At 72.6% G+C, this 226,831-nt stretch carries 204 protein-coding genes, 1 tRNA gene and 11 pseudogenes (2 of these 216 only partly in view); 108 read left to right on the top strand and 108 right to left on the bottom strand.

Annotation, left to right across the window (positions count from 1 at the left end; translation table 11 throughout):
* The 7 genes and pseudogenes from GHR20_RS01515 to GHR20_RS01490 all read right to left on the bottom strand — a co-directional run.
* On the bottom strand, positions 1 to 385 hold the start of the coding sequence (locus tag GHR20_RS01515; protein ID WP_153811913.1) for an acyltransferase. 803 nt of this gene lie to the left of the window's left edge; only the first 385 of its 1,188 coding nucleotides appear in the window; its start codon is at positions 383 to 385; its stop codon lies off the left edge, out of view.
* A gap of 229 nt (positions 386 to 614) precedes the next feature.
* Entirely contained in the window at positions 615 to 1,061 is a 447-nt protein-coding gene (locus GHR20_RS37215) for a carboxypeptidase-like regulatory domain-containing protein (protein ID WP_237520438.1), read from the bottom strand.
* Positions 995 to 2,801 (bottom strand): annotated as a pseudogene (locus tag GHR20_RS01510) (MFS transporter). Before GHR20_RS01510 ends, GHR20_RS37215 begins: the two are co-directional and overlap by 67 nt.
* Positions 2,802 to 2,923: 122 nt before the next feature.
* A complete protein-coding gene (locus GHR20_RS01505; RefSeq protein WP_243877859.1) occupies positions 2,924 to 3,373 on the bottom strand; it encodes a MarR family transcriptional regulator in 450 nt (149 codons plus the stop codon).
* A gap of 196 nt (positions 3,374 to 3,569) precedes the next feature.
* Positions 3,570 to 3,989, bottom strand: coding sequence for a hypothetical protein (locus GHR20_RS01500; RefSeq protein WP_153811912.1), 420 nt, complete (start codon positions 3,987 to 3,989; stop codon positions 3,570 to 3,572).
* 145 nt (positions 3,990 to 4,134) lie between these two features.
* Positions 4,135 to 4,356, bottom strand: coding sequence for a ferredoxin (locus GHR20_RS01495; RefSeq protein WP_153811911.1), 222 nt, complete (start codon positions 4,354 to 4,356; stop codon positions 4,135 to 4,137).
* A gap of 7 nt (positions 4,357 to 4,363) precedes the next feature.
* The gene (locus GHR20_RS01490; protein WP_111581624.1) at positions 4,364 to 5,554 is read right to left on the bottom strand and encodes a cytochrome P450; all 1,191 of its coding nucleotides are present in this window, start codon (positions 5,552 to 5,554) and stop codon (positions 4,364 to 4,366) included.
* Positions 5,555 to 5,713: 159 nt separating this feature from the next.
* On the opposite strand from GHR20_RS01490, the gene GHR20_RS01485 reads away from it, so the two are divergent.
* Positions 5,714 to 6,427: a TetR family transcriptional regulator gene (locus GHR20_RS01485; protein WP_343335982.1), complete on the top strand. Its 714-nt coding sequence runs from the start codon at positions 5,714 to 5,716 to the stop codon at positions 6,425 to 6,427.
* Positions 6,428 to 6,558: 131 nt separating this feature from the next.
* Here the strand turns inward: GHR20_RS01485 and GHR20_RS01480 are convergent, their stop codons facing one another.
* Positions 6,559 to 7,227, bottom strand: coding sequence for a TetR family transcriptional regulator (locus GHR20_RS01480; protein WP_153811910.1), 669 nt, complete (start codon positions 7,225 to 7,227; stop codon positions 6,559 to 6,561).
* Positions 7,228 to 7,296: 69 nt separating this feature from the next.
* Between GHR20_RS01480 and GHR20_RS01475 the strand changes: the two genes are divergently transcribed.
* On the top strand, positions 7,297 to 8,178 hold the full coding sequence (locus GHR20_RS01475; RefSeq protein WP_153811909.1) for an SDR family NAD(P)-dependent oxidoreductase: 882 nt from the start codon (positions 7,297 to 7,299) through the stop codon (positions 8,176 to 8,178).
* 27 nt (positions 8,179 to 8,205) lie between these two features.
* On the opposite strand, the gene GHR20_RS01470 is transcribed toward GHR20_RS01475, so the two are convergent.
* The gene (locus GHR20_RS01470) at positions 8,206 to 9,474 is read right to left on the bottom strand and encodes a DUF2993 domain-containing protein (protein WP_153811908.1); all 1,269 of its coding nucleotides are present in this window, start codon (positions 9,472 to 9,474) and stop codon (positions 8,206 to 8,208) included.
* A 169-nt stretch (positions 9,475 to 9,643) separates the two neighbouring features.
* Here GHR20_RS01470 and GHR20_RS01465 point away from each other — a divergent pair, with 169 nt between their 5' ends.
* Positions 9,644 to 10,429: an SDR family oxidoreductase gene (locus tag GHR20_RS01465; RefSeq protein ID WP_153811907.1), complete on the top strand. Its 786-nt coding sequence runs from the start codon at positions 9,644 to 9,646 to the stop codon at positions 10,427 to 10,429.
* 86 nt (positions 10,430 to 10,515) lie between these two features.
* On the opposite strand, the gene GHR20_RS01460 is transcribed toward GHR20_RS01465, so the two are convergent.
* Positions 10,516 to 12,033: an MFS transporter gene (locus GHR20_RS01460; RefSeq protein ID WP_111581619.1), complete on the bottom strand. Its 1,518-nt coding sequence runs from the start codon at positions 12,031 to 12,033 to the stop codon at positions 10,516 to 10,518.
* 172 nt (positions 12,034 to 12,205) lie between these two features.
* Between GHR20_RS01460 and GHR20_RS01455 the strand changes: the two genes are divergently transcribed.
* From GHR20_RS01455 to GHR20_RS01435, 5 genes are all read left to right on the top strand, one after another.
* On the top strand, positions 12,206 to 12,478 hold the full coding sequence (locus GHR20_RS01455; protein WP_153811906.1) for a hypothetical protein: 273 nt from the start codon (positions 12,206 to 12,208) through the stop codon (positions 12,476 to 12,478).
* A gap of 129 nt (positions 12,479 to 12,607) precedes the next feature.
* The gene (locus GHR20_RS01450) at positions 12,608 to 14,113 is read left to right on the top strand and encodes an MFS transporter (protein WP_153811905.1); all 1,506 of its coding nucleotides are present in this window, start codon (positions 12,608 to 12,610) and stop codon (positions 14,111 to 14,113) included.
* A 271-nt stretch (positions 14,114 to 14,384) separates the two neighbouring features.
* Complete coding sequence (locus tag GHR20_RS01445) at positions 14,385 to 15,434, top strand: LacI family DNA-binding transcriptional regulator (protein ID WP_243877856.1); 1,050 nt, start codon at positions 14,385 to 14,387, stop codon at positions 15,432 to 15,434.
* Between the two features lie 647 nt (positions 15,435 to 16,081).
* Positions 16,082 to 18,058 (top strand): cellulase family glycosylhydrolase, encoded by a 1,977-nt coding sequence (locus tag GHR20_RS01440; RefSeq protein ID WP_153811904.1) that lies wholly within the window; start codon positions 16,082 to 16,084, stop codon positions 18,056 to 18,058.
* 165 nt (positions 18,059 to 18,223) lie between these two features.
* Positions 18,224 to 20,281, top strand: a complete 2,058-nt coding sequence (locus GHR20_RS01435; RefSeq protein ID WP_153815774.1) for a glycoside hydrolase family 6 protein — start codon at positions 18,224 to 18,226, stop codon at positions 20,279 to 20,281.
* Between the two features lie 99 nt (positions 20,282 to 20,380).
* On the opposite strand, the gene GHR20_RS01430 is transcribed toward GHR20_RS01435, so the two are convergent.
* The 4 genes from GHR20_RS01430 to GHR20_RS01415 all read right to left on the bottom strand — a co-directional run bounded on the left by GHR20_RS01430 (position 20,381) and on the right by GHR20_RS01415 (position 24,674).
* Positions 20,381 to 20,959, bottom strand: a complete 579-nt coding sequence (locus GHR20_RS01430; RefSeq protein WP_153811903.1) for a rhodanese-like domain-containing protein — start codon at positions 20,957 to 20,959, stop codon at positions 20,381 to 20,383.
* Between the two features lie 122 nt (positions 20,960 to 21,081).
* A complete protein-coding gene (locus tag GHR20_RS01425; protein WP_153811902.1) occupies positions 21,082 to 21,831 on the bottom strand; it encodes a sulfite exporter TauE/SafE family protein in 750 nt (249 codons plus the stop codon).
* 165 nt (positions 21,832 to 21,996) lie between these two features.
* Positions 21,997 to 23,355 (bottom strand): MBL fold metallo-hydrolase, encoded by a 1,359-nt coding sequence (locus tag GHR20_RS01420; RefSeq protein WP_153811901.1) that lies wholly within the window; start codon positions 23,353 to 23,355, stop codon positions 21,997 to 21,999.
* Between the two features lie 89 nt (positions 23,356 to 23,444).
* Positions 23,445 to 24,674 (bottom strand): FAD/NAD(P)-binding oxidoreductase, encoded by a 1,230-nt coding sequence (locus tag GHR20_RS01415; RefSeq protein ID WP_153811900.1) that lies wholly within the window; start codon positions 24,672 to 24,674, stop codon positions 23,445 to 23,447.
* A gap of 288 nt (positions 24,675 to 24,962) precedes the next feature.
* Here GHR20_RS01415 and GHR20_RS01410 point away from each other — a divergent pair, with 288 nt between their 5' ends.
* From GHR20_RS01410 to GHR20_RS01400, 3 genes are all read left to right on the top strand, one after another.
* Entirely contained in the window at positions 24,963 to 25,502 is a 540-nt protein-coding gene (locus tag GHR20_RS01410) for a hypothetical protein (RefSeq protein WP_153811899.1), read from the top strand.
* A gap of 88 nt (positions 25,503 to 25,590) precedes the next feature.
* Positions 25,591 to 26,658, top strand: coding sequence for a sodium-dependent transporter (locus GHR20_RS01405; RefSeq protein WP_153811898.1), 1,068 nt, complete (start codon positions 25,591 to 25,593; stop codon positions 26,656 to 26,658).
* A gap of 158 nt (positions 26,659 to 26,816) precedes the next feature.
* Positions 26,817 to 27,314, top strand: a complete 498-nt coding sequence (locus GHR20_RS01400; protein ID WP_153811897.1) for a hypothetical protein — start codon at positions 26,817 to 26,819, stop codon at positions 27,312 to 27,314.
* A gap of 69 nt (positions 27,315 to 27,383) precedes the next feature.
* Here the strand turns inward: GHR20_RS01400 and GHR20_RS01395 are convergent, their stop codons facing one another.
* From GHR20_RS01395 to GHR20_RS01380, 4 genes are read right to left on the bottom strand one after another with little or no spacing between them, the layout of a single operon-like run.
* A complete protein-coding gene (locus GHR20_RS01395; RefSeq protein ID WP_153811896.1) occupies positions 27,384 to 27,923 on the bottom strand; it encodes a gluconokinase in 540 nt (179 codons plus the stop codon).
* Between the two features lie 27 nt (positions 27,924 to 27,950).
* Positions 27,951 to 29,399: a glucose-6-phosphate dehydrogenase gene (locus GHR20_RS01390; protein WP_153811895.1), complete on the bottom strand. Its 1,449-nt coding sequence runs from the start codon at positions 29,397 to 29,399 to the stop codon at positions 27,951 to 27,953.
* The gene (locus GHR20_RS01385) at positions 29,396 to 31,225 is read right to left on the bottom strand and encodes a glycoside hydrolase family 15 protein (RefSeq protein WP_153811894.1); all 1,830 of its coding nucleotides are present in this window, start codon (positions 31,223 to 31,225) and stop codon (positions 29,396 to 29,398) included. Before GHR20_RS01385 ends, GHR20_RS01390 begins: the two co-directional genes overlap by 4 nt.
* Complete coding sequence (locus GHR20_RS01380; RefSeq protein WP_243877855.1) at positions 31,150 to 32,127, bottom strand: zinc-binding dehydrogenase; 978 nt, start codon at positions 32,125 to 32,127, stop codon at positions 31,150 to 31,152. Before GHR20_RS01380 ends, GHR20_RS01385 begins: the two co-directional genes overlap by 76 nt.
* Positions 32,128 to 32,380: 253 nt before the next feature.
* Here GHR20_RS01380 and GHR20_RS01375 point away from each other — a divergent pair, with 253 nt between their 5' ends.
* Together GHR20_RS01375 and GHR20_RS01370 are read left to right on the top strand one after the other, a co-directional pair.
* On the top strand, positions 32,381 to 33,430 hold the full coding sequence (locus GHR20_RS01375) for a lactonase family protein (RefSeq protein ID WP_153811893.1): 1,050 nt from the start codon (positions 32,381 to 32,383) through the stop codon (positions 33,428 to 33,430).
* Positions 33,431 to 33,509: 79 nt separating this feature from the next.
* Positions 33,510 to 33,968, top strand: coding sequence for a universal stress protein (locus GHR20_RS01370; RefSeq protein WP_153811892.1), 459 nt, complete (start codon positions 33,510 to 33,512; stop codon positions 33,966 to 33,968).
* A gap of 71 nt (positions 33,969 to 34,039) precedes the next feature.
* On the opposite strand, the gene GHR20_RS01365 is transcribed toward GHR20_RS01370, so the two are convergent.
* From GHR20_RS01365 to GHR20_RS01355, 3 genes are all read right to left on the bottom strand, one after another.
* Positions 34,040 to 34,477 (bottom strand): glutaredoxin domain-containing protein, encoded by a 438-nt coding sequence (locus tag GHR20_RS01365; protein ID WP_153811891.1) that lies wholly within the window; start codon positions 34,475 to 34,477, stop codon positions 34,040 to 34,042.
* A 92-nt stretch (positions 34,478 to 34,569) separates the two neighbouring features.
* A complete protein-coding gene (locus tag GHR20_RS01360) occupies positions 34,570 to 35,616 on the bottom strand; it encodes a DUF5954 family protein (protein WP_243877853.1) in 1,047 nt (348 codons plus the stop codon).
* A gap of 260 nt (positions 35,617 to 35,876) precedes the next feature.
* The gene (locus GHR20_RS01355; RefSeq protein ID WP_208446828.1) at positions 35,877 to 37,118 is read right to left on the bottom strand and encodes a PucR family transcriptional regulator; all 1,242 of its coding nucleotides are present in this window, start codon (positions 37,116 to 37,118) and stop codon (positions 35,877 to 35,879) included.
* A gap of 103 nt (positions 37,119 to 37,221) precedes the next feature.
* On the opposite strand from GHR20_RS01355, the gene GHR20_RS01350 reads away from it, so the two are divergent.
* From GHR20_RS01350 to GHR20_RS01335, 4 genes are read left to right on the top strand one after another with little or no spacing between them, the layout of a single operon-like run.
* Complete coding sequence (locus tag GHR20_RS01350; RefSeq protein WP_153811890.1) at positions 37,222 to 38,730, top strand: NAD(P)/FAD-dependent oxidoreductase; 1,509 nt, start codon at positions 37,222 to 37,224, stop codon at positions 38,728 to 38,730.
* Positions 38,727 to 39,686 carry an alpha/beta fold hydrolase gene (locus GHR20_RS01345; RefSeq protein ID WP_153811889.1) on the top strand — a complete coding sequence of 320 codons (960 nt, stop codon included), beginning with the start codon at positions 38,727 to 38,729 and terminating at the stop codon, positions 39,684 to 39,686. Before GHR20_RS01350 ends, GHR20_RS01345 begins: the two co-directional genes overlap by 4 nt.
* Positions 39,683 to 40,534 (top strand): SDR family oxidoreductase, encoded by an 852-nt coding sequence (locus tag GHR20_RS01340; RefSeq protein WP_153811888.1) that lies wholly within the window; start codon positions 39,683 to 39,685, stop codon positions 40,532 to 40,534. Before GHR20_RS01345 ends, GHR20_RS01340 begins: the two co-directional genes overlap by 4 nt.
* A 42-nt stretch (positions 40,535 to 40,576) precedes the next feature.
* A complete protein-coding gene (locus GHR20_RS01335) occupies positions 40,577 to 40,969 on the top strand; it encodes a hypothetical protein (protein WP_153811887.1) in 393 nt (130 codons plus the stop codon).
* Positions 40,970 to 41,007: 38 nt separating this feature from the next.
* Here GHR20_RS01335 and GHR20_RS01330 read toward each other — a convergent pair.
* From GHR20_RS01330 to GHR20_RS01320, 3 genes and pseudogenes are all read right to left on the bottom strand, one after another.
* Positions 41,008 to 41,212: pseudogene (locus GHR20_RS01330) on the bottom strand (S58 family peptidase); the annotation flags it as partial.
* A 124-nt stretch (positions 41,213 to 41,336) separates the two neighbouring features.
* Positions 41,337 to 42,728, bottom strand: a complete 1,392-nt coding sequence (locus GHR20_RS01325; protein WP_153811886.1) for an acyl-CoA reductase — start codon at positions 42,726 to 42,728, stop codon at positions 41,337 to 41,339.
* Complete coding sequence (locus GHR20_RS01320) at positions 42,725 to 43,933, bottom strand: acyl-protein synthase (protein WP_153811885.1); 1,209 nt, start codon at positions 43,931 to 43,933, stop codon at positions 42,725 to 42,727. Before GHR20_RS01320 ends, GHR20_RS01325 begins: the two co-directional genes overlap by 4 nt.
* 117 nt (positions 43,934 to 44,050) lie before the next feature.
* On the opposite strand from GHR20_RS01320, the gene GHR20_RS01315 reads away from it, so the two are divergent.
* On the top strand, positions 44,051 to 44,710 hold the full coding sequence (locus tag GHR20_RS01315; protein WP_153811884.1) for an MSMEG_1061 family FMN-dependent PPOX-type flavoprotein: 660 nt from the start codon (positions 44,051 to 44,053) through the stop codon (positions 44,708 to 44,710).
* A gap of 46 nt (positions 44,711 to 44,756) precedes the next feature.
* Here GHR20_RS01315 and GHR20_RS01310 read toward each other — a convergent pair whose 3' ends face one another.
* Positions 44,757 to 46,796 (bottom strand): right-handed parallel beta-helix repeat-containing protein, encoded by a 2,040-nt coding sequence (locus GHR20_RS01310; protein ID WP_153811883.1) that lies wholly within the window; start codon positions 46,794 to 46,796, stop codon positions 44,757 to 44,759.
* 79 nt (positions 46,797 to 46,875) lie between these two features.
* Positions 46,876 to 46,974, bottom strand: a tRNA-OTHER gene (locus tag GHR20_RS01305).
* A gap of 256 nt (positions 46,975 to 47,230) precedes the next feature.
* On the opposite strand from GHR20_RS01305, the gene GHR20_RS01300 reads away from it, so the two are divergent.
* The 5 genes and pseudogenes from GHR20_RS01300 (at position 47,231) to GHR20_RS01285 (ending at position 50,232) form a co-directional block, all read left to right on the top strand.
* A complete protein-coding gene (locus tag GHR20_RS01300) occupies positions 47,231 to 47,749 on the top strand; it encodes a hypothetical protein (RefSeq protein WP_111581590.1) in 519 nt (172 codons plus the stop codon).
* A 260-nt stretch (positions 47,750 to 48,009) separates the two neighbouring features.
* Positions 48,010 to 48,222: a hypothetical protein gene (locus GHR20_RS01295; protein ID WP_153811882.1), complete on the top strand. Its 213-nt coding sequence runs from the start codon at positions 48,010 to 48,012 to the stop codon at positions 48,220 to 48,222.
* Between the two features lie 56 nt (positions 48,223 to 48,278).
* A pseudogene (locus GHR20_RS01290) lies at positions 48,279 to 49,145 on the top strand (nucleotide sugar dehydrogenase); the annotation flags it as partial.
* A 113-nt stretch (positions 49,146 to 49,258) separates the two neighbouring features.
* Positions 49,259 to 49,537 carry a UDP-glucose/GDP-mannose dehydrogenase family protein gene (locus tag GHR20_RS37210; protein WP_343336039.1) on the top strand — a complete coding sequence of 93 codons (279 nt, stop codon included), beginning with the start codon at positions 49,259 to 49,261 and terminating at the stop codon, positions 49,535 to 49,537.
* A 161-nt stretch (positions 49,538 to 49,698) separates the two neighbouring features.
* The gene (locus tag GHR20_RS01285) at positions 49,699 to 50,232 is read left to right on the top strand and encodes an EF-hand domain-containing protein (protein WP_111581587.1); all 534 of its coding nucleotides are present in this window, start codon (positions 49,699 to 49,701) and stop codon (positions 50,230 to 50,232) included.
* A gap of 160 nt (positions 50,233 to 50,392) precedes the next feature.
* On the opposite strand, the gene GHR20_RS01280 is transcribed toward GHR20_RS01285, so the two are convergent.
* The 6 genes from GHR20_RS01280 to GHR20_RS01255 are packed head-to-tail and all read right to left on the bottom strand — an operon-like array spanning position 50,393 to position 56,298.
* Entirely contained in the window at positions 50,393 to 50,866 is a 474-nt protein-coding gene (locus GHR20_RS01280) for a hypothetical protein (RefSeq protein ID WP_111581586.1), read from the bottom strand.
* The gene (locus GHR20_RS01275; RefSeq protein ID WP_153811881.1) at positions 50,863 to 51,801 is read right to left on the bottom strand and encodes a Gfo/Idh/MocA family oxidoreductase; all 939 of its coding nucleotides are present in this window, start codon (positions 51,799 to 51,801) and stop codon (positions 50,863 to 50,865) included. The genes GHR20_RS01280 and GHR20_RS01275 overlap by 4 nt, the downstream gene beginning before the upstream one ends.
* The gene (locus tag GHR20_RS01270) at positions 51,798 to 52,916 is read right to left on the bottom strand and encodes an Ldh family oxidoreductase (protein WP_153811880.1); all 1,119 of its coding nucleotides are present in this window, start codon (positions 52,914 to 52,916) and stop codon (positions 51,798 to 51,800) included. The genes GHR20_RS01275 and GHR20_RS01270 overlap by 4 nt, the downstream gene beginning before the upstream one ends.
* Before the next feature lie 43 nt (positions 52,917 to 52,959).
* A complete protein-coding gene (locus GHR20_RS01265) occupies positions 52,960 to 54,282 on the bottom strand; it encodes a M20/M25/M40 family metallo-hydrolase (RefSeq protein ID WP_153811879.1) in 1,323 nt (440 codons plus the stop codon).
* The gene (locus GHR20_RS01260) at positions 54,279 to 55,157 is read right to left on the bottom strand and encodes a sugar phosphate isomerase/epimerase family protein (protein WP_153811878.1); all 879 of its coding nucleotides are present in this window, start codon (positions 55,155 to 55,157) and stop codon (positions 54,279 to 54,281) included. The genes GHR20_RS01265 and GHR20_RS01260 overlap by 4 nt, the downstream gene beginning before the upstream one ends.
* Position 55,158: 1 nt before the next feature.
* Positions 55,159 to 56,298, bottom strand: coding sequence for a Gfo/Idh/MocA family oxidoreductase (locus GHR20_RS01255; protein WP_194858768.1), 1,140 nt, complete (start codon positions 56,296 to 56,298; stop codon positions 55,159 to 55,161).
* A 380-nt stretch (positions 56,299 to 56,678) separates the two neighbouring features.
* On the opposite strand from GHR20_RS01255, the gene GHR20_RS01250 reads away from it, so the two are divergent.
* From GHR20_RS01250 to GHR20_RS01215, 8 genes are all read left to right on the top strand, one after another.
* The gene (locus tag GHR20_RS01250) at positions 56,679 to 57,773 is read left to right on the top strand and encodes a DegT/DnrJ/EryC1/StrS family aminotransferase (protein WP_243877850.1); all 1,095 of its coding nucleotides are present in this window, start codon (positions 56,679 to 56,681) and stop codon (positions 57,771 to 57,773) included.
* Entirely contained in the window at positions 57,770 to 58,912 is a 1,143-nt protein-coding gene (locus GHR20_RS01245) for a DegT/DnrJ/EryC1/StrS family aminotransferase (RefSeq protein WP_153811876.1), read from the top strand. Before GHR20_RS01250 ends, GHR20_RS01245 begins: the two co-directional genes overlap by 4 nt.
* Positions 58,913 to 59,333: 421 nt before the next feature.
* The gene (locus GHR20_RS01240) at positions 59,334 to 60,308 is read left to right on the top strand and encodes a UbiA family prenyltransferase (RefSeq protein ID WP_153811875.1); all 975 of its coding nucleotides are present in this window, start codon (positions 59,334 to 59,336) and stop codon (positions 60,306 to 60,308) included.
* On the top strand, positions 60,305 to 61,675 hold the full coding sequence (locus GHR20_RS01235) for an FAD-dependent oxidoreductase (protein WP_153811874.1): 1,371 nt from the start codon (positions 60,305 to 60,307) through the stop codon (positions 61,673 to 61,675). The genes GHR20_RS01240 and GHR20_RS01235 overlap by 4 nt, the downstream gene beginning before the upstream one ends.
* On the top strand, positions 61,662 to 63,233 hold the full coding sequence (locus tag GHR20_RS01230) for a class I adenylate-forming enzyme family protein (protein WP_243877848.1): 1,572 nt from the start codon (positions 61,662 to 61,664) through the stop codon (positions 63,231 to 63,233). Before GHR20_RS01235 ends, GHR20_RS01230 begins: the two co-directional genes overlap by 14 nt.
* A 128-nt stretch (positions 63,234 to 63,361) precedes the next feature.
* Positions 63,362 to 64,171 (top strand): methyltransferase, encoded by an 810-nt coding sequence (locus tag GHR20_RS01225; protein WP_153811873.1) that lies wholly within the window; start codon positions 63,362 to 63,364, stop codon positions 64,169 to 64,171.
* Positions 64,168 to 65,898: a CoA transferase gene (locus GHR20_RS01220; protein ID WP_243877846.1), complete on the top strand. Its 1,731-nt coding sequence runs from the start codon at positions 64,168 to 64,170 to the stop codon at positions 65,896 to 65,898. Before GHR20_RS01225 ends, GHR20_RS01220 begins: the two co-directional genes overlap by 4 nt.
* Positions 65,895 to 67,577, top strand: coding sequence for a class I adenylate-forming enzyme family protein (locus GHR20_RS01215; RefSeq protein ID WP_153811872.1), 1,683 nt, complete (start codon positions 65,895 to 65,897; stop codon positions 67,575 to 67,577). The genes GHR20_RS01220 and GHR20_RS01215 overlap by 4 nt, the downstream gene beginning before the upstream one ends.
* Before the next feature lie 198 nt (positions 67,578 to 67,775).
* Here GHR20_RS01215 and GHR20_RS01210 read toward each other — a convergent pair whose 3' ends face one another.
* On the bottom strand, positions 67,776 to 68,708 hold the full coding sequence (locus GHR20_RS01210) for a L,D-transpeptidase (RefSeq protein ID WP_111581958.1): 933 nt from the start codon (positions 68,706 to 68,708) through the stop codon (positions 67,776 to 67,778).
* A gap of 282 nt (positions 68,709 to 68,990) precedes the next feature.
* Positions 68,991 to 69,464: a hypothetical protein gene (locus GHR20_RS01205; protein WP_153811871.1), complete on the bottom strand. Its 474-nt coding sequence runs from the start codon at positions 69,462 to 69,464 to the stop codon at positions 68,991 to 68,993.
* 188 nt (positions 69,465 to 69,652) lie between these two features.
* On the opposite strand from GHR20_RS01205, the gene GHR20_RS01200 reads away from it, so the two are divergent.
* The 8 genes and pseudogenes from GHR20_RS01200 (at position 69,653) to GHR20_RS01165 (ending at position 78,857) form a co-directional block, all read left to right on the top strand.
* The gene (locus GHR20_RS01200; RefSeq protein ID WP_243877844.1) at positions 69,653 to 71,032 is read left to right on the top strand and encodes a Fic family protein; all 1,380 of its coding nucleotides are present in this window, start codon (positions 69,653 to 69,655) and stop codon (positions 71,030 to 71,032) included.
* 92 nt (positions 71,033 to 71,124) lie between these two features.
* On the top strand, positions 71,125 to 71,646 hold the full coding sequence (locus tag GHR20_RS01195; RefSeq protein WP_153811870.1) for a DinB family protein: 522 nt from the start codon (positions 71,125 to 71,127) through the stop codon (positions 71,644 to 71,646).
* Between the two features lie 378 nt (positions 71,647 to 72,024).
* Positions 72,025 to 73,431, top strand: a complete 1,407-nt coding sequence (locus tag GHR20_RS01190) for a family 2B encapsulin nanocompartment shell protein (RefSeq protein WP_153811869.1) — start codon at positions 72,025 to 72,027, stop codon at positions 73,429 to 73,431.
* A gap of 197 nt (positions 73,432 to 73,628) precedes the next feature.
* Positions 73,629 to 74,785, top strand: a pseudogene (locus GHR20_RS01185) (family 2 encapsulin nanocompartment cargo protein terpene cyclase); the annotation flags it as partial.
* A 15-nt stretch (positions 74,786 to 74,800) separates the two neighbouring features.
* Positions 74,801 to 75,676, top strand: a complete 876-nt coding sequence (locus tag GHR20_RS01180) for a geranyl diphosphate 2-C-methyltransferase (RefSeq protein WP_153811868.1) — start codon at positions 74,801 to 74,803, stop codon at positions 75,674 to 75,676.
* Positions 75,677 to 75,856: 180 nt separating this feature from the next.
* Positions 75,857 to 76,645 carry an aminotransferase class IV gene (locus GHR20_RS01175; RefSeq protein WP_208446826.1) on the top strand — a complete coding sequence of 263 codons (789 nt, stop codon included), beginning with the start codon at positions 75,857 to 75,859 and terminating at the stop codon, positions 76,643 to 76,645.
* Positions 76,646 to 76,713: 68 nt separating this feature from the next.
* Entirely contained in the window at positions 76,714 to 77,424 is a 711-nt protein-coding gene (locus GHR20_RS01170; protein WP_153811867.1) for a response regulator transcription factor, read from the top strand.
* Positions 77,421 to 78,857: a HAMP domain-containing sensor histidine kinase gene (locus tag GHR20_RS01165; RefSeq protein ID WP_153811866.1), complete on the top strand. Its 1,437-nt coding sequence runs from the start codon at positions 77,421 to 77,423 to the stop codon at positions 78,855 to 78,857. Before GHR20_RS01170 ends, GHR20_RS01165 begins: the two co-directional genes overlap by 4 nt.
* A gap of 69 nt (positions 78,858 to 78,926) precedes the next feature.
* On the opposite strand, the gene GHR20_RS01160 is transcribed toward GHR20_RS01165, so the two are convergent.
* On the bottom strand, positions 78,927 to 79,664 hold the full coding sequence (locus tag GHR20_RS01160) for a dienelactone hydrolase family protein (RefSeq protein ID WP_153811865.1): 738 nt from the start codon (positions 79,662 to 79,664) through the stop codon (positions 78,927 to 78,929).
* 136 nt (positions 79,665 to 79,800) lie between these two features.
* On the opposite strand from GHR20_RS01160, the gene GHR20_RS01155 reads away from it, so the two are divergent.
* The gene (locus GHR20_RS01155) at positions 79,801 to 81,789 is read left to right on the top strand and encodes a glycoside hydrolase (protein WP_153811864.1); all 1,989 of its coding nucleotides are present in this window, start codon (positions 79,801 to 79,803) and stop codon (positions 81,787 to 81,789) included.
* A gap of 78 nt (positions 81,790 to 81,867) precedes the next feature.
* On the opposite strand, the gene GHR20_RS01150 is transcribed toward GHR20_RS01155, so the two are convergent.
* The 3 genes from GHR20_RS01150 to GHR20_RS01140 all read right to left on the bottom strand — a co-directional run bounded on the left by GHR20_RS01150 (position 81,868) and on the right by GHR20_RS01140 (position 84,897).
* Complete coding sequence (locus GHR20_RS01150; RefSeq protein WP_153811863.1) at positions 81,868 to 82,728, bottom strand: endo alpha-1,4 polygalactosaminidase; 861 nt, start codon at positions 82,726 to 82,728, stop codon at positions 81,868 to 81,870.
* A 61-nt stretch (positions 82,729 to 82,789) separates the two neighbouring features.
* Positions 82,790 to 84,226 carry a HAMP domain-containing sensor histidine kinase gene (locus GHR20_RS01145; protein WP_343335981.1) on the bottom strand — a complete coding sequence of 479 codons (1,437 nt, stop codon included), beginning with the start codon at positions 84,224 to 84,226 and terminating at the stop codon, positions 82,790 to 82,792.
* Positions 84,223 to 84,897: a response regulator transcription factor gene (locus GHR20_RS01140; protein ID WP_153811862.1), complete on the bottom strand. Its 675-nt coding sequence runs from the start codon at positions 84,895 to 84,897 to the stop codon at positions 84,223 to 84,225. The genes GHR20_RS01145 and GHR20_RS01140 overlap by 4 nt, the downstream gene beginning before the upstream one ends.
* A 284-nt stretch (positions 84,898 to 85,181) precedes the next feature.
* On the opposite strand from GHR20_RS01140, the gene GHR20_RS01135 reads away from it, so the two are divergent.
* The 5 genes from GHR20_RS01135 (at position 85,182) to GHR20_RS01115 (ending at position 89,031) form a co-directional block, all read left to right on the top strand.
* Positions 85,182 to 85,943 carry an alpha/beta fold hydrolase gene (locus GHR20_RS01135; RefSeq protein ID WP_153811861.1) on the top strand — a complete coding sequence of 254 codons (762 nt, stop codon included), beginning with the start codon at positions 85,182 to 85,184 and terminating at the stop codon, positions 85,941 to 85,943.
* Between the two features lie 106 nt (positions 85,944 to 86,049).
* Entirely contained in the window at positions 86,050 to 86,655 is a 606-nt protein-coding gene (locus GHR20_RS01130; RefSeq protein ID WP_153811860.1) for a DinB family protein, read from the top strand.
* A 110-nt stretch (positions 86,656 to 86,765) separates the two neighbouring features.
* Positions 86,766 to 86,963, top strand: a complete 198-nt coding sequence (locus GHR20_RS01125) for an antitoxin (RefSeq protein WP_111581563.1) — start codon at positions 86,766 to 86,768, stop codon at positions 86,961 to 86,963.
* A gap of 149 nt (positions 86,964 to 87,112) precedes the next feature.
* Entirely contained in the window at positions 87,113 to 87,973 is an 861-nt protein-coding gene (locus GHR20_RS01120; RefSeq protein WP_153811859.1) for a patatin-like phospholipase family protein, read from the top strand.
* On the top strand, positions 87,970 to 89,031 hold the full coding sequence (locus GHR20_RS01115; RefSeq protein WP_153811858.1) for a 1-acyl-sn-glycerol-3-phosphate acyltransferase: 1,062 nt from the start codon (positions 87,970 to 87,972) through the stop codon (positions 89,029 to 89,031). The genes GHR20_RS01120 and GHR20_RS01115 overlap by 4 nt, the downstream gene beginning before the upstream one ends.
* A 39-nt stretch (positions 89,032 to 89,070) precedes the next feature.
* Here the strand turns inward: GHR20_RS01115 and GHR20_RS01110 are convergent, their stop codons facing one another.
* Entirely contained in the window at positions 89,071 to 90,225 is a 1,155-nt protein-coding gene (locus GHR20_RS01110; protein WP_275549805.1) for a DUF418 domain-containing protein, read from the bottom strand.
* A gap of 430 nt (positions 90,226 to 90,655) precedes the next feature.
* Here GHR20_RS01110 and GHR20_RS01105 point away from each other — a divergent pair, with 430 nt between their 5' ends.
* The gene (locus GHR20_RS01105; RefSeq protein ID WP_153811857.1) at positions 90,656 to 91,324 is read left to right on the top strand and encodes a response regulator transcription factor; all 669 of its coding nucleotides are present in this window, start codon (positions 90,656 to 90,658) and stop codon (positions 91,322 to 91,324) included.
* Positions 91,321 to 92,433, top strand: a complete 1,113-nt coding sequence (locus GHR20_RS01100; RefSeq protein WP_153811856.1) for a histidine kinase — start codon at positions 91,321 to 91,323, stop codon at positions 92,431 to 92,433. Before GHR20_RS01105 ends, GHR20_RS01100 begins: the two co-directional genes overlap by 4 nt.
* 73 nt (positions 92,434 to 92,506) lie before the next feature.
* Here GHR20_RS01100 and GHR20_RS01095 read toward each other — a convergent pair.
* Positions 92,507 to 92,605, bottom strand: a pseudogene (locus GHR20_RS01095).
* 588 nt (positions 92,606 to 93,193) lie between these two features.
* Between GHR20_RS01095 and GHR20_RS01090 the strand changes: the two are divergent.
* Positions 93,194 to 93,709 (top strand): GNAT family N-acetyltransferase, encoded by a 516-nt coding sequence (locus GHR20_RS01090; RefSeq protein WP_343336038.1) that lies wholly within the window; start codon positions 93,194 to 93,196, stop codon positions 93,707 to 93,709.
* 70 nt (positions 93,710 to 93,779) lie between these two features.
* On the opposite strand, the gene GHR20_RS01085 is transcribed toward GHR20_RS01090, so the two are convergent.
* Positions 93,780 to 94,694 (bottom strand): oxidoreductase, encoded by a 915-nt coding sequence (locus GHR20_RS01085; RefSeq protein ID WP_208446824.1) that lies wholly within the window; start codon positions 94,692 to 94,694, stop codon positions 93,780 to 93,782.
* A gap of 77 nt (positions 94,695 to 94,771) precedes the next feature.
* On the opposite strand from GHR20_RS01085, the gene GHR20_RS01080 reads away from it, so the two are divergent.
* Positions 94,772 to 95,773, top strand: coding sequence for a DUF5937 family protein (locus tag GHR20_RS01080; protein ID WP_194858767.1), 1,002 nt, complete (start codon positions 94,772 to 94,774; stop codon positions 95,771 to 95,773).
* Positions 95,774 to 95,971: 198 nt separating this feature from the next.
* Here the strand turns inward: GHR20_RS01080 and GHR20_RS01075 are convergent, their stop codons facing one another.
* From GHR20_RS01075 to GHR20_RS01055, 5 genes are all read right to left on the bottom strand, one after another.
* Positions 95,972 to 97,144 carry a 4-hydroxybenzoate 3-monooxygenase gene (locus tag GHR20_RS01075; RefSeq protein WP_153811854.1) on the bottom strand — a complete coding sequence of 391 codons (1,173 nt, stop codon included), beginning with the start codon at positions 97,142 to 97,144 and terminating at the stop codon, positions 95,972 to 95,974.
* A 193-nt stretch (positions 97,145 to 97,337) separates the two neighbouring features.
* Positions 97,338 to 98,144 (bottom strand): AraC family transcriptional regulator, encoded by an 807-nt coding sequence (locus GHR20_RS01070; protein ID WP_153811853.1) that lies wholly within the window; start codon positions 98,142 to 98,144, stop codon positions 97,338 to 97,340.
* A gap of 78 nt (positions 98,145 to 98,222) precedes the next feature.
* A complete protein-coding gene (gene car, locus GHR20_RS01065; RefSeq protein WP_243877843.1) occupies positions 98,223 to 101,750 on the bottom strand; it encodes a carboxylic acid reductase in 3,528 nt (1,175 codons plus the stop codon).
* Positions 101,751 to 101,869: 119 nt separating this feature from the next.
* Positions 101,870 to 102,580 (bottom strand): FCD domain-containing protein, encoded by a 711-nt coding sequence (locus GHR20_RS01060; protein ID WP_153811852.1) that lies wholly within the window; start codon positions 102,578 to 102,580, stop codon positions 101,870 to 101,872.
* 210 nt (positions 102,581 to 102,790) lie between these two features.
* The gene (locus GHR20_RS01055) at positions 102,791 to 103,195 is read right to left on the bottom strand and encodes an FKBP-type peptidyl-prolyl cis-trans isomerase (protein ID WP_153811851.1); all 405 of its coding nucleotides are present in this window, start codon (positions 103,193 to 103,195) and stop codon (positions 102,791 to 102,793) included.
* Positions 103,196 to 103,462: 267 nt separating this feature from the next.
* Here GHR20_RS01055 and GHR20_RS01050 point away from each other — a divergent pair, with 267 nt between their 5' ends.
* A complete protein-coding gene (locus GHR20_RS01050; protein WP_153811850.1) occupies positions 103,463 to 104,494 on the top strand; it encodes a hypothetical protein in 1,032 nt (343 codons plus the stop codon).
* Positions 104,495 to 104,720: 226 nt separating this feature from the next.
* Here GHR20_RS01050 and GHR20_RS36645 read toward each other — a convergent pair whose 3' ends face one another.
* Together GHR20_RS36645 and GHR20_RS01045 are read right to left on the bottom strand one after the other, a co-directional pair.
* A complete protein-coding gene (locus tag GHR20_RS36645; protein ID WP_194858766.1) occupies positions 104,721 to 104,996 on the bottom strand; it encodes a hypothetical protein in 276 nt (91 codons plus the stop codon).
* A gap of 91 nt (positions 104,997 to 105,087) precedes the next feature.
* Complete coding sequence (locus tag GHR20_RS01045; RefSeq protein ID WP_153811849.1) at positions 105,088 to 105,657, bottom strand: TetR/AcrR family transcriptional regulator; 570 nt, start codon at positions 105,655 to 105,657, stop codon at positions 105,088 to 105,090.
* Positions 105,658 to 105,740: 83 nt separating this feature from the next.
* Between GHR20_RS01045 and GHR20_RS01040 the strand changes: the two genes are divergently transcribed.
* Complete coding sequence (locus tag GHR20_RS01040) at positions 105,741 to 106,661, top strand: NADP-dependent oxidoreductase (RefSeq protein WP_194858765.1); 921 nt, start codon at positions 105,741 to 105,743, stop codon at positions 106,659 to 106,661.
* Positions 106,662 to 106,989: 328 nt separating this feature from the next.
* Here GHR20_RS01040 and GHR20_RS01035 read toward each other — a convergent pair whose 3' ends face one another.
* Positions 106,990 to 107,601 (bottom strand): short chain dehydrogenase, encoded by a 612-nt coding sequence (locus GHR20_RS01035; protein WP_153811848.1) that lies wholly within the window; start codon positions 107,599 to 107,601, stop codon positions 106,990 to 106,992.
* Between the two features lie 70 nt (positions 107,602 to 107,671).
* Here GHR20_RS01035 and GHR20_RS01030 point away from each other — a divergent pair, with 70 nt between their 5' ends.
* A complete protein-coding gene (locus GHR20_RS01030) occupies positions 107,672 to 108,541 on the top strand; it encodes a LysR family transcriptional regulator (protein ID WP_153811847.1) in 870 nt (289 codons plus the stop codon).
* 390 nt (positions 108,542 to 108,931) lie between these two features.
* Here GHR20_RS01030 and GHR20_RS01025 read toward each other — a convergent pair whose 3' ends face one another.
* From GHR20_RS01025 to GHR20_RS01015, 3 genes are all read right to left on the bottom strand, one after another.
* Entirely contained in the window at positions 108,932 to 109,672 is a 741-nt protein-coding gene (locus GHR20_RS01025; protein ID WP_111581545.1) for a response regulator transcription factor, read from the bottom strand.
* Complete coding sequence (locus tag GHR20_RS01020; protein WP_153811846.1) at positions 109,669 to 110,886, bottom strand: sensor histidine kinase; 1,218 nt, start codon at positions 110,884 to 110,886, stop codon at positions 109,669 to 109,671. Before GHR20_RS01020 ends, GHR20_RS01025 begins: the two co-directional genes overlap by 4 nt.
* A gap of 143 nt (positions 110,887 to 111,029) precedes the next feature.
* On the bottom strand, positions 111,030 to 111,794 hold the full coding sequence (locus GHR20_RS01015; protein ID WP_153811845.1) for a hypothetical protein: 765 nt from the start codon (positions 111,792 to 111,794) through the stop codon (positions 111,030 to 111,032).
* A gap of 288 nt (positions 111,795 to 112,082) precedes the next feature.
* On the opposite strand from GHR20_RS01015, the gene GHR20_RS01010 reads away from it, so the two are divergent.
* Complete coding sequence (locus tag GHR20_RS01010) at positions 112,083 to 112,607, top strand: hypothetical protein (RefSeq protein ID WP_153811844.1); 525 nt, start codon at positions 112,083 to 112,085, stop codon at positions 112,605 to 112,607.
* A gap of 34 nt (positions 112,608 to 112,641) precedes the next feature.
* Here the strand turns inward: GHR20_RS01010 and GHR20_RS01005 are convergent, their stop codons facing one another.
* Complete coding sequence (locus GHR20_RS01005; protein ID WP_153811843.1) at positions 112,642 to 113,841, bottom strand: MFS transporter; 1,200 nt, start codon at positions 113,839 to 113,841, stop codon at positions 112,642 to 112,644.
* Between the two features lie 638 nt (positions 113,842 to 114,479).
* On the opposite strand from GHR20_RS01005, the gene GHR20_RS01000 reads away from it, so the two are divergent.
* Complete coding sequence (locus GHR20_RS01000; protein ID WP_153811842.1) at positions 114,480 to 114,956, top strand: hypothetical protein; 477 nt, start codon at positions 114,480 to 114,482, stop codon at positions 114,954 to 114,956.
* Positions 114,957 to 115,128: 172 nt separating this feature from the next.
* On the opposite strand, the gene GHR20_RS00995 is transcribed toward GHR20_RS01000, so the two are convergent.
* Complete coding sequence (locus tag GHR20_RS00995; RefSeq protein WP_153811841.1) at positions 115,129 to 115,554, bottom strand: MarR family transcriptional regulator; 426 nt, start codon at positions 115,552 to 115,554, stop codon at positions 115,129 to 115,131.
* Positions 115,555 to 115,641: 87 nt separating this feature from the next.
* Between GHR20_RS00995 and GHR20_RS00990 the strand changes: the two genes are divergently transcribed.
* The gene (locus tag GHR20_RS00990; RefSeq protein WP_194858764.1) at positions 115,642 to 116,283 is read left to right on the top strand and encodes an MBL fold metallo-hydrolase; all 642 of its coding nucleotides are present in this window, start codon (positions 115,642 to 115,644) and stop codon (positions 116,281 to 116,283) included.
* Between the two features lie 9 nt (positions 116,284 to 116,292).
* Here the strand turns inward: GHR20_RS00990 and GHR20_RS37205 are convergent, their stop codons facing one another.
* The 5 genes from GHR20_RS37205 to GHR20_RS00975 form a co-directional block, all read right to left on the bottom strand.
* Positions 116,293 to 116,661, bottom strand: coding sequence for a hypothetical protein (locus GHR20_RS37205; RefSeq protein ID WP_243877841.1), 369 nt, complete (start codon positions 116,659 to 116,661; stop codon positions 116,293 to 116,295).
* Positions 116,662 to 116,838: 177 nt separating this feature from the next.
* Entirely contained in the window at positions 116,839 to 117,519 is a 681-nt protein-coding gene (locus GHR20_RS37200) for an epoxide hydrolase (RefSeq protein ID WP_243877839.1), read from the bottom strand.
* Positions 117,520 to 117,633: 114 nt separating this feature from the next.
* On the bottom strand, positions 117,634 to 118,152 hold the full coding sequence (locus GHR20_RS00980) for a TetR family transcriptional regulator (RefSeq protein WP_243877838.1): 519 nt from the start codon (positions 118,150 to 118,152) through the stop codon (positions 117,634 to 117,636).
* A gap of 74 nt (positions 118,153 to 118,226) precedes the next feature.
* Positions 118,227 to 118,418, bottom strand: a complete 192-nt coding sequence (locus GHR20_RS36640) for a hypothetical protein (protein ID WP_194859170.1) — start codon at positions 118,416 to 118,418, stop codon at positions 118,227 to 118,229.
* Positions 118,419 to 118,526: 108 nt separating this feature from the next.
* Positions 118,527 to 119,594, bottom strand: coding sequence for a helix-turn-helix domain-containing protein (locus tag GHR20_RS00975; RefSeq protein WP_153815760.1), 1,068 nt, complete (start codon positions 119,592 to 119,594; stop codon positions 118,527 to 118,529).
* A 146-nt stretch (positions 119,595 to 119,740) separates the two neighbouring features.
* Here GHR20_RS00975 and GHR20_RS00970 point away from each other — a divergent pair, with 146 nt between their 5' ends.
* On the top strand, positions 119,741 to 120,664 hold the full coding sequence (locus GHR20_RS00970) for an NADP-dependent oxidoreductase (protein ID WP_153811839.1): 924 nt from the start codon (positions 119,741 to 119,743) through the stop codon (positions 120,662 to 120,664).
* Between the two features lie 384 nt (positions 120,665 to 121,048).
* Here the strand turns inward: GHR20_RS00970 and GHR20_RS00965 are convergent, their stop codons facing one another.
* Positions 121,049 to 121,585 carry a PadR family transcriptional regulator gene (locus GHR20_RS00965; RefSeq protein ID WP_111581532.1) on the bottom strand — a complete coding sequence of 179 codons (537 nt, stop codon included), beginning with the start codon at positions 121,583 to 121,585 and terminating at the stop codon, positions 121,049 to 121,051.
* 181 nt (positions 121,586 to 121,766) lie between these two features.
* Here GHR20_RS00965 and GHR20_RS00960 point away from each other — a divergent pair, with 181 nt between their 5' ends.
* The gene (locus GHR20_RS00960) at positions 121,767 to 123,218 is read left to right on the top strand and encodes an MDR family MFS transporter (protein WP_153811838.1); all 1,452 of its coding nucleotides are present in this window, start codon (positions 121,767 to 121,769) and stop codon (positions 123,216 to 123,218) included.
* Between the two features lie 631 nt (positions 123,219 to 123,849).
* Positions 123,850 to 124,911, top strand: a complete 1,062-nt coding sequence (locus GHR20_RS00955) for a glycoside hydrolase family 11 protein (RefSeq protein ID WP_153811837.1) — start codon at positions 123,850 to 123,852, stop codon at positions 124,909 to 124,911.
* A gap of 333 nt (positions 124,912 to 125,244) precedes the next feature.
* Here the strand turns inward: GHR20_RS00955 and GHR20_RS00950 are convergent, their stop codons facing one another.
* The 3 genes from GHR20_RS00950 to GHR20_RS00945 form a co-directional block, all read right to left on the bottom strand.
* The gene (locus GHR20_RS00950; RefSeq protein WP_153811836.1) at positions 125,245 to 125,520 is read right to left on the bottom strand and encodes a DUF4190 domain-containing protein; all 276 of its coding nucleotides are present in this window, start codon (positions 125,518 to 125,520) and stop codon (positions 125,245 to 125,247) included.
* A gap of 2 nt (positions 125,521 to 125,522) precedes the next feature.
* On the bottom strand, positions 125,523 to 125,687 hold the full coding sequence (locus GHR20_RS36635; RefSeq protein WP_037652110.1) for a hypothetical protein: 165 nt from the start codon (positions 125,685 to 125,687) through the stop codon (positions 125,523 to 125,525).
* A gap of 180 nt (positions 125,688 to 125,867) precedes the next feature.
* The gene (locus GHR20_RS00945; RefSeq protein WP_153811835.1) at positions 125,868 to 126,308 is read right to left on the bottom strand and encodes a VOC family protein; all 441 of its coding nucleotides are present in this window, start codon (positions 126,306 to 126,308) and stop codon (positions 125,868 to 125,870) included.
* 328 nt (positions 126,309 to 126,636) lie between these two features.
* On the opposite strand from GHR20_RS00945, the gene GHR20_RS00940 reads away from it, so the two are divergent.
* Positions 126,637 to 128,271 (top strand): immunity 49 family protein, encoded by a 1,635-nt coding sequence (locus GHR20_RS00940; protein WP_243877836.1) that lies wholly within the window; start codon positions 126,637 to 126,639, stop codon positions 128,269 to 128,271.
* Between the two features lie 328 nt (positions 128,272 to 128,599).
* Here the strand turns inward: GHR20_RS00940 and GHR20_RS00935 are convergent, their stop codons facing one another.
* Positions 128,600 to 129,103, bottom strand: a complete 504-nt coding sequence (locus GHR20_RS00935) for a cupin domain-containing protein (RefSeq protein WP_153811834.1) — start codon at positions 129,101 to 129,103, stop codon at positions 128,600 to 128,602.
* A gap of 80 nt (positions 129,104 to 129,183) precedes the next feature.
* Between GHR20_RS00935 and GHR20_RS00930 the strand changes: the two genes are divergently transcribed.
* Together GHR20_RS00930 and GHR20_RS00925 are read left to right on the top strand one after the other, a co-directional pair.
* A complete protein-coding gene (locus GHR20_RS00930) occupies positions 129,184 to 130,035 on the top strand; it encodes a LysR substrate-binding domain-containing protein (protein ID WP_243877835.1) in 852 nt (283 codons plus the stop codon).
* A gap of 137 nt (positions 130,036 to 130,172) precedes the next feature.
* On the top strand, positions 130,173 to 130,436 hold the full coding sequence (locus tag GHR20_RS00925; protein ID WP_111581524.1) for a hypothetical protein: 264 nt from the start codon (positions 130,173 to 130,175) through the stop codon (positions 130,434 to 130,436).
* Between the two features lie 3 nt (positions 130,437 to 130,439).
* On the opposite strand, the gene GHR20_RS00920 is transcribed toward GHR20_RS00925, so the two are convergent.
* Positions 130,440 to 131,117, bottom strand: coding sequence for a TetR/AcrR family transcriptional regulator (locus GHR20_RS00920; protein WP_194858763.1), 678 nt, complete (start codon positions 131,115 to 131,117; stop codon positions 130,440 to 130,442).
* A gap of 79 nt (positions 131,118 to 131,196) precedes the next feature.
* Between GHR20_RS00920 and GHR20_RS00915 the strand changes: the two genes are divergently transcribed.
* Positions 131,197 to 132,879 carry a CocE/NonD family hydrolase gene (locus GHR20_RS00915; RefSeq protein WP_153811832.1) on the top strand — a complete coding sequence of 561 codons (1,683 nt, stop codon included), beginning with the start codon at positions 131,197 to 131,199 and terminating at the stop codon, positions 132,877 to 132,879.
* A 342-nt stretch (positions 132,880 to 133,221) separates the two neighbouring features.
* Here GHR20_RS00915 and GHR20_RS00910 read toward each other — a convergent pair whose 3' ends face one another.
* A complete protein-coding gene (locus GHR20_RS00910) occupies positions 133,222 to 133,827 on the bottom strand; it encodes a dihydrofolate reductase family protein (protein WP_153811831.1) in 606 nt (201 codons plus the stop codon).
* A 310-nt stretch (positions 133,828 to 134,137) separates the two neighbouring features.
* Here GHR20_RS00910 and GHR20_RS37195 point away from each other — a divergent pair, with 310 nt between their 5' ends.
* On the top strand, positions 134,138 to 134,374 hold the full coding sequence (locus tag GHR20_RS37195) for a UBP-type zinc finger domain-containing protein (RefSeq protein ID WP_243878273.1): 237 nt from the start codon (positions 134,138 to 134,140) through the stop codon (positions 134,372 to 134,374).
* A gap of 263 nt (positions 134,375 to 134,637) precedes the next feature.
* Here the strand turns inward: GHR20_RS37195 and GHR20_RS00900 are convergent, their stop codons facing one another.
* Positions 134,638 to 135,057, bottom strand: coding sequence for a DUF1398 family protein (locus GHR20_RS00900; protein WP_153811830.1), 420 nt, complete (start codon positions 135,055 to 135,057; stop codon positions 134,638 to 134,640).
* Between the two features lie 117 nt (positions 135,058 to 135,174).
* Here GHR20_RS00900 and GHR20_RS00895 point away from each other — a divergent pair, with 117 nt between their 5' ends.
* From GHR20_RS00895 to GHR20_RS00885, 3 genes are read left to right on the top strand one after another with little or no spacing between them, the layout of a single operon-like run.
* A complete protein-coding gene (locus GHR20_RS00895; RefSeq protein WP_153811829.1) occupies positions 135,175 to 135,672 on the top strand; it encodes a helix-turn-helix domain-containing protein in 498 nt (165 codons plus the stop codon).
* Entirely contained in the window at positions 135,669 to 136,457 is a 789-nt protein-coding gene (locus GHR20_RS00890; RefSeq protein ID WP_194858762.1) for a DNA alkylation repair protein, read from the top strand. The genes GHR20_RS00895 and GHR20_RS00890 overlap by 4 nt, the downstream gene beginning before the upstream one ends.
* A 32-nt stretch (positions 136,458 to 136,489) precedes the next feature.
* Positions 136,490 to 136,654 (top strand): hypothetical protein, encoded by a 165-nt coding sequence (locus GHR20_RS00885; protein WP_153811827.1) that lies wholly within the window; start codon positions 136,490 to 136,492, stop codon positions 136,652 to 136,654.
* A gap of 52 nt (positions 136,655 to 136,706) precedes the next feature.
* Here GHR20_RS00885 and GHR20_RS00880 read toward each other — a convergent pair whose 3' ends face one another.
* Complete coding sequence (locus GHR20_RS00880) at positions 136,707 to 137,018, bottom strand: hypothetical protein (RefSeq protein ID WP_243877834.1); 312 nt, start codon at positions 137,016 to 137,018, stop codon at positions 136,707 to 136,709.
* A 141-nt stretch (positions 137,019 to 137,159) separates the two neighbouring features.
* Positions 137,160 to 138,065, bottom strand: coding sequence for a LysR family transcriptional regulator (locus GHR20_RS00875; protein ID WP_153811826.1), 906 nt, complete (start codon positions 138,063 to 138,065; stop codon positions 137,160 to 137,162).
* A gap of 139 nt (positions 138,066 to 138,204) precedes the next feature.
* Here GHR20_RS00875 and GHR20_RS00870 point away from each other — a divergent pair, with 139 nt between their 5' ends.
* Positions 138,205 to 139,023, top strand: a complete 819-nt coding sequence (locus tag GHR20_RS00870) for a 3'(2'),5'-bisphosphate nucleotidase CysQ (protein ID WP_153811825.1) — start codon at positions 138,205 to 138,207, stop codon at positions 139,021 to 139,023.
* Positions 139,024 to 139,067: 44 nt separating this feature from the next.
* Positions 139,068 to 139,664: an NAD(P)-binding domain-containing protein gene (locus GHR20_RS00865; protein ID WP_153811824.1), complete on the top strand. Its 597-nt coding sequence runs from the start codon at positions 139,068 to 139,070 to the stop codon at positions 139,662 to 139,664.
* Between the two features lie 858 nt (positions 139,665 to 140,522).
* Here GHR20_RS00865 and GHR20_RS00860 read toward each other — a convergent pair.
* The gene (locus GHR20_RS00860) at positions 140,523 to 140,726 is read right to left on the bottom strand and encodes a hypothetical protein (RefSeq protein ID WP_153811823.1); all 204 of its coding nucleotides are present in this window, start codon (positions 140,724 to 140,726) and stop codon (positions 140,523 to 140,525) included.
* A 347-nt stretch (positions 140,727 to 141,073) separates the two neighbouring features.
* Here GHR20_RS00860 and GHR20_RS00855 point away from each other — a divergent pair, with 347 nt between their 5' ends.
* The 6 genes from GHR20_RS00855 (at position 141,074) to GHR20_RS00830 (ending at position 146,387) form a co-directional block, all read left to right on the top strand.
* Complete coding sequence (locus GHR20_RS00855) at positions 141,074 to 142,810, top strand: VCBS repeat-containing protein (protein WP_153811822.1); 1,737 nt, start codon at positions 141,074 to 141,076, stop codon at positions 142,808 to 142,810.
* Positions 142,811 to 142,954: 144 nt separating this feature from the next.
* Positions 142,955 to 143,176, top strand: a complete 222-nt coding sequence (locus GHR20_RS00850) for a hypothetical protein (RefSeq protein ID WP_153811821.1) — start codon at positions 142,955 to 142,957, stop codon at positions 143,174 to 143,176.
* Between the two features lie 344 nt (positions 143,177 to 143,520).
* Positions 143,521 to 144,225: a response regulator transcription factor gene (locus GHR20_RS00845; RefSeq protein WP_111581510.1), complete on the top strand. Its 705-nt coding sequence runs from the start codon at positions 143,521 to 143,523 to the stop codon at positions 144,223 to 144,225.
* Positions 144,226 to 144,562: 337 nt separating this feature from the next.
* The gene (locus GHR20_RS00840) at positions 144,563 to 145,684 is read left to right on the top strand and encodes a HAMP domain-containing sensor histidine kinase (RefSeq protein WP_243877832.1); all 1,122 of its coding nucleotides are present in this window, start codon (positions 144,563 to 144,565) and stop codon (positions 145,682 to 145,684) included.
* A gap of 56 nt (positions 145,685 to 145,740) precedes the next feature.
* Positions 145,741 to 146,151, top strand: coding sequence for a hypothetical protein (locus tag GHR20_RS00835; protein WP_111581508.1), 411 nt, complete (start codon positions 145,741 to 145,743; stop codon positions 146,149 to 146,151).
* A complete protein-coding gene (locus GHR20_RS00830; RefSeq protein WP_153811820.1) occupies positions 146,151 to 146,387 on the top strand; it encodes a hypothetical protein in 237 nt (78 codons plus the stop codon). Before GHR20_RS00835 ends, GHR20_RS00830 begins: the two co-directional genes overlap by 1 nt.
* 254 nt (positions 146,388 to 146,641) lie before the next feature.
* Here GHR20_RS00830 and GHR20_RS00825 read toward each other — a convergent pair whose 3' ends face one another.
* Positions 146,642 to 147,922, bottom strand: a complete 1,281-nt coding sequence (locus GHR20_RS00825) for a hypothetical protein (protein WP_153811819.1) — start codon at positions 147,920 to 147,922, stop codon at positions 146,642 to 146,644.
* A gap of 186 nt (positions 147,923 to 148,108) precedes the next feature.
* On the opposite strand from GHR20_RS00825, the gene GHR20_RS00820 reads away from it, so the two are divergent.
* On the top strand, positions 148,109 to 148,873 hold the full coding sequence (locus GHR20_RS00820) for a hypothetical protein (protein WP_243877831.1): 765 nt from the start codon (positions 148,109 to 148,111) through the stop codon (positions 148,871 to 148,873).
* Positions 148,874 to 149,263: 390 nt separating this feature from the next.
* Here the strand turns inward: GHR20_RS00820 and GHR20_RS00815 are convergent, their stop codons facing one another.
* Both GHR20_RS00815 and GHR20_RS00810 read right to left on the bottom strand, forming a co-directional pair.
* On the bottom strand, positions 149,264 to 149,719 hold the full coding sequence (locus tag GHR20_RS00815; protein WP_243877829.1) for a hypothetical protein: 456 nt from the start codon (positions 149,717 to 149,719) through the stop codon (positions 149,264 to 149,266).
* A 124-nt stretch (positions 149,720 to 149,843) separates the two neighbouring features.
* Positions 149,844 to 150,239 carry a helix-turn-helix domain-containing protein gene (locus GHR20_RS00810; protein ID WP_111581500.1) on the bottom strand — a complete coding sequence of 132 codons (396 nt, stop codon included), beginning with the start codon at positions 150,237 to 150,239 and terminating at the stop codon, positions 149,844 to 149,846.
* A 153-nt stretch (positions 150,240 to 150,392) separates the two neighbouring features.
* Here GHR20_RS00810 and GHR20_RS00805 point away from each other — a divergent pair, with 153 nt between their 5' ends.
* Positions 150,393 to 151,256: an SDR family oxidoreductase gene (locus GHR20_RS00805; protein WP_153811818.1), complete on the top strand. Its 864-nt coding sequence runs from the start codon at positions 150,393 to 150,395 to the stop codon at positions 151,254 to 151,256.
* A gap of 28 nt (positions 151,257 to 151,284) precedes the next feature.
* Here the strand turns inward: GHR20_RS00805 and GHR20_RS37185 are convergent.
* Positions 151,285 to 151,699, bottom strand: a pseudogene (locus GHR20_RS37185) (IS630 family transposase).
* Positions 151,696 to 152,235, bottom strand: a complete 540-nt coding sequence (locus GHR20_RS00795; RefSeq protein WP_153811817.1) for a winged helix-turn-helix domain-containing protein — start codon at positions 152,233 to 152,235, stop codon at positions 151,696 to 151,698. The pseudogene GHR20_RS37185 and the gene GHR20_RS00795 overlap by 4 nt, the downstream one beginning before the upstream one ends.
* A 316-nt stretch (positions 152,236 to 152,551) precedes the next feature.
* Between GHR20_RS00795 and gvpJ the strand changes: the two genes are divergently transcribed.
* On the top strand, positions 152,552 to 152,941 hold the full coding sequence (gene gvpJ / locus GHR20_RS00790) for a gas vesicle protein GvpJ (protein ID WP_243877827.1): 390 nt from the start codon (positions 152,552 to 152,554) through the stop codon (positions 152,939 to 152,941).
* An 810-nt stretch (positions 152,942 to 153,751) separates the two neighbouring features.
* On the opposite strand, the gene GHR20_RS00780 is transcribed toward gvpJ, so the two are convergent.
* A complete protein-coding gene (locus tag GHR20_RS00780; protein WP_153811814.1) occupies positions 153,752 to 154,627 on the bottom strand; it encodes a LysR family transcriptional regulator in 876 nt (291 codons plus the stop codon).
* 122 nt (positions 154,628 to 154,749) lie between these two features.
* Between GHR20_RS00780 and GHR20_RS00775 the strand changes: the two genes are divergently transcribed.
* Together GHR20_RS00775 and GHR20_RS00770 are read left to right on the top strand one after the other, a co-directional pair.
* A complete protein-coding gene (locus tag GHR20_RS00775; RefSeq protein ID WP_153815756.1) occupies positions 154,750 to 155,748 on the top strand; it encodes an NADP-dependent oxidoreductase in 999 nt (332 codons plus the stop codon).
* A 153-nt stretch (positions 155,749 to 155,901) separates the two neighbouring features.
* Positions 155,902 to 156,243, top strand: coding sequence for a hypothetical protein (locus tag GHR20_RS00770; RefSeq protein WP_153811813.1), 342 nt, complete (start codon positions 155,902 to 155,904; stop codon positions 156,241 to 156,243).
* Between the two features lie 579 nt (positions 156,244 to 156,822).
* On the opposite strand, the gene GHR20_RS00765 is transcribed toward GHR20_RS00770, so the two are convergent.
* Together GHR20_RS00765 and lysA are read right to left on the bottom strand one after the other, a co-directional pair.
* Positions 156,823 to 158,481 (bottom strand): hypothetical protein, encoded by a 1,659-nt coding sequence (locus tag GHR20_RS00765; protein ID WP_153811812.1) that lies wholly within the window; start codon positions 158,479 to 158,481, stop codon positions 156,823 to 156,825.
* Positions 158,482 to 159,272: 791 nt separating this feature from the next.
* Positions 159,273 to 160,559 carry a diaminopimelate decarboxylase gene (gene lysA, locus GHR20_RS00760; protein WP_243877825.1) on the bottom strand — a complete coding sequence of 429 codons (1,287 nt, stop codon included), beginning with the start codon at positions 160,557 to 160,559 and terminating at the stop codon, positions 159,273 to 159,275.
* A 138-nt stretch (positions 160,560 to 160,697) separates the two neighbouring features.
* Here lysA and GHR20_RS00755 point away from each other — a divergent pair, with 138 nt between their 5' ends.
* Positions 160,698 to 162,314, top strand: a complete 1,617-nt coding sequence (locus GHR20_RS00755; RefSeq protein ID WP_153811811.1) for a PucR family transcriptional regulator — start codon at positions 160,698 to 160,700, stop codon at positions 162,312 to 162,314.
* Here GHR20_RS00755 and GHR20_RS00750 read toward each other — a convergent pair.
* From GHR20_RS00750 to GHR20_RS00735, 4 genes and pseudogenes are all read right to left on the bottom strand, one after another.
* Entirely contained in the window at positions 162,263 to 163,864 is a 1,602-nt protein-coding gene (locus GHR20_RS00750; RefSeq protein WP_194858761.1) for a serine hydrolase domain-containing protein, read from the bottom strand. The genes GHR20_RS00755 and GHR20_RS00750 overlap by 52 nt on opposite strands.
* Before the next feature lie 5 nt (positions 163,865 to 163,869).
* Positions 163,870 to 165,372, bottom strand: a complete 1,503-nt coding sequence (locus GHR20_RS00745) for an APC family permease (protein ID WP_194858760.1) — start codon at positions 165,370 to 165,372, stop codon at positions 163,870 to 163,872.
* 614 nt (positions 165,373 to 165,986) lie between these two features.
* Positions 165,987 to 166,220 (bottom strand): annotated as a pseudogene (locus GHR20_RS00740) (serine hydrolase); the annotation flags it as partial.
* A 240-nt stretch (positions 166,221 to 166,460) separates the two neighbouring features.
* A complete protein-coding gene (locus tag GHR20_RS00735; protein WP_153811807.1) occupies positions 166,461 to 167,369 on the bottom strand; it encodes a LysR family transcriptional regulator in 909 nt (302 codons plus the stop codon).
* A gap of 104 nt (positions 167,370 to 167,473) precedes the next feature.
* On the opposite strand from GHR20_RS00735, the pseudogene GHR20_RS00730 reads away from it, so the two are divergent.
* A pseudogene (locus GHR20_RS00730) lies at positions 167,474 to 168,198 on the top strand (SDR family NAD(P)-dependent oxidoreductase).
* Positions 168,199 to 168,419: 221 nt separating this feature from the next.
* Here the strand turns inward: GHR20_RS00730 and GHR20_RS00725 are convergent.
* Positions 168,420 to 169,541, bottom strand: a complete 1,122-nt coding sequence (locus GHR20_RS00725) for an epoxide hydrolase family protein (RefSeq protein ID WP_153811806.1) — start codon at positions 169,539 to 169,541, stop codon at positions 168,420 to 168,422.
* 52 nt (positions 169,542 to 169,593) lie between these two features.
* On the bottom strand, positions 169,594 to 171,075 hold the full coding sequence (locus GHR20_RS00720) for an MFS transporter (protein WP_153811805.1): 1,482 nt from the start codon (positions 171,073 to 171,075) through the stop codon (positions 169,594 to 169,596).
* Positions 171,076 to 171,126: 51 nt separating this feature from the next.
* Between GHR20_RS00720 and GHR20_RS00715 the strand changes: the two genes are divergently transcribed.
* From GHR20_RS00715 to GHR20_RS00705, 3 genes are all read left to right on the top strand, one after another.
* The gene (locus GHR20_RS00715) at positions 171,127 to 171,711 is read left to right on the top strand and encodes a CGNR zinc finger domain-containing protein (protein ID WP_153811804.1); all 585 of its coding nucleotides are present in this window, start codon (positions 171,127 to 171,129) and stop codon (positions 171,709 to 171,711) included.
* 465 nt (positions 171,712 to 172,176) lie between these two features.
* The gene (locus GHR20_RS00710) at positions 172,177 to 172,500 is read left to right on the top strand and encodes a hypothetical protein (protein ID WP_153811803.1); all 324 of its coding nucleotides are present in this window, start codon (positions 172,177 to 172,179) and stop codon (positions 172,498 to 172,500) included.
* Between the two features lie 290 nt (positions 172,501 to 172,790).
* A complete protein-coding gene (locus GHR20_RS00705) occupies positions 172,791 to 173,267 on the top strand; it encodes a DUF6000 family protein (protein ID WP_153811802.1) in 477 nt (158 codons plus the stop codon).
* A gap of 7 nt (positions 173,268 to 173,274) precedes the next feature.
* Here GHR20_RS00705 and GHR20_RS00700 read toward each other — a convergent pair whose 3' ends face one another.
* Positions 173,275 to 173,814, bottom strand: coding sequence for an EF-hand domain-containing protein (locus GHR20_RS00700; RefSeq protein WP_153811801.1), 540 nt, complete (start codon positions 173,812 to 173,814; stop codon positions 173,275 to 173,277).
* A 597-nt stretch (positions 173,815 to 174,411) separates the two neighbouring features.
* Between GHR20_RS00700 and GHR20_RS00695 the strand changes: the two genes are divergently transcribed.
* The 7 genes and pseudogenes from GHR20_RS00695 to GHR20_RS00665 all read left to right on the top strand — a co-directional run bounded on the left by GHR20_RS00695 (position 174,412) and on the right by GHR20_RS00665 (position 183,014).
* A complete protein-coding gene (locus tag GHR20_RS00695; protein ID WP_153811800.1) occupies positions 174,412 to 175,674 on the top strand; it encodes a phenylacetate--CoA ligase family protein in 1,263 nt (420 codons plus the stop codon).
* On the top strand, positions 175,671 to 177,089 hold the full coding sequence (locus tag GHR20_RS00690; protein WP_153811799.1) for an MFS transporter: 1,419 nt from the start codon (positions 175,671 to 175,673) through the stop codon (positions 177,087 to 177,089). The genes GHR20_RS00695 and GHR20_RS00690 overlap by 4 nt, the downstream gene beginning before the upstream one ends.
* The gene (locus GHR20_RS00685) at positions 177,086 to 178,225 is read left to right on the top strand and encodes a GNAT family N-acetyltransferase (RefSeq protein WP_111581480.1); all 1,140 of its coding nucleotides are present in this window, start codon (positions 177,086 to 177,088) and stop codon (positions 178,223 to 178,225) included. The genes GHR20_RS00690 and GHR20_RS00685 overlap by 4 nt, the downstream gene beginning before the upstream one ends.
* On the top strand, positions 178,222 to 179,388 hold the full coding sequence (locus GHR20_RS00680) for an acyl-protein synthase (protein ID WP_153811798.1): 1,167 nt from the start codon (positions 178,222 to 178,224) through the stop codon (positions 179,386 to 179,388). The genes GHR20_RS00685 and GHR20_RS00680 overlap by 4 nt, the downstream gene beginning before the upstream one ends.
* Positions 179,385 to 181,901, top strand: a complete 2,517-nt coding sequence (locus GHR20_RS00675; RefSeq protein ID WP_243877823.1) for an aldehyde dehydrogenase family protein — start codon at positions 179,385 to 179,387, stop codon at positions 181,899 to 181,901. The genes GHR20_RS00680 and GHR20_RS00675 overlap by 4 nt, the downstream gene beginning before the upstream one ends.
* A gap of 100 nt (positions 181,902 to 182,001) precedes the next feature.
* Positions 182,002 to 182,096 (top strand): annotated as a pseudogene (locus GHR20_RS00670).
* 258 nt (positions 182,097 to 182,354) lie between these two features.
* Complete coding sequence (locus GHR20_RS00665) at positions 182,355 to 183,014, top strand: lysophospholipid acyltransferase family protein (RefSeq protein ID WP_153815753.1); 660 nt, start codon at positions 182,355 to 182,357, stop codon at positions 183,012 to 183,014.
* Positions 183,015 to 183,148: 134 nt separating this feature from the next.
* Here GHR20_RS00665 and GHR20_RS00660 read toward each other — a convergent pair whose 3' ends face one another.
* The 3 genes from GHR20_RS00660 to GHR20_RS00650 form a co-directional block, all read right to left on the bottom strand.
* Positions 183,149 to 183,610: a DUF5990 family protein gene (locus GHR20_RS00660; protein ID WP_153811797.1), complete on the bottom strand. Its 462-nt coding sequence runs from the start codon at positions 183,608 to 183,610 to the stop codon at positions 183,149 to 183,151.
* 138 nt (positions 183,611 to 183,748) lie between these two features.
* Positions 183,749 to 184,549, bottom strand: coding sequence for a hypothetical protein (locus GHR20_RS00655; RefSeq protein ID WP_153811796.1), 801 nt, complete (start codon positions 184,547 to 184,549; stop codon positions 183,749 to 183,751).
* A gap of 238 nt (positions 184,550 to 184,787) precedes the next feature.
* Entirely contained in the window at positions 184,788 to 185,684 is an 897-nt protein-coding gene (locus tag GHR20_RS00650; protein WP_153811795.1) for a GNAT family N-acetyltransferase, read from the bottom strand.
* A gap of 149 nt (positions 185,685 to 185,833) precedes the next feature.
* On the opposite strand from GHR20_RS00650, the gene GHR20_RS00645 reads away from it, so the two are divergent.
* A complete protein-coding gene (locus tag GHR20_RS00645; protein ID WP_153811794.1) occupies positions 185,834 to 186,277 on the top strand; it encodes a helix-turn-helix domain-containing protein in 444 nt (147 codons plus the stop codon).
* Positions 186,278 to 186,677: 400 nt separating this feature from the next.
* Here the strand turns inward: GHR20_RS00645 and GHR20_RS00640 are convergent, their stop codons facing one another.
* Positions 186,678 to 187,124 carry a hypothetical protein gene (locus GHR20_RS00640; protein WP_243877820.1) on the bottom strand — a complete coding sequence of 149 codons (447 nt, stop codon included), beginning with the start codon at positions 187,122 to 187,124 and terminating at the stop codon, positions 186,678 to 186,680.
* Between the two features lie 696 nt (positions 187,125 to 187,820).
* On the opposite strand from GHR20_RS00640, the gene GHR20_RS00635 reads away from it, so the two are divergent.
* Together GHR20_RS00635 and GHR20_RS36630 are read left to right on the top strand one after the other, a co-directional pair.
* Positions 187,821 to 188,114 (top strand): hypothetical protein, encoded by a 294-nt coding sequence (locus GHR20_RS00635; protein WP_111581944.1) that lies wholly within the window; start codon positions 187,821 to 187,823, stop codon positions 188,112 to 188,114.
* Between the two features lie 135 nt (positions 188,115 to 188,249).
* Entirely contained in the window at positions 188,250 to 188,417 is a 168-nt protein-coding gene (locus GHR20_RS36630; RefSeq protein WP_181515997.1) for a hypothetical protein, read from the top strand.
* 167 nt (positions 188,418 to 188,584) lie between these two features.
* On the opposite strand, the gene GHR20_RS00630 is transcribed toward GHR20_RS36630, so the two are convergent.
* Positions 188,585 to 189,196 carry a class I SAM-dependent methyltransferase gene (locus GHR20_RS00630; RefSeq protein ID WP_153811792.1) on the bottom strand — a complete coding sequence of 204 codons (612 nt, stop codon included), beginning with the start codon at positions 189,194 to 189,196 and terminating at the stop codon, positions 188,585 to 188,587.
* 163 nt (positions 189,197 to 189,359) lie between these two features.
* Positions 189,360 to 190,142 (bottom strand): SDR family oxidoreductase, encoded by a 783-nt coding sequence (locus GHR20_RS00625; protein ID WP_111581943.1) that lies wholly within the window; start codon positions 190,140 to 190,142, stop codon positions 189,360 to 189,362.
* 130 nt (positions 190,143 to 190,272) lie between these two features.
* Here GHR20_RS00625 and GHR20_RS00620 point away from each other — a divergent pair, with 130 nt between their 5' ends.
* Positions 190,273 to 190,866: a TetR/AcrR family transcriptional regulator gene (locus tag GHR20_RS00620; protein ID WP_111581469.1), complete on the top strand. Its 594-nt coding sequence runs from the start codon at positions 190,273 to 190,275 to the stop codon at positions 190,864 to 190,866.
* Positions 190,867 to 191,394: 528 nt separating this feature from the next.
* Here the strand turns inward: GHR20_RS00620 and GHR20_RS00615 are convergent.
* The 4 genes from GHR20_RS00615 to GHR20_RS00600 form a co-directional block, all read right to left on the bottom strand.
* Entirely contained in the window at positions 191,395 to 193,038 is a 1,644-nt protein-coding gene (locus GHR20_RS00615) for a M4 family metallopeptidase (protein ID WP_153811791.1), read from the bottom strand.
* A 406-nt stretch (positions 193,039 to 193,444) separates the two neighbouring features.
* Positions 193,445 to 194,818: an MFS transporter gene (locus GHR20_RS00610; RefSeq protein ID WP_153811790.1), complete on the bottom strand. Its 1,374-nt coding sequence runs from the start codon at positions 194,816 to 194,818 to the stop codon at positions 193,445 to 193,447.
* On the bottom strand, positions 194,815 to 196,827 hold the full coding sequence (locus GHR20_RS00605) for a PEP/pyruvate-binding domain-containing protein (RefSeq protein ID WP_153811789.1): 2,013 nt from the start codon (positions 196,825 to 196,827) through the stop codon (positions 194,815 to 194,817). The genes GHR20_RS00610 and GHR20_RS00605 overlap by 4 nt, the downstream gene beginning before the upstream one ends.
* Positions 196,824 to 198,197: an ATP-grasp domain-containing protein gene (locus GHR20_RS00600; protein ID WP_153811788.1), complete on the bottom strand. Its 1,374-nt coding sequence runs from the start codon at positions 198,195 to 198,197 to the stop codon at positions 196,824 to 196,826. The genes GHR20_RS00605 and GHR20_RS00600 overlap by 4 nt, the downstream gene beginning before the upstream one ends.
* A gap of 298 nt (positions 198,198 to 198,495) precedes the next feature.
* On the opposite strand from GHR20_RS00600, the gene GHR20_RS00595 reads away from it, so the two are divergent.
* Positions 198,496 to 199,536, top strand: coding sequence for a PAS domain-containing protein (locus tag GHR20_RS00595; protein WP_194858759.1), 1,041 nt, complete (start codon positions 198,496 to 198,498; stop codon positions 199,534 to 199,536).
* A gap of 155 nt (positions 199,537 to 199,691) precedes the next feature.
* Here the strand turns inward: GHR20_RS00595 and GHR20_RS00590 are convergent, their stop codons facing one another.
* Complete coding sequence (locus GHR20_RS00590; RefSeq protein ID WP_243877819.1) at positions 199,692 to 200,948, bottom strand: FAD-dependent monooxygenase; 1,257 nt, start codon at positions 200,946 to 200,948, stop codon at positions 199,692 to 199,694.
* A 72-nt stretch (positions 200,949 to 201,020) separates the two neighbouring features.
* On the opposite strand from GHR20_RS00590, the gene GHR20_RS00585 reads away from it, so the two are divergent.
* Positions 201,021 to 201,581, top strand: a complete 561-nt coding sequence (locus GHR20_RS00585) for a TetR/AcrR family transcriptional regulator C-terminal domain-containing protein (RefSeq protein WP_194859091.1) — start codon at positions 201,021 to 201,023, stop codon at positions 201,579 to 201,581.
* A gap of 108 nt (positions 201,582 to 201,689) precedes the next feature.
* Here the strand turns inward: GHR20_RS00585 and GHR20_RS37180 are convergent, their stop codons facing one another.
* A complete protein-coding gene (locus GHR20_RS37180; protein ID WP_243877817.1) occupies positions 201,690 to 202,484 on the bottom strand; it encodes a hypothetical protein in 795 nt (264 codons plus the stop codon).
* A 624-nt stretch (positions 202,485 to 203,108) separates the two neighbouring features.
* Here GHR20_RS37180 and GHR20_RS37175 point away from each other — a divergent pair.
* Positions 203,109 to 203,357, top strand: coding sequence for a hypothetical protein (locus GHR20_RS37175; protein WP_243877815.1), 249 nt, complete (start codon positions 203,109 to 203,111; stop codon positions 203,355 to 203,357).
* 107 nt (positions 203,358 to 203,464) lie between these two features.
* Here the strand turns inward: GHR20_RS37175 and GHR20_RS00570 are convergent, their stop codons facing one another.
* Positions 203,465 to 204,121: a hypothetical protein gene (locus GHR20_RS00570; RefSeq protein WP_153811785.1), complete on the bottom strand. Its 657-nt coding sequence runs from the start codon at positions 204,119 to 204,121 to the stop codon at positions 203,465 to 203,467.
* A gap of 179 nt (positions 204,122 to 204,300) precedes the next feature.
* On the opposite strand from GHR20_RS00570, the gene GHR20_RS00565 reads away from it, so the two are divergent.
* Together GHR20_RS00565 and GHR20_RS00560 are read left to right on the top strand one after the other, a co-directional pair.
* Entirely contained in the window at positions 204,301 to 204,795 is a 495-nt protein-coding gene (locus GHR20_RS00565) for a hypothetical protein (RefSeq protein ID WP_153811784.1), read from the top strand.
* A 127-nt stretch (positions 204,796 to 204,922) separates the two neighbouring features.
* Positions 204,923 to 205,369 (top strand): DUF5707 domain-containing protein, encoded by a 447-nt coding sequence (locus GHR20_RS00560; protein ID WP_153811783.1) that lies wholly within the window; start codon positions 204,923 to 204,925, stop codon positions 205,367 to 205,369.
* 528 nt (positions 205,370 to 205,897) lie between these two features.
* On the opposite strand, the gene GHR20_RS00555 is transcribed toward GHR20_RS00560, so the two are convergent.
* The 4 genes from GHR20_RS00555 to GHR20_RS00540 are packed head-to-tail and all read right to left on the bottom strand — an operon-like array spanning position 205,898 to position 211,330.
* Complete coding sequence (locus GHR20_RS00555) at positions 205,898 to 206,905, bottom strand: DUF5914 domain-containing protein (RefSeq protein ID WP_153811782.1); 1,008 nt, start codon at positions 206,903 to 206,905, stop codon at positions 205,898 to 205,900.
* The gene (locus tag GHR20_RS00550) at positions 206,902 to 207,924 is read right to left on the bottom strand and encodes a phytoene/squalene synthase family protein (protein ID WP_153811781.1); all 1,023 of its coding nucleotides are present in this window, start codon (positions 207,922 to 207,924) and stop codon (positions 206,902 to 206,904) included. The genes GHR20_RS00555 and GHR20_RS00550 overlap by 4 nt, the downstream gene beginning before the upstream one ends.
* Positions 207,921 to 209,576: a phytoene desaturase gene (locus GHR20_RS00545; RefSeq protein ID WP_153811780.1), complete on the bottom strand. Its 1,656-nt coding sequence runs from the start codon at positions 209,574 to 209,576 to the stop codon at positions 207,921 to 207,923. Before GHR20_RS00545 ends, GHR20_RS00550 begins: the two co-directional genes overlap by 4 nt.
* A complete protein-coding gene (locus GHR20_RS00540) occupies positions 209,573 to 211,330 on the bottom strand; it encodes a polyprenyl synthetase family protein (RefSeq protein WP_153811779.1) in 1,758 nt (585 codons plus the stop codon). Before GHR20_RS00540 ends, GHR20_RS00545 begins: the two co-directional genes overlap by 4 nt.
* Before the next feature lie 332 nt (positions 211,331 to 211,662).
* Here GHR20_RS00540 and GHR20_RS00535 point away from each other — a divergent pair, with 332 nt between their 5' ends.
* The 5 genes from GHR20_RS00535 (at position 211,663) to lanL (ending at position 218,602) form a co-directional block, all read left to right on the top strand.
* Positions 211,663 to 212,934 (top strand): lycopene cyclase family protein, encoded by a 1,272-nt coding sequence (locus GHR20_RS00535; protein ID WP_153811778.1) that lies wholly within the window; start codon positions 211,663 to 211,665, stop codon positions 212,932 to 212,934.
* Positions 212,931 to 213,659 (top strand): class I SAM-dependent methyltransferase, encoded by a 729-nt coding sequence (locus GHR20_RS00530; protein WP_153811777.1) that lies wholly within the window; start codon positions 212,931 to 212,933, stop codon positions 213,657 to 213,659. The genes GHR20_RS00535 and GHR20_RS00530 overlap by 4 nt, the downstream gene beginning before the upstream one ends.
* The gene (locus GHR20_RS00525) at positions 213,656 to 215,233 is read left to right on the top strand and encodes an NAD(P)/FAD-dependent oxidoreductase (protein ID WP_194858758.1); all 1,578 of its coding nucleotides are present in this window, start codon (positions 213,656 to 213,658) and stop codon (positions 215,231 to 215,233) included. Before GHR20_RS00530 ends, GHR20_RS00525 begins: the two co-directional genes overlap by 4 nt.
* Before the next feature lie 622 nt (positions 215,234 to 215,855).
* On the top strand, positions 215,856 to 216,038 hold the full coding sequence (locus GHR20_RS00520) for an SflA family class IV lanthipeptide (RefSeq protein ID WP_111581453.1): 183 nt from the start codon (positions 215,856 to 215,858) through the stop codon (positions 216,036 to 216,038).
* A 2-nt stretch (positions 216,039 to 216,040) separates the two neighbouring features.
* Positions 216,041 to 218,602 (top strand): class IV lanthionine synthetase LanL, encoded by a 2,562-nt coding sequence (gene lanL, locus GHR20_RS00515; RefSeq protein ID WP_153811776.1) that lies wholly within the window; start codon positions 216,041 to 216,043, stop codon positions 218,600 to 218,602.
* Between the two features lie 554 nt (positions 218,603 to 219,156).
* On the opposite strand, the gene GHR20_RS00510 is transcribed toward lanL, so the two are convergent.
* The 3 genes and pseudogenes from GHR20_RS00510 to GHR20_RS00500 form a co-directional block, all read right to left on the bottom strand.
* The gene (locus tag GHR20_RS00510) at positions 219,157 to 220,020 is read right to left on the bottom strand and encodes a class I SAM-dependent methyltransferase (protein ID WP_153811775.1); all 864 of its coding nucleotides are present in this window, start codon (positions 220,018 to 220,020) and stop codon (positions 219,157 to 219,159) included.
* A gap of 315 nt (positions 220,021 to 220,335) precedes the next feature.
* Positions 220,336 to 220,803 (bottom strand): annotated as a pseudogene (locus tag GHR20_RS00505) (EamA family transporter); the annotation flags it as partial.
* Positions 220,804 to 220,820: 17 nt separating this feature from the next.
* Positions 220,821 to 221,411 (bottom strand): TetR/AcrR family transcriptional regulator, encoded by a 591-nt coding sequence (locus tag GHR20_RS00500; RefSeq protein ID WP_153811774.1) that lies wholly within the window; start codon positions 221,409 to 221,411, stop codon positions 220,821 to 220,823.
* Positions 221,412 to 221,542: 131 nt separating this feature from the next.
* Between GHR20_RS00500 and GHR20_RS00495 the strand changes: the two genes are divergently transcribed.
* A complete protein-coding gene (locus tag GHR20_RS00495) occupies positions 221,543 to 222,388 on the top strand; it encodes an SDR family NAD(P)-dependent oxidoreductase (protein ID WP_153811773.1) in 846 nt (281 codons plus the stop codon).
* 91 nt (positions 222,389 to 222,479) lie between these two features.
* Here GHR20_RS00495 and GHR20_RS38065 read toward each other — a convergent pair whose 3' ends face one another.
* Positions 222,480 to 222,608 (bottom strand): hypothetical protein, encoded by a 129-nt coding sequence (locus GHR20_RS38065; protein ID WP_275549581.1) that lies wholly within the window; start codon positions 222,606 to 222,608, stop codon positions 222,480 to 222,482.
* 214 nt (positions 222,609 to 222,822) lie between these two features.
* Positions 222,823 to 223,655: pseudogene (locus GHR20_RS00485) on the bottom strand (IS5 family transposase).
* A gap of 581 nt (positions 223,656 to 224,236) precedes the next feature.
* On the opposite strand from GHR20_RS00485, the gene GHR20_RS00480 reads away from it, so the two are divergent.
* Complete coding sequence (locus tag GHR20_RS00480) at positions 224,237 to 224,662, top strand: SRPBCC family protein (RefSeq protein ID WP_111581447.1); 426 nt, start codon at positions 224,237 to 224,239, stop codon at positions 224,660 to 224,662.
* 293 nt (positions 224,663 to 224,955) lie between these two features.
* Here the strand turns inward: GHR20_RS00480 and GHR20_RS00475 are convergent, their stop codons facing one another.
* Positions 224,956 to 225,522, bottom strand: coding sequence for a dihydrofolate reductase family protein (locus tag GHR20_RS00475; protein ID WP_153811772.1), 567 nt, complete (start codon positions 225,520 to 225,522; stop codon positions 224,956 to 224,958).
* 626 nt (positions 225,523 to 226,148) lie between these two features.
* On the opposite strand from GHR20_RS00475, the gene GHR20_RS00470 reads away from it, so the two are divergent.
* A protein-coding gene (locus tag GHR20_RS00470) for a collagenase (RefSeq protein ID WP_153811771.1) crosses the window boundary here: on the top strand, positions 226,149 to 226,831 show its 5' end (the start). It continues 1,621 nt past the right edge of the window; 683 of the gene's 2,304 nt are visible here — the first part of the coding sequence; it begins with the start codon at positions 226,149 to 226,151; the stop codon falls past the right edge of the window.

Here is a 226,831-nt window from a genome sequence, read left to right as displayed (position 1 = left end):
GATGCGCCAGTGTGAGGGCCATCAGCAGGGCCACGGCGAGGGTGACGAGGTGCACCGGGTAGATCCGGGCGATGCGCCGCCGCCAGAAGGCGAGGGGTCTGTCACCGGTCCGGGCCGACCAGGTCAGGACGAATCCCGACAGGACGAAGAAGAACGACACCCCGGTGGAACCGGCGCCGAACCCCCAGTTGACCAGGTGGCCGCCGGTGCCACCGAAGTAGCCGAAGTTGTTGACATGCGTTCCGAACACCAGCAGCGCCGCCATCCACCGCAGCCCCGTCAGGGACGGAAGGGCGGGATTGGCGGCGGGCGGGACATGGGCGTTCGTCGTGCCGGTCGGGGCGAGCGGCGTCGTCCGGGGCTCCCGGGTCGTCGCCGTGGTCATCGAATCACCTGCCGCAGAGGGTGGTTGGCGTGGGTAATGAAGGAGACTGCTGCCCGCTTCTGCCCGTTCCATCAGCTCACATGTCGAACATCACACAGATGCCGAACGAGACAACCCCTCCCGCGCCACGGACCGCACACTCCGCTACACCCGTACGAGCGACACGATCTCCACCGCTTGGCGGCGGGGGCGCGGTTCTCCGAACCGCGCCCCCTTCGGTCACCGGACGTCAGTCGGTGTCGTGTTGACCTACGTTCAGGTCCACCTCGCGGGAGGTGCCCTCGTCCAGGGTCACGTCCGCGAGGACGGGGCCGTAGCCGGAGGTGACGACGGTGTAGGCGCCCGGGGCCAGGTTCCCCAGGGTGTAGGCGCCGTCGGGGTCCGTGGTGGCCGTGGCGACGACCTCGCCCGAGGCGCTGAGCAGGGTGACGCTCGCGTCCGGGACCGGTCGGCCGGTGTCCTCGTGGCGCACCGTGCCGCGGACGGTGCCCAGGCCCGCGAGGGTGACGTCCGGTACGACGGGGCCGGTACCGGCGTCGAGTTGCACGGCCCGAGGATGGTGCCCGGTGGCCGAGACGACCAGGGTGTACGACGAGGGCTCCCTCGGCGTCAGTTCGTACGTGCCGTCCTCGGCGGTGCTGGCCAGCGCCCGCTGCCGTCCGGCGCGGTCGACCAGGGTGAGGGCCGCGCGTGCGAGGGGCCGGCCGGCGCTGTCGTACACCCGGCCGCGCAGCACCCCCGCGGGCGCCGTGGCCTTGGCCGGAGTCGGGTCCGGCGCCGTCGTCACGGGTGCCGGGGTCGGTGCGCCCGCCGGCACCGGCTCCGGCCGGCGGCCGCGGATCAGTGACGCGCCCGCCGCCGCCAGCGACATCGCGATGGCGAGGGAGAACACCACGACCAGGCCGTCGTGGAAGGGCTGGGAGATCAGGTGGGGGAAGAACTCGCGGCCGGTGAGATGCGCCGCGGCGGACGGGGACAGCCGGCTCAGGATGTCCGGGCCGAGCAGGTGCTGGATCGGGTTGTAGCCGAGGAACGCGGCGAACAGGACGCCGACCGGCGGGAGTTGGGACACGGTGTGCGCGGCGCCCGCGGGCACGCCCTGGGCCGTCAGCCCGGTGGTGAGGGTGTCCGGGAGGGTTCCGGCGAGGCCCGCGACCATGAGTGAGAAGAACACGCCCATGGACAGCACCATGCCCGCGTTCTGGAAGGTGGCGCGCATACCGGATGCCGCGCCGCGGGCGTCGGCCGGCACGCTGGACATGATGATCGCCGTGTTGGGGGCGGCGAACAGACCGCCGCCGAGCCCGTTGAGGAAGATCAGCGCGGCGAACACCCAGTACGAGAAGTCGCTGGGCAGGACCAGCAGCCCGGCGAACGACACCGCCATCACCAGGAAGCCGCACGCCGCGAACAGCCGCGCCCCGAACTTGTCCGACAGCGCGCCCGACAACGGCCCGGCGAGCAGGAAGCCGATGGTCAGCGGAAGCATGTAGATGCCCGCCCACAGGGGTGTGTCGGCGTAGTCGTAGCCGTGCAGCGGCAGCCAGATGCCCTGGAGCCAGATGATCAGCATGAACTGGAGCCCGCCCCGGGCGATCGCGCCGAGCAGGGTCGCGGCGTTGCCGCCGGCGAAGGCCGCGTCGCGGAACAGCCGCAGCGGGAACATGGGTTCGGAGACCTTGGCCTCCACGACGCAGAAGACGGCGAGCATCACGGCGCCGCCGATCAGACCCGCGAGCACCCAGGGGTTGGTCCAGCCCATGGTGTGACCGCCGTACGGCTGGATGCCGTAGGTGATCCCGGCGAGCAGCGCGGTCAGGCCGATGGCGAAGGTGATGTTGCCCCACCAGTCCATCCGCCCCGGCCTGCGGATGCCGGTCTCGTGCAGCGACTTGTACGCCCACACCGTGCCGATCAGGCCGATGGGCACGTTGACCCAGAAGATGGAGCGCCAGTTCCAGGTGACCAGCACACCGCCGAGCACCAGGCCGAGGAACGAACCGGCGATACCGGCCACCATGTTGACGCCGAGCGCCATACCGCGCTGGCGTGCCGGGAAGGCGTCGGTCAGGATCGCCGCCGAGTTGGCCATCAGCATCGAACCGCCGACGGCCTGCACGATGCGCCAGCCGATCAGCCACAGCGCGCCGCTGCCGCCGTGGAAGGGGTCGAGCGAGAGGATCACCGAGGTGATCGTGAAGATCAGGAAGCCCGCGTTGTAGATGCGGACCCGGCCCATCATGTCGCCGAGCCTGCCGAGCGCCACGACCAGCACCGCGGTGACGAGCATGTAGCCCATCAGCATCCACAGCAGATAGCTGACGTTGGCGGGCTCCAGCGGGTCCAGGCGGATGCCGGTGAAGATGCCGGGCAGCGAGATCAGCACGATCGAGCTGTTGATCGTGGCGATCAGCATGCCCACCGTGGTGTTGGTCAGCGCCACCCACTTGTAGCCGGGATGGTCCGCGCCGATCCATCCGCGCCCGCGGTGCCGCCCGGTCGCGGAGGCGCCGGGTATGCGGTCGGTCTCCTTGGTCGTCATCGGTCGCTCCCGGTGTCAGGCCGTTCGGGCAGGAGGGCGGGCTGGGCGGGCTGGACAGGCTTCGCGGGCTGAGCGCTCTTGGCGGGGTCGGCGAGCATGCGCTGCACGAGCGGGGCGACGACGCGCATGGCGTCGGCGAGCGCGTGCCGGTCGTCGTCCGCGAGGGTGGCCATCAGGTCGGCCAGGCGTGCGTCGCGCGACCGGCGGCGGGCGGCGAGCACCTCCCGCCCGGCGTCCGTGACGGCGATCAGCGTCACCCGGCCGTCCACCGCGTCGTCGACGCGCATGACCAGGTCCTGGCGTTCCAGCCGCTGCACCAACTGGGTCATGGACGGCTGGGCCACGCCCTCCGCCGCCGCGAGGAGCGTGAGCCGGAGCGGGCCCTCGCGTTCCAGCCGCGCCAGGGTGGCGGCCGCGGTGAAACTGAGGTCCCGGTGATCCGTCACGACCCTGATCACGGCAGCTGCCGTCTCCGCCAGTGACTGTGCGGTCTGTTGTACGTCCGCATCTCTGTGAGAGTGATCCACACTCCTTAAGTATCACCCTCCTATATAGGAACCCTATGAAAATCTTCGTAAGAACTTCCGGACATGCCGGTGCCGGGACGGCGGGGCCGTCCCGGCACGGGTGAAAAGCGGTCGCTCAGCTGACGGTCACGCCGAAGACCGGGGACGCCGTGCTGCCGCTGACCATGCGCAGCTCGTTCTTGCCCTTCAGGCCCAGCTCGGCGCGCAGCGCGTAGGAGCCGCCGCTGTTGACGGGCGTGGACGCCGGCAGGGCGACCCACTTGCCGTGCTGCTTCTGCTGGAGGGTCACCTTGCTGCCGGCCTTGATGCCGGTGGTCTTGCCGGTGATCCGGAACTGCGTCCAGGCGCGCACCGAGGACACCGACGGCGTGGCCGTGATGGCGGGCTTGGCGGTCGCGGCCGTACGGGCACTGGCGGGGGCCGCGGTGTGCGCGGCCGGGGTGGCGGCCATCGCCGTGCCCGCGAGGGCGAGGGAGGTCGCGCCCAGGACGCCGACGACGGCGATGCGCAGGGAACGCCGCTTCGTGACCATCATGAATCTGTCCTTTTCTGTGATGAGTTCGACTGTTCACGCCAAAGGAGAGGAACATGCCGATTGGCGCGGTCACTTGGAACGACGTCACCACGAGCGCGGGCGTTCACTCACGCTTTGTCCCCGTCTTGTAACAGCCGGTCCGGCGTCACTGCCGGGGCCCGATCTCCTTCCCCTCGGCGTCCCGGACGGTGATGGCCTGCATCGGGCAGATGTCCGCCGCGTCCAGGGCGCGTTCATCGCCCTGCGGGATCTGCTCGCGCACCGGACGGGAGTGGTCACCGTCGAGGACGAACAGGTCCGGCGCGGTCCCGGCGCACATGCCGGAACCCATGCACTGGCCGGGGTCCACACTCAGTCGCCAGCTCATCGCCGCCTCACCAGCCCACCGGCATCACGCGGGGCCCGCGCACCAGCATCTCGGTCTTCCAGGTGATGTCGCCCGCGAGGTGCAGCCGCGGGAAGCGGGTCACCAACGCCCCGATGGCCTCCTGGAGTTCGAGCCGGGCGAGGGGCGCGCCGAGGCAGTGGTGCACGCCGTGGCCGAAACCGAGGTGCGCGTTGCCGCCGCGGGTGAGGTCGAGCGCCCCGGCCTCGGTGAAGCGCAGCGCGTCCCGGTTGGCCGCCCCGATGGCGACCAGCACCGGCTCCCCGGCCCGCACCAGGGTGCCGCCGACCTCGACGTCCTCCTTGGCGTACCGGGCCTGGCCGGCCCCGCTGCCCAGCGGCACGAACCGCAGCAGCTCCTCGATGGCCTGCGTGATCAGCGCGGGCTCCGCGCGCAGCCGCTCCACCGCCTGCGGGTGATCGAGCAGGGTGAGCACGAAGTTGGGGATCTGGGTGGCGGTGGTCTCGTGACCGGCCACGAGGATGCCGACGCACAGATCGACCAGCTCCAGTTCCGACAGCCGGTCGCCGTGGTCGCGCGCCTCGATCAGCGCCGTCATCAGGTCGTCCCGGGGCTCGGCGCGATGTGCGGCGATCAACTCGGCCATGTAGGCGCGCAGTTCCTCGCGGTTGCGGTCGAACTCCTCCGCGGTCAGCGAGCTGGTGGACAGCGCCGCGTCGCTCCACACCCGGAACTGGGGACGGTCCCGCTCCGGCACCCCGAGCAGCCGGCAGATCACCGCCACCGGGATCGGCAGCGCGTAGCGGTCGACCAGATCGACGGGCGGCCCCGCCGCCTCCATCGCGTCCAGCAGCGACGTCGTCAACTCGCGCACCTGCGGGCGGAGTTTCTCCACCTGGCGCACGGTGAACGCCTTCGCGACCAGCGAGCGCAACCGGGTGTGGTCGGGCGGGTCCATGCTGAGGATCCCGCTGTCCCGGCGGCCCTCGGAGGCCCGGGGCTCGTCGTGTTCGAGGCTCAGCGCCCGGCTGAACCGCTGGTCGCCGAGGACCAGCCGGGCGTCCGCGTACCGGGTGGCGAGCCAGGCCGGCTCGCCGTACTGCATCCGCACGCGCAGCAGCCCGGGGGTGTCACGGGCGCGCTCGTACGCCTCGGCCAGGTCCAGGTCCTGGCCGGAGTTGAAGGGGTAGGCGAGGGGTGCGTGGTCGGTTGCCGTCACAGCTGTCTCCCTTGTGTAAGCACACGCTTACAACGCTAGGAGCTGCGCACCGGGCGCGCAACGACGCTAATCGGCCGTACTCGGCGGGCCCCCGGCAGCGGTTACTCTGCGGGTCCTCGGCAGACGCGCGTCGGGCGCGGGGCGGCGAAGGAGCAGCGGGTGGACGGCGGCGAGTACACGCAGGACCAGCACCGGAGCGCCGGGGGCGGGCCGGACGGGGAGCCGCCGCAGCGTCCGCGCGATGCCCGGGAGACCCGTGCGCGCATCCTGCGGGCGGCCGGCGCGGTCTTCGCCGAGCGGGGGTACGAGGCGGCCACGGTCCGGGACATCGCCGCCCGCGCCGGGGTGAACCAGGCGCTCATATTCCGCTACTTCGGCTCGAAGAAAGCCCTGCTCACCGAGGTGATGGCGCAGAACGGCAAGGAGCAGGTGAGCACCACGCCGCCCGAGCTGCTGTTCGAGACCGCGCTGCGCGGCGTCCTCGCGGAGGGCGGCGGCGCCGACGCGGACCGGCTGGCCGTCTATCTTCGCTCCATCGGCAGCGCCGACGCCGCTCCGGAGACGGTCCGCGCGCTCGGCGAGGAGTACGCCGGCGCGCTCGCCGCCCTCTCCGAGGCCGAGGACGGCACCCTGCGCGCCCAGCTGGCCATGGCCTGGCTGCTCGGTATCGGCCTGATGCGGGTCGTCGTACGCCAGGAGCCCCTGGCGACCGCCGAACCGGACGCGATCTGCGCGCATGTCCTCACGGCACTGGACCGGCTGCTTCCGCTGCTGCCGGGCGGGGACACGGGGCTGGAACCGGGGGCCGGGGCGGGGCCTGGACCGGGGGAGAGGGCCGAGACGGGAGAGGGGCGGCCGGGCGTACGGCCGTAGGCGCGGCCGGGCATACGGCCGTACGCGGTGCGGTACGGCAGCGGGCGGGGCCGGAGCCGCACGCGACACGCGCCCCCGTGCCGGTCCCGGGCCGGACCGAATCCCCCCGGCCCGCCCCGCCCTCGAATCGGTCAGGTCGCCGCCGTCGACCCCACCCCCACCCCCGTGAGATACGCGCTGAGCACCCGGTTCAGCCGGGGTTCCACCTCCACCACCGCGTGGCCGAGCCGGGGGTCGCTCGTGTAGAGCTCGCGCAGGCGGGGGCCGGGCGTGGCCATCTGCCACAGGGCCCCCGCGAGGCTGGTCGCCGTGGCGATGGTGTCGACTGCCTGCGACTCGTCGAGGCCGAGCAGCCGGCCCAGCTCGCCGCCGATCAGCTCGACCTCCTTGAGCGTGACGAGCTTGAAGGAGCGCACCGACTCGATCGACACGTTCCGCTCCAGGTTGAGTGGCGCCTGTGCGAGCAGATCGCAGAACATGGGCCGCGCCGCCAGCGTGCCCGCGAGGACGGCCGCGACCTCGGCGGGTGTCGCCCCGGCCCGGCGCCCCAGGTCGGCCCGGAGCGCGGCGGACCACTCCCGCCAGCCCTCGGCCGTCAGCGCGAGGAAGATCTGCTCCCGCGTCTCGAAGTAGCGCAGCAGCGCGGACTTGTGCATGCCCACAGCCGCGGCGATGTCCGTCAGGGTGACGTCCCGCACCCCCCGCACCCGGCCGAGCGTCCGGGCGGCGTCCAGGATCGCCGCTTCCCGCGCCTGTTTGGCCTCGGCACTGCGCGCACGCTGAAAGGCAGGCTCACTCATGCAGGACATCATAGGAAGAGATAAGGCAACGGCGTTGCGTTAATAAGAGAACGGTGTTTCACTAACGGTATGAGTCCACAGGAACCCCAGGTCTGGTTCATCACCGGTTCGTCGCGCGGCTTCGGCCGCGCCCTGGTCGACGCCGTACTGGCGGCCGGCGACCTGGTCGTCGCCACCGCCCGCCGCCCCGAGGCCCTCGCGGCGGACCTCGCCGAGTACGGCGACCGCGTGCTGACCCTCGCCCTGGACGTCACCAGCCCGGACGCGGCCCGCGCGGCCGTCGAGGCGGCCGTGTCCCGCTTCGGGCGCGTCGACGTGCTCGTGAACAACGCGGGATACGCGAACGTGTCGCCCATCGAGACGACGGGGGACGACGACTTCCGCGCCCAGTTCGAGACCAACTTCTGGGGCGTCTACCACGTCACCAAGGCCGCGCTCCCGGTCCTGCGCGAGCAGGGAGCGGGCACCGTCGTGCAGTTCTCCTCGATCGGCGGCCGGGTCGGCGGCTCGCCGGGCATCGCGTCGTACCAGGCGGCCAAGTTCGCCGTGGACGGCTTCAGCCGGGTGCTGGCCGCGGAGACCGCGCCGTTCGGGGTGCGGGTCATGGTGGTCGAGCCGAGCGGCTTCGCCACCGACTGGGCCGGTTCCTCGATGACCGTCCACGAGGTCCCCGAGGCGTACGACGCGACCGTGGGCGCGATGAACCGGCTGATGCGGCAGAACACGGCCGGCGCGGCCGGGGATCCGCGCCGCGCCGCCGAGATCATCGTCCGTACGGTGCGCGGCGGCGAGGTCCCGGGCCATCTCCTGCTCGGGGTGAACGCCGCGACCATGGCCCTCGACCACTCCCGCCGGCAGCTCGCCGAGGCGTCCGCCTGGGAGCGGGTGAGCCGCTCGGCCGACTTCGGGGAGCCCCACCCCGTGCCGCTCCCCTCGGAAGCGGCCGGGTGAGCGAGGGCAACCCCCTATGGCGGCGCGTCACTTGCCGAGGAGCAGTCCCGCCCCGCTGACGTAGACATGGATTCCGTCCTTGCCCACCGCGACCCGCTGGACCCGCAGGTCCCCGGAGGGCGGGTTCGGGATCCTGAAGGCGAAGTCGAAGCGGTCGGCGACATCCGGGCGGGTCAGCTTGGTGAGGGAGGTCAGCAGGGAGAGGTCGACGCCGAGCCGCTTGAGCACCTCGGGGTGGGCGAGCGCCAGGTCCACGAGGTTCACCCGGGTCAGCTGGTGCAGGAAGCGCGGCGCGCCGGTGAGCCGGTGCAGCTTGTCCTCGTCGTGCAGCGCGGCGTTCACCGCGCTGTCCGGCACGCCCATGCGGTGCACGATCTCCGGGACGCCCAGCAGCGCCTTGATCTTGTCCGCCTCCCGGGTGACCCGGCGCGCGGCGGCCCGGGTGAGGTGCAGCCCCTCGGTGGGTCCGGTGCCGGGCCGGTAGGTCGCGAGGTCGCCGATGTCCAGCCGCATCCCGTCCACCGAGGTGCTGATGCCGCGGTCCCCGTTCCGCTGGATGTGGGCGTCGGCGCGTACCCGCACATCGTGCCCGGCCAGCCGCAGCGAGCCGAGCGCCCTGATCCGGCCCGGGCCCCGGGCGCTGAACGACACCTGGGAGGCGCCCAGTTCGCGGTTCATGTCGGCGAAGGACAGCAGCACCTGGCCGTGCACCTGCCGAACGAGGGCTCCCCGTACGGCCGTCGGCCCGTCGCCGTCGATGCGTATGTCGTGCGCGGTGGCGGTGACCTGCGTCAGGGTGACCCGGTCGGCCGGTACGTCGGGGACGGTGACCTGCACCGAGTCCAGCCGCTGGTCGACCAGTTGGGTCAGGAAGGGGAAGCCGCCGATCCGCACCTCGGGCGCGGCGGTCAGATGCAGCCGGTCCTTGAGCCGGTCGGCGGCCTGTCGCTCGGCGTAGAGCAGTGCCCAGCGGTCGGCCAGGGTGACGAGGCAGGCGAAGGTGAGCACCCAGACGGTCAGCCTGAGCAGGGTGGTCAGCCCGGTGGCGCGGTTGCGGCGACGGCCCCGGCGCCTGTGGTTGGGTGGTGCCCAGGCGTCGTCGGGGTCCTCGTCCCGCTGGTGGGGGGCGTCCTCCACGCGGAGGAAGTCGTCCAGCGGGCCGTCCTCGGGGCCGCCCGGGGGATCGTCCGCGAGCGCGGCCAGTTCGTCGTACGGACTTCGGGTCGGCGGAACCCGGTCGGGGCCGGGTCCGTCGGAGTGAGCGGTGTGATGCGTCGGTGTGTGGGGGGTACGCATCGGCAGATTTGATCACATAACCCTACCGGACTCGCAACTCTGACGAGGACCGGGGCGGGGAATGACCCGATTCGCACACGTTATCGAGCCATAGGCAACTCGCCGGTGCGCAGCCGCCGTTGGACACTGGCGGCGACGGCTTTCGTGAGGCACGGAAAGGACGACCTCCATGACGGCAAGGGACACCGGGCGTTTCGTGGGCAGGGCCGCGGTGGTGACCGGCGGCAGCCGGGGCATCGGGGCGGCGGTCGCCAGGCGCCTGGCGGCCGAGGGGGCGGCCGTCGCCATCGGCTACCGGAGCAACCGGGCGGCGGCCGACGCGCTGGTCGCCGCGATCGAGGCGGACGGCGGCCGGGCCCTGGCGTACGGCGCGGACGTGGCCGATCCCGGCCAGAGCGAAGCGCTGATCGACCGCGCGGTCGCGGAGTTCGGCCGGCTGGACGTGCTGGCCTCCTGCGCCGGCGTCGAGCACTTCGGCGCCCTGGCGGATCTCACCCCGGCCGATTTCGACCGTGTCTTCGCCGTGAACACCCGCGGCCAGCTGTTCGCGGCCCAGCACGCCGCCGCCCGGATGGTGGAGGGCGGCAGGATCGTGCTGACCTCCTCGGTCAGCGCGTCCCGCGCGGTCTTCGAGCACACCCTGTACGCCGCCTCCAAGGCCGCCGTGGAGTCCATGGTCCTCAACCTCTCCGCCGAACTGGGACAGCGCGGCATCACCATCAACGCCATCGCGCCCGGCGGCACCGACACCGACATGGCCACCGAGAACTCCGCCGGATACCAGCACCCCCGGCTGCGCGGCGAGATGCCGCTCGGGCATTGGCTGTCGGTGCACGGCGCCCTCGGCCGCCTCGCCACGCCCGAGGAGATCGCCGCGGGCTACGCCTACCTCGCCAGCGACGACGCCGCGTACATGACCGGCCGTACGCTCGCCCTGGACGGCGGCTTCTTCTGAGCCGGGGCGGACGGCCGCCCGGGAGGCGGACGTGGTGACGACGGCTCGGCGGGCGGCGGGGTGACGGCGGTCCGGGCGGCCGGTGCTCACGACCGCCCGGAGCGCACCGGATCGTCGGCCGCCTCCTGCGACCCCTTCCCGTCCCCGGAGCGCGTCCGCCGGTCCCGCCGCCAGTCGAAGGTGGCGAGCGCCAGGGACGCCACCATGCCGATGAGCGCGGCACCCAGCGCCATGACGACCGCGGCGCGGTAGTCCTGGTGCCGGCCGAGCATCAGGTAGTAGAGGCCGGGCAGCGCGGCCGTGCCCACCGCCGCGCCGAGCCGCTGCCCGGTCTGGAGCGCGCCGCCCGCCGCGCCCGCCATGCGGACCGGCACGTCCCGCAGCGTCATCGTGAAGTTGGGCGAGACCACGAAGCCACCGCCGATGCCGCCGAGGAACAGCACCGGGGCGGCGACCCAGGGGGCGATGCCGAGATCCACGAAGTGCAGCAGCAGCGCGGTGCCGCCGAGGCCGAGGATCACCCCCGCCAGACCGCACACGGTGAGCAGCCGGCCGAGCCGCTCCACCATCCGCCCCGCGATCACGGCCGCGAACGCCGAGCCCACGGCGAAGGGGGTCACGGCGAGCCCGGAGCGCAGCGGGGAGAAGCCCAGGCCGTGCTGGTAGAAGAGCGCGAAGACCAGCCACACCCCGCTGAAGCCGATGAAGTACAGGGTGCCGACGCCCGCGCCGACCGCGTAGCCGCGCACGGTGCTGAACAGCCGTGGGTCGAGCAGCGGCTGATCGCCCCTGGCCACCAGGTGCCGCTGCCACTGGGCGAACGCGAGGAGCACGACGACACCCACCGGGAACAGCCACCACAGCCGGGCGATCCCGCCGGAGTCCGCCTGGACCAGCGGGTACATCAGCGCGAGTACGCCGAGGCCGAGCAGCGCGACCCCGGTGGCGTCCACATGGCCCCGCCCGGTCCCCTGGACGCGGGGCAGCAGCCGGCGGCCGAGCAGCACGGCGAGGATGCCGATGGGCACATTGACGTAGAAGATCCAGCGCCAGCCGTCCGCGCCGGAGGCCAGCGCCAGGATGGCACCGCCGGTGATGGGCCCGACGGCGGAGGAGATGCCGACGGTCGCGCCGAAGAAGCCGAAGGCCCGGCCGCGCTCCGCGCCCCGGAACAGCTGCTGGATCAGCGCGGAGTTCTGGGGCGCCATGAAGCCGGCCGCGAGACCCTGCGCGAGCCGGGCCACCACCAGCAGGGTGATGTTCGGGGCCGCCCCGCAGGCCGCGCTGAACAGCACGAAGGCGCTGAGCGCGAGCAGGAATATACGGCGCCGGTCCAGGGCGTCACCGAGCCGCCCTGCGGTGACCAGCGCGAGGGCGAAGGTGAGCGCGTATCCGGACACCACCCACTGCACCTGGGCGGGGGAGGCCCCCAGATCGCGCTGGACGGTGGGCAGGGCGACCGCCACGATCGTCACGTCCAGCAGGCTCATGAAACCGGCCACGAGCGTCACCCACAGGGCCCGCCACCGGCGCGGATCCGGCTGATAGCCGGTGTCCTGAGCCCCCTGGCCGCGGCCGCCTGCCGCTGACGTCGACGTAGACACCTGGGCTCCTCTCCGCTGGGGCCCCGCCTGAAGGATTCAGGTTCCCCCGCCGGGGCACGCGCACACACCTCTCACTGCAACCGCAAAGGACGGGAAGAAAGTCCGCACGGGCGGACGAGCGCCGCGGCGCCGGCAAGATCCCGTTGTCAGTGCCGGCTGCGAGGCTTGGACCATGAACGGCGACGACGAGCAGCTGCTGCGCGGCCGGGTCTACGGCCACGACCACGACGACCCCGGACCACGCCCCGACCGCAGGTACGCCCAACTGGTAGGCGGCCCCCTGGACGGCCTGCTGCTGGACATCACCGACCGGGCCGGCGACGCGCCCGCCACGGGCGTCCCGCTGCGCACCGAGCTGGGCCGGTTCGGCATCGGCGGCCGGGCGATATACACCCCGCGCCCCGGTGACCGCACCCGTCTCGACTGGAGCGGCGACCTCCCCTGAGGACCACCGGACCGGAGCGCCATCCACCCAGCGTATCCGAATGGCTGCGGTACGAAGCGGTTAGTTTGATCGCGCGAGATCTGCGCAGGCGTTGGCGTGTGCAATGTGACCGGCGAAAGGAACACCGTGATGACGGCGACTGACCATGAGAATCCGGTGGATCCGGTGGATCCCGCCGCGGTCAGGCGCCACCGGATGCTCTTTCGCGCCATCGAGAAGCGACGCAACCCGAAGCTGCGCCGCAGCGACATCACGGTGACCGAGGAACCGGCCGTCAAGCGCGCCACGAAGGCGGCCGCCCTCGGTAACGCGATGGAGTGGTACGACTTTGGTATCTACAGCTATCTGGCCGCGACCCTGGGCAAGGTCTTCTTCCCCTCGGGCAATCACACCGCCCAGCTGCTGAGCACCTTCGCGACCTTCGCGGTCGCCTTCCTGGTGCGGCCCGTCGGTGGCATGGTCCTCGGGCCGCTCGGCGACAAGATCGGCCGCAAGACGATCCTCGCCCTCACCATGATCATGATGGCGATCGGCACCTTCGCGATCGGCCTGATCCCCTCGCACGCCACGATCGGCTTCTGGGCCCCGGCCCTGCTGATCTTCTTCCGGCTGGTGCAGGGCTTCTCCACCGGTGGTGAGTACGGCGGCGCCTCCACCTTCATCGCGGAGTACGCGCCGGACAAGCGACGCGGTTACTTCGGCAGCTTCCTGGAGTTCGGCACGCTCGCCGGGTACGTCGGGGCGTCCGGCCTCGTCGTCGCCCTGACCAGCCTGCTCAGCGACGACCAGATGCTGCACTGGGGCTGGCGCGTCCCCTTCCTGGTCGCGGCCCCGCTCGGCTTCATCGGTCTGTATCTGCGGCTCAAGCTGGACGAGACGCCCGCCTTCCAGAAGCTGGAGGGCGGCCAGGCCAAGGCGACCGAGGCCGCCGACGCGGTGGAGACCTCCGCCGCCGCCGACCTCGGCAAGATCTTCACCCGCTACTGGCGGCCGCTGCTGCTGTGCGTCGCCCTCGTCGCGGCGTACAACATCACCGACTACATGCTGTTGTCGTACATGCCGACCTATCTGTCCGACGAACTCGGCTACGACACCAATCACGGGCTGCTGATCCTGCTGATCGTGATGGTCCTCCAGATGTGCGTCATCAACCAGGTCGGCCGTCTCTCGGACCGTTTCGGCCGCAAGCCGCTGCTGATGACGGGCATGCTCGGCTTCCTGGTGCTCTCCGTGCCCTCGTTCCTGCTCATCCGGCAGGGCGACATCGTCCTGATCACCCTGGGCCTGCTGCTGATGGGCCTGTCCCTGGTGGCCATGCTCGGCACCATGTCCGCCGCCCTCCCGGCGATCTTCCCGACGCATGTCCGCTACGGCTCCCTCTCGGTCGCCTACAACTTCTCCGCCTCCCTCTTCGGCGGCACCACCCCGCTGGTGATCACGGCCCTGATCGGCGTCTTCCACACCAACCTGGTACCGGCGTTCTACGCCGTGGGCGCGGCGGCCGTGGGTATCATCGCGGTCCTGTGCATGAAGGAGACGGCGAACAAGCCGCTGGACGGCTCCCCGCCCTCGGTGGAGTCGGAGGCCGAGGCCGCCGAACTGGTCAGGGCCCAGTCGCCCGACCCGAAGTTCTGACCGGCGCGCCACTCCCGCAAGACCGGACCACCGGGTGCCTCACGCGCCCGGTGGTCCGGCACGTGCGGGGCAAGCAGCGTGACATCCGCTGTCCCTCCGGAACCCCGCGTTCCCCCGTCCCGCCGCGGGCTCCGGCTTGATCAAACCGGCTTTTATCTGGGAGCGCTCCCGTGGGAGCGCTCCCAGATTGGCATAATGAAGGTCCACCGTTCCCGCGGGTGTGTCAAGGGGACGAACACTTCGAGTCGGTGCGACTGACGGGTTGTCATCCATGGTGACGGGCAAGAGCGCGATGACTACGGGCGAGGGGCGGGGCGGCCGGCCGACGCTGGAGATGGTCGCCGCGCGGGCCGGGGTCGGGCGGGGCACGGTCTCGCGGGTGGTCAACGGCTCCCCGCATGTCAGCGCCCAGGCGCGGGCGGCGGTGGAGGCGGCGATCGCCGAGCTGGGGTACGTGCCCAACCGTGCCGCCCGCGCGCTGGCCGCCGACCGCACGGATGCCGTCGCCCTGGTCATCCCCGAATCGGAGACCAGGCTCGGTGCCGAGCCGTACTTCCTGGACATCGTGCGCGGTGTGAGCACCGAACTCGCCGACACGGACATGCAGTTGCTGCTCACCCTGATCCGTACCCCGCGCGAACGCCAGCGCCTGGGCCAGCACCTGGCGGCCCGCCGCGTCGACGGCGTGCTGCTGGTGTCCGTGCACGAGAACGACCCGCTGCCCAGCCTGCTGGAGCGGCTGCGGGTGCCGACCGTGCTGAACGGCCGGCGCTCGGAGCGGGAGTGGATGTCGTACGTCGACGCGGACAACGTGGGCGGCGCGCGGTCGGCCGCCGAGCATCTGCTCGCGCGGGGCCGGCGGACCGTCGCCACCATCACCGGCCCGCTGGACATGTATGTCGCCCGCTGCCGGCTCGACGGCTACACCCAGGCGATGAACTCCGCGGGCCTCGGCGGCGATACCGCGCTGGTGGCCCACGGCGACTTCACCGAGGAGGGCGGCCGCGCGGCCATGCTCACCCTGCTGGAGCGGTACCCCGGCCTCGACGCCGTCTTCGCCGCCTCCGACGTCATGGCCAGCGGCGCCCTGCACGTCCTGCGCCAGTCGGGGCGGCGGGTGCCCGAGGACGTGGCCCTGATCGGCTTCGACGACTCCGCGGTGGCCCGGCACGCCGATCCGCCGCTCACCAGCGTGCGCCAGCCGACCGAGGAGATGGGCCGCACCATGGCGCGGGTGCTGCTGGAGGAGATCGAGTCCCGCAACGGCATCCGTCGCCATGTGGTGCTCTCCACGGACCTGGTGGTGCGCGAGTCCGCCTGAGCGCGGCGCCGGGGGCCGATGCTTGGTGGCCGGCGTCCGCCCCCGCCCGTCCCGGGCTGCTCCGGGGTTCATTCCGGCATCCCCATGCGCGGCTGAGCGTCGGTACCCGCGTGCCGCGCCGGGCCACCGTCGTCCGTGCGATCGCCGAATGGCCGCTTCTCCCCCTTGCTTCCGGACCCGCACGGCGACCGGACTTCGGCGGCCCGTTTTCCGCTACCCGACGGTAGGCGTCGCGCCCGGCGCGCATCGCCGCCGGAAGCGGCGAGTTCACCGTGGTCCCGGGCGGCGCCGCCCCGCCGCCGTCGGGCGTGCCTGCCCTCGCACCGAGGGGGCGCGTGAACGCGCCATTGCGCCCAGGTTTCGCCTGGCCCCTTCACAGCGCTGTTTCGAGTTGTTACTTTCCTCACTTGCTGGGAGCGCTCCCACGCTCAACACCTTTGAATCAAGCCGGAGTTGTTCATCACCGCCGCCAAGTGGCGGAAGTCTTCGCTCCGTTCGCACTCGGGCGGGCGCTCCCCGGCACGGCACCACCGCGTACGCACCGCACACGAACCGCATGTGAACCGCGCCGCCGCCCGCCACGGGCCACGACGCGGCAGCGATGTCAGTCAGCACGGGGGCACGCCACACAAGAGGAGTTGGCTGCTATGAGACCTGCGGACCTGGGCCCACCTCGGCGGTATACGGCCATGGGCGTCGTGGCCGCGATCCTGCTCGCCCTGCTGGCCGCCGTGACGGGTACGGCGCCCGCGCGGGCGGCGGGCACGGCGGGAGCGGGCTACTGGCACACCAGCGGCCGTCAGATCCTGGACGCGAACGGCAACTCGGTGCGCATCGCCGGGATCAACTGGTTCGGGTTCGAGACCGACAACCACGTGGTCCACGGCCTGTGGTCCCGGGATTACAAGAACATGCTCGACCAGATCGCCGCGACCGGATACAACACGCTCCGCATCCCGTATTCCGACGACATCTTCAAGTCCGGCACGACGCCGTCCAGCATCGACTTCTCCAGCGGCAAGAACGCCGACCTCCAGGGGCTCAACTCCCTTCAGGTCCTGGACAAGATCGTGGACTACTCGGGGCAGATCGGCCTGAAGGTCATCCTCGACCGGCACCGGCCGGACTCCAGCGGCCAGAGCGCCCTGTGGTACACGAGCAGCGTCCCGGAGTCGACCTGGATCGCCGACCTCAAGTCGATCGCGAGCCGCTATGCGAACAACCCCACGGTCGTCGGCATCGACCTGCACAACGAGCCGCATGATCCGGCCTGTTGGGGCTGTGGTGACACGACCGTCGACTGGCGGCTCGCGGCCCAGCGCGGCGGCGACGCGGTGTTGTCGGCCAACCCCAACATGCTGATCTTCGTGGAGGGCGTCCAGACCTACAACGGCGACTCCACCTGGTGGGGCGGCAACCTGGAGGGCGCCGGCACCTACCCGGTCCAGCTCGATGTGGCCGACCGCGTGGTCTACTCGGCCCACGACTACGCCACCAGCGTCTCCAACCAGCCCTGGTTCAGCGACCCGTCCTTCCCGGGCAACATGCCGGGGATCTGGGACAAGCACTGGGGATACCTCTTCAAGAACAACATCGCCCCCGTCTGGGTCGGCGAGTTCGGTACGACGCTCCAGTCGACCACCGACCAGACCTGGCTGAAGGCCCTCGTCGACTACCTCCGCCCGACCTCGCAGTACGGCGGGGACAGCTTCCAGTGGACCTTCTGGTGCTGGAACCCCGACTCCGGTGACACCGGCGGCATCCTCAAGGACGACTGGCAGACGGTCGACACCGCCAAGGACGGCTACCTGGCATCCGTCAAGGCCCCAGGCTTTGGCTCCGGCGGCGGTGGCGGCGGCGGTACGGATACGACCGCGCCGTCCGCGCCGACGGGTCTGGTGGTGTCGGGGACGACGGCTTCGAGTGTGTCGTTGAAGTGGTCGGCGTCGACGGACAACGTGGGGGTGACCGGGTACGACGTGTACCGGGGGTCCACGAAGGTCGGCAGCAGCACGTCCACGTCGTACACGGACAGCGGACTGTCCGCCTCGACCGCGTATTCGTACACCGTGAAGGCGAAGGACGCGGCGGGCAACGTCTCGGCGGCCTCCGGCGCGGTGACGGCGACGACCTCGGCCTCCGGGGGCGGCGGTGGCAATCCCGGCACGGGTGCGGTGAAGGCGCAGTACAAGAACAACGACTCCGCGCCGACCGACAATCAGATCAAGCCGGGGCTGCGGGTCGTCAACACGGGGAATTCCGCGGTGGATCTGTCGAAGGTGACGATTCGCTACTACTTCACCGGTGACGGTGGCGCGTCCGGCTTCTCGACCTCGTGCGACTACGCGGCCGTCGGCTGCTCAAACGTCACGCAAAAGGTCGTCGCGCTGTCCTCGCCGAAGTCCGGCGCGGACCACTACGTGGAGATCGGGTTCACCTCCGGCGCCGGCACTCTCGCGGCGGGTGCGAACACCGGGGACATCCAGAGCCGGATCAACAAGAGCGACTGGTCCAACTTCAGCGAGAGCGACGACTACAGCTACGCGACCAACACCGCCTACGCGGATGCGTCGAAGGTGACCGTCTATGTCGGCGGCACCCTCGCGAACGGCATCGAACCCTGAGTTCTCCCTCCCCTCGCGGCGCGTGGTGTGCCGTACGGCCGCACCGCGCGCCACAACACCCCATGGAAGGAACCCCTGGTGAAGAAGTCTCCGCCTCCCCCGAGATCCAGGCTCACCCGCGGATGCGCGGTGCTGTCGGCGCTCGCCCTCGGCTCCGCGCTGGCCATGACGCTCAACGCGCCGACCGCCTCGGCCGCCACCGCCCGGGTGGACAACCCCTATGCGGGCGCCACGGGTTATGTGAACCCGGAGTGGTCCGCCAACGCTGCCGCCGAGCCCGGCGGCAGCGCGGTCGCCAACACGCCGACCGCGGTATGGCTGGACAGCATCTCGACCATCCAGGGCGCAAGCGGCCGGATGGGCCTGCGCGCCCACCTCGACAAGGCCGTGTCCCAGGGCGCCAACCTGATCACGCTGGTCATCTACGACCTGCCGGGCCGGGATTGCGCCGCGCTCGCCTCCAACGGCGAGCTGGGCCCCACCGACATCGGCCGGTACGAGACCGACTACATCGACCCGATCGCCAAGATCCTCGCGGACCCGGCCTACGCCAATCTGCGGATCGTCAACATCGTCGAGCCCGACTCGCTGCCGAACCTGGTCACCAACGCGGGCGGCACCGACGGCTCGACGTCGCAGTGCCAGACGATGAAGGCGAACGGCAACTACGAGACCGGCGTCGGCTACGCGCTGAACCACCTGGGAGCGATTCCGAACGTCTACAACTACATCGACGCCGGCCACCACGGCTGGCTGGGCTGGGACTCCAACCTCGGCCCGTCCGCCGACGAGTTCTACAAGGCGGCCAACACCGCCGGTGCCACGGTCAACGACGTGCAGGGCTTCATCGTCAACACGGCCAACTACTCGGCGACCGTGGAGCCCAACTTCAAGGTGACCGACTCCGTCAACGGCACGACGGTGCGCCAGTCGAAGTGGGTGGACTGGAACCAGTACGTCGACGAGCAGTCCTACGCCCAGGCGCTGCGCACCACGCTGGTGTCGAAGGGCTTCAGCTCCGGCATCGGCATGCTGATCGACACCTCCCGCAACGGCTGGGGCGGTTCCGCCCGGCCGACCGGCCCCGGCCCGACGACCTCCGTGGACGACTACGTCAACGGCGCCCGGATCGACCGCCGCATCCACGCGGGCAACTGGTGCAACCAGAGCGGTGCCGGCCTCGGCGAGCGGCCGACCGCGGCCCCGGCCAGCGGGATCGACGCCTACGTATGGGTCAAGCCCCCGGGTGAGTCGGACGGCGCGAGCCAGCCCATCGACAACGGCGAGGGCAAGGGCTTCGACCAGATGTGCGACCCGACCTACACGGGCAACGCGCGCAACGGCAACAACCCGACCGGTGCCCTGCCGAACGCCCCGCTGGCCGGCCACTGGTTCTCCGCCCAGTTCCAGCAGCTGCTCAAGAACGCCTACCCGCCCGTCTCCGGCGGTGGCGGTGGCGGTACGGATACGACCGCGCCGTCCGCGCCGACGGGTCTGGTGGTGTCGGGGACGACCAGTTCGAGTGTGTCGTTGAAGTGGTCGGCGTCGACGGACAACGTGGGGGTGACCGGGTACGACGTGTACCGGGGGTCCACGAAGGTCGGCAGCTCCACGTCGACGTCGTACACGGACAGCGGTCTGAGCGCGTCGACGGCGTATTCGTACACGGTGAAGGCGAAGGACGCGGCGGGCAATGTGTCGGCGGCCTCCGGCGCGGTGACGGCGACCACGGCGGCGAGTGGCGGTGGCGGCGGTAACCCGGGCACGGGCGCGGTCAAGGTGCAGTACAAGAACAACGACAGCTCCCCGACCGACAACCAGATCAAGCCGGGGCTGCGAGTCGTCAACACGGGCAATTCCCCGGTGGATCTGTCGAAGGTGACGATCCGCTACTACTTCACCGGTGACGGTGGCGCGTCCGGCTTCTCGACCTCGTGCGACTACGCGGCCGTCGGCTGCTCAAACGTCACGCAGAAGGTCGTCGCGCTGTCCTCGCCGAAGTCCGGTGCGGACCACTATGTCGAGATCAGCTTCACGTCCGGCGCGGGCTCCCTCGCGGCGGGTGCGAACACGGGTGACATCCAGAGCCGGATCAACAAGAGCGACTGGTCCAACTTCAGCGAGAGCGACGACTACAGCTACGCGACCAACACCGCCTACGCCGATACGACGAAGGTGACCGCCTACGTCGGCGGCACCCTCGCGAACGGCATCGAACCGTAAACAGGGCAGCCACCGAAGGTTTCGCCCAGTACGCCGGCGCCCGCAGCAGGGCGGTGTACTGGGCGAACGCCATGCCGGGAAACTTGCCGGAGAGAGCGGTCAGAGGCCGCGCAGGCGCGCGAGGGTGGCGTCCAGGTCGGCCCCGGCGGGCCGGTTGTGGGGCAGCTTGGCGAGGACGGCGGCCATGCCGCAGGTATTGCTCACGGCGGAGAAGACCAGACCGCCCGCCACACCGGCGGACAGCAGCCGGAAGGCCGGGTGGACGAACTCGCCCAGGGCCAGGCCGAGCAGGACCAGGGAACCGGCGGTGAGCCGGACCTGGCGGTCCATGCTCCACACCGCCCTGACGTCGCAGGCCGCCGGGCGCTCCAGATCCCGCCCCCGGGCCGCCCAGGCGCCGGTGCCGCCTTCGAGGGTCGCCGCGTGCACGCCCTGCTCGGCGAGCTTGCGGCAGGCGTTCTCGGAACGGGCACCGGAGGCGCACACCACGAGGACCTCGCCGCGGCCGGCGGCGCCGCGGATCTCGGGCAGCGCGCGGTCGAGCTGGTCCAGCGGGATGTTCAGGGCGCCGGGTATGTGACCGCCGGCGTACTCGCCCGGGGTGCGGACGTCGATCACGGTGAGCTCGTGCAGACGCTCCTCGGCCTGATCGGGAGTGAGGGTGGTGAGGGTCGTCATGGCAGGTGTCGTCCTTGCGTTGTCGAGGGCGCCCCGGAGCGGGGAGCGACCCGTGGGGAGGTGGGGGAGGGTGCGGGGACGCCCGGCGCTCCCCACTGTGCCAGGGCTCTGTGACGGGGGTGTCACACGAGTACGTCGGCGAACATGAAGACGGCGACGGCGAGCAGCACCCAGGCGAAGACGCGTTGCAGCGTCCCGCCCCGGACCTTCCTGGCCAGGCGCTTTCCGTCCCAGGCGCCGAGCATGGCGGCCGCGGTGAACGGCGCGACGACCGCCCAGTCCAGGTGCGTCCCGGTGCCGGCGCGGGCGCCGAGCGCGGCCAGTGAGTTGATCGTGATGACCAGCAGGCTGGTGCCGACCGCCCGGCGCATGGGCAGCCGGAGCACACCCACCAGCGCCGGTACGGCGAGGAAGCCGCCGCCCACGCCCAGGAACCCGGTGACCGCGCCCAGACCCGCCCCCACCGCGCCGGCCTTGCCCGGATGGATCCGGGCGCCGGAGTCGGGGGCGGTGCGGGCGGGCCGCAGCATGCGCAGCGCGGCGAGTGCCGCGATGCCCGAGAACGCGACGGTCAGCAGGGACTGCGGCAGATGCCCGGCGGCGGCGCCGGCGGCCATCGCGGGCACGATGCCCGCCGCGGCGAACAGCAGCCCGGTGCGCCAGGCCACATTGCCGTCCCGGGCGTGCCCGGTGAGCGCGGTGACCGAGGTGAGGGTGACGATGACCAGGCTGGCCGTCGTCGCCTCGGCCGTGGTGAATCCGAGGAGGTAGATGAGGGCGGGTACGGCGAGGACGCTGCCGCCCCCGCCGAGACCGCCCAGGGCCAGGCCGATGACGGCGCCGGCGACGAGCGCGAGGAGCAGGGCGGTCATGCTATGGAACCGCTGTGGCCGTGCGCGTCGACGACGGGGAGCAGGACGGCCTCGGCGACGCTGGCGCGGGCCTCGTCGCGGGGGAGGAGGGACATCACTCGACCTCTCGGGAAAACGGCTGGATCGGGGCGGGTACGACTGGATCGGGACTGGCGGGGGAGTGCGTCACCCGGTGACGACGGTCAGCCCGGCCGCGGTCGCGGAGTCGAAGCCGTCGTCCACCGCCACCACGTCCCGGCCGGACGCGTGCAGCAGGGAGGCGGCGATGCCGGCCCGCATGCCGCCGGCGCAGTGCACCCAGACGGTGCCCGCCGGTACCTCGCCGAGCCGCTGGTGCAGCTGGTGGACCGGGATGTGGACGGAGTCCTCGATGTGCCCGGCGGCGCGCTCGGAGTCGCGGCGCACGTCCAGGACGACGACGCCGTCCGTGCCGCGCTCGGCCAGCCCGGCGAACGTGGCGCGGGGGAAGGAGACGAGGTCCTCGCCCTCGGGCACCCACTCCTGGGGCGCGCCGGTGGCCGCGGCGGCGGGCCTTTCGATGCCGACCCGGACCAACTCACGCTGAGCCGAAGCCAGTTGCTCGGGGGACTCGGCGAGCAGCGTGACCGGCTTGCCCCACGGGATCAGCCACGCCAGATAGGTGGCGATCTTGCCCTCGGCCTCGAAGTTGAAGGACCCGGCGACATGGCCCTCGGCGAACGCGACCCGGTTGCGCAGGTCCACGACCCACTCCCCGGCCGCGAGGCGGGCCGCGATCTGACGGGCGTCGGCGACGGCCGGCGCGGTGAGGTCCACCGGCGCCGGGCCCGCCGCGTTGGCCGGTCCCATGTGGGTGTAGTAGGCGGGGATGTCGTCGAGGCCGGCGAGCAGCCGGGCGACGAAGGAGTCGACGTCCGTGGTCAGCGCGGCATTGGCCGACTTCTCCTTGCCGATGGTGGTGGTGTCGCCCTCGGCCTGCGCGGAGGAGCAGAAGCTGCCGAAGCCGTGCGTGGGCAGCACGGAGGTCTCGTCCGGCAGTTCGGCGGCCAGCCGGTGGGCGGAGGCGTGCTGGGCACGGGCGAGGCGCTCGGTCAGGCGGGGCTCGACCAGATCGGGGCGGCCCACCGTGCCGATCAGCAGCGAACCGCCGGTGAACGCGGCGACCGGGCGCCCCTGTTCCACGAGGACGTAGGAGGTGTGGTGCGGGGTGTGCCCGGGGGTGGCGACCGCCCGCAGTTCGAGCGTGTCGTCCACGGGGACGGTGTCGCCGTCGGCCACCGGCACCCGCGCGAACGACACCCGCGCGCCGGCCGGCACCAGGTAGGCGGCGCCCGTCACCCGGGCCAGCTCCAGGCCGCCGGTGACGTAGTCGTTGTGGATGTGGGTCTCCACCACGTGCGTGATCCGTACGCCCCGTCGCCCCGCAGCCGCCAGCACCTGGTCGACGTCGCGCGGCGGGTCCACCGCCACGGCGGTCCGCCGGCCACCGGCCAGGTAGCTGCGGTTTCCGAGGCCCTGAAGCTCGATGGTGTCGATGAAGAACACGGGGACGTTCCCTTCGCTGATTACCCCCCGGGGTATATGTGGACCCTAGCACGAGTACCCCGGGGGGTATTCCGTACGCGTGCCGGGATTCAGAGGCGGCCGGTGAGCATGCCGCGCCAGTAGATCTGCGGCAGCAGGTAGCGCTTGAAGACCCACATGTCGCGCCGTTCCTTGAAGGTGTCGATCAGCGGGAAGGAGGGCCGGGGCGTCAGGTCGTAGTCGAACTCGGCCAGCAGCATCCGGTCGCGGGCGGTCACCAGGGGGCAGGAGGTGTAGCCGTCGTACCGGTGCGCCGGTGTCCGGCCGTTCATCACGTCCAGCAGGTTGGCGGCGACCACCGGGGCCTGCTTGCGCACCGCGGCGCCGGTCTTGGACGTCGGCAGATTCGCCACGTCGCCGAGCGCGAACACCTCCGGATACCGCGGGTGTCGCAGGGTGTACTGGTCGGCGGCGACGAAGCCCAGCGGGGCGGCGGGATCGGCGAGCGGGCTCCGCTTGACCCAGTCGGGCGCGCTCTGCGGGGGCACGGCGTGCAGAAGGTCGTATCCGATGGTCTCCGCGCGGCCGCTCGCGTGGTCGGTGACGGTGATCTCGCGGCGGTCGCCGTCCACGGCGGTCATCTCCGAGCGCAGCCGCACCTCGATGCCGTACCGGTCGGCCACCCGCTCCAGGACGCGGCCCCACTCGGGCACCTTGAACAGGGTGGCGTCGGGGATCACCAGGACGATCCGGATGCGGTCCAGGACGCCCCGCCTGCGCCAGTGGTCGGCCGCCAGGTAGGCGATCTTCTGCGGCGCCCCGCCGCACTTGAGCGGTGTGGCCGGGTGGGTGAAGACGGCCGTGCCCGAGCGCATGTTCCTGATCAGCTCCCAGGTGCGCGGGGCGTACTCGGGCGCGTAGTTGCTGGCCACCCGGTCGTGTCCGACGGCCTCGGCGAGGCCCGGCACGGCGTCCCAGTCCAGTTGCAGTCCGGGGGTCATCACCAGGTGCTCGTAGGAGAGTTCGGCGCCGCCGGAGAGGGCGATCGTCCGCGCGTCCGGGTCCACGGCGAGGGCATGCCGGCGGATCCAGCGCACCCCGTCCGGGATCACGGACGCCTCGGGGCGGCGGGTGCTGCGCAGGGCCGCCTGGCCGCCGCCGACCAGGGTCCACAGGGGCTGGTACCAGTGGCTGTCGGACGGTTCGACGAGCGTGATGTCGGTGACGCCCGCGCGGCACAGCCGGGCGGCGACGCTGATGCCCGCGCTGCCGCCGCCGACGATGGCGACCCGGTGCCGGCCGGTGATCGTCTCGGTGTCGGGTATGGGGCTTGCGACCATGGCTGGAGTCCTTCCTGTGCCGGCCCTGACGTCGTCGGGCCGAGGGTCGTACCGGTGCGCGGGCCCTGCCGCACACCCGTTTGGTTGTCTCCTCAAATACCCCGGGGGGTTTCCGTGATCGAAGCTATGACGGTCCCGTCGAGACGGTCAAATACCCCGCTGGGTATTTGCCTCAGAGGTAATTCCGGGTCTGTGCGGGGCCTGCCGTAGACCCGTGCGAGGGGACGCGGCAGCGCGCCGCGTGGCATGAACGCCCTGCTCCCGCGCGGGCGTCGTAGCGTCCGAGGCGTGCGTGTGCGGGGCGCGGAACCGAGACCGCCGACGAGCGCCCGCCCTGTCTGGGCGGCCCTCCTCGTCGCCGCGCTCGTCTGTGCCGTCCTCACCGCCGCGCTCGGCGGCTGCCCGCGCATGCGGGCCCTGGCCGGATCCGCCGTCGACGCGACGCACCGGCCGTCCGCCGCGACCGCGCCCCGGGCGGTGGCCGGGCCACGGGCCGCGGACGCGTCCGGGACCGTCGCCGCGGCGGCGACCCGGGCCGGTATCGCGGGGACACCGAGGGCGGTGACCCGGGCCGGTATCGCGGGGACGCCGAAGGCGGCGACCCGGGCTGGTGGCGCGGGGACACCGAAGGTGGCGGGCCCCCGGTGTCACGGCCGCGCCGCGACCACCGCGATGACCCTCGCATCCGAGCCCGTCCCGCGCGTCCCCGCGCGCGTCGCGGACGGCACACGCCCAGGGGTGCGGGCGAGCGCCCCGCCGGCGGCCCCGGAGCCGCGAGCGCCCCGGCCGGTGCCCGGCGGGCGTCCGGAACCGCTGCTCAGGGTCTAGGGAGTTCCCGGCCGCGAGCGCCCGTACGGGGCGTCCGCCCGGCCGTCGCGCGTCCCCCACCCTCCCGCGGCACACCAAGGAACTCCCCATGCCCGCTCGCTCTGCCCGCTGCGCCCGGCTGTCCGGCTGGATCCACCGGCGTCTGGGCCCGGCCGTCCTCCTCTGCTACCTGCTCGCCCTGCTCGTCCCCGGCCCCGGGACCCGGCTGCGCCGAACCGCGCTCGGCCTCTTCGGACTGCGCCTCGACGCGCCGTCCGTCGCGCTGTTCGTCATCCTCTTCGCCGCCGCCTTCCAGGTGCCGCCGGGCCGCGCCCTGGCCGCCGTCCGGCAGCCGAGGACCGTGCTCGCCGGTCTCGCCGGGCATCTGCTGACCGCCTTCGTCCTGGCGCCGGCCACCGCCCTGGTGCTGTACGGCGCCGGGCTGCGCGGGCCGGCCGGCGGACTGTCCACGGCCGTGGCGCTGATCGCGGCGGCGCCCGTGGCCGCCGCCGCGACGGTCTGGATCGGCCGGGACGGAGAGGTCACCGCCCTGCTGGCCGTCGTGCTGCTCTCCGCGCTGCTCAGCCCGCTGACCATGCCCACGACACTCGGCCTGCTGGGGCACGTCCTGCCGTCGGCGGCCCCCACCCGGGCGTCGGCCGAGGGCGCGGCCGGGCAGGCGCGGGCGCTGCTCACCGGGGCCGTCGCGCTGCCCTGCGCGCTCGGCCTGCTCGCCCGGAGAACCGTCCCCGCCGCCGTCACCGGCCGCCTGCTCGCCGCGGCACCCCTGGTGGCGATCACCGCGCTGCTCGCACTGACGTACGTCAACGCCACCGCCGCGGTCCCCGTGCTGCACCGGGAGCCCTGGACGGCCGTCGCGCTGTGCGCCGCCGTGGGGTGGGGCGTGTGCCGGCTGGCCTTCCTCGCGGGTTCGCTCACCGCCCGCGCGCTGCGCCTGCCGCCCGGCGCGGGGGCCACGGTCACCCTGGCGTGCGGGATGAGCAATGTCAGCGTCAGCACGGTCGTCGTCGTACAGGCACTGCCGGGGCAGCCGCACGCGCTGCTGGTCGCCCTGGTGTACGGGCTGGCGCAGAAGGTGTCGGCACGGCGCGCCGTCGTGAAAGGGGCCCGCGCGGCGTCGTACCCGACGGTCGGCGAGCGGAGCGCCGTCCGGTGATCCAGCGGTCGGCGAACGGACTCGAGACCGTCGTGCGGCCGTCACGCCCGCGATGCCCGCGATCCCTGGCGGACGCGCCGGGACCTCTGGCATCATCCCCACGCACCACCTGCACCGTCGCCCCACACGTTGCCCGGCCTTTCGCAGGAGGCTCGCCCATGAAGGTCCGCTCGGCCCTGACCGCCCTCGCGCTGGTCGTCGCTCCCGGTGTCGCCGTCCTCGGCACCGCGACGGACGCCTTCGCGGTCACCAAGATCAGCAACGCCACCGCGACCCAGATGTTCCGCGACGCGGGCATCACCTGGTCCTCCTCCGGTGGCTGCTCCGACCGCAACAACTCGACCTGTACGTCGTTCGACCAGCTCAATCTGACCACCGCCCAGGGTGCCGTGACCCTCAAGCACGCCAGCGGCTGCGCCCTGAACATCACCGGCGGCACCGAGACCGGGCACGCTTCCGGCACGTACTCCCACTGGAACGGCTACAAGCTCGACTACGGCAAGAACACCTGCGTCACCAACTACATCAAGAACAATTTCACCTACTCCGGCCTGCGCGGCGACGGTTACCCGATGTGGACCGCGGCCTCCGGCAACGTCTACGCCGACGAGAGCAGCCACTGGGACGCCCTGTACTACAACTGCGGCGGCTGCTGACCTCGGGCCGGCCGGTATCCGGGCGACCGCCGTCGCCCGGGTCCGCCCGCCCCTCCAACCGGGTTCGGGCTAAGCCCCGTTGGCCTCCCTCTCGGCCATGAGGTCGAGGACCGCCTCGACGACGGCCCCGGGAGCCGGGCCCGCGTCCACGGCGCCGCCCCGTTCATCCGCCTCCAGCGGTTCCAGCGTCGCCTCCTGCGACTCCAGCAGCGCCCGCGGCATGAAATGGCCGGGGCGCTCGCTCATCCGCCGCCCCACCTCCTCGTGCCGGGCCGTCAGATGCACGAAGAAGGCGTCCGGGCAGGCCGCCCGCAGCACGTCCCGGTAGCGGCGGCGCAGCGCCGAGCAGGGCACCACACCGCCGGTCCCCGCCCGGTCGCGCGCACGCAGCCAGCGGCCGATCGCCGCCAGCCAGTTCTCCCGGTCGGCGTCCGTGAGCGGCACGCCCGCCGACATCTTGGCGACGCTCTCGGGAGAGTGGAAGTCGTCCGCCTCGGCGAACGGAACGTCCAGCCGCCGCGCGAGCAGCCGGGCCACGGTCGTCTTGCCCACCCCGGACACCCCGATCACGACGACGCACGGCGGACGCCCGCCCGGTTCACGGCGCATCGGACCGCCCCTTCTCCTCGCATCCCCTCACGTCCGGCCGCCATCGGCCGCCGTACCCAGCACCGTCTCCTCGTGCAGCAGCGCCTCCCTGGTCACCGGGCCGGGCCCGTACGCGCCCCGGGGCACCGGTCCGTCCGAGCCCGCCGGGTACTCCTCCAGCGGGACGAGGTCCCGCTCCCACGCCGTGAGCACCGGGGTCAGCACCCGCCACGCCTCCTCCGCCTCGTCGCCGCGGATCGACAGGGCGGGATCGCCTCGCAGCACGTCCAGCAACAGCCGTCCGTAGGCGGGCAGTTCGGCGGGTTCCAGCTCGGCCGACAGCTCCAGCCCGGTGAGATGCCCGGCCCGCGCGCCGGTGCCCATCAGATCCAGGGTCAGGCCCTCCGGTTCGAGGCCGAAGCGCAGCACATTGGGCTCCACCTCCCCGGTGTGCCCGAACGGCAGATGCGGCACGGGCCGGAACCGCACCGCGACCTCCTTGCGGTCCGCCCGCAGCCCCTTGCCGCTGCGCAGCCGGAACGTCGTGCCCGCCCAGCGCCAGCTGTCCAGTTCCAGCTCCACCTCGGCGAAGGTCTCGCTGCCGCGCCCGGGGTCCACACCTTCCTCGTCCGTGTACGACGGCACCTCCCGCTCCTCGATCCGACCCGCGGTGTAGCGGGCGCGCCGGGTGCGGTGCACCACGTCGTACTCGGTCAGCAGCCGCACCGAGCGCAGCACATCGACCTTGCGGTCCCGCAGATCCCGCTCGCCCAGGGTGACCGGGGGCTCCATCGCGACCAGGCAGAGCACCTGGAGGAGATGGTTCTGCACCATGTCCTTCAGGGCGCCGACGCGGTCGTAGTAACCGGCCCGGCCTTCCAGCGCGAGGCTCTCGTCCCAGACGATCTCCACCTCGGCGATGTGGGTGCTGTTCCACAGGGGTTCCAGCACCCGGTTGGCGAGCCTGCTGCCCAGTACGTTCTGCACCGTGGTCATGGCCAGGAAGTGGTCCACCCGGAACACCGCCCGCTCCGGCACCAGTTCGGCCAGGCGTGCGTTCAACTCGCGCGCGCTGTCGAGATCTTCGCCGAACGGCTTCTCCAGTACGATCCTGCTGCCGGCCGGCAGGCCCGCCGAGCGCAGCGCGGAGACCACCCGGGGGAAGAGCGAGGGCGGCAGCGCCAGATACAGCGCCACCGGCTCGTCACCGTCCACGAGCGCCCGGACGTCCTCCTGGTCGGTGACATCGGCCCGCTGGTAGTGCGCCGACTCCACGACCGCCCGCCGGGCGTCGGCCGGGAGGCCGTCGCCCTGCCGGTCGAGCCAGTCGGCGATCCACTCCCGGAACTCCTCCGTGGTCAGTTCCTCACGGCTCGCCCCGGTCAGCCGGAACCCGTCGCCGAGGTGCCCCGCGGCCCGCAGGGCGGCGAGGGCCGGCATGAGGAAGCGCCCGCTGAGATCCCCCGTCGCGCCCAGGACGACCAGACGCCCGATCATCGCCCGCCCGCCGCCCTCGCCCGCTGGAGGTTCACACCGCTCGCGATGACGCCGATATGGCTGAACGCCTGGGGGAAGTTGCCCATGAACTCTCCTGTGGTGGGGTGGATCTGCTCCGACAGCAGCCCGACCGTGCTGGCCCGCGCGCACAGCGACGCGTACAGCTCCCCGGCCTCCTCCAGGCGGCCCTGCCCGACCAGGTTGTCGACCAGCCAGAAGCTGCACAGCACGAACGCGCCCTCGTCACCGGCCAGTCCGTCCGGGGCCTCGTCGTGCAGATAGCGGTACAGCAGCCCGCCCCCGGCCGACAGCCGCTGCGCGACGGCCTGGGCGGTGGCCACCATCCGCGGATGATCGGCAGGTACGACCTCACGCAACGGCAGCGCCAGCAGGCTCGCGTCGAGGACGCCGCCGCCGGACAGATGGGCGCTGAGGGTGCGCGACTTCTCGTCCCAGGACTCCTCCAGGATGACGCGGCGCACCTTCTCGGCCGCCGCCCGCCACCGCTCGATCCGCCCGGGCAGGCCGTGCCGCTCCCCGATGCGCACCGCCCGGTCCAGGGCCACCTGGCACATCCCGGCCGAGTAGGTGAACGCCCGTCCTTCGCTGCGCACTTCCCAGATCCCCTGGTCGGGATGGTGCCAGGCGCGCTCCGCCGCGTCGGCGAGCCCGGCCAGACCGGCCCACAGCGCCGGCTGGATCTCCCCGCCCGACAGCAGCCACTGGTCGGCGCAGTCGAGGATCTCGCCGTACACGTCGTGCTGGCGCTGGTCGGTCGCGCCGTTGCCCCAGCGCACCGGGGCGGAACCGCGGTAGCCCGCCAGTTCGCCGTCCGTCACCTCGTCCGGCACCGCGGTGCCCTGGAGGGTGTACATGATGCGCGGCTGCCGGCTGTGCTCGAAGGCGTCGAGGACCCAGCCGAGGAACGAGTCCGCCTCCCCGTCGAAGCCGATACGGCGCAGCGCGAACACGGCGTACGCCGCGTCCCGGATCCAGGTGTAGCGGTAGTCCCAGTTGCGGATGCCGCCGATCGGCGCGGGCAGCGAGGAGGTGGGCGCGGCCACCAGGGAGCCGCTGGCCCAGTCGTCGCACATCTTCAGCGTGAGCGCGGCCCGCCGGACCAGGGCCGCCTGTGGTCCGGCGTAGTCGCAGTGCCGCATCCAGCGGTGCCAGGCGTCGGCGGTGCTCTTGAGCATGGCGTCGGTGTCGAAACGGTGGTGCCGGTGGAAGCGCCCCCAGGACAGCACCAGGTCGAGGCGCTCGCCCTGCCGGAGTTCATGGGTGCCGCGCAGACCGGTCAGGGGCCGGTTGGCGCGCAGATGCAGGCGCAGGTGCGGCTGCCGGTGCGGGCGTACCTCGAGACCGCTGAACAGCGCCTGCGCCTGCCCGCCGCCGCGCGGCTCCAGTTCGGCCCGCAGCCGTACCTGCCCGTCCAGGACGACCGCCGAGCGCACGAGTTCCGCCCGCCCGGCCGGCATGTCCTCGGTGAGATCGGCGCCGGCCCTCAGAGCGAGCGCGTCGGTGAGCCGTACCAGGCCGGTGCGCGAGCGCAGCTCGGTGACCAGCACCCCGGTGTCGGGCCGATAGTGCTGCCGGGCCTCCACCAGATCCTCGGGCGCCACCGTGAAGTGGCCGCCGCGCGCGTGGTCGAGCAGACCGCAGAAGACCGCGTCCGAGTCGAAGCCGGGCAGGCACATCCAGGGGATGGAGCCGTCCAGGCCGACCAGCGCCGCCGTGGTGCCGTCGCCGATCAGGCCGAGATCCTCCAGCGGGAGGTGGCCGTCCCGTCCGCGGACGGGACGGAAGGGCGGATCGGGATCGTACATACGGGCTCGCTCCTTGGACCTGCTGTCAGCCGGACCGTGCTGCCGGGCCGCCTCACTCGTCGAAGGTGACCAGCACCTTCACGGTGTCCTCCGGCTTCTTGTCCGAGACCTCGAAGGCCCGCTCCATCTCGCTGAAGGGGAAGCGGTGGGTGGTGAGCCGGGTCGGGTCGAGGCGCTTGTTCTCCAGCACCCGCAGCAGCCGCTCCATGCGGAGCCGGCCGCCGGGGCACAGGCCGGTCGCGATCGTCTTGTCGGCCATGCCCCACGCCCCATTCGACGCGCGGGATGTGCACGAACTCGCGCTGGCCGACGTAGCCGATGACGGAGATCGTGCCGCCCGGCCTGGTCACCTTGACCGCGGTCTGGAAGGTGACGTCCGCGCCGAGCGCCTCGATGGCGGTGTCCATGCCCTGCCCGTCGGTGAGTTCATGGACGCGCTCGACCACGTCCTCCTCGGCGAAGTCCACGATCACGTCCGCGCCGTAGAACCGGGCGAGTTCCTGCCGGCCGGGCACCGACTCCACGCCGATGACCAGGCCCGCGCCCCGCAGCCGCGCCCCGGCCGTGGCGAACTTGAAGCCGCCCAGCGGCCCGCCCGACTGCGAGGGGTAGCCGTTCTGCGCGGCGAGGTCGCCCCAGTCGGGGGTGATGGCCCCGGCCGGCACCCGGTCGCCGGGCCGGACGTCCCTGACCTCGCCGCCCACGGCGTGCACGACGCCGACGCCCTCGTGGCCGAGGGTGAGATTCGTGCGGGGGCCGATGCCGCCCCGCACGGTGTGCGAGTCGGAGGTGCAGATCAGCGCCTTGGTCGTCCGCACCACGGCGTCGGTGGGGCCCGGCTCGGGGACGGGCTTGTCCATGAAGCCGACGCTCCCGATCTCCTTCACCACGAATGCCTTCACCGGCTTGTGCCCTCCTGTCGGACGACCGACCGCGCGCCACCGTACGGATCGCTCGCCGTCACCGGCGGCGGGCCCCGGGCACCGTGATCACCGTCTCACGGGGCCCTGGGGAGCGCGCGGCGGCCGGTGGGGGCGTTGATGCGTTCCGGTGAAAGCGGAGCCACGTCGGGTGGCTAATCCGCCGCGCTCCGGCGGGGCGCGCGCATCGTGGTGACTCCGTCGTGCTGCGCGCGGGGCGGAGGGCGGAGGGTTCATGTCCGGCAGTGCCGCAGGGCGCGCCTTCATCGGGTCGTTCACGTCGGCGGGTGGGCCGGGGATCGTCGTGGCCGACATCGATCCGGACACCGGGGCGCTGACCTGGGCGGGCGCCGTGCGGTCCGTCGCCGACCCGTCGTACCTCGCCGTCGGACACGGGGAGGCGGGCCCCGTCCTGTACGCGGTCTCGGAGACGGTCGCGGGCGCGGTGGCCGCCTACGACGTCACCGGGGCGGTGCCCCGTCCGCTCGGCGCGCCCGTGCCGGTCGGCGGCGACGAACCGACCCATCTCGCCCTGGCCCAGGGGCATCTGCTGACCGCCAACTACGGCTCGGGCAGCGTGAGCGTCCTGCCGCTGACGGCCGAGGGCCGGCCGCTGCCGCCCAGCGCGGTACTGCGCCACGAGGGCTCGGGGCCCCACCCGGAACGCCAGCGGTCCCCGCATGCCCATCAGATCGTTCCCGATCCCACCGGCCGCTGGGTGCTGGCCGTGGACCTCGGCACCGACTCCGTGCGGATCTGCGCACTGGATGAGCGCACGGGCGCACTGCGCCCGCACGGCGCGACCGCGCTGCCCCCGGGCACCGGACCCCGCCACCTCGCCTTCCACCCCCGCGGGGACCACGCCTACGTCCTCGGTGAACTCCGGCCGACGGTGACCGTGTGCCGCTGGGACGCCGCCACCGGGGTGCTGCGAACGGTCGGCGAGACCCCGCTCCTGCCCGCCGGCGCGGACGTCCCGGTGCAGCCCTCGGCCCCGGTGGTGGCGCCGGACGGCCGGTTCCTGTGGGCGGCGGTGCGCGGCACGGACACCGTGGCCGTCCTCGCCCTCGACGCCACCGGGGATCTGGCGGAACCGGTGACGGCCGTGCCGTGCGGCGGCCGCTGGCCGCGCGACCTGGTGCTCGATCCGGCGGGCCGGCATCTGTACGCGGCCAACGAGCGCTCGGGCGAGGTGACCCGGCTCGACCTCGACCCCGCGACGGGTGTGCCCCGGCCCGCCGGATCGCTGCCCGTGCCCGCCGCCAGCAGCATCGCCTTCGGATGAGGGCGCTTCGTACGAGGACGAGTGCGAAGACGATGACGAGGCCGAGCACGAAGACGATGACGATGACGAGGAGAAGAGGATGGCCGAGCGGCAGGGCGAGAGGGAACGCATCGTGGTCGGGGTGGACGGCTCGGAGGGGTCCGGGCATGCCCTCGGCTGGGCGGTGCGCCAGGCGGAACTGACCGGCGGCCGGGTGGAGGCGGTGATCGCCTGGGACATCCCGCAGTTCCACGGCGCCCTCGGCTGGATGCCGCCCTCCAGCTCCGACGAGGCCGCCCTGGAGGAACGGGCGCGGAGCGAGGTGACGTCGGCGGTGGAGGAGGCCGTCGCGGCACACCCCGGAGTCCAGGTCGACACCGTGGCGCGCTACGGCACCCCGGCCGGCGTCCTCCTGGAGGCCGCCCGCGACGCCGCGCTGCTCGTCGTCGGCAGCCGGGGCCTCGGCGGTTTCAAGGGCCTGCTGCTCGGCTCGGTCGCCCAGCACTGCGTCCAGCACGCCCCCTGCCCGGTCCTCGTCCTCAGGGGAGGGGAGGAGTGAGGCGCGGCGAGCCGGTGGGGGTGAGGGGAGGGGCCGGTCCGACGCGTGCGGGGGCTCGCGCACGGTTCGGGTCAGGCGGAGCGGGAGAGCTGGTCGCGCACCCACGCCGGGTCGGGATTGACGTACGGCCGGCCCGACACGACCACGGTCGGCACGGTCTCGTCCCCGTCGTTGACCGCTCGCACCGCCGCGGCGCCGTCGGGGTCGCGCCAGATGTCGACCCAGTGGAGCCGGCGGCCGCCGCGGCCCAGACGCACGCGCAGCCGGAGGCAGTAGGCGCAGCCGGGGCGCCAGTAGACGACGGGCCGGCCGTCGGCCGCGCTGCGCCGCCCGGCTTCCGCCGCGCTGATCGAACTCGGGAAGATCAAGGGGGAGTTCACGACCGCGAGCAGGAGAAACACCACCAGGACGGCGATGCCCGCGCCGCCAACGCCCCTCAGGAACACTCCTGTCGCCGCGACGGCGCCGCCGAGGACGAGCAGTACCGGGAGGGCCCAAGGGTGTCTCATGATGACGCAGGTTATCCGAGGGGGAGGGGCGCGGGAACGGAAATCGCCCACGCCCGCCGCCCCGTTCCCGTCCTCGCGCGGCCCCGAGGGCGTCAGCCGTTGCCCTCCTCGCCGTAATGCACGACGCCGTCCTCGTCCATCCGGGGGTGGATGCTCTCGGGTCCGTGGTCGCTGGTGTCGGACGGGCGCGGGCCCTCGGGGCCGTCGGGTCCCCAGCGCAGCATGCGGCGGGTGCGGATGATCCGGTACGTGGTGTCGAGGACCTCCAACTGGTTGACGCGGCCGGAGCGCAGCCGCTCGGACGCCTCGGCATACGCGAACATCACCGGATCGGCGCCGGGGTCCTCGGCCGTCACGGTGCGGGCGTCGACGAGCCGGTCGGCCTCCACGGGGATCAGGCCCCGGGTGCGCGGTTCGAGCCAGGTCAGGAAGAAGTCCAGCGACTTGCGGGCGCCGAGCGCGGAGGTGTGCGGGCGGCTCGCCGGTTCCCAGCCCTTGCCGTTGCGTTCCGCGACCGTGAACGTGGTCGGCAGCAGTACGACATCCGGATGGGTCGCCCGGGCCCGGCGGGACTCCTGGACCACGAGGTCGGGGAAGCGGGAGCCGGCGTACGCGAAGTCGCGCAGCGCGAGGCGCTCGGTGGCCTGCGCCGGGGTGAGCGGCGCGTCCGGGTCCAGGACCAGACCGGCGTCCACCTCCGGTTCCCGGCTGCCGCGGCTCCAGTCGGGGGAGAGGGGCTCCGGGTCGGTCGGACGCGGCAGTTCGATGCCGCCCGCGCCGGAGCCGGCCCACTCCTCGGCGCGCACGATCCGGTAGCGCGTGCCCAGCACCGTGAGTTCGTCGACGGGCTCGGTCTCCAGCCGGGCGACGGCCGCGAGCAGGGCGCGGCGCTCCGCCCTGTCGTCGGTCTCGTCCTTCGCGCGGAACCACAGCAGGGAGTTGAGGCTGTCGCGCGACATCTGCGGGAACGGAGCGGTGATCGAGGTCACCGCCCGCCAGCGCTGCCCGTCCTCGGCGCTCTGCGCGACCACCCCGAACAGCGGTCCGCGCACGGCCACTTCGCCGGCACTCACGACGGCGTCCAGGGCGTCGGCCTCCATGGCGGCCTCGACCGGCTCCACCGGAATACGCACGACCACCGGCCGAACCCCGTCCGGACTCACATTCCCAAGGTCCATGGCCCCATCCTGCCGAGCGGAGGGCGCGGCCAGCGCGGTTTTTGGTGAAATACCGCTCCCCATGCGGAAAACCAGCCATCCGTGGCGGAACGGCGGCCGCGGGCTGACGGCGCCCCGGCCTCGAACTGACGGCGCCCCTGCCGTGGCGGCGGTGCCTGCCGGGAACATCCCTCCTCGTGACCATCGGGGACCTCCCGCCTCGTGGTCAGGAGACACGCGCGCTATCCGGCGGAGCCGCGCCAGTGCCGGATCTCCAGCGCCGCGGCGACGTCGAGCGGATGCTCGGCGAGCGGGCGGGGCAGCAGCCGGTCGGCGCGGTGGAGGCGGCGCAGCAGGGTGTTGCGGTGGGTGAACAGCCGGCCGGCGGCCCGCGAGGCGTTGCACTGTTCGGCAAGGAAGGCGCGGACCGCGTCGGTGAGGTCGTCCGGGGCGTGCTCCAGATCGCCGAGGGTGCGCTGGACGAAGCGGTCGGCGCGTTCGAGGTCCTGGGAGAGCAGGGCGACGAGTTCGACCTCGTCGTGCGAGGCGAGGCGCTGGGCGGAGGCGAGCCGGGCGAGCATCCGCTGGGTGGTGAGGGCGTCGAGGTGGCTGCGGCGGAAACCGTCGACACCGAGGGCCGGTGAGCCGAGCGCGACCCGCACGGCCGGGAGCCGTTCGAGCCCGGCCCGTACCCGTTCGGTGTCGGGCCGCCCGGTGAGCCACACCCAGCGGGTGGCGGCGCTCGCCATGACACTGAGCAGGTGCGAGGGGCCCGCGGCGGTGGCCAGGAGGTCGGCCGCGCGGTCGAGTCGGCGCAGCTCCGCCTCGGGGGCGTCGGTCCAGACGACGGCCGCGGTGTGCGTGGCGTCCAGCGGATAGCCGAGACGGGCCTCGGCGCGCCGGCGGGTCATGGGCGCGCCGTCCAGGAGCAGTGCGACGGTCTCGCGGCGCTCGGCGTGGGTGCCGCTGGTGAGTTCGGTCAGCTCGGCGTTCATCTGCGCGGACATGGCCGCGACCGTCCGGTCGACGAAGTCGGAGATGGAGCGCAGGGACACATCGAGCAGCTCGGCGAGTTCCTCGTGGTCGCCGGTGAGCGAGCAGGCGATGCGCGTCCACACGCGCACGGCCACGCTCTCGCCCGCGCGGTAGGAGTCGAGCGCGGGCTCGGCCAGTCCCCGGCGCACGATGTCGCGGGCGATGGCGCGGGTCACGTCGCTCTCGTGGGCGGGCACGGGCGCGCCCGGCGCGTTGATGTTGGCGGCGGCCCAGTGCAGCAGATTGGCCCGGTTGGCCCGCCGGATACCCGCCGAGAGCACCGGATCGTCGGCGATCGGCCTGCGCGGCTCGCCGGCCAGGGTGGCCGCGTCGAGCTCGGCCAGCCACTCGGGCCGGGGGTGAGGGTGATCTCGGCGCCCTGCCGGATGAGCTTCCGGATCCGGGGCGACGGCGGACTCCACGACATGGCAGGCAACGTAGCAGTGCACAGTGCACAAGTGGAGGGCGAATGATGGTGCGAACTGCCTCTAGGCGTGGGCCGTGTTCGTTCCGACCATGGAGCGGTCCACCGCCGCTGTGAGGGAGCCGCCCATGTCCTGCGAAGCCGACGCACCCGCCGCCGAACATCTGGACGTCCTGATCGTCGGCGCCGGGATATCCGGCATCGGCGCCGGCCACTATCTGACGACCGGGCTGCCGGACAAGAGCTTCGCGATCCTGGAGGCGCGCGCCGACCTCGGCGGCACCTGGGACCTGTTCCGCTACCCCGGCATCCGGTCGGACTCCGATCTGCACACCTTCGGCTACGAGTTCAAGCCGTGGCGGGACGCGGAGTCGATAGCCGACGCGCCGCAGATCCTCGCCTATCTGCGGGAGACCGTGCGCGAGAACCGCCTGGAGTCCCGCATCCGCTACCACCACAAGGTGCTCGGCGCCTCCTGGTCGAGCGAACGGGCGCGCTGGACGGTCGAGATCGAGCGCACCGACACCGGCGAGCGGACGACGCTGACCTGCGGCTGGTTCTTCTGTGCGATGGGCTACTACCGTTACGACGCCGGGTTCACCCCGCGCTTCGAGGGGCGAGAACGTTTCCGCGGGACGATCGCGCACCCCCAGCAGTGGCCCGAGGACCTCGACCACGCGGGCAAGCGCGTCGTGGTGATCGGCAGCGGCGCCACGGCGGTCACCCTCGTCCCGTCGATGGCCCGCACCGCCGCCCGGGTGACGATGGTCCAGCGCACCCCGTCGTACATCATGCCCGTCCCCCGCAAGGACCCGATCGCCAACGCGCTGCGCGGGCTGCTCGGGGACCGGCGGGGATACGCGCTCGCCCGGCGCAAGAACATCGCCCGGCAGCGCGCCGTCTGGTCCTTCTGCCAACGGCACCCGAAGGCGGCGCGCCGGATCATCCGCTGGGTCAACACCCGGCAACTGCCCGCGGGCTACCCTGTCGACGAGCACTTCAACCCGCCGTACGACCCCTGGGACCAGCGGCTGTGCGCGGTCCCGGACGGCGACCTCTTCAAGGCCATCAGGAACGGCAGCGCCTCGATCGTGACCGACCGGATCAGCACCTTCACCGAGCGGGGCGTCCTGCTGCGGTCGGGCCGCGAGATCGAGGCCGACATCATCGTCACGGCCACCGGGCTGAACGCGCAGGCGCTGGGCGGCATCCCGATCACCGTCGACGGAACCGCGGTCCACCTGCCCGACACCGTCGCCTACAAGGGCATGATGCTCTCCGGCGTCCCCAACCTCGCCTACGCCATCGGCTACACCAACTCCTCCTGGACCCTGAAGGTCGGCCTGCTCTGCGAGCACTTCTGCCGCCTGCTGGCCCATATGAGCACGCACGGCTACGACATCTGCCGCCCCGAACCGGCCGATCCCGCCATGCCGACCCGGCCCTTCCTCGACTTCGGGGCCGGCTACATCCAGCGCGCCGTCGACCAGCTGCCCCGGCAGGGCGACCGCATGCCCTGGCTGACCTCCACCGGCTACGCCGACGACGTCGCACTGCTGCGCTCCGACAGCGTCACCGATCCCGAACTGCGCTTCACCCGGGTCACCGCCGACGAGCCCCGGGCGGTGGCCCGGTGAGCGGGACGGAGGGACCGGGCGGCGACGGCCCGACGAGCGAGACCGAGGACCGCTTCCTCACCACCCCGGCGGGCCTGCGCCTGTGCTACCGCGTCGACGGGCCCGCCGACGGTGTGCCCCTGCTGCTGATCGCCGGGCTCGGCCTGGACCTCACCTCCTGGCCGCGGCCGATGGTGGACGCCTTCACCGGCAGCGGTTTCCGGGTCGTCCGGCCGGACAACCGCGACATCGGCCGCTCCGCCCGCGTGGCGACCCCGCCGCCGGGGCTGCTGCGCCAGGCGCTGGCCCGGCCGCGCCCGGACGCGTACGACCTCGCCGACATGGCCGAGGACACCCGCCACCTCCTCGACCACCTCGGCATCGAACGGGTCCACCTGGTCGGCATGTCGATGGGCGGCATGATCGCGCAGACCCTCGCGGCCCGGCACCCGCACCGCGTCGCCACCCTGACCTCCGTCTTCTCCACCACCGGCAGCAGGAAGGTGGGCCGGCCGGCGCTGTCCACCCTGGTCCGCATGGCCAAGCGCCCCGCCAGGACCCCCGAGGAATCGGTGACCCGGCACCTGGCCCTGCTCGCCCACATCGGCTCCCGCGTCTTCCCGCCCGACGAGGCGCGGGAGCGGGCCTGGGCCGGCGCGGTGTGGGAACGCGGCCGGGACGCCGAGGGCGTCGCCCGCCAGATCGGCGCCATCCAGGCGTCCGGCGACCGCACCGCCGAACTGCGCCGGATCACCGCCCCCACCGTGGTCGTCCACGGCACCCGGGACCCCATGGTGCATCCGAGCGGCGGCCGCGCCACCGCCGCCGCCGTGCCCGGCGCCCGGCACGTGGAGATCACCGGCATGGGCCACCATCTCGCCCCCGGCGTCCTCGACCGCCTCGTCGGCCTGACCACTGACCTCGCCCGCACCCATGGCGCCGCCGTCACCCGTACCCGGACAGAGGAAGCCGCATGAGCACCGTCACCGGCAAGGTCGCCGTCGTCACCGGCGCCGGCTCCGGCATCGGCCGGGGCCTCGCGGCCGAACTCGCCCGCCGCGGCGCCCGGCTCGCCCTCAGCGACGTCCACGAGGCCGGCCTCGCCGAGACCGCCGCCCAGGTCGAGTCCCTCGGCGCCGAGGCGCACACCGCGCGGCTCGACGTCAGCGACCGCGCGGCCGTCGAGAGCTACGCCACGACCGTCGCCGAGCACTTCGGGACCGTGCACCAGGTGTACAACAACGCCGGTATCGGCGGGGGCGGCGGCACCGTCCTCGAAACCGACTGGAGCGTCTACGACCGTACGATCGCGGTCAACCTCTTCGGGGTCGTCCACGGCACCAAGGCGTTCCTGCCCCATCTGATCGCCTCGGGCGACGGGCACGTGGTCAACATCTCCAGCCTCAACGGGATCATGGCCCAGCCCACGCTCGGCGCCTACTGCGCCGCCAAGTTCGGGGTGCGCGGGTTCACCGAGACGCTGCGCACGGAGATGCTCGCGGGGCGCCATCCGGTGCGGGTCAGCGTCGTCCACCCCGGCGGCGTCCGGACCAACATCGCCACCGCGGCCCTCGACGCGGCCCGCGGCCAGGGCATCGAGATCCCCGCCCGGCAGCTGGCCCGCGCCCGCACCTACAACGAGAAGCTCCTGAAGATGCCCGCCGGGCGGGCCGCCACGATCATCGTCGACGGAGTGGAGGCCGGTCGGCCGCGCATCATGGTGGGCCGTGACGCCCAGGCCGCCGACCTGCTCGTCCGGCTCTTCCCACGCCTGTCGCCGAAGCTGACCGTGCTGTTGGAGCGCAGACTCTTCGGCAAGGCGTGAGGGGGGCGGAGCCGTGCGCGCCGGTGCCGGGAGAATGACCGGATGGTGAGCACGGAGGAGTGGGCGCGGGAGCGCCGCCGACTGTGTTTCGGGCAGCGCCTGTCCGGGCGGGTGGTCCTCGTGCCGCGGCCGGGCGTGATCGGGGTCTTCGTGGACGTCGGACTCGTCGTCGGCGGGTTCGTCGACGGGATTCTGCTGCCACAGGACGCCGAGCGGTGGCCCACGGCGGGCACCGAGTCGGAGTTCGAGGTCTGGTGGGCCGACGACCGGCCCCAGCTCCGGCTGAAGCCCGTGGAACGGCGTTATCTGCGAGAGGACTTCGCCGAATGGGCCGCCCGGTGGCGCCCCGGCTGGCCGCAGGAACACGGCCGACCGGTCCTGGCCGCCGACGGCGCACCCACGACACCCGAGGACGCGGAACCTCAGGACGGATGACGCGCCGCGAGGACGTCCGGGAGCCGGTCCGGCGGCGGGGCGGGCAGCGGCGCGTGGGGGCCGATCGGGTCCGGTACGACGGCGGTCACCCTGTGTACCTCGGCAAGGCGGCGGATGGTGGTGTGCCCGACCCGGACGCCGGGCACATCGGTGATCGCGTCGAGCGGCCCGGGGTGAACTCCCGATGACGATGCCCAGATCACGCGCCCGGGGACGGGCCGGCCACGCCGCCTGCTCCTCGATGGACGGAGCGGCAGGGGCGGCGGCACCTCCGTGACCGCCGCCCCCGCGGCGTGATCGTGCTACGGCCGGACGCGTGCGGTCGACGATCGTCTCCGGCTGGTCGTCCGATCGTTGATCCCCCAGGTCAGCGCTCGGCGCCCCCGGTGATCTCCAAGGCTCCCGCGATCGCGATGCTGACCCTGCGGCTGTACCGCTGGAGCGCCAGCTGGCCGTCATGCGGTTCGCCCGGGTAGCTGTCCAGCATGGCGCCCGGTGCGGTGACGCGCAGGGCGCCGGCGCGGAAGAACTCGCCGGCGAGGGGGACTGCCTGGTCGGCCGAGGCGTGCAGGCCCACGGTCTGGAGGTAGCGGCGCATCGGGTGCAGGACGCGCACGATGTCCTCGCGCGGGAGGGGCTTGACCCAGACGGTCCCGAACAGGGGAGAGGCGGTGAGGCCGGGGCGCTTGTCCGCGAGGACGTGCCAGCGCCCGCCGGGCCCGCTGAACGTCCGGGTGAGGCCCAGGTGTTCCTCCAGACGCGCGACCGTGACGACGTTCGTGACCTCCGCCTGCTCGGCCGTGTCCCTCGGGAACTCGGGGAACCCGTCCGCCTCGGCGGCCAGCGCGTCCGCGAGGGCACGGGCCTCGGTGAACAGCACCTCCGTGTCGTCCGTGTCGACGTAGACGACCTGGGGGCTCGTGCAGGTGCGCTGGCCGTTGCGGAGGATGTCCCGGGCCAGCGCCCGCAGCGCCGCCCCGTCCCGGCGCTCGCCCGTGCGGTCGAGGTAGGCGAGGGAGATCTTCGGCCCCCAGTCGACCAGCCGGCAGCCGGACGGCAGGAACCGCGCCACCCCCTCGACCGCCTCCTCGGTCCCCCAGACCGCCACCGCGTCGGCGGGGCGGCACAGCTGGCGCAGCCAGTCCGTGTCCCTGGAGGAGAACCGCAGCACCACCAGCCGCTCGCGCACCTGGCCCGACGGATCGGCGTCGGCGAGCGCCGCCAGCGCGTGCTGGGTGAACAGGCTCTCCCCGCCACTGGTCTTGACAACGTTGACATTGCCCGCGAGAAGACCCTCGACGGCGCTGAGCACGCCCGCGACGGCCACATTGCGCGGCGCGATGTGCACCAACGTGCCCACCGGCTGCCACAGTTCGGCCGCACCGTCCGCGAACTCCGCCGCGACGGGCCGGTACGGAGCCGTGCCGCCGAGCTCCGCCGTCAGCTGGGCGGTCAGCGGCTCACGGCCGAGGGCCGAGGCGAGCCCCGCGAGGGCGGCTTCCGCGTCGCCGGCGTCGAGCGCCGTCGTCCCGGGATCGGTCAGATCGGCGAACAGCCGCTGGTACGGCGCGCCGTCCCGGTCGGTGAGCACCTCGGCGAACCGCGCGCACGCGCCCAGGACATGCTCGGTGTCCAGCGGCCCGGACAGGGCGGGAAGGAGGGAGCCGAGCCGGCCGAGCCGGCGCCCGGCCTCCTCCGCGTCGACCCATTCCCCCTGCCAGTAGTAGGGGGTGGTCACGGTCTGCGCGACGGTCGTCATCGAACCTCCATGAGCTCCGCCGCGGCGACGGCGCACGTACGGTTGCGGCGCACACCCGCGCGCCCGAGGACCTCGAACCACGGCGTGGCGATCCCGCAGTCGCCCGGCGGACGCAGGGTGCCGAGATCGGCCATCAGCACGCTGTGCGCGGGCAGCGCCGTGATGAACGGCGACACGAACTGGAGATAGCCCACATCGCCGTACCCCACCGGCTCCAGGGTGCGTACGTCCCGCACGACGCAGCGCGCCCACACCGGCACATGGAAGTGATGCGCCGCGCACTCGATGTACGGGACGCAGTGCTCGACCGAGCCGTAGCAGTCCCGGATCCGCTCATCCGGGATACCGAGCTGCCGTTCGATGCCCGCCCGGAACTCCGTGCGCCCGATGGCCCGGTCGGCATGGCTCTTCCAGCCGCCACCGGTCAGCACCAGGGAACCCTCGGGAAGCCGCAGGGGCGGAACCCCCATCGTCCCCATCCGCTCCAGCACGGTGTGCAGCAGCGCGGGGAACCCGACGATCCGCACCGGCTCCGCGCGCTTCGCGAACTCCAGCAGGGTGTCGACGCAGCCCATGGGGTCGAACTCGTGCCCGTCACCGGTGTTGCGCAGCGCGTGCCGGACGGAGGCGACGGGCGCGAAGTCGCACAGCTCGTTCAGGCCGTGCGCGGCGCCCATGGTGAGCCGGGGGTCCGGCTCGTACCCGAGGACGAGATAGTTGGCGGGCCGCTCCACGTCGATCAGCCCGAGCGCCTTCATCGTCCAGGCGTCCATCCGCTGCGCGGTCCCGATGGACCACGCGTCGAACCCGATCTCCGTCTTCTCACCCCCCGTCCCCGACGACGTCAGCCGCAGCGCCACGGCATCGTCCGCGATCGAGCTCAAAGCGTGTCTCTTGAACAAGTTCACATGTATGTAGGGCAGTTCGGCGACCTGCCCCACGCTGTCCATATCCGGCGCCCCCGCCTCCTTCCACAGTGCCCCGTACAGGGGGTTGCGCAGGGTGTGCCAGGCGTTGATCTCGCGCATGGCCGCGACGAACAGCTCGTCGGCGGCCGCATCGGCGCGAAAGGGGTCGGAGAGGTCGCACAACTCCTGTACCCGTGGCAGCTCTCCGGGTTCCGGGACCTCCAGGGGCCGGAAGTACTGTGCGAGAGAGTCGAGTTGACGTACGAGCTCGGCGTCAGAGGTCGACGCGGTGGTCATAGCACTCCTTGTTGATCACTACGTGTGCAGACCAAGTTGAACCCGACGGCCCTTGAACCACCGATATCTCCGATGGGTTTGAGCCAGCCGCGACGACCGGCTACTAGGGTCGGGATCATGACGACCGTTCTTGCCAGCACCGCATTCGACTCGCTCCGACTCGACGCCGTGACCGACCAGGAGGCGCTGCGCCGGGTCTACGCGCTCCCCGGCGCCGCCGCCGTGCGCAAGCAGATGACCGAACTCACGGACCAGACAAGCCGTTTGATCGGCTGCTCGTCGCTGGTGCTGGTCGCCAGCGCGGACGCCGAGGGCAACTGCGACGTCTCCCCGCGCGGCGGTCCCGCCGGGTTCGTCTCCGTCCTGGACGCGCGGACGGTGGCGATACCGGACGCGACCGGCAACAAGCGCCTGGACACCCTGCGCAACGTCATCGCCACCGGCCGGGCCGGGCTGCTGTTCGTCGTCCCGGGCCGCACCACGACGCTCCGCGTCAACGGCCGGGCCTGCGTCTCCACCCGCCCCGACCTGCTGTCCCAGCTGACCGCGGTGGGCAAGCCGCCGGCCAGCGCGCTGGTGGTGGGGATCGAGGAGGTCTACCCGCACTGCCCCAAGTCGTTGCTGCGCAGCGGCGCCTGGAAGCCGGAGCAGTGGCTGGCGGCGGACGCCCAGCCGACCTCGGCCGAGGTGACTCTGGCCCAGATGCGGATGCCGGAACTGACGATCGCCGACATCGAGCGGGCCGAGGCGGATGCGCTGAAGTACCGGTACGAGTAAAGGCCGTCGCGCCCGACCGGGATGCCGTTTCGGGGTGCCGGGGTGGTCAGCGGGTCGAGAGCTCGTTGACGGAGAGATTGCCCCAGGTATGGTTCGCGGCCTTCACCACCAGGCGGACGCCGGTGGTGGCGACCGCGGCCGGCAGGCGCAGGGCGGCGAGTTCGACCTGCCCGCTGTTGGCCGCCCAGCCGATCGTGGCGTCGGCCGACCGGGTCGTCCACGCGGTGCCGTCCCAGGTCTGGACGTCGAGCCTGGTGACGCCCTGCCCCTGGCCGTAGTGCGTGGCCAGGACGACCTCCGACACCTCGCGCGGGCTCGGGAAGGTCAGGGTGAGGGTTCCCGGATAGGTGACGCCGGTGTCGGGGCTGGCCCAAGTGGCTTGATCCGAACCGTCGGTGAGGGCGACGGGGGACGTCGACTGACCGTCGCCGAAGCTCGTGGCGGCCGTCGGGGCGGCCTCGTCGAGACCCGTGCCCGCGGTGCGCTGGAGGCCGCCGAGGTCGGGCATCCCGGCGGGCAGCGCCGTACCCACCGCGTCACGGCCGCCGTCGTGGGCGATGTCCAGACCCCGTGCGAGAACGGGCGAGCCGGCCGTCGGCAGGTATCCGCCGAGGTCGTCCAGCGAAGCGGCCGCGCCCGGTGCGGTCAGCCGGGCGTCGCCGGTGAGCGCCGCCTTGTCCGCCGGGGGGACCGGGCCGTCCTGGTAGAGGTTGCGGTCGTAGGCGACGACACCCGCGTCGTCGTACGGCAGCCGGGCGCCGTCGTAGATGACGTTGTTGCGGAACCTGACGTCCCGGACCGTGCCGCTCCACACCTTGACGAGGCTGAACGACGCCCGGTCCGGGTGGTCCGCGATGAACGGCGTCAACGGCACCCAGACGGTGTTGTTGTAGACGTCGATGTTCCTGGCATTGGTCGACAGCGCGAACACCTGATTGGCGTCGCCCTGGCTGACGTTGTAGCGCACCGTCGCCTCGGCCGGGGCGCTCCCGGTCGACACCGCGATGAAGAAGCCGCCCTCGTTGTCGTGGCTGAAGTTGTACTGCACCAGGCTGCGGTGCACGGAGGCGTCGGCGTCGAAGGCGGTGCCGTCGCTGGAGAGCCCCCAGTACTTCGTGCCCGACACCTCGTTGAACCGCACCACCGTGTCGTCCGCCCCGGCCCACCAGATGCCGACATTGCCGTGGTTCTGCGCGGCCCGCGCCACCCGGTTGTGCTCGATCAGGGCGCCGCGCGCCTGCATGACCGTGATGCCGCCCGCCGAGACGTCGTGCACGGAGTTGCCCCGTACGACCACCCCGGTGCTCGGCGTCCACGGCCGGAAGTCACCGGCGGGGACTCCCATGAGGTCGGGCCAGAGGGAGTCCCAGCCCTCCCGCCGCATCCACTGCGACCAGGTGACGATGCCGTAGGCCCGGGTGTCGTAGACCTCGTTGTCCGCGATCGTCAGGTTCTCGTAGTACGTGGGTGTCCGCTTCCCCCGGGCGCTGACGATGATCCCGCCGGCGGAGGGGTTGGACGCCTGGCCGCCCGACGCCGCGCCCTGGACCGCGTGCACCCGGTTGTCGCGTACGACGACCCCCGTGACGGCGCCCCGGTCGGTGGCGACCACCCCGATGCCGGTCCGGGGGGTCGTACCGGCGCCGGAGTTGGTGACCTCGAAGCCGTCCACGACGATGTCGTGCTCGTCGCTGATTTTGATCGCGGCGTCCACCGCCCCGCCGCCGTCGATCAGGGGTTTCGCGCCGCTGCCGTAGGAGGTCAGGACGACGGGGTCGGCCGCGGTGCCCGAGCCCTTCGGACTGAGCTGCCCGGCCCAGCGGCCGCCCGCCTTGAACCGCACGGTGTCCCCGGGGAGCAAGCTCTGCGCGTCGACCCTGGACAGGCTGCGCCACGCCGTCGCCGGGGTGAGGCCGTCCGCGGTGTCGCTGCCGTCCGGATCGACGTAGTACGAGGTTCCCGTGCCGGATGCGGCCGGGTGGGCGGGGGAGTGCGCGGGAGCGGCCGGGGCCGGGGGAGCGGAGCCGAGGGTACCCGCGCACAGCAGGAAGGCCATGAGGGCCGTCCCGGGGAGGCGTCGTGACATGGGGACTCCTTGCGGCGGCGGCGAGGACCGGCGCGACGCGCTCCAGGGGGAGGACCGGGAGCGCGGGGCCGCCGGTTCGTGGCGGAGAGGGCAGGATTTGAACCTGCGTGGACCCCTGGGGGTCCGACCTTGAGGCGTGCTCAACTGGTCCCCGATAAGCCACTCCGGGCACCTCTCCTCGTTCCCGGCTCCGGGGCGGTGCCCCCTCGCCGTTCACAGGGAAGAGACTGCCAGGCGGCACTGACGGACCGCTGACGAGAGGCTGACGGTCTCTCTTCTCCGTCCCGGGTGCGGCCCGTTGATATGTGTAATGGCCACGAGTGTCACAGAAATGTCTCAGGGTCGGGTGCCGGGCAACCGGGGAGACGGCGCCTCTGTCTCGATAGGCGCAAGGCCCGCTCACCGGGAGCGGGGCCCGTCCTCAGGGGGAACTGATGCGCGTCCAGAAGATCTCGATGTTCGCCGTCGCCGGTGTCGCGCTCGGCCTGTCGCTCACGGCCTGCGGCGGCAGCGGCTCCGACGGCGCCTCGCCCTCCTCGGCCGCGTCGTCCACCGCCACCAGCTCCACGCGGCCCGGCTCCGCCGCCTCCGCGTCCGGCCAGGGCTCGGCATCCGGCCAGGGCGCGACCCGCACCACGCCGGCCGGCACCCCGAAGAAGTCCGCCCCGGAGAAGGGCACCAAGCCCGCCGGTACCCCCAAGAAGTCCGGGGTGAGCTGCACCAACCAGATCGACTACGCGGGCGACCCGCGGTCGAACGCGGAGATCAACAGCATCGGCGAGCAGACCGGCCACTGCCCCGCCCCGGAGAAGGGCACCAAGCCCGCCGGCACCCCGAAGAAGCCCGGTGTCAGCTGCACCAACCAGATCGACTACGCGGGCGACCCCCGCTCCAACGCCGAGATCAACTCCATCGGCGAGGACACCGGCTACTGCCCGCCGGTCCAGCACTGAGGCCCCCGGTCCCGACCCGAGCGGGACCGCCACGCACATGACCGCCGCCCGGCAGGGACGGCGGTCATCGTCGTTTTCGGGGGACCGACTCCCCGGCGGAATAAGGGAAGTTGGCGCACGCCAGAGGGTGTCTGGCCGGATCCCGCGTCAACTCCGCTTGACCGTATCGCCGGTTCAGGTGCTTGGGGGAGCTCCCGCGCTTATCCGGTGTTCCGGCAGAAAATAATCCACTCAACGACGCAGACGAACTGGAGCAATACATGCCCCGTACCCGTATCGCCCCGCTCGCCGCGGCCGGTGCAGCACCGCCCGCGGCAAGCGCCTCCACCGGCACCGCCCCCGCGGCGGACGAGGGCGACGTCGTGGTGCGCAGGACGGAACCGACGCTCCGGCCCGCACACCACGTCTCCTACGGGCGCCGGGAACTCCACCGCGGACACCCGGCACCCGCCGGCGGCGGCCTCCGCGTCTGAGCCGCGGCCGTCCCTCTGCGCCACACCCGCTTCCACACCTTGGAGAACCTGCACACATGGCCGCCGAACTCGTCGTCATGGGGCTGGGGCACGTCGGGCTGCCGCTCTCCCGAGCCGCGGTCTCGGCCGGCCTGGCGACCGCGGGATACGACGTGTCCCGCCCCGTGGTGGACGGCCTCGCCGAGGGCCGCTCGCACGTCGGCGGAGTCGACGACGCCGATGTCGCGGCCATGCTCCGCGCGGGCTTCCACGCCACGGACGACCCCGCGGTCCTGGAAGGCGCGCAGACCGTGGTGATCTGCGTCCCCACCGGACTCACGGACAAGGGCCTGCCCGACCTCTCCGCCGTCGAGGACGCGACCGCGGCCGTCGCCGCCCGGCTGCACCCCGGCACCCTCGTCGTCCTGGAGTCCACCAGCTACCCGGGCACCACCGAGGACGTCGTACGACCGCTGCTGGAGCGCGGCAGCGGACTGCGGGCCGGCGAGGACTTCCACCTCGCGTACTCCCCGCAGCGCATCGATCCCGGCAACCCGACCTGGGACGTCCGCAACACCCCGAAGATCGTGAGCGGCCGCACCGCGCTGTGCGCCAAACACGCCGTGGCGTTCTACTCCCGGTTCGTGGACCAGCTCGTCGTCGCCCGGGGCACCCGCGAGGCGGAGATGGCCAAGCTCCTGGAGAACACCTACCGCTACGTCAACATCGCCCTGGTCGACGAGGTGGCCCTGTTCTGCCATGAGACGGGCATCGACATCTGGGACGTCCTGCACTGCGCGGCGTCCAAGCCGTTCGGCTTCGCGCCGTTCAGCCCCGGACCCGGTGTCGGCGGCCACTGCATCCCCGTCGACCCCCGCTATCTCGCCGCCCGCGCGGAGTCCCAGGGCTTCGCCTTCCGCACTCTCGCCGCCGCCCAGGACGTACTGAGCCGCATGCCGGACCACGTCGTGGACCGCGCGCTGACCATTCTCACCGAGACCGCGGGACGCCCCGAGGGGCGAGAGCCCTGCTGCTCGGCGTCACCTACAAGCCCGATGTGGCGGACATCCGCGAGACACCGGCACGCCAGGTGGCCACGGGACTGCTCGCCGCCGGCGTCGAGGTGTCGTACCACGACCCCTACGTCCCCGAGTTCACCGTCGGCGGCACACCGCTGCCCCGCGCCGAGAACCTGCGGGACGCCCTGGACCGGGTGGACGTGGCCATCCTGCTCCAGGACCACGCCTGTTACGCGAGAGAGACGCTGGGCCAGGCCCGCTGCGCCCTGCTGGACACCCGCGGCAAGGCCGTGGGCCGCAGAGTCACCCTTCTCTGACCTGACCTCTCATCCTCGCCGGCTCCGTCCGGCTCCCCTCCGGCCGGTCCCCGACCGGCCCCCAGAACCCGCGCACCGGCACCGCCGTGCGTGGACGCGGCCCTGCCCGGGCTGCCGCAGTTCAGTACCGCCGTAACACCATCAAAAGCAAGGAGAAACCCATGAGCACCGCTGCCGCCAACGCGCGTCTGGTGAAGCGTTTCGACAAGTGGGACACCGACGGCAACGGGGTCCTCGACGCCGCCGACTTCCAGAGCGAGGCCGGACGCATCGCCCAGAACCTGGGCAAGGACGCGGACTCGCCGGAGGTCCAGGAACTGCACAGCGCGTTCACGGGTCTGTACGAGTACCTCGCCGAGAAGGCCGGTGTCGAGGCCGGCGGCGTCATCAGCCGCCAGCAGTTCCTCGACGCCACCGGGGACATGCTGTTCAAGGAGGGCGAGGCCAGCTTCAACCGCGCCCTGTCGCCGATCGTGAAGGCGCTCATCCGCCTGTGCGACGAGGACCACGACGGCCAGATCGACGCCCGTGAGTTCCAGGCGTGGCTGTCCGGCGTCGGCGTGCCGGTGTCCGATGCCGGACTGGCGTTCCAGAAGGTCGACACCAACGGCGACGGGCGGCTGTCCGAGGACGAACTCCTGGAGGTCGTACGCGACTTCCACTTCGGCCGGCTCGAGGTCGAGCTGCTCGGCTGACCCGCCGGACCTCCTCCGGTGACACGGGGTGGCGCCGCCGGGCTCAGCGGCCGGCGCCACCCCGTGCGCGACGACACCGGTGACAGGCCAGACCCCTACGGGTCCGGTCGCACGTGGGCCCCCGCACCCGGCCACGGGTACAGGGGCCCACGCGTGCGCCTCAGGCTCCGTGTGGCGCGCCGTCCGCCGTCCCGGCCCGCTCCCGCACGCGGGCACCGGCCCTTACGGGCCCGCCCTGGGTGAAGGTCACGGCCTGCTCCGGCAGCAGCTCCAGGTCACGCCCGCTGACCGAACGCCCGGCATGGATCAGGATGTTGTAGTGGTTCGGCAGATGGCAGGCGTCGAAGCCGAGCACCGTGCCGACCACCGTGTCCCCGACACACACCAGGTCGCCCCGGTCGATCACCCCGCCGCAGCCCAGCTCCACGAAGCCCAGGAACCCCACCCGGTCGATCCGGGCGCCGGGGTACGGCTCCCACTGGTCGGTGGTGACCAACTCGTGCACCTCACCGCGTCGTACACAGCGCGCCGCGTGCTCCTCCACCCGCATACCCCGGTCCGTACGCCGGTGCACCAGCACCTTCACCAGGGTGCCGCGCACCACGCGCTTCGGACCGTCCTCCGCCGGGTTCACCGGACCACCCCCTGCCCGGCGGGCAGGGCGCAGCCGTACGCCGCCTCCACCAACTCCAGGGCGTGCAGCCCCCCGTGCGCACCCGGACCGGCCGCGGTGCGCCCGTCCACGAGCTCCGCGAACTCGCCGAGGACCGCCTCGTACTCGTGCCAGAGCGACCCCTTGAAGGCCGGGTGCCCGGCCAGCATGTCGGCGCTCAGCACCTCCCCGTCGGCCAAGTCCACCTCGATGTCCTTGAGTTCACCCGGGTACGACCAGTCCAGCTCGACCGATGCCATCGCCCCGGTACGGCCGCGTACGCGGATCACCGCCCGGCGGTCGATGCCCTGCCCGTCGCGCTCGATCGCGCACCCGGTGACGGTGAGGTCGCCGAGCAGCAGCCGTACCACGTCCAGGGCGTTGGGACCGTTGTCGGCCAGACAGCCGCCGCCGCAGCGAGCGGGGTCCAAGTACCATTCCTCGCCGCCGAGATGCTCCTCGATGCGCTCCAGGTACCGCACCCGGACCGAGTGGATCTCCCGGCCCGCGACCCGGCGCGCCAGATCGCGCACGGCCGTGTTGTAGCGGCGGTGGAAGGCAGTCATCAGCGGGACCCCGCCGCGGCGCGCCAGCTCCACCAGCACGCGTCCCTCGGCCGCGGTCAGGGCCAGCGGCTTCTCCACGCACACCGGGACACCGGCGCTCAACGCGTCCCGGCACACGGGCAGATGGACATCGTTCGGGACGGCCACGACCAGGGCGTCCGGCCGGGCCTCGGCCAGCAGCACCCGGTGGTCGGCGAACCGCGCCGCCGGACCGGCGTACGCCTCGAGGGTCTGCGCGCGGGCGTCGCACACGGCGGTCAGCTCCCAGGCGGGGAGCCGTTCGGCGGCGGCCAGATAGTAGGGCGAGATGGCGCCGAGGCCGACGACCCCGAGGCGCAGCGGCCGGTTCACCGAGGGCCCCCGAACAGCCCGAGCGCGGTCAGCTCCTCGTACAGGTGCGGCGGCAGCGGGATGCCGTCGCGGCGGCGCCCGGCCGCGAGTTCCGCCTCCCACCAGCCCGGATAACGCACCGGCTCGCCGTCGCGCACCGGCGGGCAGTCGGTGAGCGCACCGAACAGGGACCGGGTCGCGCCCGCCACATCCGCGTCGGGGCGCAGCACCTGCGGGGCGATGGCCAGCAGGAAGAAGCCGATGTCGTCGTCGCTGCCGTGCGGCCGGCCGTCCCCCGCCAGTGCCGCGGGCGCGGGCCCCACGGCCGCACCGGAGACCACGGCGGCCAGCAACTCCACGGCGAGGCCGAGCCCGAAGCCCTTGTGCACACCGGTCCGCGCGCTCCCGCCCAGCCAGCGCAGGAACGCCTCGCCGCGGTCGAAGGCGGCCGGGTCGGTCACCGGCTCGCCCGCCGCGTCCTCCAGCCAGCCCGCGGGCACCGGCTCGCCGCGCCGGGCGGCGACCCGCACCTTTCCGGTGGGGGCGACCGTGGTGCTCATGTCCAGCAGGAACGGATGCCCGTCGAGGGCGGGCGCGGCGACGCTGAGCGGGTTGGTGCCGAGCATCGCGAGCGCGCCGCCCGGGGGCCGTGCGATGCGCTGGCCGCCGCAGTTGCTCGCGACCACGCCGATCATCCCGGCGTGCGCGGCGCGCGCGGCGTGGAAACCGGCGCACCCGAAATGGGTAGCGCCACGGACCGACACCAGGCCGATCCCGTGCCGGGCGGCCCGTGCCACGGCGTCGTCCATGGCCTCCGCGGCCGCCCACAGGCCGAGCGCCCGCCGCGCGTCCACGACCGCGCAGGCGCCCAGGTCCGTGACGGTCTCCGGTTCGGCACGGGGATCGCAGCGGCCGGTGGTGAGCAACGGCAGGTAGAGGCGGCCGAGGTTGAACACACCGTGGGAGTCGAGCCCGGTCAGATCGCCGTGGCAGAGCGCGTCCGCGGCGAGCCGGGCCCGCGCGGCCGGGATGCCGTGGCCGGCGAACAGGCCGGTGAGCGCGGTGCGCAGCTCGGCGTGGTCGACCAGGACAGGGGTGCGCTCGGCCACCGCTCGGTGGGCGGGGGGTGCCGTCATCCGGATTCCTTAGGGGATGGGGTCGGTTCTTCTACGGGTCGGGTCATGGGGCGGGTCTGGGCACACCGGCGGTCAGGTGCGCGGCTCGCTCCACCGAGGGCCGCGCCCCGTCCGCGAAGGACGTGACGAGCCGGTGGACCACCCGGGCGAACTCCTCCAGGTCGGCGAGATCCACGAACTCGCCCGGCGCGTGGGCGCGGTTGGCGGCGAGGTCACCGGGGCCCAGCACCACGGTGAACGCGTCCGCCAGGCCCGCCGCCCAGACGGCGTCGCAGGTGAAACCGGGGTCGTCGGCCGGCGGCCGGGCACCCGCCCGGGCCAGGAGCGCCTCCGCCCAGGGGTCGTGGTTGTCCAGCGCGGGCAGCCCCCGCTTGTCCCAGCCGAGCCGGGTGACACGGGCCGCGTCCCGCGCCGTACGGGCGAACTCCCGCCCCGCGCCGAACAGTTCGGCGAATCGGTCGAGGCCCTCGGCCAGATGCCGGGTGACCGCCGACTTCAGGCGGTCGCCGTCGGCGGTGGCGCGGTACGACAGGTTCAGCAGCAGCGTGCCGGTGCCGTGGACGCGGTTGTGGGTGTGGCCGGTGTGCAGCCCGGCCACGCACACCCGGGCACCGGGCACGGCCCCGTCCAGGCGGGCGGCGAGATGCTGGGCGAGGAAGCCGAGCAGCACGGTCGCGTTGTGCCCGGCGTCCGGGTGGTCGTCCACCGCGTCCTCGCCCGCCACGGTGATCCGCGCGGTCATGGCGGCGGTCGCCCGGGGCAGCGCGCGCAGCCCGGTCGGCTCGCAGAACACATTCAGCCGCCCGTGGAACCCGGCCTCCATCAGCGGCCGGGTGCCGTAGGTGCCCAGCGCGCCGCCCTCCTCCCCGGCGACGGCCTGGACCAGCACGGTGACGTCCCGCCCGACCGCCGGATGCCCGGCGGCTGCCGCCAGCCCCGCGAGCAGGGCGACCGCGGGGCCCTTGGCGTCGACCGCGCCCCGCCCGGTGAACCGGGTGCCGTCGAAGCCCGGCGGGGTGTGCCCGGCGACGGTGTCCAGGTGCACGTTGAACATCACCGTGTCCGCACGGGCGCGTTCGGGCCCCAGCCGCAGCAGCAGACTGGGCTGGTCCTGGAGGAAGCGCGGATCCCGGGCGGCGGCGCGCACCGTGGCCGGTACGCCGGGCCGGTCCAGGCAGTTGGCGGCGGGCGCGGCGAGCCGTACCGTACGGAACCCGGCCGCCGCCGCGGACTGCGCGTATCGCTCCAGGACGCGCGGCAGCAGGGACGGCGGGTCGTCCGGGCCGGTCTCCAGCGGGTTGACGCTCGGCAGGCGCAGCAGATCGAGCAGCAGGTCGCGGTACCGGCCGGTGAACAGGTCGCTCACGCGGGGCCGTCCGCGAGGTCCTCGAGCAGCGCGACCAGCGCCCGCCCGGCCCGCACGAAGAGATCGGCGGCGTCCGCACCGGCCCGTGCCAGCCCCTCGTGCGGACGCACGGCGAGGTGCGGTTCGAGGGAGAGGCCCCCGCGGTAGCCGTGCGCGGTCAGGATTCGCAGACACTCGGCGACCCCGGCGGCGCCCTCGCCGGGGAGCGTGTAGGCGGTGGAGCCGTCCGGCAGGCGTACGGCGTCCTTGATGTGCACGTGCTCGACGTACGGCGCGAGGTCGCGCAGCATGGCCGGGGCGTCGTACCCGTAGGGGACGCCGTTGCCGGTGTCGAACAGCAGGCGCAGCGCGGGGCTGCCGACCGCGCGCAGCAGGCGCAGCGCCCGGTCGGCCCGGTCCCCGGCCCAGCCCGCGCAGTTCTCGTGCACCAGCACCAGGCCCGCGCGCGCTGCACGGTCCGCGAGGACGGCCGTGCGGGCCAGCGCGCGATCGGCCCATTCCCGCTCCGGCAGGCCGTCGTTCGGGTACGACATGATCCGCACCAGCCGGCAGCCGAGGGCGGCGCACCGCTCGGCCAGCACATCGAGTTCGGCGAGGTCCGGGCCGATGCCGCCGGTGACCGGACGCGACCAGTTCCCGATCCGGGACGCCACGCCGAGCACGGTGACCCCGTCGTCCGCGAGGCGCCGGGAGAGCGTCTCGAAGGCGGCGGGGGAGAGGTCGGCGAGCGCGGTGCCGTCGACGTTGCGCAGCTCGACGGAGGTCCAGCCCAGGCGCCGTAGCGCGGCCAGTTGACCGTCCAGGTCGGGCGCGGCCTCGTCCCCGATTCCGGCCAGCGGCCCGAAGCCGGGGGTGGCGAGGTGCCCCGGACGCATGTCAGCGGCTCCCGGCACGGGCCTGCGGAACCCCGGCCGGCGACGGGGAGGGCGGTGCCACGGCATGCGGTGGGGAGGCCGGCGCCACGGCACCGGGCGGCGCCACGTCACCGAGCCGCACCATGTCACCGGGCCGCGCCCCGACGGCACAGCCGGCACGCGCCGCACACAGCAGCCGCGCCGTCGCACACGCGAGCGCGAAGCTCATCGCACCGGCCGTTCCCGAGGCGAAGCCCCGGTAGGCGCCCTCCAGGAAGTCGGTCAGGGCGTCGTCACGGAAGACGTGGTGCTCAACCTCCGCGTCCGCGCGCTGGACGATGAGCTGGGCATGGTCGTCGTCCTCGCTCAGCGGGAAGTGCGCGGTGGCCGTCCCGCCCTCGAACGCGCAGACCACACTGCGCTGTCGGACCGCCGCGCCGAGATCGGAGCGCAGCAGGGTCGTCACCCCCGACGGGTGCGCCAGTTCGAGGTGCGCGCCGCCGAGACGGGGCAGCACCCGGTCCTCGCAGCGCAGGTCCCAGCAGTGCGCCGCCCGGAGTTCGGCCGGACCTGCCAGGTCCAGGACGAGCGCCAGCGCATGGGGGACCTCCACGTCCAGCGCGCTCGGGTGCCCGTCGGTGGTCAGCGACCGCAGGAAGCGGGGCTTGTGCTGGTCCACGGTGATACGGCGGAGCGGACCGAGCGGCTCGTCGCGGACCAGCCGGCGCAGCCGGGCCGTGAGCCGGGAGCCGGTCCAGTGCGAGACGACCACCACGTCGAGGTCCGCCCGCTCGCGCAGCCGCACCAGGGCGTCGAGTTCGTCCTCGGACGCGGCGAGGGGCTTCTCCACGATCAGCCGGCGGACCCCGTGCCCGGCGAGCCGCGCGATCACGTCGTACCGCATCCCGGGCGGTGTGCACACATGGGCCACCGTGGTGGCGGGGTCCACCCGGGCCAGGGCCTCGTCCAGTGTGCCGACGGCCGTGAGTTCACCGGGCGCGCCCGCATCCCCCCGTGCCTCGGCGCGCGGGTCGCAGCCGACCACGGGCAGGGCGACGAGCGGATCGCCGGTGGCCGCGGTGCGCCGGGCCAGCCGGGCGAGGGTCTTCAGATGCAGTCCGGATCCGGAGCGGCCGAGCCCGACCACGAGGGGCTTCAGCACCAGACCTCCTGGGAGAAGGGAAGAGAAAAGCGAACGTCTTTCGCGGGACACGCGGTTCGTCGGGCATGGCGTCGGCATGGCGCACAACTCCGGTGCGCCGCCCGACTATTGTCGTCCGAAGAGGAAAGGGTCAAGCGATCCGGAACCTCGTTACCCACAAAGTGTGAAGATGATCCTTTCCTTTCTCCGTCTGCGGGAAGATCCGACTAGCGTGGCCGTTCCACAGAAACGACGGGACGGGTGAGAGTTTGCCTTCCAGTGGACAGCTCCGGGCACCGGCCGGGGGCGCGGTACCGACCCTTCCGGGAACGGCCGAATCGATTCCCTTCTTCTCCCAGGCCGCCACTTTCGAACAATTGTGGCCGTCCATCGAAAAAGCGTTGGGCGACGTTTTCGACAGCGGCAAATTCAGCCATGGGAAACAGGTCGGGCAACTCGAGACGGAACTCGCCCGCTACACCGGGGCGCGCCATGTGATCGGCGTCAACAGCGGTACCGACGCCCTGGTGCTGCTGCTGCGCGCCTGCGGACTGCGGCCCGGTGACGGGGTCCTGGTGCCGGCGTACTCGTTCTTCGCCACCGCCTCGGCCGTCGTCCTCGCGGGCGGGCGCCCGCAGTTCGTGGACATCGACCCGCACACGTACGCGATGGACCCCGAGGCGCTCGACGCCGCCGTCACTCCCCGCAGCCGGTTCGTGATGCCGGTGCATCTGTTCCACACCATGGCCGACATGGCAGCCGTCGACGCCGTCGCCCGGCGGCACGGCCTCACCGTCGTGGAGGACAGCGCCGAGGCGATCGGCATGCGCCGGGGCAGGATTCACGCGGGGCTGCACGGCCGGGGCGGCGTCCTGTCGTTCTTCCCCTCGAAGACGCTCGGCGCGATCGGCGACGCCGGAGCCGTCCTCACCGACGACCCGGAGATCGCGGAGACCGTCGCGGCCCTGCGCCACCACGGCAGGGGCGGCCGTACGCTGAACGACTTCCCGGCCATCTCCACCGAGAGCGCGCTGCCGGGCGCGAACAGCAAGATGGACGACATCCAGGCGGCCGTCCTGCTCGCCAAACTGCCCCTCCTGGAGGCGCACATCGCGCGCCGCGCCGCACTGGCCGCCGCCTACACCGCCCGGCTGCGGGACGTGCCCGGCATCCTCCGCCTGCCCCGGACCGTCGCCGAGACGCCGGACGACCGCGACGTGCACTACGTCTACCTGATCGAGACCGAGCACCGCGACGCCCTGGTCGAACACCTCGGCGCACAGGGCATCGGCACCGAGGTCTACTACCCGCTGCCGCTGCCCCACCAGCCCGTCTTCGGCCATCTCGGCCACCGGCCCGGCGACTTCCCGCACGCGGAGGCCGCCGCCCGACGCGCCCTGGCCCTGCCCTTCCACCCCGATCTGCGCCCCGGCGACCTGGACCGCGTCTGCGACACCATCGGCTCCTTCCTCGCCACGACGAGGACCACCGCATGAGCACAACGCCCGCCACCGCCGTCCCCTTCTTCCCGCCCGCCCTCTTCGAGGCCGACCGCGCCCGGCTGATCGGCCTGGTCCGCGAGGTGGGCCTCGACCCGGAGCAACGTTTCATCCTGGGCGCGCGCACCGCCGCCTTCGAGGAACTGCTGCGCGCCGACCTCGGCGCCGCCGACGTGGTCGCCTGCTCCAGCGGCACCTCCGCGCTCTCCCTGGTGCTGCGGGCCATGGACATCGGCCCCGGCGACGAGGTGATCGTCCCCGCCTTCGGCTGCGCGCCCCTGGCCTCCTCGGTCGTCGCCGTCGGGGCCGTCCCGGTCTTCGCGGACATCCGCCCGGACACCATGACCATGGACCCGGACGCCGCCGAACGCCTCGTCACCGAGCGGACCAGGGCGGTGATGCCCGCCCATATGTTCTCCGTGATGGCCGACATGCCCCGTTTCACCGAGCTGGCCCGGCGGCACGGACTGCGCCTGGTGGAGGACTCGGCGGTCGCCCAGGGCGGCGTGTTGCGCGGAGTTCCGGCCGGGCTGTGGGGCGAGGCGGGGGTCTACTCCTTCGTGCAGGTCAAGACGTGCGGCATGCCCGGCGAGGGCGGAGCGGTGATCACCCGGGACCCGGCGCTCGGCGAGCGGGTGCGGATGCTGCGCAACCACGGCCAGCGGCCCGGGCGGCGCTTCGTGCACCACGCCGTCGGCGTCAACAGCCGCTTCGACGAGATCCAGGCGGCCTTCCAGACGTACCGCTACGCCGGTTTCCCCGCGCGCCTCGCGCGGCGGGCCGAGATCGCCGCGTACTACACCGAGCGCTTCACCCCGCTCGCCGACCGCGGTGTGACCCCGCCGCCGCCCGACCGCGACGGCCGCTGCTTCTACGTCTACACGGTCCTCGCCGACGCCCGGGAAGCCCTCGCCGCCCGGCTGGCCGAGCACGGGGTGGCCAGCCACGTCTACTACCCGAGCCCCCTGCCCGCGCACCCCGCGTTCGCCCCCTACGCGCCACCGGACGCCCGCTGGCCCGCGGCGGAGCGGGCGGCCCGCCGTCATCTGTCGCTGCCGGTGCACCACTTGCTGACCGACGCCCAGGTCCGGCAGGTGGCCGACCTCGTGTGCGCCTTCGCCACGGAGCACGGCTGACGGACCGCGGCCCGCCGGTAGGGAGGACGACGGCTGCCCGTCACCCGCCGTCCCGACGCGCGGCGGACCGCACGGCACCGGGCATCGGTGAGACCGGGCGGACCCCGTCACCGCGACCGCGCACCGGTGAACGCCTGGCGGCGAAGCGCCTCAGGACACCCCCGCCCCAGGACACCGACGAACCGAGGCGACCGACGGCCCGAGGGGACCGGCGGCCCGAGGCGACCGACAGCCCGGAGCAGCACGCCACCCGCTCGGTGCGCCGCGCCGCCGCCCGCTACGACGCACCACCCACCCGGCACCGACCACCCACCCGGCAGACCGTCCGCCCGCGCGCCCGCACCTTCCCGAACCCTGACCACTCTTCCCCGACCCCCGACCCCCGACCACCCCTCCCAGAGACCCGACCCGAAAAGGCCCCATGACCGACAGCATCGTGGCCGGCCGTCCCACGGCCACCACCCACGCTCCCAGCAGGCCGCGCGCCTACGCGCGGCTCGGCAAGCTGGACGTGTACGACTACTACCTCGGCGTCTTCCTCGCCCTGGCCGCCGCCCTGTTCCCGCTCGACGCCTTCACCGCCCGCAAGGCCCTGGTCCTGGCGCTGTTCCTGGTCGGGGAGATCGCCGTCCTGATGGCGATGGTCGCCCTGGACGACGTCACCGGGTTCCGCGACGGCAGCGACCTCGCCAACTACGGCCCCGACAACCCCCTGCGCAGCAAGGCGCGCAAGCCCCTGGTCGCCGGGGTGCTGACGGTGCCCCAGGCGCTGCGCTTCGCCTGGACCTGCGCGGTGGCGGGCGTGCTCCTATGGACGGCCGCCGGCGCGCTCGCCCCGCACCGCCCGCTGTGGGCACTGGTCGCCGCGGGCGCGCTGTTCGTGGTGTCACTCCAGTACTCGTACGGTCTGAAGATCAGCTATCACGGTTTCCAGGAGGCGTTCCTGGTCGCCCTCGGCGCCGTGCTCGTGATCGTCCCCTACGGCCTGCTGACGGGGGAGTTCGCCGGCTTCCTGATGGTGCAGGCGGTGCTGTTCGGGTTCGGCCCGCTGATGTTCGGGGTCTACTCCAACACCAACGACGTCGAGGGCGACCGGGCCGTGGGCCGTCCCACCGTGGCCGCGCTGGTCTCGGAGCGGGGCAACGCCGTCTTCATCGGGGCGCTGTCGGCCGCCGAGTTCCTCATCGGCGCGTTCGCCTCACTGACCGGCACGGCCCCCTGGTGGTTCGTGCTGCTGATGCTCCCCGCGACCGCGCTGCGCACCCGGCAGTACCTGACCGGGTTCGTCCGCGGCGACATCATGACCGCCCGCCGCACCGGTTTCACGGTGCACCGGCTCAGCGTGGTGCTGATGACCGCGGCCAACGTCCTCGTCGGCTGGGGGGCCACCCGATGACACCCGAACTGGACGTCGCCGTCGTCGGCGCGGGCATCGCCGGACTGACCGCCGCCCACGAACTGCGCCGCGCCGGACTCTCCGTCCGCGTCTACGAGCAACTCCCGGACGTGGGCGGCCGGATGCGCAGCCTGCGCCACGAGGGCTGGACCGTGGACACCGGCGCCGAACAGGTCGCCTCCCACGGCTACCGCGCCACCTGGGAACTGCTGAGCCGCCTCGGCGTCACCCCGGCCGAGGTGCCCCGGGTCGGCGGCGGGGTGGCCGTCTGGCGCGGCGGGCGCGCCCGCCCGGGCGTGGGGGAGCGCACGGCCGTGCTCACCGGCGCCGGACTCTCCGCCCGCGCCCGCCGCGATCTGGCCGCCTTCTCCGCCTGGTCCGGCCGCCGCGCCGCCGGGTTCGACGGCGACCGCCCCGAACGCACCCCGCTCGGCGCCACCACCGTCCGCGAGGCCACCGCGCGCTACCACCGCGACCTGCACGACTACCTCTTCCAGCCGGTCGCGGGCTGCTTCTTCGGCTGGGACACCGCACGCTCGGCCGCCGCCCCGCTGGTCAGCCTGCTGCGGGAGGCCGGTTCCCCGAGCAGCTGGCGCACCTACCGCCAGGGCATGGACTTCCTCGCCCGCCGGCTCGCCGCCGACATCGAGGTGGTCACCGGGTGCACCGTGCGCGAGGTGGTCGACGCGGGCGGCCACGCCGTCCTGCGCTGCGCCGACGGCGAGGTCAGGGCACGGGCCGCGGTGCTCGCCGTACCCGCGCCCGTCGCGGCGGCCCTGCGCCCCGAACTAACTGCCGGGGAAAGGCCGTTCCTCACCGCCTGCACCTTCACCCCGATGCTGAAGGTCAGCTGCCTGCTGGACCGCCCGCTCGCCCCGGCCGCCCGCCGCCCGGTGCACATCATGCTCACCCCGGCCGCCGAGGAGCGGATGCTCTCCGGCGTCGTCGTGGACCACGCCAAGGACCCGGGGCGCGCCCCCGACGGCCGCGGCCTCGTCACCCTCGTGGCCGCCCCGCGCCAGGTTCCCGACCTGCTGGACGCCGACCCGGACGAGGCCGCCGACCTGCTCGTCCACGCGGCCGAACGCTACGTCCCCGGCATCGGCGCCGCCCGCCGCCACCACTTCACGCACGCCTTCCGCGACGGCCTGCCCGAAGCCACCCCCGCGGCCCTCGCCGAACGCGCCGCCTTCCTCCGACGGCCGGTGCGCGCGGTGGAGTACGCCGGTGACTGGGTGATGCTGCGGCCCGCGTCCGAAGGCGCCGTCCGCGCGGGCGCGCTCGCCGCCTCCCGCGTCCTGAGCAGGCTCGGCCGGTCCCGCGAGGCCGGCCCCGACCGACTGGAGAAGTCCGTTGCGACCGCATGACATGGGCACCCTGTTCGACGAGGCCGCGGCGAGCGGCGCCCGCACCGTGTTCCACCTCGACCGGCCCCTCGACATCGCCCCGGACGCCGGAACCCGCTGGAGCGTCCCGGAACTCGCGGACCTCGTCCGGGTGACCGCCACCCGGCTGGCCGCCGCCGGGGTGCGGCCCGGGGACCGGGTCGCGATCGTCAAGGACAACCACTGGGACTACGACCTGCTCGCCTGCGCCGCCGTCCGCGCCGGCGCCGTCCCCGCGCTGCTGTCCGCCCGGCTGGAGCCGGAGACCCTGCGCACGCTGCTGGAGCGGCTGCGCCCGGCCGCGCTCGTCACCACCACCGCGCTGCTCGCCCACTGCCGGGCCGCGAGCCCACCGGTCCGCGTCACCCTCGACGCCGAGGCGCCCGGCGCCCTCCACCTCGCCACCCTGGACGCGGGCCGGCCCCGCCCGCCGGTACGACGGTCCGACGACGACCCCCTCGTCATCCACCACACCTCGGGCACGACCGGGGTGCCCAAGCTGGTCGTCCACTCCACCCGCACCCTCGTGCACAAACTCGCCCGCTTCGAGGCGGTGCGCTACCCGGGAATCGGCATCCGCCGGGACGACGTCCTGCTCAACGCCAGCGCGTACGCCCACGGCCGGGCCTTCTGCTGGACGGCGGTGGTCCTGTCCACCCCGCCCGCCGAGGTCGTCCTGCTCACCGGCGACGACCCGGACACCGCCGACCCCCTGCTGCGGACCCACCCGCCCACCGTCGTCGAGGCGCTGCCCGCCACCTACGTACGGATGCGGCCGCTCACCACCCGACTGGACAACCCCTTCCGGCGGGTCCGCCTCTACGTCAGCACCTACGACGCGGTCCACCCGCCCGTCCTGCGCGCCTATCTGACGGCGACCCGCCACGCCCGCCCGATGTGGCTGCAGGGCTGGGGGCAGACCGAGACCGGACCGCTGACCTTCCGCTTCCACACCCGGCGCGCCGCGCTGGCCCGGGACACGCGGTCCACGGCGCGGCGGCTGGGCCGCCCGGTACCGGGCCGGACCCGGCTGCGCGCGGTGGACCCGGACACCCTGCGCCCCGTGCCGCGCGGCCGCCCCGGGCTGCTCCTGGTGCGCACCGCCGCCCTCGCCCTCGGCTACCTCGCCGAGGACGAACGCTGGGACGCCAAACGGGTCGGCGGCTGGTGGTCCACAGGCGACATCGGGGTGCTCCACCGCGACGGCGGCGTCAGCGTCCTGGACCGCGAGGTCGACAGCCTGCCCCACCTGAGCTGCCTGCGGACCGAGGACCTGCTGGAGGAACGGCTGCCCGAGGCCCTGGAGTGCGTGCTCCTCGGCGCCACCGACGGCGATCCGCTGCCCGTGGTCGTCACCGCCGACGGCCAACTCGACCCGGGCGCCTGGAAAGAGGCCACGAACGGCCTACCGGCGCTGCGTGAACCGGCCGTCCTCAGCTGGGACGATGTGCCCCGCACCGGCACCGGCAAGGTGCGCCGCGCCGCCCTGGCGCGCCGCCTCACCGGCACCGGGCCCGCGGGCACCGGCCGCTGGACCTGACGGACCCGCCCACGACCGGCCCGCGCGGACTCCGTACCCGTGGGCCGCGCCGTGACCGGCCGAGCCCTCGGCGGAACTCCGCGAAATTCGGCGTATCCCGGTGAAACTCGATGGAAGGAGCCACCCCCATGGCACCGCCGGCCCCCGCCCGCGCGGTCTTCGGCAACGGCACCGCGCACAGCCGCGACCAGCACCGCTGTCTGGAGGCCGCCTACGATCCGGTGACCCTGCCCCGCCTGGCCGCCGCCGGTGTCGGCCCGGGCTGGCACTGTCTGGAGATCGGCGCGGGCGGCGGCAGCATCGCCCGCTGGCTGGCCGGGCGCGTCGCGCCGGGCGGCTCGGTGCTCGCCACCGACCGCGACCCCCGCGACCTCGTCCCGGGCCCGCACCTGGCGGTCGCCGCGCTCGACGTGGCCCGCGACCCGCTGCCCGAGTCGGCCTACGACCTGATCGTGGCGCGCCTGGTGCTCCAGCACGTGCCCGCCCGCGACGCCGTCCTGCCCCGGCTGGTACGAGCCCTGCGGCCCGGCGGACTGCTCCAGATCGACGAGATCGACGCCTCCTACGAGCCCCCGCTGCTGACCCCGGACCCGGCGGCCGAGGCGCTGTACGTCCGCTTCCTGCGGGCCAAGTCGGCCGCGATGCGCGCCGCGGGCGGCGACCCGCACTGGGGACAGCGGGTGCCCGCCGCCCTGCGCGCGGCGGGGCTGACCGGCATCGACGCGCACCTGCACATCGGCGTCCGGCACGCCCAGGACCCCGGCCTGGGGCTCCAGTCGAACCACACCCGCAACCTCCGCGACCGGCTGATCGGGCAGGGCATGACCGAGGAAGAGCTGGAGCAGGTACGGCGGTTGATGCGGGACCCGTCGTTTAGCGCCGCCTCCAGCGTCTTCTACTCGGTGCAGGGCCGGCGGCCCGGCGGGGCGGGCAGGTGAGCCCGCGTACCGCCGTACGGCCGGTGGTCGCCGCCGCCGTCGCCGACCGGCTGCTGCGGCACACCGCCCCGGGCGCCCCGGCGGCGCGCCCCACCCTCGACTGGGCGGGCCCGGTCGGCATGGATCTGCCGGACGAGCGTGCCGTACAGGCCGCGTGCGGGCTCATGCACCTGCACGGCCGGGCCACCGGCGGCCCGGCCCCGCTCGCCGTCGACTACGCCTCGGTGGTGGCCGGGGTCCTGGCCGCCCAGGGGGTCACCGCCGCCGGGATCGGGCGGGCGCGCGGGCTGGACCTGTGCGAGGTGCGGACCTCGGTCGCGCAGGGGGCGCTGCTGGCGGCCGGCCAGTACCTCGCCGCCGCGACGGCCCGCGCACCCGATGACCGGCCCCCGGGAGCGGAGTCGTACCCGGCCGGTCTCGCGACCCTGGAGACGTCCGACGGCGCCCGCGTGGAGCTGGAGACCCTCGACCCGCTGGCCTGGCGGGAGTTCTGGGCCCGGCTCGGGGTACCGCCCGCCGTCGCGGGCCGCGGCTGGGGGCCCTTCCAGCAGCGGTTCGCCACCGCCGTATGCCCGTTGCCCGACGCCCTGCGCGCGGCCGCCCGCGGCCGTACCCTGCCGGACCTGCGGGCCGCCGCATACGACACCGGCGTCAGCCTCCTCACCCTCGGCGCCGACCCCGACCCGCCCGTCCGCCCGGACCCCTGGCGGCTCACCCCCGGGCATCCGGGTCCCCGGCTGCGGGCGCCCGGACCGGCGCACCCGGCCGTCGGCGTGCCCGCGCCGCGCTCCGGGGGCGCCGCGCTCCTGCCGCTCGCGGGCCTGCGGGTGGTGGAGTCCACGCGCCGGGTGCAGGGCCCCCTCGCCGGACACGTCCTCGGGATGCTGGGCGCCGAGGTGATCAGGATCGAGCCCCCGGGCGGCGACCCGATGCGCTGGCTGCCCCCGCTCGCCGGAGACACCTCGGCCCGGTTCACGGCCCTCAACGCGGGCAAACGGGTCGTCGAGGCCGACCTCACGACCGCGCGCGGCCGGGAGACGGTACGAGCGCTGGCGGCCGAGGCCGACGCCTTCGTGCACAACTGGGCCCCGGGCAAGGCCGGCCGGTTCGGCCTGGCCGCCCCGGACCTGCTCGCCGCCCGGCCCGCCCTGGTGTACGCCTGGGCGTCCGGCTTCGGCGACACCCTCGGCGACCGGCCGCCCCTCGGCACCGACTACCTCGCCCAGGTGCACAGCGGACTCGCCGCCGCCGCACGCCCCGCCGACGAACCCCCGGCCCCCTCCCTGCTGACCCTCACCGACGTCCTCGGCGGACTGGTGTGCGCCCAGGGCGTGCTGGCCGCGCTGGCGCACCGGGAACGGACCGGGCGGGGCGGCCGGGTCGAGTCCAGCCTGGTCTCCGCCGCCGCGCTGGTCCCGCGCCCCGCGCACCGGGTCCGCTGGACCGCGCTGGACCGCCCGCTGCGCACCGCGGACGGTCATCTGTACCTCGGCCCCGAGGCCCGTGCCCGCCCCGAGGCGGCGCGCCGGCTGCTGGACCGCACCGGCCGGTCGTCCCTCACCACCGAGGAGTGGACACGGCGTCTGGCCGAAGCGGGCCTGACCGCCACCCCCGTACACACCGACCTGGCCGCCCTGGCGGACGACCCCGCCTTCAAGGCGGCCGTCGCACCACCGGACACGCTCATCGGCCACGCCCGGCCGCACGCGCCCTGGGAGTTCGCATGACTGTCGCCGCCCCCGCCACCCTCCCCGCGGCCCGCGGCGGACACCCGGCGTGGACCTCTCGCGCCGGCGTGCTCTTCCCCGACCTGGTGCCCCGGGCCCGGCGCCTGGCCTGGGTGCGCGAGGGACTGTGCCCGGACACCGACCTGTACACCCTGTTCACCGCCCGGGTGGGCGAACACCCGGACCGGGCCGCCCTGGTGGACGACGCCGGGACGCTGAGCTACGCGGCCCTCGGCGCCGAAGTCCGCCGCCTCGCCGCCCTGTTCGACCGGTCGGGCCTCGCCGCCGGGGACGTGGTGGCACTGCGGCTGCCCGACGGACGCGACGCCGTGGCCGCCGAACTCGCCGTGTACGCGCTCGGCGCGGTCGCCCTGCCCCTGCCCCCGAGCGGCGACGACCGCGACACCCGGGCCCTGCTCGCCCGCTCCCGGGCCCGCGCCGCCGTCCTCGCCCCGGACCGGCCCATCCCGGCCCTCGCGGACCTTCCCCACCTGGCCACCCTGTACGTCCCCGGCCCGGACCGCGCGGGCGCGCTCGGCCTGCATCCGCCCCGGCCCCGGGCGCCCGAGTCCTGGCAGCCCGGCCCCGTCGACCCCTACGGGCCCGCCCGGATTCTGGTGTCCTCCGGCTCCGAGACCGAGCCCAAGATGGTCGCCTACAGCCATCACGCCTTCGCCGGCGGCCGCGCCCGCTACGTCCGCGCCCTGCACCCGGACCCCGAGGTGCCGCCCCGCCACCTCGTCCTCGTCCCGCTGGCCTCCTCCTTCGGCTCCCTCGGCACCCCGGTCACCCTCGCCGTGCTCGGCGGCACCCTGATCGTGGCGGCCCGCTTCGACCCGGCGGACGCGCTGCGCCTGGTCGCCGAACACCGCCCCACCCACCTGTTCGCGGTGCCCACCATGCTGCGCCGCATCGCCGACCTCCCGGCCCGGCCGGGCGAGGACACCTCGTCGCTGCGCGCCGTCGTCTCCAGCGGCGCCGCCCTGCCCCCGGCGATCGCGGCCGCCTGCCGTCGGCGCCTCGGCCGCCCGGTGGTGACCGTCTACGGCTCCTCGGACGGCGTCAACTGCCATACGGCGGGGGAGAGCCGGCCCGCGGACGACAGCGCCGGCACCCCCGACCCCGGGGTCGCCCGCATCCGGATCACCGGCCCCGACGGCACCCCGCGGCCCGCCGGACAGCCGGGCCAGATCGAGGCGCTGGGCCCGATGACACCCCTGTGCTACGTCAACGCGCCCGAACTGGACGCCCGTTACCGCACCCCCGACGGCTGGGTGCGCACCGGTGACCTGGGTCGCCTGGACGAGCACGGCAGGCTGCACGTCCTCGGCCGGCTCAAGCGCGTCGTCGTACGCGGCGGCCTCAACATCAGCCTCGCCGAGGTGGAACACGAGCTGGGTCACCACCCGTCCGTCACCGAGGCGGTGTGCGTCCCGGTGCCCGACCCGGACCTCGGGGAACGCCTGTGCGCCTGCGTCCGCCCGGCCCCCGGCACGCCCCCGCTCACTCGCGCCGACCTCACCACCCACCTGCTCGCCCGCGGGCTGGGCCGCCGCAAACACCCCGAACTCCTGCTGCTGGTCGACGAGATGCCCCTCGGTCCCACGGGCAAGATCTGCCACCGGACGCTGACGGCGTGGGCGACCCGGCAGCGGGACGGCGGCCGACCGGGGGAGTGAGGGACCGGTCCCCCGGGACCCCGGGGCTGGGGTCGGGACGATGCCCGGCGTGGACGACCGCGGCCGCGCCGCGCGACGAGGCGTGGACGAGGACCTTTCGTCCTCGTCCACGCGCTCGTCGTCACGACGCGGCCGATGGACGGCCACCCCGACGCGACGCCGCGGCGGGGGCCGTCCGAGCCATCGGGCGGCGGTCGGTCAGAGCGCCGTGGTCGTGCCCTCCCCGGAGGCGCTGCCCGCGAGCCACTGGGTCCAGTCCAGGTTGAAGTCCGCGTAGCCGTTGTCCGGATCCGCCTTGGCCCGGGAGGAGCCCGTGATGGTGATGGGGTCGCCTTGCTTGACCTGGCCGTAGAACCACTTGGCGTCCGACAGGGACAGGTGGACGCAGCCGTGCGAGCCGCGGGCGCTGCCGCCGCCCGGCGTGGGGTCGCCGGTCGAGTAGTGGACGTACGTACCGCTCTGGGTCAGGTGCACGTCCCAGGGCAGCGTCAGGTCGTAGTAGTTGGGGCTGCCCTTGTCGCAGCTGATGCCGACGCTGCAGGAGGTCATGTGGACCTTCTCCTGCTTGTCGATGACGGCCATCGTGCCGTTCCACGTCGGGTACTCGGGGCTGCCGGCGTTGATGGACAGGGTGCGCACCGGCTTGCCGCCACGGGTCACCTTCATGGTGTGGCCGGTGACCGAGACGTCCGCGCGGACGTCGTCGCCGATCGTGAAGGTGTGCGTGTAGTCGCGCACGCCGTAGCGTCCGGCGCCGTTGCTGACGCCCTGCATGTCGGCGTCGATCTTCACCTTCGTGCCGGAGGGCCAGTAGTCCTTCGGCCGCCAGTCGGCGCGCTTGTCGCCGAACCAGTGCCAGGCACCGGCCACCGGCGTGGAGGTGCTGACCTTCATGTGCTTCTCCACCGCGGCCCGCGCCTTGGCCGCCACGGGGTTGGTGAACACGACCGAGATGGGCATGGCCACGCCCACCGTGGTGCCGTTCTGCGGGGTGATCGTGTCCAGCAGCATCGGCGGACCCGCGGGCTTCGTCGGTGAGGGCGAGGCGCTCGCGGTCGACTTGCCCGGCGCCTTCGCGTCACCGCCGACCGTGTCGGAGCCACTTCCGCCGCCGCAGGCACTCGCACCCATCAGCACGGCACCCGTGACCAGTGCGATCCCTATGCTGCCCTTGCGCCGTCCCACTGCCTACCCCGCTCTCTCGTACCTTCGGCCCTGACGGGCCCGACTCCCTGCCAGACAAGGAGAAGGCGGACCTCAGTTGCGTGTCCCGCGCAAAGAGTGTCCCAAACTCTCCTGTGAGTGGTCGGACCGGGGAACGGCGCTCGGCGCCCCTCGCCCTGTCCACCGGACCCTGCCCAGCGCCGCCCCCCGCGAACCTGCCCCGCGCACCGGGACGTTGGCCCCCGTCGCTCAGCAGCCGTCGTGTTCCGGCTCGATCGCCATCCTGCTGCCGCTCTCGCGCAGCCGGGCATCCGTATAGGCGTTCCTGGCGACCCGGTACCAGAGATGGTCCCGGGAGCGCTTGCCGCCCACGTCGTCCAGCATGACGCACCAGCGCTCCCGGCGGATCACGCGGCGGTAGGTCTCCGTGCCCTGCCGCACCTTCGTGCACACGGTCGTCGTCCTGGTCGTGTACCAGGTGCGTTTCTTGCTGCCGCGTCGGGACGTGTCGCGCACCCGCCCGGATTCCGCGTGGCAGTGCCTGACCATGTGCGGCCGCGTCGCGAGCCGGCTCGTCGCCGGCACCCGCCGGGTGGTGTCCAGCAGTCCCGACACCTTCCGCGGCGGGTCCGAACAGCCCCCGAGCGCGGCCGCGACGACCAGGACCACCGCGACGAGCACCGACCGGCGTCCACGCGCCGGCCGGCGTATGTGGTGCTGCACGTTCCTCCTCCATTCGCCACCCCGGGAGCGAACGACCATCTCGCGCCCCCGGCAGGTGTGAGCCCCCGGGAGTATGTCGGACCACCACCGGAACCCGGAACCCGCCGCACACGGGCGAGGACGCCGGCCCGGCACGGCGAGCCGTAATCCATTTGAACCACGGGCGGTCGAACGGACAGGCTGACGCGGTGGATATCACCTTGTCCCCGCGCCTGTTGGACTGGTCCGATGTGGACCCCGCCCGGTACCCCTTCGACATGGCCTCGGCGTCGCGGGTGGTGCGGTCGCTCGGTCCCGCCCTCAGGGTGCCCGTCCGCCCCGATGTCCCCGCCGGCGATCCGGCGATGCACGCCTGGAGCTGGGAGGAGGGCAGGCCCTGGGCCGACGCCATGGCACACGCGCTCGCCGAGCACTACGGCCCCTGGACCGCGGGCTGGCGCTGGGCGCACGACGAAGGCGACTACGACGGGGGACCGGTCGGGAGCTGGTGCTGCCCACGGGACTCGATCACGACCCCGCAGGAGACGCTCGACCGTGTCGTGGCGGCGCTGTGCGAATGGCGTGAGTGGCTGGAGGGCCTCGCCCGTTGGTTCGAGCCGTACCCGCTGGACCTGGCCGGGGTCGAGGACCAGCGGATCCTGTGGCAGCGCGTCGCCCGGAACCTGATCCGGCACGTGACCGACCGCACCGGCTGCGGCAGCGGCTGGTACGGACACTGCGAGCAGGTCCTGGGCTGGTTCCTCAGCCGCTGGGGCGTGGCACCCGAGGTCGCGGACGAACTGGTCGAGGAGGCGATCGGGGGGCGGTTCGAGAGCTGGACCGGCCCCGATCCGGTCCTGGTGGAGGACGTCGCGGACCGGCTCGCCGGCTCGCTGCGGCCCGAGGACCGCGCCCGACCGGCCGCCGGCCCCGTACCGGACCACCTCGAACGGTGGCTCGCCGTACGCCGGACGGTCCCCTGGCAGGACGCTCCGGACGACGGCGAGCAGGGACCCCTGACCCCGCCGCGCGACGGCGTGGCGGAGGACATCCGGGCCTTCGACGGCGCCGTGGACCCGGCCCGCGCGCAGGGCCTGCTCACCGCCCTGGAACTGATCCGGGCCGACGCCGCGCGCGGCGCCACGCTCGACTTCGAACTGCTCCGGAGCTGGCAGCGGCACGTCCTCGGCACAGCGCAGCCACCGCCGTTCCGCACCCTGCCGGCCTTCGCCAAACGGGGCCGGGAACGCTACGGCATCGGCCCGGACACCCGGGCCCGCCTCGATGCCTGCCTGGCGGAGAGCGCCCGGGACGCGGGGCGGCCGCTTCCCCTCGTCGCCCGGGCCGCACGCGCCCATCTCGACGTCTGCTTCTTCCACCCCTTCGACGACGGCAACGCCCGGGCCGCCCTCCTCGCCCTCCTCTTCGTCCTCGCCCGCGAGGGCCTCTCACCCGACGGGGTCGGCCTGATCCGTCGCTGCTCCTTCCGGGCCGACGACCCCGCGGACGCGCTGTCCCTCGCCCGCTCCATCGGCTTCCACCTCGCGGACACCCGACGCAAGGTGTCCGCCGCCGACCCGGCCTCCTGACCCCGGGTGCCACCGGCCCGGGGCCGAGCGAGCGGGCCCAATGCCGGAGGAACTCCGCACAGGGGAGCGGCAATTCAGGAACCCTGGGTGTCATGAGCGAGAACCTGAACGAATCAGTCCCGGGCGGTGAGGCCGGCGCGCTGCTCCGGGTTCTGGACGGGCAGCGGCGCCACGTCCTCGGCATGCCCGACGGGCTCGACCCGGAGGATCTGCGCCGCCCCGTGCTGCCGTCCGGCCGGCACTGCCTCGGCATGGTCCAGCACCTCACGCTGGACGTGGAGCGGTTCTGGTTCCGCGCGGTCGTCGCCGGGGACGAGGCGGTCGTCCGGGGCCTGACGGGCGGTGACACGGCTTGGCGGGTGGCTCCGGACGTACCGGCCGCCGATGTGCTCGACCGGTACCGGCGGGAGGCGGAGCGCGCCGACGCCGTCATCACCGCCACCCCCGTCGACGCGCCGCCGGCCTGGTGGCCCCGCGACCTCTTCGGTGAACCGCACCTGCATTCCATGCGCGACGTCCTGCTGCATGTCATCACGGAGACCGCGTGTCACGCCGGCCACCTCGACGCGGCCCGTGAACTCCTCGCCGGCCGCCGCTGGATGGTCCTCACATGAGCCTTCCGGCCCGGCCCCCGGACATGAGCCTTCCGGCCCGGCCCCGGCAGGAAATCGAACATGCGTGGCCGGTCCCGCCAGCGGCTTGGCTCGATCATGTACGGGCGCGACGCGGTGATCGTCTTGTGCGGACCGCCGCGTCCCGCCCCGGCCCTCGCGGAGATGGCGCAATGCCGCCTGTCGGCCCGATAAACCGTGTTCAATTTTTTATCACCGCTTCGGAGTAAGCCCACCGGTATTCCGGAGGCGGGGGCCTGACCGGCCATTACGGTCCTCTGCGTGGGCGGGTCCCCGAGATCCCTCCCGCGCCATTCCTCCCTTTCGCGGTCGGCGCCCCGTGCGTCGACCGCCCTGTCACGCAAGGAGAGGCCCACCTCGATGACCGTCGACAGCAGCCCGGAGCCCCGGACCGTACCGCAGCAGTCCCTGAGCACCGCCGCCGCCCGCAATCTCGCCACCACCACCAAGTCCGCCCCGCAGATGCAGGAGATCACCTCCCGGTGGTTGCTGCGGATGCTCCCCTGGGTCGAGACCAAGGGCGGCGCCTACCGGGTCAACCGACGGCTGCGGCACACCCTCGGCGACGGCCGCATCGAGTTCGTCCAGGAGGGCGCGGCGGTCCGCGTGATCCCCCGCGAACTCGGTGAACTGGCCCTGCTGCGGGGCTTCGCGGACCTCGACGCCCTCACCGCCCTCGCCGACCGCTGCACCCAGCGCGACTTCGCCGCCGGCGAGGTCCTCGTCGAACGCGGGACGCCCGCCGACCGCCTCCATATGATCGCGCACGGCCGCGTCAGCAAGACCGGCCACGGCCAGTACGGCACCGAGGTCGCCCTCGCGGTCCTCGCGGACGGCGAGCACTTCGGCGAGGAAGCCCTCCTGGACGGCGACTCCCGGCACGCCTACACGGCCACCGCCGAGACGTCCGGCACCCTCCTCACCCTCTCCCGCGCCGACTTCGCCGCCGTACACGACTCCGCGCCGAGCCTGCGGACCCACGTCGAGCGGTTCAGCTCCACCACCCGCAAGCGGCAGAACAAGTACGGCGAGGCCGAGATCGCGATGTCCGCCGGGCACGTCGGCGAGGCCGAACTGCCGCACACCTTCGTCGACTACGAGCTGAACCCGCGCGAGTACGAGCTCTCCGTCGCGCAGACCATCCTGCGCGTCCACACCCGGGTCGCCGACCTCTACAACGGGCCGATGAACCAGACCGAGGAGCAACTCAGGCTCACGGTCGAGGCATTGCGCGAGCGCCAGGAGCACGAGCTCATCAACAACCGCGAGTTCGGGCTGCTGCACAACGCCGACTTCAAGCAGCGCGTCCAGCCCCACTCCGGGCCGCCGACCCCGGACGACATGGACGAACTGCTCACCCGGCGCCGGGGCACCAAGTTCTTCCTCGCCCACCCGAGGACGATCGCCGCGATCGGACGCGGGTTCACCGCCTGCGGCCTCTACCCGGACCACGTCGACGTCGGCGGACAGACCGTCCCGGCCTGGCGCGGGGTCCCGATCCTGCCCTGCAACAAGATCCCGATCAGCGAGGAGCAGACCAGCTCCGTCATCGCGCTGCGCACGGGCGAGGAGAACCAGGGCGTCATCGGCCTGTGGCAGACCGGTCTGATGGAGGAGCACGAGCCGGGCCTCTCGGTGCGCTTCATGGGCATCAACGAGCAGGCGGTCACCTCCTATCTGGTCAGCACGTACTACTCCGCCGCGGTCCTCGTGCCCGACGCGCTCGGCGTACTGGAGAACGTGCACATCGCCCGCAGGCGCGACTAGGAAAACCGTTTCGCGGACGAGGGCGCCGACCCCGCCCCACCCAGCACGAGTCCGTCCTCCGCCGCCGCAGCAAGGAGTCGCAGATGCCCGCTCCCGGGCCCCTCGGACCAACCGTCCCCGCGCAGCAGCCGGCCACGCCCTCGATCCGGGCGGCCACCGTTGCCTCCACGGAACCGGCCGCGCCGCCCGCGCCCGCCGCCGGGTCCGGCCTCCGGCGGATCCTCGGCGGCCCGACCGGCCTGGGCACGTCCTCCCTCTCCCTGGCCCGCGCCCTCCGGCCGCCGGACGCGGCGCCGACACCGGCCCTGGCACCGGAAGCGGCCCCGTCGCCGGAACCGTCGCCGCCGCTCCCTGCCCCGCCGTCTCCGCCGCCGAAGGCGACGTCGTCCCCGGCCTCTACCACCACCCCGTCCCGGAGCCCGACCCCGGCCGCGTCGAGGAGGTGAGCCGCCGGATCAAGCGCTGGGCCGAGGACGAGGTCCAGCTCTACCCCGAGGAGTGGGAGGGCCAGTTCGACGGCTTCTCCGTCGGCCGCTACATGGTCGGCTGCCACCCCGACGCCCCCGGCGTCGACCATCTGATGCTCGCCACCCGGCTGATGGTCGCGGAGAACGCCCTCGACGACTGCTACTGCGAGGACCACGGCGGCTCGCCCATCGGCCTCGGCGGGCGCCTCCTCCTCGCGCACACCGCGCTCGACCACCTCCACACCACACCCGAGTACGCCCCGGCGTGGGAGGAGTCGCTCGGCTCCGACGCCCCGCGGCGCGCCTACCGCAGCGCGATGGACTACTTCGTCCGCGCCGCCACGCCCTCACAGGCCGACCGCTACCGGCACGACATGGCCCGGCTGCACATGGGCTACCTGGCCGAGGCCGCATGGGCGCAGACGGAGTACGTGCCACAGGTGTGGGAGTACCTGGCGATGCGGCAGTTCAACAACTTCCGCCCCTGCCCGACCATCACCGACACCGTCGGCGGCTACGAACTGCCGGCCGACCTGCACGCCCTGCCCACGATGCAGCGGGCCATCGCCCTCGCCGGCAACGCGGCCACCATCGTCAACGACCTCTACTCCTACACCAAGGAACTCGGCGGCCCCGGCCTGCATCTGAACCTGCCCGTGGTGATCGCGAAGCGCGAGGGGCTCTCCGAACGCGACGCGTACCTGAAGGCCGTCGAGGTCCACAACCAGCTGATGCACGGCTTCGAGACCGCGGCCGCCGAGGTCGCCGCGGAGTGCCCCCTGCCCGGCGTGCTGCGCTTCCTCAAGGGCGTGGCCACCTGGGTCGACGGCAACCACGACTGGCACCGCACCAACACCTACCGCTACAGCCTGCCCGACTTCTGGTAAAGAACGGATACACCTGTGACCACGGAAACGACCCCCGGCCTCGCCACGACGATCCCGGCCCCGGCGACCCCCTACCAGGAGGACATCGCCCGGTACTGGAACAACGAGGCGCGGCCGGTGAACCTGCGCCTCGGTGACGTGGACGGCCTCTACCACCACCACTACGGCATCGGCGCCGTCGACCACGCCGCGCTCGGCGACCCGGAGCACCGCGAGTACGAGAAGAAGCTCATCGCCGAGCTGCACCGGCTGGAGTCCGCCCAGGCGGAGCTGCTCCTGGACCACCTCGGCGCCATCACGAGCGAGGACACCCTCGTCGACGCCGGCTGCGGGCGCGGCGGCTCCATGGTGATGGCCCATCAGCGCTTCGGCTGCGAGGTCCAGGGCGTCACCCTCTCCAAGACGCAGGCCGAGTTCGGCAACGGGCGCGCGCGAGACCTCCGTATCCAGGACCACGTCCGCTCCCACGTGTGCAACATGCTCGACACCCCCTTCGAGAAGGGCAGCGTCGCCGCCTCGTGGAACAACGAGTCCACGATGTACGTCGACCTGCACGACCTGTTCGCCGAGCACTCCCGCTTCCTCAAGGTGGGCGGCCGCTACGTGACGATCACCGGCTGCTGGAACCCGCGCTACGGACAGCCCTCCAAGTGGGTCTCCCAGATCAACGCCCACTTCGAGTGCAACATCCACTCGCGCCGTGAGTACCTGCGCGCCATGGCCGACAACCGGCTCGTGCCCCAGACGATCATCGACCTGACCCCCGACACCCTGCCCTACTGGGAGCTGCGGGCCACGTCCTCACTGGTCACCGGCATCGAAGAGGCGTTCATCGAGTCCTACCGCGACGGCTCCTTCCAGTACGTCCTGATCGCCGCCGACCGCGTCTGACACCGGCCGGCCCCGCAGCCGACGCAGCGGTCAGGGACTCGCCCACCACACCCGGTGGCTCCGCCCTGACCGCACCGCTCACCGCCGGCCACGGGACGGCACCGGCGCGTGGATGCGGCGCCCTCCCGGGGACTACCGTCGGGCACCGGTACCAGCGGGGGAGGGGTCGTCATCGACCGGGTGGAAGTCAACGGCGTCGAAGCGGACAGCGACGATCTGAAACTGCTCGCGCGGGCCAACTACGCGCATTTCACCGCCATGCAGGCACGCGACCGAGCGGTCCGCGGCCTGGACCTGCATCTGGAACGGCTCGACGACAGCACCCGGGAACTGTTCGGGACCGGCCTGGACCCCGACCGCGTACGCGCCTGCCTGCGGCGCGCCCTCCGGGCCGCACCGGACGCGGTGACCGCCCGGGTGACCGTCTTCAGCCGCCACCAGGACGCCGTCCTGCGCGGCGAGCCCACGGAACCCGACCTCGCCGTGACGACGACCGCGCCCCTCGCGGCACGGACCGCACCGGTACGGCTGCGGACGACGCCGTACGAGCGGGATCTCCCCCACGTCAAGCACGCCGGGACCTTCGGACTCAGCCTCCGCCGCCGCCGGGCGGTCCTCGCCGGCTACGACGACGTCCTGTTCACCGACCGCGACGGCCGCGTCGGCGAGGCATCGATCTCGAACATCGCCTTCTTCGCCGACGGCCACGTCCTGTGGACCGAGGCCGCCGTCCTGCCCGGCATCACGACGCGGCTCCTCCAACGCGGCCTGGCCGCCGAGGGAATCCCGTCCGAACACCGCGACCTCCGCCTCCCGGACCTCACCCCGTCCCTCGCGGCCTTCCTGACGAACTCGATCTCCCCGGCCGTCCCGGTCACGAGCATCGACGACACCGCGCTGACCGTCGACCCCGACCTCACGGCCCTGCTCGTGAAGTGCTACGCGTCCAACCCCTGGCAGCCCGTCTAGCACCGGGCCGAGGCCCTCCCGGCGGTCTTCCGCGACACCCTCCGGCCCGCGTTTGGCAAGCTGACCGTATGAACAGTGCAGGTGAGCGGGTGCGGGCGGCGAGGATTCTGGTCGTCGACGACGAGCCCGAAGTGCGGTACGCCGTCGAGGACGGCCTCGCGGTGGAGGGCTACGACGTACGCGGGGCGCAGGACGGGCCCGGCGCGCTGTCCGCCGTGGCCGCGTGGGAACCCGACGCCATGGTGCTCGACGTGATGCTGCCGGGCCTGGACGGGCTCGCGGTCTGCCGGCGGCTGCGCGACCTGGGCGACCGCACCCCGGTCCTGGTCCTCACCGCCCTCGGCTCGGTGCGCGAACGGGTCGACGGCCTCGACGCGGGCGCCGACGACTACCTGGTCAAACCCTTCGCCCTGGACGAGCTGGTGGCACGCGTACGGGCCCTGCTGCGCCGCTCCGCGCCCACCGGGCCCGCGGCCGGCACGGAGCTGTCGTTCGCCGATCTCGTCGTCGACCCGGTCACCCGCACCGGGCGGCGCGGCCCCCGCGCCGTCGAGTTCAGCCGCACCGAGTTCTCCCTGCTGGAGCTGCTGATCCAGCACCCCGGACAGGCGCTGCCGAGGAGCGTGATCCTGGACCGTGTGTGGGGCCACGACTTCGGACCGGAGTCCAACTCGCTCGCCGTGTACGTCGGTTACCTGCGGCGCAAGCTGGAGGCCGGGGGCGAACCCCGCCTGGTGCACACCGTGCACGGCATCGGCTACCGGCTGGACCTGCCATGAGGGGCCTGCCGCGGCGCCGGTCCGCACGGCGGGGCGGCGGATGGCCGCGCCACCGGCTGCGCACCCGGCTGACCCTCGCGGCCTCGGCCGCCGTCGCCGTCGTCGTGGTGGGGGTCTGCGCCGCCGCGTTCCTGGTGATCCGCCACCAGCTGCTGCACCAGCTGGACCTGCATCTGACCCAGTCCGCGCGGCTGGCCGCCCAGCAGTACCGGCGGGAACCGCCGGGCGTCGTCCAGGGGGAGTGCCGGTACCTCGCCGCCCCGGCCTGCACCCAGCTGGTGCCCGCCCGCGCCGGGGACGATCCGGCGGCCCCCTACCTGCTGCCCGTCACCGGCGCCACCCGCCAGGTGGCGGCCGGGACCCGCGGCCCCTCCTACAGCGAAATCCGCCTCGCCGGCCACCGCGCCCGGATGCTGACCACCCCCCTGCGGACGGGCCGCGCCCTCCAGGTCGCGGTGCGCGCCGACACCGTCGACCAAGGGGTACGGCAGGCCGCCGGACTGCTCGGTGCCGTCGGCGCGGCCGGTGTGGTCCTCGCCGGGGTACTCGGCTTCTGGGTCTCCCGGACCGGCCTCGCCCCCGTCGCCCGGCTGACCGCGACCGCAGAGCGCATCGCCGCCACCCGCGACGCCCGCCACCGCATCGAGCTGCCCCCCGAACGGGCGGACGGCGACGACGAGATCACCCGGCTCGCCGCCGCCTTCAACACCATGCTCGGGGAGCTGGAGAAGTCCGTCACCGCCCAGCGCAGGCTGGTCGCCGACGCCTCCCACGAACTGCGCACCCCGCTCACCGCGCTGCGCGCCAACGCCGACCTGCTCGCGCGCGCCGACCGGCTGACCGAGGCGCAGCGGGAGCGGGCGGCCGGCGCCCTCGGCCGCCAGCTGCGCGAGGTCACCGTCCTCGTCAACGACCTGATCGAACTGGCCCGCGAGGAGGAGCCGGACCCGCTGGTGGAGGACGTCCTTCTGGCGTCGGTCGTCGCCCACGCGGTCGACGCGGCCCGCGACCACTGGCCGGACGTCCCCTTCCACCTGCGGACCGCCCCCGACACGCAGACCGGGACGGTGGCGGGCGTACCGGCGCGGCTGTCCCGGCTGCTGTCGAGCCTGCTCGACAACGCGGCCAAGTTCAGTCCGCCCGGCCGTCCCGTCGAGGTCACCCTGGCCCGTGCGGCGGGCGGCATGGTCCTGGAGATCCGCGACCACGGGCCGGGCATCGCCGCCGAGGACCTGCCCTACGTGTTCGACCGCTTCTACCGCGCCCGCACGGCGCGCGCCCTGCCGGGCTCCGGGCTGGGACTGGCCATGGCCCGCCAGATCGCCCGCGCCCACCACGCCGACCTCAGCGCGGGACACGCGCCCGGCGGCGGCGCGCTCTTCCGGCTGCGGGTACCGGACTCCGCCGGGTCCGAAGACCTCTCAGGGGGGTGACCGAGATACTCCGGCCGGTCTCCGGGCACGCGTCGAGCGCCGGTGTCCCGGCCGGCATGCCCACCTGGGTCATGCCCCCGGATCCTCCGCCAGGGGCAGGCACTCGGCGAGCAGGCCGACGACGTCGTGCCAGGCGCGCCGCGCGTGCCGTGGGTGGTGGCCGACGCCGGGGACCGCCGGGTGGTCGACCGGCGGGTGGTGGAAGGCGTGCAGGGCGCCGCCGTAGACCGTGAGGCGCCAGTCGACGCCCGCGGCCCGCATCTCGTCGGTGAACGCGTTCCGTATCGCGGGCGCCATGATGGGGTCTTCCGACCCGACACCGGCCCACACCGGGCAGCGGATGCGGGCCGCCTCGCCCGGCCGGCCCGTGGCCAGTCCGTTGACCGTCCCGATCGCGCGCAGGCCCACGCCGTCACGGCCGAGTTCCAGCCCGATGATGCCCCCGGTGCCGTAGCCGACGGCGGCGATCCGGTCGGGGTCGGTCCGCGGTTCGGCGCGCAGCACGTCGAGCGCCGCATGGCCGATGCCCCGCATCCGGCCGGGATCGGCGAGCAGCGGCGTGCAACGGGCCAGCATCTCCTCGGGGTCACTTAGATAGCGCCCGCCGTGGAGGTCGAAGGCCAGCGCGACGTATCCCAGTCCGGCGAGAGCGTCGGCCCGGCGGCGCTCGACGTCGCTGAGCCCCATGCCCTCCGGTCCGAGCAGCACCGCGGGCCCGCGGCCGACACCGGCCGGGAGCGCGAGGTGCCCGACCATCGTCAAACCGTCGGCCCGGTACGTGACCGTACGTGTCGTCATCGTCGTCATGAGACTCGACCGTAGTGAGCGTCGAGCCCGGTCCGGCCCGTGTTCCGCCACCGGCGGAACAGTCGTCCCTCGGGCGCGTGTCTCGGTCGCACCCCTCTCACAACTCTCTTATCCCGGACCACCACAGTGACGAACCATGAAGGCGAGGAAGATCAGGAAGACCAGGAAGAAGGTCGTCGCGCTGAGCGGCGCCCTCGCGGTGCTCGGCGTTCTCGGCACGGCCACCGCGTTCGGGGACGGCACCGGTGACCGGCAGCGCGTCGAGGTGCACGGAAGCCGGGTGACCGTGCCCGTCGCGGGCGGACACGCCGTGGTGGACACCGCGTCGCTCGCCGTGCGCGCCCAGGCCGACGACGGCCGCGGCTGGCAGCTCTCGGCGCCCGCCGCGGACGGCCTCGGCCCCGCGGGCAAGGTGTCGGTGCACGGGAGCGAGGCCACGTGGCGCTACCCGTCGACGGGCTTCACCGTGACCGCGGCCGCCCGCGACGGACGCCTCGCGGTGGCGGTGCGCTCCGACCGCGATGCCACGCTGAACTGGCCGGTGACCGGCGCCGACCCGGCCACCCGGGAGATGCAGATACCGCGCGGCGAGGGCCTGGCGGTGCCGGTCGCCGACCGGTGGTGGAACTCGTCCAAGGCCGGGCTCGCCGGCAGCGAGGCGGGCCTCTCCGACGGCCTGACCATGCCCTTCTGGGGCACCAGCCTCGCGGGAGGGCACGGTTCGAGCTACATCGCCGAGTCCGACATCGGCAGCACGCTGGCGTTCGTCTCCACCGGCGGCCGGCTGCGCACCGAGGCACGGCACGCGTTCTCGGCGCGGGAGGGCACCGGGAACTACAAGATCACCTTCGCGCTCACCGACGGCTCCCCGGTGGCCGCCGCCCGCGACTACCGCGCCTGGCTGCTCGGCCACGGCGGCATCACCACCCTGCGCGCGAAGATCGCCGCGAACCCCGCGGTGGGCAAGCTCGTGGGCGCCTTCCACGCCTACACCTGGGGCCAGGCACGCACCGCCGAGGGGGTGCGCCGGCTGCGGGACCTCGGCATCGACCGGATGTGGCTCGGCTACGACGCCGACGGCTCCCCGATGGACGCCAAGGCCGTCGCCCTCGCCGAACGCTCCGGCTACCTCGTGGGACCGTACGACTCCTGGGCCAACGCACAGGACCCGGACTCGGCCGACACCCCGGTGTCGAAGTGGCCCGCCCCGGTGTGGCCGGACGCGTGTGTACGGGACGCGGACGGCAAGCCGGTCACCGGTTTCGGCGGGCGCGGCTGCTACGTCAGCTCCGAGGCGCTCCGGCGCGCCGAACCGTCCGAGCACTATCTCGCCGACCGGACCCGGGAGATGACCGCCAACGGCGCCGACAGCTACTTCCTCGACGTCGACGCGGCCGGCGAGCTGTTCACCGACCGGTCCCCGGCGCACCCGATGACCCAGGCGCGGGACCGGCAGAACCGGCTGGAGCGCATGGCACGGCTGTCCGGTGACCGGAAGCTGGTCCTCGGTTCGGAGAGCGCCGGCTCCTGGGCGAACGGGGTTCTGTCCTTCAGCCACGGCTCCGGCACGCCCGTCACCGACGGCCTGTGGGCGCTGGAGCGGGACCGGGCCACCTGGGGCGGTTACGCGCCCGCCGGCGCGCCCGGGATCTACTTCAAGCCCGTCCACCTGCCCGCCGGCATCGCCAAGGCGATGTACGACCCGAGGTACCGGGTGCCGCTGTACCAGACGGTGCTGCACGACTCGGTGATCAGCACCGAGCGCTGGGAGCTGTCCTGGTCGAAGCTGCCGGACCAGAGCCGCACCCGCGCGCTGCTGGCGATGCTCTACAACGTGCCGCTGAACCTGGTGCTCGACCAGTCCGAACTGGACCAGCACGGCAAGCAGATCGCCGCGCTGCAGAAGTACTTCGAGCCGCTGCACAAGGCCGCGGCCACCCTGCCGATGACCGGCTTCAGCCGGCTGACACCGGACAGCCTGGTGCAGCGGACGACCTTCGGCGACGGTGCCCTGACCGTGACGGCCAACTTCTCCACCGCCACGCACGACGGCCTGCCCGGCGGCTGTGTCGACGCGGTGATCAAGGGCGGCAAGGCCCGGCGCATGTGCCCGCCGGGCCTGTGACCGCCCCGGGCCGCCGGGCCGCACCGGCCCGGCGGCCCCGGCGGGCGGCCGAACACCGGCCTTCCGGAACGGAGTTGATCAGCAGGTGCGGAAGGTGTAGTCGTCCGAGCCGCGGACCGACACGTCCACGTCCCGCTGGACGATGCCGAGCTTCGGGCCGAATCCCGAGCAGGCGCGGCTGAAGCCGCTGTCCGTGTACTCGATCACGAAGACCCGGTCGGCGTACGCCTTGGCGAACGCACCGCACTCGTTGTACTGCCCGCACTCCTCGGCGACGGCGAAGTCGAAGCCGATCTTGGCGCGGTCCGCGAGCATGTCGGCCGTGTTCTTCTGCCCGACGGCCAGACCGGCGGCGTGCGCGCGGTCGGCCAGCAGCTTCGCGAAGGCCGCGTTGTCCGCCTTCGTCAGCCGGCCGCCGGACCGCTCGTAGGAGTCCAGGTTGTCCGGCTCGACGGCCTGGAAGCCGCTCTTGGCGCAGCCGTCGATCCACGCGCCGACGACCGTGGCGAGCCGGGAGCGCTTGTCGGCCGTGGACGTGTCCAGGAGCGCCTCGTCCCAGTCGCCGTCGATCACCGGCCGCTTGCTCTTGTCCCGCAGAACCAGGTCGGGCTGGTTCTTCGTCCACCAGCTCAGCGCGTCGGGCTGGGCCTGGAACGCGTTCACGTAACACACGTTGTAGAGGCCCTTGGCGGGCTTGGCGGTCCGGTCGCGGGACACGGCGGTGACGCCCTTGGCCGGGGTGTAGGCGCCGCCGATCTGGTAGTCGAACGTGGCGCCGGCCGTGGGGAGCACCACCTTCGGCGCCGCCTTCGCGGCCGGGGTGTCCGCGAAGACGTTCGACAGCGTCAGCCCCGTCCCGAGCGCGGCGGCGACCCCGACCGCACCGGCGACGACGGTGCTCCTGCGGCGGAAGAAAGGTACAGCGGAGTGCTTCGACACACGGACTCCTGTGCAAAGGTCGTACTGGCCCGCACATCCTGAGCCGCCGACCATGAGGTTTTCATGAAGGGCCGGGGGGCGAGGACCGGCCCGGTGCCCGGCGGTGTCCGGCCGACCGCTGGAGCGGTCCCAGTGTCAGCACGAAGGCCGACCCGCCGCCCGGCCTGCGCCGGACCGTCACCTCCCCGCCGTGCGTGGCGGCGACCTCCCGCACCAGGGACAGCCCGATGCCGGTTCCGCCGCCCTCGGAGCGGAACCGCTCCAGCAGGCCGGGCAGACCGTCCGGGTCCACCCCGGCGCCCCGGTCCGCCACCGTCACCGCCGTACCGCGCACCATGACGTCCACCTCGGCGCGGTCCTGCGGGTCCCCGGGCGTCCGCCCGTGCCGCAGCGCGTTGGCCAGCAGATTGCGTACCGCGATCCGCACCAGTGCCGGATCGGCCGTCGCCACCGACGCCTCCAGATAGGTCGTCACCGTGTGCCGGGAGACCGGCAGTTCCTCGCAGACCTGCTCGACCAGCTGGTCCAGGCGCAGCGGCACCGGCCGGAAGGCGTCCGCCGCCTGGAGCCGGCCGCGGGTGAGGATGTTGTCGACCACGTCCGTCATCCGGTCCGCGGCCCGCCGCAGCCGCGGCAGATGCGAGTGCAGGCCGCCCGGATCGGTGTCCGCGATGTCCACCGAACCGCGCATCACCGCGACCGGGGTGCGCAGCTCGTGCGCCGCGTCCGCGAGCAGCCGCTCCTGCGCGTCCAGCGCCTCCCAGGCGGGCCGCATACTCCGCCCGGACAGCACGTATCCGGTCACCGCCGACAGCAGGACCAGCAGACCCGAGCCGGACAGCACCGCCACCCCGAGCCGCTGGTGCTCGGCCCGCCCCTTCCCCGGGGCACCGGCCACCACCACCGCGCCGGCCGTCTTCTGCGACTGGTCCTGGTAGTACGGCAGCGCCAGCAGGTACACCGGATCGCCGCCGCCGGTACGGGCCCGCGTGCTCACGGTGTCGTCGTCCGTCATCGCCCGGCGCGCTATCCGGTCGAGCGCGCCCGCCTCGACGTCCACGCCGGGGCCGCGTGAGGTGAACAGCCGCCGCAGCCGTCCGCCGTGCGCCTGGAGCACGATCACCCGCGCGCCCGCGCTGGTCGCCTCGTCGTCGTACAGGCCGTCCAGCTGGATGCCCGCGTCGGTGTAGTAGATCAGCGACACGGCCACCGCCGCCCGCCGGTGCATGTCCTCGTACTCGGCGGACTGCCAGGACCGTGCGTCCGTACGGATCACCAGCCACGACAGCGCGCCCACCCCGGCCAGCGTGATCAGCGTGTACGCCAGCGTCAGCCGCCACTGGAGCCGGCCGAGCCGGCGGCGGGCCGGGGACGGACGCGCGGTGCGCCGTGGCCCGGCGGCCCGGCCCCGGCGGGGGAGGAGCCGTATGAGGAGCCCGCGCCGGGGTGCCCGGCGCGGACGCCCCGCCGGGCGCCGCTCCTCGGGGCCGCCCGTCACACCGCGTCCGCGTCGGCGGAGAACCGGAACCCGTGCCCGCGCACGGTCTGGACCGGCGAGGGCGGCCCGAGCTTGCGCCGCAGCCCCGCCACGACCGCGTCCACCACGTTCGACACGGGGTCGGCCATCTCGTCCCAGCAGTGCTCGATCAGCGCCGAGCGGGTGACGACCTCCTCGGGGTGCAGGAGGAGCTGGCGCAGCACCGCGTACTCCTTGGGCGTGAGGGAGAGCAGGATTCCGGCCCGGCGCACCTCGCGGCGGGCCTCGTCGACCTCGACGTCGGCGTGGCGCAGGTGCACGGGCGTCCGGTCCGGCGCCCGGCGGACCAGACTGCCCACCCGTGCCACCAGCTCGACCATCGCGAACGGCTTCGCCAGATAGTCGTCCGCCCCGGCGCGGAAGCCGTCCACCCGGTCCGGGACCTCGTGCATCGCCGTCAGGCACAGCACCGGCGTCGTCCAGCCCCGGCGCCTGCGCTCCCGCAGCGCGGTCAGGGTGTCCCCGGACGGCACCATGCGGTCCAGGACCACGCAGCCGTACGGCGCGAGGTCGAGCAGGACGTCCGCGTCCGGCCAGTCGGAGACCGCGTCCACGGCGTACCCGGCGCCCCGCAGACCGGCCTCGATGACATGCCGGAGATCTTCTTCGTCCTCGACCAGGAGCACGCACATGGTGGTGACTCGTCCTTGGGGCTCGGGCGGCGCGGGGCAGGGGGCGCACCGGTTCGCCGGAGGAGTGTGGGGCCCGGCGAGGACGACATAGTAGACACCTGGCGAGAATCCGGCGGTCCCCGGGTGGCCGGGCCGGCGCCGCGGCCGGGACCGGACGGTGGTGCCGGTCCACGCTCCCGGAGAACAGCCGGCCATCCCGCCGGTCCGAAGGACGCCACCCGCCCCTGCGGCAGCGCGCATTGGTAGCGTGACCTGGTTCGCGAGGCGAGGGATCGGAGGACGCGGTGGCCGCGGAGGTTGTCGTCGGGGCGGGGCTCGGGTACGGACCCAGTGGCAAGCTCCTGGACGTGTACCGGCCCGCCGGCGCGTCGGAGCCGGTGCCCGTGGTGCTGCTCTGGCACGGCCAGGGTCCGGACGAAAGGGACGTCCTCGCCGCCGTCGCGCGCGCCGCCGCGGAGCGGGGCGTCGTCGCGCTGGTGCCGGACTGGCGTCCCGACGCCCCGGACGGCGGCCGGACGCACCTGCGGGAGTCGGCGGACTTCGTACGACGGAACGCGGCCGGTCTCGGCGGGGACCCGGAGCGGATCGTGCTCGCCGGCTGGTCCCGGGGCGGCAAAGCGGCGGTCGGCGTCGCGCTGAACCCCGGGGCGTTCGACGGCTGGCGGCCGCGAGCCGTCGTGGGGATCGCGGGCGCGTACCTCACGGCCGCCCCGAGCACCGGAACCGTCCCGATCGAGGACGCCCGCCAAAACGGCGGCTCGTTCGCGCCCCCGCCCGTGTGGCTCGTGCACGGCACCATGGACCCGGTGGTGGACGTAGAGCGTTCCCGCGAGCTGCACCGGGCACTGGACGAACGCGGCTGGCCGGTCTCCCTCGACGAGCTCGCGACCGATCACGCCGGCGTCATCATGACCGAGTACGTCCCCGAGCGTCAGCGCTGCCTGCCGAGCACCGCCGGCCACGCCGTCGAGGCGGGATCGCGGACCGCCGACGTACTGGCCCGCGCCGCCGGAATCCCGGTCCCGGGCTCGCACCCCCGACCGTGACCGGCAGAGCCCCCTCTCCGCTCCATGGCGGCCTGTTCGGCTCACGTCCGGCAGGCCGATGGCGAAATGGCGCCGCCGCCGGCGGGCCGGACGGCAGAGTGACCCCATGACGACACCCGATGCCAAGGCCGACCTGCGTCGATACCTCCAGTCCGGCCGTGACGCCCTGCTGTGGAAGCTCGACGGGCTCTCGGAGTACGACGCCCGCCGCCCGCTCACACCGACCGGAACCAACCTCCTCGGCCTGGTCAAGCACGTCGCCAGCATGGAACTCGGCTATCTGGGCGATGTTTTCGCACGACCCTCCGGCGAGCCGCTGCCCTGGCTGGCCGAGGGCGCCGAGCCGAACGCGGACATGTGGGCCACCGCCGACGAGTCGCGCGCGTTCGTCGTGGAGCTCTACCACCGCGCGTGGGCGCACGCCGACGCGACGATCGAGGCGCTGGCGCTCGACGCGACCGGCAAGGTGCCCTGGTGGCCGGACGGCAGGAACGAGGTGACGCTGCATCGCGCCGTCGTCCACGTGATCGCCGAGACCGAACGGCACGCCGGACACGCTGACATCGTGCGGGAACTCGTCGACGGCGGCGTCGGACTGCGCCAGGGCGGCGACAACATGGCGTCGGACGACCCGGCGTGGTGGGCGGACTACCGGGCCCGCCTGGAGCGCGCGGCACGGGACGCCGACCGGGGCACGTCACCGCGGACCTGAGCACGGACGAGGGACGGAACGCACTGGTGTTCGTCCCCGGATCCGACGCATTCCGCCCGGAGCGCGGGGTACTCGCGGTCAGGTACGACAGGCACTGCGGGAGGTAACTCATGGGCAAGCTCGGGGACATCGCGAAGAAGGCCAAGGAGATGGCCGAGAGCCACCCGGACCAGGCCGACAAGGGCGTCGAGCGCGCCGAGCGGCTGGTCGACGAGCGTACGGGCGACAAGTACGACGCCCAGACCGACAAGGCGGCGGACGCGGTGCGGCGTTCCTACGGCGGCCACGACGGCACGGCCGGGCACTGACTCCGTACCACCACCGAGATCCGGGCCCCGGGGCACCTCGCCCCGGGGCCCGGCCGCGTCCGCTCTCCCGTTATGGGCGGCCGTCCGGCCGTGGCGGGACCCGAGACGGCGCCAGGCGTGGTGGCGCCGTCTCGGGGCACTCTTCGGCCATGGAGGAAAGCCGCACCACCCGCCCACCGGTCCGCGCCTTCGTGCTGGGCGGTGGTGGCGCGCTCGGCGCGTACGAGGTCGGCATGCTCAAGGCCCTCTTCGCCTCGGGTGTGCGCCCCGACCTCGTCGTCGGCACCTCCGTGGGCGCGATCAACGGGGCCGCCGTCGCGGCCGATCCGTCGAGTTCGTCCGTCGCCCGGCTCGCCGACCTCTGGACCGGTCTGGGGCGGGCCGGTGTCTTCTCCGGATCGCTGCTGGGCCGTCTCGGCACCGCCGCGCGCAGCGGCACCCACCTCTACCACGCCACTCCGCTGCGGGAGTTGCTCGCCTCCCACGTCCCGGTCGCGCACATCGAGGAGCTGCCGCTGTCGTTCCAGTGCGTCGCGGCGAGCATCGAGCGGGCCGCCGAGCAGTGGTTCACCGCCGGGCCGCTGGTGGATGCCGTGCTCGCCTCGTGCGCGGTGCCCGGACTGCTGCCGCCGGTCCGGATGGACGGGGAGCACTACGTCGACGGCGGCCTGGTCAACAGCATCCCCGTCGGCCGCGCGGTGGCCCTCGGGGCGACCGAGGTGTACGTCCTCCAGGTGGGCCGGGTCGAGCGGTCCCTCTCGCCGCCGCGGGCCCCCTGGCAGGTGGCCCTGGTGGCGTTCGAGATCGCCCGCAGGCACCGGTTCGCCCGCGACATGGCGGACCTGCCGGACGGGGTCACGGTCCATGTGCTGCCCTCGGGGGCGAGCCACGACGAGGGCACGGCCCTGCGACAGCTGCGGCACCGCACCTTCGGGCGGACGGCCGAACGCATCGAACGCGCCTACGCGGCCTCCTCCCGCTACCTCGACACCGCGTTCGGCTCACGGTGACCGGCACGGGAACCCGCCGCGGGCGCCCGGCCCGCTTGGCCGGGGCGGTGGTCACCGGTCTGCGCCGCGCGACCACCATCGCGCTCCTGCTCGCGCTCGTGCCACTGGCGGCCGGGCTCCTCGTCGTCGCGGGCGTGCTCTGCGCCCCGTTCGCGCTCGTCACCCGTGAGCCGTGGCGTCCCGTGCGCCTGCTCGGCTTCGCCCTGCTGTATCTGCTGGTGGAGCTGGGCGGGCTGCTGGCCGCCGCCGTGCTGTGGGGCCGGCGGCTGCCCGACCGGCGGCACCGCGAGGAGCGCCGCGCCGCGGACGCGTTCGCCGTACTGGAACGGCTGCTGGGGCTGCTGCGACGGGCCGCCGAACCGGTCTTCCGGCTCAGGGTGGAGGTGACGCCCGCACCGGGGATCGCGTCCGGGGAGGTGGCGGCGCCGGTTCTGGTCTTCGTACGGCACGCCGGCGTCGGCGACTCGTTCCTGCTGATGCAGACGCTGCTCGGCCGGGCCGGACTGCGCCCGCACATCGTCCTGAAGCGGGCCCTGCGCGCCGACCCCGCCCTCGACGTGCTGATCGGGCAGGTCCCGCACTGCTTCCTGCCGTCCCTCGACGGCCGCGACGAGGAGGCGATCGGGGACCTGGCGGCCGGACTGGGCCCGGGTGACGCCCTCGTCATCTTCCCGGAGGGCGGCAACTTCACGCCGCGCCGGCGGCGCCGCGCGATCGCCTCGCTGCGCCGCCACGGGCTGCCGCGCCGGGCGCGCCGCGCGGAACGGATGCGCCACGTCCTGCCGCCGAGGGACGCCGGCGCCTTCGCCGCGATCTCCGCCGCGCCCACCGCCGATGTCGTCTTCGTCGCCCATACCGGTCTGGACGTCGTCCACTCGGCGCGCACCGCGTGGACCCGGCTGCCGCTGCGTGACGTCGTACGCGCGCACTGGTGGCGCGTACCCGCCGGGCAGATCCCGCAGGGCGACGACGCGCGCAGCGAGTGGCTGCTCGCCCAGTGGGCCCGCGTCGACCGCTGGGTGGCGGGGCACGCCGCGGCGGACGCGACGCACGCGTGAGGCCGGGCCGGTCACCTGACCGGCCCGGCCGGTGGCCCGTCACCCGACCGACCTGGCCGGGCGGGTGAGGAGGTGCAGGAGCTGCTCCATGGGCCCGCGTCTGAACAGCCGGGTCCACACCGTCGCCAGGAGCATGGTGGCAGCGATGAACGCGGCCAGCACCGTCAGGGCGGACATGCCGTCGCCGTCGACGCCGGGGACGTACCAGACGTCGTCGAAGAACCACAGCGCCAGGATGTGCAGGACGTACGAGGTCAGCGCCATCATGCCCACCGCGGCGACGGGACCGGCCGCACGGGTGAGCCGGGGCGCCCGAGCCGCGACGGTCAGGCAGCCGGCGACCACGGCAACGGCGACTCCGGTGCCCCCGACGATCGAGAACGTCGTCTCGCTGTGCGGGACGGCCACCAGCAGCCAGCCCGGCGGGGGGCGGCCCGCGGGCTCGCCCGCGGTGTCGGACCACCACCAGGGGGACGACGCCGGGCGGTGCGTGGCGGCCGCGACGGCGGAGCGGGCGTGCGGGACCAGGCGCAGGGCCAGCCAGGAGCCGCCGTAGCCCAGCAGCGCGAGCGCCCCGCCGGTCAGCGCGAGCCGCGAGGCGGTGTGCGGGCGGCCCAGGTCCAGCCGGGCCACCGCCATTCCGGCGAGCAGGAACGGTATCCAGGTCAGCACCGGGTAGTCCCCGGTGAACAGCAGGTCCAGGGTGCCGTCCGTGCCGGTGAGGAGGGCCAGGGGGTCGTGGGCCGTGACGGCGTCCGCCCAGCCGCCGTCCGCGATGGCCGTCCGGATCCCGTACAGGGCCTGGGGGAGGACCAGGGCGGCCGCGCCGGCGGCGAGGGCGAGCGTCCCGGCCCGCAGCCGGTACAGCGGGAGAACGGCGAGGAAGAGCACCCCGTAGTAGCTGAGGATCACGTTGACCTCGGTGCCGAGGGCGCTCAGCGCGTAGCCGAGGACCAGCAGCACCACGGCCCGGATCACGACCGTGACCACGGCCTGCCGGCCCGCCCGGCCGGTACGGGGCCGCGGGCGGCCGGTGATGATGACCAGGGAGAACCCGGCCAGCAGGGCGAAGAGGGCGGAGGAGCGGCCGCTCGCCGTCTCCAGCAGGAATCCCACCGGGCCGCCCACCGCCGGGTCGGGGCCGACGTGGACCGAGAACATGCCGAAGACCGCGAGTCCGCGGGCCAGGTCGATTCCGACGAGCCGCCCCGCCGGGACCCTCCCGGACCGGGCGGGGCCGGGTCGGGGAGACGGGCGCGATCCGGTGCTGGTGGCACACGTCCCGGCGGGGCCGGGAGTGCCGCGGGGGCCGGTGTCGGTCGGCGAGCCGATGCCGATGCCGATGCCGGTGTCGCTCGGCGAGCCGGTGCTTTGCGGGCCATGTACCGATGGGTTCACCGCGCCGCCGCCCGAACCACTCCGGCAGCCGTCCCGAGGCGCCCCGCCACGCGTCCGCAAACACCTCCCCCCGCCGACCGGCCGCATGCCCGCCGGGCGGCCGGGGGAGTCCCCGCCGACCGGCTGAGTCCGTGCCGCCGATCGGCGGGTACCGCGCGCCGGCCGCCCCCGGCGGGCTCCGGCGGGGGTAGGCATCGCAGGCAGGCTTGCGAGGAGCGGAGCGCACGTGGTCCGGGTAATGGTGATCGACGACGAAGCCCTGATCCGTACGGGTTTCACACACATTCTCAACGCGGCGGACGACATCGAGGTCGTCGGCGCGGTGCCCGGCGGTCTGGGCGTGCGCGCGGTGCGGGAACTGCTACCCGACGTCGTCCTGCTCGACATCCGGATGCCGGACGTCGACGGGCTGTCCGTGCTGGCCGACCTGCGCCGGATGCCTCAGCCCCCGGTGGTCGCGATGCTCACCACGTTCGACGCCGACGACTACGTGGCCACGGCACTGCGCTCGGGCGCGGCCGGGTTCCTGCTCAAGGACACCGATCCGGAGGAGCTGCCCCACCTGGTGCGCACGCTGGCGCAGGGCGGGACGGTGCTGTCGTCGAAGGTCACCCGCAGGGTGGTGGACGGCTATCTCGACCACGGCGCGCGCGAGCCCGCCGCGGTCCGCCTCACCGACCGGCTCACCGAGCGCGAGCGCGCGGTCCTCACCCTCATGGCGGAGGGGCTGGCCAACACCGACATCGGCGAGCGGCTGCATCTGAGCACCGGCACCGTCAAGGGCCACGTCACCAATCTGCTCGGCAAGCTGCGGGTCGGCAGCCGGGTCCAGGCCGTACTGATCGCCGAGCGCGCCGGACTGCTCTCCCGGGAAGGGGGCGAGGGCGTCCGTTGACCCTCCGACGGCCTTCGGACCGGCAGCTCGACGTACTCCTCGTCGGGCTCGCGCTGCTCGACGCGGCGGCCCACGTCGGCATCGCGGAGCAGCCGGCCGCCGCCTGCGCACTGCTCGGCGCGCTCGCCCTCGGCGCGCGCCGCCGGCTGCCCCTGGCGACCTTCGTCCTCACGCTCCCCACCGCCCTGGTCACCGACGCGGTCCTCGCGCCCATGGCCGCGCTGTACACGCTCTCCTCGCTCAACCGCCACCGCGTCCTGCTGGCCGCCTGCGCCCTCACCTACGCCGTCATCGACTACCTGCCCTGGCCGTGGTCGTCCCTCGACGCCACCGAACTGTCCCAGACGAACAACCTCTTCCACCTCAGCTACACCCTGGCCACCGCCGCCGCCCCCGTCTTTCTGGGCCAGCTCGTCCAGGCCCGGCGCGAACTCTCCCTGCGCCTCGCGGACATCGGCGAGGCGCGCGCGCAGGAACGGCTGCTCACCGCCAAGAGCGTCCTCGCCGAGGAACGCGCCCAGCTCGCCCGGGAGATGCACGACGTGGTCTCCCACCAGGTCAGCCTGATCGCCGTACAGGCCGGAGCGCTCCAGGTGGGGAGCGGGGACACCGAGACGCGGCGGGCGGCGGCCACGATCCGCCGCCTGAGTGTGCAGACCCTGGACGAACTACGGCACATGGTGGGCGTCCTGCGCGATTCCGGCAGCGGCCCGGGTGAACTGACACCGCAGCCCTCCCTCGCCGACCTGGAGCGGCTGGTCGACGCCAGCGGCATCGAGGCGAAACTGGAGACCGACCTGCCCGAGGACCTGCCGCCCGCGGTGCAGCGCGCGGTCTACCGCACCGTGCAGGAGGCGCTGACCAACGCGCGCAAGCACGCCCCGGGAGCCACGGCGATCGTCCGCGTCGAGCACCGCGGCGACCGCGTCCGCACCACCGTCACCAACACCGCCCCGCTGCGGCGGGCGCTGGCGCTGCCGAGCGCCCGGCACGGTCTGGTCGGTCTGACGCAGCGGGCCGAACTCCTCGGCGGCAGCGTCATCTCCGGCCCCACCGCGCAGGGCGGTTACGAACTCCGCCTGGAACTGCCGGTCGGCCGCAACCGCTGACCTCCCGCCTGGCGGACATCGCGCCCGCGTCGTCCTCCAGACGACCACCGTTTCGTTTCCGTCGGCGGCCGGATGGCGGAGAGGGCAGGATTTGAACCTGCGTGGACCCCTGGGAGGTCCGACCTCGAGACGTGCTCGCTGGTCCCCGATCAGCCACTCCGGGCACCTCTCCTCGCTCCCGGCCCCCGGTCTTTCCCGAGCGCCGTTCACATGGACAACAGTGACAGGGGTCCCTGATATGCGGCTGATCCGCCCCTGACGGGGTTGCGCCGGTCGACGACCGTCACGGGGGAGGGGACGCGGACCGGCCGGGGTCTTCCCCGCCGGGCGTCGTGGTGGCGGCGGCGGACAGCGCGCCGCAGCGCGTCGGCCAGCTCGTGCGTCCTGCGGCGCCCATCCGCCGGGTACCAGGTCCAGATCGACGGACGCGTCGCTGCGATCACGCCGCAGCACCGGACCATCGGGACCCTCGGCGAGACGGCCGCCAGCACGGGCAGCTGAGGTGACAACTCCCTTACGACGGCCCGTGGAAGCCCGACGTCCAGGCTGCCGTGAACCGTCCAGCCGACGACGACGGGGCCACCGGCCATGGCCATCGCCGCCTCAGCGGGCGCCAGTGCCGGCTGAAGGTGCAACTCCGCCCGGAACTCGTTCCCGGGGGAAGCCGGCGACGCCCGACGGTCCCGCTCCGGGGCGGACGCACCGGACGTAGGGGGACCTGCGGACAAGAAGAGGTCGTTACGATCGGCGGATGATACGGGTGCGCCCCTTGCGTGAAGAAGACATCCACGGCGTCTCGACGGTCCGGGTGAAGGGCTGGCAAGCCGCCTACCCCGGGATGGTGCCGCAGAGCTACCTGGACGCGTTGACGGTGGCGGAGGACGCCCGCCGACGGCGCGACATGTTCGAACGCGCTTCGGACACGGTGCTGAACCTCGTCGCCGAGGAGGACAGCATCGTCGTCGGCTGGGCGGCACTGGGCCCCTCCCGCGAAGACGACCGCCACCCGCAGGACGGCGAACTCCTCGCCCTCTACGCCTCCCCCGACCGCATCGGCACCGGCATCGGCAGGGCCCTGATGCGGCGGACACTGACCGCCGCCCAGGAACGCTCCTTCCGCCGCCTCGTCCTCTGGGTGCTCGCTGCCAACACCAGGGCCCGGCGCTTCTACGAACACGCCGGCTTCCTGCCGGACGGCGCCACCTCGGACTGGCCGGTCGACGGCGTCATGGTGCCGGAGGTGCGCTACAGCAGGGACGTGCCCCCGCTCCGCTGAGGCCCCCGGTCGTCCCGGCCGGACCCTCTGACAATGACGGCCGGCCGACCATGCCACCTCGTCAACCACCCTACTCACTGAGGGAGTTCAGGTCGGCCAGCTCGCTCTCCGACAGGCGGATCGACCCGGCGGCCACGTTCTGCGCGAGGTGGTCGACATCGCCGGTGCCGGGGATCGCGAGGACGTGCGGGCCCTGGTGCAGGGTCCACGCCAGCCGGATCTGGGCCGCGCTCGCCCCATGGGCGCGGGCGACGGCGTGCAGCGTGCCGTGCTGGTCGGTGGTGGTCACTCCGGCGGTACGTCCGCTGCCGGCGATGGAGTAGAACGGCACGAAGGCGATGCCCTGTTCGCCGCAGACCCGCAGGAGCCGCTTCTGATCGGGCGTGGCCCCGATGCCGTGCATGTTCTGCACGCAGACCACGGGGGCGATGGCCTGGGCCTCGGCGAGCTGATGCTCGTGGATGTTGGACAGGCCCAGGTGCCGGATGAGCCCCGCGTCCCTCAGCTCCGCCAGCGCGCCGAATCGCTCGGCGATCGAATCGGTGCCCACGATCCGCAGGTTCACCACGTCCATGTGGTCGCGCCCCAGCTGGCGCAGGTTCTCCTCGACCTGCCCGCGCAGTTGCCGAGGCGTGGCGTGGGGCAGCCACTGCCCCGAGGTGTCCCGGCCAGGACCGACCTTGGTGACGACGACGAGGTCGTCGGAGTAGGGGTGCAGCGCCTGGTTGACGAGTTCGTTGGCCGACCGCAGCGGCGAGAAGTAGAACGCGGCGGTGTCGATGTGGTTCACACCGAGTTCGACCGCGCGCCGCAGGACCCGGATCGCCTGATCGCGCTCGCGCGGAACCGCGTCGGGCACCAGCGCCTCGCCGTACTGCGGCAGCCGCATCGTGCCGAAGCCGAGACGGTTGACCGAGAGATCGCCGAGCGTCCAGGTGCCCGATGCCGCCGCGCTGTTCGTGCCGGAAGTGATGTGCGAAGTCATGCCGGGATGATCTCCACCCGATAGCGTGACCGCCATTGATTCGAACATGTGTGAATCCTCTGGGGGGGGGTGGCCGCATGGCCGAACTGGCCTTCTCGGCCGGTGATCTGGCGCAGGTACGGTTCGTCGTCTCACCGATGTGGCAGGTGGTGACCAGCTTCCGGCTGCTGTCCGGCCACGCCGGCCGCGCCGCCGCCTCCCCGGCGCACCGCCCGTGGATCGAGCAGGTCCGGCCGCGGGTGGCCGCCGCCGGACTGGACCGGGGATGGCTCGCCGGGCTGATCCCGCCGGCCGGCTTCTTCCCCTACTTCCTCAACCCCGCCCCCACCGGTGCGGCCCCGGCCCTCGCCACGGAACTGGCCGCCGTCCAGGACGCCTCCGCCGACCGGATCCGCCGCGACCTCGACCACCTCGAACACCACCAGGGACGCCTCGACCCCCGCCTGCGGTCCCTGCACCAGGACCCGGAGACCCGCCTGGCCCGCGTCGCCGAGGAGATCCATACCTACTGGGAGCTGGCCATCGCCCCCTACTGGGCCCGCATCCGGGCGGCGCTGGACACCGACGTCTTCCACCGCGCCCACCAGGTCGCCGAGCACGGCGCGGGCCATGTCCTCAACGACCTGCACAGCGCGGTGCGATGGGACGGCGGCAAGCTGCACCTCACCCGCCGCAGCAGACCCCTGTCCCGCACCGCGGCGGGCCCCGGACTCCTGCTGGTCCCCTCCGCCTTCACCGGCCCGCGCGTGCCCACCCGGGTCGCTCCCCCCGAACCCCCGCAGCTCGTCTACCCGGCCCGCGGCACCGGCTCGATCTGGACACCGCGCCCCACCACCGGCACCGACGCCCTCGCCGCCGTACTCGGCCGCTCACGGACCCGCCTGTTGACCGAGTTGGACACCCCGGACTCCACCACCCGGCTGGCCCACCGCACCGGCCTGTCCCCGGCCGCGGTGTCCCGGTACCTCACCGCGCTCCGTGACGCGGGCCTGGTGAGCGCCCACCGGGCCGGCCGCTCCGTCCTCTACGCCCGCACCGCCGCCGCCGAAACCCTCCTCGAAGCCGCCTCCACCGCCTGAACCACCAGCGCCGTGCACCGGCCTCGGCCTCGCCGCCGTCTTCGCGCTGCTGGCAGTGGCGAACCATCTGACCCCGGCCCTGCGCGGATTCGACGACGGCTCCCGGGCCGCGGACGCCAGGAAAGACCCCGTCGACCCGGGCCTCGTCGCCCCGGACCCCGTACCGGACCCGGGGAGCCGGGGCCGGACCCCGTCGGTTTACGAGACCGGGTGAGGCGCTGTGGGCGGCTCCAGTACGGATTCCAGGTTCTTCCGGGCGACCTGCCTGCGGAACTCCCCCTCATAGCGGGCATCACCGGAGTCATGCATGGCCTGGGTCATCCACACCGCGGACGCCTGGCGTTCCCAGGTATGGCTCAGACAGGTGTCGGAGTAGCCGTCGAGCAGGCTCCAGTCGTCCTTCTCGACCTGCCGGACCACCGCGCGGGCCAGCACGTCGGCGTCGTGCAGGGCGAGACTCATGCCCTGCGCGCTCATCGGGGAGATGAGGTGGGCGGCGTCCCCGAGCAGGTAGAGCCGGCCGTAGCTCATGGGGCTGAAGACGACTCCCCGCAGCGGCACGATCTGCTTGCTCCTGATCGGGCCCCTGGCCGGCACGGGCCTGCCGAAGCGTGCCTCCAGTTCGCTCCAGACGCGGTCGTCGGGCCACTGCTCGACGGTGTCGGTGAGCGGGCACTGGAGGTAGACCCGGCTCGCGGCCGGACCGCGGGTGATCTGGGCGGCGAATCCGCGGGAGTGTACGGCCAGTACGGCCAGGGGGTCCGCGGGCACCTCCGTCAGCACGGACAGCCAGGCATAGCCGAACTCGTGGGTGGCGCAGGTGAGGACGTCCTCGGGAACGGCCGTCCTGCTGACGCCGTGGTAGCCGTCGGCACCGGCGACGAAATCGCACGTGACCGTCCGTGCCGCGCCGTCCGCGTCCCGGTAGCGGACGACGGGCCGCTCGGTGCCGACGTCGTGCAGCGACACATCCCGCGCCTCGAAGCGCAGATCACCGCCCTCGCGCAGGAAGACCCTGATCAGGTTGCGGACGAGGATCTGCTGCGGGCAGAACGCCCCGTCGGCCTCGTCCTCATCGGCGTCGCCGGTCCGCCACCGCCGCTCCTCTCCGTCTATGAGCAGCGGCATATCCGCGTCCGAGTCGCCGTGGCTGTAGCCCTCCACGGCCTCGCCCACCCCCCACTCGTTCAGCACGCGCACTCCACCGGCGTCGAGGGCCCCGGCCCGCTGCCGCTGCTCGACGTAGGCTCGGGCGTGCTTTTCGAGGACGACGCACCCGATCCCCTTCCGCAGAAGGAAGTTGCCCAGGGCGAGTCCGGCGACTCCGCCCCCTACGATCACGACGTTCGTGTCCTTGCCGGTCTCGGCCATGGATTCGCGCTCCTTGGAAAACGTGATGCCGCGCGCGTCATGGTGTGAACGGCCCTGCCGGCCGGGTCGCGCGCCGTACGGACACCACTGTGGAACCGGCCGCACCCGTCACCAACCGGTTGATGGACACGCGATACCGAAAACCCGCCAACATGGTGGGTGCGGTGTTCCAGGCGTCGCGGAGGTGCGTCCGCTACGGCGCCGCGGTCGCGGAACCGTTGCGCAGGTCCGCCTGATAGCTGCCGGGGGTCTGGCCGACCACCTCGTTGAAGGCGTCGATGAAGCTGGACGGATTCGACCAGCCGCAGGCCATCGCGGTGTCGGTGACCGACATGCCGTCCGCCAGGTAGGCCAGGGCGTGATGGATGCGCAAGATGGTGCGCCACCGGTGGAATCCCATGCCGAGCTCGGTGTGGAACAGACGGCTCAGGGTGCGCTCGCTGGCTCCCGCGACGCGCCCCAGCTGGGCCAGGGTGGCTGGCCGGGCGGGATCGGCGTGCAGCAGGTCGGTCACGGCGCGCAGCCGGTCGTCGCTCGCCTCGGGCAGGTGCAGGGAGAGCTCGGGGGTGTCGGACAGCTCGTCGATCACCACGGCGAGCAGCCGGCGGTGGGCGCCCGGCCGCGTCTCCGGCCGGCCGCCGGTCAGAGCCAGCACCACCTCGCGCAGCAGCGGGCCGACCGTGAACACACTGGGGTGCCCGAGGAGTTCGCCGCAGAGCTCGACCGGGATCGTCAGCAGTCGCGCATCGGTACGGCCGTAGAAGCGATGGGAATGGGCGAAGCCGGGCGGCGTCCATGTGACGCGGTTCGCCGGGGCCACCCACGTACCGCGCTCCGTCGTGGTGGCCACGGTGCCCGCGGCGGCGTAGACGAGCTGACCCGCTTCGTGCACGTGGGTGCCCATCGAGTAGCCGTGCGGCAGCCACGCGGCTCCGCCGTGCGTGTCGTACGGCTCGGGGGACTCGGGGGACCCCGGAGCATCCTGGCGGCTTTTCGGCATTGCGCGCCAGCCTACCGACGCGTGCTCGCCCGTTCGGGTCGGACGTCCCGTCAGGGCGAGGCACGCCGGGCCGCTCCGTCAGATCAGGCGCCGCGCCCGGAGGTCGGTCACATATTTGGTGATCAGCTCCTGCGACAGGCGGGGAATGTCGCTCTCCCCGCCGGGGGCCGCTGCCCGTACCGCCGCCCGGAACCGGTCGGCCGGCAGGGCGGATCCGCGCAGTGGCTGCTGCGGTGTGGCGAAGGCGTGCAGCAGGGGGAGCAGCGAGTGCTGCCGCGGGCGGTCGGGCAGCCCCCGCAGGGCGGTCTCGAACCGGCCGTGCCACTCGGCGTAGTCCGCCACGCGGTTCAGCGGGTGGCCGGCCGCTGCCAGCCAGTCGACGAAGGTGTCGAGCGAGATGCCGTCCTCGTGCGGATTGACCACGTTGTACGTCTGGTGGCCCGCCCGTACGTCGTCACCCAGCGCGGTGACGGCCCGGGCCGTGAAGTCCACGGGGAGCGCGTCGTAGTGGGCGCCGTCGCCGGTGCCGTCGGCGTAGAAGCTGCCGGGCGCGGTCCCCGTGGCCACCAGGCTCAGCAGGAGGCGGGTGAAGACGTCCGAGACGTTGAGCTGGCCGGCATAGCGGGGGTGCGCGAGGATCAGGTTGGAGCGGAAGACGGCGACCGGCAGACCGAACGCGTCGTGTGCCTCGCGCAGCAGCACCTCGCCCGCCCATTTGGCGGCCGCGTAGCCGTCGGCGTAGTCGCCCTGGAGATCGCGTGTCGGGCAGGCGGTGCGGATGTCCGCGGACTCGTCGGCCGCCGCCTCGTCGCCGAGGACGACGGCGACCGTCGACAGGAAGGTGAACTGCTTGATCCGGGAGGTGACCGCGAGCCTGATCAGTTCGGCCGTGCCCAGGACGTTGGGTCCGAACAGCTGGTCGTAGGGCAGGAGATGGTTGACCTGGGCCGCCGGATGGACGATCAGATCCACCGTGTCGGCCAGTCGCCGCCAGGTCTTCTGGTCGAGCCCGAGGTCCGGTTCCCCGATGTCGCCGGGGAGCACCTGGAGGTGTTGGCCGGCGAACTGGCGGTATCGGCGCAGGAGTTCCGGGTCGCCGCTGTCGAACGCCGCGTCGAGCCGTGCCCGGGCGGCCTCGGCGGAGGAGCCGCGGACCACGCACACCAGTGTGCCGCCGCGTTCGGCCAGGCGCTCCAGCCATTCGAGGCACAGGAAGCGGCCGAGGTAGCCGTTGGCGCCGGTCAGCAGGACGGTGCGGGCCTCGGGTAGTGGACCGGACGGCTTCTCGGCCCGGGTGATGGTACGGGGGTCGAAGAACGTGTCCAGCCGCAGATCACCCGCGTCGAGTCGCGTCGCGGCGGGGCCGTGGACGCGGTCGGCGGTGGGGCGACGGTGTTCCGACGCGAGTGCCCGCTCGATGTGATCCGCCACCCGCCGCAGCGTGTTGACCGGGTTGATGACCACGTCGACGGGGACGTCGACATGGAAGACCTCCTTCAGCGTCCGGGAGAACGTCAGCGCCGTGAGGCTGTCACCGCCCAGTTCGAGGAAGCGGACGCCTCCCTCCACGGCGGCGTCCTCCTGACCCAGGAGCGCACGCGCCGTCCGCAGCACGGTGTCCAGCACCGGCTGGCCGGTGCCGGCCCGGCGCAGTGCCGCCAGCTCGGTGGACTCGCGGTCGGACAACTCGGCGTACAGCGCTTCGAGACGTTCGCCGTAGCGCTTCGCCAGGGCCGGCCTCAACGGCTTGCGCACGCCGGAGAGCAGCCCGTTCTCCTGGCTGAACGGCTCGGTCTCCACGAGGAGTTCCCGTGGCACCTCGTAGGAGTTCAGACCCGCCTCGGCCGCGATGCTCCGCAGGGATTCCCGCACGATCGTCCTGAGTCGCCGGGTGTCCCCGGCGGCGCTGTCCAGGGCGTCCCGCGTGGGGACGACGACCGCGAGCAGATAGGCGCGAGAACTGTTGCCGTACAGGAAGATCTGCCGGACGGCGGGACTGCCGCCGAAGAGCGCCTCCAGACGGGAGACCGCCACGAACTCGCCCTGCGACAGCTTGAGCACGTTGGCGCGCCGGTCCACGTACCTCAGCTCGTCGGGGCCGACGCGGGCCATGATGTCGCCCGTCCGGTAGAAGCCGTTCTCGTCGAAGACGTCGGAGGTGGCATCCGGGCGCCGGAAGTAGCCCGGCACCAGCCGCTCGGACCTGACCAGCAGTTCACCCCTGGGGTACGGCGAGTCGGTGCCGAAGTATCCCAGTTCGGGGACGTCGGCCAGCTTGTGGTCGGTCACCGGCGGGCGCAGTACGCGGCTGTCGAGGAGGACGATCCCGGCCTCCGTCGAGCCGTAGCCGTCGAGCAGCCTGATGTGGAGGCAGCTCTCGACGAACGCCGTCATCTCCGCGCTGAGCGGAGCCGAGGCGCTGACGGCCCATAAGAGGCGGCCGCCCATGGTCTTCTCCCGGAGTTCCTCCTTCACCCGCTCCCCGGACTCGGCGGCATCCCCGCCCGTCCCATCGTGGCGCGCCAACTCGTCCCGGTAGTACCGCAGGAGCATGTCGGCGATGCGGGGCACCATGACGAACTCGGTGGGGCGCACCAGGGAGAGGTCCTCGAAGAGCGTCGACAGGTCGCCGGACGCCGCGAAGCAGGCCAGACCGCCCTTGGCGAGCGTGCCGAACAGCACCCCCCGGCCGATCATGTGACTGAGCGGCAGGTAGTTCAGCACGATGGCGGGCCGCGCCGCCTGGCCGGGCACGAAGTCGGCCCAGAACTGCCTGACCACCCGCTCGGTGTACATGGCGCCCTTGGGGGTGCCCGTGCTGCCCGAGGTGTAGATCAGTGTGCTGAGCGCGTCGGCCGCCGACGCCGGGGGAACCCGCGGGACCGGGGGCAGAGTCCTTCCCCGGTCGATGACCGACACCAGCGTGTCCAGGGTCGCGCCCCGGCCCTGCGACGCGAGCCGGTCGCGTGCGGCGACCAACGCCTCCTGATGCGCGGTGACTTCGGCACGGTGGCCGAGGACGACGATCCTGTCCAGCGAGGGCGCGTTGGCCGCGATCTCCAGCGCGACCTCCAGATGGCCGGCGTCCACCGCGAGCAGCCGCAGTCCGGTCTGCTCGACGATGGGGGCCAGTTGGTCCGCGGTGGCGCCGGCCGGCAGGGGGACGGACACCGCGCCGGAGCGGACACAGGCCAGCTCCACCACGGTGTACTCGGCACTCGGGCGTCCGAGTACGGCCACGAAGTCCCCGGCCTGCAAGGCTTGTTCGGGGTGGTGCAGCCACTCGGCCGCCACGGCACCGACCCGCTCCCAGAGGGCGCCGTAGGTGAGGGTGTCGAACCGCTTCAGGAGGCGCAGCGCGGTGCGGCCCGTCTCCGGGTCGGTGAACGGCTCCGTGGCCCGCTCGCCCAGAGCGGGGCGGTCGGCGTACGCCTCCATCACCGTGGCCACCAGGGCGGCGAGGGGCAGTCCGGGCCGCCGGATCGCCTCGCTGACCGTGTCCAGGGGCGCGGTGTCGCGGAACTGCGTATCGGTCGCGTACAGGTGGGCGCTTCGCCGGCCGGCGCGTGCTTCGAGTTCGTCGGCGGGGAGTCGGGAGGGGGACAAGGGCGGTCTCCTTCGGGTGGCCGGGAGCTGTTCACGTGGGTGGCCTCGCGGTTCGGACAGCGCGGCCGAGTCGGCGGGCGGGCGCTGCCCGGTCGGCGGCGGCCCGGGTCACCGGTGACTTACTGCTGCTCCGCCGCTCGTGGTTCGCCGGTCTCGTGGTCGCGGGTGAGCCGGACGATCGTGGCCGCCGCGTCACGCGCCGCGCCCGCGTCCTGGGCCTCGATCGCGTCGACGAGCCGCCGGTGCAGCCGGGCGTGGTCCTCCGCGTCGGCGGCGTCCCAGGTCAGACCGCCCAGGGACGAGGTGAGCGCCGTACCGAGGTAGTCGTACACCTCGATCAGCAGGTCGTTCCCGCTCGCGCGGACCACGGCCCGGTGGAACAGCGCGTCGACGCTCGTGGCCGCGGCCGGGTCCGCACCGGCGGCGGCCGCGTCGGCGTCGGCCAACAGCTCCCGCAGCTGCCGCAGTTGTGCCTCGTCGCGGCGCAGGGCCGCGGCTCCCGAGGCGTACTCCTCCAGTACGGTGCGCAGCTCCAGCACGTTGTCCCGCTGCGCGGAACTCGCCCGCCGCACCAGGACGGACTGGAGCTCGCTCGACGAGCGGACATAAGTGCCGTCCCCGGCCCGGGGCTCCAGCAGCCCCAGGTGCACCAGCGCGCCGATCGCCTCCCGCAGGGTGCTGCGTCCGACCCCGAGCTCCTCGATGAGTGCCTGCTCCGAGGGGATACGTGTGCCCACGGGCCAGCCCCCCGCCTCGATGTGTGCGCGGAGGCTGTCCACGAGCTGAGCGGACAGACTGGCCGTCCGCCGCGGTGCGTTGATGGGTGTCATGGGGAACACCATACAGAAACATCAGACGTTTGAACATCTGCTGATCGAGAGGGGATTACACCGCTTCCCAGGGCAACCTCCCCTCCGTGGCACCTCTTTGTGTGGCGGTTCCGCTGTTCGGCGCGATGCCGCGGCTCGACGCCACGGCTCCGTGAACGGCGAGGCCGTAACGCGCGTCACGGCCACCACGAAGGGTGTTCCAGGCGACTCTCAGGCGTTGGTCCACCCGGTGGTGCTGGAATACGCGGCCAGCAGGTCCACCACGAAGACGAGGGTCGAGCCCGCCGGGATCGACGGGGAAGGCGACTGATTGCCGTACCCGAGACGCGGGGGAACGATGATCTCGCGCCGGCCGCCAACCTTCATCCCCCGTACCCCTCGGTCCCAGCCCTTGATGACCTTGCCGCCGCCCAGGGCGAACTTGTACGGCTCGCCCCGGTCCCAGGAGGCGTCGAACTCCTTCCCGGACGCGAAGGTCACGCCGACATAGTGGACCCTGACCACCATGCCCGGCTTCACCTCGGGCCCCTCCCCGACGACCAGGTCCCGGGTGGTCAGTTCGGCGGGAGCGTCACCCTCCGGAACGTCGACCTTCGGCTTCGTCGGTTCACTCATCGCACCCTCGTCTCTTTCCGCCGGAAGCCGTCGCACGGACCAACCGGACACATGGGCGTTCCATGCGGCAACAGGTCACGCTATCGGGCCCGGAACCGGTCATCGCGGGCGAGACCGACGTGCCGCGGCGCGCCGAACGTCCTCATAGGTTCCATCTATGGGCACATCAACCCGATTGCACTACCCGGGCGGTTCGCCGGATCGGAGGCTGGTCCCAGCAGCAGCGCACGACGCCACACAAGGGATCAGGCAGTGAGAAACAAGTACATGGCAGCGATCGCCGCTGCCGCCGCACGGGCTCCGGCACTCCTCGGAGCCACGCCCGCGGCCGCGGACGAAGCCCTCGACACGGCCCTGTCGATGCCCGACCGGAGCCCGGAGGAGGACGCGGCGAAGACGCGTGCCGCTACGGCTCCGGACCTCCGCCTGGAGGGGGCCCCGAAGGCCGTCGAGGCAGGCGGTGACTGGGCAGGCTTCTCCGTCGTCCTTGAGAACGCTCACGACGGAGGGGAGGTCTGGACACTCGACATGTCCCTCGATACGGACGGCCCACGCCTGTACGGGGATGACCTCCGAGTCCAGGTCCACATCGACGGCGCGTGGCGTGACGCGCGGGTTCTCAGCGATCCCGAACTGGGCAATTACGACCTTGCGCTGCGGGAGGCGTTCTCGTTGCCGGCGGGTCGAACCACCGTCCCTGTCCGCATCCGCGCCGGATCTGACGCCCCGCTCGTCGAGTTCTTCATCGGTCCGCGGATCTTCGACGGCCATGTTCAATCGGACCCGGGTTACTGGGTGGAATCGAAGATCATCGCTCCTGCCGAGGAAGGTGAGAAGCCCGGAGGCGGCGACGAGCCCGGAGAGGGGCAGGAGCCCGGAGGCGGTGGTGAACCTGGAGAGGGGCAGGGGCCCGGAGGCGGCGGCAAACCCGGGGCTGGGCAGGAGCCCGGAGACGGTGACGAGCCCGGAGCCGGGCAGCAGCCCGGAGGCGGCGACGAACCCGGGAACGATCACAATTCCGGTACCGACCACCCCCGTGAGGACGACATGAGCGGCGGTGGCGCTAACGCCACCGGTCCCGCAGCGTCGAGCTCTTCCAACGGCGGAAGCGGTGCCGCCGCGTCGCTCGCCGAACACTCTGACGCGGCCGGCGACGACTCCGGCAGGACCGCCGCGAACGCGTCCCTGGCGGAGACCGGAAGCGACGTCTCCGGCCCGCTGCTCGGCATCGGCGGCGCCTCGATCGCTCTCGGCACGGCGCTGGTCGCCGCCCGCAGGCTGCGCCGTAACTCCTCCTGAGCGGCACCTCTTCAGCGCGAGGGTGACGACGGCGAGCCGGTACGGGTCCCGTGACCTTCATGGCCGGGTGCCCGGGCGGGCGCACGCCACGATCCGACGGCGATCCGTACCGCGCCGCCGCCTCGTTCACCTCGACCGCTCGGTGAGGGTGGCTTCGACGTACGGGAACCGGACCAGGACGAGGGCGGCATTGACGCCGGACAGCGGATCGGGGCGACGTACGACGTCAGAAGGGAACGGCCAGCCCGGCCTCACGCAGCTGAAGCAGTGCGCTGCCCATGCACTCGGCGGCCGAGGCTCCGTCGGCCCGCATGCCACCGTCCAGCGGCCCACCGGAAGCGGCGAACGTCCACGCCGGCCGACCCTCACGCATGCGCTCCGCGTCGACCCTGATCATGGCACCGACCCCCTGCTCGCCGAGCCACTCCAGGATGGGCAGCGTCACGTCCTCGACGCCGCTGTCCAGGCCCACCTTGAGGTGCCGCCCCATCCCCTTTGCCATGGTCACAACCCTACCCAGCGTCCGAGCGCGGCGACCTCCATGGGGGCGGGGCGAGAGCGCACCGCGGAACGATCACGACGCGACACGCGCCTCAGCGCATGGCCTCGGTCGCGCGTATGTCGGCGAGCGCCCGCCGTGCCAGCGGGCCGAAGTCCTCGCTGTTGCCGGTGTCGATCCACTGGTCGTGGGCGATCTCCCAGACGAGCGTGCCGAGTTTCGCTGCCACGCGCGCGGTCAGGCCCGGGACTCCACGGTGTTCGAGGGCCTCGATCATCGAGGCGGTGAGGTCGATCCGCTTCAGGGCCTCACGTTCACGCAGTTCCGTGTTGGCGTCCAGCACGGCCTGGCGCCGGCCGCTGAACTCGCGGCGGTCGGCGGTGAAGAACGTCCGGCCGAGCGCGTCGAGGGCGTCCGCCACCGCGTCGAGCGGTCCGGCCGCCTGCGGTGCCGAGGCGATCCCTTCGACGAGCAGACCGGTCACCGTGTCCCTGTCGAAGAGCACCTCGCGTTTGTCCGGGAAGTACCGGAAGAACGTGCTCTTCGTGAGCCCCGCGTGCTGCGCGATCTCGCTCACGGTCGTGTTCTCGTAGCCGTTCGCCTCGAAGAGGTCGAGGGCGGCGGCGGCGAGTCGTCCTGGTGCGTCGGGTTGCCAGCGAGCCATGGGAGCAGTGTACGGGACTTGGTCCCATCACTGGTGTACGGTCGATAAGACCAAGTCCCATCACTGGCCAGGAGAGGTCATCGATGAGTAGAGCTGTGCGTTACCGGCGATTCGGCGGTCCCGAAGTACTCGAAGTGGAGGAGATACCCGAGCCGCACGCCGCACCGGACGAGGTGCGCGTCCGGGTCACGGCCGCCGGGCTGAACCCGATGGACTGGCAGATCACCACCCAGCCCGACATGGCGGCCCGGTTCGGCATCACCCTTCCGGCCGGGTTCGGCAGCGACTTCGCCGGGGTGGTGGACGAGGTGGGCGCCGAAGCCACGGGATTCGCGGCCGGCGACCGGGTGTACGGGGCCGCGATCGGCCGGTCCGTCGCCGATTTCGTGCTGGTCAAGACACCCACCGCACACCTGTGGCCCACCCCGGCGGGCGTCGGCGATGAGGTGGCGGCCACGCTTCCGGTGTCCGGGCTGACGGCCTCCGCCGCGCTCGCCGCGATCGGGCTCCGCGCCGGGGATACCGTCCTGATCGGCGGGGCGGCGGGTGGTGTGGGCATCTTCGCCGTGCAGTTGGCGAAGCTCGCGGGTGCCCGGGTGCTCGGCACCGCCTCCGAGGGGACGTTCGGATTCCTGCGCGGGCTCGGCGCCGAGCCCGTGGCGTACGGCCCCGGTCTGGCGGACCGGGTGCGGGCCCTGGCGCCCGAGGGGATCACCGCCGCGACGGACCTGTTCGGCAGGGAGACCGCCGAGACCGCCCTCGAACTCGGCGTGGCAGCCGAGCGGATCACCGTCGTGGCCGACGGCCCCGCCCCGCCGCCCGGTGTCCGTACGGCGGGTGCCCTCGACGCGGGTCCGGGCGCCCTGGAACGGATCACCGAGGCGATCCGTTCCGGCGGGATCACGGTACCGATCGCGGCGACCTTCCCGGTCGAGCGGATTCGCGAAGCCGTGACGACGCAGGCCGAGAGGCATGTGCACGGAAAGATCGTGATCGCGCTGTGAACCGGCGCGAGGTGGACTCGGCGACCAGGATGAAGGCGGACGACGTGTCGTGATCATCCTGTGGGTTTGCCCGCGCTCCGAGGACTGAGCCGGCAGACCGCTGTCCGTGACACGAGTACAGCTGACCGACGAGCAAGGGGAGTTCACCGGGCCGTACCCGCCGATCGGCGAGTACGGCCCCTCTCCCGAGCGTCCGCGGCAGCAATTCGGGTTCACGCCCGCGGCTCCACCGGCGTCATCGGCGCGGACGCCGTAGGCCGCGAAACTCATGGAACATGCCGGCACCGGCGACGAGCGTGCCTGCGTCGGCGTTCGGTACCTGCCGGACTCAGAGGCGGTAGATCTGCCCGGTCTGCGCGCCTTCCACGGAGCGCACGTACGCCTGGGCCACGCGCTCCAGCGGCACCGAACCCATGCCGGGAAAGAAATCGCCGTAGGTGCCGAGGGACTCGGTGAAGACGTTCGGGGACACCGCGTTCACCCGCTGCGGGGCGAGCTCGATCGCGGCGGCGCGGACAAAGGCTTCGACGGCGCCGTTGGCCAGGGAGGCGGCGGCCCCCGTGACGATCGGCTCGTGCGCGAGGACACCGGTGATCAGAGTGAAGGAGCCGCGCCCGGTGACATGGGCGATGCCCTGGCGGACCAGTTCGATCTGGGAGAGGACCTTGCCGGTGAAGGCGGCCTGCCAGTCGTCCGGGCCCAGCTCGGCCAGAGGCTTGTACGGCACCGAGCCGGCCGCGCTGACCACGGCGTCCAGCCGCCCGGCCGCCTCGTAGAGGGCGGTGATCTGTGCCGGATCGGTGATGTCGTAGCGCAGTTCGCCCGAGGTGCGGCCGGCGGTCAAGACCCGGTGCCCGCAGGCGGTGAGGGCCTGGTGCACCGCGCGGCCGAGGGTTCCGCCGGCGCCGATCAGGAGAATGCTCTGCTGGGGGTTGGTCATGACGACCACGCTAGGCGTGCCCACGGGGGCAGGTGAAATGCCTTCTGGTCACTGCTTATGCTTGTGGGTCATGAATGTGGAGCTGCGTCATCTGCGGGCCTTGGCGGCCATCGGCGACGAGGGCACGCTGACGGGCGCCGCCCGTACGCTGCACATCACCCAGCCCGCCCTCTCGCGGACCCTCGCCCAGCTGGAGCAGCGTATCGGCGTGCGGCTGGTCGAGCGTTCGACGCGCAGCCTGCACCTGACCGAGGCCGGCCAACGGCTCTGGGAGAACGCGCACCGTGTCCTCGCCCAGCTCGATGACGCCTTGGCCGATGCCGCCGGGCAGGGGACGGCGCGTCCTTTGCGGCTCGTCTTCGCCTGGGCCGCGCTGGGCAGCCACACCGTGCCGCTGCTGCGGACCTGGCGCGAGCGGTATCCCGAGATCCAGGTGCACATCCGCCGGGCCGACGATCCGGCGGCGCTGCTCCGCCGCGGTGCAGCGGATCTGGCCTTCCTGCGGCTGAGCCCGGCATCGGACGATTCGCGCCTGGTCCATCGTGCGCTGACCAGTGAGCGGCGGATGGCCGCCGTACCGGTCGGGCATCCGCTGACGGACCGTTCGGAGGTGGGTCTCGCCGACCTGGGCGACGAGACGGTGGCCCTGTGCGCGAGCGCCGCGACGACCAGCGCCGAGCTGTGGCCGGCCGGCCGGCGGCCCCGTACGGTGACCGTCCCCGGGGTGGACGAGTGGCTGACGACGATCGCCACCGGCGCGGCGGTCGGGGTGACCACCGAGGGAACCGTGCATCAGCACCCGCATCCCGGCGTGTGCTATCTGCCGGTGCGTGACGCCGAGCCGGTCACGGTCCATCTGGCGTGGCCCGCGCGGCCCGCCCACCCTGCGACGGACACGTTCCGGCGCCACGTCGAGGACCACCTCGCCGAGCGGCGGTGACCGACGCTCAACTGACCGGCGGATGCGGCGTTCTCGCCGGTTCCGCGCCGCCGAAGGCCGCCCTCTTCACCGGCTCGCCCGCACGCGTGGGAGGCGATGCCTTTATCCGGTGCGGGTGAGCCGGTGGGATTCCGGTCGAGAGGCCCGCCGCCCGGGTTGGGGCGTCCTGCCACGCCGGGCCCACGCGGAGGAGTTCGGCCGCCGGGTGCCGGGGCGGCGCGGACCGCGTGACGGGAGCGGGATCGCCCGTCGCCGCTTTCCGGCGTGCTCCGCCCCGCCACGACGGGCCATCACGCTGGGCGGCCCCCGGCCGGACCGCGAAACGTTCCCGGCCGGCCGCGTGCGGGTCCCCGGCCGACCGCTTGCGAGTCCTCGAACCGGGGACCGGCGTCATGCGCGACCGGGGTCGTCGAGTCCGTGGCGCCGGGCGTAGTTCGCCGCGGCGACCCGGTCCCGGCAGCCGGTCTTGCCGAAGATCCGGTTGATGTGCGTCTTGACCGTGTTGCCGCTGAGGAACAGCGCGGCGGAGATCTCCGCGTTGCTCAGGCCGCGCGCCACCAAGGCCAGCACCTCGGCCTCCCGCGCGGTCAGGTGGTCGGGAAGTCCGGCCGCCCGGGGCACGGCGGGGGCCGGCTCCACGGGTCGCGCCGCCGCGGCCAGTAGGGCCGCCTGGACCTGGGGGTCGAGGACGGCGTAGCCGGTGACCGCGCTGTGCAGCGTGCGGGCGATGTGCAGCCGGTCCGCGTCCTTGGTCAGATAGGCGCGGGCACCGGCGCGGAGCGTGTCGAGCACCGAGGCGTCGTCGGCATAGGTGGTGAGCACGACGACGGCGACATCGGGGTGTTCGGCCGTGAGCCGGCGGGTGGCCGCGATGCCGTCCAGGACCGGCATGTGCAGATCGAGGAGGATCGCGTCCGGGCGGTGCTCGGCCACGGCGTCCAGGGCCTGTTCACCGTCGGCGGCCGTGGCCACGACGCTGAGGTCGGGGAGCAGGTCGAGCATGATGGCCAGGCCCTCGCGGACGCTGGCCTGGTCGTCCGCGACCACGATCCTGAGCGGCGGGGCGGCCGTCCCGGTCGCACCGGACCCGCTCTCGGCGGTGCCCGGCCCGAAGGCGCCCGGAGCCGTCATCGGGGCACCCGCGCGGTGAGTGTCCAGCGGCCGTCGCGGGCATCGGTCAGCAGCTGTCCGCCCACCAGGAGCAGGCGTTCCCGGATACCGGTGAGGCCGTAGCCGCCGTCGACGGTGGTGAAAGAGGGCTTTGCGGGCTCCTCGCCGGCGCTGAGAAAGGGGTTGCTCACGGTCATGGTCACCTGATCGTCCTGGTAGCCGAGGACGATGTCCACCGGCTGGTGCGGCGCGTGTTTGGCCGCGTTGGTCAGCGCTTCCTGCGCGGTGCGCACCAGTTGCACGTTCTGTTCCGGTGACAGTCCCGGCTCCGGACCGCTGATGGTGATCCGCACGGGTGCCCGGTGCTGCCTGCGGTGCTGCTCGGCGATGGCTTCCAGGGCCTGGGGCAGAGGGACGCTGTCCGCCCGCAGGGCGTGGACCGCGCGCCGGGTCTCGACCAGACCGTCCGCGGCCATGCGCTGGGCCCGGGCCAGCATCTCGTCGACGCGGCTCTCCTGACCGCCCTCGGCGATCAGCGCCCTGGCCGCCTGTATCTGGATGCCGAGGGCGCCCAGCGACTGGGCCAGCACGTCGTGGATCTCCCGGGCGATGCGGGTGCGTTCGTCCAGCACCGCGGTCAGCCGCTGCTGGGCCCGCAGCCGCTCCACCTGCTCCAGCATCCGGGCGGCCTGCTCGGCGCGAATCCGGTAGGCGCGGCGATTGTGCCCCGCCAGCAGGGCCACGACCAGCAGCAGGGGGAAGCCGAGGAAGACGCCGCGGCCCGCTCCGCCGGCCAGCGCGCCGATCTGCACCGCCAGCACCCCGATGGCCACGACGATCCAGCCCGTGCGCAGACCTGTTTCGCTGCCGGCCGCGATCACGGCCATGATGGCGAGCCCGACCAGGGCCGAGGCATGGGGCGCGGCGCAGGCCAGTCCCGAGACCGCGGTGATGACGCCGAGCAGGATCGGCAGCAGGACGTCCCAGCGGGGTGGGCCGGGCGCACGCGAGTCCCGGTGGGCGGAAAGACCGGCGGAACCCCGTGCGGGGGAGCGGCCGAAGGCGCCGGGCTTCAGGTCTCCGTAGGCCCAGGTGGCCAGTGCGGCGCCGGACAGCGCGAACGCGGTGGCCACCGGCGTCGACGGGCCCGAGCCGGCGGGGAGGAGGACGAGACTGTCCAGCCCGATGAGGAGGAACGCGATGCCCCGGATCAGCCAGGTGACAGTGCGCAGCACAGCACCACGATACGGCTCCGGGAGGCGACCCAGCAGAGGAGCGGACCGGTGTGCGGTACGGGCGGTGCCGAGGTGCGCCGGGGCCGTGTGCTCCCGTGCGCCGGGCCCGGAGCCGGGGGTGAGGGACGGCAGGAGGAGGGGGCTCACCGGCGGCGGTCTCGCCGCGCGCGCCGGGCGTCCCGCTCCGCCCGCCGCGCGAGGTTCCCCGCGCGGGGCCGGGCGCCGGACCGGGCCGTCGTATCGGCGCCCGGGGCCGCCGGGCCGGAGACGGTCCCGGTACGCTCCGAGGCGGCGCGCACGATGCGGCCCGCGCGCCGGTTCGTGCGCGAGATGTTCCTGGACGGCTCCCCGGCGGCACCGGCGGGCACGGGAGGCCGGTTCCCGTACCGGCGCACGAGCCCGCGCGCACCGCCGGGGACCGGGGTCTCGCCGCGGTCCGGCGCCAGGGAGACACCGGCGGCCAGCGCGCGGGGCACGAGGACGAGGGCCTGCCCGACCCGGTTGACGCCCAGCAGGAGCAGAACGGACGAGCTGGACGCGGCCACCCCGGCATCCAGGGCGTGGGCGAGGCCGGTCATGACCAGCCGTGAGGCGATCAGCGCGGCCCACCACCACAGTCCCGCGACGGGCATCCGGGCCCACAGCGCTCCGCCCCGGTGCTCCAGCCGGACAGCGCGTCCCTGCCCCGCCCCGATCACCGCCGCCAGCAGGCCGCCGACCACCAGACAGCCGGTGTCGGCGCCGGTCGGCTGCCGCCCCGCGCTCGCCAGGCTCAGCGATCCGGCCACCGTGAGCGCCGCGGGAAGGACGATCAGCTTCCTCGCGTGCACGGCATCGCCCCGCCACTGCCGCAGCAGCACCAGTACGACGATTCCCACGGCGAGCAGGATCTCCACCGGGCTGGACATGAAGGGCCTCCGCGGATTCGGCGCGAAGCGGCACGAAGGTGGGCCGCGCGGTCGGGACCACGCTAGGAACCAGGCCCCCGCGCGGCGTCACCCCATGCGGTGACCGGCAGGGTGATGTCCGCGCCGCCCGTTGGTACCGCGGGGTCATCCGCCGCCCGCCGGGAGTCGTACCGGTCTCGCCTCCCGCGATGACGCGGTACACCCGGCTTCTTGCCGAAGCTGGGGTACGCCCCGGTTCCGCTTGCGGAGATCTTCGCGGGAAAGCCCCCTGAGAAAGGATGTTCTGCCATGTCCGGCATCGGCCAGGCCATGATCATCAATGGCGTCGTGCTGTTCGCCGTCCTGGAGGCGGACCTCGGTCCGCACCGCACCATCGGACGGTTCCGTGTGTTGCGGCCCGTCCTGACCGCGGCGGTGATCGTGCCGTTCTTCGTGAAGGGCCTCACCACCACGGGATACGGTCTCGTCCTGGAGCTCGCCGGTCTGCTGGCGGGCCTGCTGTGCGGGCTGCTGGCGGCGCGCGGCATGCGGGTCTACACCAGCCCGCGCACCGGCCGGCCGGTCAGCCGGGCCGGGTGGGGTTATGCCGCCGTGTGGTGCGTGGTCATCGGTGCGCGCGCGGCCTTCTCCTACGGCTCGGAGCACTGGTTCCCCGTGCAGCTCGCCACCTGGATGGGCACGCACCGGATCTCGGCGGACGCACTGACCGACGCGCTGCTGCTGATGGCCGTCACGATGATGCTCACCCGCACTGCGGCGCTCGTCCTGCGGGCCCGCGGGGTGCGTACTCGTACGGCCGCGGCGCCGGCCTGACCCGGCCTTCCGGGGCCGGCCGGCGGCCGCGGGCTCACACCCGGTGGCGCGCGACCAGCCTCGCGTGCAGTCGGCGGCCCCCGAGGAAGGCCACCGCGGCGGTCACGGCACCCGCGGCGCCCGGCACCTCGTAGCCGACGGCGGCGCCGGTCGCGTCCACCACGAAGCCCGAGACCGACGCGCCCAGGGCGCAGCCCAGGGCGACGCCGGCGGTCGCCCAGGTGAGGCTCTCGGCCAGCCGGCCGCGCGGCACCACCCGTACGACCGCGGCCTTGGTGGTGACCGAGACGGGAGCCACCGCCGCTCCCGCGATCAGCAGGGCAGCGGTCAGCGCCGCCAGGCTGTGCGTCAGCTGCATCGGGATCATTCCGGAGATCATCACGGCTGCCGCGAAGGGCAGGCGGCCTGTGGGTTCCCCGGCCGTTCTCAGCAACCCGAAGGCCGAGCTGGACACGCACGCGCCCAGGGCGAACGCCGCGAGCATCTGGCCGGCCGCCGACTGGTCCCCGAGCGACCGGGCGGACGCGACGGTCGCCACCTCGATTCCGCCGAAGACGATCCCCGTTCCCAGACAGGTCGCCACCAGCACCCGCAGCCCGAAGGAGTTCAGAGCCGGTTCGCGGTGGCTACGACGTGGATGCGGCGGGGGCTCGACCGCGTGCCGCACCGTGAGCATGAGAACGCCCACGATCAGAAAACCGAGTGCCCACAGCGGCCCGGCGGTGGGAAACCACAGGGCGCTCAGCTCGATGGAGAACAACGGCGCGACGATGAAAGCCGCCTCGTCGAGCACCGACTCGAGCGCGTAGGCGGTGTGGAGCAGCTGCGGCGAGTTCCCGCATACCGCCGTCCACCGCGCACGCGTCATCGCCCCTACGCTCGGCATCGTCCCCACCGGCACGGCACAGACGAAAAGTGACCAGTCCGGCGCACCGAGATGGAAGCAGAGCAGCAGGGCGCCCGCGGCCGCCACCGTGACCGCCGCGGCCGGGCGCAGTACCCGCCGCTGCCCGTACCGGTCCACGAAACGCGAGATCTGGGGGCCGATCGCCGCGGTGGAGAGCTGGAGGGCCGCCGTCAGGGTGCCGGCCAGCCCGTACCGTCCGGTGGTCTCGGAGACCATGGTCAGGACGCCGAGTGCGAACATCGGCCGCGAGAGCCGGCCGAGGACTCCCGCACCCGTGAACCACCTGGCACCCGGCAGGGCGAAGAGGTCGCGATAAGCGGCGAGCACGAGCGCTCCCAGGGACGCGGCGCACGGTGCCGGTCGTCGTGCGGCACACACGGGTCAGGTGGTGCACCGAGGTCGTTGCGGCCGAAACCGTGCCGATTTCGGTGTGAGCACCGGGCACGGTGCGGTCGGACCGTCTCCTCGTGAATCGCGGGCAGTGCCCGGACCGCCGGACGCCACGACACGCCGGCCGGCCCCTCGGGCAACGGACCGGCGAACCGTGGCTGCCACCGGCACCGCGGACCGAGTGCTCCTGCCTGCCATTGTTCAGCAGGCGGGCGTGCCGGGCACACCGCGGACGCCTTCGGTGCGGCCCGTTCCCTTCCCGATCGGTCATGTCCGCGGCGCCCCGCCGGCCGCCCGCGAGGCACGCGCGCGGCGGGCGGGGAGGTCTTCTTCCGACTCGTCCGGGCGGACCGGCAGGTGCGGATCGATGTCGGGCGCCTGGTGGCGGATGCCGGGCCGCGACAAACATCCGGGGGGACGGCCGGAGTCGTAGGCGTGGCGGCCGGTACGCCAAGTGCGACGAGGCAGAGGGCGGTACAGGTGACTTCACGGGCACGCCGCGCCGCGGCGGCGGCGATGTCGACGGACGATGGCGGAGGGCGGGGACCCGGCGGGAGAGCTGCGAAGGGCTGACGGTGCAACAGGACGTACTCGGTATCTATCTGAACGACCATCTGGCCGGAGCCACGGTCGGTGCCGGCCTCTCACGGCACCTGGCCGACCGCCATGGGCGCAGTGCCCGCGCCTCCGTCCTGAAGCGCGTCGCCGACGAGATCGCCCAGGACCGGCAGAGCCTACTGATGATCATGGGCCGACTGGGCGTCCCCGTTCACCGCTACAAAGTCCTCGCGGGCTGGGTCCTGGAGAGGGTCCGGCGGCTGAAACCCAACGGCGTCCTGCGCCGGCACTCCGGCCTCGACACCGTCATGGAACTCGAGACTCTGCGCCTTGGGGTCGAAGGGAAGTCCCTCCTCTGGCTCACCCTGCTCGCGCTGGCTCCCCAGCGGACCGCTCTGGACCCGGCACAACTGCGGGACTTGCTCGACCGCGCGCGCACCCAACTCGACACGGTGGAAGACCTGCGCCGCAAGGCGGCGACCGCCGTCTTCTAAGGGCTGTAGCGAAAGTGGATCACCGTGCCGGGTTCCGGGAGTGTTTTCCGGCAGGTGGCGCCAAACCGTCTTGATATCAGCGGCTTAGGGCAGGGGCTGATCTTTCACACGCGAGGGGACTTCGGGCAAGTCCCCGAGACGTGCCGGCGGCCGCTGGACGGGCGGTCGGCGGTCAGCGGTCGGTGAGACGGGCCGTCAGGCGGGACAGCAGGGTGACGGACTCGCCGAGCCGGCGTTTTTCGTCGGGGTCGAAGGTCTCGCGGATGGCGGCGCCGAGGGCGCCCGCGCGGAGAGTGCGTTCCCGCTGAAGGCGAGAGCGGCCCGCGTCGGTGAGGTGCAGCAGGAACTTCCGGGCGTCGTCGGGGTGCTGCTCGCCGTGGACCAGGCCGGCGGCGGAGAGGTCCTTGACCGACTTGGCGGCCGACTGGTGTGTGACGCCCCGCAGGCGGGCGAGGTCCGCCGTGGTCAAGGGGCCGCCGCGGTCGAGGAATCCGAGAACGGCCGCCTCTCCGGGCGGCATGGTGTCCACGGTCCGCACGGCCCGGACCAGCTCCCCGAGCGACCGCCGTAGCTCCTCGGCCAGCGCGTCTTCGTCCATGAGGCCATCCTAGCCGCCCATCTCACACTTAGTTGTACAGTTAAGTTGTACAACCGAGTTCAATAAATACAGAGGGATGTGCTGGTCATGCAGCTCACCAAGTTCGGTCACGCGTGTGTACGGCTCGAGAAGGACGGACGCCGCCTGGTCGTCGACCCGGGCGGTCTGACCGACCCGAGGGCGCTGGACGGCGCCGACGCCGTGCTCGTGACGCACGAGCACTTCGACCACTTCTCGGAGGAGGCGCTGCGCCGGGCCGCCGCGGCGCAGCCCGGTCTGCGCATCTGGACCAACTCCTCCGTCGCCAAGCGGCTTGACGGCCTGGGCGCGCGGGTCACCGCCATCGGCGACGGGGACGCCTTCAGCGTGGCGGGCTTCGACATCACGGTGCACGGGGCCTGGCACGCGGTCATCCACCCGGATGTCCCGCGCGTCCCCAACGTGGGCTTCCTGGTGGACGGGACCCTCTTCCACCCCGGCGACGCCCTGACCGTCCCCGGGACTCCGGTCGGCACGCTGCTGCTGCCGGTGCACGCCCCCTGGTCCACCGTCGGCGACCTGATCGACTACCTGCGCGAGGTCGCTCCCCGCGACGCCTACGCCGTGCACGACGGCGCCCTCAACGACATCGGCACCGCCATGGTCGACGGCTTCCTCGGCGAACGGGGACCCGGGGTCCCGGCCCGCTACCACCGGCTGGCCCCAAAGACGAGCGTCCGCATCGGCTGAGGGCCGCCGTCACCGGCGAAGGCGGCTCCCTCCTCGCCGGCCCCCGGACCTGTCCCCGCCGCCCCTCACCGGCTCACGCGCCCGGCGCCGAGACGCGGGGCGGGGGCGGAGTTCGCGGAAGAACGCGGTGATGTCGTCGGCGAGCAGGCCGGGTTCCTCATGGGCGGCGAAGTGCCCGCCGCGGGGCATCTGCGTGCAGCGCGTGAGGCGGTAGGTGCGCTCGGCCCAGCTGCGTGGCGGCCGGGCGAGGTCCGCGGGGAACAGGGCGAGGGCGGTGGGGACCTCCACCCGCCGTACCCGTCGCGTCAGTTGGTGCGCGTACTCGTAGTACGGGCGGAACGACGTGGAGATCGCGCCGGTGAACCAGTACAGGGACACCTGGGTGAGCAGGAAGTCGTCGCCGAAGCGCGTGGACAGGTCGCCTCCGCAGTCGCTCCACGCCCGGTACTTCTCCAGGATCCAGGACAGCAGCCCGGCGGGTGAGTCGCTCAGGGCGGGAGCGAGGGTGAGGGGCCGGGTGTTCTGCTGGTGCGTGGAGCCCCCTTCCTCCGCCAGTCAGGCGGTGGCGGAGGCGAGATGCGACTCCTCCTCGGGCGTCAGCGAGGCGGGGTCGGGCTCGGCGGGGGCCGCGGCGGCGAGCAGATGGATGCCCACGACGGACTCGGGGTGCGCCTCGGCGAGCCGTGAGGTGACGCCGGCGCCCAGATCTCCGCCGTAGGCCGCGTAGCGCCGGAAGCCGAGGTGGTCGTGCATCAGCCGGTGCCAGAGGTCGTGGGTCTGCTCCGTGCCGCCGAGGGTGGGCCGCTGGGGGCTGAAGGGAAAGCCGGGCAGCGAGGGCACGATGACGGTGAAGGCGTCCCGGGTGTCCCGGCCGTGGCGGGAGGGAGCGGCCAGCCGCTCGGCGAGGGCCGTGAGTTCCAGGACGGTACTCGGCCGGCCATGGGTGAGGACGATCGGCAGGGCGTCCGGACGCTCGGCGTCGTAACGGAGGTAGTGCACCGGTGTGCCGTCGATGTCGGCGAAGTGGGACGGCAGCGCGTTGACGGCGGCTTCGTGGGTCCGCCACGCGTAGTCGGTGGCCCAGTACGTGACGAGGCGGCGGAGTTCGGCGGCGTCGGTCCCCGCCTGCCAGCCGTCGACCGGCCACGGCTCGGCCCACCGGGTGGCGCGCAGCCGGGCGCGGAGATCCTCCAGATCGGCGTCACCGACCTCGATGAGGGGAGCGGTTCTCGGCACGGTGTGCTCCTTGGTACGGGTATGCGGAGGGCGGGAGCGGGGGAGGCGGGTAGGGCGTCCAGGTCCCGTTCGCCGCTGGATCTTCGGTGGGCGGCGGTACTCGGGTACGGGGGCTCACGTGCCCGATCCGGTGGCCGGGCCGAGCGTCCGCACGATGGCCGTACGGGTCTCCGCGCGCGGTTCCGGCTCCGGGGAGAGCAGCGCGTGCATGATCATTCCTTCCAGGAGGGCATCGAGGCGGGCCGCGGTCTCCCGGCCGGTGAAGCGGGCCAGCACCGCCCGGCTCGACCCGGTCCACTCCTCGGTCAGCGCGCGCAGCGCGGGATCGCGCAACGCGGCCAGGTGCAGCTCGAACCCGAGGACGGCGCTGCGGTGCCGGTCCGGCCCGCCCCGGACCAGCTCCACCAGGACGTCGACCAGCTCCGCGCGCGAGGTCACCTCGGCGAAGAGCGCCTCGTACTCGGTGCTCCGCCGCTCGACGTACCGGGCGAACGCCCGCGCGCACAGTTCGGTCAGGCTCGCGAAGTGATAGGTGACGGAGCCCAGCGGCACGTCCGCCCGGGCGGCGACCTTGCGGTGCGTGATCCCGGCGACCCCCTCCTCGACGAGGACCTCGAGCGCCGCGTCGAGCACGCGCTCCCCGCGCCGCGGATCGTGGCGGCGCGCTCGGCCGCCGGGACCGATCCGATGCGCTCGGCTGCCGGTGGCTACCCGCCGCCTCCTCCGCCCCCGCCGCCGGTGTCGGGGGCGGTGGCGGGGCAGTGGTGGCCGCAGCCGGTCATCTCGCTGACGGCCCAGGTGGCGGCCGCGACTCCTCCGTAGACGATGCACAGCAGACCGATGAACACGCCGACGACGAGTGCGTACTCACGTGCGGTGCGTGATCGTGCCTTCGCCACGGGCTTCTCCTCCGATGTCGAGCCGTGGGGAGAGTGTCCCGCTGCGCGGCGGCCGGTGTCACCACCGGGCCCAAGAGCCTTTCGCGCGGTGGGCGTTGCTCAACCCGCTCAGGACACGGGCAAGCCCTGTGTGTCGGGCCGGCGCCGGTCGGCCGACGGCGGCTCGCTCGCGCCGAAGGCACGGCGGTAGGAGGCGGGCGACACCCCGAAGGCCGTTCTCATGTGCGCGCGCAGCGAGTTGGCCGTGCCGAAGCCGGCCCGGTGCGCGACCAGGTCGATCGACAGGTCGGTCGTCTCCAGCAACTGCTTGGCGAGCTCCAGGCGTTGTGCGGTGAGCCACTGCACCGGAGTCATGCCGACCTCGTCGCGGAACCTGCGGCTGAAGGAGCGCAGGCTCATCCGGGCATGCTCGGCGAGCCGGGCGAGGGTGAGCGGCTCGCCAAGGTGCTCCAGGGCCCAGGCGCGCGTCGCGCTGGTGCCCGCGACGGTGGGTTCGGGCACCGGACGGTCGATGTACTGGGCCTGCCCGCCGTCCCGCCACGGCGGTACGACACACATGCGGGCGGCCCGGTTCGCGGCGGCGGCCCCGTGGTCGCGGCGGATCATGTGCAGGCACAGGTCGACGCCGGCGGCCACGCCCGCGGAGGTCAGCACGTCGCCGTCGTCGACGAACAGGACGTCCTCGTCGAGCTTGACCTTGGGATAGACCCGGCGGAACTCCGGGGCGAGGTTCCAGTGGGTGGTGGCCGGGCGGCCGTCGAGCAGTCCGGCCGCGGCGAGGACATAGGACCCGGTGCAGATGGACACCAGCCGCGTGCCGGGCCGGATACCGGCGATGGCCGCGGCGATCCCGGGCGGCAGCGGTCCGCCACGGCCCAGTTCGGGCATGGCGTGCGTGGGCGGGACGATCACGGTGTCCGCCGCGGCCAGGGCCTCGGGGCCGGCCGCGGGCTGGACGGTGAAGCCCGCGTCGCTGAGCACGGGGGCGCCGTCGGCGGTGCAGACGGTGACGTCGTACAGCGGGCGGCCCCCGGCGTCGTACACGCTGCCGAAGACACGCGAGGGGATGCCGAGCTCGAACGGCGGCACCCCGGGCAGAGCGAGTACGGCGATCCGGTGCCGCCGTGGCGCGCCGCCCGTGCCGCCGGTCTCGTTCTCCCTCGCCGTCCACCGCATGTCGTCCATGGCCAGATCCTGGCACATAGTGGCCGTACGGCCAACACCGTGGCGGGCGGCGGTGGCCGATGCTGGGCTGCGTCGCGCTGGGGAACTCCGGGCGCGGACCGATACGAAGCCGAGAACAGTGAAGGATGAGGAAGACGATGCGTGCGGTGGTCGTGGAGCAGTGGGGCGGGGCCGAGAACCTGGTCGAGCGCGAGATGCCGCGCCCGGAACCGGGGCTGGGCGAGGTCCTGGTCCGGGTGCACGCGGCCGGGGTGAACCCGGTGGACTGGAAGACGCGTGCCAGTGGGGCTCTCATCGAGTGGGGCGCGGTCCCCGCGGTCGGATGGGACGTGTCGGGCACGATCGAGGCCGTCGGTCCCGGGGTGGGCATGTTCCGCCCCGGTGACGAGGTCTTCGGAATGCCGTCGTTCCCCCGCCAGGCGGGCGCCTACGCCGAGTACGTGGTGGCACCGGCCCGGCATCTCGCCCCCAAGCCGGCGGCCCTGACCCACGTGGAGGCGGCGGCCCTGCCGCTCGCGGCGCTCACCGCCTGGCAGGCCCTCGTCGACACCGCCGGTCTGCGTCCCGGCGAGCGGGTGCTGGTGCACGCGGCCGCCGGCGGGGTCGGCCACCTCGCCGTACAGATCGCCAAGGCCCGCGGCGCGTACGTCATCGGGACGGCCGGCGCGGCCAAGCACGACCTGGTGCGCCGACTGGGCGCCGACGAGGTGATCGACTACCGCGCGGTGCGGTTCGAGGACGCGGTGCGCGACGTCGACGTGGTGTTGGACGGACTGGGCGGAGAGACGGCCGAGCGGTCCCTGAAGGTCCTGCGGCCCGGCGGCCGGCTGATCACCCTGCCCGGCCCGGACGACGTTCCCACGGCCCAGGACGGGGTGCGGGCGGTGTGGATGCTGGTCGAACCCGACCACCTGGGGCTGCGCGAGATCAGCGCCCTGGTGGAGCGGGGCGCGCTGCGGCCGGTGATCGACACCGTGGTGCCGCTGGCCGAGGCCGCGAAGGCGCACGAGATCGGTGAGCGGGGCCGCACCGCAGGCAAGATCGTGCTGTCGGTCGTCTGAGCCGCACCTGCGGCCAGCCTCTGTTCCGGCTCCCGGTCAGCCCGCTGACGCCCGGCGCCGCCACCTTCATCCAGGTGGCGGCGCCGGGCGTTCAGGCGGTTACAGGGCGCCGATGGCACCGGCCTGGTCGGCCGGGTGGGTGCTTCGTGGCGCGTCCGCCGTCACCCCTGAGCAGGACGGGGGCCGGCGGGCGTCCTCAAAAGCTTGCCGCCCCGGCCCGCGTATATGCCGCCCGGCCCGCGATCTGCCGGTGCCCCGCCGGGTGACGCCGCGACCGGTTGTCGGGCCGGGCTCCACTGCGTCTCCTTTACGGATTCGCCGCTTCACGGACTCGCCGCGCGCGGTGGCTCTCGGACCCCGGCGCGACGCACACGGGACCGCCCCTCAGGCGCCGGCACGCCTTTCGAGATCCTCCGCGGTGTCGGCCGCCCACTGCCGAAGCATCTGGTGGGTGCGCAGGCCCAGGTCGATGGCGTAGAGGCCGAAGCGCGGCGACTGCGCTGTCGTACGGGCCTCCACCTCCGCCTTGAGCGCCTCCATCTCGGCCAGCCGGGCGGCGAACCTGTCCTCTTCGGCGCGCATCACGGCTGCTCCCTGCGCCGGCGGCAGGAGGGTGACGAGAAAGCCGCGCAACGCGGTCTCGTCCCGCACGTTGCGATGCGGATCGCCGTCGCAGGCCCAGTGGGTGATCTCCTCCCGGCCCGCGTCGGTGACGGTGTAGATCTTGCGCCCCCGACCGTCACCGACCTCCTCGACGGTGACGGCTCCCGACTTCACCATCTTCGCGAGCTCTGGATAGATCTGGCTGTGCTTGGCCTGCCAGATGTGGTTGACGGAGCTGTCGAACTGCTTGGCCAGTTCGTAGCCGGAGGCGGGGCCGGTGAAGGCGAGGGTGCCGAGGAGGGCGATCCGGAGGGACATGCCGTCAGCATACCTCGAACTTGACCTGTCAGTCTCTACCTGTCAGTGTCTACGTATGCCGGACGGTCGTCCGGCCTGCCCGAGGCCACCCGGATGCGGGACGCGCGGCATTTCCCCCATCTCCTGACGCCTCGGGCACCCCGGATCTTGCATGTCAAAAACTACCTGTAGGGCCTTACCTATGAAGCAGCACAAGAAAACCGCGCCCCACCACGGACTCCTGCTGGTCGCCATCCTCGGCGGCATGTTCCTGTCCATGCTGGATCAGACGATCGTCGGCACGGCCCTGCCGAGGATCATCCAGGACCTGGGAGGTGACGACCTCTACACATGGACGGTGACGGCCTACCTCCTCGCGTCCACCGTCACCGTCCCGCTCTACGGCCGGCTGTCGGACATCTACGGCCGTAAGCGGCTGCTGATCATCGGCATGGTGGTGTTCCTCACCGGCAGCGCCCTGTGCGCCCTGTCGCAGAACATGGGCGAGCTCATCGCCTTCCGCGGTCTCCAGGGTCTGGGAGCCGGCGCCCTGATGCCGCTGTCCCTGGCCATGGTCGCGGACACCGTCCCGCCGGAGCGTCGCAGCCAGGCCCAGGGTGCCGTCGGCGGTGTCATGGCCCTGAGTTACGTGATCGGCCCCTATCTGGGCGGCGTGTTCACCGACCACGCCAGCTGGCACTGGGTCTTCCTGGTCAACCTGCCTATCGGCGCCGTCGTACTCGGCATCATCTGGCGGCTCCTGCCCGGCGGCGGGGGCATACCGGACGCCGGCCGCCCCGACTACGCGGGCATCGGCGTCCTGTCCGTCGGGATCAGCTCGCTGCTGATCGGCCTGACCATGAAGGGGGTGGACGGCCACACCTGGACCGACGGCGTCGTGCTCGGCCCCATCCTGCTCGCGGCCCTGCTCCTGGTTCCCTTCATCCTGATCGAGAACCGGGCCGACCAGCCGATCATGCCGCTGGGCCTCTTCCGCAACCGCGCGTACACCCTGGTCAGCGCCGCTTCCTTCTTCTCGGCGTTCTGCCTCTTCGCGGCCGTGATCTTCCTGCCCCGCTTCTTCCAGGAGGCGCTGGGCCACAGCGCCAGCTCCAGCGGTCTGCACCTGTATCCGCTGATGATCGCCATGGTGACCGGCAGCCTCCTCACCGCCACCATGATCAGGAAGTCCGGCGGCTACAAGATCTGGCTGCTCGGCGGGACCGTCCTGGCCGGAGCGGGAGCCGCGCTGTTCACCCGGCTCGCCCTCGACACGCCGCTGCTGACGATGTCGTTGTGGATGCTGCTCATCGGCCTCGGTATCGGTCCGATGCTCTCCGGCCTGACGATCGTCATCCAGGCCAACGTAGGCCCCGCCGACCTCGGCACCGCCAGCTCCAACATCACCTTCTTCCGGCAGATCGGCGGCTCCATCGCCCTGGCCATCGGGGGCAGCCTCTACGCGGACGCCGTCACCGGCCACATCCACGACGGGATGCGCCAGGCGCAGGCCGCCGGCACGGCCAGCGCACTGCCCTGGCTCTCCGTCATCGGCGCCGCGGCCGCCTTCCTCGCCGTACTGTTCCTGCCCGCCCCGCGCCGGAACCTCGACAGCGAGGCGACCAGGGAAGCCTCCCTCGCCGCGCTGGGGTGAGCACACCGTCCCGCCCGCGCACACCACGCCAGCCGTGACGACCCCCGGCCCCCGTACCGCCTCCTTCCTTCCGGATGCGGTGCGGGGGCCGCCACGGCTTGTGGCGCCTCGCCGGGCCCTCGCAACTCGCCCGACCGCCCGCCCGGCTCACCGGGAACCGTCCTGTCCGGGGCTCTCGAAGCCACTGCCACCGCGCCACTGCCTAGCTGGAACCCGGCAGGTCTTCATCGCCGTGAGTGTGCTCGTCTCGCTCGAAACTTTCGATCGCATGGCGACCTGTCGGTATGTCAGATGTGCTGATCGTCGCCTGAGTTGCAAGATTGTGCTGGGCAGAGCGCGGTAACTGTTCTCTGAACAGGGAAAATGCTCCTCCCGGCGGAAGCTCCCCGGTCGGAAATATTTCGAAACTTCTACCGAAACTGTTGACACCCGTCGGTCGCCGTCCAGACTGTTCGCCATCGCCGGTGCCCATCACCGGCGGTCCGGCCCGCACGCCGACCCGGCCTCCGGAGGCGGCATTCGACGGCCGGATGTGTCATGCCCCTGTCATTCATGGTCGTCCTCGACCGGTGGTGATCAGGGGCCCGGCACACAGCAGGCCCTCCACACCCGCACAAGGAGGAAACACCCCATGAGTACGCTGACCCGCGTGCCGCGCCGCAGACGCGGCCTCGTGGCCGCCGTGCAAGGGCTCGTCGCCGCCGTGGTGGCGGTCGTGGTCGCCTTCGCGCTGACCGGCCCGGTCCAGGCCGCCACGACCATCACCTCGAACAGCACCGGCACCAACAACGGTTACTTCTACTCGTTCTGGGAGCAGTCCAGCGGCGCCACCATGACCCTGGGGTCGGGCAGCAACTACAGCCTGACCTGGAACACCGCCTCGCAGAACGTCGTGGCCGGCACCGGCTGGAACCCGGGCACGACCAACGCCGTCTCGTACTCGGGCACGTGGAACTGCAACGGCAACTGCTACCTGTCGCTGTACGGCTGGACCACCAACCCGCTGATCGAGTGGTACATCGTCGACAACTACGGCAACTACAACCCGAGTTCGGGCGCGACCAAGCTGGGCTCGGTCAGCAGTGACGGCAGCACGTACGACCTGTACAAGACGACCCGCGTCAACGCGCCGTCCATCGAGGGCACCGCGACGTTCGACCAGTACTGGGCGGTCCGCCAGTCGAAGCGCACCGGCGGCACCATCACCGTGTCGAACATCTTCAACGCCTGGAAGAGCCTCGGCCTCAACCTCGGCACCCCGAACTACGAGATCCTGGCCACCGAGGGCTACCAGAGCAGCGGCAGCTCCGACATCACCGTCACCAGCGGTGGCGGGGGCACCACCCCGCCGCCCACCAGCCCGCCTCCCACCACCCCGCCGCCGAGCGGCGGCGGTTGCTCCGCGGCCTTCACCGACTCCTCCGACTGGGGCTCCGGCTTCACCGGCTCGGTGGCGGTCAAGAACAACGGCTCTTCCAGCATCAACGGCTGGACCGTCAAGCTGACCTTCCCCGGCAACCAGACGGTCACCAGCCTCTGGAACGGCAGTTACACCCAGTCCGGCAACACGGTCACCGTGAAGAACGCGAGCAACAACGGCTCGATCGGCGCCGGAGCCGGCACCTCCTTCGGGTTCAACGCCAACTACTCGGGCGGCAACGGCGCTCCGACGGTGTCCTGCACCGCCGGCTGAACCCGACGTACGGAATGACCCGCCGCTGAACCGACTTCGACCGGCGTATCGGCGAGACCCTGCCCGGTTGGCCGGCGTCGTGCCGGACGAGGGCGGCGGCGAGGTGGAGTGCGGCCTGGCGGGCGAGGGCGAGTTCGTCGCATCGGGTGGCCAGGCCGCGCCACTGCTCGCGCGGGTCGACACCGTGTTCGGCGGTGGTGCCGCTCGCGGGCGGCAGACCTGGCCGGACGGCTGCGGAGGCACCGCGCGGATGTCACACCTGCCTCGGCCGGTTCACGGTGTCGTGCCCGGCCCGGAGTTCGCGCCGCGCACGGCGCCGGTGCCCCGGAGTGCTCAGCCGCCCCAGACCGACCAGGAGGCGGCTCCGTGGAGGGACGCCAGCAGGGCGAACACGACCAGGTCGGCGATGCCGAGCCCCAGTCCGAGCAGTGCCCGGGAGCGGCGGGGGGTGTTCCGGCGCAGGGCGATGACGGCGAGCACGATGGCGATGGGGCCGAGGACCAGATTGAGGACGAGCAGTCCGAGAAGCCCCAGGACGAAGGAGGCCACCGCCATGCCCTCGGTGTCCCGGCGGCCCGTGCGCGCGGAAGGCGGTGCGGTCAGCCGCATGATCAGGCCCTCCTCGTCCGGCCGCGCCGGCGCCGCTCGCGTCCGGCGAACACGACGAGCCAGCCGACGATCACGGCCCCGACCACCAACGTGACGGGCCACGGAAGGTAGGCGGCCGAACCCAGGATGATGCCCAGCAGGAGCAGGGCGACGACCAGGAAGAGCACGTCTACCTCCTCGGCCCGACGGTGCCGGCGATGGACGACGGTTCGCCGTTCTGTGCGTACGGCGACCTCTGCGACCGTTTCCTCAACGCGTTCATGAAATCGCCGTTACCCCCGAGTACGCGTCTCACGCGCCCGGGGGCGTCACGGACCGGCCCGCGCGGTGGCACGCGGACCGGCGCTTCAGCCCAGTTGCTCGGCCAGCCCGACGATGATGCCCGCCGGGCCACGCAGGTAGCAGAGCAGATAGCTGTCCTCGAACCGGGCGATCTCACCCACCAGTTCGGCGCCGTGAGGACGCAGCCGGGCGACGGTGTCCTCGATGTCGTCCACCGCGAACATGACGCGGTGTGTGCCCAGAATGTTGTGCGGCCGGTTGCGCGGCTCCACGCTGGTCGCCTCGGGGTTGCGGTACTTCGCCAGTTCGAGCCGGCTGTTGCCGTCCGGGGTCCGGACCATCGCGATGTCACAGCGGACGCCGTCCAGCCCGGTGCACCGGTCGGCGAAGAGACCCTCGACCTCTGCCCTGCCCTCCAGTTCCATACCGAGTTCCACGAAGAACGCGATGGCGGCATCCATGTCCTCGACGACGATGCCGACGTTGTCCATCCGCAGGATCGCCATGATGGTTTCTCCTTCTTTCTCGCTCCTGATGCCCTGGGGACGCAGCCGGCGGCGCGTTCTCGCGGGGCACGGCGGCCATGCTTCCGCACCGGGGTCGACCTGTCTCTGTGAGCGGCCTGCCGCCGCGGCCTCCGCCGACCGCCGCAGGCGTCTGCCTGTCAGACCCAGCGCCTAGGGTGAAGTGAGATCGATCAAGGAGCGGGGCAGTGCGAATAGAGCGTCACCAGGTGGACGAGGCGGCCGTGTCGGCGGCACGCGAGGACTTCACGAACCGCATCGGGGGTCAGGTGCGGTCCATGTCGCGGGGCGGCCGGATGACCACCTACGAATGGCAGTCGATCGCGGACGAGTTCCTCGACTACCTGGGCGCCCTCTCCGCCGCGACCCCCGACCTCGGCATCCCGGAGGCCAAGGCCGCTCTCAAGGACGCCTCCGAAGCCGCGGCCGGCGCCGTCGCCTACGCCGCCTACCACCCGCACTGCGGCTTCCAGGTCTTCCTGGACTACGTGAACTTCGGCATGAGCTACGACCCCGGGGACGACCACCCCAGGAGAGTGTCACCCCCGCGGCGTGGATCGACGCGCTCTGCCTCGCCGTTCTCCGGGACAAGGCCGAGTGGCACGGCGAGGCGTTCCACTTCGCCCGGGTCAAGTTCGCCGCGCGGGCGGAGGCGACGCCCCTCGGCGAGCTCGCCACCGGGCTGACGGCCGTGGTCCTGGACGACACCGGCGACGACGAGGAGTACCCGCCGAGCGCGCAGGCCAAGCTCGCCGCCGTCGACGCGGCCCTCGACCGCGTCCGTGCCCGTGCCGAGGAGATCCGCGAGCCCCTCCTGGAGGGGCCGGACAGTGCGGCGCTGCGCACGCTGCGCGCTCTGGCCGCAGGGGACCGGGACGCCTTCGACGCCGAGCTGGCCGGCCTCCTGGCCAAACACGCCGCCCGGCACGGTCGTACGGCCTCCCCGAAGACCCTGCTCCCGCTCGTCCCCCTCGCGCTCGCCGCGCTCGCGTACCGGACGCTGGGCTGGGCGACCGCCGTCCACAGCGACTACCTCCCGTACGCGCTGATCACCGGCTTCGAGACACGAGGCCCGCGGGTCGGGGCGTTCGGCCGCGACCGGCGACCGGACGCGGTCGCCGCGCTCGCCGCGGGCCCGCTGGTGGTGGAGAGGCCGGACCGCGAGCGGACCGTGCACCCGCAGGCCGAGGCCATGGACGAGAAGGGGGCCGAGGAGGCGTTCAACGCCACCGACGGAGAACTCCTCGCCGTACGGCGGCTCGACAGCATCATGGGCGGCCAGGAGCGCCTGTTCAAGTGGCATGCGGGAGATCACGACGATCTCACGGAGGCCCAGCTCGCCCCGCTGCGGCTGGCCGCCCGGACGGCCGCGGCCCTGTTCCGCGTCGCCCTTGCCGAGCCGGGAACCGAGGTCGAGGTGACCGTCGACGGCCGCACGCTGCGGTGCCCGGCCGAGCGGTCCGAGGAGGCCGTCGCCCACAACTGGCACAAGGCCGTCGCCTTCGCCCTGATCACCGGGGTACGCGAGGACCTCGCCCCGCTGGTCCTCACCGGCCCCGCCTTCGCCCGCCCGGACGGTTCCGCGTTCAGCGCCTACCGCGAGGCCCTGCACGCCTACCTGACGGGCATCGACACCGAGCAGGCCGTACAACGCGCGCTCCAGCAGGACGAGAAGGCCGCGGACTGGGGCTTCGCCATGCCACCGGCCGTGCTGCTGTCGCAGCTCGTGGAGGGCGACGAGGAGAGCTTCAACCTCGCCCTGGCCGACGCTCTCGAAGCCCACCGCGCCTACTACGCGGTCGCCGACCGCGCCGACGATCCGGACGCCTCGATCAACCTCGACATCCTCGCCCTGGCCTGCCACGCCCGCCGCCGCGGCTGGACCATCCGCGTCGAGTCCCGCTACCTTCCGCCGAGCCTTCTCCGCGCCGCCCAACCCTTCTAGGGCAGGAACCGCCACGGTGAAACGCCTGCGTCCCTCAGCCGGAGAACGGGGACGGGCCGACGCCTGCGCGTGGCCGTGCGAGTGCGGCGGGGGAGCCGGGCGTCGGCTGGTTCACCGTGGGGCTGATCCCGCGAGAGCGAAGTCCCTGTTCGCCGATCAGCAGGTGGACGGCGATCGCGCCGGTCTGGAGGAGTACGAAGCCGATGGCCGCGGCGAACGCCGTTCAGGGTCCACCCGTTCATGGTGACCCGGAGGCCGGCATCCGGCCGTGCCCTTCCGGTCGAAGGCGTGTGGCCATGCCATGCCAAGCCATGCCGTGTCGTCGGCTTCAGGCGGGATCGGCGGGCTCGGTGGCGGGCTCCGTCGCGTAGCGGCTCATCGCGTCGATGTTGGCCTGGGGCGTCAGCGGTCGGCCGGCGGCGAGTACGTCCTGGAGGTCCCGGAAGTACTGCACGTACAGGTCGGGGGTGAACGTGCTGAGCAGGACGGCGGGTTGGTCGGTCGGGTTGGCGAAGGTGTGCGGAGTGCCGGGCGGCACCATCACGAGCGTGCCCGTGCCGGCGTCGTAGTCCTCCTCCCCGACGGTGAACCGCACGGTGCCCGACAGGACGTAGAAGCCCTCGTCGTGTCGGGCGTGGCGGTGCTGCGGCGGCCCCTGGGTGTGCGGGGCGAGGACGGACTCGGTGATCGCGAGGCGGTGCCCGGTGTGGCTGCCGTCCTCCAGGACCCGCATGCGTGTGGGCCCCAGGACGATCACCTCGCCGTCGCCGGGACCCGTCACCGATACGGCGGGGCGGTGCTGCGGCTCGCTGCTCTTCGCTTCTTCGATCATGCCCCGAGTTCACCGCCGGCACCCCCGACCTGTCCAAGACCTGTCCCGCGTCGCCGATACCTCACGGGTATCGTCGCAGTGTGGAGCTACGGACCTTGCGCTACTTCGTGGCGGTCGCCGAGGAACTCCACTTCGGCCGGGCCGCCACCCGGCTGCACATGAGCCAGCCGCCGCTGAGCCGGGCGATCAAGCAGCTGGAGGCCGATGTCGGGGCCCTGCTCTTCGCCCGCTCGCCCGCCGGCGTCACCCTCACTCCGGTGGGCACGGTGCTGCTCGACGAGGCGCGCGCCCTGCTCGACCACGCCGACCGCGTCCGGGTGCGCGTGAGCGCGGCGGCCGGCGTCGCGACCCTCACCGTCGGCATCCTGGGCGACGGCACCGACCCGGGAGTGGCCAGGCTGGCCGCCGCCTACGGCCGACACCACCCCGGCGTCGACATCCGCGTCCGTGACACCGATCTGACCGACCCGACCTGCGGGCTGAGCGCGGGACTGGTCGACATCGCGCTGACCCGGGCACCGTTCGACGTGACCGGCCTGACGGTGCGTGCGCTGCGGACCGACCCGGTCGGTGTGGTCCTGCGGGCCGATGATCCGCTGGCCCGCCGCGACGGGCTGCCGCTGGCCGAGCTGAGCGACCGCCGCTGGTTCCAGTTCCCGCAGGGCACCGACCCCGTCTGGCAGTCGTACTGGAACGGGGGCAGGCCACGCGAGGGCCCAGTGGTGCGCACCGTCCAGGAATGCCTGCAAGCGGTGCTGTGGAACGGCACGGTCGGCCTGGCCCCGCTCGGACACGACCTGCCCGCGGAACTGGCCGTGGTGCCGCTGACCGACATGCCGCCGAGCCGGGTGGTGGCGGTGTGGAACGAGGGCGACACCAACCCGTTGATCCGGTCCTTCGTCGAGATCGCGACGACGGCGTACCGCCACTGACACCGGCAACCACCCGGGACGAACCCGAGCACGACGCGCGGGACTTCGCCATGTCACGGCTCTGCCACAGCGGTCGTACCAAACCCGCACGGCACGTCACACTGATTCCCTCATCACCACAGTCCAGGGGGGACGACATGGGGTTCATCAACAACGCCAAGGCGCGCGGTGCCACCGACGAAGCCCGCAAGGCCGTGGCCGAAGGACGCACCGTCCTCGTCTACAAGTTCATCGAGGCGAACAAGACGAGCACGACGACCGCTCCGATGGCCGGGATCGGCGAACAGATCGAGGCGGTGGAGGCGGAGGGCTGGCGACTCGACCAGATGGCCGCCGCCGAGAGCAAGACCCTCAGCGGCGAACGCATCGGGCTGGTCTGCCTCTTCCGTCGCCGTATCTGACCCTCACGCCCTGCTTACGGCGGTGCCGGCGGCGCCGGTGCCGGGGGCGAGGATGGCCGCCGTCAGGGTGCGTTTCATCCAGTCGCGAAAGTCGTCGCGTTCGTAGCCGAGACGGCGGACCAGAAGGTCGTAGGTGTCAGGGCTCGCGATCGTCCACGCCGTGTCGATCGCGGCCTCGCGGGTGAGACCGTCGGCCAGCGCGGCCGCGGGGATGTCGTCGAGTACCCGGGCGAAGAGCCCGCGGCGGAGGAGCTGGAGTTCGTCCCAGTCGGCGGCGATCTCAGGGTCGACGGCCGAGGCGTCGCGGTACAGGCGCCATCCGGTCGCGGCGCGCCCGGCGACCTCCGCGACGAGATCGGCCAGCTCCGCGAGCCGCTCCGGCGGTGGCATGCCCGCGAATCGCGAGGCCGCGTCCTTTGGGGACGAAGCCGTTCCGGAGAGGGCCTTCTCCATGTATCCGCGAAGAAGCTCGCGTTTGCTTCCCCACGCCAGGTACAGGGTCGGCACGGAGACGCCCGCCGCGGCGGCGAGCCGGGTGACCGTCGTCCCCGCGTATCCGTGTGCCGCGAATTCTTCGGCGGCGGCCTCCAGCAGCCGATGGCGGGTGTCACGCCGCAGAGCGTCCCCCACCCTCTTCTGGCGACTGCGGTGCTTCGGATCGCCGGCTTCGTCAACGGTCATGACGGCAGCATACCCCCGTGCTTTTAAGTGCCGATCAAGTGAACTAGAACACCACTTAAAAGCATGGTAGGACGGTGTCATGAAGAAGAGCACGGTCGATCGGCCCTGGAAGCGCCCCGGCGCCGCCGTCTACGCACGCCACCGGATCGCGAAGGCGCTGCGCCCTCCGGTCTCCGTCTACCCGATGCCGTCGGACATCAGGAAGGACGAGGACGTGCAGGTGCGCATGCGTGACGGCGTCACGCTGCGCCTGAATCTGTTCCGCCCCGCCGGTGACGGCCCGTTCCCGGTTCTCCTGTCGGCGCACCCCTACGGCAAGGACTCCGTGCCGAAGCGCAGGCGCGGGAAATGGTCGCTGAACCCGCAGTTCCGGATCATGAACCAGTCGGAGCCGCTACGGATCTCCGACCAGACCAGCTGGGAAGCTCCGGACCCGGTGTGGTGGGCCCAGCGGGGCTACGCGGTCGTCAACCTGGACACCCGTGGCGGCGGTCGCTCCGAAGGGCGCGGCGATCTGCTCTCCGACCAGGAGGCCGACGACATCGCCCAGGTGATCGCATGGGCCGCGGCGCAACCGTGGTCCACGGGCCGGGTCGGCATGCTCGGCGTGTCGTATCTCGCCCTGTCGCAGTACAAGGTCGCCGCGCTCAATCCGCCCGCCCTGAAGGCGATCGCCCCGTGGGAGGGGTTCACCGACGCCTACCGCGACTTCTTCACCCCCGGCGGTGTCGTCGAGAACGGCTTCGCCCGGGTCTGGCTGCTCCTCACCGGCCGAGTGGCCCGCCTGCGGACCGACCTCGCGGCCGAGCGGCGCAAGCACCCCCTCCGAGACGCGTGGTGGGAATCCCTGACCCCTCGCCTGTCGAGGATCACTGTCCCGATTCTGGTCTGCGCCAGCTTCTCCGACAGCAACCTCCACAGCGTGGGGTCGATGCGTGCCTTCCAGCGCGTCGGGTCCGCCGAACGGCACGCGTACACGCATCGCGGACCCAAGTGGGCCTCGTTCTACGGCGCGGAAGCCCTCCGGACCCAGCTCGCGTTCTTCGACCGGTACCTGCGCGAACGGGACGTTCCCCCGCCGCCCCGCCTGCGGCTGGAGATCAGGGACCGGCTCGATCACGTCGTACAGGTACGGGACGAGCGGGAATGGCCGCTCGCCCGCACCGACTGGCGCCGGCTCCGGCTCGGCGAGGGGGGCGCCCTGAGCGATGCCGAGGGCGGCGCGGGGAGCGTCACGTTCGACCTGCGCCGCGAGGCGGCCGTCTTCGACCACCGCTTCGACGAGGACACGGAGCTGAGCGGCCCGATGACGCTGCGACTACGCGTGGCCACCACCGGCGCCGAGGACCCGAGGCTCTTCGCCGGAATCGAGAAGTGGTCGCACGGCGCGCCGGTCCCGTTCGAGGGCTCCTACGGCTACGGGCGCGACCTGGTCGCACAAGGCCGCCTCCGCCTCGCGCTCCGCGAACTCGACCCGGTGCTCAGCACCCCCCACCAGCCCGAGCACACCTTCCGGACGCTCCAGCCGGTCCGGGACGGTGAAGAGGTCGACGTGCTCATCCCGCTGAGCTCCTCGGCGACCCTCTTCCGCGCGGGCGACCAACTGCGGCTCACGGTGGCCGGCCGCTATCAGCGACCCCGTAACCCCTTCTTCGGCCATTTCCCCACCCACTACCGACCGACCACCTCGGGAAAGGCCACCATCCTCTGGTCGCCCGGAAACGCTTCCACGCTCGAGATCCCCGTCATCCCGACGACGTGACCGGCCCGCACCCGCGCAGCCCGCCGGCGCCTCCGGCCAGGAACACCTCGGCCTTCCGAAGCCTTCCCCCACCTCGACAGCGTCGAGGTGGGCCTGGGCTGGTTCGGCCGATCCACCCCGGCCTCGTCCGGGCCGCCCACCCGCCTTGCCGAGCCCCTGCTGCACACCGCGGCGGTCCGCACCGCGGCGGTCCGCGGCGCGGTCACCAGGCTCTCTCCCACCGCCTCCCGGAGCCACGCGCGAACCCGACGCCGGCCGCCCCCTGCCCACATCGGCGCTCACCGGCCCCGACCCCTACGAAATGACCGGCTCCCTGCCCGAGCCCGTTTCCGAAAACACGCCTCAGTAGCTGTCGTACCGGGGCTCACCGTTCGGCCGGTAGACGCCGACGACGGTGCCCCCCTTCGTCGTCGAGACGCTGACCGGCTCCAGCGCGGCGGGGATCGCGCCGTCGGCGAACAGCCGCTTGCCGGTGCCGATGATCACCGGATGGATGGTCAGCCGGTACTCGTCGACGAGGCCGTGCCGCATGAGGGTCTGGGCGAGGTCGCCACTGCCCACGACGTTGATGTCGCCGCCGTCGGACGCTTTCAACTCGCTTACGGCATCGGCGACATCGCCCTCCAGCAGCGTGGAGTTCCGCCATTCGACAGCTGTCAGGGTGCGGGACGCCACGTACTTGTGCATGCGGTTCATCCGACTGGTGAACGGGTTGTCAGGGTCGGCGGTCGGCCAGTACGACGCGAAGATCTCGTACGTCTTGCGGCCGAGCAGCATCGCGTCGGAGGACTCGTACCAACCGGCGATGGCCGCCCCGACCTCGTCGTCGGACGAGGGCTTCTGCCAGCCGCCGTGCTCGAAACCGCTCTGCGTGTCCTCGTCGGGACCGCCCGGCGCCTGCATGACGCCGTCGAGCGTGAGGAACGTACAGATGATGATCTTGCGCATGGTGCGCTCCCTTCGTCGACGGGTAGACCGCACAACCGCCGCTGACTCATCGGATTCCCGCCAGGCGGATATCCCGCCGACGGCCGTCCGCTCCCCGCGCCGGAGTGAGCACGTCGTACGCGACGACGGAGCTTCTCATCGCATCCGCACGCACGCCCACACCCGAAAGAATGGGCGCCGGACGGTGTGGACCGACGACGGCAGGGAGCGAGGCGCTGCGGTGACGGTGTGGAGAGTACGACCGGACGGTGGCCGCCCGCAGGGCCGTACGTGTCCGCACGCGGCGGCCGCGGGTCCGCAACCGGCGCCCCTGAGCGGCGCGTGCCTCGACTGCGTCGCCCGCGGACGTCACGAGCGCCGCTTGCGACTGTGTCTGACCTGCGGCCACGTGGGATGCAGCGACAGCTCTCCCGGCGCGCACGCCACCGCTCACTACGAGTCGACCGGGCACCCTCTCGTGCGCTCGACGGAACCCGGCCACGAGTGGGCCTGGTGCTACGTCGACGAGTTGTTCCTGGAACCGGGCGGCGGCCGCGGGCCGGCGTGACGCCCCGCCCGAAGTGGTACGCGTACGGCCGCGACCGGTGCCGGCCCCGGACCGGGCCCCGCACCGCCGTGCGGGGCCCGGGAGCGCACCGCCTCCCAGGTCCCTCGACCGACGGGCGCTCGACCGGGCGGCAGACCCGGTCCCTCGGTAGTCCTTTCCGCTCGCGCCCCCGGAACGGATGCGCGGGAGTGCCGCCCGGATCCGGAGGGGGCCGGAGCACCGGCCGGCGGCGGGGTTCGTCACAAGACACCGGCTCCGGTCTCTCAGGGGAGCGTGACGCACGGGTAGTCCTCGGTGTAGGAGTCGCCGTCGCTGCCGTAGTAGGTGCAGGTGCGGGCGGCGGTGTCGACGTCGTACCAGGCGATCCCGGCGTCCCAGCAGGCGCGGACGAATGCGGGGAACGTCGTCTCGCCGGCTTGGTCCGCGCGCAGTGCCGCGACCAGGGCCGCCTCGTCGAACCGCGGCGCGAGCGCGAAGCCGGTGACCAGCGGTTCGCCCTGGACGACGACGTCGCCGTGCTCGGTCAGGTACAGGAAGGCGTTGGCCGGGACGGCCATACGGCAGTGGGTCACGCCCGCCTGGCGCAGGCTCTCGGCGAGGTAGGGAAAGCCGCCGGCCTTCGGGCGGGCGGCCGCGCCGCGTTCCATGGCGGCCTGAAGTCGGCTGATGGCATCGGTGGTCATGGTGTCTCCCTGGTGGTTCTCGTCCGGGCGCGCATGGATCTTGGACGAGGCGCGCCACTATGGCAGTATGTTGTCATAGTGACAACATGTTGTCGATTGTGGAGGTGGGATTCCGGTATGGCGGATGAACTGGCCCTTCTCGTGGCCGATGTCTACGAGGCGGCGGGTGCGCTGCGCCGCGCAGGCGAGGCGCTGGCGGCGGCGGAAGGGCAGACGCAGGCGCGCTGGCAGCTGATGAGCGCGGTCAGCGAGCAGCCCTTGCCCGTGGCCCGCGCGGCGCGCCGCCTCGGGATCGCCCGCCAGGGCGTGCAGCGCATCGCCAACGACCTGGTCCGCGACGGTCTCGCCGAGTACCTCGACAACCCCGACCACCGCACCTCACCGCTGCTCGCCCTGACCGCTGTCGGGCACGGGACGCTCGACGCCATCACCGCCCGGGCCACCACCGCGCATCGGGTCATGGCAGAGGGCATCGCGGGAAGCGATCTGGCGACCGTCCGGGAACTGCTGCGGCGGCTGACCCGGCAGACGGACGACTGGGCCGACACCGCCGGCCAGGCGCGCGGTGCGCGCCCGAAGGCCCGCACCGCGACCACGCGCGAGGAGGGCGCGTGAACACCGCTGACGGCGCATCAGCACGTCCGGCGGAAGACCTCCGTGCCGCCCTGCGCGCGCTGGCCGACCCCGCTCGGGCCGACCAGCAGCGCGCATACCTGCACAGCGACCTGGATCATCTGGGGGTCCGCGTGCCCGACCTGCGCCACTGCGTCACCCGAACCCGCCGGGCTCTGGGCGCCCAGTCCGGCTCTGCGGTGCTGGCCCTCGCGGGCGCGTTGTGGTCGGCCCAGGAGGGCTCCGGGAAGCCCGTGTACGACGACCGCCGGGCAGCGGTGGAGATCCTGGTGCAGTACGCGGGGGCACTGGACGCCGCGAACCTCGAGGACGTCGAGACGCTGTTGCGGCAGTGCCGCACCTGGGCGCTGGTGGATCCGCTGGCGGTGCACTGCGCCGGCGCCGTCGCCCTGCGAGACGCAGCCGCGGGCAAGGTGCTGGACCGGTGGATCGCGGACCCCGACTTCTGGCTCCGCCGTGCCGCGCTCCTCGCGTTGCTGCCCGCCATCCGCGTCGGCCGGCCCGACAGCGATCGGCTCACCCGCTACGCGGACGCCCTCGTCCACGAGCGGGAGTTCTTCCTGCGCAAGGCGCTGGGCTGGGTACTGCGCGAAACCTCCACCCGCGACCCGCGATTCGTCAGGGACTGGCTGACCCGCCACGGCGCCCGCGTCGCCCCCCTCACCCGCAGAGAGGCGCTACGCCGCCTGACGAGCGAGGAGGATCAGGACCGTGGGGAGCGGCGACGCGCAAGGCGGGCGGATGCGCCTCTACCGCCACGTCAATGACCCCGGGCCGGGCGTCGGCGACCGCGGGGGGCATGCACCTGATCCAGCTCTGGCCGGCCCCCCGGACGGCCCCCGTGCACCCGGACATCAGCGAAGCGGACCGGCAGGCGCGGGCCGACGAGGCCGCGGACATGACCGATCCCGCAGCGAACTGCACCGCCGCATACGCCTGCACCGACGGCGGTGAGGCCAACTGACCGTGTTGACGGGCGTGTTCGCAGGCACCAGGGCCGCCCGGCGCGAACCCGGTCACCAGCGGGCTCGCAGCACACCGTCGCCATCCGGCAGGACGGCGCGGTGCAGCGGGCGGCGTTCGCCGAGGTCCAGGGGAAGGGCGCGGGCCGCCCGCGCGCCGGCCACCACGGCGGCGAGCCGCTGGTACTCGGTGTCGTCGACGACCGCGTGGCTGATCGTGCCGTCCCGCTGTTCCCGGACGAACTGCACCGGCCCCTCCTCGGGCAGCGCCGCGAGAACCGCGCCGACATCGGGGACCAGATCGGGCCAGACGGTCAGCAGGGCGCGCGGCCCGAGGCCGGCGCGTACCGCGTCGAGGTTCTCCACACTGCTCCCTGCACGGTCGGAAGAGTTGCCGGCGTAGTCCGGGACGACGCGGGCGCGGCGGGCGGCAAACTGAGCCCAGCCGCCGTGACCGCCCGGGGCGAGACGCGGGGCCTGCGCTCCCGGAGCCGGTGGCGGCTCCGGCTACGGCGCTTCGCGCATGGTCAGCGCGGTCCGTGCCAGCCCGCGCAGCCAGGTGTGGGCGTGGTCGGTGTCGTAGCGCTGATGCCACGACAGGTAGACCGGTGCGGGCGGCAGATCGAGCGGCAGAGGGAGCAGGACGAGGCCGAGGTCGGCGACCGCGGACCGCGTGGTGGCTTCGGGGACACTGACCAGGAGATCGCAGCCGCGCGCGAGCTCCAGGGCGGCGGCTTCCGTGGGCGCGGTGGCCACCACGCGACGGGTGAGGCCGAGCGGCGCGAGGGCGTCGTCGATGGCGTTGTGGAGGTTGCCGCGCCGCGAGACGGTGACGTGCTCGGCGGCGGCGTACTGCTCCGCGGTGACGGTCCTGCCACGGGCGAGGGGGTGCCCCTGCCTGACGACGATGACGAGGCGGCTCTCGCCCACCTTCTCGGCGCGGATGTCCGGTGCGCTCGGGCGGTTGGCGTTCGCCTCCAGGTCCACCTCGCCGCGCCGCAACCCGGGTGTGTCGAGGCTCGATTCCGCGACGAAGCGCAGGCGCACGCCGGGCGCCTCCGCGCGCGCCGCCGCGAGCAGCGCGGGGCCGCTCAGGGCGACCAGGGAATCGTGCCAGCGAAGCGTGAACGTGCGTTCCAGCGTGGCCAGATCGAGTTCTCGGCTCGGTGCCAGCACTCCCTGGACCTGGTGCAACAGCTCGTGCACCTGTTCCCGTACGGCGATCGCGTACGGCGTGGGGGTCATCGTCCGCCCGGTGCGTACCAGGATCTGGTCCCCGGTCGTGCGCCGGATCCGGCCCAGACTCCGGCTCATCGCGGGGGCGGTGACATGCAGGCGCGCAGCGGCCCCGGCCACACTGCCCTCCTCCAGCAGCGCGTCGAGCGCGGCCAGGAGATTCAAATCCAATTGCATGCGAGTAATCCTAGCCGTGCCTGACATGCATTTGAAGTTAATCAAAGGGCTCTATACCTTCGAGAGCAGAGCGCGGGAGCAGGGCACGCAGCCCAGCCCGGCCAGCCTCAACACCTCTTCTTCCAAAGGGAGTTCCGCCGTGTCCGAGACCCTTGAAGCCGTCGGCATCGCCGCCTCCGACGCCGACCTGCTCGACCAGACCGCGATCGCCGTGCGCGCGGCCGGCTCCGCGCTGCGCGAGCGCTTCGGGGAGGTGGTCCGCTACCAGACCCGCGAAGAGCTGATGCGCGCGCTCGCCGCCAACGACGAGGCGGCCCTCGACATCCTGCGCCCCCGCCTCACACGGCTGCGCCCGCAGGCCGGCTGGGTGGAGGACGAGCTGGACGGCGGGGCGCTGCCGCCCGGCGAATGGTGGGTCGTCGACCCGGCCGAAGGCAACGTCAACCACCTGCACGCCCTGCCGGAGTGGGCGGTGACCGCCACCCTCGTACGCGAGAACCAGCCGGTGCTCACCGTGGTCCACCTGCCGATGACCGGCGAGACCTACACCGCCCGCACCGGCGCGGGCGCCCACCTCGACGGCCGGCCGCTGCACGTCTCCCGGACCACGGACCTCGGCCTGGGCATCGTGGCCACCAGCCAGGCCCGGCCCGACGAGGAGGACGAGGTCGTACGCCGCGTCGGCTCCTCGATCACCGCCATGCTCTTCGACGCCCTCGTGGTCCGCACCGCCGTCCCCGCCACCCTGCACCTGCTGAACGTGGCCGCCGGCCGGATCGACGCCTTCTGGCAGTTCGCCGGCGCCCGCGCGGACCTCCTGCCCGGAACCCTGCTCGTCACCGAGGCCGGCGGCCGGATCTCCGACGCCGAGGGCCGCCCCTGGACCCCGTGGAGCGAGAGCTTCCTGGCCGCCGCACCCGGCATCCACACCCAGGCCGCCGCCACCCTCACACGCTGACCGCGCACCACCACCCGCACCTGCACACACGGAGGAACCAGCCCATGACCACGATCACCGTCCTCGGAAACGGCCGCGTCGGCGGCAACCTGGCCGCGGCCCTCACCCGGGCAGGGCATGAGGTGAGGGTGGCGGACCGCACGCCGGGCGCCGCCGCGGACGCGGCCCGCACCGCCCGGATCGTCATCAACGCCACCCCGGGCGCCGGCTCGCTGGACCGGCTCGCCGCCCTGCGCGAGGAACTGCGCGGCAAGATCCTCGTCGATGTCTCCAACGCCACCGTCGACGGCCCCGACGGGCTGCCCGCCGACCTGGTCTACCCCGGCTCGAGCCTCGCCGAGCGACTCCAGGAAGCGCTGCCCGAGACGCGCGTCGTCAAGACGCTCAACACCATGCTCTTCCCGGTGATGACCGCGCCGGGCGCGCTCACCCAGGCACCCGACGCCTTCCTCTCCGGCGAGGACCCGCAGGCCAAGCAGACCGTCCGCGAACTGCTCGTCAGCCTCGGCTGGCGCGAGGAGTGGATCACCGACCTCGGCGGGATCCACACCGCCCGCGCCACGGAGGCCGCGATCCTGTTCGTACCGCATGTGATCCGCTCCACCGGATTCGCGCCCTTCGCCATCTCGATCGCCCGCTGACCACCACCCTCGCCCACCGCCGACTGCGCGGCCGGGGCCCAGCCGGACGCAAGGCGCGCCTGGAGGTGAGGCGGTAAGACCAGCCGACTCAGGGGATCGCGGCACCGGGGCTGGGGAGTCGGACGGGTGCGCTTGCCCTTCACGCTCTCGGGGAGGGACCGTCTTGACCGGTCACGATTTGTCATGTTCGTATCCAATGTCGCGCCGTGTGGGCTTCGCCGTCGTGGCGACCGCGGCTGTCGTGGGGGCCATGACTCCTGCGGCATCGGCCGAGCCGGTACCGGCCGCCGCCGAGGTGGTGCTGGCGCCGTACGGCAAGTCGTTCCTGCCCGAGTACCTCTACTCCGCGGGACGGACCGGATTCCTGCACCGCGCGTACGGCCGCGGGTGGCAGTGGACCGACTACGCCACCGGCGAGTCGATGACACCGGATATCCCGGCGGACGGCAGCGTGGGACGGATCTTCGACACCCACGCCGACACGATCGCCTATCAGACCGGCACGAACGGCGTCGTGCTGATCGACCCGGCCGACGGCACCAGGCGTACCCTCCGGCTGCCGGAGGGCTTCACCCTCCGTTCGGTGCAGGGCGACACCGTCCTCGGCGTCGCGAACGGCGAATGCCACCTCTTCCGTCTCACGTCGGACGGCTCGCTGGACGACCGCCCGGTGACGGGCGTGCCCAGTGGCGCGACCTGCGGAGTGTCCTCTTTCCTGGACGCCGGTGACGGACACGGTGTCGCCGTGCGCTACCGGTCGGCCGGCGGTGACGGTGTGGGCCTGGTGGACCTGTCGACAGCCCGGATGAGCGTGCTGCCCGTGCCCCAGAGCTACCTGACGAGCCTGCAGATCACGCCTCAGGCCGTCGCCTGGTACGACCTCTCGGCGGGCGCCGAGAAGATCGTGTCGCGCGACGACCCGCAGGCCACGCCGTGGAGCGTGCCGAACCCGTCCGCGCCGATCAGCAGCGTGTTCCGCCTCGTCGGCTCCCGCGTCCTGCGGATGACCACGGATCCCGATCTGACCGTCACCGTCGTGTCGTCCGACGGGGTCGTGACCAAGCCCTTGGACCATGGTGGGAACATTCCCGTCAACTTCGTCCCCGGCCCGGACGGCGATCTCCTCGTGAGCGGTGAACTGGACGGCGAACACGGGGTGCACCGCTTCTCCGAATCCTCCGACGGCGACCTGCGGCGCAGCGCCGTGCTGGACATCCCCTGGGTACCCTCGCGCACCGGCTCGCTCGCCCTCTTCCAGGGACGCCTCGACACCGAGGACACCTACGTCGACAACCTGACGGCCTATCACGAGCGGAAGCTGCCGGCACCCGGCACCTCGGCGGTCGTGAAGAAGGAGGAGCGGGTGTCCTCTGTATCCGACCGGCGACGGTCGCGTCCTCTACCCGGCCGTGGTCGAGGAGAAGGCCGTCCTGCGTCTCGTCAGCGGGACGCATCCGGCCCCGGGTACAACGATCGCGACGGGTCTGACGGACCTGGCCGTCGAGAGTGTCTCCGGACGGTACGTCGCCTATCGCACCGCCACCGCGACCGTGGTGCGCGACCTCGACTCGGGCGCCGTGGCGCGCACCGTCTCGGCCGCGCCCGGGGCACTGTGGGGCGCCACCCTGTGGCAGTCGGCGGGGGCCGGCAAGATCACGGCCACCGACGTGCGTACCGGCACGGTGAGCCGGACCCTGTCCGCGGGCACCTCGTGCACTCCGTCGTCCGTGCAGGCCACCAGCCGGTACGTGTACGTGGAGTGCGGCGCCGGCAAGGACACCGCCGTCTTGGCGAGCCTCGCCGACGGAAAGGTACGCGCCCTGCCCACCGGTTCGGCACCCGGACCGCTCGGCGACGGCTTCGTCGTACGCGTCGGCGCCGACCGGCAGGTCACTCTCACCGACGTCACGTCCACGACGCCGGTGACCCGCGTACTGGGCACCGCGCGCGGTGCGGCTGCCGGCGTGGACTGGACGGTCGACGCGTACGGCGGCCAAGTCGCGTACGTCGACGCGGACGAGAACGTGCACGTCGTCTCCGCGGGCATCGCCGCCGGGGCGCTCGGCGTGACGGACTCGTCGGTGCCGGCGAGCGCGGACGTCGCGTTGGACGGACCCGCGTGGAAGCCCCGCTGGTGGATCTCCAGGCCCGTCAGTTACTGGCAGCTCACGATCAAGAACCGGACGACCGGGAAGACGGTGCGTACGCTCGAGGGTGGCGAGACGCGCGGGCAGATCACGCCGAGCTGGGACGGCTGGACCGGCGCGGCGGGCGTCGGCGCCCCGGACGCCACCTATGCCTGGACCCTCACCGCCTGGCCCACGGACGGGCAGGGGCCGGAGGTGACGAAGTCCGGTTCGGTGAAGATCACCGGCGGCCAGACGGCGTACCACGACTTCGTGGCCCGCGACCGCGGCGGCGATCTGCTCACCCTGAACTCCGCCGGCGCCTTCACGTTCCAGCAGAGCACGGGCACGGGCACCTTCTCCGGCAAGACCTCCGCCGGTGGCTGGCCAGCCTCCGCCGTCGCGGTGCCGTTCGGGGCCGGCGACGACGAGTGCAACCACGTGCTGGTCCGGCTCGGCAGCGGGGAACTGCGCGGCTACCGCCCGGGGTGCGGCGCCCTCAAGCCGAGCACGCCGTACACCTCGCTCGGCACCGGCTGGAACGCCTATGACAACCTCACCGCCCCGGGTGACCTGACCGGCGACAGCCGCCCCGACCTGCTCGCTCGCAAGAAGTCCACCGGTGACATCTACCTGTTCGCCGCGCGGAGCGACGGCTCGCTCGCGGCGGCCAAGAAGATCCGTACGGCCTGGACCGGCTATACGACGATCGTGGGCGCGGGAGACCTCGACGGCGACGGCTACGGCGATGTGCTGGCGCGGGACAAGGCCGGCACCCTGTACCGCTACAACGGCACGGGGACGGGCCTGTTGAAGGACCGCGTGAAGGTCTTCTCGAACTGGGGCGACTCGTACAACGCCATCGTCGGCGCCGGAGACATCGACGGCGACGGGAGGAGCGACCTCGTCGAGCGGGACACGACGGGCAATCTGTACCGCAACAGCGGCGACGGCAAGGGGTCGTTCGGGGGGCGCGTGAAGATCGCCACCGGATGGCAGGGCTACAAGGGCATCTTCTAGCCGGCACCACCGGACGACTTCCGCCGGACGCGGACGAGGGACTCGCCGCGGGGTCGATGACACCGCCGCACGCGAGAGCGGGTCCACCGCGGCCGGCGACAACCTTTCCTAGGGTCTTGTCGGTCGAAATACGAGGGGCATCCGGTGTTCACAGTTGTCACGGCCGCGGTGTTCATCCTGCTGGCGCCGCACCTGGATTGGTACTTCAACCTCCCGTTCGTCCTCGTCGTGGCCGTCTGCCTTCTCGCGGACACGGCATCGAACAAGAGGCACGTCCGGTACCTGGCTCTCGGCTACCTCCTCTTCGTCGACGTCGCCGTCCCCCACGAGACGAGCCGGAAGCACGGCTGGAACTGGCTCACATAGGTGGACCTGCGCTCGCCACGGCGACCGACCGAGCCCGCGCCATCATGGGCCGCTCCACGGACCGGCACGATGCCGAGGGGCCGCGAGCCGGAGGCTGTCGCCGGGTCCTGGTCCGCCAGGTCCTCGCGCCCGCCCGCACCAGCAGGTGCCGGCACCCCCACCTCGCGCAACCGGATGACGCGTACTCCGCCCGCGACGTCCTTGCCGGACAGATCCGCCTGCGAGGAAGCCCAGCGCCGCGCCTCGGCCGCCTTCCTGGAAGACCGGGGCGGCGGCCGGCTGCCTCGGGTGGGAACCGGCTCATGCCCGGGTCGTATTCTGGCCGGGCGACGAGGAGGGGACGCATGGCTGAGGGGGCAGGTTCCGGCACGGTGCTGGTCGTGGACGACGACGCCGCGATCCGCCGTTCGCTGGAGCGCGGGCTGCGGCTGGGCGGCTTCACCGTCCGCACCGCCGCCGACGGCGCCCAGGCGCTGGACGCGATCGCTGAGACGCCTCCCGACGTCCTCGTCCTGGACGTCTCCATGCCCGGCATCAGCGGCATCGACGTGTGCGTCCGGCTCCGGGACGCGGGCAGCGACCTGCCGGTGCTCATGCTCTCCGCCCTGGACGAGACCGCCGACCGCATCGCCGGGCTCCAGGCCGGGGGCGACGACTACCTCGTCAAACCCTTCGCCCTCCAGGAACTGGTGCTGAGACTGCACGCCCTGCTGCGCCGCAGGCCCCCGGACGTCCGGGACGTACTGCGGGTCGCCGGCCTGGTGATCGACCCGGCGGCCCGCACCGCCACCCGCGAGGGACACCCGCTGGAGCTGACCCGGCGCGAGTTCGAGCTGCTGGAGATGCTCGCCCGCAACGCGGGCCTGGTGCTCACCCGGACCCAGCTGCTGGAACGGGTGTGGGGCTACGACTTCGACGTGCGCACCGACACGGTCGACACCTTCGTCAGCTATCTGCGGCGCAAACTGGAGACCGGCGGTCGCGCCCGGCTCGTCCACACGGTCCGCGGGGTCGGCTTCGTGCTCCGCGAGGAACAAGACGCCCGGTGAGGCTCTCCACCCGGATCGGCCTCGCCGTCGGCTGCACCGTCCCGCTGCTGCTCCTGGCCGCCGGCTGGCTGCTGCTGCACATGGTCGCCCGCGACCTGCACCGCGCCGAGGACCAGCACCTGAAGCAGCGCGCCACGGCACTCGCCCCCCAGGCCCGGGCCCTGCTGCGCGCCACGGCGAACGACCGCTCCAAGGCGGCCGACACCCGCGAACGGCAGCTGTTCAGCGCCGCCCTCGACGTCGGCGTACGCGTCACCGCGGCGGGCGCCGACTTCCGTGGCGGGCCCCAGCCCGGCCCGCGACCCCGCTGCCGGCCCACGCCACCGCACCGGTCACCGTGCACGACGACGCCCGGGGCTGGCGCGTGCTGTCCCGGCCGGTCCGGGTGGCCGACGGCAACGGCACCCTGTGGGTCTTCGCGCCCGACACCGCCGACCGCACCCAACTACGGCTGGTCAGGCGCCGCGTGCTGCTCAGCGCGCTGCTCGCCGCGCCGCTGTCCGGGCTGCTCGCCTGGGGCCTGGCCGCCGGTGCCGGGGCACCACTGCGCCGGCTGACCCGCCGTACCGCGGGCCTCGACCCCCGCACCAGCACCGCCCGGCTCGACCACCGGCCCACCGGGGTGACCGAGGTGGACGAACTGGCGGCCACCGTGCGGACCGTACTCGCCCGCTACGACGAGCAGGCCGCCCGTACCGCCGAGGCCCTCGACACGGCCCGCTCCTTCTCCTCGGCCGCCGCGCACGAACTGCGCACCCCGCTGATGAGCATGGGCACCAACCTCGACATCCTCGCCGGGCACCCGACTCTGCCCGCCGCCGACCGGGACGAGATCGTCGCCGACCTGCGCGGCGAACACGCCCGCCTGCTCAACCTGCTGGTGATGCTGCGCGCGCTGGGGCGCGGCGACCTGGTGGAGGCGGAGTCCCTGGGCGCCGTCGACGTGTCCGAGCTGGCCGAGGCGGCCGTCGCCGGGGCCCGCCGCGCGGCACCGGACGCCGACGTGCGCCTGGACGCGGCGCCCGGCGTCACCGTGCACGGCTGGGAGCCGGGCCTGCGGATGCTGCTCGACAACCTGGTCGGCAACGCCCTGGCCCACGGCCGCGACGAACGGGGCCGGGCCGTGGTGCGGGTGGGCGTGTACGACGGCCCGCACCAGGTGACGATCACGGTGGACGACCAGGGGCCGGGCGTGCCCCCGGAGGCCCGCGAGTCCGTCTTCGAACGCTTCCGGCGCGGCCCCGGCAGCGACGGCTCCGGACTCGGCCTCACCCTCGTCGCCCAGCAGGCCGCGTTGCACCGGGGGAGCGTGACCGTCGCGGACGCGCCCGGCGGCACGGGTGCCCGCTTCGAGGTACGGCTGCCCTCGGGCGACGGCGGACTGCCCGGCCGACGGGACTGGCTGATCGGCACCGCCGGGACGAACCGGTCACAAGGTTTCCCCAAGAAGCCTTCCTAGCCTCCCTCATGACGGGCGGCCGGCCGTGGCCGTCCGGGAAGTGAACGGAGAGGCAGATGAACGGACGACGACGCACGCGCACCCTGCTCGCCGGCCTGGCCGCGACGGCCGTACTGGCGGGCTCGGCGACAGCGGCGGCCGCCGCCGACGGCACCACCCCCTCCTCGGCGGGGCCGTCCGGCGACGGGGCGAAGGCGCTGTGCAAGCGGCTGCCCAAGGTCGACCGGCGCGTCGAGCGGGCCCTGAAGCGGCTTGACGCGGGGGCGGGCACGCGCGGTTCGGTGGCCCGGCTGCAGAAGCGCGTGGACAACGCGAAGAAGGCCGGCCACACCGAGATCGCCACCTACCTCCAGAACCGGCTGACCTTCCGCGAGACGCTGCGCACCACCTTGCAGCAGCGGCAGAAGGACGTCGCGGGCGTCAAGACGTGGTGCCAGAAGAACGACAACGGGAAGGCGGCGAGCTGATGCGGGGCCGGTGGCCGGTCCGGGCCGCGGGGGTGGCCGCCGTCCTGGTGGCCCTCACCACGGGCTGCTCGCACCAGGACGGCGCCGCGTCGCCCAAGGCACCGGGCGCCTCCCCGTCGGCACCGGCCGCCACCGGCGCCCCCTCGGGCTACGGCGAGATGGAACACAAGCTGGACGCGGCCGAGTCCGCGGCGGCCGCCGCCGACCGGGACGCCACCAGCAACGCGGACCGGTGAGCCGGCCAGGCGGGGAGCGTACGCCGCTCCCCGCCCGGTGCCGGCCGCCGACGCCTTCGAGCATCCCGGCCACGGCCTGCTCGGCGCGAGGGGCACCCGCTCGCGTCGCGGCGCTGAGGCTGGTAGCACCTTGCCCGGGGTGACCGGGTTCGAGGAGACGGCCCGTCGAGGCCGGTGATCGCTCTCTGTGCCCGCCGTCGCCGAGGGTCGCGGCGCGTCGACGGCGACTGCGATTCCGGCGCCGATCAGCTCTGTCAGCGCATGTCCGTGAGGAGGGTGTCGAGTTCGGCTTCCTGTCGTGCCTGCGGCATCGGCGGGTTCGGGTGGTCGATGCCGAAGGTCTTCAGGACCTGGTCCATCTGGGCGTCGAGGAACGTCCAGCCGGTGTTGTCCAGCGGCTGAAGCGTGGCCTGGTCGGCGTCCCAGAGGTCGCGCAGCGACTGCGCGGCCGCGTGGGCCCCGCCCGCGTTCCCCGACCGCGCGTCCTTGAGCGAGGTCGACGCGAGGGCCCGCAACGCGGCGACCTTCGCGGGCGGGAACTTCTTCACGGCCTGGCCGGGGGCGAGATGAACGGTGGAGGTGGCGTCGCTCTCCGGCGCCGGGCCGACGTGCGGCCGGCTGTGCGCCCAGACCAGCAGGACCACGGTCGCGACGGCGAGAAGACCGAAGCCCGCCAGCGCGACGCGCTCCCTCCGCGGGTCGGCGGCGGTCTGCGGGACGTGCGCGGCGTCCTGGGTCTCGGTCACGTCGGAGCGTGTCACCGTCAGGTGGACGACGGTCGCCAGGATCAGGCCGAGGAAGATCAGGCTGGTGGTGAAGGTGCCCAGCGCAAGGCCGGTCGGGTCGCCCGGGCTCTGAGCGACCTTCGGGGAGGCGAGCCAGTCGCCGATGTTGGCGCCCAGCGGTCGGGTCAGGATGTAGGCGAGCCAGAAGGACAGCACCGGGTTCGCGCCGAACCTCCACAGCAGCGTGATCGCCGCGATGAGGCCGAGCGGGAGCAGGACCGAGACTCCCGGGCTCCAGCCGGTCAGTTCGAGGGTCCAGTCGCCGGTCGCGGTGCCCAGCGCGAAGGTGACGAGAACGGTGAGCCAGTAGAACGACTCGCGCGCGGGCGTCGTGACCGAGTGGATCGAGAGGGTGCGCTCGCGCAGCCACCACGTGCCGAAGACGAGGGCGAGCAGGACCGAGAAGGCGGCGGAGCTGATCCACAGCGGCACGTTGAGCTGGTCGGTCAGGATGTCGGTGTACAGCGTGCCCGTGACACTCACGACGACCACGGTCAGCCAGTACGGGAACGGGACGTACCGCTTCAGCCGCAGCTGGACGCCCAGAACCACGACGAACACCGCGGTGAAGATCCAGGCCGTGTTCACCAGGCCGACGCCCAGCTTCATGTTGATCCAGTCGGCGAAACTCTCACCGACCGTCGTACAAAGGATCTTGATCACCCAGAACCAGATGGTGACCTCGGGAACCTTGTTCAGCAGTTGCCGACCAGGCGTCCGGAGATGCTCGGGCGTCGTCGTGGTCGTCATGTAACCCCTCACGTACAACGGGCAGTGGCACGGAGGGGACGTCCCTCCCGTCGGCGCACGGTAGACTGTCTACAGCCATGTAGACAAGTGGGACCCTAAACCGTGTAGTGTGCCCAGGTGATCTCGACAGCACGTCATGCCCGTTCGGGCAGTACTTCCGCAGATGTATTCCAGGGTGCGATCCGGGTGCCCGCAGCCGTTGCCGCCTTCTGGGCCGCGAAAGGCTTGTCGACCGCGCTGGGGGAGAGCGCCTCGGACTACCTCGTCCAGGCGATGGTGCCGCAGCTCGCCGTCGTGCTCGGTTTCGCCGCCTTTCTCGTCGCGCTCGTCCTCCAGTTCCGCCGGGCCCGCTACCAGGCGTGGACGTACTGGTTCGCCGTCGCCATGGTCGGCGTCTTCGGCACGATGGCAGCCGACGTGGTGCACGTGGCCCTCGGCGTGCCCTACACCCTTTCCAGCGCGCTCTACGCGATGACGCTTCTGGCCGTGTTCGCGGTGTGGCGGCGGACCGAGGGCACACTGTCGATCCACAGCATCGACTCACCCCGGCGCGAGGCGTTCTACTGGGCGACCGTAGTCGCCACCTTCGCCACGGGCAGCGCACTGGGCGACTTCACGGCCTTCACCCTGCACTTGGGCTACTTCACCTCCGCGTTCGTTTTCGCCGTGCTGATCCTCATCCCGGTGGTGGGGTACCGCCGGCTGCGCTGGAATCCCGTGTTCTGCTTCTGGGCCGCCTACGTGCTCACCCGTCCGCTCGGCGCTTCGATCGCCGACGGCCTGGGCAAGCCCCGCTCCGTGGGGGGCCTCGGCCTCGGCGACGGGCCGGTGACTCTGGTCCTGCTCGCTTTGATCGTTCTGGTGGTCGCCTACCTGGCGGTGACCAAGGCCGACGTCCAGCGTGTGCATGAGCCCGCCGACATCCCGGAGACGGCCGCCGCGCGCGAGTAGAGGGCAGATCACGAGGACAGCGATGTCCCGCCACGGGTGGCAGCGCCGCCCCCCAGCACGTCCTCCTCGACACCGACGGCGGCAGCGGCCTGGTCACCGCGAGACTCTCACCGTCGCCTTGGCGCCCCCGCTCGGCGGCGGCTACGCAAAAGCAGTCACCATGGCTGCGGCCGCGCAGCTCGTGATTGATCGTGCTCGCGCTGCGAACCGTTGATGAGACTCCGTGGCTTCGGCCGACGAACTCCCCGATCGGGCGGCGAGTGACCCTCGGGACAATGAGAGCGTCTCCGGCGGCGACCGCGAGGATCGCCCCGAGGATGTCGCCTAACTAGTGCCGTCTATGAACAGTTGTGCTGGAGTGTGACGGCGGGGGTGCGGCGCAGCCCTTGATCAGCGGTCGTAGGACTCGCCCTGCGGCGTGTAGATGAGGATGAAGTCCTTGCCCGCCTCGGTCGCGATCTCGCGCAGGCGGGCCAGGACGTCGGTCTCGGTGGGACGGTCGATGCCAAGAGCGGCGGCGGCCCGGCCCTGCCGAACTGGCAGGTCGGGCATGCCTTTCAGGCACTCGGCAGCCAGCTCAGCGTTCTCCTCCGCGGTGAACGCTCGGCAGTCGCGCCACCAGGGTGCGACCAGGAGGAGCCGCAGGAGTTCCGGCAGACCGATCGCGACCAGAGCTGCGCCCCCTTCGGAATCCGCGTACAGGACCGGGCGTTCCTCTCCGCCATCCCCACAGAAGAAGTACCTGCCTCCGGCTCCATCACCCGCGAAGCCCTCCAGCGCCGCGCCCGACGCGAGGTGGACCTCCTCGCCGTGGTCCCCCGGTCGAGTTCGAAGTCGCCAGGCCAAGCCAGGTAGCAAGCAGGGCGGCCCGCGTGCCCTGTGTCGGGCGGCGTGGCCGCGGCCGGGGAGCGGGGCGCGGGCCGGTCTCGGCAAGGCAGCCGTCCATGGCCAGACCGTCGGCCACCGCCGATTACCGGGTGCGGTCGTCGTACTCTTCGCGGGCGGTGATGACTTCTTCGATGTGCAGCACGGACCACTCCGTGAGTGCCTTCAGCGGTTCCCGCAGTGTCTGGCCGAGCGCGGTCAGCTCATACTCCACGTGCGGCGGCACCTCTGGGTAGACGGTCCGGCTGACCAGCCCGTCGCGTTCGAGGGTGCGCAGCGTCTGGGTGAGCATCTTCTCGCTCACGCCCGCCAGAGCCTGCCGGAGCTGGCTGAACCGGGAGGTCCCGTTCCGGCCGAGTTCGCCCAGCACGAGGACCGCCCACTTGCTGCCGATCTGGTCGAGCAGGTCCCGCGACGGGCAGCCGCGCTCGTACGGATCGAATGACGGTAGGGGCCCGGTCGCGTTCTCGACAGCAGCCATGCGGCTCACCTCGATGCTTTCAGTCTGGTAAGTACCACACTAACAAGTGGCTACTTCCTAAAGGAGAGTGTCCAGGTCATTCTATGTTCCATCCCGCCGCGGACGGACCGCAGCAAGCGTGCGAGGCACGCTCGGAAGGAAGGAACGACCGACATGCCGATCGTCGTCACTGGAGCCACCGGCCAGCTGGGCAGGCTCACCATCGAGGCGCTGCTGCGGCGCGGGATCCCGGCCGCGGACATCATCGCGACCGGCCGGGACATCGCCCGGATCAAAGACCTGGCCGACCGGGGCATCACGGTACGCCGCGCCGACTTCTCGGACACTGACAGCCTGGCCGGGGCATTCGCAGGGGCGGGCAGGCTGCTGCTGATCTCGGCTTCGGTCCCCGTGGGCGAGCGGGTCGCGAACCACCGCCGCGTGATCGACGCCGCGGCGTCCGCAGGCGTGTCGCTAGTGGCGTACACGAGCACGACGCACGCGGACACGGCCACCACCGTCATCGGTGCCACACACGGCGAGACCGAGGAGTATCTGCGGGAGCGCGGAATCCCCAGCGTGCTGCTGCGCAACGGCTGGTACCTGGAGAACTACACCAGCCAACTGCCGCAGATCCTGCGGAACGGCGCGGTCGTCGGCGCCGCAGGCGAGGGGCGGATCAGCGCCGCGTCCCGCGCCGACTACGCCGAGGCCGCAGCGGTCGTCCTCACCGCTGAAGGCCACATCAGCGCCGTGTACGAGCTCGGCGGCGACGAATCCTTCACTCTGACTGAGCTCGCCGCCGCGATCTCCGCTGCGGCCGGAAAGCAGGTTACCTACGCTGACCTCCCGGAGACCGACTTCGCTCAGGTACTGGTCGCCGCGGGGCTACCCGCCGAGCTGGCGGAGGTTCTCGCTGACGCTGACCGAGGCATGAACCGCGGTGAGATGTACACCGACTCCGGCGACTTGCGCCGCCTGATCGGCCGCCCGCCCATGACTCTGGCCGAGGCACTTGCGGTCGCCCTGCATTACTGAGGTTGAACTCGTGATGTGGCCGGGTTGCTCAGGTGGTTCTGATCGTCAGGACGGTCTCGGCGAGGCAGCCGTCTATGAGTTCGCTGCGGTACTGGATGTGCCGTAGGCCGCGCTGGATGCGCTGGACGAGGTGTTCGGGGTTGCTGAAGGCGACGTCGGAGAGTCGGCCGCGTCGCAGGAGGGAGCAGATCCCCGACGAGCACGAGCGGGCCGCCGAGCTGCTGGTGTGCTGCGATCAACAGGTCGCGGTAGTCGCGCCGGGAGAAGCTCTTGCGTCCGCGACGGACGTCGTCATGGCGGGGCTGGTAGATGAGCCTGGGGCGGTGACCCGGGTTGTAGCAGGTCAGCGCGGTGATGGAAATCCGCCTGCGGGAGCGGCCGCGGACCCGCACCACCGGGGTTCGGCCGCGCCGTGACCAGGTCTTCGCGTGCGGCGGCGTCATGGAGAATCCGGCTTCGTCCTCGAAGACGAGCCAGGCTCCACGGGCCGCCGCGAGTCTTCCGCGCAGGGCCACACCTCCTTGACCCACCCGGCCACCGCCTCGTCGTCCCGCTCGATGGCCCGTCGGGCCGGGACCTGCCAGGACCAGCCGCTACGCGCCGGCAGTTTCCGCACGCCCTGGATCGTGTCGACCATGCGGAAGCACCGACCGATCACCGTCTTGATCCGCGCCAGTGTCCAGCGCTGGTCCTCCCAGTCGTGCGCGGTCGGTCCCTTGGCCAGCTCTGCCTCCGGCTGCGCGAACTGCTCCTGGCTCAGCCTCGGCAGCGATGCCGGCCCCTGCGACCGCAGGGCCCGCGGTCCGCACTCCTCCCCCTTCCGTCGCCACCGTTGTACCGAGCGGACGTGGACGCGCAGGGCCTTGGCGATGACTGGGGTCGCCTCGCCCTGGGCGAACCGCTCGGCCGCCTTGCGCCGTAACTCCTCGCGGAACTGTTGCCGTTCGGCAGTCAGCCCGCCTCCTTGTGGATACCGCATGCCCAGGTGGTACCGCACGGACGAGGAGCTATCAGCCCCTACGACACCACGAGTTCAACCGCGGTAACCGGACAGGGACATCCGATCAACGGCATAGTCCATCAAAGAGACACGCCTAGACGAAGCCCCCGGCAGAGCCGAGAACCTGAGCAGGGCGGTCGGCCGGTCTTGCGCAGCGTCACCTGGCCAGCACAAAGTCACTGCCGCTCCGGTGTTTAGCCACAGAGTGTGGGGGTCATGCGGAGCAGACGATTTGCGTCGTGGCCTGGAGTGATGCCGGGCGAAGTCACATCGAGCGGACAGCGAGGGAGTGGTCGTGGTGACCGGGGCGGCACAGGGCGGTGGCGGTGGTTCCAGCGGCCTCTATGACGTCCTGGAACTGATCCTCGACCGTGGTCTGGTGATCGACGCGCATATACGGGTGTCCCTCATCGGCATCGAGCTCCTCACGATCGAGGTCCGGGTCGTGATCGCGAGCATCGACACCTACCTGCGTTTCGCGGAGGCGTGCAACCGGCTCGACCTGGAGGCAGGACCGCGCAAACCGGATGGGATCGCGGAGCTTCCCGGTCGACTGAAGGAGGCCGGCCGCCGAGGGGCGGCCAAGGGGATATTGCCCGGCACTGCGGAAGCATTCTCCGACACTGGTCAGCAGGCGCGTCCAGAGGGCCGGGCGCGGCCGCGCCACCGGAGAACCGACGGCTGACAACCATCTGGGCGGCAGCGGACTCGGCGCCGACTCCTTCGCGCACCGTCACCGCTCACGCCGTACGCCTTCATGTGAGCAGGGTGGCATCGAGTGCCAGTCCCACTCACAGCCACGGCGTCGGCGTCGTCACCCCCGGTGGCGGCCACCCCGTCCCGCTCAGAACAGCGGCCTCTATTCCGCCCTCGTCCGCGTCGGTGCAGTCGCTGGAGCTGGTGGCGAGTCGTCATGTGCCTGGCCTTGATTCGTCTGCGTACACCATCACGTGTGGGACAGCCTCGTCGCGGCAGTCGGGATTCCTTGCTTCGGAGTTGAGGAATAGACGCCAGTACTTGGAGGCGTCCTTCTTTTTCTCTCCGGCTGCGCGGGCGTCGCCGGTGCTTTTCTTTGCCTGTCCCTCGGACGTGCCCTTGGCCTGGTCGCTTTTCGCCTTGGCTTTCTCGCCGTCACCCGTTCTTTTCGGCGCCGGTTTCGCCCCCAAGATTCTCGCCCACGAACATGTCCGGGCGCAGGTCAGGAATCACATGCGGCGAATGCGTCTCAAACGGGGTCCATCGTGCACGTTGACGCCTGCACGAACGATCCGGCAGGGCCGCCGGACCCCGTCCGCGATCAGCGCGCAGCAGGCCCGCATGGTGCTCACCGACACGGTGATCCAGGCTGGGCCGTGCCCGATCTGCCGGCCGGAGAACAAGCTGGGGATCGACCTCGCGCAATGGTGTGCACCGTGGCCGACCTGCCGCCGCGGGCTTGAGTGCCTGCGCCCATCGTCATCGCCCGACCTGGTCCTGGTCCTGGCCCTGGTCCTGGTCAGGATTCCGGAGCTGTCAGAACGGCCTGGGCCGCCAGCCGAAGATTGTCGATCATCGGATTAGGGTCGCCCTTGCGGCTGACCAGGACGACCCGGCTGGGGGGAGCACCCTCGACCGGAACGGTGAGGAGGTCGGGACGCAGCGAGCTGCGCCGGTCGCCGACCGGTAGTACGGCGATCGCCCTGCCGCTCGCAACGAGTTCGAGCTTGTCCTCGTAGCTCTCGACCGGCGGGACGCCGGTCCCGAGGATGCGGTAGGAAGTCCAGTCCGCGGTCTCGAACGCGCACGGCACCGCCTCTTCGCCGGCCAGTTCTTCCGCGGTCACCGACGCGCGGTCGGCCAAGGGATGGCCGCGCGGGACCACGAGCATCCGGGGCTCCTCGTACAGCGGAGTGGTGAACACCTCGTCGTCGGCGAGCGGCAGCGGGGCCCGCGCGATCAGCACGTCGACGCGCTTGTCGGACAGTGCCCCGACGTCCTTGCAGCTCAGATGCCGGGTGGCGATCTCGGCGTCGGGGTGACGGCGGCGCAGTTCGCGCACGGCGGCAGTGATCACCAGGTCTTCGACGTAGCCGATGGCGATCCGTTCGGTCTGGGCCTGTTCACGCACGGCCAGCTCGGCCTGGCGGGCGGCCTGCAGCAGGTCCCGGGCCCGGGGGAGGAACGTCCGGCCGGCCGGAGTGAGCCGGGTGCCCTGGGGAGTGCGGTCCAGCAGTCGTGCGCCGAGATATTTCTCGAGCCGTTGGATCTGACGGCTCAGCGCCGGCTGGGCCACGTGCAGGTCGGCGGCTGCCCGGCCGAAGTGCTGGTGCGCCGCCACCACGGTGAAGTAGCGCACGAGCCGCAGTTCCAGGTCCTGTCCGAGATCGTTCACTCGTGCATGGTAGGCGTCATGCCGTTTCGGAATGGTCCGGTTGCCGAACCGGTCTTGGACGGACATGCCGCCCCTGACTTTGACTGAAGGAGCAACGTTTCCCCGAGAAAGCGACAGGCGTGATGAAGGCGATCCAGTTCCACGAAGCGGGCGGCCCGGAAGTTCTGCGGTACGACGAGGTGCCGGTTCCTGAGATCGGCTCGGGTGAGGTGCTCGTCCGGGTGCACGCGGCGGGCATCAACCCTCCGGACTGGTACCTGCGCGAGGGGATGAAAGTCATGCCGGCCGAGCTGAGGCCGGCGCTGGAGTTTCCCCTTATCCCCGGAACGGACATGTCGGGCGTGGTCGAGGCGGTCGCTCCGGACGTACAGGGTTTTGCCGTCGGTGACGAGGTCTTCGGCATGCTGCGGTTCCCCGGATTCGACGGCCGGACGTACGCCGAGTACGTGGCCGCGCCGGCCTCTGACCTGGCGCACAAGCCGACCGGTATCGACCACGTGCAGGCGGCTGGTGCGCCGATGGCCGTGCTGACTGCGTGGCAGTACCTCATCGATCTCGGCCACGACCTACCGTCTCCTTTCACCGGCCAGGTGCACCAGCCGGTGCCGATCACGCCGGGGATGACCGTGCTGGTCAATGGCGCCGCCGGTGGAGTGGGCCACTTCGCGGTGCAACTGGCGAAATGGAAGGGCGCACACGTCATCGCGGTGGCCTCGAGCCGGCACGAGCAGTTCCTGCGCAGGCTCGGCGCCGATGAGTTCATCGACTACACCACGACGCGGGCCGCGGACGTGGTCAGCGGCGTCGACCTGGTGGTCGACGCCGTCGGCGGCCCTGCCAGCTCAGGCTTCCTGACCGTGCTCAAGCGCGGCGGCACCATGCTTCCGGTGTTCTTCGCCCAGTACGACCCGGAAGAGACGGCACGTCTGGGCATCACCGTCTCGAACATTCAGGTACGTTCCAACGGCCTCCAACTCGCCGAGATCGGAAGCCTGTTCAACGAGGGCAAACTCCAGGTCGGGGTCGACAGCACCTACCCACTGCCCGAGGCCGGCCGCGCACACACACGAGCCGCGCAGGGACACATCCAAGGCAAGATCGTGCTGACGGTGGCCTCGTGATCGCCGAACCCCAGCGGGGGGTGGCACACGACGCCCATGCCTTGGACGGGCTGAATGTGCCAGAGCTGTAGCGGTGATCGACTTGCTCCGTCGGCGCTGCTCGCTGCTGAACACGGTGTGGGGGTGCGGGCCGAGGTGAAAGGGGGGATACCCATGGAGGAACAGACACCAGCCGAGCAGGCTTTGAGCCGTTCGTACGTCACCGCTGACGGACTCCGGTTCGAGGTCATCAGAATGACGGTCGAGTACCATCCGGACCGCAGCGCGACGTTGAGGTACTGGCTGACGGTGCGCTGCCAAGACAACCCGGACGAGCGTTGGGTCGTCACCCTCCTCTGGGAGGACAGGTCCTGGGCGGATGTGCTCGCCTCACCCGCGCCCCCTCCCGACCGGCTGCTGCAACTCGTGCACCTCGTCCACGCCCATCTGGAAGAGTGGTGGGACACGAAGGGACACAACCGGCAGTCGGCAAAGATGGGACGGCGACTCACCTGACCCGTCCCGCCCACGCGGCACCGCTCCGCTTCCTCCGCCGAAGCGCGTGTCCGGCGCTCTGCGGCTTCGAGGTCCCACGGTCATGGCCCGCCCGCGGGGGCGACGGCCGGGCTGCGGGGCCCGGAATCGGTAGCCGGTCGACCGGCGCCCAAGGCCCTCCGGGGCGCCTCGGCATGGCGCGGTCGGCCGCTCCCCGCGTCCGCGGGGATGGTGCTGGCGGCGTGGGCAGTCCGCTGCGCCCCGCACCGGAGGCGCCCACGCTGTCCGCCTTTCGCCCGCGCCGGCTCGACCGGTACCTCGTCGGCGCCGGGGCGGCACGGTGACCCGCCCGCCCGGGATGCCGCAGGATGAGACGGGCGTTCTTCGCTCACCTCCAGGAGTCCGCCGTATCCGCGTTGCGCACGGGAGACGACGGACTACGGCCTCACCGCCAGACTGTCTGCCCCTGCTCCTACGACCGAACCCCCGAGGCGACGTCGTGGATTCGCCACGAGCGGATCGGTGATCCCCGAGCCGGCCCGCTGACGTACGGCGACGAGCCGCGCGGACTGACCGGGTAGGCCGCGGTGGTGATGCGGATCAGCGGACGTCGACGTAGTCGGTGACCCTGGTGCTCGCGAGGTAGTGGTCTCCGGTCTGGCGGCTGAGGGCGATGGCCCAGGTGCCGTCCTGCTTGGCGGTCACCATGCCTACGAGGTGGCCGTTGCCGGCGCTGCCCAGCTCGCAGACGTAGCGGTAAGTGGTGGAGCCGCGCGGCTTGAAGTAGAGGGTGGGCGAGCCGCCGGGGAGCGGCTTCCAGGCGGTGCCCTTCTTGTACTGGAGGGTGCCCGCGAAGCTGATCGGCTGTCCCTTGCGGACCGGGTCGGGGGAGGCGTGGAAGCCGGTGATGCGGGTGGCGTAGCGGTAGAGGTGCACCGGCTTGGTGGTGCTGGTTCCCAGGTCGGGGTCGCCGTCGAAGCGGGCGCGCCAGTAGGCGTCGGTGTCCGGCTTGGTGAGGGTGCGGGCGAACGTCTCCTGGATCAGTGGTTTGTTGTGACGGATCGGAACCGTCACGGTTGCGGCGTCCTTCCAGCCGGTCTTGCCGTCCTTGGAGTACTGAAGGGTGACGGTGGGCTTGGCGGGCCAATGGGCGCGGCTGTCTTCGAAATACACGTCGCCGCGGGCCGTCAGAGACCCGTCGTCGTCGAGGAACGCGCTCAGGGAGGTGTGAGTGGTGTAGGCGACGTGGAGGCTGAAGGGCTCGGCGGCGGTCTGCTGGAAGAGCATCCCGCCGGTCCCCGCGATGAGTTCGGCGTCCGGGGCGGCGTTGTCCGAGGAGACGCGCAGGGTGTAGTCACCCCGCGCGTCGGTGGTCGTCTGCCCGGCCACGACCGTGTTGTCCTGGACGGTGATCGAGGTGTGGGGCAGCGGCTGCCAGCCCGAGGCGGTCTGGATCTCCGCGTGGCCGGTGACGGTCCCCGTCGTGCCCTGTCGCAGGTTCAGGGTGTGCGTGCTGGCCGAGAAGCGGACCGGTGCCTGTGCGGTGTGCATGCTCTTGGGGTACGCCGGCGGGGAGATCGCCCCCGGGTAGCCGCTGGAGGCTTCGGGCGTGGTGTACAGCTGGAAGGACGGCTCGGAGGGGACGAAGGCGGCGGTGAAACGGCCGTCGGCGCCGGTGGTCGCGCGCGTGTGGACGCGCCCGGCGTCGACGGCGACGGCGACGCCGACGGCGGGAGCCGGGGTGCCGGGGTCGCGGGGGTCACGGGCGACGACGGTGCCGCCGACGGAGACGTCCTGGTGGAGGAAGTCCGGCACGTCCGGGGTGGTGGTGAGGTTGGTGACCGTGAGGACGGTCTGGTAGTGCAGGGTGTGCGGCGAGAGGGCTCCGGTGACGGTGGCGCCGGAGGCGTCCTGCAGATCGACGGTCACCCGGTAGTCGCCGAGTTCGGCGAGGTGCACCGGCGCCCGCCAGACGCCGGAGCGGGCGTCCTGCCCCGAGTACTGGGTGAAGTCCGCCGTCGATCCGGCCTCCGGGGCCCCGTCCGGTGCGCTCAGGGGATAGAAGTGGGCCGTGACGCGGGTGAGCGGGCTGTCGGAGTGCGCCGTGACGAAGAGCAGGCCCGGCTCGGACCAGTCGGTGGCGTCGGACAGGGCCGGCCCGCCCGTGGTGCCGTCCGCCCGTGCCGGGGAGGTTGCCCAGAACAGGGATGCGGACAGGGCGGTCGCCGTGGCCGCGGCCAGGAGGGTGCTGCGTCTCATGTGGGTTTCCAGTGAGGAGGTGGGATGCGGGCGAGAGGGTCGAGGCCGAACGGAAGGTGTGGGCCGCGTCGCGCGCCTTGGCGGGCTCGCGCGGAGGTCGGACGCCGGCTCAGGTGCCCCCGTCGACCGTCGCGACGCGCTGTGCGGCGCGAGCTCGTGAGTACGGTCTGCCGGAGGGCCGGAGCCGGGATCCGGGTGCGGGCGGCGGCGCGGAGTGACGGCCCGGTGTCAGTCGAGCTGGGGCACCTTCGGTAGGTCGCAGCTGGAGGCGGCGCCCGCCGGGGGCAGGGCTCCGGAGGAGTCGTACAGCTGGAAGCCTTTGTCGGTGGTGCCGTCGAGAGACACGGCGTTGCCGCGGGTGGTGTCGGACGCCCAGGGGTGTGCGTCCGGTACCTGTCGGCGGTCTCAACACCTGGCGGGCGTCCTTTGGTTCGCGGGCAGTGGGGTGGGGGAGGCCCGGTTGCCACGGAGAGCGGAGAAGCGATCAAGCTCGGCACAGAAACTACACAAGATCTGTCATGATCATGCATGGTCTTTGCCTGGGAACGGTAAAGGGCCTTGAGCCGTGATCGCGACGCCACCTGGCTCCCGGTGCGATGACCAACCTGTGATCAGTCAGTGTGACGGTTCCTCGGAATGGGACTGCTCCGGGGGGTACGCGTGAGTGACGGACGGCGCTGGTCCGTGGGCACATGGCACCGCAGATTTTTCGGCTGACGGGGGCTGTGGACCGTACAGGCCGGCGCCGGCCCCACCCGCGGCCGCCACCAGCCGCTCGCCGCCCCGCGCCGCTACGGAAGATCCCGGCGCGTCAGGTCGGCGTAGGTCTCGCGGCGTACCACGGCGCGGTGCGCGCCGTCGCGGACGAAGACCACCGGCGGGCGGCGCGCACCGTTGTAGTTGTTGCTCAGCGCATAGGTGTAGGCACCGGTCACCGGCACCGCGATCAGGTCCCCGACGTGCGGATCCGCCAGCGGGACACCGGCGCTGAGGATGTCGCCGGACTCGCAGTGCCGGCCCACCAGACGGCACAGCTCGCCGTCGCCGGTCGGGCGGCCGGCGACGGCGGCCTCGAAACGCTGCTGATACAGGGAGACTTCGAGGTTGTCGCCCATGCCGCCGTCGACGGCGACGAAGGTGTGGCCGCCGCCGCGCTTGACGGAGACGACCCGGTACAGCGAGACGCCGGACTCGGCGACCATCGAGCGGCCCGGCTCGATGAGGAGGCGGGCGTGGGCGGGCAGCAGGCGTCGGGCGACGTCGGTGACGGCGTCCAGGTACGCCTCCACCGTGGGCGGCCGGTCGGCGTAGGTGTAGCGGGAGCCGAGGCCACCCCCCAGGTCGTAGACGGCGAACTCGCCGAGCTCCGCGACCGCCTCGACGGCCTGCGCGAAGGGCGCGAGGTCCAGGATCTGCGACCCGACGTGTACGTGGATGCCGTCCAGCCGCAGCCGGTCGCTGCCGCGCAGCCGCGCGATCGCCGCCCGAGCCTGCGGCAGGGGCAGACCGAACTTGGAGCCGTTCTGGCCGGTGGACACGGCCGCGTGGGTGTCGGGGCGGATGCCGGGGGTGACCCGGACCAGTACCGCCTGCTCCGCCGCGGCGTCGGCGAGAATCTTCTCCAGCCGGTCGATGTCGTCGAAGTTGTCGACGACGATCGTCCCGGCGCCGGCCCCGACGGCGAGGCGCAGTTCCTCCTCGGTCTTGGCGTTGCCGTGGACGACCAGGCCGGCCGGGTCCGCCCCCGCCGCGAGGGCGAGGGTCAGCTCGCCGCCGCCGGCCACGTCGATGCCGAGACCCTCCTGCGCGAGCAGGCGTACGACGGCCGTGCAGGGGAATGCCTTGGACGCGAACGCGACGCGCGAGTTCGGCCAACGGGCGGCCAGCCCGTCGGCGTACCGGCGGGCGCGGGCGCGGACCGACGCCTCGTCGAGGACCAGCGCGGGAGTGCCGTAGGACTCGGCGAGTTCCGCCGCCGGTACGCCGCCGATCACCAGCCCGCCGCTCCCGTCCCGGGTGGTCCCGGGCGGGAACAGCCCCAGCAGTTCCCGGCTTTCGTGCGTCTGCGTCGTTGCCACCCGCGCTCCTCGTGCCTCTGATCCGTCGCGTTCTCCTGCCATGCTCCCGCTGCGGTCACTCAGGATCATCGTTGACATCGTCAATACGGGTCTCCCAGACTTGACGCCCACAACAGTCCTTCGAGCCGGGAGTGCACCATGCGGGAGTCCGGCGCTCGGGAGCACCTGCCCGTCCGTCAGCTCGTGGACAACATCGGGCCCGCGCTGCTGCGCCTGGTCCAGGAGGGGACCGGCAGCGGCGGGCCGCTCACCGACATCGTCATCCACGCCCCGGGCGCGCCGGCACGGCTCGGACCCGGGTGCGTGGTGCTGGGGGTCGGCGTGACCACGCAGGCCGAGCTGCGCGAGCTGACCGCGGCCATGCGGCAGGCCGGCGCCAAGGTGCTGGCGGTGAAGGCCCCGGTGCCGCCCTCGGCCGACGACGGGCCGGCGATCATCGAGGTCAACGCGGACGCGTCCTGGATGCATGTGGCGACGACAGTCCGTGAGCAGCTGCTCGAGTACGCGAGGACGCGCGTGCGCTCGGCCGGCAGCGGCGCGGAGCTGTTCGCCCTGGCGAACGCGGTCTACGAGGCCGTCGGCGCCCCGGTCACCATCGAGGACCGCTCCTCCGCGCTGGTCGCCTGGTCGCAGGGGCAGGACCGGACCGACTCCGAGCGGATCGAGACCATCCTGGGACGGGCCGTGCACCGGCGGACGCTCGCCGAACAGCGCGAGCGCCAAGAATTCGAACGGCTCCATGCCAGCACCGAACCGGTCTACATGGAAGCGACCGGGGCCGATCAGCTGGCGAGGGTGGCCATCGCCGTCCGGGCTGGTTCCGATGTCCTCGGCTACATCTGGGCCGCCGTCACCGGGCCGCTCGACGAGGCGGCCACAGCCCGGCTGCGCGAATTCGCGCCCGTGGTCGCGCTGCAACTGGTCGGCCTGCGCACGGAGACCAGCTACGCCCGCCGCCAGCGCGGCGAGCTGGCCGCCGCCGTACTCGGCGGGTCGGTGGACCCGGTGGAGGCGAGCCGGCTGCAACTGGGCTCCGGCCCGGTCTGCGTCCTGGCCGCGGCCCCGCGGCTGGCCGGGAGCACCGGCCCCGACGCGCCGGACGCCGCCGGGCTGCGCCGGTTCGCGGACACCCTGGAGTACTTCCTTGCGGCCGTACACCCTCGTTCAGTCCTGGTGACGGGCACCGGAGGGGTGTACGTACTGGCCGCCTGGCCCGCGGAACACGCCACGCCGCTGGAGTCGGCCGTCGCCCTGGCCCGCGACTTCCTCACGCGGACCCCACTGGCCGGTGAGTACGTGGTCGCCGTCGGCGGCCCGGCCGAATCGATGCGCCGGATCGCCGACGTGCGGGCGCAGGCGGACGCCGCGTTGCGGGCCCTGCGGCACCCGGCCGTCCGCGGACCGGCCGTGCGCACCGTGCAGGACATGGCGCTGGCGGTGCTGCTGCTGCACCTCGCCGACGCGACCGAGGCGCTCGGCCTGCCGGACGCCGGCGGCGCGCTGCACCGGCTGCGCCAGGAAGAGGGCCAGGACGGCCCGCTGGCGGCGACCCTGGCCGCCTATCTCGCCGCCGCGGGCGCCACCGACACCGCGGCAAAGGCCCTGCACATCCACCCCAACACCATGCGCTACCGGCTGCGCCGTATCCGCGAGATCTCCGGGCTGGACTTCGCCGATGCCGACGCCATGCTGCTCGCGCACCTTCAGCTTCGGGTGCGTGAACTGCGGACGGGCGCTTCCCGGGGCTCCGGCTGATCCCGGAACGAGCGCGTGTAGCGGCACCCGTCCAGGTCGACCCAGAGCACCGCGCCGTCCGGGGCGGGCCCGGACGTCAGGCGCTCCGGCAGCCGGGGGTCGGCTCCGACGCGGAACGTCCCGTCGTCGAGCGGCACCAGTTCCGGTTCGTCGCAGGGCGCTTCCACGCCGGTCGCGGCGATCATGTGCAGCCGTCCCGCCCGCTGCACGATGCTGAAGCCGGGATACCAGGGGGTGTAGCTCCGGTAGCGACCCACGAGCGGGTGCGGGGGAGCGGCCGGCGCGCAGGGGCCGGGACCCAGAGACTCGGGTCCGTAGAGCCAGCGTCCGTCCAGAGAGTGGTGGTAGGCGGACCACCCCGGGTGATCGCACACCAGCCGCCCGTCCCCCGCGTCGTACAGCCTGCCGCTCACCCCGTCCGAGGTGAACGAGAGACGGCCGTCCCCCGCGGCCTCGACACGGACCTGACGCGGCGCCGTTCCGTGGGTCCCGACGTAGCGCCGGGCGTCCGGGATCCGCTCCGGGTCGAACAGCGCCGGATCCGCGGGGGCTCCCTGGACGACGGCGAGCACATGGCGGGCGAAGCGGTCGATGATCTGGCACTCGCCGGGCGCGTTGGTCAGCACGGCGACACCGTGCCCGCCGTCGGTGTCGACGGCGAGGTACGAGCGGTATCCCACCATCCCGCCGGCGTGCGTCAGCCAGGTGTGGCCGTCGATCACCTCCACGTCCACGCCGAGCACGTAACTGGAATCGACCGCATCGGCGGGCACCGTGACGATCTGCCGGAAATGCTCCGGTCCGATGATCCTGGCGCCGTCCAGGGTGCCCCGGCCCAGCAGCATGCGGGCGAACAGCCCCAGGTCGGAAGCGGTCGCCAGCACGTTCCCGTCGGCCGACGAATACTCGAAGAAGCCGGCCGGCGCGAGCGGGGCCGACGGCAGCGGCGGGCGGTCGTCGCGCAGGAACCGGTACCCGGTGGCGAGATGGGCGATGTCCTCGTGAGTGATCCGCGCCGCCGAGTCGCGCATGCCCAGGGGCCGCAGCAGCCGTCCGGCCATGGCGTCCGCCAGCGATTCACCCGTCACCTGCTCGACGATCAGCCCCAGCAGGTTGTAGCCCTCGTTGGAGTAGTGGAACAGCTCACCCGGTTCGGCCCAGGTCCTCGCCTCGCGCAGCGCGTAGCCGCGTGCGGCGGCATCGGGCAGCGCGTCGGCCCCGGCCACCAGGCCGGAGGTGTGCCGCAAAAGGTGCCGGACGGTGATCGCGCGGGAGCCGCCGTTCGGGGCGAACCAGGGCAGGTGGTCGGCGACCGCCGCGTCGAGGTCCACCTTCCCTTCCTCCGCCAGTATGCCGAGCAGGAAGGCGGTGAAGGTCTTGCTGATGGAACCGATCTCGAACCGGGTGCGACGGGAGAGCGGCGCACCGGACTCCGCGTTCGCGAATCCCGCGGTGACGAACGCGGACTCGCCGCTTTCGTCGACAACGCTGATCGCGATCCCCGGCACCGGCCACCAGGTCCGCAACCGCTCCGCAAGCCCGGTAAGCACCCGATTCACCTCCATCGGACGCCCGCCTTCCGCGAACCGAATCCCGCGAACCGGTCCGGACCCAGTTCGACCCGCGAGGAGTCGAACTCCGCGTCCGGCCGCCCGCCCTTGACGAACCGCCGGCACAGCGGATAGAGCAGCACGGCCAGCAGCGCCACCGCGAGGCTCATGCCGAACATCGCGGGCTCGTCGACCGCCGTACTCCACGCCAGGTACACGATCATCGCCGTGGGCAGCAGGACCACCAGGACCGCGCCGGACCGTCCGCCGGGGACCCGGACCGGCCGGAGCATCTGCGGATACCTCCAGCGCAGGACGAGGAAGGCCACGAACTCCAGCAGGATCGAGGCCAGGGTGAGCAGCACCGTGGCCCGCAGGATCGAGCTGAAGTCGACGGCAGAGAGCACGACGACGACGGCGGTGCTCGCCAGCAGCGCACCCACCGGCGTGTTGAACCGTCTGCTGTCCCTGGCCATCCAGCGCGGCAGATACGCGTCCGCGGCGAGCGCCCGCGGAACCCGGGTGCTCGTCAGCAGGATCGCCATGAACAGCCCCACCAGCGAGAGCGCCGACCCCAGGGAGAGCAGCACCTTCAGCCAGACGCCGCCCAGAGCGTCGCCGACCACGATGAAGTCGCCCTGGACCCAGTCGGCGGGCGCACCCCGGTGCAGCCCGCTGCCGATGGCGGCGATGGTGGGCAGCAGGTAGGCGGTGATGATCAGCGGAACCGAGACGAGCAGGGCCCGGGTATAGGTCCGGTGCGCGTCGGCGACCTCGCCCAGCACGGTGCTCGGGCCGTCGAAACCGAGATACAGCCACACGATGACGCTGAGCGCCCCGGCCACCGACGAATGGACGCTCTGCCCCGGCACCATGAAGGGCGAGAGCACATTGATCCCGTTGTCGATCCCGTGCCGGATACCGAGGACCGTCAGTACCGCGAACGGCGCGAGGATCAGCAGCATCATCCCGACCGAGTACTCGCTGACCGCCTGGGAACCGCGGTAGTTCAGGTACGCCATCGGGGCGATGAGGGCGACGGTGACGATCCAGTGCAGGTCCACGACGAAACCGCCGTGGAACAGGTCCACGATCACCAGCCCCTTCCCGCGGGCGATCTCCGGGACCCAGGTGGCCAGGTAGTCGACCAGCAGGATCGGGTAGAGGGCGAGGTTCAGCACCGACCCGATCGAATTCCAGACCCCGAACACGAATGCCGCACCTCTGCCGAGCGCGATCTTCGTCCAGTAGTAGTAGCCGCCGTCGACCGGTATCGCGGCACTCAGCTCCGCCGCCACCAGCGCGTTCGGCACGCCGAAGACCACCGGCACCAGGACGATCATCAGCAGGGTCATGCCCGGACCGGCGCTGGAGAGTGAGGCTTCGAGCCCGAAGGGGCCTCCGGAGACCGTGAAGAAGAAGATTCCGACCAGGGGCAGCACACCGAGCGTGCGTCTGCCCGCCCCGGGCGCCGGCCGTGTGACTTCCACCGGGATCAGTTCGGCCATCCTGGGACCCACCCTTCGTTCGCGCCTGGTCGGCACAACGTACGGGGACCTCATCGGCACCGTCCTCGTCGTGCGCGCCAAAGCCACGTCCCACCGGTTGTCGCCGCCACCAACGCCGGGCCGATCCACCCCGGAACACGACGAAGCCCCCCGGGGGGGGGGATCACGCGGGGGCGATACACCGCCACGAACTCACCCACCAGAAGCGGACATCACATGTCCCCCGGTACCGCGGACCTCGACAGCCCGGCCGCGGACAAGGGACCGGCAGCCATCAACCGCACGGCCTGCGAGATCCGGACCGGAACCTCCCGGCATGACCTGCCCGAACGCCACGGCCCATGGAAAACGGTGACCGCGCCGGTAGCCCACACGATCGTCGAGCCGGCCGAGACGACCCGGCCGAAGCACGTCCTCGTCCGCGCCTGCCCGGGCCACCAAGGCGGTGAACACCCGCTCCCGAGCACCAATGACGGCCCACGTCCGCAAGCCGGCCGCAGACAACCCCGCCGCACGCGGTCCGAAAGCAACGGCGAGCAACGGCTCGGACCGCGCCCACCGGGACATCGGCCAACGGCACAACCGGGCCAACGACCGACAGACCTGGACCGGCATCACCCGGTGAGGGCGGCGATCCGCCAGAACTCCTCCAGGAGCGGCGGCATCGGACTCGGGCCGGTCAGCATCACCTGGGTGAGCAGAACGGCGACGGTGCCGGTGGCAGGGACCATGTGCGCCGTGGTCCCGGAGCCACCGACCCAGCCATAGCGGCCGGGAACATTCCACGGCTCGGCACGATCGCGATCGACCTGACCGCCGTACCCCCAGCCCTGGCCCCGCCGGAAGAGCGCCCCGAACTCACGCTGGCGCCCGAGGGCCGTCACCACCGTGCAGGCCCGATCCGAGGATGCCAACGGCGAATTCCATCACCCGGACCAGGCACTCGCCGATCCGCTCGAGGAGTTCTCCGCCGGTTGCTGACTCGCCCCGGGAGACACCGCGCGGTCCGGGAGCCTGCGGGTCCCGCGGCACTGATCCTCCTGCGACAGGGGCGGCACCGAGTTCCGCTGCCGACCGCCGGGGCGCCTTCAGCGGACCGCGGGTATCCCGGGGGCGTCCGGTTGATGAGAAGGGGCAGGGAAGAAGCCTGCGGGGTTGTAGAGGCGCGTGGCGACGCGGACCAGGTCGGCGACTGTGCGGAGGCGGGTGTCCGGGTTCCACGCGATCGCTGTCGTCACGGGCGGAGCGTCCAGAACCGGCACGGCGACGAGGTCCCGGCGTAGATCGGTGCAGGCCGATGCGGGAATGACCGCGGTGGTGCGGCCGAGTGCGATCAGCTGGAAGAGCTGTGTGAGGTTCCGTACCTCTGCTCCTGCCCCGTCCGGGTAGCTGCCGTCGGGGCCGGGCCAGCGAGCCATCGGGGGCTGTCGCACCGAGGTGACCTCGGTCATGCCGACATGCTGACGGCCGGCGAGTGGGTGCGAGGCCGGCAGGATCACGACCTGCCCTTCGGTGTACAGATTCTCGGTGTCGAGCCCGGACGCCGAGTCGAAGGGCAGGTGCAGCAGTGCCACGTCGGCGTGGCCGTCCGCCAGCAGTCGCTGGTGTTGGTGCGCCTCGCAGAGCAGCAGATCGACCGTGGCGGCACCGGGTTCCGCGGCGTACGCGTCGAGCACTTTCGTCAGCAGTTCGCCGGCGGTGCCGGACTTCAACGCCAGGACGAGAGGGGGACGTGCCGTCGCCGCCTGGCGGGTGCGCCGCTCGGCCGCGGTCACCGCGCTCAGAATCGCCCGAGCCTCCGCCAGGAGCACGGCTCCGGCTCGGGTGAGCGTGACCTGGCGGCTGGTGCGCCTCAGAAGAGGGGTGCCCAGGCGCTGTTCGAGCTGGGCGATCGCCCGGGAGAGGGGCGGCTGGGTCATCTCCAGACGCTCGGCGGCTCTGCCGAAGTGCAGTTCCTCGGCGACGGCGACGAAGTACCGCAGTTCGCGCGTTTCCATGGCTACACGCTAGCCGCGATGTCGAACGATCGATACCTTCCAGGTATCGCCGTGCCACCGGGACGGTGTTGGTGTCCGACCGCGGCAGCGGCATATTCGTCGGCATGAGCGAGAAGACGATCGCGCTGGTCACCGGCGCGAACAAGGGGATCGGATACGAGATCGCGGCCGGGCTGGGCCGACGGGGCTGGAGTGTCGGCGTCGGCGCTCGGGACGAACAGCGCGGGGAATCCGCGGCCGCGAAGTTGCGCGCGGCGGGTGCCGACGCCTTTTGCGTGCCTCTGGACGTGACAGACGACGACAGCGTGAGTGCCGCGGTCCGGATGATCGAGGAACGGGCCGGACGCCTCGACGTATTGGTCAACAACGCCGGCGTGGCCGGTGGCTGGCCGGAGACGCCCTCGACCATCGACGTCGAGACCGTGCGGCGTCTGGTGGAGACGAACGTCATCGGCGTCATCCGGGTCACCAACGCGATGCTGGCCTTGCTGCGCCGTTCGGCGCACCCGCGGATCGTCAACCAATCCAGCCACGTCGCCTCCTTGACGCTACAGACCACACCCGGTGTCGACCTCGGGGGCTCAGCGGGGCCTACGCGCCGACGAAGACGTACCTCAACGCCATCACGATCCAGTACGCCAAGGAGCTGAGCACCAGCAACATCCTGATCAACGGCGCCTGCCCCGGTTACGTGGCGACCGACCTCAACGGATTCAGCGGAACCCAGACCCCGGAACAGGGCGCGGCGATCGCCATCCGGCTGGCCTCTCTGCCTGACGATGGCCCGACCGGCCAACTGTTCGACGACAGTGGTGTCGTGCCCTGGTGACGGATGCGGGGCCGAAGACCGCCGGTCTCGGACGGGGTGCTGTCGAGGGGGGGCGAGCGCAGGCCGTCACGTCGACGTGCCGAATGGGCGGCCCCGCCTCCGCGCCCGGGGACTCGAAGCGGCTGACGTCTCCAAGAGGAACCTCGAAGCGAATTCGTACGCCGTCGGGCCGGACAGGACCACCCCCTGGGCGCGGGCTTCCCAGGGGGTGGCACGGACAGTCAGCGAAGCAGGCGGAAGAACCCGCGCACCTGCTCGACCAGCGACTCCGGCTGCTCCAGCGCGGCGAAGTGTCCACCATGCGGCAGCTCCTCGAACCAGCGCAGGTCGGTGAACCGCCGCTCGGCCTCCCGCCTCGACGGGCGGGTGATGTCGCGCGGGTAGACCGAGAGCCCGGACGGCGCGGTCACCTTGTCCCGGAAGTTGGCGAAGCTCTCCCAGTACAGGCGCGCCGACGACGTGGCCGACGCGGTGAACCAATAGACCGAGATCTCGTCGAGGATCGTCTGCCGAGACAACGCGTCCTCGGGATGGCCGTCGTTGTCCGTCCACGCCCAGAACTTCTCGGCGATCCAGGCGGCCTGCCCCGCCGGGGAGTCGGTGAGGCCGTAGCCGAGCGTCTGCGGCCGGGTCGCCTGGATCGCCGAGTACCCCCGGCCGGTGCGCCGCATCTCCTTCTCGGCCTCGAGATTGGCCAGCTCCGCGGGCGTCGGGTCGTCGAACGTGCCCGCCGCCACGGATCCCAGGTTCAGGTGCACTCCGGCGACCCGCTCGGGCGCCACCTCGCCCAGCGCCCCGGACACCGCCGAACCCCAGTCACCGCCCTGCGCGCCGTACCGTTCATAACCCAGCGAGACCATCAACGTGTCCCAGGCGCGCGCGGTACGAGTGACGCCCCACCCGGTCGTCGACGGCTTGTCGCTCCAGCCGTACCCGGGCAACGACGGCGCGACCACGTGGAACGCGTCCGCCGGGTCACCGCCGTGCGCGCGGGGGTCGGTGAGCGGGCCGAGAACCTTCAGGAACTCGAGCACCGAACCCGGCCATCCGTGCGTGAGCACGAGCGGGAACGCGTCCGGCTCCGGCGAGCGGACGTGCAGGAAGTGGATGCCCAGTCCGTCGATCGTGTCGCGGTACTGCGGGAACGCGTTCAGCCGCTCGGCGAACCCGAAGTCGTACTCCTCGGCCCAACTGCGGCAAAGCTCCCGCGCATACGCCAGTGGCAAACCCTGGGACCAGTCGTCCACCGGCTCGCGCTCGGGCCATCGTGTCCGGCGCAATCGCTCACGCAGGTCCGCGATCTCGGCTTCGGTGATGCTGACCTCGAATGGCTCGGCGGACATGGCAAGGCTCCTTACTGGTCCAGGTGTCATCGGATCAGATGCAGGTGGGCCGTCATCGCGGGCTCCCACGCGTGGCGTCGGGTCGGGGGCGGCGATTGGCGGTAGGGCGTTGGGTCAGGCTGAGCACGACTCCGGCCAGGGGGAGTGCCGCGAGTACAGCGAGGGCCACCGGTGCCGGCACGATGCCGGACAGACCCGCGACAGCGGCCGGACCGATCCCCCCACCCAGGGCGTTCATGAAGTTGAGCAGGCCCTGTGCGGTGTCGCGGTCGTCCGCGGCGACCAGGTCCGGCGCGAGGCTCACCAGTACGGCTTGGGCGCCCGCGAACCCGCACACGGTCAACGCCGTGCCGACGACAATCAGGGTCGGCCCGGTGAAGACCGCGACCACGAGCACGCCGACGACGGTGAGTGCCGCGAGTCCGGCCGACACCTGCCAGGCGGTGAACCGGTCGGTCACGGCGCCGACCAGCCGCCCGGCCAGCACCGAGCAGGCGGCGGCCGGAACCAAGAGCACGCCGGCTTTCAGGGGGCCACCGCCCGTGACCTGCTCGATCAGGGACGGGGCGCGGAACAGCACCCCGTAGTAGCCGGCGAAGACGGTCCCGCCGATGAGCCCGGCCGCCAGGAAGCCGGGGGCCGCGATCACCCGCCGGGGCACGAACCCCTCGGGCGTGCTGCGCACGCGCCACCACAATCCCCCGGCGGCGAGCACCCCGGCGGCGGCCACGACGAGCGTGACCGGAGCGGGCAGGCCGACCGAGTGTGCCTGTAGCAACGTGATCAAGGAGCCGGCGAGTACCGACAGCACGGCCGCGCCGACGACATCGAGTCGCCCGGTCGAGCCGTTTCGCTCGCCGCTGCCGCTGCCGCTGCCGCTGCCGCTGCCGCTGCCGCTGCCGCTCCGCGTCAGCGCGCGCTTGCTCGGCAATGCGGCCAGCAGGAGGGGCAGCGCGAGGACCGGGATCGCGAGCACGGCACGCCACCCGAGCCATGCGGTCACCGCCCCGCCCAGCAACGTCCCGCACCCCGACGCCGTCGCGCCGGCGGCCGCGATGATTCCCAGGGCGCGGATCCGTTGCCGCCCGGGAAGGGCGGTGGCCGCGGCAAAGACGGCGATCACGGTCGCGCCCGCCCCGGCGCCGCCGATCAGCCGGCCGACGATCACGACGGACAGCGTCGGCCCGGCTCCGGCGAGCGCGGAGCCCGCGGCGAGCGCCACGACTCCGGCGACGAGAACCTGGAAGGGGCTCCAGCGGACCAGCAGCCGACCCGCGACCGGCATCGCGAGCGCGGAGGTCAGCGACCACGCGGCGAGAATCCATGCGGTGGCCCCGAACGGCACCGCGAGTGCGCGGCCGATGGCCGGCAGGGCCACCGACGGCGCTCCCAGTGCCACGTACATCGGCAGCACCAGCATCCCCAAGGTCAGCCCCAGCCGACGCCCGTCCGGGGCGTCGGCTCGCTCCGGAGCCGGGGCCCTTCCAGACGGGATCGTCTGCGGCGTCGTCCTCTGCCGAGTATGGCGTGACATGCTAGATCTCCTTTGCGTGTAACATTATGGAGCAGTGAGGAGATACGTCAAATGCAGGATGCGTGTTACAGCCCATGGGTGGTCCAGGCGGCCGTCGACCTGGCCAACACCTTGATGCCGATCAAGGGAGAGGACGCGCTCGAGACCGTGGAGCAGCTCCGGGCCTTCCTTGACGACCATCCCGGGGTCGAGCCTCCGAGCTCGGCCGCGAACCAAGGGGCCGGTCCGCGGCATCTCACCCGTGCCGACCTGGCGGAAGTCCGCGCGCTGCGTCAGACGGTGCGTCAGGTGCTCGAACGGGCGAACGCGGACGCGGTCGAAGCCGCGGCTCTGATCAACGACGGTCTGCGTCGCAGCCGCGCCACCCCGGTACTGCGCCACGAGGACGACCGCTGGTGGACCGAGGTGACCTCCGACACCGACCGCTGCTCGGCACACCTCGCCGCGGCTACGCTCAGCGCACTGGCCTCCGTGATCGCCACGCTCGGTCCCGCCCGTCTCGGCGTATGCGCCGGGCCGACCTGCCGGGCCACTTTCGTGGACCTCTCGCGCAACGGCTCGAAGCAGTACTGCACCCGAACCTGCGCACACCGGGCCAGCGTCGCGGCCTACCGGAGTCGGCGCAGCCCGCGTTGAGCGCCGGCACCTGACCCTGGGCAACTCTCCCACCCGCCATCCCGGTTCCCGCTACGGTGGCCGACAGCCGCAGGGAGGGTGAGTGCCGACGACCGTCGTGGGGTTCCGGCTCGGGTCCGACACGCGGGGCCGTCAGGTGACGGTCGTGCTGACGCAGGGTGGTGTTCTGCACCGCTGCAATGGCCCGATGGGCGAGGCTCTCAAGCCGACCAGAAAGCCCTCCGTGCCCGCCATCGGGGATCCCCACCCAGTGCCGCGGCAAGCCGCCAGGCTCCGCGAGATCCACGCGGAGTTGAGCGAGAAGGGTTACGGCCGTGTGCTGGTCGCCCCCGCCTGCGTGCGGCTGGAGGTCACCGAGCACCCACTGCACGAGCATCCTTACGGGCCCGAACGCCCCCCGCCACACACCCGGAGCTGCTGGAGGAGTTCCTCGGCCTCGCGCCGTCCGCTCCCCGGGACCTCGACGTGGCGCTGCGCGACTTCTACGTAGCCATCGGCCTGCCGACACGCCCCAAACGCCTCATCCGCGCCGGACAGACGCCGACGACTGCTTCCCGTGGTCCCTCCCGGGCCGAGGCGGCATCGCGCGCTCTCGCCCACGGCTCCGCCATCACCTCGCCGAGACGCCGGTCGATCGGCTGGCGGGTCACCGCCGACGCCGTACGCCTTCAGGTAGGGGCTGGAGGCGAGGCACTCTCGCACGGGGAGGTCGTCGAGCTCCAGGCCGCTTTGACGGCGTGGCTCCGCCTGAACCCGGCTCCCGGCAGCGCCACCGCCCCGAAGAGCTGATCGAGAGGGAGCACGCCGGTGGGGGAGGGGAGGCCGAGATGAGCGACGGCGGTGCCCTGATGGCCGTGGTGCGGCGGTGGGCCGGTGGCCGGGCGTCGTACGATCCGTGCCCCGGCAACCCGAGCCCATCGGATGCCCGGGTGTGCCCCAGCCGCAGCCGCAGCCGCATACGCAGTACGCACTTGTACAACGGGGTGGTGATCCGCCACGACCCGCAGATGCAGGACCTGTTCCGGCGATACTGCGCCCCCGCGCGGCGCTCTATGAAGCTCGGCGGAGCGGTACTTCGTATGCCGCGCGAGAAGTACGAGCCGTTCGTGCACGCCCTGGCCGCTGACGCGAAGGCCGTTTCCGACGCCGAGCTCACCGCCCTCTTCGAAGGCAGCCGGCGGGAGCGGCGCACCGCGGCATGGTTCGCCGCGGTCTCGCGGCGCGACCACTTCCGCGAGCGACTGGGCGCGCTGCTGCTGGAGAGCGAGGTCTGCTGCGCGGGTGGGGCCTACTGCGTGGCGCCGGCGAGCTTCGGCACCGTACGGGACGCCGATCTGCTCGCCGCGTCGCCCTCGTGTACACCGACTCCGTCCTGCACGGCGGCCGGGCCGACTGCTTCCTCCAGGAGGGCGGCCTGTGGCGGCGGTGGTTCCAGGACGCGCCCCATGTGCGCGGCGACGACGGCATCGCCGGCCACCTCGGTGGCCGCGCGATCCGGCAAGGGTGCCGGACGCCTTGTGCGATCGGCGCGCGGCGCGCCACCCCCGACTCCGTAGGCGGCCGTCAGACGGCCAACCTCCCGCAGAGCCAGTTCCCCGGTTCCGTGGGGTCGTCGCTCGTCCAGAACTGGCGCCACAGGAGCGCGAATTCCGGGCGGTCGAGATGGCCGTCGCCGTTTCGGTCGAGCAGTTCGAAGACGCCCGTCAGGTCCACCGGCCGCCCGTTCCAGGTCTCCACGAGTCGCCGGTGCTCCTCCGGGCTGATGCGGCCGTCCCCGTCGGCGTCCACGGCGTCGAAGACCGTGTTCGCCGTGGCGGTGACCTCCGCCGCCATCGCGGGCAGCCCGTCGACCACCGTGAGCAGTTCGCGCAGATCGACCGTCCCGCTTCCCCGGGCGCCTCCGGCCTCGCGCAGGGCCGACCACCACCCCATCAGCAGGGTCTCGACCCGCGCGCGCAGTTCCGTCCCCGGGCCCACCGCGGGCAGCCTGCTCCAGCGGGCGACCAGTGCCCTGAAGTCCTCCTCGCGCAGACAGCCGTCCCCGTCGGCGTCGAACGCGGCGAACATCCCCCTGAGCTTGCGCTCCTGAAACTCGCTGGCCATGAACGGCCTCCCTCGGCACCGAACCGAACCGCGGACCCCTCCCGGCGGCCGCCCCGCACAGCGGCGGCGGACCACCGGCCACTGTAGGTCGCGGACCACACACCCCCCAATAGGCTCATGTGTGCGAGCGGCCGGCCCTCCGAGGCCCCGATCTCTCCCGCCTCCAACCGCTGCTCCCCGGTGACGAGTTCAAAGATTCGCAAAGGGTACGTGGCGCACTTCGGTCCGCCGTCCCGGACCCTCTGGCCCCTCTCGCCACGGCCAGACCCTCGCCGACCGCAGTGCCGTCCAGCGGCCCCGCCCCGCATGCAAGGGGTCCTTTCAGCGCGGTCAACCATTCCTTATGGAAACAGGGCGACATGTGACCACTGTCTCCGCTCCGCCGGGAACCATGGGAAACCGTGATTCGTCCGGCCCGCACCATGCCCCTTGCCTGAAAGGCAAGCCGATGCAAGGCCGTTCCGAATGGTGAGATACGATCCGTCGTACTGGTTGATGAAACGGTCCTCCGGCCTGGCCTCCGGGGTCGACCAATTCCCCTGTACTCCCGTCGTGCCCATGGGTCGCCGACGGTCACCCCACTTCGAGCAGGAATTGATGCCCGTTCAATCATTAGCGGAGCTGGTACGCTTCGCGCGCCTCAACTCACCGTTCTACAGGCAGCTTTACTCGCACCTCCCGGATCAGGTCACCGAGCTCACGGACCTGCCGGTCGTGCCCCAGACGGAATTCTGGCGGGCCAACTCGCCCCGCGACAACAGGCTGCTGACGGCCCCGCTGCAAGAAGCGGTCGTCTTTCGCAGTGGCGGAACCACGGGATCCCCGAAGTTCTCCTTCTATACACGCACCGAATGGCGGGAATTCACCTCCGCTTTTGGTGCCGGACTTGTCAACGCCGGTCTGCGGCCCGGCCATCGAGTGGCCGATCTGTTCTACGCCGGAGACCTGTACGCGAGTTTCAGCTTCATACTCGATTCACTGCACCGCTCCCCGGTGGCCAACGTACGGCTGCCGCTGGGCGGCGCGACGCCGTGGGAATCCACCGCGGCCACCCTGGAGGAGTTCCGCGTCGAGGTGGTCGCAGGCACCCCGACCACCCTGTGCGCGCTCGCCGAACGCCTCACCGCGGCCGGCCGGACCCTGCCCGACGTCGAGCTCCTCTTCTTCGGCGGGGAGTGCCTCTTCGGTGACCAACTCCCGCTGCTCGGCAAGGCGTTCCCGAACGCCGAGGCCCGCTCGCTGGGCTATGCGAGCGTGGACGCGGGCCTCCTCGGCGAGGCCGTACCCGGCGGCGACCCGCGGGTGCACCGCGCGTTCGTCCCGCACACGGCCGTGGAGATCCTCGACGACGAGGCCGACGTGCCCGTCGAGGGCACCGGCGTCCCGGGCCGGCTCGTCGTCACGGACCTGCGCCGGCGACTGATGCCGGTGCTGCGCTATCCGGCCGGCGACCGCGCGGAGTGGGTGGACCGGGACGCGGGCGTCTTCCGCATCCTCGGCCGTGCCGAGGAGGGCGTACGGGTCGGCCCCGTCTCCCTCTACACCGAGGACGTGCACGACATCGTGCGCGGCGCCGACACGGCGGACGAGATCACCGGGCTCCAGCTCGTGATCCGCCGCCGGGACGGCCGCGACGGCCTGGTGCTGCGCCTCGCCACCGCCGAACCCGCCGACCGGCACGGCGCGTTGGGAGCCGCCGTGGCCGCGGCCGTCCTCGCCGAGCGGCCGGCCTACACCGGCGCGGCGGACGCCGGACACGTGAACCCGCTCACCGTCGAGTGGGCGCGGCACCAGGACCTCGCCGTCAACTCCCGCTCCGGCAAACTGGTCCGGGTCGTCGACGAACGGCCGCATTCATGAGCGCGGCCGTACCGCGAGGCCGGCGCCTGCCGCTGGTGCTGCGCAACCCCTCCTTCGGACGGGTGTGGACCGCTCAGCTCCTCACCCAGGCCGCAGGCCGGATGTTCCAGGTGGGCGCGGTCTGGTGGCTCGTCGGCTTCGCCGGGGGCACGCGGCGCGGTCTGGAGTCGGGCCTGTTCCTGATGGTGAGCACCCTCCCCGCGGTCGCGCTCGCCCCCGTGGTCGCCCGCGTCGTCGCGCGGTACGCGCACCGCGCGGTGCTGGCCGTCGCCGCGGCCGCGGCGGGCGCCGTCGCGATACCGGCGGCGCTCTGGGCGTACGCCGGTGACCTGCCCATGGCCGCGGTGTACGCGGTGGGCCTGGCACTCGCGGCCTGCCAGGCGGTGTTCGACCCGTGTCTCACGACGTCGGTGCCCGAACTGGTCGAGGACGCGGACATCGAGACCGCCACCGGCTTCGAACTGTCCACCCAGTCGCTGGCCGGACTCGGCGGCGGCCTGCTCGGGCCGCTCCTGGTCGACGCGGGCGGCCTCCCGGTGGTCGTGGCCGTCTGCGGCAGCGCCTACCTGCTCGCCGCCCTGCTGGTCGCCTCGGCCCGATTCCGCCACGCGACCGAAGCGACCCACGCGACCGTCGTGGCCGACATGCCCGCCGTTACCGACGCGATCGCCGTAACCGCCGTAACCGCCGTGACCGGCGCGTCCGACGCGCCGCAGGACGCGCGGGACCGCTCCACGGCCACGGACCCGGGGCACGACACGCCGCCCCCCGCCCCCCGGACACTGCGCCAGGTCCTGGCCGGGCTCCCGTTCATCCGCCGCGTGCTGCTCTGCTTCGCCGCCGCCAACCTGTTCACCACCGCCGTCTACGTCGTCATGCCGCTGTACACCCGAGGGGTGCTGCACTCCACCGGGTCGACCGTCGCCACCCTGGAGGCCGCGCTCGGCGCGGGCACCCTCGTCGGCTCCTTCACCGGGGCACGCGTACCCGGGCGGCCGGTCGCCGTCGGCAGCGCCTGCCTGGCCGTGATGGCCGTGGCGCTCGGGCTGCCGGGCCTGTGGGCCGGGCACGCGACGGCGATGGGCGCGCTGGCCGTCGCCGGCTGGTGCGTCGGCGTGATCGGCGTCCGCTTCGTGGCGCTGTTCCAGCGGCTCGTGCCCACGGCCGACAAGCCCGGCTTCTTCGCGGTCATGCAGGCCCTCCTCGGCGCCACCTTCCCGCTGTCCTCCCTCCTCTTCGGCGCGCTCGGCGACCACCTGGGCGCGCGTGCGCTCTGCCTCGTCCAGGGCGCCGGACTGGTCCCGGTCGCGCTCGCGCTGTGGTGGCTGGCCGGCCGCGCGCGGCCCGACGCGCCGCGCACCTCCCCGGGCGACGCGGCGACGGCGCACCTCACCCCGGCGGGAGAGACGTCATGACCGTCGTCCTCGCCCCGGCGGCGGTCCAGGACATCGCCGAACTGCGGCAGTTGTACTTCGAGGTGTACGGGCACGGCTACCCGGTGCCGCTCGGCAGCGACCCGGCCGTGATGCGCCGGATGATCACCGACGGCTCCGCGCACTGGCTCACCGCCCGTACGGCCCGCGGGGACCTGGTCGGCTCCGCCGTCGTGCAGACCGACGCGGGCAGCCGCGTCGGCAAGCTCCTCGGGCTCGCCGTCCACCCCGGGCACCGCGGCGGCGGACTGGCCTCCCGGCTGACCGGCGCGGTCTGCGAGGCGGCCCTCGCCACCGGCATTCCCGACTCGCTCTACGCCACCGTGCGCGTCGTCACCGAGGGCCCCCAGCACGTCGTCGTACGCAACGGCTTCCGGCCCCTCGGCCTGCTGCCCAACGCCGTCGAGGTCGACGGCTGCGAGAGCCTCGGGCTCTTCGCCCGCTACGCCGACGGCGTGCTGGAGCGCCGGGCCCCCGTGGACCGCGTACCCGAGCGGCTCACGGGGCTGCTGGCCGCCGCGTCCGCGGGCATCGGCATCGACTGCGCCGGCACGGCCCGGGCCGTCGCCCTCGAAAGCGCGCCGCGCCGGGACCCCGGGGCCGAGCCGATCGAACTGATTCCCGCACCGGCCTTCGTACGCCGCCGCTTCCTCGAACGCTTCCCCCGCGCCGCCGACCGCTTCTTCCCCCTGCACACCCCCAACGCGCTGCTGGTCGCGGCCGACGGCGGCTTCGAGGCGTACGCCGACCTCGACCCGGTGGCGGGCAGCTGCGCGCTCGTGGCCGTACACCCGCGCCCCGCGGCGCTGACCGGCGCCCTGGAGGCGCTGATGACCACGGTCACCCGGGCCGGCGCCGACTACGCCGAGACCCTGCTGCCGCTGGCCGACACCGAGGCCCTGGAGATCTTCCTGGCCTCCGGGTTCGTACCGAGCGCGGTCTACCCGGCGATGCGGCGCGTCGGCGACCGGCTGCACGACTACGTGGTGCTCTCCCGCACCAGCCGGCAGATCGACTTCCGTACGACGGCCGTGAGCCCGCTGCTCCAGCCCTACCTCGGCGCCTATCTGAGCGCCTGGGCCTCCACCTACCTGCCCCTTCACGAGGTGTCCCGATGAACCCCCATCTCGCTCCCGTCGAGGTCCCCGACCCGGCGGCGCTCGGCCAGGTGCAGCGCCTGTGCGACCTGGCCGACCCGTACGCGACCGGCGCCGAGGCCGACGGGCTGTTCGCCGCCGCCATGGCCGAGGCCAACGCCTGGCACGCCGAACGGTCCCCGTTCCTCGCCGCCCTGCTCCAGGACCAGGCCGAGATCCCGGCGCCCACCGTCGGCGACGGCGTGCGCACCCCGCTGGTGCCGGCCGCGTTCTTCAAGCGCCACGAGGCGCTCTCCGTCCCCCGCGACGAGGTGTTCCTGCATCTGACGTCCTCGGGCACCACCGGCCAGAAGTCCCAGATGTTCTTCGACCGCTGGACGATCCGCTCGGCCCAGCGCATGGTGGCCCGGATCTTCGACCACTACGGCTGGATCACCCCCGACCGGCCGGTCAACTACCTGCTCTACAGCTACGAGCCCGCGCCGTCGCTGAAGCTGGGCACCTCGTTCACCGACAACTACCTGTGCGACTTCGCCCCGGCCCGGCACACCACGCACGCGCTGCGGCACACCGGCTCCGGCCACGAGTTCGACGTGCACGGCTGCATCGCCGCGCTCCAGCGCTACGCCGACGAGGACGCGCCGGTGCGCATCCTCGGCTTCCCGGCCTTCCTGTACTTCACCCTGGAGCGGATGAGGTCGACGGGCATGGCCCCTTTGCGGCTGCCCGAAGGGTCGCTGGTGGTGCTCGGCGGCGGCTGGAAGGGCCACGCCGACCGGCAGATCGGCAAGGACGAGCTCCGCGCCGCGGTCACCGAACGCCTCGGTATCCCGGCCGAGTCCGTCCGCGACACCTTCGGGTCCGTCGAGCACTGCGTGCCGTACGTCGAGTGCGCGCACCACCGGCTGCACGTCCCCGTGTGGTCGCGCGCCGCGGTCCGCGACCCGAGGACGCTGCGCCCGCTGGCGTACGGCGAGCCCGGCTTCCTGCACCTGGTCAGCCCGTACATCACCTCCGTACCGGCACACAGCGTCGTCATGGGCGACCTCGCCTCGCTGCACCCGGGCGAGGAGTGCCCCTGCCCGCTGTCCACCGACTGGTTCACCGTGCTCGGCCGTGCCGGGGTGAGCCGCAACCGCAGCTGCGCGGTGGCCGCCGCCGAAATGATGAAGGGAATGTCGTGACCGCTTCCGTACCCGTACTCCACTTCTGGCAGGGCGAGTTCGTCGACGACGCCGAGGCAGGACGGCGGATGGCCGACCTGCCGGAGACGGCCGCCCGCGTCCTGGAGCGCCCGCTGCCCACCGATGTCGTCCTCGGCGCCTGCGCCGCGGTCGGCGCGGACCTGGCCGACCCCCGCTCCGCCCTCCACACCCGGCTGGCCGCCCACCTTCCCGCCGCCGAAGCCGCCTCCACCCTGGCCGAGCTGGCGGGCGCGCTCACCCGGCAGGCACTGGAGCGCAAGCTGCGCCGGGAACTGGGCGGTCTGCGTCCGGAGCGGCTGACCCGGCCGGACGGCCGCGAGACGGTGTTCGAGTCCTGGGCGCCGGTGGGACTCCTGGTGCACATCGCGCCCGGCAACGCGGCCGCGGTCGCCCCGCTGAGCGTCGTGGAGGGCCTGCTCGCGGGCAACGTCAACGTCCTGAAGACGAGCGGCTCGGACACGCCGCTCGCCCTCGACCTGCTCGCCGCGCTCGCGGCGGCCGACCCGAGCGGACTGATCGCCGAGCGGGTGATCGCCCTGCGCTTCCCCTCCTCGCGCCGCGACTGGCTGGAAGCTCTGTGCGGACAGGCCGACGCCATCGCGGTCTGGGGCGGTGAGGAGGCGGAGAGCGCGGTGCGTGAACTGGCGCCGCCCGGCTGCCGCGTCGTCGCATGGGGGCACCGGATCTCCTTCGCCTACCTGACCCGGGAGGCGGCGGACGCGGACGGCCTGCTGGACGCGCTGGCCGAGGACGTCTGCCGGTTCGAGCAGCAGGCATGCTCCAGCCCGCAGGTGGTCTATCTCGACACCGAGGACACCGAGGAGGTCTTCGCGTTCGCCGGCCGGTTCGCCGAGCGGCTCGCGAAGGTGTCCGGCGCCCGTCCCGCGCCCCGGCCCGGACCGGCCGAGCAGGCGGAGATCACCACCGTCCAGCAACTCGCCCGGATCGAACAGCACTTGGGCCTCACCCGGGTGTTCACCGGTGACGACGGCTCCTGGCGGGTGCTGGCGGACACCCGCCCCGCGCTCGCGGCCTCCCCGCTGCACCGCAGCGTCTGGGTCAAGCCGCTGCCCCGGCACCTGGTCACCGGGACGCTGCGGCCCATGCGCCGCTACCTGCAGACCGCGGCGGTCGGCGGCGGCCGGGCGGACGTGGCCGCGCTGTCGCGCGCCCTGTTCGCCGCGGGCGTCACCCGGATCACCCCGGTCGGCTCCATGCTGGACGGCTACGAGGGCGAGCCGCACGACGGCGTCTACGCGCTCCAGCGCTACAGCCGCCGGGTGAGCGTGCGGACGGCGGACGCGGAGTTCGGGCCGGTGGCCTGCCTGGACGACCTGGTGTCCGCCCCCGTCCTGCCCCCGGTCCCGGACGCGCCGCTGCTCGGCAAGGAGGGCGTGCAGCGCGCGCTGGCCTCCCTGGACGCGCGCCACGCCCACCTGTACTTCCGCAGCGGCGGTTCCACCGGCGCGCCCGCGCTGTCGGTGTTCACCGTCGACGACTACGACAACCAGATGCGCGCCGCGGCCGACGGGCTGCTCGCCGCCGGCTTCGACCCGGCGCGGGACCGCGCGGCCAACCTGTTCTACTGCGGCGGGATGTACGGGAGTTTCATCAGCTTCTTCTCCATCCTGGAACGGCTGAACGCCACCCAGCTGCCGATGGCCGCCGGACCCGACCACGCCACCGTCGCCGAGGCACTGGTCACCCACCGGGCCGACACCGTGTTCGGCATGCCCTCCTACCTGTGGCAGCTGTTCCACGCCGAGGCCGACCGGCTGCGCGCGTACGGCGGCATCCGGACGGTGTTCTACGGCGGCGAGCACTTCACCGGCGAGCAACGCCGCGTCCTCATGGAGGAGTTCGGCGTCGAGGTGATCCGGTCCGCCGCGTACGGCAGCACCGACCTCGGGCCGCTCGGCTACCAGTGCGCCTCCTCCGACGGCTCGGTCCACCACGTACTGACCGACCTGCACACCCTGGAGATCCTCGACCCGGGGGACGACCGGCCGGTTACACCCGGCGAGCCCGGACGGCTGGTGTTCACCTCCCGGGCCCGCGCGGGCCAGCGGCTGGAGCGCTACGAGATAGGTGACCTGGGGCGCGCCGTCGAGGGCCCGTGCGCCTGTGGCAGCCATGTACCCCGGCTGGAACTGCTCGGCCGCTACGGCGACGTCGTGCGCGTCGGCACCTACTTCGTCAACTACCGGCGCGTCGTCGCCGCCGCGCAGGAGCGGCTCGCCTACCACGGCGAGGTGCAGCTCGTGGTCCGCTCCGGCGCCGGCCGGGAGGAACTGACGATCCGCCTGGACGAGCAGTACGCCGGCGACCCCGGGGCCGCGCACCGCGCTCTGGCGGCGGAGGTGCCGGAGCTGGCCTCCGCCGAGGCGGAGGGCCTGCTGGCCCTCACCGCGGAGACCGTGCCGAGGGAGGCGTTCGAGCGCACCGCGACCAGCGGGAAGCTGCGCACGGTCATCGACCTGCGCGCGGCGTAGCCGAGGGCGGGGACGGCGCGCCCGCGTCAGCCGGGCGTCAGCGGTCCCTGCCAGTCTTCTTCCTGTGAACGGCACCGGGAACCACCGGGGCCGGGAACAGGGAGAGGTGCCCGGAGCGGCTTATCGGGGACCGCCGAGCTCGTCTCGAGGTCGGGCCCTTCGGGGCCCACGCAGGTTCAAATCCTGCCCTCTCCGCCTTGAGGCCCGTGTACGGGCGGGACACGCGACGGCACGGTCGCGTGTCCCGCCCGGAGCCGCCGTCGAGATCCGCGGGCCGAGCGCCGTGACGGTGTTTCTCACACGGCACGCGGGCGCTTCCGGCGAACCGCTCGGCAGGGTACCGATCACCGATCTGCTCATCCCCCTTGGCTGAGAGATGAGTACAGACACTCAGGCGCGCTCACGGCTCCATCGGCGACGATGGGATTCTTCCCGAGCGAACCGGAGAACCTGATGCTCAGCCGCCTCGCCGATCACCTGATCCCCGCCGTCGGACGGCTGACGATCACCACCGACGAAGACGTCGACCTCCCCCCGGCCGGGATCATCGCGGCCAACCACACCTCGCTCGCGGACCCGGCGATCGTCCTGGCCGCACTGCACCGCCTCGGCGCCCGGCCCGTCATCATGGCGACCGCCGGCCTGTGGCGCGTGCCGCTGCTCGGCCGCGCCCTCGCCCGCGAGGGCCACATCCCCGTCCACCGCGGTGATCCCCGCGCGCCCCAGGCGATCGCCCTCGCCCAGGAGGCGCTGGAACAGGGCCGGCACATCCTCATCTACGCCGAGGGCGGCCTGCCCGACCGCAAGGACGCGACGGAAGCCGCGCCGGGCACCTTCCGCCGGGGCCTCGCCCGGCTCGCGTACCGCACCGGCGCGCCCGTGATCCCGGTCGGCCAGGCCGGTGCACGCCGTGTCACCTCCGGCTCGGCCGTGAAGCAGCTCGCGGGCCTCGCGACCGCCCCGCTGCGGCGCCCCCGCCTCCACCTCCACGTCGGACGGCCACTGCGGCTCGACGGAGACGGACAGGCGGCCACCACGCAGGCCCACCTCGCCGTCACCGCCGCCTGGAAGACCGCGGCCACCCGTCTGAACGAGCCCGCGGCGGCGGCCTGAAGCTCCGCGGCTCATCCGGAAGTCGGCGCGGCCGTTGTGGCGGGCTTACTCCTCGACGACACCGCCGTCGCCGAGCGGTGCAAGGGCCGGCCCTGGCGCCCGTGCGGTCGCCGTCACCGGGGGAAGCCGTAGGCTCAGGCGTCCGACGGCTCGTCGGCGCTCCAGATGATCGCCGGGGGCAGTACCCGCCCGCACAGCGGAAGGCCCTGGGCGTCGGTGAGGGCGAGCCGACCCACCAGTACGCCGCTCAGCCGGGCCTCGGCGAGCACCCGCGGCGCAACGTCGGCGAGCATCAGCTTGGCGCGCCGGAACATCCGCGACGCCTCCTCGCCGGGCTGTCTGCCGAGCCAGGAGAGGTACACGAAGCGCCCGCCGAGCCGGTTCTGCACGTACGGACCACGCAGTGCGCCGTCGGCGGCGAACGAGCAGGAGAGCGTCCAGGTCGCCGACGACGCGTCGCCCGGCCGCGGATCGAGCAGCTCGGCGGGCCGGTCCTTGCGCTGGACCCCGACCTCGATCCCGCTGACCCCCGGAAACCCGGGGCCGGCGCCGCAGTCCCGGCCGGGGAGGGTGTGACCTTCGATGCGCAGATGCATGCCACCAGTGTGGGCCCGGCGGGGAGAATGGTCAGTGCCCTCCCGGGCTACGGCTCCGGAGGATGTCCGCCGACCGAGGCGAGCGCCAGACCGAGGTCACGCCACCGCGCCCCGGCCCGCTCACCGGAGATGCCGGGATCAGCTGTTGTTCAGGCGTTCCGCCAGGTAGGGGCTGCACGCGGAGGACTGGATGCCGTTGGCGGAGACCCAGTATCCGGGCGGGGTGGGGGAGTCGGCGCAGGCGATGATGCCGTTGTAGGCCACGTTCAGGCGACCGCCCAGGTACTGGCCGCAGCTGCTGAGCTGGAAGTTCGCGGTGATCACGTAATTGGCCGGGATCGGTGAATTGCCGCAGAACGTCATGCCGTCGGAGGCGGTGTTGAGCCGGGCGCCGAGGTAGATGCCGCAGGCCGCGTTCTGGTAGCTGGAGGTGATCACGTAGGCGGCGGGGATCGGTGAATTGCCGCACACCGCAATGCCGTTGCTCGCGACGTTGACCGTCTCGCCGTACCACTGCGAGCACGTACTGTCCGGTCCCTCACTGGTGATCACGTAGCCGCTCGGCAGCGATCCGTTGGAATTCCCGCAGATCCGCATCCCGTTGGTGACGGTGTTGATCCGACCGGTCTGGTACTGGCTGCAGTTGTTGGTGCTGTAGATCGACGTGACCGCGTAGCCGGTCGGGATCGGGCCGTTCAGGCAGACGGCGAGTCCGTTGGACGGCGGCTGGATGGTCTCGGTCAGGTAGCCGCCGGTACAGCTTCCGGTGAGCGACTCCGAGGTGATCACGTAGCCCGGCGGCACCGAGACGTTGCCGCATATGGTCGCGGCCTCGGCTGTGCCGGAGAAGAAGACGACACCGCCCGCGACCAGGGTGAGCGCGGATAACAGGCGCACCAGCCATGCGGTGGCGGAGCTGAGGGGTCTCGGGGAGGTCATGTACGACTCGCTTTCGTTCAGGCCCGGTCAGGTCAGGTCAGGTCAGGTGACGAGGCTGTCGAGAGGTCAGGTGCCGCGCTCGTCGCACGGCCACGGTTCAGTCGGGAATAGTTGCCGGGAGCCTGGCACAGCGCAATCCCGGAACCGGCCGTCACCGGCCACCGTCGTCTCAGGGCGGACAGGCAACAGGGGAGTGGCCCAAACGCCGCGCCTCGCTCCGTGTCCCGCCCGCCTACGCCTACAGCTGGGGCTGAGGCTCTGCGAAGTCGTACACCGCCCATTCGGCCACCCGGACATACCCGAGGCGCTGATAAAGGGCGTTACTCGTCGCATTGGCCGCGTTCGTGAACAGGACGACACTCTCCGCGCCCGCGGCCAGCGCCGCCCGGCTGACCGCCACCGTCACCGCCGCCGCGTAGCCGCGTCCCCGGAAGCGGGCCGGGGTGTAGACGGGATCCACCTGGGCCACCCCGGCCAGCATCGGATTCACCCCCGCCATGGAGACCGGCACGCCGTCGGGCAACTCCCAGAACGTGTACCGCTTGCGGGCGAACCGCGTGCCCGTCCACGTACCGGCGTCGATGGTCACGTCCTCCTCGACATCGGCCGCGAACTCCCGGCACCATCCCATCAGTTGCTCCCGATCGCCCTCGCCGACGAGTCGCCCCTGCCCCGCCGGAACCGGCTGCGGCGGGGTCGGCTCTCCGAGCCGGTACAGGCACAGCCGCACCCGCACCGCCGCTCCCACTCCGGCGTGCCGCCGCCACGCCTTCGCGAACGCGGTCGCGGTGTCGTGGTCGGCGCTGACGTACGGCAGCGAATATCCGAGTCCGGCCAGCCGGACGGCGAGGGCGTCGGCCTGCGCGGGGGAGAGGGGAGTGAGCCCGATGCCGCCGGAGGGCAGGTGGTAGAAGGTCCCACGGACCTCGCCGTCCTGCTCTGCCCAGCCGAAGACGGGGGCGTACGTTCTGGACGTGGCGGTTTGCGTGCGGTCCGTGCCTGCCTCCTGCTCCTGGAGTCTCTGGAGCATGGACAGGGTCACGATGTGCCGGACGGGTTGTGCGTGCAGGAACGTACGGGCGTGGGCAAGGAAATCGTCGACGTCGTGGGTGTGGTGCCAGTCGTCCGTGCGCATGCTTCGCCTTCTCCGGCCGACCGGCCGGGCGGGTAGACCGGATACGGCGCCGGACGCATGACGCGCGCCGAGCGGGCGAGTACGCCGATGATCCTTCGAGCTCATCCCCTGCACATCTTTGATTCGAGCTCCGGGATATTCTCGCAGGCATGTCGCCTCGGGAATGCTCTATAACGGACACTTTGAGCCTTGTGGGGGAGCGCTGGGCTCTTCTTGTCGTGCGTGAACTCAGTCATGGTGTGCGCCGGTTCGGGGGGATCGCGGCGAACACGGGGGCACCGAGGGACATTCTGACCACTCGGTTGCGCAAGTTGGAGGCCACGGGAATCGTGCGCCGTGAGCTGTACAGCGCGCATCCTCCGCGTTACGAGTACCACCTGACCGAGGCGGGCGCGGAACTCAACGACGTGTTGCTGACGTTGATGGCGTGGGGTGATCGGCATCTGAATGCCGAGGACCCGCCGATGCGCTTCCAGCACGCCTGCGGGCACCGCTTCGAGGCGGCGGTGGTGTGCGCGCATTGCGGTGGCTCGGCTCGCGCACAACTCCATTCGCCCTCCGGCCGTGGCGTCATCACAGAAGCGACCGGATAGACCGGACGGACGAGATGAGCCGGACAGTCGGGCCGGTTCCGGCGGTTGCGCCGTTGTGTCGGACGACCAGATGGACAGCGTCCACCCTGTACGGCCACGCACTGCTCGACCAGTTCCGCACGCCCCGTCGGCACGATCGGCCGCACCCCGGCCGCCGGAGCCATGGCGGCTCGGCTGCGACCTGTCTCCTTGACCATCTCCCAGCTGAGGCGCTCGCGGATGGTCCGTGGTGGTGCCGTCAGGATTTCCGTCGACCATCGTGAGCATCGGTTCGCTGATCTGGAGCGGGTTGTCCGGGCGGTTTATATGTCCGAGGCTGCTGTCCCGTGTGAAGGACCGGGACGCGTAGGCATCGGCCAACGTGCCTCGGCCGGGTTTCACCGGGGCCGGTTCACGGCGCTCACACCGCGCCCGCCGCGCTCCCCTGGAGATGGTCGCGGGTGACCTTGGTGATCTCGTGCCAGAACGGGATGGCGGTCAGATAGAGACCCATCGCGCTGAGGATGCCCAGGGAGACGTCCACGCTGATGCGTCCCTGCCTGGCCCAGTACACGTCCTTGAGGTCGAGAAGCAGGGCGAACTCGTCGGCGATCAACGCCGTACCCGCACCGTACAGGGCACCGATCCCGGGGTGGCCGACATAGGTCTCGTCGCCACGGACCGCCACCAGTCCGACGCCCGCGAGCGTGGCGATACCGAAGTTGTAGTGGTGCAGGTGGGTCTGGCCGGCGGAGATGTTCCCCCAGGGCAGCCAGCCGCCCCGGATGCCGTGAGTGATCAGCCGTGCCGCGCCGAAGGTGCAGCCGAAGCCGAGCCAGGCGGCCATGAGCGAGCGCTGGGTGGGCACGGTGTGATCGTCCAGTGCCCGGCGCCACCGTTCCCGCAGCGGAGGCCGTCGGATACCGCTTGACGCCGAGGACGCCTGGTTTGGGGACATTCTCACTCCTGATCGGGGCCTGAGTGACCGGGAGGTCGCGCTCGCGCCCGGCACCGGTCAGACCTACCACCAAGAGGGCGGGCTGATGCAGTGCGCCGCTCGGATGACACCCATCCGGGCCGTTCAGCGGCGGAGCCGCCCCGTAGCTCGTTCCGCCGACCCCGGACGATGGGCGGTGACGTGCCGCTCGGCCGCCGTACCCGTATGGGGCGAATGGCGTAAAGGGCAGAAGGGGCGGTGCACGGCCGGATGGGTGGCCTGGAGTGGGGCTGTCTGGCCGACCGGTGGAAACGCCCGTACGCCAACGGCCCCCCATTCGCGCCGTCCCGGTTCGCTGTGCACTGCGGCACCGCCGGACACCCCACCCCGCACGGACCACCACACCACAGGATCGAGGAGTCGACGCGCAAGCGCCTGGCACGGAGCGAGACACTGCTCCGGCGCTCCCTGCTGCGGCCACCCCGTGCCGTCCACGACCAATGGCTCGCCCAGCACGCCCTCGACCTGACCGGTAGCCGGCACCCCACCGGCCCTTAGAGACGGCGCAGAACGAGCAGGTGCTGGTCAGCGCTGATGCTCGTCGCATATCGGGGTACACGGCTCGGCATGGCACCGAAGATCGAACGTATCGAATTCCTGCGGGCTGTGCGGCAGTTGCACCGTGTCCGTTCCTTCTACGCCGCGGGTGTCCTGCTGTGGGCGGGGGCCACGGCGTGGTCCGGCTGGCAAGCGCCCGGGAGCCGGCAGATGTGGGTGTCCGTCCTTCTCCTGGGCGTCTTCACCGCTCTCCTCGTCACCGCGGGCCTGTCCCTGCGGCGTCTCGCCGTTCCCGCGACGGGCCGGCCCGCACATCACGCCGCCCCGCACGGGACGGCGAACTCCCGTCACGTCCACGCCTGAGCCCCCGTCACTTCGCCATGAGGGAGCGGCCAGGGTGCTGCCGGGCGGGCCCATATGGCTTCGGCGGGGCCGCCCAGGTCTGTGAGGGCGTCGGCCGGGCATACGGGTTTCACTTCCTATCGAGAGGGGCTCGTCATGCTTGGCATCGTCGCGGCAGTGCTGTTCTTCGTGTCGTTCCTCATCAACGCGGCCGAGATCAGCACCAATCACACGTTCTCGTCCGTCAACATCATGCTTCTGGGGCTGACCGCACTGGCCCTGCACGTCGCGGGGATCGGCAGCGGCTGGCCCCGCAGAAGGTGACGGGGCGACCTCGGACCCCAGAACGTTCCGAGGCCGGCCGGAGGACCACCCGCCCCACCCTGTGGCTCACGTCCTCACGCAATGACACCGGCCGGTCGGCTCAGCGGCCTCGACCCCGTCGCCGGGCCGACCGGCGCGTGGTCGGGGTGGCGCCGGTGAGCCGTGGCTCAGGCGAGTTTCACGCACAACGCCGTCTCGCCGAAGGAGTGCGTCTGCCAGCGGGACGTGTCGCCAAGATGGGAGGTGACCGCCTGGTCCGGGCCCAGGATCAGGTTGCCGGCGATCAGTGTCCCGCCGATCCGCAGCAGGCGGTGGAGTTCTCGGACGACGTCGCCGGTCGGCGTGAATCCGTCGAAGAACGCCACGTCGTAGGAGCCGCCGTCCAGAGCCCCGAGGACCGTCTCGGCGTTGCCCGGCAGGACGTCGATGCGGTCGTCCATCCGGTGCGCGGCGATCTGCTCCCGGGCCAGGCGGACGTGGATCGGGTCCATGTCGATGGTCTCCACGCGCGCGCCCGGTGCCGCGTGGGCCATCGAGAGCGCCGTGTAACCCAGTGCCGTACCGACCTCCACGATCCGCCGGGCGCCGACCGCCGCCACGATCGCGGCGGGCAACGACCCCTCCCCGTAGGCGAACGCCCCGCAATGGTGGGCGCGCCGGTGCCGCCGGGTCGCGGCCTGGACGTCGGCGAACGGGTCCGCCACTTCCAGTGGTCTGCGGACGGCGGCGATCGCCGCGACGGCCACCGGTCGGAACCTGTTCACCCACGTGCTCGGCATCGTCTGCTCCTTTGTTCATGGCGGGCCGGTCCACTGCCGCGGCCCTCGGTTTCCGTCCCGCTCGAATCGATGTCCAGGTCGAGGACGACCCGATGTCCAGATCAGGGGCGACGGTTCGTGGACGAACCCCTTGTGGTCATCGCGTGGGCCGCGACCTACCCGGTCACGCCCCCAGGGCCCGGCCGGCCGCGGCCAGGGCGATGCGGCGCGGGGCGAGCCGGGCCGCCGTGGCCGACACGCGGTTGCCGAGCCCGGCGATGACGCTGGCCGGGGTGCGGCGGCCCTCCAGGGCGTGCCGGGTCGCCGCCACCACGTCGGCGGCCGTGGCCATCCGGCCGACGACCGCCTTCCGGCTCCCGACGACGTCGAAGAACTCCGTGGCGACCGGTCCGGGGGACACCGCCAGCACCCGCAGCGCGCGGTCGCGGTTCTCGTGGGCGAGCGCCTCGGTCAGGCTGAGGACGAATGCCTTGGTGGCGCCGTACACGGCCATGGCCGGGGTGGGCTGGTAGGCCGCCGTGCTGGCGACGTTGACCAGGGCGCCGCGGCCGTCGGCGGCCAGCTGCGGAAGGAAGGCCCGGCTCAGCTCGGCGACCGCCCCGACGTTGAGCCGGACCATGCGGGCGATCTGCTCCGGGTCCTGCTCCGCGAAGGTGCCGTGGCTGCCGAATCCGGCGTTGTTGATCAGGGTCTGCACGGACCTGCCGCGCGCGGCGAGTTCCTCGCGCAGCGCGATGCCGGCGCCCGGCTCGGCGAGGTCCACGGCTATCGGCGTGGCGGAGACGGAGTGCCGTCGCTCCAGCTCGGCGGCGAGGGTCTCCAACCGGTCGAGGCGGCGGGCGACGAGCACGACGTCGGCGCCGCGCTCGGCCCACTGCCGGGCGAACTCCTCGCCCAGGCCGGAACTGGCGCCGGTGATCAGGGCGGTGGTCCCCTGATAGGACATGGTGGGCATGGGAGGTGGCTCCGCTTCCGTCGGTCGGTCGGTCGGTCGGCCGGTCGTTCGGGGTGGGCCGGCCCCGCCAATGTAGGCACGTGCCATCATTGTAGTCAACTGACAACATCGGGAGAGAAGCATGGCCGAGGGCTCTTACCACCACGGCAATCTGCGAGCCGCTCTGCTGGAGCGGGCGGAGGAAGTGCTGGCCGAGAGCGGCGCCGTCGGGTTGTCCCTGCGGGGGCTGGCCCGGGACCTCGGCGTGAGCCACGCCGCCCCGACCCGTCATTTCCGCGACCGGCAGGCCGTGCTGGACGCGCTCGTGGTCGACGGTTTCACCGACCTGAACCGGCGCATGGAGGCGGCGGGCGAAGGCCCCGGCCCCGTCGAGCAGCGGATGGCGTCGCTGGGGCGCGCCTACGTGGGGTTCGCGACCGAGCGGCCCGCCCTGCTGGAGCTGATGTTCACCGTCAAGCACGAGAAGGAGCCGGACGCCGAGATCCGGGTGCTCGGGCACCGCAGCCTGGAGATCGCGGCCGGGCTGATCGCCGAGGCCCAGCGGACCGGCGCCGTCCGTTCCGGCGACGCGGTGCGCCTCGCCCAGGTCGCCTTCTCCACCGTCCACGGCCTGGCCGTGCTCGCCGTCGGCGATCTGCTGGACGGGACACCGGTCGGGGAAGCCACCGAACTGGCCCTGGAGATCCTGCTGACCGGCCTGCGCGGCACCCCGTGAGAGGACCTCCGGAAGCCTGGTTCGGCGGGGTGGGGGGCGCGCGACGGCTCCGCCGCGCCCGCGACCGAAGCCCCGTGCCGCGGCGCGCCGCGCGGGGCCAACGATAAGAGCCCTCCGCCCGTATCCCGCTGGGCGCTGGCGAACCGGCCGCAGCCGAGGCTGACTGCCCGGCAGGCGCCGTACAGTCGGTGCTCGCCGTGCACACCCGGGCAGTCGGGCGGAAATCGATGCCGCCGCCGAGCCGACGCCGGTGCGGCACTCGGCCGGTTCCCGCACGTGCCGCGTCCGCGACCGAACCCGCCACGCCGGACGTGGCCAAGGCGTGGCCGACCTGGTACGCCGACGTGCGGTGCGCGGGGTCTGAGAGCGTCGTGATTCTCGCCGAAGCCGACGGTCCGACCCTGCGGCCGTCCCGCCCCGGGCGTTTCAGCGTTCGTCGGTCGACGGACGGCCGGGGCGGTGGAAACGCGGGTGGCACCCGGGCCACAGGCCCGGGTGCCACCGTCGTGCGAGCGGGAGCGGGACGGCTCAGTGCACGTCGACCCCGGTCCAGGCCGCCTCGACGGCCTTGTACTCGGCGCTGTCGGCGCCGTACAGGTCGGTCGCCGCGGACAGCGTGCCCTTGCGGGCGTCGGCGTAGTTGGTGGTCGACGTGAAGTACGACGTCAGCGCCTTGTACCAGATCTGGAGGGCCTTGTCCCGGCCGATACCGGTGACCGTCGAGCCGTCCTTGGTCGGCGAGTCGTAGTCGACCCCGTTCACGGTCTTCGCGCCGCTGCCCTCGGACAGCAGGTAGAAGAAGTGGTTGGCGACGCCGGAGGAGTAGTGGACGTCCTGGTCGCCGACGGACGAGGACCAGTAGTCGGCGGAACCGCCGTCCTTGCTGGGCTTGTCCATGTAGCGCAGCGGCTTGCCGTCGCCGTTGATGTTGATCTTCTCGCCGATGAGGTAGTCACCGGGGTCCGAGCTGTTGTTCGCGTAGAACTCCACGCCCGTGCCGAAGATGTCGGAGGTCGCCTCGTTCAGGCCGCCCGACTCGCCCGAGTACTCGAGGCCCGCCGTGTTGGAGGTGACACCGTGGCTCATCTCGTGGCCGGCGACGTCCAGCGCGGTCAGCGGGTCGTTGTTCCCCGTACCGTCGCCGTACGTCATGCAGAAGCAGCTGTCGTCCCAGAACGCGTTCACGTACGAGTCGCCGTAGTGGACACGGGAGTACGCGCCGACACCGTCGTTCTTGATGCCGCTGCGCCCGAACGTGTTCTTGTAGAAGTCCCAGGTCTCCTGCGCGCCGTAGGCGGCGTCGGCCGCGGCGGTCGCGGCGTTCGACGTCGTGCCGTCGCCCCAGGTGTCGTTGTCCTGGGAGAGCAACGTGCCGGTGCCGTCCTGCTGGTGGTCCAGGTTGTACGTCTTGTGGCCGCCGCGGGAGTCGTCGGTGAGGGTGTACGACGAGCCCGACTGCGCCGTGGTCAGGTCGACCTTGCCGCTGTACTGGGTGTTGCCGACGCCGGTCTCGATGCCCTGGTACTGGAAGAGCTTCTTGCCGGTGGCGGCGTCGGTGATGACGTGCAGCTGGTTCGGCGTGCCGTCGTCCTGGAAGCCGCCGATCACCGTCTCGTAGGCGAGGACGGGCTTGCCGGCCGCCGCCCAGACGACCTTGCGCGGAGCCCGGTCGACGGCGGGCTTCGCCGAACGGTCCTTCTTCGCCAGGCCCAGGGCCTGCTTGCGCGCCGTGGCCGGGGCGATCCGCGGGGTGAGCGAGGCGAGCTTCAGCGTGGCCTTCGACGCTCTGGTCACGCCCTCCGTGCCGCCGGACTTGGCGGTGTGCACGATCAGGTCGCCGCCGAGCACCGGGAGGCCCGCGTAGGTGCGCTCGTACCGGGTGTGGACGGTGCCGTCCGCGTCCTTGACGACGTCCTTGAAGACCAGCTTCTCCTCGCTGCCCAGGCCGAGGGACTTGGCGGTCTGGGCGAGCCCGGCCTGCGCGTGCCGGATGAGACCGGTGCGGGCGGCGGCCGACAGGGCGGCGGGCGCACCGGCCGGGCGGGCGGCGTCGGCGGTGGGCCGGGTGGCGGCCGAGGCGGTGAGCGAGGTGCTCAACAGGGCGGCCGCGGCGGCCACCGCGGTGGCCGCGGCGAGGGTCGTGCGCTGGCGACGTATGCTGCCGTGGGTCATGCGGGCTTCTCTTTCCGTGGGGGGATTTCCCGGTCGGTGTGGGGCCGGCCGGTGTGAGCCACATGAAGGGCACACCCTGAATGTCAGGGGCATGCCAATGCTGGGCAAAAGTCCACTGCCTCTCAAATCCCTTCACTGTGTGGGTGGTTGGCAGTGACACCCAGAGAAAACCCCAGCAACGGCCGCTCGCGCTATGCACCTGGGTCACAAACGACAACAACCCCACGCCTCCTTCACAGGCGACGCACAGCCTGTTCCGCATGTGTAGACCGCGCGAACTGCCGGGCAAGCGCGCGCACCGCCCTCGCGCGGTGAACGCCGGGCGCGGCCGCGCGAACACCGGCCCACGCCCGGCGCGTCGGCGGGGCCGGCCGTCCGGCGTGCTCCCGATCGGCCCCGCCTCCGGTCAGGGCCTCGGCGCGGCTCCCTCGTCGACGGGCAGTGCGACGGGTTCCTCGACCGGGAGAGCCCCCGCCCGCCCGGATGCCGGGCCCGCACCGGGTGCCGTACCCGCGCCCCGCGTCCGCGCCGCCCGGTTCGCGCGGCGCAGCGCCAGATGAAGGGCCGGGATCAGCACACAGGTGACGGCGGCCGACTGCCACAGCAGGGCATCGAGCCGGCCCGCCGCCAGATAGGCGCCCGCGGCCACCGCGGCCAGGGCGCACACACCGCGGTCCACGATGCTCTCCACCGACAGCAGGGTGGCACGCGGAGCGCCCTTCGGGATCGCGTCGTTGATGAGTTTGCGCTGTACCGGATAGCAGAGGCCGGTGATCGCGGCGAACACGCAGAGCAGCGCGGCCACCGTCCACGGGCCGCCGGCGGTGGTGCCCGCCAGCGTGGCCGCGAGCGCGACACTCAGCAAGGACACCCAGGCCGTGGGCGACAGCCGGGACCCCAGCCACTGGGGCCGCGCGGACGCGACCGCCTCGGCGACCGTCATCGCCGCGAGCACACTGCCGGTGGCGCTCTCGCCGATGCCGTGGTCCAGCAGCATCGGTTGGAAGAGGTTGACCTGGCAGATCCGCGACAGTGTGAAGACCGCCACGCCCTGGACCATGAGCAGGGCGAGCCACGGCGACGACCGAAGGGCCCGCAGCGCGGCGCCGGTGTCGCGCAGCGGCGAGGCCGCGCGCCGTCCGGGGGAGCGTGCCGCCCCGCGCGCGCCGCCTGGAGCGAGCCGTGGCAGGGCGAGGGCGCAGCCGAGCGAGCCCGCCGCGCTCGCCGCGCTCAGCACGTACGGAGTCTGCGGCGCCAGCACCATCAGCGGTCCCACCAGCGGCCAGCAGACGACCTTGGCCGCCAGGCCCAGGGCCCGCGCCGTACCCTCCGCGCGGAGGTAGTGGGCGTCCGCCGCTTCCGCGCGCAGCCCGTCGTAGAGGCAGGCGCTAGCCGCGCCCGAGGTCAGGGAGCGCCCCGCGGCGATGGCCAGGAAGTGGATCAGGAAGCCCGTGTACGAGGGGGAGAACACCGGCATCAGATTCGCCGCCGTCATGACCACCGCGCCCGCCCACAGGCAGTTGCGCGCGCCGATGCGGTCGGCGACGAGCCCGGTGGGGATCTCGAAGAGGCAGAAGGCGATGTAGTAGATGCTCTGGATGCCGAAGATCTGGCCGTCGGACAGGCCCGCGTCCCGCTGGTAGGCGTAGAAGACGGGCATCCACCACAGCAGGTTGAACAGCAGCTGGAACCCGTTGTTGAGGCGGATCACCCGGCGGGCCGCCGGGGTCAGGTCCGCCCGCGGAGCGCCGCGCCACAGAGCGGGCGTACGGCGCCTCACCGGGCGTACGGGCGGACCTGGACCAGCTGGAACGCCCCCTCGTCGGTCATCAGCCACTCGATGTCCAGGGCGTCGTCCGGGTCGTCCTCGCTGAAGTGGGACTGCAGCAGGCGTCCGGCCAGGGCCAGCCCGGCCAGCGCGCCCCTCGTGTCCGCAGGCAGGTCCGTGCCCGAGGATCCGACGGCCACCGTACGGCCGCCGCCCTCGACCGTGTTGTACAGGTACTGGTGGGGCAGGACCGTGCCGTCCACCACGCGCTCGGGCGAACCGGCCGTGCAGTTGAGGTACGTGTTCCGGAAGTCCTCCCGGCGCGTCGGGTTGCAGGTGACCAGCACGCCCCCGAGGTCGGCCGGCGTGTACTCCTGGACGATCACCCCCATGTAGGTGTCGTCCAGCGAGATGCCGACCTGGTGCCGCATCCGCACGCTCCGCGGCGACAGCAGCGACGCCCACACATGGACGACGGCGTCCATCAGCTGATCCGTGCCGCGCACGGTCGTCACCGAGTCGTAGATGCCCGCTGCCGAGAACCCCGGCAGATCCTCGGCGTTGGACGAGGAACGCACCACCAGACGCCGGCCGTCGGCCAGCAGCCGCGGCACGGCTCCGGTGATGGCCCGTGCCACCTCCTCGGGCATCGGCGTGCTCCGCATCAGGTGCTGGAGACCCAGCGAGAGCGAGTCGATCATGTCGAGCGCGTCGAGCTCGAGCGCCATCTTCAGCTTGCCGATGCCCTGTTGGAGCGCCGGCGACGAGGTCAGGTAGAGATGGTGCAGATGGAACGGCAGCGCCACGCCCCGCGGCGCCCGGACCGTCCGGGCCACGCGTTCGGCGGCCGAGGACCGGAGCCGCTCCAGGGGCGCTTCCGGCTCACCGAGCCGCGCGCCGAGATGGGCGAGCAGATCCGGCCGCGGCGGGCGCGGGCGGGCGTAGAAGGCGGTCAGGTCCGCGGTACGGCTGTCCAGCACATGGTGCAGTTCGCCGAGGTGGGCGGCCTTCGTGCCGTAGCTGTCCCGGTCGTCGAGCCGCAGCCGGTGCAGATCCAGGATCGGCGCGTCCTCGATGAGCGGCGCGCCGATCTGGATGCGCTGGGTGTCCCAGACCGGCCGCTCCAACGCCGGGGCGCAGGAGAGCGGTTCCAGGGTGACGGCGTCCTCCTGGACCCGGTAGCGGACCCAGGCGTCGTCCAGGCCGTGCCGCTCGACGAGGGCGTCCAGGTCGCGGACGATCGCGTTCGGGATACCCCAGCCCGAGGCCAGCACGTTGGTGTGCGAAAGCGGTGTCGTGGGGCGGGTGTTGATGAACCCGGCCACCCGGGGCACGTCGTCGGGCAGGCCCGCCATGGCGACGATGTCCGCCCAGCCGAGGTCCGCGGCGTGGGCGCGGTACTCCTGCGGATCGCGGAAGTACCGCAGACGTCCCACCGCCACGCCCGGGTTGAGGCAGGTCCGGGTGCGGCTGCCGAACAGCTCCTGGCTCAGGATGCGCGGGACGCGGGCGTCGCCGACCAGGGCCAGTTCATGCTCCTGGCCGTGGTTCGCCGGCTTCAGCAGCAACGGGAGGCGCCCGTCGACGCGGTGGCGGACGTAGTCGTAGAACTCCTGGAGCAGGGCGCCGTGCATGGTGTCCGCCTCCGTCGTCTCCAGGACGAGGAAGGGCCGTTCGGCGCCGTCGGCGTCCTCGTCGCTGTGCAACGAGAGGATGCCCAGCAGGAAGCGGCGGTCGGGCGCCATGTACACCGAGGCGTTGAACGCGTCCAGTTCCGCGTCGAGTTGGCGGGGCGTCATGCCGAGGACGCGCGTGGCGATGTAGTCGACATGGAAGGGGTGCACCCGGGTGTCGAGCAGATGCCAGGTGTCCTCGGTCCGGTCCACCACGACCTTGAGGTACGGGTGTCCTGCCAGCACGCCGGACAGCGTGCGGAACAGCGGCAGCGACAGGTTGACGCCGACCACGGTACGGTCGCCCGCCGCGTCGGCGGCGCGGGCCTCCTCCGGTGCGGGCGTCATGCGCGCGCCTCCTCGACGGCGTCCAGGGGCAGGATGTCCGGCAGCGCGTCCACCAGGGCGGTGAAGTCGCGTACGACGGACTGCGGCCGGTCGGCCGACAGCAGACACAGCCCCGCCATGGTGTTGGCGCCGCCCGCGGGGTCGTAGACGGGGACCGGCGAGCCGTCCGGGAGGGAACTCTCCCGGACCACGGACAGCGTGCCGCCGGCGCCGACCGGCGCCTTGCGGATCACCGTCGAGGAGTCCCACAGATGGCGCCGCGGCCACGGTGCGCCTTCGCCGTCGACCGCGAGCACCACCAGGGAGCCCGCCGCGCCGTCGGCGTCCGCGGGCGTCAGCGTCCGCGCGGGCCAGGCGGGGGAGCGGCCGAGCAGCTGATCGGTGAACATGCCGACCAGGTCGAGGCCGAAGACGTCCTCGATCTGCGGCACGGTCATCGCGCCCCCGAACCGGGCGGCCGTCTCGATGACCCACATCCGGCCGCCCGCGCCGAGCTTGATCTCCGTGTGGGTACCGCAGTTCTCCAGTCCCAGCGCGTCCACGGCCTGCCGGGCCAGCTCCACGATCCTGTGCTGGGCCCCGCTCTCGACGGCGGCCGGGGTGATACCGGCGCGCTCGGTGAACGGCCACACGGTCGGCATGCGTCCGCTCAGGCACACCGGCCGGAAATCGCCGTCGACGACGACGCCCTCGACGCTCACGTAGTCACCCCAGCCGGGGCCGTCGAACCACTCCTCGGCCCGTCCGGTGACGATCTCCTCGACGATGAAGTCCTCCGACGCGCCCGGCACATGCATCTCGGCGAAGCCGAGCTGTGCCGACTCCGCCATGACCTCGCGCGAGCGGCGCCAGGCGTGCCGCGCCTGGCCGGGCTCGTCGATGATCTGGTGAGCGGTCGAACCCGCGCTCCACGCCGCCTTAAGTAACAATGGGCATGACAATCGGGTGATCGCCCGCTCCAGCTCGGGGAGCGTCGCGACGGCGCGGAAACGGGGCTGCGGAACGCCGCGACGCTCCCATGTGGCGCGCATCAGCCGCTTGTCGCGGGCGAGGGCGGCGGCTCCGCCGGCACCCCGCAGGCCGAGCCGCCGGCACGCCTCGGCCACCGCGACCACCGCGTACTCCGAGAAGGTGAGGACGGCGTCCGCCCCCACCGCGCGGGCGCGAGCGGCGATCAGCTCCACGAGGTCCCGGTGCTCCGCCCGGGGAGGCGTCACCACCGAGGCGCACAGCCGTGCCGCGTCGTCCGCCACCTCCGCGGGCAGCTCGCTGAGCGCCAGCAGGTGCACCGCGGCCCTCCCGGCCACCCGCGTCAGGGCATGACCCACCGGGGGTCCGCCCTTGGCATGCACGTACAGCACCTGGCTCACGTAGACCCATCTCCTTCGATGTCGCGGCGTCTGATGTCGGGAGCACTCACGCCCGCCGGTTCTCCTCCTTCAAGCGAACCAGTCCGAACTCACCTCCCAGCGGCCGCATGACGCGATCCATTCAGGCAAATGCCTTATCTCGCTGGGTGTTTGGCGCCCTGTGAAGGTGTCGTGATGCGCTAGCGCCCAGATGGTGCAGGCCCTGAGAGCGCCCGGTCCTCCCGTGTTCCCGGAGTGCTACGGCTTACGCACGAGACGTCACCCAACGTCATATCGTGCAGTATTGAAGGAGTGGGCTGTGGACGAGACGGAACGCACGACACGCCTGGACGAAACGCCCGGCCCGCCCGGCCGGAACCCGTTCGGAGCCCTCGCCGAACTCACCCCGGCCGCCGCCTTCATGCGCGACGGCGCCGGACGCTATGTGTGGGCCAACCACGCCTACGCCCACCTGTACGGGACGACCCGCGACGCGGTGATCGGCCGCCACCTGTCCGACCTCGACGAACCCGCCAACGCCAGCCGGTTCCTCGCCATGGACCGACAGGTCCTGACCGACAGCAAGCCCCTGCGGCACGCGCTCACCTACCGCCGCCCCGACGGCTCCTCCGCACACGCGGCGGGCTACCGGTTTCCCGTCCGCTGGGGTGACGAACGCTGCGTCGCCGGTATCTACGTCGACGTCACCGACTACGTCCGGGCGCTGGACCAACGCCACCGGGCCGAGGCGGACTTACGCGCGCTGCGCGACCACAGCGGACTGGCCTGCGTCCGGCTGGCCCCGGACGGACGAGTGAGCGAGGCAGGCACCGCCACGGCCGAGATCCTGCGCCTGCGCCTCTCCGATCTGACCGGTCTGCACGCCGCGTCCCTGCTCGCCGACACACCCGAGCGCAGCGCCCTGTCACGCGTCTGGGACGACCTGATAACCGGCCGGCGCAGAAGCGCCCGCGCCTCGGCGGTGCTCGTCGACGGGGAGGGCTGGCAGCGCCGGGCCCGCATCCGGCTGACCACCGTCGGCTCGGCGGCGCCGGGCGTCACCGGTGTGTGGGCCGTAGCCACCCACCTGGGCCGACGCCAGCTGACCCAGCCCACCCTGACCGCCGCGCAGGTCCGCATAGTCGCCCTGCTCGCGGCGGGCCGCAGCAACGCGGACATCGCCGAGGAACTGCACCTGTCGCGGCAGACCCTGGACTATCACCTGAGCCGGCTCCGCGTCCTCCTCGAAGCGCCGACGCGCCCCGCGCTGGTCGCCCGCGCCTACGTCCTCGGCATCCTCTCGCCCCGCACCTGGCCACCCCGCTCACCCACGGCGGCCCACCCCTCCAGCCCGGTGTGACGACCCTCGCGAGGTGCGGGGCACGAAGGTGTGCGCCGGGTCCTCACGCGCCGACCGGGCGGTTGCCGGTCCGGTCGGAACGGCTCGACGCCTGAAACGGGCCGCCCGGTCGAGGGCGCCTGCGATGACCGTCCGTACGAACTGCACGGTCACTCTCACACGGTGCTGAGCGGTGCCGGGTTCTCGGGGAGTTGCCAGGTGCCTCCGCGGTCCTCCTTCGAGAGGCGCGCGGCGAGGTCGGGGAGGTGCAGGCGGCAGGCCAGTGCGGTGGTGGCCTGGAAGGCGCCGATCGCCCGCCGGGTCATCGGCATGGCCAGGCGTAGCAGGCGCGGTTTGACCTGGCTCTGGATCGTGTCGACGAAGGGCCGCAGCATGCTCTCGTAGTTGGCCAGGGCGGTCGGCAGGTCGGCGGGGTGGCGGTTGATCTCGCCGGCCAGGACGTGGGCGCCCACCAGGCCGCCGGAGATGCCCATGCCGCTGTAGGGGGAGGCGCAGTGGGCGGCGTCACCGGCCAGGACCACATGGCCCCTGGACCAGGTGTCGGTGCGGACCTGGACGATCTCCTGGGAGTAGAAGAACGGGCTGGACCTCATGCCCTCGACGAAGCGTTCGGTCTGCCATCCGGCATCGTGGAACCTGCTCGCCCAGAACTCCTGCTGGTGCTCGACGGGCGCGCGGTGGATCGCCGAGGCGTCCTCGGATTCCTCCCGTAGGACGAAGTACACCTGGGTCTCGGCCGGGTTGTGGCTGCGGCGCATGATCTGGCGGCCGCCCGGGACCATGTAGGTGTCCCGGATGGTGCTGTCGGAGGCGATGCGCGGGACGAACCAGTAGGCCATGTGGATGCCGACGCGCCAGTACGGGTCGAAGCCGTCCGGGAGGATCGCCCGCCGGATGCGCGAGCCCTGCCCGTCGGCGCCGACCAGGAGGTCGTACTCGCCGCGGGTGCCGTCGGAGAAGTGCGCGACGACCCGGTGTTCGTCCTGTGCGAAGCCGTCCACGCTCTTGCCGAAGACGTACTCGGCATCCTTCCTCGTCGCATCGTGCAGGATGCGCACCAGGTCCCCGCGCATGATCTCGTACTCGGAGGTGAGGGTCTGCCGGCCCTTCCCCGAGGTGTTGGCCATGATCGTCGCCCTGGCCCTGCCGCGGGCGTCGACCAGGGCGACGCCCGCCTCGTCCACGAGCCTGCCCCGGACGGCGTCGAGCAGCCCCATGCGCTCGACGGCCTCGATGCCCTGGCCGCGCAGATCGACCTGGGCCCCGGCGGCCCGCAGCGCCGGAAAGCGTTCGACGACGGTCACCCGGTGGCCGCCCCGGGCGAGCCAGAAAGCCAGGGCCTGCCCCGCGATTCCGCCACCGGCGACGAGCACCCGTAAGGGCCGCCCGCCCGATCCCTCCGCCATGCCCATCCCCCCAAATCTATCGGTGAAAGATTCCTTCCCAGCGTCATCTATCAGCGATAGATTGTCAACGTGACCAAGATGAACCGCGAAGTTGTCGTCACCGAGGCCCTCGGCCTGCTCGACGAGGTCGGGCTGGACGCCGTGAGCACGAGACGGCTGGCGAAGCGGCTGAACGTGGAACAGCCGTCGCTCTACTGGTACTTCCACACCAAGAAGGACCTCCTCGCCGCCATGGCGGAAGCGGCGATGGAACCCCATGCGACCGCGCCCCTGCCGACACCCGGCGACGACTGGCGGGACTGGTTCGCGGACAACACGCGCAGTTTCCGGCGCACCCTGCTGATGCGCCGGGACGGCGCACGGCTCCACGCGGGCAGCACCCCCGGCGGCGACCTCGCCCGGCTCCGCCGCAAGATGGACTTCCTCGTCGCCTCCGGCGTGCCCGAGCGGGACGCCCAGATGGCGATGCTGGCCGCCAGCCGCTTCACCGTCGGCAGCGTCCTGGAAGAGCAGGCGGACACGGGCCCCGGCGACGGCGCGGAGCGGCCCGCTGACATGCCGGTGATCGATCACGAGTCGGCGTTCGAGGCGGGCCTCGCCCTCCTCCTGAACGGCCTCGCGCGACGCACCGGCATGTAGGGGGTCGACCGGTCCCTCGGAGCACATGCCCTGCGGGCTCAGATGCCCTACGGGCAGGGAGATCCACCAGACCCGGAATCCGACCGACGAAGCACGACGGGTTGGTTCTCACCAGAACTGCCGGAGATTGAAGCTCCGCAGCGAGACCTGGCTCGCGGGCTCGGTCGAGCTTCTGGCGTACAGCAGCGGCACCCCCGCTCGGGCGGAGCCGTACGCGGCGCTCCAGGCCGGCCACTGGTACGCGTCCCATCCCCGTTCCATGCCGATCCCCACGCCGTCCTTCTCCAGCGTGGTCAGGGCCAGGCGGTGGTGGAAGGCGACGTCGTAACGGGCCCGGACGTCGAGCGGTCGCCGCTGGTGCCGGTCGAACCAGTGGAGCGCCGACACACCTCGCTCACTCGGAGTCTCGGAGTCCTTGTGCAGCCTGAGCAGCCGGTCGAGGTCCAGCGGCGCCTCCCGCATGAACCGCGCCATCTTCCCCTTCGCCTCCTCGACGGCCGAGTCCAGCGTCCCCCCGCCGCTCCATCGCGGATCGGTGGGCGCGCCGGTCCAGTCGGGTCCGAACACCTCCTCCATGTCCCGCTCCACCAGCTCGCTGAACGGATCGAGCGGGGTGAACCCGAAACGCGTCGCCGAGACGGTGTCGTGCCACGCCAGCACCACCCGTATGTCGTCCGCGTGCTGGTCGACGGCGCGCAGGAGGTGTTCCAGCTTTCCTTCGAGCGCGTAGTGCCGGAAGACGAGGGAGTCGACCGTGCCCGCCGCGCGGTCGGTCGCCGTCTGCTGGGAGACGCTGACGGTGCGCCGCCCGGCCCGCGAGTTGTCCAGCAGCGCGGCCACGAACGCGACCATGCGGTGCGCGCCCGTCGAGCTGACGTGTTCCGGCATCAGCGGGTTGCTCACACCGGCCCGGTGCGCCCAGTCCGATCTCCACCTCCAGGGCAGGCAGCTCCTCCAGTAGCACCGACAGGAAACGCGCGCCCTCCCGATAGCGGTTCGCCCCCGGGTTGAACGCCTCGCCCTGCCGGCTGAAGCGGAAGCCGGCGATCATCGCGGGGACCAGTGCCAGCACGCGGGACACGGTGAGCGCGCTCCGATCGGGCTTCGGCAGCCGGTCCAGCAGCTCCCGCCCCTTGATGATCTCCTCCCGCAGGGCGACCTGCCCGCTGGCGGCGTAGATCATCGCGGCGATCGCCGCCTCCCACCGGTGTGGCCGCTTCAGTGCCAGGGGATGGATGCCCACCATCTCGTCCGCGGACGGGAGTCGCGGCGGTTCGACGGCTTCGATCTCGCGGCGGACGGCGCACAACTCCGCGATCTTCCGCACGTCGATGCTCGAACCGTTGGAGCGGCTCAGCGCCCGCGACCTCGAGAAGTCCCTACTGCGCGCGCGACGCGCACCGTATCCCCGCCGAGGGCACCGCGCGGAACTTCTCCTTCAGCCCCGCCGCCGGCCTCCGCGTCCGGCGGACGGTCGAGGACTCGCCCTCCATCGCCCCCCGGCTGCGGCGCTTCCGGACCCCCGCGATGCTGATGATCGCCGAGTGCTCCTCCCAGGTCCGCCGATGGGAGACCACCGTCCTCGCCGACGACCCCGCCATCCGGCGCACGCAGTGCCTGCCCGGAGTCGGACACCACATGTGGAAGGGCCTCGACGACAACGACGACCGAGCCGTCGCCGTCATCACCGCCTTCCTTCAGGGCAAACCGGCGGTGCCCCTGCCGAACTACCCGGCCCGCGACGACATTCCCGCCTTCCTGCGCGACCGCGAATGATGACGGTCCGGCCCGTACGAGGATCTCGCCGCCCGCCGGCGGCAGCAGTGGCCCGAACTGCCCGCGCTCGACCGGCCTTTCGAGCCCACCGCCTGACGCCTGCCGGGTCAGACGAAGTAGGACAGGTTCACGAAGAAGGCGATATAGGCGATGGCGAGGATCACCACCAGCGTGGTGAACCACCCGAAGTGCACCTGACGCCACGGCACCTTGGCGCCGGGAAAGCGGGTGCGGAACTGGGGCCAGGTCAGCATTCCCTGCTGCCTGACCGGTGCCTCGGCCGGCGGGGCGGTCAACCGGCCCAGCAGGCGCCGCAGAGGCTCTTCTTCCCACAAGCGGGTGTCGAGGACCAAGGGCGTGTCGTCCACCGAGGTGAGCACCAGGCGGTCCTTGTGGCCGTCCACGGGTATCCGGACGTGGTGCAAACCGGTGACGTCGGACTCCAGGGTGAGCAGGACGAGCCGCCCCCAGCGGTCGTGGACCCTCAGCACACCGTCTTCCAGGGCGATGCCGGCTTTCACCCGGCGCAGCGCCAGCCCTCCGGCGAACCACACCAGGGGAACGACGACCGCGAGTACGGCGACGATCAAGCCCGGCCAGCCGGCCCCCGGCGAACTGCCGCGTCCGTTGGCCAGCCGGAGCCCGAGCCGTATCGTCCCGAGGCCGATGGGCAACGCCCCGCCCAACAGGGGTGCTTTGTAGACCCTGTTGTCGGCTCTGACCTTGATCGGGGCATTCGAAGAATCTGTTATCTCTGCAGACATCGGCCGATCGTGGCATCGCGGGGAACCGCCCTGTGCAGCTTTGACCAGAGCTATAGCATGCGTCGGCCGGTCGCCCCGTCCCCGCCGCGACCGGGACGTGTCCGCCAGGCGGGTGGACGCGGAGGCCCGGCAAGCCGACGCTGGTGCGCGGCCCGTCGAGCGGGGGAGAGGGTCGGTGCATGAGCACTCACCCTGCCGACGGCCCGGACGGCGCGCACCTGCGCCCGCCGGGCGTGTCGGACACCCTCGTGCAGGCCCTCGGGGCGTTGTCGGAGGCGTTGGAGACGACCGAACGCGCCCGCGGTCACCTCTACGCCTTCCACCAGCTGACCGGAGGAGCCGACTTCGCGCTGGACCGCGCTGTGGCGCTGCTGCGCGAGGCCGGCCACGGCGGATGGGCGGACCGGGTGCAGCGGGAGATCCTGGGCCGCAACGTGATTCCGGGCCACTGGACGTTCCAGATCGTCGAGGCGTACAACGCCGCCTACTACGCGCCGTTCAAGGAGATGGAGGCCCAGGCGCGCCGGGAGCTGGTCGCGGGCAGGGACCATCTGTACGAGGCGGAGCTGAAGGAGCAGCGGCGCACCCGGGGACACCCCGGCCACACCGCCCGGCCCACCACGGCCCGCGACTCCGCGTTCCGTGATGAGACAACGGGAGAAAACGACGTCTGAGTAGGCCAGTTGAGTAGCCGTACTCATGTCGAGCAAAGGCCCGCCGACGCACGCTGGTCCCATGACGTCGCGGCGAACAGCGTGCCCGGCGGACGGAACCAGCAGCAGCTACCCAGGGAGACACCCCATGTCCAAGCGCCTCGTCGTCTCGTCGCTCGTCGGAGCCGCCGCCGTCGCCGGCGCCGTCGCGTTCGCCACCTCGGCCGACGCCGCGGCGCCTGCCAAGCCGACGATCTCCAAGGCTGCCGCCCGCTACACCACTTCGACCGCCGGGGCCTCGCTCACCTTCACGGCCACTGTCGCCGACAGCTCTGGAGTCAAGGGCCTGAAGGTGCTGGCCTGGCCTGCGAGTTCGGGTCTCGCGCCCACGGCCGACGAGATGAAGGCCGTCGAGGGCGCCACGTGCAAGGCGACTTCGACGACGACCTCCGTCTGCACCTACACCGCGAAGAGCTCGGCCCGGGAATCCGCCGCGCTGCCCGAGGGCACCTGGTACGTGTCCGCGCTCGCGACCGCGAAGGACCATGGCACGACCTTCGAGCCCAAGGCCACGACCTTCACCCTCAAGCACTGACGTACCCGGTCCGAACCCGAGGGTGGATGGGCGACCACGGGCGCGGGTGCGGGCCCGACTGCACCGGGTGCTCCTCGAGAGCCCCGGTGCTCGGGGCGAGCCGGGATCACATCGGCGGCGCCCGGCCAGGCTTCATGCGGACAAGGGCTACGGCGACGACCACCTGCGGAAGTGGCTTCGTGAGCGCCGCGTCGCCCGCCGCGCCCGTGACACGCCGCACCGTGCCGGACGGCTACCGCCGCGCGATCGAGGCGGACCGCCCAGGCCGCCCGGCAGTCCCCGATCGACCCGGCCGTCACGGAAGCGGTGGAGCGGCGGATCGCCGCGATGCTCCGGCTGTCCCGCCAAGGATTCCCGAACCCGACGTCCTCGCCGACGACGCGCCGGCCCCGATCGAGCGCCCCTCACCGGGGACCGCCGCGAAGCGGACGTCTCCCATGCCGCGGACCCGCGCCGGCCGGTGAGGAGCGCGCGGCGAGAGAGGCCGGTACGACGGCCGGTCCCCAGGCGGCCGGGCCCGCGTGCCGTTCAGCCCGGGAAGCGCCCCGTGGCGCGCAGCTGCCAGCGGCGCTCCGCGTAGGCCAGGTCGTCACGCCACAGCCGCGCGGCCGCGGCGCGCATCAGGGGACGCAGCAGCGGTGCGGCACGGCGGGCGGCCGCGAACCCCGGTCGGTCCGACGCGGCGACCACCGCCTCGGTCACGGCGGTGCGGGGCCGGCCGGCTTCGTCCGGGCCCAGCGGCGTGGCATGGGTCTCCACGACGGAGCCGACGCCCTCGCCACGTGTGATGCGCATGACGACCGTACGTGGTCCGGGCGCGGTGAAGACGGCGCGGACCGGCACGACCAGTCGGCCCGCCGCTTTGAAGGACACGTCGACGGTCAGGGCGTCCGAGCCGTCGCCGTCCGCGCCGAGCGGTCCCTCGGGCGCGTCCACCACCGTCAGGTCGGCGAACGCGTAGGGATGGAACCATGCCCCGTGCCACGGGTCGAGCCGGTTGGCCACCACGTCCTCGGGCTCGCAGACTCCCGTGCCCGTGTAGACGGCCGTGACGGCGCGCGCGGGCTCGGGACGGCGCGGAACGACCGGCGCGTCCCACGGCTCCTCGCCGCCCACCGCGTCCAGGCGCAGCCACACCAGTACCCCGTCGTCGTGCACCGGCAGCGGGGACCAGCCCGCGTCCGGGCCCCCGTTCAGGGCCAGCCCGTGCCAGTGGCACACCAGCCTGCCGCAGCGCACCGGGCTGTCCCGCAGCGGTGCTCCGAGGTGCGGGCAGATCCCGGGACCGCCGACGGGGCGTCCGTCGGGCCCCCGCCACACCACGACCTCGTGCCCTGCCACGCTCAGCGCGAGCTTGCCGTCCCCGCGCAGGGCACGTGAGGCGCCGACGACGTACCAGTTCCCGGACGGCCGGGCCCCCGCCCGCTTCAACGCCCCGGCGATCACCGCGGGCCGTGCCTCGCGCCAGGTGGCTCGCTGCCGTTCCCACGGCACGGCGTCGCGGCGCCACGACAGCGGCAGGTGACGGCGCTTCACGCGGCCTCCCCGGCGGGGCGGACGGCCGTCGCCCGGGCCGCCACGGGCAGGCGGGCACCGCCCCCCGGCCGGCGCACGGGACCGCTGCGCGCCCGCAGCCGGGCCGTCACCACCCGGGCGAGCCCGTCCGCGGCGACCACCGCTCTGCGCCGCCGCCCCACCACCGACCGCCGGTGCAGCACGGTGTAGCCGTCGCGGGCCACGGCGTCGAGGATGCCCCCGTACAGGACGGCGGCCGTACGGATGCAGGGCCGTGCCACCGGGTCGAGCAGCCCGATCCCGGGGACCGCCGACCGGTAGACGCCACGGGTCAGCGCCTCGAACTCCCGGAGCGCGGCGGTGATCCGGCGGTCCGGGCGCCCCTCCGCGCGGCTCCACGCCAGCAGTTCCCGGTCGACGCCGTGCCCGGCGAGCAGATCGCCGGGCAGGTACACGCGCCCGCGGTCCAGGTCCTCGCCGACGTCCCGCAGGAAGTTGCTGAGCTGGAAGGCGACGCCGAGCGCCGCGGCGTACGGCGCGGCTTCCTCCCGTGGCACCACCGTGCCCAGCACCGGCAGCATCTCGAGCCCGATCACCGCCGCGGAGCCGTGTGTGTACGCGCGCAGATCGGAGTAGGTGGGGTAGGACGTCACGACCAGGTCGGAGCGCATAGCGGTCATGAAGTCCCGGAAATGGGCGTGGTCGATGCCGTAGCGGCGGGCGGTGTCGGCGAGCGCGTGCACCACGGGCTCGCCGCTGCCGCCCCGTCGCAGCCCCTCCTCCAGTTCCGCCTGGAGCCGCGCCAGCGCCCCCGCGCACGCCTCGGCTCCGGCCCCGGGGGCGGGGCAGTCGACGATGTCATCGGCCCAGCGGGCGAAGCCGTACAGGGCGTGCACGGCGGACCGGCGTTCGACGGGCAGCAGCCGGGTGGCGAGGAAGTACGTCCTGCCGTGCCGGGCGTTGAGGGCGCGGCAGTGGCGGTAGGCCGCGCGGAGCCCCGGGTCGCTGATCCCCGCCGCGGCCAGTTCTCGATCGGTCATCCCGTCCTGCCTTCGTTCGTGGGGGCGGCCAGGAGGCCCCCCGGCGCTTCGGGCTGCCCCGCGACAGCCGGGGTCCCGGACGCCGTCGGGGACGCCGTAGGGGCTGGGGCGTCCGTCCGGTCGGCGCGGGCGGGGGCCGCCGGGGGACGCGCGCGAGTGCCTCGACGCGGTGGGACGCCCGTGACGCGGGCCGCGGCGAGCTTCCCGGACAGCAGCACGGTCGGCACACCGACGCCGGGGGTGGTGCCGCAGCCGGCCAGGACCGCGTTCTGTGTGCCGCGCACCGTGTTGCGCGGCCGGAACGGGCCGGTCTGCGTGAAGGTGTGGGCGGCGGAGAAAGGGGTGCCGGCCGCGTGCCCCAGAGCGTGCCAGTCGGCCGGGGTGACCAGGCATTCCGCCTCGATGGCGGCTTCGAACCCGGCCAGCCCGCGTCGCTCCAGCTCCCGCAGCAGGATGTCCCGGTAGCGCGGTCCCAGATCGGACCAGGCCGCCGCGTCCGGGCCGATGTCGGTGTTGGGGCAGGGGGCGAGGACGTAATGCAGATGGCGGCCCGGCGGCGCGAGGCCGGGGTCCGTGGCGGTGGGGCGGGTGACCAGCAGTGACGGGTCGCTCATCAGATCGCCGGAGCGGGTGAGTTCGTCGAACGTGGAGTGCCACGCCGCGCCGAACGAGATGGTGTGGTGGGCGAGTTGGGGCCAGGTGCGGTCCGTGCCGGCGTGCAGCACGACCGCGGAGGGCGAGTGCCGCAGCCCGAGCGGTCTGCGCGGCCGGCGGCCGAGCAGACGGTAGGCGACGGGCAGGTCCGGGGTGAGGACGACCGCGTCGCACGGAATGCGGCCGGTGTCGGTGACGACGGCGGTGACCCGTTCGCCCGACCGCTCCAGCCGGGTCACCCGCTGCCCGAAGCACAGCTCGGCGCCCGCCTCGGCGGCCGCCTGCGCCATCGCCCGCGGCAGCGCGTGCATGCCGCCCCGGGGGAAGTACACGCCGGCGACCGTGTCCATGTAGGAGATGACCGCGTAGGCGGCCAGCGCCCGCGCCGGGGGCACACCCGCGTACAGGGCCTGGAAGGAGAAGACCCGGCGCAGCCGTTCGTCGCTCAGGAAGCGGCCGATCCGGGCGTCCAGCCGGCCGAAGCCGCCCAGCGCCGCCAGCCGGGCGAGGTCGGCGTTGAGCAGACCCAGGGGCGAGTCGAAGTTGGTGTCGATGAAGCGTCGCATCTGGACCCGGTACAGGCGCTGGAGCCAGTCGCGAAGCCGGCGGTACCCCGCCGCCTCGGCGGCCCCGGCGAACCGCTCCACCTCGGCGGCCATCGCGTCCGCGCCCGTGTGCACGTCGAGCGTGCTGCCGTCCGCGAAGCAGGCCCGGTAGGCGGGATGAAGGGGGACGAGGTCGACCCGCTCGCGCAGGCTGTCGCCGACGGCGGCGAACGCCTCGTCGGCCAGCTCGGGCATGGTCAGCACGGTGGGCCCGGTGTCGATCCGGTATCCGGCCAGGTCGAGGCGCCCGGCTCTGCCTCCCGGCAGTTCCTCGCGCTCGACGACGGTGACCCGCCGCCCGGCGCCCAGCAGATGCAACGCCGCCGACAGCCCGGCCAGCCCGGCGCCGACGACCACCACGTGGTCCGTGGGACCGGGCAGAGCGCGGGTCACCGGCCGCTCCCCGCGCCGCCGCGAACAGGATGCCCGTACGGGCTGGGCGCGGGCCACGGGCGTACGGCGTCCCCGTCCGGCGGCACCGCGTCCGCCCGGACCCCGTTCGCCCGCGCGTCGTTGACCCGCGCGCCGTCTGCCCGCGTGCCGTCTGCCCGAGTCCCGTCCGACCGCGCGTTGTTCGTCCGTGCCCCGTCCGGCGGCGCTTCGTTCGTCTGCGCCTCACCTGCCCGCGCCTCGTTCACCCGAGCGCCGTCCACCTGCGTGCCGTTCGTTCGTGCCTCGTGCGGCGGTGCCTCGTCCGTCCCCGCGCAATCCGGCGGCGGCGCCTCGTTCGTCCGCGCGCCATCTGTCCGCGCGCTGTCCGCCCGCGCGTCGCTCGTCCGTGCCCCGTCCAGCGGCGCTTCCCTCGTCTGCGCCCCACCTGCCCGAGCCCCGTTCGTCCGCGCCCCATTGACCCGCGCCCCATCTGCTCGGGCGCCGTCTGCCCCCGTGCCGTCCGGCCGCGCCCCCGCCGTCGCGAGCAGCAGGGCGCGCAGCGGACCGGAGCCCTCCGTGTCCAGCGCCGCACGGTCGAAGTGCCACAGCCCCCGCGCGGCGAGCCGGTCGATCCTGCTTTCCACGGCGTCGCGCGCGCCCGTTCCGACCAGCACGTCCCGTACCTGCTCAAGGCCGCGGCCGGTGAGTGCCGGGTCGCCGAGCCACCGCTCCAGAACGGCCAGCGCGGCGCCGTCACCCGCCGCCTCGGCCCGCGCGCGGGCGACCGCGAGAAGAGAGGTGGGCTTGCCCTCCCGGATGTCGCCACCGCACGCCTTGCCGGTCTCCCGCGGATCGCCGAAGACGTCGTCCACGTCGTCCCGCAGCTGGAACGCCATGCCGACACAGCGGCCCGCGTCCCCCAGCCGGCGCGCGGTCACGTCGTCGGCGCCCGCCGCTGCCGCACCCAGGGCGAGCGGCCGCCCCACCGAGTACAAGGCGCTCTTCAGGCAGGCCGCCCGCCGCACCCGGGGCAGCGACCACGCCGCCGCGATCTGGCCCCGCACATCCAGGTACTGGCCCGCGACCATCTCCGTGCGCATGTCGCTCCACAACCGTCGCACCACCATCGCCGTCCGGGACGGCAGCGGCGTCTCCGCGACCAGGTCGTCGGCCCAGGCCAGCGCCAGGTCCCCGGCGAGGACCGCCGCCGACTGCCCGAACCGCTCGGCCCGCTCGTCACCCACCCGCCCGGCGTGCCCCCCGGCCAGGTCCACGTGCAGCGCGGGCCGGCCGCGCCGGACTACCGCCCGGTCCATCACGTCGTCGTGGACGAGCGCGCACGTCTGCAGCAGTTCGAGGGCGCTTCCGATGCGCAGGGCGGCCGCCGCGGCCACCGGGTCCCGGCCGGCGCATGCCCGCACCGCCCACCACACCAGTTGAGCGCGTGTGCGTTTGCCACCCTTGAGAGTGAAGCGCGCCACCCGTTCGGCCAGTTCCTCGGCGAAGAGGGGATCGGCCGACCGGGCCCGGCGCAGGCGCTCCGCCAGCACGCCGTCGAGTGTCCGGCCGACGGCACCCGGCACGTCGGCATCGGCCTCGCGCACCTCGGCGGCGCCGGCGAAGAACGGCGCGCCTGCCACGGCGTACGCCTCCTCGTCGTACCGCTCCCGGCCGCCGCAGGCCGGTGGCCTGCACGGAAGCGACGCCCCGGAGACCGCCGCCACCGGTCGGGGCGGCGCGGTCGCGGGGTGGTCCTTCGCGTGGGTGGGACGCATCCAGGTTCCCTCCGTCGTGTCGTCGTCCGTCGGTCCCGTCACCCGTGTGCTTCGGTGCGGGCGGCACGGTCGGATGCGCGAACACCCCACCTGATCGCGGCGGCACCGGGATCCCCCCTGCACCACGGTGCCCTGACTCGGGCTCAGCCGCTCGCCGCGGGCGGTGTCCTGCATCCGCCGGGGTACACAATCCGGAAGAACAGGGTCCGTGCGTTCGCGGACCGGGCCGCCGTGCTCCCCGGACCGCCGGCGCGGTCCGTCGCCGCAATGGACCACCGGCACCGCGCGTCGCTGCCGAGACGGAAGGCAGGAATCCGAGGAAGGGAGACACCGTGCCGGACACCGACGTGGCCGTCGTGGGAGCGGGCGCCGCCGGGCTGTCGCTGGCCCACCGGCTCGCCGGAGGCGTTCCCGGCCTGCGCACACCGTCCGTCGTCCTGGTGGACGCGCCGCCCGGCCCGTTGCGGCCACCACCGCGGACCTGGTGCTACTGGACGGCCGGGCCCGGGCGGTTCGACGCCGCGGTGCGGGCCGAGTGGCAGCGGCTCAGAGTGCGCCCGCGCACCGGCGCCCCGGTCGAGGAGGACATCGCCCCGCTGCGGTACCGCATGATCCGGTCCGACGACTTCGAGCGCCTCGTCCACCGGGACCTGGACCGCAGCCCCAACGTGCGGCGGCTCGAAGCGACCGTCGAGACGGTGGAGGACGTACGCGGCGGAGCACACGTCCACCTGAGGGACCCCGGCGGACGCGAGCATGTGCTGAGCGCCCGCTTCGTGTTCGACTCCCGCCCCCCGGGCAGCCTGCCGGCCGCCCGCACCACCCTGCTCCAGCACTTCCACGGCTGGTTCGTGCGCACCGCCCGGCCCGTGTTCGATCCGTCCGCCGTGGAACTGATGGACTTCCGCACCCCGCAACCGGAGCACGGCCTGTCCTTCGGCTACGTCCTGCCGACCGGCCCGTGCGAGGCGCTGGTGGAGTACACCGAGTTCTCCAGGCGTTCCCTCACTCCCGACCGGTACGAGGCTGCCGTAGGACACTATGCCGACGAGGTCCTGCGGCTCGGCGAACGGCTCGTCCTGGCCACCGAGACCGGCCTCATCCCGATGACCGACGCGCCGGTACCCCGGCAGACCGGGGCCCGCGTCTTCCGCATCGGTGCCGCCGGCGGCGCGACCCGGCCCGCCACCGGCTACACCTTCGCCGGACTCCAACGCCAGACCAGGGCCGTCGCCGACGCACTGCGCCGCGGACACTGGCCGCTGCCCCCCGCCGCCCACTCGGCGCGGTCCCGGGCCATGGACGCCGTCCTGCTGCGCGCCTTGGACAGCGGCCGGGCCGACGGCCCGGAACTGTTCAGCCGCCTGTTCGCCCGCGTGCCCATGGCACGCCTGCTGCGCTTCCTCGACGGAGACACCCGCCTGCACGAGGATCTGGCCATCGGCCTGCACGCCCCCGTGGGGCCGATGCTGCGCTCCGCCCTGGAACTGCCCCACCTGCCCCGCCGCTCCTTCGACCTGCCCGCACCACCGCGCCCGCCGCCCCCTCCCGCCACCCCGCCGGACCCCCACCCCCCGCACCTTCCCCCGACGGAGAACCCATGACGCTGCTGCGCGACGAACGCCTCGCCGCCGCCTTCGACCACGCCTCCCGCAGCTACGACACCCTCGTGGCCGCCAACCCCGGCTACCACGCCCACCTGCGCCGCTCGGCGCGCCGGCTCGGTCTGCCCGGACAGGGGCAGGGGCTGCGCCTGCTCGACCTCGGCTGCGGCACCGGGGCGTCCACCGCGGCGCTGCGCTCCGTCCTCCCCGCCGCCGACATCACGGCCGTCGACGCCTCGGCCGGCATGCTCGGGCGGGCCGCGGCCAAACCGTGGGCGGACGGGGTGACCTTCGTCCACGCACCCGCCGAACGCCTGGCCGAGGCCGGGGTGAGCGGCCCCTTCGACGCGGTGTTCGCCGCCTACGTCCTGCGCAACGTCACCGATCCCGACGCCGTACTCGCCGCCGTGCGCGGCCTGTTGCGCCCCGGTGGCCGGCTCTGCGCGCACGAGTACACGCTCAGCGGGCGGCGCGTCGACCGCGCGGTGTGGACGCTGGTGTGCCGGGGTGTCGTACAGCCCGCGGCCACCGTGCTGGGGGACGGGCGGCTCTACCGCCATCTGTGGCGCAGCGTCGTGGAGTTCGACACCGCCGAGCGCTTCGCGCACCGGCTCGGCACGGCCGGGTTCGACCAGGTGCGCACGCTGCCGCTGACGGGCTGGCAGACGGGCATCGCCCACACCTTCGTCGCGCGGCGGCCGCACGGCCACGGGGCGCGAGGATGAGGGCCCCGCGCCAGGGCGTCGCGCGCCGGGGCCGCGACCGGCGGGCCCGGATTCTGCCGGCCCCGCCCGGCGCCCCCCGGGTCCGGGAAGAGCCGCCGTCGGTGGCGGTGGTCGGCGCGGGCATCGCCGGCCTGGCCGCCGCCACCGTGCTCGCCGAGCGCGGGGTGGCGGTCACCGTGTACGAGAGGCGGTCCTACCTCGGCGGGCGGGTCGGCGGCTGGCCGACCCGGCTGTACGACGGCTCCCCGGCGACCATGAGCCGCGGCTTCCACGCCTTCTTCCGCCAGTACTACAACCTGCGCGGGCTGCTGCGCCGGACGGATCCCGCGCTGAAGCGGCTCACCGCCCTCGCGGACTACCCGCTGCTGCACGCCGACGGACTGCGCGACAGCTTCCGGCACGTCCCGCGCACCCCGCCGCTCAGCGCGATGGGCTTCGTGGCGCTCAGCCCCTCCTTCCGGCCGACGGACCTGCGCGCCATGAACCCGCTGGCGGCCCTGCCCCTGCTCGACGTACGCGTGCCCGAGGTGTACGACCGGCTGGACGACACCAGCGCCCATGACTTCCTGGACGCGGTGCGCTTCCCGGACAGCGCCCGGCACCTCGCCTTCGAGGTGTTCTCCCGAAGTTTCTTCGCCGATCCACGGGAACTGTCGGCGGCCGAGATGGCGCTCATGTTCCACATCTACTTCCTGGGTTCCGCCGAAGGGCTGCTGTTCGACGTGCCCCGGGCCTCCTTCCCGGCCGCCCTGTGGGAGCCGCTCGCCGCCTACCTGACCCGGCACCGCGCCGAGGTCCGCACCGGTACGTCCGTCCAGCACATCGCGCCCGTCGCGGACGGCGGTCTCGTGGTCGCCTGCGACGGGGACGAGCGCCGCTTCGACGGCGTCGTCCTCGCCCTGGACAGCACGGGGCTGCGCTCGCTGGTCGAGGGGTGCGGCCAACTGGGGGACGCGCCCTGGCGCGAGCGGATCGGACGACTGCGCACCGCCCCGCCCTTCCTGGTCAGCCGGCTGTGGCTGGACCGGCCCGTCGCACCCGACCGGCCCGCGTTCCTCGGCACCAGCGGTTTCGGCACGCTCGACAACATCAGCGTGCTGGAACGCTACGAGGAGGAGGCGGCCCGCTGGAGTGGGCGTACCGGGGGTTCCGTCGTCGAACTGCACGCCTACGCCGTACCGCCCGGGGCCGTCCGGGACGTCGAACACAAGCGCCTCCTCGCCCAACTGCACCGCGTCTATCCCGAGACCGGCCCGGCTATCGTTCTCGACGCCCGTCACGAGTGGCACGAGGACTGCCCCCTCTTCCCGGTGGGCGGCTACCGCGACCGGCCCACCGTCCGCACTCCGCACCCGCGCGTGGTCGTGGCCGGTGACCTGGTCCGCACCGGGCTGCCCGTGGCCCTCATGGAACGGGCGGCCACGAGCGGCTTCCTGGCGGCCAACGCCCTGCTGGAACAGTGGGGCGTGCGGGGCCAGACACTGTGGACGGTGCCCGACCGAGGGCGGAACGCGCTCCTCCGAGCACTGGCCGCATGGGCGCCGGCGCCCGCCGCCCGTGGACGGCGGGCCTGAAGAAAACCTTCCGGCCCGGGAGGCCGTGCGGCGCAGCGGTTCGGCGAGCCACGGCCGGACGTGGCTCGCCATGGCCGACCAGGGGAGCGGCCCACTGCCGGGGGCGCCATGGCCGGGGAACGGCCATGGCGCCCCCGGCACCCGATGGCCGGCGTGGCCCAGAACAAAGAACGCCGGGCGCGACCCCGGCGCCCGCACCGCGACCCACCGGAGGTTCCGCAAGAAGCGCCACGCCCGCCGGACGCACGCGTTCCACGCCTGAACCTCCGGACCGAACGAGACGTGTCCAGTCCGGTACTTGGCGGGGACGGCGACCGCGTCGTCCCCGCTCCCACGACGGCGGAGCGGGCCGGCGGCTCTCCGGGCCCGTGACATGACACGCGTGCCGGGACCACGACCCGGGCGCGCGTGCTTGGCGAAGGGGGAGTCCATCGTTCCCCTTCCGTATCCCCGCGTCCGTCCCGCCGACGGCGGACCATCCGGCCCCACCGGGTGATCTGACCTCTTGTCAGCGCGTCTGCCCCTCCATACCTTTGTGCGGCGAGTCCCGGCCCGGCGGGTCCAGCGTCCCGTCCCGGCCGTTGCCTGTCCCTCAGCGCACGACACACCATGGAGGCGTCACATGCCCGTAGCCGTGCCGGATCTTCTTCAAGCCGACGGATTCCGCGACGCGGGTCCGCTGGAGATCGACGACGAGGCGATCGTGTTCGAGGACGACGACCGTGGCGACCGCGAGCCCACGGCCTGCCTCTCCGACCCCTGGGTGACCGCCACCACCCGCTTCTCCTGTGACCTGAACTCGTAGCGGTGGCCGTCTCCATCGCCGGCCGCGACGGCTGGTCCGACGAGACGTGGGCGTACCTGAACGATCCACGGATGCCGGCGATGGAACACGGCTGGAAACTGCATGTCTCGGCGCGTCCCGGCGACCTCGGCACCGTGACCGCGCTCGTTCTGCCGGTGCTGTCCCGGCACGTCTGCCACGCGAAGTTCGCCCGCGATCCCGAGACCCTGCGCCGCCTCAACTCCGGGGTGGTGAGCGCCGGAGCCGTCGGCAAGGCCATCACCGTCTACTGCCCGGCCGACACGGTGGTCCACGTCGCCCGGGAACTCGCCGCCGTACTGCGCGACCGGGAGGGCCCGCGCGTCGTCAGCGACCGGCGGGTCGATCCGCGGGCACCCGTCTACTACCGCTACGGCCCCTTCACCGGCGACTACCGGACCGGCCGGAGCGGGCGGCTCGAATCCGTCATGACCGGTCCGGACGGCCGGATGTTCGACGGCCTGGCCGTCGGCCGCTACCGGTGCCCGCCCTGGGCCGACGACCCCTTCGCGAGCGGCTCCGCACCCGGCGACGAGCCGTCCGCGCCCCACTTCGGCGGCGGACGCTACACCGTCACCGCAGGCATCACGCGCGCGCCCCAGGGCAACGTCTACCGCGCGGTCGACCACGCTCTCGGGCAGCCGGTGGTGGTGAAACAGGCGAGGGCCTTCGTGGGCGAGGACGAATCCGGCACGGACGCCCGCCACCGGCTGCGCAACGAACACGCGGTCCTCACCGCCCTCGACGGCGTCGCGGGCGTGCCCCGCGCACTGGACTACTTCGCCCACCAGTCGGACGAGTACCTGGTGATGACCACCTGCGGCGACCGGAACCTGCGCCGGGAGGTGCTGCGCGACGGCCCGTACCGTGACGACGGCACCCGGCCGGAGCGCAGCCTGTCCGCCCTTGCCTCCCGGCTTCTGCGCGTCCTGGACGCGATCCACGGCCGGAACGTGGTGGTGCGCGATCTCAAGCCCGACAACGTCGTGCTCGACGCCGCCGGCCCCGGCCACTGCCACCTGATCGACTTCGGGATCAGCGAGCGGGACGGCACCGGCCCGGGCGGCGCGACCCCCGGTTACAGCGCGCCGGTCCTGCGGACGACCGGCCCGGCCACCCCGGCCGACGACCACTACGCCCTCGGCGCGACCCTCTTCTTCGCCGCCACCGGCATGGACCCGGTGATCGTCGACAGCGACCACGCGGTCAACCGGGACCGGACGCTGGCCTGCCTGGCATGGGTCCTGCCCGGACGCGCCCACCGGGAGATCCGGTCGTCGATCTCCGGTCTCCTGAGCCTCGACCCTGCCGTACGGACCGCCACCGCCGACCGCCTGCGCACGGGCACTGCGGAGACGGCCGGGGCCACGCGCCGGCCCCCGCCGCCCCGGATCGACAACGACCTGCTGGACGAGATCATCGAGCACACGACCGCGTTCTGCGTCGATGAAGCGCACGCGATCGCGGACCCGGAACGAGCCGCCCGACTGAACGTCCCCACCTCGATCGACGTCTACGGCGGCAGCTCGGGCCTGGGCCTGGAACTCCTCCACCACCTGCACCGGCCCCGCGTGCGTCCGGCCGTCACCGCGCTGGCGCGATGGACCGCGGAACAGTCCAGGAACCTCCCACCCGCCTTCTACACGGGGCGCACGGGCGTCGAACTCTTCCTCGCCCAAGCCCAGTTGACAGCAGAAGTGGCGGGGACGTACGAAGAAGCGCGGCCCGGGCACCCCGCGCTGCCGGACCGCGCACCGGACGGCGGACCGCCGGAGGCGGACCTGATCGCGGGCGCCGCCGGGACCGGACTCGGCCGGCTGCTGCTGGCCCGCCACGCCCACCGGGCCGGTCGCCCGCAGGCCGCACACCGGCACCTCGCCGTCGCCGCCGACTGCGAGCGGATGCTGGCCTCGGGCACCGCCCGGCTGACCCCGGCCGGCCCGGACACCGCCGGCCGCGCCGCGCTCCACGAGGGCATCGCCCACGGCGAGGCGGGCGTCGCCTGCTTCCTCCTCGAATACGGCGGCGTGACCGGGGGCAAGGACGCGATCAGCCGCTCCGAGCGGGCCGCCGCGCACCTGGCCGCCGTGACACCGGTCATCATCGCGGCGGCCACCGGGCCAGGAGCGACACGCCGCTACGGCTCGTGGTGCCGGGGCCTGGCCGGCATCGGGACCGTACTCGTCCGGGCCGCCGAACGCCTCGATGAACCCGGTTACCTCGGCCCGGCCCGGCGGGCCGCACGCGCCTGCGCCGCACTGGCACCCCGGATGCCGCTGGTCACGCAGTGCTGCGGGCTGGCCGGAGTGGGTGAGCTGATGGTGGATGTCGCGGAGGCGTCCGGGTCCGAGGAGTTCTGGGACGCGGCCGAGACCACCGCCCTGCTCATCCTGAGCCGCAGCGGCGGCACTTGGCTCCGGCCCGTGTTCCCGGACACCGGGCTCGCCGGGCCGAGCGCCACCTGGGCCGGCGGCTCCGCGGGCGTCCTGGCCTTCTTCAGACGCCTGCGCGACCGGGGCGGCCCACGGCTCGGCCGAGTCACCTGACCGTCGCGGTCGCCCCGCGCAGACGGTACGGCTTCCGCGTACGGCGTGACGCGCGTGTACGCCCCTCGATCCACTGAAGTATCTCGATGTTGCCCCGACCGCGGCGCGACCGGATGCTGGCGGGGTACGAACTGCGGAGGTCCCGGCAGCACGCGCGGGGCCTGTTCCCCGCCTCGTCCACCGGCCGCCGGGACGCTCGCCCTCGCGGCGGACGGAGCGCCCCCACCCCTGACAGCTCGGCCCGGTCGGCCGCGCCGAGCGGCGCGCACCAGGCCGGCGGAGCCACGGCTGGTCGCCGGTCCGGAATCCGCGGCCGAACCCCACGACGCGTCGCGCCCCTGGGGCCCGCTCTCGCGTGGGCGAGTTCGGCGCCGTGGACCGCCGGACGGGGGGCCTCGCCGACGATCACGCCCTCCTCGACTCCACGGCGGCACTCCTCACCTGTGTGCTCACTGAAGCCGCCTGTCACAGCGGTCATTTGGGGGCGGTGCGCGAACTCGTCGGGAAATAACGGCTCTCGGCCGTCCTCGTCACGAAGGCGCTGCCCATCGGATCTACCGGCGGACCGCCGAGATCAGTCCACCCGGGCGCTCCTCGCGCTGCGGCGGGGTGCTGATGGGGCGGCCGTAGGCGGCGGCGCGCTCGCGCAGGGTGTGGCTGTCGGCCTCCCAACCGTGCCCGGCCAGCCAGCCCACCGGATCGTCGGGCATCTCCGAGACCCACATGGACGCCGCCGATCCCGGCGTGGCGTCCGGGCCGAAGCGCTCGATCACGCCGCGCGAGCCCAAGGTCAGCCCCATCCGGCTGCCCGCCGCCGACCGCGCGCTGATCCGGGCCGGCAGCAACTCCACCGCGTCCTCGGGCAGATAGATCAGCAGCCCCTCAGCGATCCACACGGTCGGCACCGCCGGGTCGTGCCCCGCGCCGGTCAGCGCGCCCGGCCAGTCCGCCCGCAGATCCACCGGGACGGTGATCCGCTCGCAGCGCGCGACGGCCCGCTCCTGGCGCAGCACCGAAGCCTTGAAGTCCAGCGGTTCGGCGGTGTCGACCTCGAACAGCCGGGTGCCCGCGGGCCAGTTCATCCGGAAGGCCCGGCTGTCCATCCCGGCGCCGAGCAGCACGACCTGCCGGATCGCGGACGCGACGGCATGCCGCAGCAGATCGTCGAGGAACTTCGTCCTGATGACGATGGAGAACGCCACGCCCAGCCGACGGCGTCGCGCGGCCTCGTCCCCGGGCGGCGGCGACGAGAGGGCACCCGGACCCAGACCACCGGCCGTGGCGAACGCCTGTGCCAGCGGGTCGCGGAACAGCGCGTTCTCCCGCTCGGTCTCCAGCGCCCGCACCCTGGCCACCCCCACCGCCGTGGCCCACACTCCCGACGGCCGCACCCGCTCATGCTCCTGCTCATCAGTCACCGCGCCAGCCTATGGGCTGTCCTGGCATCGACCTCCGGGGGACTCGGCACCCACCGGCACCGTGGCCGACGGATTCGCGACGCATTCGAGCAATCTGCCTCTCCGAGAGACAACCACCCATATTCTGAAGGCGTGTTGGCGTCCCCGGCGGTAGACGGGGGGCGCGTATGCGATCTCCCATCGTCTCGCCGGGCCCTTTTCTCTCCCGTGTGGAAGCCGGGCGAAAGCGTGGGGCCGGGGCCGTCACAGCCCCCCGTCTACTCACTCGCCCCCGTAGGGCATCGGCGCCGCTCCCTGCTCCCATGCTCCTGGTCCTCACAGCGGATCGCAGGCGGAGGGCTCGCGGGCGAGGCGCTCGTCGGGTGCAGGCCGGTGAGGGGTCCGGCTGCCATCGCGTCGTCCCGCGCGTGTGGGCCGTCCCAGGACGACTCCGACCAGGACGAGTGCCAGCCCGCACGACTGCTGGGCCGTCAACACCTCTCCGGCCACTGCCGTGCCGAGCAGTACGCCCGTGACGGGGTTGAGCAGTCCGACCAGACCCACGGTCCCCGCGGGCAGGTGCCGTAGCCCGGTGAACCAGGCGGCGAAGGCCAGCGCGGTGGCGACGAAGGTGACGTAGCCGAACGCGAGGAGCGCCGGCGTGGAGAGTGCGGGCGGAGGTCCCTCCACGGCTGCGGCGACCGGTAGCAGGAACAGCCCTCCGGCGGTGAGCTGCCAGGCGGTCGAGGCGAGCACGTCGATGCCGGCGCTCCACCGCTTGGTCAGGATGTAGCCGGAGGATGTCGCGCAGATCCTGCGGGTCACGGGGTCGGCGTGGGTCGGGGCGCCGTGTGGCGGAGGCCGTCGAGGAGCAGGTCGAGGAGGCGGCCGGCGCGTTCGCGGTGGCCGGGAGCGCTCGTCACCAGTGCGAGGCCGGAAAGGCTGAAGCCGACGTCGAGGGGGTCGATGTCGGAGCGCAGGAGACCGGCATCGGCGCCCGCGTGCAGCAGGGTGCTGATGGCGGTGCCGAGCCTGTCGAGGGTCTCGGCGAAGGGGTCGGCGCCGGTGGCGACTGCGGCCCGCAGGGCGTCCGCCATGCCGTGCTTGGCGGCCAGGTAGTCGATGAACCTGTCCATCCACAGCCGCAGCGCCCGGTCCGGCGGGTGGCCGGCCAGCAGGTCGGCGGCGCTGTCGCAGACCCGGGCCAGCTCGTTGCGGTAGGCCGCCTCGACCAGTGCCTCACGAGTGGGGAAGTGGCGGTAGAGCGTGGCCGAGCCGACGCCCGCCGCCTTGGCGATCGTGTCGATCGCGACGTCCGCGCCCCTCTCGGAGAAGGAGCGGACTGCTGCTTCGAGGATGCGCTCCCGGTTGCGCCGGGCATCGGCGCGCAGCACGTTGGGCTGGGCGGTCACGTGTGCTCCCTTCGTCCGGGACCAGTCTAACTGGACAACCGGGGAGTTCCCCGCTTACCGTTCGAGGCGAACCGGGGAACTCCCCGGTTACGGGCGCGGCCCGTCACGCTCCCCAGCTGAGGAAGACCCGTATGACCTCCCCGAAGACCGTCCTGATCACCGGCACATCCTCCGGTATCGGCCTGGCCGCCGCCGTCGGCGCGGCTCGGGCCGGCTGGACGACCATCGCGACCATGCGCGACACCAGGAAGGCCAACGCCCTGCGCGAGGCCGCTGCCGAGGCGGACGTGGCCGACCGCATCCAGGTCAAGCGCCTGGACGTGACCGACCCGGAGAGCATCGCCGCCTGCCTGCACGAGGTCGTCGCCGAGTACGGCGGTCTGGACGCTCTGATCAACAACGCCGGAGCCGCCCAGGTCGGCACCATCGAACAGAGCAGCCTGGACGATGTCCGTGCCGCGATGGAGGTCAACTTCTTCGGCGTGGTGGCGATGACCCGGGCCGTCCTGCCGCACCTGCGGGCCACGCGGGGCCGGGTGATCACGGTCAGCAGTGTCGGCGGCGCGGTGGGCCAGCCATTCAACGAGGCTTACTGCGCGGCCAAGTTCGCCGTCGAGGGCTTCATGCAGTCCCTCTCCCCGGTCGCCGCCACCGTCGGCGTCGACGTCACCGTGATCGAACCCGGCGCCGTCGCCAGCGAGTTCGTCGCCAACCTCGGCCTCGACGTTCCCGCGATGCTCGCCGAGAGCGGGCCCTACGCCCAGGCCCTCCAGGCGTACATCGCCCGCACCCAGCAGTCCTTCGGCAACGCCCAGAGCCCGGACGAGGCCGCCGCCCCGATCATCGACGCCCTGAGCGCCGACCGCCCGCCGTTCCGGATCCAGACCTCGCAGTGGGCCCGCGACTTCGTCGCCACCACCCTCGCCGACCTCGACGGTTCCGCCGTCCGTTCCCTGACCGACACCTGGGTCCGCTGAAGCACTCCGGAACCCGGACCGGACCCGGCCGCCGTGGGCGCGGCTGCCGCCGGGGCGGGGGAGCACGCCCGAGCCCGGCGGCCCGCACCGGTCAGGCCACCTGCCCGGTGACGGCCAGCACGATCTCCCGGACCGTGACGTGGGGGCCCTCCAGCCTCTCTCGCCGACGGGCGAAGAGCAGCAGCGGAGGACCCCGCGCGGAGAACAGGCGCGCCGTCACGGCGCCGCTGCCGGAGCCGGCGCCGGTGATGACGATCAGGGACTTGGCCGTGGGGGAGTCCTTCCGGAAAGACGTGTCGTATCCGTACTCCAGCGGAGCACCGCTCCGGCCCCCGCCCGTGCCGGTACGGGCGCCCGGGCCCGTCGGGGTCTCACAGGCCCCCTCCGCCGTGGCCCGGAGTCCCGCATGCCGTCCTAGGTTCTGTCGTCAAATGTCACGCCCACATCAGGAGTGATGCGAGGGTGACGGCCGCTTGATAGGACTGGGCGGTCTTGTCGTAGCGGGTGGCGATGCCTCGCCACTGCTTGAGGCGGTTGAAGCACCGCTCCACGACGTTGCGGTGCTTGTAGACCTCGCGGTCGAAGGCCGGCGGGCGGCCTCCGCGGCTGCCGCGCCGGGCCCGGTTGCCGACCTGGTCGGCCCGCTCGGGGATCGTGTGCGGGATGCCGTGGCGGCGGAGCCAGCTGCGGATGGCTCTTGAGCTGTAGCCCTTGTCGCCCAGGACATGATCAGGCCGGACGCGGGGTCGCCCCGGTCCCGGGCGGGGCACCCGGATCGCTTCCATCACGGTGATGAACCGGGTGCAGTCGTTGGTGTTGCCGCCCGTGAGGACGAAGGCGAGCGGGCGGCCTCTGCCGTCGCAGGCCAGGTGGATCTTGCTGGTCAGGCCGCCTCTGGACCGGCCGAGGGCTGGGTCGCGGAGCCCCCTTTTCGGGCTCCGGCCGCATGCTGGTGAGCGCGGACGATGGTGGAATCGACCGACACCAGCCACTCGATGTCTCCCGCCGCGTCCGCCTTCGCCTGTGCGGCCTGCAGCATCCGGTCGAACGTCCCGTCCGCCGCCCACCTGCGAAACCGTGTGTGCAGCGTGGCCCACGGACCATAGCGCTCGGGCACATCCCGCCAGGCCGTTCCGGTCCGGAACTTCCACACGATCCCGTTCAGGACCCTGCGGTCGTCCAGCCGCTTCCGCCCCCGCAACGACTCGGGCAACAACGGCCGGACGAACTCCCACTCGGCATCAGACAGTTCATGACGACGTATCACCACACCATGATCCCTCAGCAGTGATCATTTGAAGACACTGCCTAGCCCGGAGAAATGAGTACGTCAGCGGAGCGCGGAACCAATCTGGACCCGCGCGACCTCCTTCCCTCCCGCCGGACGCGGATCCGACCCGACGAGGCCAGGCTGCCCGCGCATGCCGGCCGGCGCCGGGTGCCAGGACTGCGCCGTGATGAGGTCGCCCAGCCGACCGGGGCCAGTGTCGACCACTCGTCCGCCTGGAGCGCGGCCGTACCTGAACCTCTCCACCGCCGTGCTCCGCCGTGGCCCGAGACCCGAGGCCCGACCCCGCCGAGCGCCCTCCACCTGTTCGACCTGGCCAGACCCAGACCGGGTACGGCCCGCACCGACCCAGCGGGTACGGCCCGGACTGCTGCGCGTCCTGGACCCCACCGCCCACGACATCCTCGCCGACTGGAAGACAGCCGCCCGCAGCACCACGGCCGCACTGCGTCTCTACGCCGGGCGCCACCCGCACGATGCGCGCCTAGTGTGAAGGCCGTATGAGCAGCCCCCGCAGGGGTAAGCGTGCTGCATCGTCCGTTGACCTGAGGAGATGTCAAATGTCTGCGTCGCTGGTGGAAACCGTTGATCTCCAGGCTCCTGTTTCCGTCGCCTGGGCGCTGTGGAGCGATGTGACCCGGTGGCCGAAGTTCCTGAGCCATGTGGCCAGGGTGGACAAGCTGGACGGGCAGCGCTTCGCCTGGAAGCTGGAACTGCCCGGAGCTGACAAGGCATTCGTCGCGGAGCTCACCGAGGTGATCCCCGAAGACCGCATCGCCTGGCGCACCGTCGAAGGTGTCGATCACGCCGGAGTGGTCACCTTCCACCGCCTGAGCGACACGACAAGCCGTGTCACCCTGCAGATCGAGTACGACCCGAAGGGATTCATCGAACATCTCGGCGCCCTGACCAATCTCGATTCGACGCTCGCCAACTACGATCTCGGCGAATTCCAGAAGCTTGCTGAGGCAACCACCTCCTCCTGACCCAGCCGGGCGCGTCCGGCCGCCGCACGAACGGGACACCACCGACGCGGCCGGCCGGAGGCCCGAACGCAGCCGTGCGAACGGCCTCGTACCGACACCCCGGCCCGCCGCGCACACCACGACCGCCCCGTGGAGACACACCTCCAGACCGGCAGGCGTAGGGCCAACGGATGAGGGCCTTGGCCAGCCCGATTGGCCACCACACACGCCCCCCCGGTCGGATGATCCCGGCCTGGGATGCCACGACGGTGAGGGGGAGCGCCCGTCCGGGCCGTGAGACAGCGGGACGCTGCTCAGTGCCTCGTTTCGTATCTCGTCAGGACCACGCCGTCGGGGAAGGTCCGCGTCTCCACCAGGTTCAGGTTCACCCAGCTGTCCAGCGCGGTGAAGAACGGCGTGCCGGCGCCCACCAGCACCGGATGGACGGCGATCACGTATTCGTCGATCAGCCCGGCGCGCATGGCCGCCCCCGCGAGGGTTGCGCCGCCGATGTTCATCGGCCCGCCGTCCTCGGCCTTGAGCCGGGTGATCTCGGCGATCGCGTCGCCGGTGACCAGGCGGGTGTTCCAGTCGGCCTTCCTGATCGTCGAGGAGAACACCACCTTCGGAGTGTCCCGCCAGTTGCGGGCGAACTCGATCTCGGCAGGAGTGGCGTCGGGGTGCTGGTCGCCGGTCGGCCAGTAGGAGCTCATCGTTTCCCAGAGCTTGCGCCCGTACAGGGACAGGCCACTCGCCTGTTCGTGGTCGAGCCACCACTGGAAGAGCTCGTGGCTCGGCGGTCCGCTCCAGCCGATGTCGTCGTCGGCCGCGGCGATGTAGCCGTCCAGCGTCAGGTTCATGCCGTAGATCAGTTTCCGCACGGCCCAGCCTCCCGTCTCGTGGGTGTCCGGCGTACAGACCAGAGTGACTCGGGAAACTCATCGATGCGCGATCCGGGCTCGCCGGCAGTCTCCGTGCCCGGAGCTCAGCGTGGTGCACTCGACCGCCACGGGCGCGCGTCCGATCTCGACCTTGTCCTCGCGAAGAGGTGCCATGGATGTGTGAAACTGCCGGGCACATCCAGGGCCTTGGCGTTCGACGCGGAATCCCGGCGCCCTGGACGTAGTCCCCGACGCATCCGCCGCACGGCACGGAGCGGCGCTGGAGCGCGCCGAAGCTGGGATGCCCGGACCCCGCCCGGTGCGGCCGCCCGAGCGCTCAGGGTTCCGTGACCGGGCTGTCCACGACGATCCGGAAAGGCTCGCCGCCGGTGTGCCGGTGCATCGTCTCGGCCGGCTGAGTCCTCCTCGTGGACATCTCACTCCTGCCCGGCGGGGGCAATTGGTGCGACCGTGCTCCCGCGCGCCGTGTCACACCGGTGTTATGGGTCGGCCGGAGACAGTGCTGGGTCCCTGAGCATTGCCCATGACTTCACGTCAGTGCAATGTTACATATCGCTGCCCGCCCCCTCGGGCGGCCTCCCCTCGCTCCCCCCACTGGAGACCAGATGCGTTCTCGATCACTCCTGCCCAGAATCATGGCCGCCGGGCTGGCGGCAGGAGGGCTTGTCGCGGGGCTCATGACCGCCCAGGCCACCGCGGCCCCCGGTGCCACGGGGCCGGTCCCGTCACCGGCCGCCTCGGCGCCCTCCGTGGCCGTGCAGGCGGCCAGGCAGCACGGAAAGGCGACGCCGACCGGACCGGAGACCGGTCGGTCCCAGGCCACGGCCACGCAGGCGAAGCCGCTGCCCGCGAAGCTGCGCGGGCAGCCGGCCGCCCTGGGTTCGGCGACGCCGCCGAAGCCACATCTGCCAGGTCACACGACGCTCAATGCGGCCGGTGTCACGTGCACCACAGCGGACTTCGCGGACCGGTCCGGCGGCGACCTGGTGTCGTACATCAAGACGGTGAACTGGAGCTCCTGTATCAATCCGCTGTTCAACCTGACCGGTACGGACGCGCACGCCGTTTTCAACCAGTCGCAGATGCTCGCGGTGGCGAACGGCGTCGCGAGCGCGGCCGGCTCCTACACCGGTGACGACTCCGGCGGTCTGTACGAGCTGATGTACTTCATGCGGGCCGGCTATTACGTGCAGTACGGCGACCCCCAGGACGTCGGCACCTACGACTCCTCGCTGCGCACCGCCGTCGAGAAGGGGTTCGACGCGCTGTTCGCCGGCGACCACGCGAA

Origin of the sequence: Streptomyces sp. SUK 48, assembly GCF_009650765.1 — a bacterium.
Lineage (GTDB): Bacteria > Actinomycetota > Actinomycetes > Streptomycetales > Streptomycetaceae > Streptomyces.
This window is presented reverse-complemented; position numbering and strand designations above follow the sequence as displayed.

Bases quoted from the DNA above. Each gene is read 5' to 3' on its own strand.
- GHR20_RS01500 (WP_153811912.1), bottom strand. From the start codon at position 3,989: ATGATGGTCACGAAGCGGCGTTCCCTGCGCATCGCCGTCGTCGGCGTC.
- GHR20_RS01495 (WP_153811911.1), bottom strand. From the start codon at position 4,356: ATGAGCTGGCGACTGAGTGTGGACCCCGGCCAGTGCATGGGTTCCGGC.
- GHR20_RS01480 (WP_153811910.1), bottom strand. From the start codon at position 7,227: ATGAGTGAGCCTGCCTTTCAGCGTGCGCGCAGTGCCGAGGCCAAACAG.
- GHR20_RS01475 (WP_153811909.1), top strand. From the start codon at position 7,297: ATGAGTCCACAGGAACCCCAGGTCTGGTTCATCACCGGTTCGTCGCGC.
- GHR20_RS01470 (WP_153811908.1), bottom strand. From the start codon at position 9,474: ATGCGTACCCCCCACACACCGACGCATCACACCGCTCACTCCGACGGA.
- GHR20_RS01465 (WP_153811907.1), top strand. From the start codon at position 9,644: ATGACGGCAAGGGACACCGGGCGTTTCGTGGGCAGGGCCGCGGTGGTG.
- GHR20_RS01455 (WP_153811906.1), top strand. From the start codon at position 12,206: ATGAACGGCGACGACGAGCAGCTGCTGCGCGGCCGGGTCTACGGCCAC.
- GHR20_RS01450 (WP_153811905.1), top strand. From the start codon at position 12,608: ATGACGGCGACTGACCATGAGAATCCGGTGGATCCGGTGGATCCCGCC.
- GHR20_RS01445 (WP_243877856.1), top strand. From the start codon at position 14,385: ATGGTGACGGGCAAGAGCGCGATGACTACGGGCGAGGGGCGGGGCGGC.
- GHR20_RS01440 (WP_153811904.1), top strand. From the start codon at position 16,082: ATGAGACCTGCGGACCTGGGCCCACCTCGGCGGTATACGGCCATGGGC.
- GHR20_RS01435 (WP_153815774.1), top strand. From the start codon at position 18,224: ATGACGCTCAACGCGCCGACCGCCTCGGCCGCCACCGCCCGGGTGGAC.
- GHR20_RS01430 (WP_153811903.1), bottom strand. From the start codon at position 20,959: ATGACGACCCTCACCACCCTCACTCCCGATCAGGCCGAGGAGCGTCTG.
- GHR20_RS01425 (WP_153811902.1), bottom strand. From the start codon at position 21,831: ATGACCGCCCTGCTCCTCGCGCTCGTCGCCGGCGCCGTCATCGGCCTG.
- GHR20_RS01415 (WP_153811900.1), bottom strand. From the start codon at position 24,674: ATGGTCGCAAGCCCCATACCCGACACCGAGACGATCACCGGCCGGCAC.
- GHR20_RS01405 (WP_153811898.1), top strand. From the start codon at position 25,591: ATGCCCGCTCGCTCTGCCCGCTGCGCCCGGCTGTCCGGCTGGATCCAC.
- GHR20_RS01400 (WP_153811897.1), top strand. From the start codon at position 26,817: ATGAAGGTCCGCTCGGCCCTGACCGCCCTCGCGCTGGTCGTCGCTCCC.
- GHR20_RS01395 (WP_153811896.1), bottom strand. From the start codon at position 27,923: ATGCGCCGTGAACCGGGCGGGCGTCCGCCGTGCGTCGTCGTGATCGGG.
- GHR20_RS01390 (WP_153811895.1), bottom strand. From the start codon at position 29,399: ATGATCGGGCGTCTGGTCGTCCTGGGCGCGACGGGGGATCTCAGCGGG.
- GHR20_RS01385 (WP_153811894.1), bottom strand. From the start codon at position 31,225: ATGTACGATCCCGATCCGCCCTTCCGTCCCGTCCGCGGACGGGACGGC.
- GHR20_RS01375 (WP_153811893.1), top strand. From the start codon at position 32,381: ATGTCCGGCAGTGCCGCAGGGCGCGCCTTCATCGGGTCGTTCACGTCG.
- GHR20_RS01370 (WP_153811892.1), top strand. From the start codon at position 33,510: ATGGCCGAGCGGCAGGGCGAGAGGGAACGCATCGTGGTCGGGGTGGAC.
- GHR20_RS01365 (WP_153811891.1), bottom strand. From the start codon at position 34,477: ATGAGACACCCTTGGGCCCTCCCGGTACTGCTCGTCCTCGGCGGCGCC.
- GHR20_RS01350 (WP_153811890.1), top strand. From the start codon at position 37,222: ATGTCCTGCGAAGCCGACGCACCCGCCGCCGAACATCTGGACGTCCTG.
- GHR20_RS01340 (WP_153811888.1), top strand. From the start codon at position 39,683: ATGAGCACCGTCACCGGCAAGGTCGCCGTCGTCACCGGCGCCGGCTCC.
- GHR20_RS01335 (WP_153811887.1), top strand. From the start codon at position 40,577: ATGGTGAGCACGGAGGAGTGGGCGCGGGAGCGCCGCCGACTGTGTTTC.
- GHR20_RS01325 (WP_153811886.1), bottom strand. From the start codon at position 42,728: ATGACGACCGTCGCGCAGACCGTGACCACCCCCTACTACTGGCAGGGG.
- GHR20_RS01320 (WP_153811885.1), bottom strand. From the start codon at position 43,933: ATGACCACCGCGTCGACCTCTGACGCCGAGCTCGTACGTCAACTCGAC.
- GHR20_RS01315 (WP_153811884.1), top strand. From the start codon at position 44,051: ATGACGACCGTTCTTGCCAGCACCGCATTCGACTCGCTCCGACTCGAC.
- GHR20_RS01310 (WP_153811883.1), bottom strand. From the start codon at position 46,796: ATGTCACGACGCCTCCCCGGGACGGCCCTCATGGCCTTCCTGCTGTGC.
- GHR20_RS01300 (WP_111581590.1), top strand. From the start codon at position 47,231: ATGCGCGTCCAGAAGATCTCGATGTTCGCCGTCGCCGGTGTCGCGCTC.
- GHR20_RS01295 (WP_153811882.1), top strand. From the start codon at position 48,010: ATGCCCCGTACCCGTATCGCCCCGCTCGCCGCGGCCGGTGCAGCACCG.
- GHR20_RS01285 (WP_111581587.1), top strand. From the start codon at position 49,699: ATGAGCACCGCTGCCGCCAACGCGCGTCTGGTGAAGCGTTTCGACAAG.
- GHR20_RS01270 (WP_153811880.1), bottom strand. From the start codon at position 52,916: ATGACGGCACCCCCCGCCCACCGAGCGGTGGCCGAGCGCACCCCTGTC.
- GHR20_RS01260 (WP_153811878.1), bottom strand. From the start codon at position 55,157: ATGCGTCCGGGGCACCTCGCCACCCCCGGCTTCGGGCCGCTGGCCGGA.
- GHR20_RS01245 (WP_153811876.1), top strand. From the start codon at position 57,770: ATGAGCACAACGCCCGCCACCGCCGTCCCCTTCTTCCCGCCCGCCCTC.
- GHR20_RS01240 (WP_153811875.1), top strand. From the start codon at position 59,334: ATGACCGACAGCATCGTGGCCGGCCGTCCCACGGCCACCACCCACGCT.
- GHR20_RS01235 (WP_153811874.1), top strand. From the start codon at position 60,305: ATGACACCCGAACTGGACGTCGCCGTCGTCGGCGCGGGCATCGCCGGA.
- GHR20_RS01225 (WP_153811873.1), top strand. From the start codon at position 63,362: ATGGCACCGCCGGCCCCCGCCCGCGCGGTCTTCGGCAACGGCACCGCG.
- GHR20_RS01215 (WP_153811872.1), top strand. From the start codon at position 65,895: ATGACTGTCGCCGCCCCCGCCACCCTCCCCGCGGCCCGCGGCGGACAC.
- GHR20_RS01210 (WP_111581958.1), bottom strand. From the start codon at position 68,708: ATGGGTGCGAGTGCCTGCGGCGGCGGAAGTGGCTCCGACACGGTCGGC.
- GHR20_RS01195 (WP_153811870.1), top strand. From the start codon at position 71,125: ATGAGCGAGAACCTGAACGAATCAGTCCCGGGCGGTGAGGCCGGCGCG.
- GHR20_RS01190 (WP_153811869.1), top strand. From the start codon at position 72,025: ATGACCGTCGACAGCAGCCCGGAGCCCCGGACCGTACCGCAGCAGTCC.
- GHR20_RS01170 (WP_153811867.1), top strand. From the start codon at position 76,714: ATGAACAGTGCAGGTGAGCGGGTGCGGGCGGCGAGGATTCTGGTCGTC.
- GHR20_RS01165 (WP_153811866.1), top strand. From the start codon at position 77,421: ATGAGGGGCCTGCCGCGGCGCCGGTCCGCACGGCGGGGCGGCGGATGG.
- GHR20_RS01160 (WP_153811865.1), bottom strand. From the start codon at position 79,664: ATGACGACGATGACGACACGTACGGTCACGTACCGGGCCGACGGTTTG.
- GHR20_RS01155 (WP_153811864.1), top strand. From the start codon at position 79,801: ATGAAGGCGAGGAAGATCAGGAAGACCAGGAAGAAGGTCGTCGCGCTG.
- GHR20_RS01140 (WP_153811862.1), bottom strand. From the start codon at position 84,897: ATGTGCGTGCTCCTGGTCGAGGACGAAGAAGATCTCCGGCATGTCATC.
- GHR20_RS01130 (WP_153811860.1), top strand. From the start codon at position 86,050: ATGACGACACCCGATGCCAAGGCCGACCTGCGTCGATACCTCCAGTCC.
- GHR20_RS01125 (WP_111581563.1), top strand. From the start codon at position 86,766: ATGGGCAAGCTCGGGGACATCGCGAAGAAGGCCAAGGAGATGGCCGAG.
- GHR20_RS01120 (WP_153811859.1), top strand. From the start codon at position 87,113: ATGGAGGAAAGCCGCACCACCCGCCCACCGGTCCGCGCCTTCGTGCTG.
- GHR20_RS01085 (WP_208446824.1), bottom strand. From the start codon at position 94,694: ATGACTTCGCACATCACTTCCGGCACGAACAGCGCGGCGGCATCGGGC.
- GHR20_RS01080 (WP_194858767.1), top strand. From the start codon at position 94,772: ATGGCCGAACTGGCCTTCTCGGCCGGTGATCTGGCGCAGGTACGGTTC.
- GHR20_RS01075 (WP_153811854.1), bottom strand. From the start codon at position 97,144: ATGGCCGAGACCGGCAAGGACACGAACGTCGTGATCGTAGGGGGCGGA.
- GHR20_RS01070 (WP_153811853.1), bottom strand. From the start codon at position 98,144: ATGCCGAAAAGCCGCCAGGATGCTCCGGGGTCCCCCGAGTCCCCCGAG.
- GHR20_RS01060 (WP_153811852.1), bottom strand. From the start codon at position 102,580: ATGACACCCATCAACGCACCGCGGCGGACGGCCAGTCTGTCCGCTCAG.
- GHR20_RS01055 (WP_153811851.1), bottom strand. From the start codon at position 103,195: ATGAGTGAACCGACGAAGCCGAAGGTCGACGTTCCGGAGGGTGACGCT.
- GHR20_RS01050 (WP_153811850.1), top strand. From the start codon at position 103,463: ATGGCAGCGATCGCCGCTGCCGCCGCACGGGCTCCGGCACTCCTCGGA.
- GHR20_RS36645 (WP_194858766.1), bottom strand. From the start codon at position 104,996: ATGGCAAAGGGGATGGGGCGGCACCTCAAGGTGGGCCTGGACAGCGGC.
- GHR20_RS01045 (WP_153811849.1), bottom strand. From the start codon at position 105,657: ATGGCTCGCTGGCAACCCGACGCACCAGGACGACTCGCCGCCGCCGCC.
- GHR20_RS01040 (WP_194858765.1), top strand. From the start codon at position 105,741: ATGAGTAGAGCTGTGCGTTACCGGCGATTCGGCGGTCCCGAAGTACTC.
- GHR20_RS01035 (WP_153811848.1), bottom strand. From the start codon at position 107,601: ATGACCAACCCCCAGCAGAGCATTCTCCTGATCGGCGCCGGCGGAACC.
- GHR20_RS01030 (WP_153811847.1), top strand. From the start codon at position 107,672: ATGAATGTGGAGCTGCGTCATCTGCGGGCCTTGGCGGCCATCGGCGAC.
- GHR20_RS01025 (WP_111581545.1), bottom strand. From the start codon at position 109,672: ATGACGGCTCCGGGCGCCTTCGGGCCGGGCACCGCCGAGAGCGGGTCC.
- GHR20_RS01015 (WP_153811845.1), bottom strand. From the start codon at position 111,794: ATGTCCAGCCCGGTGGAGATCCTGCTCGCCGTGGGAATCGTCGTACTG.
- GHR20_RS01010 (WP_153811844.1), top strand. From the start codon at position 112,083: ATGTCCGGCATCGGCCAGGCCATGATCATCAATGGCGTCGTGCTGTTC.
- GHR20_RS00995 (WP_153811841.1), bottom strand. From the start codon at position 115,554: ATGGACGAAGACGCGCTGGCCGAGGAGCTACGGCGGTCGCTCGGGGAG.
- GHR20_RS00990 (WP_194858764.1), top strand. From the start codon at position 115,642: ATGCAGCTCACCAAGTTCGGTCACGCGTGTGTACGGCTCGAGAAGGAC.
- GHR20_RS00975 (WP_153815760.1), bottom strand. From the start codon at position 119,594: ATGCGGTGGACGGCGAGGGAGAACGAGACCGGCGGCACGGGCGGCGCG.
- GHR20_RS00970 (WP_153811839.1), top strand. From the start codon at position 119,741: ATGCGTGCGGTGGTCGTGGAGCAGTGGGGCGGGGCCGAGAACCTGGTC.
- GHR20_RS00965 (WP_111581532.1), bottom strand. From the start codon at position 121,585: ATGTCCCTCCGGATCGCCCTCCTCGGCACCCTCGCCTTCACCGGCCCC.
- GHR20_RS00960 (WP_153811838.1), top strand. From the start codon at position 121,767: ATGAAGCAGCACAAGAAAACCGCGCCCCACCACGGACTCCTGCTGGTC.
- GHR20_RS00955 (WP_153811837.1), top strand. From the start codon at position 123,850: ATGAGTACGCTGACCCGCGTGCCGCGCCGCAGACGCGGCCTCGTGGCC.
- GHR20_RS00950 (WP_153811836.1), bottom strand. From the start codon at position 125,520: ATGCGGCTGACCGCACCGCCTTCCGCGCGCACGGGCCGCCGGGACACC.
- GHR20_RS00945 (WP_153811835.1), bottom strand. From the start codon at position 126,308: ATGGCGATCCTGCGGATGGACAACGTCGGCATCGTCGTCGAGGACATG.
- GHR20_RS00940 (WP_243877836.1), top strand. From the start codon at position 126,637: ATGGCAGTCGATCGCGGACGAGTTCCTCGACTACCTGGGCGCCCTCTC.
- GHR20_RS00935 (WP_153811834.1), bottom strand. From the start codon at position 129,103: ATGATCGAAGAAGCGAAGAGCAGCGAGCCGCAGCACCGCCCCGCCGTA.
- GHR20_RS00925 (WP_111581524.1), top strand. From the start codon at position 130,173: ATGGGGTTCATCAACAACGCCAAGGCGCGCGGTGCCACCGACGAAGCC.
- GHR20_RS00920 (WP_194858763.1), bottom strand. From the start codon at position 131,117: ATGACCGTTGACGAAGCCGGCGATCCGAAGCACCGCAGTCGCCAGAAG.
- GHR20_RS00915 (WP_153811832.1), top strand. From the start codon at position 131,197: ATGAAGAAGAGCACGGTCGATCGGCCCTGGAAGCGCCCCGGCGCCGCC.
- GHR20_RS00910 (WP_153811831.1), bottom strand. From the start codon at position 133,827: ATGCGCAAGATCATCATCTGTACGTTCCTCACGCTCGACGGCGTCATG.
- GHR20_RS00900 (WP_153811830.1), bottom strand. From the start codon at position 135,057: ATGACCACCGATGCCATCAGCCGACTTCAGGCCGCCATGGAACGCGGC.
- GHR20_RS00895 (WP_153811829.1), top strand. From the start codon at position 135,175: ATGGCGGATGAACTGGCCCTTCTCGTGGCCGATGTCTACGAGGCGGCG.
- GHR20_RS00885 (WP_153811827.1), top strand. From the start codon at position 136,490: ATGCACCTGATCCAGCTCTGGCCGGCCCCCCGGACGGCCCCCGTGCAC.
- GHR20_RS00875 (WP_153811826.1), bottom strand. From the start codon at position 138,065: ATGCAATTGGATTTGAATCTCCTGGCCGCGCTCGACGCGCTGCTGGAG.
- GHR20_RS00865 (WP_153811824.1), top strand. From the start codon at position 139,068: ATGACCACGATCACCGTCCTCGGAAACGGCCGCGTCGGCGGCAACCTG.
- GHR20_RS00845 (WP_111581510.1), top strand. From the start codon at position 143,521: ATGGCTGAGGGGGCAGGTTCCGGCACGGTGCTGGTCGTGGACGACGAC.
- GHR20_RS00835 (WP_111581508.1), top strand. From the start codon at position 145,741: ATGAACGGACGACGACGCACGCGCACCCTGCTCGCCGGCCTGGCCGCG.
- GHR20_RS00830 (WP_153811820.1), top strand. From the start codon at position 146,151: ATGCGGGGCCGGTGGCCGGTCCGGGCCGCGGGGGTGGCCGCCGTCCTG.
- GHR20_RS00825 (WP_153811819.1), bottom strand. From the start codon at position 147,922: ATGACGACCACGACGACGCCCGAGCATCTCCGGACGCCTGGTCGGCAA.
- GHR20_RS00810 (WP_111581500.1), bottom strand. From the start codon at position 150,239: ATGGCTGCTGTCGAGAACGCGACCGGGCCCCTACCGTCATTCGATCCG.
- GHR20_RS00805 (WP_153811818.1), top strand. From the start codon at position 150,393: ATGCCGATCGTCGTCACTGGAGCCACCGGCCAGCTGGGCAGGCTCACC.
- GHR20_RS00795 (WP_153811817.1), bottom strand. From the start codon at position 152,235: ATGCGGTATCCACAAGGAGGCGGGCTGACTGCCGAACGGCAACAGTTC.
- GHR20_RS00775 (WP_153815756.1), top strand. From the start codon at position 154,750: ATGAAGGCGATCCAGTTCCACGAAGCGGGCGGCCCGGAAGTTCTGCGG.
- GHR20_RS00770 (WP_153811813.1), top strand. From the start codon at position 155,902: ATGGAGGAACAGACACCAGCCGAGCAGGCTTTGAGCCGTTCGTACGTC.
- GHR20_RS00765 (WP_153811812.1), bottom strand. From the start codon at position 158,481: ATGAGACGCAGCACCCTCCTGGCCGCGGCCACGGCGACCGCCCTGTCC.
- GHR20_RS00755 (WP_153811811.1), top strand. From the start codon at position 160,698: ATGCGGGAGTCCGGCGCTCGGGAGCACCTGCCCGTCCGTCAGCTCGTG.
- GHR20_RS00745 (WP_194858760.1), bottom strand. From the start codon at position 165,372: ATGGCCGAACTGATCCCGGTGGAAGTCACACGGCCGGCGCCCGGGGCG.
- GHR20_RS00735 (WP_153811807.1), bottom strand. From the start codon at position 167,369: ATGGAAACGCGCGAACTGCGGTACTTCGTCGCCGTCGCCGAGGAACTG.
- GHR20_RS00725 (WP_153811806.1), bottom strand. From the start codon at position 169,541: ATGTCCGCCGAGCCATTCGAGGTCAGCATCACCGAAGCCGAGATCGCG.
- GHR20_RS00720 (WP_153811805.1), bottom strand. From the start codon at position 171,075: ATGTCACGCCATACTCGGCAGAGGACGACGCCGCAGACGATCCCGTCT.
- GHR20_RS00715 (WP_153811804.1), top strand. From the start codon at position 171,127: ATGCAGGATGCGTGTTACAGCCCATGGGTGGTCCAGGCGGCCGTCGAC.
- GHR20_RS00705 (WP_153811802.1), top strand. From the start codon at position 172,791: ATGCCGCGCGAGAAGTACGAGCCGTTCGTGCACGCCCTGGCCGCTGAC.
- GHR20_RS00700 (WP_153811801.1), bottom strand. From the start codon at position 173,814: ATGGCCAGCGAGTTTCAGGAGCGCAAGCTCAGGGGGATGTTCGCCGCG.
- GHR20_RS00695 (WP_153811800.1), top strand. From the start codon at position 174,412: ATGCCCGTTCAATCATTAGCGGAGCTGGTACGCTTCGCGCGCCTCAAC.
- GHR20_RS00690 (WP_153811799.1), top strand. From the start codon at position 175,671: ATGAGCGCGGCCGTACCGCGAGGCCGGCGCCTGCCGCTGGTGCTGCGC.
- GHR20_RS00685 (WP_111581480.1), top strand. From the start codon at position 177,086: ATGACCGTCGTCCTCGCCCCGGCGGCGGTCCAGGACATCGCCGAACTG.
- GHR20_RS00680 (WP_153811798.1), top strand. From the start codon at position 178,222: ATGAACCCCCATCTCGCTCCCGTCGAGGTCCCCGACCCGGCGGCGCTC.
- GHR20_RS00665 (WP_153815753.1), top strand. From the start codon at position 182,355: ATGCTCAGCCGCCTCGCCGATCACCTGATCCCCGCCGTCGGACGGCTG.
- GHR20_RS00660 (WP_153811797.1), bottom strand. From the start codon at position 183,610: ATGCATCTGCGCATCGAAGGTCACACCCTCCCCGGCCGGGACTGCGGC.
- GHR20_RS00655 (WP_153811796.1), bottom strand. From the start codon at position 184,549: ATGACCTCCCCGAGACCCCTCAGCTCCGCCACCGCATGGCTGGTGCGC.
- GHR20_RS00650 (WP_153811795.1), bottom strand. From the start codon at position 185,684: ATGCGCACGGACGACTGGCACCACACCCACGACGTCGACGATTTCCTT.
- GHR20_RS00645 (WP_153811794.1), top strand. From the start codon at position 185,834: ATGTCGCCTCGGGAATGCTCTATAACGGACACTTTGAGCCTTGTGGGG.
- GHR20_RS00635 (WP_111581944.1), top strand. From the start codon at position 187,821: ATGGCACCGAAGATCGAACGTATCGAATTCCTGCGGGCTGTGCGGCAG.
- GHR20_RS36630 (WP_181515997.1), top strand. From the start codon at position 188,250: ATGCTTGGCATCGTCGCGGCAGTGCTGTTCTTCGTGTCGTTCCTCATC.
- GHR20_RS00630 (WP_153811792.1), bottom strand. From the start codon at position 189,196: ATGCCGAGCACGTGGGTGAACAGGTTCCGACCGGTGGCCGTCGCGGCG.
- GHR20_RS00625 (WP_111581943.1), bottom strand. From the start codon at position 190,142: ATGTCCTATCAGGGGACCACCGCCCTGATCACCGGCGCCAGTTCCGGC.
- GHR20_RS00620 (WP_111581469.1), top strand. From the start codon at position 190,273: ATGGCCGAGGGCTCTTACCACCACGGCAATCTGCGAGCCGCTCTGCTG.
- GHR20_RS00615 (WP_153811791.1), bottom strand. From the start codon at position 193,038: ATGACCCACGGCAGCATACGTCGCCAGCGCACGACCCTCGCCGCGGCC.
- GHR20_RS00605 (WP_153811789.1), bottom strand. From the start codon at position 196,827: ATGACGCCCGCACCGGAGGAGGCCCGCGCCGCCGACGCGGCGGGCGAC.
- GHR20_RS00590 (WP_243877819.1), bottom strand. From the start codon at position 200,948: ATGGGCATGGCGGAGGGATCGGGCGGGCGGCCCTTACGGGTGCTCGTC.
- GHR20_RS00585 (WP_194859091.1), top strand. From the start codon at position 201,021: ATGAACCGCGAAGTTGTCGTCACCGAGGCCCTCGGCCTGCTCGACGAG.
- GHR20_RS37175 (WP_243877815.1), top strand. From the start codon at position 203,109: ATGCTGATGATCGCCGAGTGCTCCTCCCAGGTCCGCCGATGGGAGACC.
- GHR20_RS00570 (WP_153811785.1), bottom strand. From the start codon at position 204,121: ATGTCTGCAGAGATAACAGATTCTTCGAATGCCCCGATCAAGGTCAGA.
- GHR20_RS00565 (WP_153811784.1), top strand. From the start codon at position 204,301: ATGAGCACTCACCCTGCCGACGGCCCGGACGGCGCGCACCTGCGCCCG.
- GHR20_RS00560 (WP_153811783.1), top strand. From the start codon at position 204,923: ATGTCCAAGCGCCTCGTCGTCTCGTCGCTCGTCGGAGCCGCCGCCGTC.
- GHR20_RS00550 (WP_153811781.1), bottom strand. From the start codon at position 207,924: ATGACCGATCGAGAACTGGCCGCGGCGGGGATCAGCGACCCGGGGCTC.
- GHR20_RS00540 (WP_153811779.1), bottom strand. From the start codon at position 211,330: ATGCGTCCCACCCACGCGAAGGACCACCCCGCGACCGCGCCGCCCCGA.
- GHR20_RS00530 (WP_153811777.1), top strand. From the start codon at position 212,931: ATGACGCTGCTGCGCGACGAACGCCTCGCCGCCGCCTTCGACCACGCC.
- GHR20_RS00525 (WP_194858758.1), top strand. From the start codon at position 213,656: ATGAGGGCCCCGCGCCAGGGCGTCGCGCGCCGGGGCCGCGACCGGCGG.
- GHR20_RS00520 (WP_111581453.1), top strand. From the start codon at position 215,856: ATGCCCGTAGCCGTGCCGGATCTTCTTCAAGCCGACGGATTCCGCGAC.
- GHR20_RS00495 (WP_153811773.1), top strand. From the start codon at position 221,543: ATGACCTCCCCGAAGACCGTCCTGATCACCGGCACATCCTCCGGTATC.
- GHR20_RS00480 (WP_111581447.1), top strand. From the start codon at position 224,237: ATGTCTGCGTCGCTGGTGGAAACCGTTGATCTCCAGGCTCCTGTTTCC.